The 229,262-nt window shown below is 69.8% G+C and carries 196 protein-coding genes and 1 pseudogene (2 of these 197 cut by a window edge); 112 read left to right on the plus strand and 85 right to left on the minus strand.

Annotated features, from left to right (window positions below):
- The 3 genes and pseudogenes from ACIBK4_RS09660 to ACIBK4_RS09670 form a co-directional block, all read right to left on the minus strand.
- Positions 1 to 2,087: the 5' end (the start) of an alpha/beta fold hydrolase gene (locus ACIBK4_RS09660; protein WP_398994393.1), read on the minus strand. It extends 5,866 nt beyond the left edge of the window; only the first 2,087 of its 7,953 coding nucleotides appear in the window; it begins with the start codon at positions 2,085 to 2,087; its stop codon lies off the left edge, out of view.
- Positions 2,088 to 2,090: 3 nt separating this feature from the next.
- A pseudogene (locus tag ACIBK4_RS09665) lies at positions 2,091 to 5,132 on the minus strand (type I polyketide synthase); the annotation flags it as partial.
- Between the two features lie 46 nt (positions 5,133 to 5,178).
- Positions 5,179 to 15,789, minus strand: coding sequence for a type I polyketide synthase (locus tag ACIBK4_RS09670; protein WP_398993775.1), 10,611 nt, complete (start codon positions 15,787 to 15,789; stop codon positions 5,179 to 5,181).
- A gap of 599 nt (positions 15,790 to 16,388) precedes the next feature.
- Between ACIBK4_RS09670 and ACIBK4_RS09675 the strand changes: the two genes are divergently transcribed.
- The 4 genes from ACIBK4_RS09675 to ACIBK4_RS09690 are packed head-to-tail and all read left to right on the plus strand — an operon-like array spanning position 16,389 to position 21,174.
- A complete protein-coding gene (locus ACIBK4_RS09675; protein ID WP_398993777.1) occupies positions 16,389 to 17,468 on the plus strand; it encodes a polyprenyl synthetase family protein in 1,080 nt (359 codons plus the stop codon).
- Complete coding sequence (locus ACIBK4_RS09680; RefSeq protein WP_398993779.1) at positions 17,465 to 18,379, plus strand: hypothetical protein; 915 nt, start codon at positions 17,465 to 17,467, stop codon at positions 18,377 to 18,379. Before ACIBK4_RS09675 ends, ACIBK4_RS09680 begins: the two co-directional genes overlap by 4 nt.
- Positions 18,380 to 18,392: 13 nt before the next feature.
- Positions 18,393 to 19,763 carry a cytochrome P450 gene (locus ACIBK4_RS09685; protein ID WP_398993781.1) on the plus strand — a complete coding sequence of 457 codons (1,371 nt, stop codon included), beginning with the start codon at positions 18,393 to 18,395 and terminating at the stop codon, positions 19,761 to 19,763.
- A gap of 46 nt (positions 19,764 to 19,809) precedes the next feature.
- On the plus strand, positions 19,810 to 21,174 hold the full coding sequence (locus ACIBK4_RS09690; protein WP_398993783.1) for a cytochrome P450: 1,365 nt from the start codon (positions 19,810 to 19,812) through the stop codon (positions 21,172 to 21,174).
- Between the two features lie 82 nt (positions 21,175 to 21,256).
- Here the strand turns inward: ACIBK4_RS09690 and ACIBK4_RS09695 are convergent, their stop codons facing one another.
- The 4 genes from ACIBK4_RS09695 to ACIBK4_RS09710 form a co-directional block, all read right to left on the minus strand.
- Positions 21,257 to 22,891: a cytochrome bc complex cytochrome b subunit gene (locus ACIBK4_RS09695; protein WP_398993785.1), complete on the minus strand. Its 1,635-nt coding sequence runs from the start codon at positions 22,889 to 22,891 to the stop codon at positions 21,257 to 21,259.
- Entirely contained in the window at positions 22,888 to 23,943 is a 1,056-nt protein-coding gene (locus ACIBK4_RS09700; RefSeq protein ID WP_398993787.1) for a Rieske 2Fe-2S domain-containing protein, read from the minus strand. The genes ACIBK4_RS09695 and ACIBK4_RS09700 overlap by 4 nt, the downstream gene beginning before the upstream one ends.
- Positions 23,940 to 24,749 carry a c-type cytochrome gene (locus ACIBK4_RS09705; RefSeq protein ID WP_328683831.1) on the minus strand — a complete coding sequence of 270 codons (810 nt, stop codon included), beginning with the start codon at positions 24,747 to 24,749 and terminating at the stop codon, positions 23,940 to 23,942. Before ACIBK4_RS09705 ends, ACIBK4_RS09700 begins: the two co-directional genes overlap by 4 nt.
- Positions 24,750 to 24,829: 80 nt before the next feature.
- On the minus strand, positions 24,830 to 25,450 hold the full coding sequence (locus tag ACIBK4_RS09710; protein WP_019067823.1) for a heme-copper oxidase subunit III: 621 nt from the start codon (positions 25,448 to 25,450) through the stop codon (positions 24,830 to 24,832).
- Between the two features lie 193 nt (positions 25,451 to 25,643).
- Between ACIBK4_RS09710 and ACIBK4_RS09715 the strand changes: the two genes are divergently transcribed.
- Entirely contained in the window at positions 25,644 to 26,045 is a 402-nt protein-coding gene (locus ACIBK4_RS09715; protein WP_366435798.1) for a hypothetical protein, read from the plus strand.
- A gap of 83 nt (positions 26,046 to 26,128) precedes the next feature.
- Here ACIBK4_RS09715 and ACIBK4_RS09720 read toward each other — a convergent pair whose 3' ends face one another.
- The 4 genes from ACIBK4_RS09720 to coxB form a co-directional block, all read right to left on the minus strand.
- Positions 26,129 to 27,400, minus strand: coding sequence for an Ig-like domain-containing protein (locus ACIBK4_RS09720; RefSeq protein WP_398993790.1), 1,272 nt, complete (start codon positions 27,398 to 27,400; stop codon positions 26,129 to 26,131).
- Between the two features lie 131 nt (positions 27,401 to 27,531).
- Positions 27,532 to 27,930 (minus strand): cytochrome c oxidase subunit 4, encoded by a 399-nt coding sequence (locus ACIBK4_RS09725; protein WP_366435800.1) that lies wholly within the window; start codon positions 27,928 to 27,930, stop codon positions 27,532 to 27,534.
- On the minus strand, positions 27,927 to 29,663 hold the full coding sequence (gene ctaD / locus ACIBK4_RS09730) for a cytochrome c oxidase subunit I (RefSeq protein ID WP_366435801.1): 1,737 nt from the start codon (positions 29,661 to 29,663) through the stop codon (positions 27,927 to 27,929). Before ctaD ends, ACIBK4_RS09725 begins: the two co-directional genes overlap by 4 nt.
- Positions 29,660 to 30,619, minus strand: a complete 960-nt coding sequence (gene coxB / locus ACIBK4_RS09735; protein WP_366435802.1) for a cytochrome c oxidase subunit II — start codon at positions 30,617 to 30,619, stop codon at positions 29,660 to 29,662. The genes ctaD and coxB overlap by 4 nt, the downstream gene beginning before the upstream one ends.
- Positions 30,620 to 30,906: 287 nt before the next feature.
- On the opposite strand from coxB, the gene ACIBK4_RS09740 reads away from it, so the two are divergent.
- On the plus strand, positions 30,907 to 32,274 hold the full coding sequence (locus tag ACIBK4_RS09740; protein ID WP_398993793.1) for a cysteine desulfurase/sulfurtransferase TusA family protein: 1,368 nt from the start codon (positions 30,907 to 30,909) through the stop codon (positions 32,272 to 32,274).
- A gap of 61 nt (positions 32,275 to 32,335) precedes the next feature.
- Here ACIBK4_RS09740 and ACIBK4_RS09745 read toward each other — a convergent pair whose 3' ends face one another.
- Positions 32,336 to 33,310: a carbohydrate kinase family protein gene (locus ACIBK4_RS09745; protein ID WP_398993795.1), complete on the minus strand. Its 975-nt coding sequence runs from the start codon at positions 33,308 to 33,310 to the stop codon at positions 32,336 to 32,338.
- A 131-nt stretch (positions 33,311 to 33,441) separates the two neighbouring features.
- Here ACIBK4_RS09745 and ACIBK4_RS09750 point away from each other — a divergent pair, with 131 nt between their 5' ends.
- Both ACIBK4_RS09750 and ACIBK4_RS09755 read left to right on the plus strand, forming a co-directional pair.
- The gene (locus tag ACIBK4_RS09750; RefSeq protein ID WP_398993797.1) at positions 33,442 to 33,687 is read left to right on the plus strand and encodes a hypothetical protein; all 246 of its coding nucleotides are present in this window, start codon (positions 33,442 to 33,444) and stop codon (positions 33,685 to 33,687) included.
- 168 nt (positions 33,688 to 33,855) lie between these two features.
- Positions 33,856 to 35,772, plus strand: coding sequence for a hypothetical protein (locus ACIBK4_RS09755; RefSeq protein WP_398993799.1), 1,917 nt, complete (start codon positions 33,856 to 33,858; stop codon positions 35,770 to 35,772).
- Positions 35,773 to 35,918: 146 nt separating this feature from the next.
- Here ACIBK4_RS09755 and ACIBK4_RS09760 read toward each other — a convergent pair whose 3' ends face one another.
- Positions 35,919 to 36,275 (minus strand): iron-sulfur cluster assembly accessory protein, encoded by a 357-nt coding sequence (locus ACIBK4_RS09760; RefSeq protein WP_019065032.1) that lies wholly within the window; start codon positions 36,273 to 36,275, stop codon positions 35,919 to 35,921.
- Between the two features lie 296 nt (positions 36,276 to 36,571).
- On the opposite strand from ACIBK4_RS09760, the gene nadA reads away from it, so the two are divergent.
- Positions 36,572 to 37,768 carry a quinolinate synthase NadA gene (gene nadA, locus ACIBK4_RS09765; RefSeq protein ID WP_398993801.1) on the plus strand — a complete coding sequence of 399 codons (1,197 nt, stop codon included), beginning with the start codon at positions 36,572 to 36,574 and terminating at the stop codon, positions 37,766 to 37,768.
- A 10-nt stretch (positions 37,769 to 37,778) separates the two neighbouring features.
- Here nadA and ACIBK4_RS09770 read toward each other — a convergent pair whose 3' ends face one another.
- The 4 genes from ACIBK4_RS09770 to ACIBK4_RS09785 all read right to left on the minus strand — a co-directional run bounded on the left by ACIBK4_RS09770 (position 37,779) and on the right by ACIBK4_RS09785 (position 41,125).
- Positions 37,779 to 38,462 carry a response regulator transcription factor gene (locus ACIBK4_RS09770; RefSeq protein WP_033284156.1) on the minus strand — a complete coding sequence of 228 codons (684 nt, stop codon included), beginning with the start codon at positions 38,460 to 38,462 and terminating at the stop codon, positions 37,779 to 37,781.
- Complete coding sequence (locus tag ACIBK4_RS09775) at positions 38,459 to 39,679, minus strand: sensor histidine kinase (RefSeq protein ID WP_398993804.1); 1,221 nt, start codon at positions 39,677 to 39,679, stop codon at positions 38,459 to 38,461. The genes ACIBK4_RS09770 and ACIBK4_RS09775 overlap by 4 nt, the downstream gene beginning before the upstream one ends.
- Positions 39,680 to 40,029: 350 nt before the next feature.
- On the minus strand, positions 40,030 to 40,308 hold the full coding sequence (locus ACIBK4_RS09780; RefSeq protein ID WP_398993806.1) for a hypothetical protein: 279 nt from the start codon (positions 40,306 to 40,308) through the stop codon (positions 40,030 to 40,032).
- 22 nt (positions 40,309 to 40,330) lie between these two features.
- Positions 40,331 to 41,125, minus strand: coding sequence for a PspA/IM30 family protein (locus ACIBK4_RS09785; protein ID WP_398993808.1), 795 nt, complete (start codon positions 41,123 to 41,125; stop codon positions 40,331 to 40,333).
- 325 nt (positions 41,126 to 41,450) lie between these two features.
- Between ACIBK4_RS09785 and ACIBK4_RS09790 the strand changes: the two genes are divergently transcribed.
- The 3 genes from ACIBK4_RS09790 to ACIBK4_RS09800 all read left to right on the plus strand — a co-directional run bounded on the left by ACIBK4_RS09790 (position 41,451) and on the right by ACIBK4_RS09800 (position 43,967).
- A complete protein-coding gene (locus ACIBK4_RS09790; protein WP_398994394.1) occupies positions 41,451 to 42,002 on the plus strand; it encodes a DUF3043 domain-containing protein in 552 nt (183 codons plus the stop codon).
- Between the two features lie 83 nt (positions 42,003 to 42,085).
- On the plus strand, positions 42,086 to 42,787 hold the full coding sequence (locus tag ACIBK4_RS09795) for a class I SAM-dependent methyltransferase (RefSeq protein WP_398993811.1): 702 nt from the start codon (positions 42,086 to 42,088) through the stop codon (positions 42,785 to 42,787).
- Between the two features lie 79 nt (positions 42,788 to 42,866).
- On the plus strand, positions 42,867 to 43,967 hold the full coding sequence (locus tag ACIBK4_RS09800) for a S1C family serine protease (RefSeq protein ID WP_398993813.1): 1,101 nt from the start codon (positions 42,867 to 42,869) through the stop codon (positions 43,965 to 43,967).
- 105 nt (positions 43,968 to 44,072) lie between these two features.
- Here ACIBK4_RS09800 and ACIBK4_RS09805 read toward each other — a convergent pair whose 3' ends face one another.
- A complete protein-coding gene (locus ACIBK4_RS09805; protein WP_033284163.1) occupies positions 44,073 to 44,285 on the minus strand; it encodes a hypothetical protein in 213 nt (70 codons plus the stop codon).
- A 209-nt stretch (positions 44,286 to 44,494) separates the two neighbouring features.
- On the opposite strand from ACIBK4_RS09805, the gene ACIBK4_RS09810 reads away from it, so the two are divergent.
- A complete protein-coding gene (locus ACIBK4_RS09810; protein ID WP_398993815.1) occupies positions 44,495 to 45,697 on the plus strand; it encodes a bifunctional adenosylcobinamide kinase/adenosylcobinamide-phosphate guanylyltransferase in 1,203 nt (400 codons plus the stop codon).
- On the opposite strand, the gene ACIBK4_RS09815 is transcribed toward ACIBK4_RS09810, so the two are convergent.
- Complete coding sequence (locus ACIBK4_RS09815) at positions 45,694 to 46,227, minus strand: methyltransferase domain-containing protein (protein ID WP_398993817.1); 534 nt, start codon at positions 46,225 to 46,227, stop codon at positions 45,694 to 45,696. The genes ACIBK4_RS09810 and ACIBK4_RS09815 overlap by 4 nt on opposite strands.
- 138 nt (positions 46,228 to 46,365) lie before the next feature.
- Here ACIBK4_RS09815 and cobT point away from each other — a divergent pair, with 138 nt between their 5' ends.
- The 3 genes from cobT to ACIBK4_RS09830 all read left to right on the plus strand — a co-directional run bounded on the left by cobT (position 46,366) and on the right by ACIBK4_RS09830 (position 50,008).
- Positions 46,366 to 47,496: a nicotinate-nucleotide--dimethylbenzimidazole phosphoribosyltransferase gene (gene cobT, locus ACIBK4_RS09820; protein WP_398993819.1), complete on the plus strand. Its 1,131-nt coding sequence runs from the start codon at positions 46,366 to 46,368 to the stop codon at positions 47,494 to 47,496.
- Positions 47,497 to 47,576: 80 nt separating this feature from the next.
- Positions 47,577 to 49,343: a phosphatidylglycerol lysyltransferase domain-containing protein gene (locus ACIBK4_RS09825; RefSeq protein WP_398993821.1), complete on the plus strand. Its 1,767-nt coding sequence runs from the start codon at positions 47,577 to 47,579 to the stop codon at positions 49,341 to 49,343.
- Positions 49,340 to 50,008, plus strand: coding sequence for a hypothetical protein (locus ACIBK4_RS09830; protein WP_398993823.1), 669 nt, complete (start codon positions 49,340 to 49,342; stop codon positions 50,006 to 50,008). Before ACIBK4_RS09825 ends, ACIBK4_RS09830 begins: the two co-directional genes overlap by 4 nt.
- A gap of 11 nt (positions 50,009 to 50,019) precedes the next feature.
- Here the strand turns inward: ACIBK4_RS09830 and ACIBK4_RS09835 are convergent, their stop codons facing one another.
- Entirely contained in the window at positions 50,020 to 50,787 is a 768-nt protein-coding gene (locus ACIBK4_RS09835; RefSeq protein WP_398993825.1) for a hypothetical protein, read from the minus strand.
- Between the two features lie 60 nt (positions 50,788 to 50,847).
- Between ACIBK4_RS09835 and ACIBK4_RS09840 the strand changes: the two genes are divergently transcribed.
- Positions 50,848 to 51,624, plus strand: coding sequence for an adenosylcobinamide-GDP ribazoletransferase (locus ACIBK4_RS09840; protein ID WP_398993827.1), 777 nt, complete (start codon positions 50,848 to 50,850; stop codon positions 51,622 to 51,624).
- Between the two features lie 94 nt (positions 51,625 to 51,718).
- Here ACIBK4_RS09840 and ACIBK4_RS09845 read toward each other — a convergent pair whose 3' ends face one another.
- From ACIBK4_RS09845 to ACIBK4_RS09865, 5 genes are all read right to left on the minus strand, one after another.
- Positions 51,719 to 52,516, minus strand: coding sequence for an endo alpha-1,4 polygalactosaminidase (locus ACIBK4_RS09845; RefSeq protein ID WP_398993829.1), 798 nt, complete (start codon positions 52,514 to 52,516; stop codon positions 51,719 to 51,721).
- Positions 52,513 to 53,163: a spherulation-specific family 4 protein gene (locus ACIBK4_RS09850; protein WP_398993831.1), complete on the minus strand. Its 651-nt coding sequence runs from the start codon at positions 53,161 to 53,163 to the stop codon at positions 52,513 to 52,515. The genes ACIBK4_RS09845 and ACIBK4_RS09850 overlap by 4 nt, the downstream gene beginning before the upstream one ends.
- Positions 53,160 to 54,683, minus strand: a complete 1,524-nt coding sequence (locus tag ACIBK4_RS09855; protein WP_398993833.1) for a hypothetical protein — start codon at positions 54,681 to 54,683, stop codon at positions 53,160 to 53,162. Before ACIBK4_RS09855 ends, ACIBK4_RS09850 begins: the two co-directional genes overlap by 4 nt.
- On the minus strand, positions 54,680 to 56,206 hold the full coding sequence (pelF, locus tag ACIBK4_RS09860; protein ID WP_398993835.1) for a GT4 family glycosyltransferase PelF: 1,527 nt from the start codon (positions 56,204 to 56,206) through the stop codon (positions 54,680 to 54,682). Before pelF ends, ACIBK4_RS09855 begins: the two co-directional genes overlap by 4 nt.
- Positions 56,207 to 56,312: 106 nt before the next feature.
- Entirely contained in the window at positions 56,313 to 58,340 is a 2,028-nt protein-coding gene (locus tag ACIBK4_RS09865) for a hypothetical protein (protein ID WP_398993837.1), read from the minus strand.
- A 353-nt stretch (positions 58,341 to 58,693) separates the two neighbouring features.
- Between ACIBK4_RS09865 and ACIBK4_RS09870 the strand changes: the two genes are divergently transcribed.
- The 14 genes from ACIBK4_RS09870 (at position 58,694) to ACIBK4_RS09935 (ending at position 78,745) form a co-directional block, all read left to right on the plus strand.
- On the plus strand, positions 58,694 to 60,211 hold the full coding sequence (locus ACIBK4_RS09870; protein ID WP_398993839.1) for a leucyl aminopeptidase: 1,518 nt from the start codon (positions 58,694 to 58,696) through the stop codon (positions 60,209 to 60,211).
- Between the two features lie 303 nt (positions 60,212 to 60,514).
- Positions 60,515 to 61,903 (plus strand): dihydrolipoyl dehydrogenase, encoded by a 1,389-nt coding sequence (gene lpdA / locus ACIBK4_RS09875; protein ID WP_398993841.1) that lies wholly within the window; start codon positions 60,515 to 60,517, stop codon positions 61,901 to 61,903.
- A gap of 57 nt (positions 61,904 to 61,960) precedes the next feature.
- Positions 61,961 to 63,763 (plus strand): 2-oxoglutarate dehydrogenase, E2 component, dihydrolipoamide succinyltransferase, encoded by a 1,803-nt coding sequence (gene sucB, locus ACIBK4_RS09880; RefSeq protein ID WP_398993843.1) that lies wholly within the window; start codon positions 61,961 to 61,963, stop codon positions 63,761 to 63,763.
- Positions 63,764 to 63,973: 210 nt separating this feature from the next.
- The gene (locus ACIBK4_RS09885) at positions 63,974 to 65,413 is read left to right on the plus strand and encodes a hypothetical protein (RefSeq protein ID WP_398993845.1); all 1,440 of its coding nucleotides are present in this window, start codon (positions 63,974 to 63,976) and stop codon (positions 65,411 to 65,413) included.
- A complete protein-coding gene (locus ACIBK4_RS09890) occupies positions 65,406 to 69,590 on the plus strand; it encodes an AAA family ATPase (protein WP_398993847.1) in 4,185 nt (1,394 codons plus the stop codon). Before ACIBK4_RS09885 ends, ACIBK4_RS09890 begins: the two co-directional genes overlap by 8 nt.
- Positions 69,587 to 70,336: a CHAT domain-containing protein gene (locus ACIBK4_RS09895; protein ID WP_398993849.1), complete on the plus strand. Its 750-nt coding sequence runs from the start codon at positions 69,587 to 69,589 to the stop codon at positions 70,334 to 70,336. The genes ACIBK4_RS09890 and ACIBK4_RS09895 overlap by 4 nt, the downstream gene beginning before the upstream one ends.
- Positions 70,337 to 70,631: 295 nt before the next feature.
- Complete coding sequence (locus tag ACIBK4_RS09900) at positions 70,632 to 71,255, plus strand: GntR family transcriptional regulator (RefSeq protein WP_329248148.1); 624 nt, start codon at positions 70,632 to 70,634, stop codon at positions 71,253 to 71,255.
- 275 nt (positions 71,256 to 71,530) lie between these two features.
- Positions 71,531 to 74,233, plus strand: a complete 2,703-nt coding sequence (aceE, locus tag ACIBK4_RS09905; protein WP_398993852.1) for a pyruvate dehydrogenase (acetyl-transferring), homodimeric type — start codon at positions 71,531 to 71,533, stop codon at positions 74,231 to 74,233.
- 411 nt (positions 74,234 to 74,644) lie between these two features.
- Complete coding sequence (locus ACIBK4_RS09910; protein WP_398993854.1) at positions 74,645 to 75,628, plus strand: helix-turn-helix transcriptional regulator; 984 nt, start codon at positions 74,645 to 74,647, stop codon at positions 75,626 to 75,628.
- 78 nt (positions 75,629 to 75,706) lie between these two features.
- Entirely contained in the window at positions 75,707 to 76,228 is a 522-nt protein-coding gene (locus tag ACIBK4_RS09915; RefSeq protein WP_366435039.1) for a DUF4240 domain-containing protein, read from the plus strand.
- 122 nt (positions 76,229 to 76,350) lie between these two features.
- A complete protein-coding gene (locus ACIBK4_RS09920; protein WP_398993856.1) occupies positions 76,351 to 76,878 on the plus strand; it encodes a carboxymuconolactone decarboxylase family protein in 528 nt (175 codons plus the stop codon).
- Positions 76,879 to 77,020: 142 nt separating this feature from the next.
- Entirely contained in the window at positions 77,021 to 77,473 is a 453-nt protein-coding gene (locus tag ACIBK4_RS09925; protein WP_398993858.1) for a PASTA domain-containing protein, read from the plus strand.
- 180 nt (positions 77,474 to 77,653) lie between these two features.
- The gene (locus ACIBK4_RS09930) at positions 77,654 to 78,133 is read left to right on the plus strand and encodes a hypothetical protein (RefSeq protein ID WP_398993860.1); all 480 of its coding nucleotides are present in this window, start codon (positions 77,654 to 77,656) and stop codon (positions 78,131 to 78,133) included.
- Between the two features lie 54 nt (positions 78,134 to 78,187).
- Positions 78,188 to 78,745, plus strand: a complete 558-nt coding sequence (locus ACIBK4_RS09935; RefSeq protein ID WP_398993862.1) for a S1 RNA-binding domain-containing protein — start codon at positions 78,188 to 78,190, stop codon at positions 78,743 to 78,745.
- A 51-nt stretch (positions 78,746 to 78,796) separates the two neighbouring features.
- Here ACIBK4_RS09935 and ACIBK4_RS09940 read toward each other — a convergent pair whose 3' ends face one another.
- Positions 78,797 to 79,027, minus strand: coding sequence for a hypothetical protein (locus ACIBK4_RS09940; RefSeq protein ID WP_366435030.1), 231 nt, complete (start codon positions 79,025 to 79,027; stop codon positions 78,797 to 78,799).
- A gap of 151 nt (positions 79,028 to 79,178) precedes the next feature.
- On the opposite strand from ACIBK4_RS09940, the gene ACIBK4_RS09945 reads away from it, so the two are divergent.
- Complete coding sequence (locus ACIBK4_RS09945; protein ID WP_398993864.1) at positions 79,179 to 79,514, plus strand: hypothetical protein; 336 nt, start codon at positions 79,179 to 79,181, stop codon at positions 79,512 to 79,514.
- Here ACIBK4_RS09945 and ACIBK4_RS09950 read toward each other — a convergent pair.
- From ACIBK4_RS09950 to ACIBK4_RS09960, 3 genes are all read right to left on the minus strand, one after another.
- Entirely contained in the window at positions 79,457 to 80,392 is a 936-nt protein-coding gene (locus ACIBK4_RS09950; RefSeq protein WP_398993866.1) for a hypothetical protein, read from the minus strand. The genes ACIBK4_RS09945 and ACIBK4_RS09950 overlap by 58 nt on opposite strands.
- Positions 80,393 to 80,494: 102 nt before the next feature.
- Positions 80,495 to 80,812 (minus strand): DUF397 domain-containing protein, encoded by a 318-nt coding sequence (locus ACIBK4_RS09955; RefSeq protein ID WP_398993868.1) that lies wholly within the window; start codon positions 80,810 to 80,812, stop codon positions 80,495 to 80,497.
- Complete coding sequence (locus ACIBK4_RS09960) at positions 80,809 to 81,591, minus strand: helix-turn-helix transcriptional regulator (protein WP_398993870.1); 783 nt, start codon at positions 81,589 to 81,591, stop codon at positions 80,809 to 80,811. The genes ACIBK4_RS09955 and ACIBK4_RS09960 overlap by 4 nt, the downstream gene beginning before the upstream one ends.
- Before the next feature lie 113 nt (positions 81,592 to 81,704).
- On the opposite strand from ACIBK4_RS09960, the gene ACIBK4_RS09965 reads away from it, so the two are divergent.
- Both ACIBK4_RS09965 and ACIBK4_RS09970 read left to right on the plus strand, forming a co-directional pair.
- Entirely contained in the window at positions 81,705 to 82,112 is a 408-nt protein-coding gene (locus ACIBK4_RS09965; protein WP_398993872.1) for an ATP-binding protein, read from the plus strand.
- 55 nt (positions 82,113 to 82,167) lie between these two features.
- Positions 82,168 to 83,298: a lipid II:glycine glycyltransferase FemX gene (locus ACIBK4_RS09970; protein WP_398993874.1), complete on the plus strand. Its 1,131-nt coding sequence runs from the start codon at positions 82,168 to 82,170 to the stop codon at positions 83,296 to 83,298.
- A gap of 127 nt (positions 83,299 to 83,425) precedes the next feature.
- On the opposite strand, the gene ACIBK4_RS09975 is transcribed toward ACIBK4_RS09970, so the two are convergent.
- The gene (locus ACIBK4_RS09975; protein WP_398993876.1) at positions 83,426 to 84,241 is read right to left on the minus strand and encodes a peptidoglycan recognition protein; all 816 of its coding nucleotides are present in this window, start codon (positions 84,239 to 84,241) and stop codon (positions 83,426 to 83,428) included.
- A gap of 188 nt (positions 84,242 to 84,429) precedes the next feature.
- Between ACIBK4_RS09975 and ACIBK4_RS09980 the strand changes: the two genes are divergently transcribed.
- Positions 84,430 to 85,614 (plus strand): MarP family serine protease, encoded by a 1,185-nt coding sequence (locus tag ACIBK4_RS09980; RefSeq protein ID WP_398993878.1) that lies wholly within the window; start codon positions 84,430 to 84,432, stop codon positions 85,612 to 85,614.
- Between the two features lie 9 nt (positions 85,615 to 85,623).
- Here the strand turns inward: ACIBK4_RS09980 and ACIBK4_RS09985 are convergent, their stop codons facing one another.
- On the minus strand, positions 85,624 to 86,112 hold the full coding sequence (locus tag ACIBK4_RS09985) for a GNAT family N-acetyltransferase (protein ID WP_398993880.1): 489 nt from the start codon (positions 86,110 to 86,112) through the stop codon (positions 85,624 to 85,626).
- 73 nt (positions 86,113 to 86,185) lie between these two features.
- Between ACIBK4_RS09985 and ACIBK4_RS09990 the strand changes: the two genes are divergently transcribed.
- Positions 86,186 to 87,082, plus strand: a complete 897-nt coding sequence (locus ACIBK4_RS09990; protein WP_398993882.1) for a TIGR01777 family oxidoreductase — start codon at positions 86,186 to 86,188, stop codon at positions 87,080 to 87,082.
- A gap of 283 nt (positions 87,083 to 87,365) precedes the next feature.
- Complete coding sequence (locus tag ACIBK4_RS09995) at positions 87,366 to 89,147, plus strand: FAD-dependent oxidoreductase (protein ID WP_398993884.1); 1,782 nt, start codon at positions 87,366 to 87,368, stop codon at positions 89,145 to 89,147.
- A gap of 74 nt (positions 89,148 to 89,221) precedes the next feature.
- On the opposite strand, the gene ACIBK4_RS10000 is transcribed toward ACIBK4_RS09995, so the two are convergent.
- Complete coding sequence (locus tag ACIBK4_RS10000; protein ID WP_318015870.1) at positions 89,222 to 90,661, minus strand: regulator; 1,440 nt, start codon at positions 90,659 to 90,661, stop codon at positions 89,222 to 89,224.
- 284 nt (positions 90,662 to 90,945) lie between these two features.
- On the opposite strand from ACIBK4_RS10000, the gene lipB reads away from it, so the two are divergent.
- The 4 genes from lipB to ACIBK4_RS10020 all read left to right on the plus strand — a co-directional run bounded on the left by lipB (position 90,946) and on the right by ACIBK4_RS10020 (position 94,052).
- A complete protein-coding gene (gene lipB / locus ACIBK4_RS10005; protein ID WP_398993886.1) occupies positions 90,946 to 91,743 on the plus strand; it encodes a lipoyl(octanoyl) transferase LipB in 798 nt (265 codons plus the stop codon).
- Between the two features lie 105 nt (positions 91,744 to 91,848).
- Positions 91,849 to 92,814 carry a lipoyl synthase gene (lipA, locus tag ACIBK4_RS10010; protein ID WP_020684297.1) on the plus strand — a complete coding sequence of 322 codons (966 nt, stop codon included), beginning with the start codon at positions 91,849 to 91,851 and terminating at the stop codon, positions 92,812 to 92,814.
- Between the two features lie 262 nt (positions 92,815 to 93,076).
- Positions 93,077 to 93,277, plus strand: a complete 201-nt coding sequence (locus ACIBK4_RS10015; protein ID WP_366435017.1) for a hypothetical protein — start codon at positions 93,077 to 93,079, stop codon at positions 93,275 to 93,277.
- Positions 93,278 to 93,347: 70 nt separating this feature from the next.
- Positions 93,348 to 94,052 (plus strand): DUF4191 domain-containing protein, encoded by a 705-nt coding sequence (locus ACIBK4_RS10020; protein ID WP_366435016.1) that lies wholly within the window; start codon positions 93,348 to 93,350, stop codon positions 94,050 to 94,052.
- Positions 94,053 to 94,178: 126 nt separating this feature from the next.
- Here ACIBK4_RS10020 and ACIBK4_RS10025 read toward each other — a convergent pair whose 3' ends face one another.
- From ACIBK4_RS10025 to ACIBK4_RS10035, 3 genes are all read right to left on the minus strand, one after another.
- Positions 94,179 to 94,688, minus strand: a complete 510-nt coding sequence (locus ACIBK4_RS10025) for a flavin reductase family protein (RefSeq protein ID WP_366435015.1) — start codon at positions 94,686 to 94,688, stop codon at positions 94,179 to 94,181.
- Positions 94,689 to 94,899: 211 nt separating this feature from the next.
- Positions 94,900 to 96,075 (minus strand): acyl-CoA dehydrogenase family protein, encoded by a 1,176-nt coding sequence (locus tag ACIBK4_RS10030; RefSeq protein WP_398993890.1) that lies wholly within the window; start codon positions 96,073 to 96,075, stop codon positions 94,900 to 94,902.
- A 168-nt stretch (positions 96,076 to 96,243) separates the two neighbouring features.
- Entirely contained in the window at positions 96,244 to 96,714 is a 471-nt protein-coding gene (locus tag ACIBK4_RS10035) for an RDD family protein (protein WP_398993892.1), read from the minus strand.
- 198 nt (positions 96,715 to 96,912) lie between these two features.
- Here ACIBK4_RS10035 and glnA (ACIBK4_RS10040) point away from each other — a divergent pair, with 198 nt between their 5' ends.
- The 5 genes from glnA (ACIBK4_RS10040) (at position 96,913) to ACIBK4_RS10060 (ending at position 101,707) form a co-directional block, all read left to right on the plus strand.
- Complete coding sequence (glnA, locus tag ACIBK4_RS10040; RefSeq protein WP_033284193.1) at positions 96,913 to 98,322, plus strand: type I glutamate--ammonia ligase; 1,410 nt, start codon at positions 96,913 to 96,915, stop codon at positions 98,320 to 98,322.
- A 140-nt stretch (positions 98,323 to 98,462) separates the two neighbouring features.
- Positions 98,463 to 98,720 (plus strand): hypothetical protein, encoded by a 258-nt coding sequence (locus ACIBK4_RS10045; RefSeq protein WP_398993894.1) that lies wholly within the window; start codon positions 98,463 to 98,465, stop codon positions 98,718 to 98,720.
- Positions 98,721 to 98,722: 2 nt separating this feature from the next.
- Positions 98,723 to 100,054: a hypothetical protein gene (locus ACIBK4_RS10050; RefSeq protein WP_398993896.1), complete on the plus strand. Its 1,332-nt coding sequence runs from the start codon at positions 98,723 to 98,725 to the stop codon at positions 100,052 to 100,054.
- A gap of 142 nt (positions 100,055 to 100,196) precedes the next feature.
- On the plus strand, positions 100,197 to 101,120 hold the full coding sequence (gene htpX, locus ACIBK4_RS10055; protein WP_398993898.1) for a zinc metalloprotease HtpX: 924 nt from the start codon (positions 100,197 to 100,199) through the stop codon (positions 101,118 to 101,120).
- A gap of 2 nt (positions 101,121 to 101,122) precedes the next feature.
- Positions 101,123 to 101,707, plus strand: coding sequence for a hypothetical protein (locus ACIBK4_RS10060; RefSeq protein ID WP_398993900.1), 585 nt, complete (start codon positions 101,123 to 101,125; stop codon positions 101,705 to 101,707).
- Positions 101,708 to 101,747: 40 nt separating this feature from the next.
- Here ACIBK4_RS10060 and ACIBK4_RS10065 read toward each other — a convergent pair whose 3' ends face one another.
- Entirely contained in the window at positions 101,748 to 102,047 is a 300-nt protein-coding gene (locus tag ACIBK4_RS10065; protein WP_398993902.1) for a hypothetical protein, read from the minus strand.
- A gap of 261 nt (positions 102,048 to 102,308) precedes the next feature.
- Between ACIBK4_RS10065 and ACIBK4_RS10070 the strand changes: the two genes are divergently transcribed.
- On the plus strand, positions 102,309 to 102,842 hold the full coding sequence (locus tag ACIBK4_RS10070) for a DUF1269 domain-containing protein (RefSeq protein ID WP_398993904.1): 534 nt from the start codon (positions 102,309 to 102,311) through the stop codon (positions 102,840 to 102,842).
- Between the two features lie 82 nt (positions 102,843 to 102,924).
- Here ACIBK4_RS10070 and ACIBK4_RS10075 read toward each other — a convergent pair whose 3' ends face one another.
- A complete protein-coding gene (locus ACIBK4_RS10075; RefSeq protein WP_398993906.1) occupies positions 102,925 to 104,265 on the minus strand; it encodes a DUF2252 domain-containing protein in 1,341 nt (446 codons plus the stop codon).
- A gap of 153 nt (positions 104,266 to 104,418) precedes the next feature.
- On the opposite strand from ACIBK4_RS10075, the gene ACIBK4_RS10080 reads away from it, so the two are divergent.
- Positions 104,419 to 105,603 carry a winged helix DNA-binding domain-containing protein gene (locus ACIBK4_RS10080; protein ID WP_398993908.1) on the plus strand — a complete coding sequence of 395 codons (1,185 nt, stop codon included), beginning with the start codon at positions 104,419 to 104,421 and terminating at the stop codon, positions 105,601 to 105,603.
- A gap of 187 nt (positions 105,604 to 105,790) precedes the next feature.
- Here ACIBK4_RS10080 and ACIBK4_RS10085 read toward each other — a convergent pair whose 3' ends face one another.
- From ACIBK4_RS10085 to ACIBK4_RS10100, 4 genes are all read right to left on the minus strand, one after another.
- Positions 105,791 to 106,105 carry a hypothetical protein gene (locus tag ACIBK4_RS10085; RefSeq protein WP_366435004.1) on the minus strand — a complete coding sequence of 105 codons (315 nt, stop codon included), beginning with the start codon at positions 106,103 to 106,105 and terminating at the stop codon, positions 105,791 to 105,793.
- Positions 106,106 to 106,333: 228 nt separating this feature from the next.
- Positions 106,334 to 106,747 (minus strand): arsenate reductase ArsC, encoded by a 414-nt coding sequence (locus ACIBK4_RS10090; RefSeq protein WP_398993910.1) that lies wholly within the window; start codon positions 106,745 to 106,747, stop codon positions 106,334 to 106,336.
- A 28-nt stretch (positions 106,748 to 106,775) separates the two neighbouring features.
- Entirely contained in the window at positions 106,776 to 107,498 is a 723-nt protein-coding gene (locus tag ACIBK4_RS10095; RefSeq protein WP_398993912.1) for an aquaporin, read from the minus strand.
- Entirely contained in the window at positions 107,495 to 107,890 is a 396-nt protein-coding gene (locus ACIBK4_RS10100) for an ArsR/SmtB family transcription factor (protein WP_398993914.1), read from the minus strand. The genes ACIBK4_RS10095 and ACIBK4_RS10100 overlap by 4 nt, the downstream gene beginning before the upstream one ends.
- 70 nt (positions 107,891 to 107,960) lie before the next feature.
- Here ACIBK4_RS10100 and arsM point away from each other — a divergent pair, with 70 nt between their 5' ends.
- The 4 genes from arsM to ACIBK4_RS10120 all read left to right on the plus strand — a co-directional run bounded on the left by arsM (position 107,961) and on the right by ACIBK4_RS10120 (position 111,047).
- On the plus strand, positions 107,961 to 108,737 hold the full coding sequence (gene arsM, locus ACIBK4_RS10105; protein WP_398993916.1) for an arsenite methyltransferase: 777 nt from the start codon (positions 107,961 to 107,963) through the stop codon (positions 108,735 to 108,737).
- A gap of 10 nt (positions 108,738 to 108,747) precedes the next feature.
- Positions 108,748 to 109,128 carry an arsenate reductase family protein gene (locus tag ACIBK4_RS10110; protein ID WP_398993918.1) on the plus strand — a complete coding sequence of 127 codons (381 nt, stop codon included), beginning with the start codon at positions 108,748 to 108,750 and terminating at the stop codon, positions 109,126 to 109,128.
- A 118-nt stretch (positions 109,129 to 109,246) separates the two neighbouring features.
- Positions 109,247 to 110,233 (plus strand): proline iminopeptidase-family hydrolase, encoded by a 987-nt coding sequence (locus ACIBK4_RS10115; RefSeq protein ID WP_398993920.1) that lies wholly within the window; start codon positions 109,247 to 109,249, stop codon positions 110,231 to 110,233.
- A gap of 130 nt (positions 110,234 to 110,363) precedes the next feature.
- Complete coding sequence (locus ACIBK4_RS10120) at positions 110,364 to 111,047, plus strand: hypothetical protein (protein ID WP_398993922.1); 684 nt, start codon at positions 110,364 to 110,366, stop codon at positions 111,045 to 111,047.
- Between the two features lie 3 nt (positions 111,048 to 111,050).
- On the opposite strand, the gene ACIBK4_RS10125 is transcribed toward ACIBK4_RS10120, so the two are convergent.
- A complete protein-coding gene (locus ACIBK4_RS10125; RefSeq protein WP_398994395.1) occupies positions 111,051 to 111,857 on the minus strand; it encodes an alpha/beta fold hydrolase in 807 nt (268 codons plus the stop codon).
- Positions 111,858 to 112,017: 160 nt separating this feature from the next.
- Between ACIBK4_RS10125 and ACIBK4_RS10130 the strand changes: the two genes are divergently transcribed.
- The 7 genes from ACIBK4_RS10130 to ACIBK4_RS10160 all read left to right on the plus strand — a co-directional run bounded on the left by ACIBK4_RS10130 (position 112,018) and on the right by ACIBK4_RS10160 (position 119,403).
- Positions 112,018 to 112,443: a MarR family winged helix-turn-helix transcriptional regulator gene (locus ACIBK4_RS10130; protein WP_398994396.1), complete on the plus strand. Its 426-nt coding sequence runs from the start codon at positions 112,018 to 112,020 to the stop codon at positions 112,441 to 112,443.
- A gap of 257 nt (positions 112,444 to 112,700) precedes the next feature.
- Entirely contained in the window at positions 112,701 to 113,729 is a 1,029-nt protein-coding gene (gene glnII / locus ACIBK4_RS10135; protein ID WP_398993924.1) for a glutamine synthetase, read from the plus strand.
- An 85-nt stretch (positions 113,730 to 113,814) separates the two neighbouring features.
- Positions 113,815 to 114,735, plus strand: coding sequence for a DUF6891 domain-containing protein (locus ACIBK4_RS10140; protein WP_398993926.1), 921 nt, complete (start codon positions 113,815 to 113,817; stop codon positions 114,733 to 114,735).
- A 295-nt stretch (positions 114,736 to 115,030) separates the two neighbouring features.
- The gene (locus ACIBK4_RS10145) at positions 115,031 to 115,606 is read left to right on the plus strand and encodes a winged helix-turn-helix domain-containing protein (protein WP_398993928.1); all 576 of its coding nucleotides are present in this window, start codon (positions 115,031 to 115,033) and stop codon (positions 115,604 to 115,606) included.
- 165 nt (positions 115,607 to 115,771) lie between these two features.
- Complete coding sequence (locus ACIBK4_RS10150; protein WP_398993930.1) at positions 115,772 to 117,034, plus strand: sensor histidine kinase; 1,263 nt, start codon at positions 115,772 to 115,774, stop codon at positions 117,032 to 117,034.
- The gene (locus ACIBK4_RS10155; RefSeq protein ID WP_398993932.1) at positions 117,019 to 117,672 is read left to right on the plus strand and encodes a LuxR C-terminal-related transcriptional regulator; all 654 of its coding nucleotides are present in this window, start codon (positions 117,019 to 117,021) and stop codon (positions 117,670 to 117,672) included. The genes ACIBK4_RS10150 and ACIBK4_RS10155 overlap by 16 nt, the downstream gene beginning before the upstream one ends.
- A 183-nt stretch (positions 117,673 to 117,855) precedes the next feature.
- A complete protein-coding gene (locus tag ACIBK4_RS10160; RefSeq protein WP_398993934.1) occupies positions 117,856 to 119,403 on the plus strand; it encodes a DUF1996 domain-containing protein in 1,548 nt (515 codons plus the stop codon).
- A 74-nt stretch (positions 119,404 to 119,477) separates the two neighbouring features.
- Here the strand turns inward: ACIBK4_RS10160 and ACIBK4_RS10165 are convergent, their stop codons facing one another.
- Positions 119,478 to 119,879 carry a hypothetical protein gene (locus tag ACIBK4_RS10165; protein WP_398993936.1) on the minus strand — a complete coding sequence of 134 codons (402 nt, stop codon included), beginning with the start codon at positions 119,877 to 119,879 and terminating at the stop codon, positions 119,478 to 119,480.
- A 142-nt stretch (positions 119,880 to 120,021) separates the two neighbouring features.
- Here ACIBK4_RS10165 and ACIBK4_RS10170 point away from each other — a divergent pair, with 142 nt between their 5' ends.
- The 5 genes from ACIBK4_RS10170 (at position 120,022) to ACIBK4_RS10190 (ending at position 125,383) form a co-directional block, all read left to right on the plus strand.
- The gene (locus ACIBK4_RS10170) at positions 120,022 to 120,543 is read left to right on the plus strand and encodes a tetratricopeptide repeat protein (RefSeq protein ID WP_398993938.1); all 522 of its coding nucleotides are present in this window, start codon (positions 120,022 to 120,024) and stop codon (positions 120,541 to 120,543) included.
- Positions 120,544 to 120,616: 73 nt separating this feature from the next.
- Positions 120,617 to 122,542 carry a hypothetical protein gene (locus tag ACIBK4_RS10175; RefSeq protein WP_398993940.1) on the plus strand — a complete coding sequence of 642 codons (1,926 nt, stop codon included), beginning with the start codon at positions 120,617 to 120,619 and terminating at the stop codon, positions 122,540 to 122,542.
- Positions 122,543 to 122,721: 179 nt separating this feature from the next.
- Positions 122,722 to 123,588 (plus strand): metal-dependent hydrolase, encoded by an 867-nt coding sequence (locus ACIBK4_RS10180; RefSeq protein ID WP_398993942.1) that lies wholly within the window; start codon positions 122,722 to 122,724, stop codon positions 123,586 to 123,588.
- 5 nt (positions 123,589 to 123,593) lie between these two features.
- Positions 123,594 to 124,637 (plus strand): PDR/VanB family oxidoreductase, encoded by a 1,044-nt coding sequence (locus ACIBK4_RS10185; protein WP_398993944.1) that lies wholly within the window; start codon positions 123,594 to 123,596, stop codon positions 124,635 to 124,637.
- A 56-nt stretch (positions 124,638 to 124,693) separates the two neighbouring features.
- Positions 124,694 to 125,383, plus strand: a complete 690-nt coding sequence (locus ACIBK4_RS10190) for a TetR/AcrR family transcriptional regulator (RefSeq protein WP_366434990.1) — start codon at positions 124,694 to 124,696, stop codon at positions 125,381 to 125,383.
- A 19-nt stretch (positions 125,384 to 125,402) separates the two neighbouring features.
- Here the strand turns inward: ACIBK4_RS10190 and ACIBK4_RS10195 are convergent, their stop codons facing one another.
- The 3 genes from ACIBK4_RS10195 to pulA form a co-directional block, all read right to left on the minus strand.
- The gene (locus ACIBK4_RS10195) at positions 125,403 to 125,759 is read right to left on the minus strand and encodes a 5-carboxymethyl-2-hydroxymuconate Delta-isomerase (protein ID WP_398993946.1); all 357 of its coding nucleotides are present in this window, start codon (positions 125,757 to 125,759) and stop codon (positions 125,403 to 125,405) included.
- Positions 125,760 to 125,812: 53 nt separating this feature from the next.
- Positions 125,813 to 127,432, minus strand: a complete 1,620-nt coding sequence (locus ACIBK4_RS10200; RefSeq protein ID WP_398993948.1) for a SpoIIE family protein phosphatase — start codon at positions 127,430 to 127,432, stop codon at positions 125,813 to 125,815.
- A 76-nt stretch (positions 127,433 to 127,508) separates the two neighbouring features.
- Entirely contained in the window at positions 127,509 to 132,929 is a 5,421-nt protein-coding gene (gene pulA / locus ACIBK4_RS10205) for a pullulanase-type alpha-1,6-glucosidase (protein WP_398993950.1), read from the minus strand.
- 462 nt (positions 132,930 to 133,391) lie between these two features.
- Between pulA and ACIBK4_RS10210 the strand changes: the two genes are divergently transcribed.
- From ACIBK4_RS10210 to ACIBK4_RS10230, 5 genes are all read left to right on the plus strand, one after another.
- The gene (locus ACIBK4_RS10210) at positions 133,392 to 134,303 is read left to right on the plus strand and encodes a hypothetical protein (protein WP_398993952.1); all 912 of its coding nucleotides are present in this window, start codon (positions 133,392 to 133,394) and stop codon (positions 134,301 to 134,303) included.
- A gap of 71 nt (positions 134,304 to 134,374) precedes the next feature.
- Positions 134,375 to 135,229 carry a hypothetical protein gene (locus ACIBK4_RS10215; protein ID WP_398993954.1) on the plus strand — a complete coding sequence of 285 codons (855 nt, stop codon included), beginning with the start codon at positions 134,375 to 134,377 and terminating at the stop codon, positions 135,227 to 135,229.
- 33 nt (positions 135,230 to 135,262) lie between these two features.
- Positions 135,263 to 135,928, plus strand: coding sequence for a nitroreductase (locus ACIBK4_RS10220; protein WP_398993956.1), 666 nt, complete (start codon positions 135,263 to 135,265; stop codon positions 135,926 to 135,928).
- A gap of 121 nt (positions 135,929 to 136,049) precedes the next feature.
- A complete protein-coding gene (locus ACIBK4_RS10225) occupies positions 136,050 to 137,090 on the plus strand; it encodes an NAD(P)/FAD-dependent oxidoreductase (RefSeq protein ID WP_398993958.1) in 1,041 nt (346 codons plus the stop codon).
- A gap of 158 nt (positions 137,091 to 137,248) precedes the next feature.
- Positions 137,249 to 137,851: a DUF4232 domain-containing protein gene (locus ACIBK4_RS10230; protein WP_398993960.1), complete on the plus strand. Its 603-nt coding sequence runs from the start codon at positions 137,249 to 137,251 to the stop codon at positions 137,849 to 137,851.
- Between the two features lie 61 nt (positions 137,852 to 137,912).
- On the opposite strand, the gene ACIBK4_RS10235 is transcribed toward ACIBK4_RS10230, so the two are convergent.
- The 5 genes from ACIBK4_RS10235 to ACIBK4_RS10255 all read right to left on the minus strand — a co-directional run bounded on the left by ACIBK4_RS10235 (position 137,913) and on the right by ACIBK4_RS10255 (position 144,634).
- Positions 137,913 to 139,289 carry an alpha-amylase family protein gene (locus ACIBK4_RS10235; RefSeq protein ID WP_398993962.1) on the minus strand — a complete coding sequence of 459 codons (1,377 nt, stop codon included), beginning with the start codon at positions 139,287 to 139,289 and terminating at the stop codon, positions 137,913 to 137,915.
- 169 nt (positions 139,290 to 139,458) lie between these two features.
- Positions 139,459 to 141,150, minus strand: a complete 1,692-nt coding sequence (locus ACIBK4_RS10240; protein ID WP_398993964.1) for a glycoside hydrolase family 13 protein — start codon at positions 141,148 to 141,150, stop codon at positions 139,459 to 139,461.
- Between the two features lie 192 nt (positions 141,151 to 141,342).
- On the minus strand, positions 141,343 to 142,215 hold the full coding sequence (locus ACIBK4_RS10245; protein ID WP_398993966.1) for a sugar ABC transporter permease: 873 nt from the start codon (positions 142,213 to 142,215) through the stop codon (positions 141,343 to 141,345).
- A gap of 13 nt (positions 142,216 to 142,228) precedes the next feature.
- Entirely contained in the window at positions 142,229 to 143,233 is a 1,005-nt protein-coding gene (locus tag ACIBK4_RS10250) for a carbohydrate ABC transporter permease (protein ID WP_398993968.1), read from the minus strand.
- Positions 143,234 to 143,359: 126 nt separating this feature from the next.
- A complete protein-coding gene (locus tag ACIBK4_RS10255; protein WP_398993970.1) occupies positions 143,360 to 144,634 on the minus strand; it encodes an extracellular solute-binding protein in 1,275 nt (424 codons plus the stop codon).
- A gap of 362 nt (positions 144,635 to 144,996) precedes the next feature.
- On the opposite strand from ACIBK4_RS10255, the gene ACIBK4_RS10260 reads away from it, so the two are divergent.
- Both ACIBK4_RS10260 and ACIBK4_RS10265 read left to right on the plus strand, forming a co-directional pair.
- The gene (locus tag ACIBK4_RS10260) at positions 144,997 to 146,031 is read left to right on the plus strand and encodes a LacI family DNA-binding transcriptional regulator (protein ID WP_398993972.1); all 1,035 of its coding nucleotides are present in this window, start codon (positions 144,997 to 144,999) and stop codon (positions 146,029 to 146,031) included.
- A gap of 142 nt (positions 146,032 to 146,173) precedes the next feature.
- Positions 146,174 to 147,034, plus strand: coding sequence for a phosphatase PAP2 family protein (locus ACIBK4_RS10265; protein ID WP_398993974.1), 861 nt, complete (start codon positions 146,174 to 146,176; stop codon positions 147,032 to 147,034).
- Positions 147,035 to 147,191: 157 nt separating this feature from the next.
- On the opposite strand, the gene ACIBK4_RS10270 is transcribed toward ACIBK4_RS10265, so the two are convergent.
- The gene (locus ACIBK4_RS10270) at positions 147,192 to 148,100 is read right to left on the minus strand and encodes a LysR family transcriptional regulator (protein ID WP_398993976.1); all 909 of its coding nucleotides are present in this window, start codon (positions 148,098 to 148,100) and stop codon (positions 147,192 to 147,194) included.
- Positions 148,101 to 148,172: 72 nt separating this feature from the next.
- Here ACIBK4_RS10270 and ACIBK4_RS10275 point away from each other — a divergent pair, with 72 nt between their 5' ends.
- A complete protein-coding gene (locus ACIBK4_RS10275; protein WP_398993978.1) occupies positions 148,173 to 149,108 on the plus strand; it encodes a DMT family transporter in 936 nt (311 codons plus the stop codon).
- On the opposite strand, the gene ACIBK4_RS10280 is transcribed toward ACIBK4_RS10275, so the two are convergent.
- Positions 149,105 to 152,104, minus strand: a complete 3,000-nt coding sequence (locus ACIBK4_RS10280) for a bifunctional [glutamine synthetase] adenylyltransferase/[glutamine synthetase]-adenylyl-L-tyrosine phosphorylase (RefSeq protein WP_398993980.1) — start codon at positions 152,102 to 152,104, stop codon at positions 149,105 to 149,107. The genes ACIBK4_RS10275 and ACIBK4_RS10280 overlap by 4 nt on opposite strands.
- Positions 152,105 to 152,300: 196 nt before the next feature.
- On the opposite strand from ACIBK4_RS10280, the gene ACIBK4_RS10285 reads away from it, so the two are divergent.
- The 5 genes from ACIBK4_RS10285 to ACIBK4_RS10305 all read left to right on the plus strand — a co-directional run bounded on the left by ACIBK4_RS10285 (position 152,301) and on the right by ACIBK4_RS10305 (position 156,790).
- A complete protein-coding gene (locus tag ACIBK4_RS10285; RefSeq protein WP_398993982.1) occupies positions 152,301 to 152,813 on the plus strand; it encodes a pyridoxamine 5'-phosphate oxidase family protein in 513 nt (170 codons plus the stop codon).
- Positions 152,814 to 152,868: 55 nt separating this feature from the next.
- A complete protein-coding gene (locus tag ACIBK4_RS10290) occupies positions 152,869 to 153,309 on the plus strand; it encodes a VOC family protein (protein WP_398993984.1) in 441 nt (146 codons plus the stop codon).
- A gap of 154 nt (positions 153,310 to 153,463) precedes the next feature.
- The gene (locus ACIBK4_RS10295) at positions 153,464 to 154,339 is read left to right on the plus strand and encodes an alkaline phosphatase family protein (protein WP_398994397.1); all 876 of its coding nucleotides are present in this window, start codon (positions 153,464 to 153,466) and stop codon (positions 154,337 to 154,339) included.
- Between the two features lies 1 nt (position 154,340).
- On the plus strand, positions 154,341 to 155,774 hold the full coding sequence (locus ACIBK4_RS10300; RefSeq protein ID WP_398993986.1) for an MFS transporter: 1,434 nt from the start codon (positions 154,341 to 154,343) through the stop codon (positions 155,772 to 155,774).
- The gene (locus tag ACIBK4_RS10305; protein ID WP_398993988.1) at positions 155,771 to 156,790 is read left to right on the plus strand and encodes a TolB family protein; all 1,020 of its coding nucleotides are present in this window, start codon (positions 155,771 to 155,773) and stop codon (positions 156,788 to 156,790) included. Before ACIBK4_RS10300 ends, ACIBK4_RS10305 begins: the two co-directional genes overlap by 4 nt.
- A gap of 8 nt (positions 156,791 to 156,798) precedes the next feature.
- On the opposite strand, the gene ACIBK4_RS10310 is transcribed toward ACIBK4_RS10305, so the two are convergent.
- A complete protein-coding gene (locus tag ACIBK4_RS10310; protein ID WP_398993990.1) occupies positions 156,799 to 157,104 on the minus strand; it encodes a hypothetical protein in 306 nt (101 codons plus the stop codon).
- A 204-nt stretch (positions 157,105 to 157,308) separates the two neighbouring features.
- On the opposite strand from ACIBK4_RS10310, the gene ACIBK4_RS10315 reads away from it, so the two are divergent.
- From ACIBK4_RS10315 to ACIBK4_RS10330, 4 genes are all read left to right on the plus strand, one after another.
- Positions 157,309 to 158,001, plus strand: a complete 693-nt coding sequence (locus ACIBK4_RS10315) for a hypothetical protein (RefSeq protein ID WP_398993992.1) — start codon at positions 157,309 to 157,311, stop codon at positions 157,999 to 158,001.
- Between the two features lie 164 nt (positions 158,002 to 158,165).
- Positions 158,166 to 158,789: a hypothetical protein gene (locus ACIBK4_RS10320; RefSeq protein ID WP_398993994.1), complete on the plus strand. Its 624-nt coding sequence runs from the start codon at positions 158,166 to 158,168 to the stop codon at positions 158,787 to 158,789.
- Positions 158,790 to 159,195: 406 nt separating this feature from the next.
- Entirely contained in the window at positions 159,196 to 159,765 is a 570-nt protein-coding gene (locus ACIBK4_RS10325; protein ID WP_398993996.1) for a hypothetical protein, read from the plus strand.
- A gap of 1 nt (position 159,766) precedes the next feature.
- A complete protein-coding gene (locus ACIBK4_RS10330; RefSeq protein ID WP_398993998.1) occupies positions 159,767 to 160,162 on the plus strand; it encodes a toll/interleukin-1 receptor domain-containing protein in 396 nt (131 codons plus the stop codon).
- A 56-nt stretch (positions 160,163 to 160,218) separates the two neighbouring features.
- On the opposite strand, the gene glnA (ACIBK4_RS10335) is transcribed toward ACIBK4_RS10330, so the two are convergent.
- The gene (gene glnA / locus ACIBK4_RS10335; protein ID WP_033284243.1) at positions 160,219 to 161,580 is read right to left on the minus strand and encodes a type I glutamate--ammonia ligase; all 1,362 of its coding nucleotides are present in this window, start codon (positions 161,578 to 161,580) and stop codon (positions 160,219 to 160,221) included.
- A gap of 364 nt (positions 161,581 to 161,944) precedes the next feature.
- Here glnA (ACIBK4_RS10335) and ACIBK4_RS10340 point away from each other — a divergent pair, with 364 nt between their 5' ends.
- From ACIBK4_RS10340 to ACIBK4_RS10360, 5 genes are all read left to right on the plus strand, one after another.
- On the plus strand, positions 161,945 to 162,616 hold the full coding sequence (locus tag ACIBK4_RS10340) for a DUF3105 domain-containing protein (protein WP_398994000.1): 672 nt from the start codon (positions 161,945 to 161,947) through the stop codon (positions 162,614 to 162,616).
- Complete coding sequence (locus tag ACIBK4_RS10345) at positions 162,613 to 163,242, plus strand: DUF305 domain-containing protein (RefSeq protein ID WP_398994002.1); 630 nt, start codon at positions 162,613 to 162,615, stop codon at positions 163,240 to 163,242. The genes ACIBK4_RS10340 and ACIBK4_RS10345 overlap by 4 nt, the downstream gene beginning before the upstream one ends.
- Before the next feature lie 265 nt (positions 163,243 to 163,507).
- Positions 163,508 to 165,421, plus strand: a complete 1,914-nt coding sequence (locus tag ACIBK4_RS10350; protein ID WP_398994004.1) for a protease pro-enzyme activation domain-containing protein — start codon at positions 163,508 to 163,510, stop codon at positions 165,419 to 165,421.
- A gap of 98 nt (positions 165,422 to 165,519) precedes the next feature.
- Positions 165,520 to 167,556: an NAD(+) synthase gene (locus ACIBK4_RS10355; protein WP_398994006.1), complete on the plus strand. Its 2,037-nt coding sequence runs from the start codon at positions 165,520 to 165,522 to the stop codon at positions 167,554 to 167,556.
- Between the two features lie 78 nt (positions 167,557 to 167,634).
- Entirely contained in the window at positions 167,635 to 168,105 is a 471-nt protein-coding gene (locus ACIBK4_RS10360; protein WP_398994008.1) for an NUDIX domain-containing protein, read from the plus strand.
- On the opposite strand, the gene ACIBK4_RS10365 is transcribed toward ACIBK4_RS10360, so the two are convergent.
- The 5 genes from ACIBK4_RS10365 to ACIBK4_RS10385 form a co-directional block, all read right to left on the minus strand.
- Entirely contained in the window at positions 168,093 to 168,326 is a 234-nt protein-coding gene (locus tag ACIBK4_RS10365) for a hypothetical protein (protein ID WP_398994010.1), read from the minus strand. The two genes, ACIBK4_RS10360 and ACIBK4_RS10365, sit on opposite strands and share 13 nt — an antisense overlap.
- Before the next feature lie 82 nt (positions 168,327 to 168,408).
- The gene (locus ACIBK4_RS10370; protein WP_398994012.1) at positions 168,409 to 169,623 is read right to left on the minus strand and encodes an MFS transporter; all 1,215 of its coding nucleotides are present in this window, start codon (positions 169,621 to 169,623) and stop codon (positions 168,409 to 168,411) included.
- A gap of 100 nt (positions 169,624 to 169,723) precedes the next feature.
- On the minus strand, positions 169,724 to 170,776 hold the full coding sequence (locus ACIBK4_RS10375; RefSeq protein WP_398994014.1) for an endonuclease/exonuclease/phosphatase family protein: 1,053 nt from the start codon (positions 170,774 to 170,776) through the stop codon (positions 169,724 to 169,726).
- 196 nt (positions 170,777 to 170,972) lie between these two features.
- Positions 170,973 to 171,635 carry a TetR/AcrR family transcriptional regulator gene (locus tag ACIBK4_RS10380; protein ID WP_398994016.1) on the minus strand — a complete coding sequence of 221 codons (663 nt, stop codon included), beginning with the start codon at positions 171,633 to 171,635 and terminating at the stop codon, positions 170,973 to 170,975.
- A 54-nt stretch (positions 171,636 to 171,689) separates the two neighbouring features.
- On the minus strand, positions 171,690 to 173,279 hold the full coding sequence (locus ACIBK4_RS10385; RefSeq protein ID WP_398994018.1) for an MFS transporter: 1,590 nt from the start codon (positions 173,277 to 173,279) through the stop codon (positions 171,690 to 171,692).
- 190 nt (positions 173,280 to 173,469) lie between these two features.
- Between ACIBK4_RS10385 and panB the strand changes: the two genes are divergently transcribed.
- The 3 genes from panB (at position 173,470) to ACIBK4_RS10400 (ending at position 176,477) form a co-directional block, all read left to right on the plus strand.
- A complete protein-coding gene (gene panB / locus ACIBK4_RS10390) occupies positions 173,470 to 174,345 on the plus strand; it encodes a 3-methyl-2-oxobutanoate hydroxymethyltransferase (RefSeq protein WP_398994020.1) in 876 nt (291 codons plus the stop codon).
- Between the two features lie 291 nt (positions 174,346 to 174,636).
- The gene (locus tag ACIBK4_RS10395) at positions 174,637 to 175,656 is read left to right on the plus strand and encodes an ATP-binding cassette domain-containing protein (RefSeq protein WP_398994022.1); all 1,020 of its coding nucleotides are present in this window, start codon (positions 174,637 to 174,639) and stop codon (positions 175,654 to 175,656) included.
- The gene (locus ACIBK4_RS10400; RefSeq protein ID WP_398994024.1) at positions 175,653 to 176,477 is read left to right on the plus strand and encodes an ABC transporter permease; all 825 of its coding nucleotides are present in this window, start codon (positions 175,653 to 175,655) and stop codon (positions 176,475 to 176,477) included. The genes ACIBK4_RS10395 and ACIBK4_RS10400 overlap by 4 nt, the downstream gene beginning before the upstream one ends.
- A 46-nt stretch (positions 176,478 to 176,523) precedes the next feature.
- Here the strand turns inward: ACIBK4_RS10400 and ACIBK4_RS10405 are convergent, their stop codons facing one another.
- Entirely contained in the window at positions 176,524 to 180,264 is a 3,741-nt protein-coding gene (locus ACIBK4_RS10405; protein WP_398994026.1) for an AfsR/SARP family transcriptional regulator, read from the minus strand.
- 239 nt (positions 180,265 to 180,503) lie between these two features.
- Here ACIBK4_RS10405 and ACIBK4_RS10410 point away from each other — a divergent pair, with 239 nt between their 5' ends.
- Positions 180,504 to 181,274 (plus strand): site-2 protease family protein, encoded by a 771-nt coding sequence (locus tag ACIBK4_RS10410; RefSeq protein ID WP_398994028.1) that lies wholly within the window; start codon positions 180,504 to 180,506, stop codon positions 181,272 to 181,274.
- Here the strand turns inward: ACIBK4_RS10410 and ACIBK4_RS10415 are convergent.
- The 3 genes from ACIBK4_RS10415 to ACIBK4_RS10425 all read right to left on the minus strand — a co-directional run bounded on the left by ACIBK4_RS10415 (position 181,271) and on the right by ACIBK4_RS10425 (position 183,404).
- Entirely contained in the window at positions 181,271 to 181,435 is a 165-nt protein-coding gene (locus ACIBK4_RS10415) for a hypothetical protein (RefSeq protein ID WP_398994030.1), read from the minus strand. The genes ACIBK4_RS10410 and ACIBK4_RS10415 overlap by 4 nt on opposite strands.
- An 84-nt stretch (positions 181,436 to 181,519) precedes the next feature.
- Positions 181,520 to 182,272 (minus strand): NADPH-dependent F420 reductase, encoded by a 753-nt coding sequence (npdG, locus tag ACIBK4_RS10420; protein ID WP_398994032.1) that lies wholly within the window; start codon positions 182,270 to 182,272, stop codon positions 181,520 to 181,522.
- 37 nt (positions 182,273 to 182,309) lie between these two features.
- Complete coding sequence (locus tag ACIBK4_RS10425) at positions 182,310 to 183,404, minus strand: exo-alpha-sialidase (RefSeq protein WP_398994034.1); 1,095 nt, start codon at positions 183,402 to 183,404, stop codon at positions 182,310 to 182,312.
- 105 nt (positions 183,405 to 183,509) lie between these two features.
- Here ACIBK4_RS10425 and ACIBK4_RS10430 point away from each other — a divergent pair, with 105 nt between their 5' ends.
- Complete coding sequence (locus ACIBK4_RS10430; protein WP_398994036.1) at positions 183,510 to 184,112, plus strand: hypothetical protein; 603 nt, start codon at positions 183,510 to 183,512, stop codon at positions 184,110 to 184,112.
- Positions 184,113 to 184,646: 534 nt separating this feature from the next.
- Positions 184,647 to 186,014, plus strand: coding sequence for an MFS transporter (locus ACIBK4_RS10435; protein ID WP_398994038.1), 1,368 nt, complete (start codon positions 184,647 to 184,649; stop codon positions 186,012 to 186,014).
- On the opposite strand, the gene ACIBK4_RS10440 is transcribed toward ACIBK4_RS10435, so the two are convergent.
- Complete coding sequence (locus ACIBK4_RS10440; RefSeq protein WP_033281960.1) at positions 186,015 to 186,242, minus strand: hypothetical protein; 228 nt, start codon at positions 186,240 to 186,242, stop codon at positions 186,015 to 186,017. It abuts the gene before it with no gap.
- Between the two features lie 58 nt (positions 186,243 to 186,300).
- Here ACIBK4_RS10440 and map point away from each other — a divergent pair, with 58 nt between their 5' ends.
- The gene (map, locus tag ACIBK4_RS10445; protein WP_398994041.1) at positions 186,301 to 187,158 is read left to right on the plus strand and encodes a type I methionyl aminopeptidase; all 858 of its coding nucleotides are present in this window, start codon (positions 186,301 to 186,303) and stop codon (positions 187,156 to 187,158) included.
- Between the two features lie 134 nt (positions 187,159 to 187,292).
- Positions 187,293 to 187,940 (plus strand): heme oxygenase (biliverdin-producing), encoded by a 648-nt coding sequence (locus ACIBK4_RS10450; RefSeq protein WP_398994043.1) that lies wholly within the window; start codon positions 187,293 to 187,295, stop codon positions 187,938 to 187,940.
- Positions 187,941 to 188,093: 153 nt separating this feature from the next.
- Here ACIBK4_RS10450 and ACIBK4_RS10455 read toward each other — a convergent pair whose 3' ends face one another.
- From ACIBK4_RS10455 to ACIBK4_RS10470, 4 genes are all read right to left on the minus strand, one after another.
- Positions 188,094 to 188,738, minus strand: a complete 645-nt coding sequence (locus ACIBK4_RS10455) for a PhzF family phenazine biosynthesis protein (protein WP_398994045.1) — start codon at positions 188,736 to 188,738, stop codon at positions 188,094 to 188,096.
- Positions 188,731 to 189,606 carry a hypothetical protein gene (locus tag ACIBK4_RS10460; RefSeq protein WP_398994047.1) on the minus strand — a complete coding sequence of 292 codons (876 nt, stop codon included), beginning with the start codon at positions 189,604 to 189,606 and terminating at the stop codon, positions 188,731 to 188,733. Before ACIBK4_RS10460 ends, ACIBK4_RS10455 begins: the two co-directional genes overlap by 8 nt.
- 11 nt (positions 189,607 to 189,617) lie before the next feature.
- On the minus strand, positions 189,618 to 191,117 hold the full coding sequence (locus tag ACIBK4_RS10465; RefSeq protein WP_398994049.1) for an HtaA domain-containing protein: 1,500 nt from the start codon (positions 191,115 to 191,117) through the stop codon (positions 189,618 to 189,620).
- 61 nt (positions 191,118 to 191,178) lie between these two features.
- Positions 191,179 to 192,630: an HtaA domain-containing protein gene (locus tag ACIBK4_RS10470; RefSeq protein WP_398994051.1), complete on the minus strand. Its 1,452-nt coding sequence runs from the start codon at positions 192,628 to 192,630 to the stop codon at positions 191,179 to 191,181.
- 99 nt (positions 192,631 to 192,729) lie between these two features.
- On the opposite strand from ACIBK4_RS10470, the gene ACIBK4_RS10475 reads away from it, so the two are divergent.
- The 7 genes from ACIBK4_RS10475 (at position 192,730) to ACIBK4_RS10505 (ending at position 200,592) form a co-directional block, all read left to right on the plus strand.
- Positions 192,730 to 193,758, plus strand: coding sequence for a hemin ABC transporter substrate-binding protein (locus ACIBK4_RS10475; RefSeq protein WP_398994053.1), 1,029 nt, complete (start codon positions 192,730 to 192,732; stop codon positions 193,756 to 193,758).
- Complete coding sequence (locus ACIBK4_RS10480) at positions 193,755 to 194,840, plus strand: FecCD family ABC transporter permease (RefSeq protein WP_398994055.1); 1,086 nt, start codon at positions 193,755 to 193,757, stop codon at positions 194,838 to 194,840. Before ACIBK4_RS10475 ends, ACIBK4_RS10480 begins: the two co-directional genes overlap by 4 nt.
- Positions 194,841 to 195,330: 490 nt before the next feature.
- Positions 195,331 to 196,149, plus strand: coding sequence for a heme ABC transporter ATP-binding protein (locus ACIBK4_RS10485; RefSeq protein WP_398994057.1), 819 nt, complete (start codon positions 195,331 to 195,333; stop codon positions 196,147 to 196,149).
- A gap of 187 nt (positions 196,150 to 196,336) precedes the next feature.
- Positions 196,337 to 197,473: an iron uptake system protein EfeO gene (gene efeO / locus ACIBK4_RS10490; RefSeq protein ID WP_398994059.1), complete on the plus strand. Its 1,137-nt coding sequence runs from the start codon at positions 196,337 to 196,339 to the stop codon at positions 197,471 to 197,473.
- Between the two features lie 7 nt (positions 197,474 to 197,480).
- Positions 197,481 to 198,767 carry an iron uptake transporter deferrochelatase/peroxidase subunit gene (gene efeB, locus ACIBK4_RS10495; RefSeq protein WP_398994061.1) on the plus strand — a complete coding sequence of 429 codons (1,287 nt, stop codon included), beginning with the start codon at positions 197,481 to 197,483 and terminating at the stop codon, positions 198,765 to 198,767.
- 3 nt (positions 198,768 to 198,770) lie between these two features.
- Complete coding sequence (gene efeU / locus ACIBK4_RS10500; RefSeq protein ID WP_398994063.1) at positions 198,771 to 199,643, plus strand: iron uptake transporter permease EfeU; 873 nt, start codon at positions 198,771 to 198,773, stop codon at positions 199,641 to 199,643.
- Positions 199,603 to 200,592, plus strand: a complete 990-nt coding sequence (locus tag ACIBK4_RS10505; RefSeq protein WP_398994065.1) for a hypothetical protein — start codon at positions 199,603 to 199,605, stop codon at positions 200,590 to 200,592. Before efeU ends, ACIBK4_RS10505 begins: the two co-directional genes overlap by 41 nt.
- Positions 200,593 to 200,622: 30 nt before the next feature.
- On the opposite strand, the gene ACIBK4_RS10510 is transcribed toward ACIBK4_RS10505, so the two are convergent.
- From ACIBK4_RS10510 to ACIBK4_RS10525, 4 genes are all read right to left on the minus strand, one after another.
- On the minus strand, positions 200,623 to 201,360 hold the full coding sequence (locus ACIBK4_RS10510) for a bifunctional DNA primase/polymerase (protein ID WP_398994067.1): 738 nt from the start codon (positions 201,358 to 201,360) through the stop codon (positions 200,623 to 200,625).
- Between the two features lie 200 nt (positions 201,361 to 201,560).
- The gene (locus ACIBK4_RS10515) at positions 201,561 to 202,547 is read right to left on the minus strand and encodes a small ribosomal subunit Rsm22 family protein (protein ID WP_398994069.1); all 987 of its coding nucleotides are present in this window, start codon (positions 202,545 to 202,547) and stop codon (positions 201,561 to 201,563) included.
- Positions 202,548 to 202,843: 296 nt separating this feature from the next.
- A complete protein-coding gene (locus ACIBK4_RS10520; protein ID WP_398994071.1) occupies positions 202,844 to 204,016 on the minus strand; it encodes a serine hydrolase domain-containing protein in 1,173 nt (390 codons plus the stop codon).
- On the minus strand, positions 203,968 to 205,254 hold the full coding sequence (locus ACIBK4_RS10525) for a multidrug effflux MFS transporter (protein WP_398994073.1): 1,287 nt from the start codon (positions 205,252 to 205,254) through the stop codon (positions 203,968 to 203,970). Before ACIBK4_RS10525 ends, ACIBK4_RS10520 begins: the two co-directional genes overlap by 49 nt.
- Before the next feature lie 87 nt (positions 205,255 to 205,341).
- On the opposite strand from ACIBK4_RS10525, the gene ACIBK4_RS10530 reads away from it, so the two are divergent.
- Together ACIBK4_RS10530 and ACIBK4_RS10535 are read left to right on the plus strand one after the other, a co-directional pair.
- On the plus strand, positions 205,342 to 206,340 hold the full coding sequence (locus tag ACIBK4_RS10530) for a Gfo/Idh/MocA family protein (RefSeq protein ID WP_398994075.1): 999 nt from the start codon (positions 205,342 to 205,344) through the stop codon (positions 206,338 to 206,340).
- A 17-nt stretch (positions 206,341 to 206,357) separates the two neighbouring features.
- Positions 206,358 to 207,119, plus strand: a complete 762-nt coding sequence (locus ACIBK4_RS10535; protein WP_398994077.1) for an SDR family oxidoreductase — start codon at positions 206,358 to 206,360, stop codon at positions 207,117 to 207,119.
- Between the two features lie 243 nt (positions 207,120 to 207,362).
- Here ACIBK4_RS10535 and ACIBK4_RS10540 read toward each other — a convergent pair whose 3' ends face one another.
- Positions 207,363 to 208,538: a D-alanyl-D-alanine carboxypeptidase family protein gene (locus ACIBK4_RS10540; protein ID WP_398994079.1), complete on the minus strand. Its 1,176-nt coding sequence runs from the start codon at positions 208,536 to 208,538 to the stop codon at positions 207,363 to 207,365.
- A 274-nt stretch (positions 208,539 to 208,812) separates the two neighbouring features.
- Here ACIBK4_RS10540 and ACIBK4_RS10545 point away from each other — a divergent pair, with 274 nt between their 5' ends.
- On the plus strand, positions 208,813 to 210,294 hold the full coding sequence (locus ACIBK4_RS10545; protein ID WP_398994081.1) for an ABC transporter permease: 1,482 nt from the start codon (positions 208,813 to 208,815) through the stop codon (positions 210,292 to 210,294).
- A gap of 150 nt (positions 210,295 to 210,444) precedes the next feature.
- Complete coding sequence (locus ACIBK4_RS10550; protein ID WP_366436002.1) at positions 210,445 to 211,179, plus strand: ABC transporter ATP-binding protein; 735 nt, start codon at positions 210,445 to 210,447, stop codon at positions 211,177 to 211,179.
- Positions 211,180 to 211,207: 28 nt separating this feature from the next.
- Here the strand turns inward: ACIBK4_RS10550 and ACIBK4_RS10555 are convergent, their stop codons facing one another.
- Together ACIBK4_RS10555 and ACIBK4_RS10560 are read right to left on the minus strand one after the other, a co-directional pair.
- A complete protein-coding gene (locus tag ACIBK4_RS10555; protein WP_398994084.1) occupies positions 211,208 to 212,203 on the minus strand; it encodes an aldo/keto reductase in 996 nt (331 codons plus the stop codon).
- Between the two features lie 89 nt (positions 212,204 to 212,292).
- Entirely contained in the window at positions 212,293 to 212,619 is a 327-nt protein-coding gene (locus ACIBK4_RS10560; RefSeq protein WP_262057877.1) for a nuclear transport factor 2 family protein, read from the minus strand.
- 122 nt (positions 212,620 to 212,741) lie between these two features.
- Here ACIBK4_RS10560 and ACIBK4_RS10565 point away from each other — a divergent pair, with 122 nt between their 5' ends.
- From ACIBK4_RS10565 to ACIBK4_RS10585, 5 genes are all read left to right on the plus strand, one after another.
- Positions 212,742 to 213,287: a DoxX family membrane protein gene (locus ACIBK4_RS10565; RefSeq protein WP_398994086.1), complete on the plus strand. Its 546-nt coding sequence runs from the start codon at positions 212,742 to 212,744 to the stop codon at positions 213,285 to 213,287.
- Between the two features lie 36 nt (positions 213,288 to 213,323).
- Positions 213,324 to 213,716, plus strand: a complete 393-nt coding sequence (locus ACIBK4_RS10570) for a MazG-like family protein (protein ID WP_398994088.1) — start codon at positions 213,324 to 213,326, stop codon at positions 213,714 to 213,716.
- Between the two features lie 37 nt (positions 213,717 to 213,753).
- The gene (locus ACIBK4_RS10575) at positions 213,754 to 214,695 is read left to right on the plus strand and encodes a hypothetical protein (RefSeq protein WP_398994090.1); all 942 of its coding nucleotides are present in this window, start codon (positions 213,754 to 213,756) and stop codon (positions 214,693 to 214,695) included.
- A 184-nt stretch (positions 214,696 to 214,879) separates the two neighbouring features.
- A complete protein-coding gene (locus ACIBK4_RS10580; protein ID WP_398994398.1) occupies positions 214,880 to 215,797 on the plus strand; it encodes an NAD(P)-dependent oxidoreductase in 918 nt (305 codons plus the stop codon).
- Between the two features lie 115 nt (positions 215,798 to 215,912).
- On the plus strand, positions 215,913 to 216,605 hold the full coding sequence (locus tag ACIBK4_RS10585; protein ID WP_398994092.1) for a DUF4232 domain-containing protein: 693 nt from the start codon (positions 215,913 to 215,915) through the stop codon (positions 216,603 to 216,605).
- Positions 216,606 to 216,639: 34 nt separating this feature from the next.
- On the opposite strand, the gene ACIBK4_RS10590 is transcribed toward ACIBK4_RS10585, so the two are convergent.
- The 7 genes from ACIBK4_RS10590 to ACIBK4_RS10620 form a co-directional block, all read right to left on the minus strand.
- Positions 216,640 to 217,257 carry a GTP-binding protein gene (locus tag ACIBK4_RS10590; protein WP_398994094.1) on the minus strand — a complete coding sequence of 206 codons (618 nt, stop codon included), beginning with the start codon at positions 217,255 to 217,257 and terminating at the stop codon, positions 216,640 to 216,642.
- Complete coding sequence (locus tag ACIBK4_RS10595) at positions 217,238 to 217,612, minus strand: DUF742 domain-containing protein (RefSeq protein ID WP_366436010.1); 375 nt, start codon at positions 217,610 to 217,612, stop codon at positions 217,238 to 217,240. The genes ACIBK4_RS10590 and ACIBK4_RS10595 overlap by 20 nt, the downstream gene beginning before the upstream one ends.
- A complete protein-coding gene (locus ACIBK4_RS10600) occupies positions 217,609 to 218,046 on the minus strand; it encodes a roadblock/LC7 domain-containing protein (protein WP_366436011.1) in 438 nt (145 codons plus the stop codon). Before ACIBK4_RS10600 ends, ACIBK4_RS10595 begins: the two co-directional genes overlap by 4 nt.
- Positions 218,043 to 220,667 (minus strand): nitrate- and nitrite sensing domain-containing protein, encoded by a 2,625-nt coding sequence (locus tag ACIBK4_RS10605; protein WP_398994097.1) that lies wholly within the window; start codon positions 220,665 to 220,667, stop codon positions 218,043 to 218,045. Before ACIBK4_RS10605 ends, ACIBK4_RS10600 begins: the two co-directional genes overlap by 4 nt.
- A 663-nt stretch (positions 220,668 to 221,330) precedes the next feature.
- Positions 221,331 to 223,223 carry a helix-turn-helix domain-containing protein gene (locus ACIBK4_RS10610; RefSeq protein WP_398994099.1) on the minus strand — a complete coding sequence of 631 codons (1,893 nt, stop codon included), beginning with the start codon at positions 223,221 to 223,223 and terminating at the stop codon, positions 221,331 to 221,333.
- A 312-nt stretch (positions 223,224 to 223,535) separates the two neighbouring features.
- The gene (locus ACIBK4_RS10615; protein ID WP_398994101.1) at positions 223,536 to 224,930 is read right to left on the minus strand and encodes a sensor histidine kinase; all 1,395 of its coding nucleotides are present in this window, start codon (positions 224,928 to 224,930) and stop codon (positions 223,536 to 223,538) included.
- Positions 224,927 to 225,613, minus strand: a complete 687-nt coding sequence (locus ACIBK4_RS10620) for a response regulator transcription factor (RefSeq protein ID WP_398994103.1) — start codon at positions 225,611 to 225,613, stop codon at positions 224,927 to 224,929. The genes ACIBK4_RS10615 and ACIBK4_RS10620 overlap by 4 nt, the downstream gene beginning before the upstream one ends.
- A 142-nt stretch (positions 225,614 to 225,755) precedes the next feature.
- Between ACIBK4_RS10620 and ACIBK4_RS10625 the strand changes: the two genes are divergently transcribed.
- Entirely contained in the window at positions 225,756 to 226,142 is a 387-nt protein-coding gene (locus tag ACIBK4_RS10625) for a hypothetical protein (RefSeq protein WP_366436016.1), read from the plus strand.
- 79 nt (positions 226,143 to 226,221) lie between these two features.
- On the opposite strand, the gene ACIBK4_RS10630 is transcribed toward ACIBK4_RS10625, so the two are convergent.
- Entirely contained in the window at positions 226,222 to 226,677 is a 456-nt protein-coding gene (locus ACIBK4_RS10630) for a hypothetical protein (RefSeq protein ID WP_398994106.1), read from the minus strand.
- Between the two features lie 125 nt (positions 226,678 to 226,802).
- Positions 226,803 to 227,690, minus strand: coding sequence for a hypothetical protein (locus ACIBK4_RS10635; RefSeq protein ID WP_398994108.1), 888 nt, complete (start codon positions 227,688 to 227,690; stop codon positions 226,803 to 226,805).
- 422 nt (positions 227,691 to 228,112) lie between these two features.
- On the opposite strand from ACIBK4_RS10635, the gene ACIBK4_RS10640 reads away from it, so the two are divergent.
- Positions 228,113 to 229,262 carry the start of an AfsR/SARP family transcriptional regulator gene (locus ACIBK4_RS10640; protein ID WP_398994110.1) on the plus strand. It continues 1,943 nt past the right edge of the window, so only the first 1,150 of its 3,093 coding nucleotides appear in the window; the start codon lies at positions 228,113 to 228,115; its stop codon lies off the right edge, out of view.

The following is a 229,262-nucleotide window of genomic DNA, read 5'->3' on the forward strand; positions in this document are numbered from 1 at the left end:
ACCGCCTTGCCGGTGAGCCGCGCCCGGCTCAGCTGCCGGAAGGCCTCCGGCGCCTGCCGGACGTCCCAGGCGGTCAGCGGCGGCGGGGCCAGGACGCCCTCCTCGAAGAGCCCGGCGAGCCGCGCGAGCATCTCCCCGAGCCGCTCGGCACCGGCCTCCCCGAGGTCGAACGCCCGGTACCGTACGCCCGGTTGACGCGCGGCCACCTCCGCCGCGTCCCGTACGTCCGTCTTGCCCATCTCGACGAAGCGGCCGCCCCGGGGCAACAGGCGCAGCGAGGCGTCCACGAACTCGCCCGCCAGGCAGTTCAGTACGGCGTCGACGCCCCGACCACCGCTCTCCGCGAGGAAGGTGTCCGCGAAGTCCAGGGTGCGCGAGGACGCGATCCGCGCGGCCGGGACACCGGCGCTCCGCACGGCGGACCACTTGGGCTCGCTCGCGGTCGCATACACCTCAAGGCCGAGATGCCTGGCCAACCGCACCGCCGCCGTGCCCACTCCCCCGGCGGCGGCGTGCACGAGCAGGGACTCGCCGGCCCGCATTCCGGCCAGATCCACCAGCGCGTAGTAGGCGGTCAGGTAGGCCGCGGGCGCGGAGGCCGCCTCGGCGAAGGTCCATCCGCGCGGCACCCGGACGAGCAGTCGGCTGTCGGCCACCGCGACCGGTCCGCCGTACGTCCCGGACAGCAGCCCCATGACCCGGTCGCCCACCGCGAGACCGTCCACGCCGGGGGCGGTCTCCACGACCACTCCGGCACCCTCGCTGTCGAAGAGCGCCTGGGGCGCCTGCGCCACGACGCCCAACGCGACCAGTACGTCACGGAAGTTGACGCCGGTCGCGCGTACGGCCACCCGGACCTGGCCCGCTTCCAGCGGCAGCTCCGGGGACGGGGTCAGGCGCAGCGCGTCGAGGGTGCCGCCGGTGTCGAGGTCGAGGCTCCAGGTGCCGTGCGCCGGGACGGGGAGGGAGGTCGCGGGGCGGCGCAGCCGGGGTGCGAAGAGCCGGCCGTCACGGAGCGCGGTCTCGGGTTCGTCGGTGCTCGGGGCCGGTGCCGGGACGTCCAGGTCCAGCTGGGCGAACCGGTCCGGGTGCTCCGAACACAGCGAACGCCACAGCCCGCGGACGGCGGCCGTGGCCACCTCGCCGCGCTCACCCGGGAGCACCGCCGCCGCCCGCCGGGTCACCAGCACGAGCCTGGCCGTCTCCAACTCGGCGCGGTCCAGCCACTCTTGAAGCGTGCCCAGCACAGTGGCCAGCCGCTCCCGGGCGGCCGCCGGCACGTCGTCCTCCTCCGCATCACCCGACGGGCAAGGCAGCAGCACCGTCTCCGGTACCGGCTCGCCCGCACGGACGGCAGCCGCCAGGGCGGCGACATCGGCGTGCACCGTGCCACCGAGACCGGCCAGGGCCGTACCGATCACCGCCGTCCGCCCCGGAGCACCGCCGGACACCGGAACCCAGTCCAGTTCGAACATCGAGTCCGGCGGTACGGCGGTCCCGTGCGCCTCGGCCGGCGGGCGCACCGTGATCCCGTCGATCGTGACCACCGGCAGACCCGCCAGGTCGGTCATCGACAGCGCGAAGGCGTCGGGCCCGATCCGTGTCGCCCGTACCCGTGCGACGGTCGCGCCGGTGGCGTGGATCCGCGCCCCGCTGAACGAGAACGGCACCATGCGCTCCGCCCCGCCGTCCAGCAACTCCACCAGCCGGGTCTGCAACGCCGCGTCCAGCAGCGCCGGGTGGACGCCGAACCGTCCGGCCGCACCGCCCGGCGCCGGGAGTTCGACCTCGGCGAAGAGGTCGTCACCGCGCCGCCAGACGGCACGTACACCCTGGAAGGCCGGGCCGTAGCCGTACCCCTGCTCGGCCAGACGGTCGTAGAACCCGTCGACGGCGACCGGTTCGGCACCCCGCGGGGGCCACTCGGCACTGCCGGTCGCCTCATCGGCGCCCGGCGGGAGTGCCGTCAGGGATCCGACGGCATGGCAGGTCCAGTCCCGCGCGTCGTCGGGCTGCTCCGCACGGGACGGCCGGCTGTACAGCCGTATCGCCCGCTCCCCGTGCTCGTCGGCCGCGTCGACACTCACCTGAAGGTCTACGGCGGACCCGTCGTCCGGCAGCACCAGCGGGGCCCGGAGCACGAACTCGTCGAGCCGTTCCGCACCGGCGTACTGGCCCGCCCGGAGCGCCAGTTCGACCAGGGCCGCGCCCGGCACCAGGGTCCGGCCCAGCACCACGTGGTCGGCGAGCCACGGGTGCGAGCCGGTGGACAGCCTGCCGGTGAAGAGGAACCCGCCGTCCTCGGCGACGCTCGCTCCGGCCGCGAGGAGCGGGTGCCGGAGGGCGGAGAGACCGGCGCTCCCGAGATCACCGAAGGTGTCGGCCGCAGCCAGCCAGTAGTGCTTGCGTTGGAAGGCGTAGGTGGGGAGGTCTACGGGGGTGGTGATGGGGAGGAGCGAGCTCCAGTCGGGGGTGACGCCGTGCGTCCAGAGCTGGGCCAGGGCGGTCAGGAAGCGTTGCCGGCCGCCCTCGTCGCGGCGGAGGGTGCCGATGGCGGTGGCTTCGTCGCCGGTCTCCTCGATCGCGGTGGTCAGGACAGGGTGGGCGCTGACCTCCAGGAAAAGGGAGTTGCCCTCGTCGATCAGGGTCTGGACGGTGTCGTGGAAGCGGACCGGTTCGCGAAGGTTGCGGTACCAGTACTCCGCGTCCAGGGACTCGCCCTCGATGAGACCGGCGGTGACCGTCGAGTACATGGGTATGGCGGTGGCTCGCGGGGTGAACTGGCCTGCCGCTTCGATGAGTTGAGCGTGGATCCGCTCTACGTGCGGGGTGTGGGAGGCGTAGTCCACCGCGATCGTGCGGGTACGGATGCCTTCCGCTTCGGCATCGGTGGCCAGTTGGGCCAGGGCCGCTTGCGCGCCCGCGACCACTGTCGACTCGGGGCCGTTGACCGTCGCGATCCACAACTCGCCGCGATCCACGAGGAGTTCAGCCACCCGCCCGGCAGACGCGGCAACCGACAACATCCCGCCCTGACCGGCGAGTTCACGGGCGATGACACGGCTGCGCAACGCCACCAGACGCGCACCGTCCTCCAGGGTCAACGCACCCGCCACACATGCGGCCGCGATCTCCCCCTGCGAATGACCGACGACAGCAGCAGGCTCGACGCCGGACGAACGCCACACCTCCGCGAGGGAAACCATCACCGCCCACAGAGCGGGCTGCACGACATCGACCCGGTCGAGCGCACCACCCCGCAGCACATCCAACAAGTCCCAGTCCGTGTGCGGAGCAAGCGCGTCGGCACACCTCCCCACCGACTCGGCGAACACCGGTGAACTGTCGAGGAGTTCGGCGGCCATACCCACCCACTGCGAACCCTGCCCCGGGAACACGAACACCACACCGGTGTCGGTATCACCGGAGGCCGTTCCGCTGACCACGTGGGCAGCGGGCTCACCGGCGGCGATCGCCTCCAGCCCGGCCAAGAACTCCTCCCGGTCCTCGGCCACCACCACCGCACGATGCTCCAAAGCCGCCCGACGCGACGCCAACGACCACGCCACAGCAGCCGAGTTGTCGTCCCGCGCCGCAGCGAACTCCCGCAGCCGTGCCGCCTGCGCCCGCAACCCCGCCACCGACCGCCCCGACACCACCCACGGCACCACATCACCGGACGAACCCTCGACCGAAGACGCAGAAGACGCCGAAGACGCCGAAGACGCCGCTTCCACAATCACGTGCGCGTTCGTCCCGCTCACCCCGAACGACGACACCGCCGCCCGCCGCACCCGATCCGTCACCGGCCACGGCGTCTGCTCGGTCACCAGCCGTACCGCGCCGGAGGCCCAATCAACGTGCGGCGAAGGCTCGTCGGCGTGCAGGGTGCGGGGGACGACGCCGTGGCGCATCGCCATGACCATCTTGATCACACCGGCCACACCCGCCGCCGCCTGCGTATGACCGATGTTCGACTTCAACGACCCCAACAACAAAGGCCGTTCAGCGGGACGACCCTGACCGTACGTCGCCAGCAACGCGCCCGCCTCGATCGGATCCCCGAGCGACGTCCCCGTACCGTGCGCCTCCACCACGTCCACCTCGGAAGCCGCGACCCCCGCACCCGCCAGCGCCTGCCGGATCACCCGCTCCTGCGCCGGACCACTCGGCGCCGTCAGACCGTTCGACGCACCGTCCTGGTTGACGGCGGAGCCCCGGACGACCGCGAGGACCTGGTGGCCGTTGCGGAGGGCGTCGGACAGCCGCTCCACCAGCAGCAGGCCCACGCCCTCGGCGGCGCCCATGCCGTCAGCGTCGGCGGAGAACGCCTTGCAGCGGCCGTCGCGGGAGAGTCCGCCCTGGCGGCTGAACTCGGTGAAGAGGTCCGGGGTGGACATCACCGCGACACCGCCGACCACGCCCAGGGTGCAGTCGCCCTGCCGCAGCGACTGCATCGCCAGGTGCAGCGCGACCAGCGACGACGAACACGCCGTATCCACCGTGACCGCCGGGCCGGTCAGGCCGTAGGTGTAGGCGATGCGCCCCGACGCGACGCTTCCGGCGACGCCGGTCAGGGCATGTCCCTCGACCTCCTCCGGGATCGCGGGCAGCCTGCTGCCGTAGTCGTGGAAGCTGGCGCCGATGAAGACACCGGTCCGGGTGGCCCGCAGGGACTCCGGCTCGATGCCCGCGCGTTCGAAGAGCTCCCAGGAGGTCTCCAGGAGCAGCCGCTGCTGCGGGTCCATCGCCAGCGCCTCGCGCGGTGAGATCCCGAAGAAGCCGGCGTCGAACTCGCCCGCGTCGTGCAGGAATCCGCCCTCGGCGGTGTACGAGGTACCCGGCCGGCCGCCGTCCGGGTCGACGAGCGAGGCGAGGTCCCAGCCGCGGTCCGTCGGGAGGGCGGAGATGCCCTCCCCGCCTGCCGCCACCAGCTCCCACAGGGCCTCGGGCGAGGAGACACCGCCGGGGTAACGGCAGCTCATCCCGACGATCGCCACCGGCTCGTCGGTCCCCGACTCCACTTCGCGCAACCGGGTGCGGGTCTCCTGGAGTTCCGCGGTGACCCGCGTCAGGAAGTGGCGGAGCTTCTTGACGTCGTCCATTACATGCTCCATGCGGTGTGTAAGCAGTGCGGGTACGGGCGGGGAGAGCTGGGGAACTCGTGACGAGGGCCGTTCAGGAGATCCCGAATTCCTTCTCGATGAAGGCGAAGAGCTCGTCGTCGGTCGCGGCTTCCAGGCGCTCGGCGCCCGGCTCGGGTTCCGCTGCGAGGGGCTCCTCCTCGAAGAGCTCCTCCTCGGAGGGCTCCTCCTCGAAGAGCCGCGCGGCGAGATGGTCGACGAGTTCGGTCACCGACGGGTGATCGAAGATCACGGTGACCGGCAGCCGGATCCCGGTGACGCCGGTGAGCCGGTTGCGCAGTTCCACGGCGGTGACCGAGTCGAGGCCGAGTTCCTTGAGCGGGCGCCTGGTGCTCACGGCACCGGCGGAGCCGTGTCCGAGAACGGCGGCCACCTGATGGCGTACGGCGTCGAGGAGTGCCCGCCGGTCGGCGACCTTCCGCTCAGGGGCCGCGTCCTTGGCGAGCGCCCGCCGGGCCTCGGGAATCCCGTCGAGGAGACGGCTCGGTCGTACGGCGGTGCAGGCGTGGGCGAACCGTTCCCAGTCGATGTCGGCCACGACGGCGGTGGCCTCACCGTGCGCGAGTTCCGCTTCCAGGGCGAGGACCGCCGACTCCGGCTCCAGCAGCGGCAGACCGTGCCGTTCGCGCAGCTCGGCCACCGCGTCGTCGTCGGCCATGCCGCCCCGCGCCCAAGGTCCCCAGGCCACGGAGGTCGCGGGCAGCCCGCGGGCGTGGCGGTGGCGGGCGAGCGCGTCCAAGTAGGCGTTCGCCGGTGCGTAGTTGCCCTGCCCGGCCATACCGACGCTGCCGGCCACGGAGGAGAACAGGACGAACGCGGACAGCTCCCGGCCGAGGGTGAGTTCGTGCAGGTGCCACGCGGCCCCGGCCTTGACCCGCAGCACGGCGTCCATCCGTTCCGGGGTCAGTGCCTCGACGGCCGCGTCGTCCAGCACGGCGGCCGTGTGGAACACCGAGGTCAACGGGTACTCGTCCGGGATCGACGCCAGCAGTTCGCGCAGCGCGTCCCCGTCCGCGACATCGCACGCGGCCACCGTCACCCGGGTCCCCGTCCGGACCAGTTCGGCCACCAGATCCGCCGTGCCCGGCGCGGTGTCCCCCCGCCGGCTGACGAGCAGCAGGTGCTCGGCGCCCCGCTCGGCCAGCCTGCGGGCGACATGGCCGCCGAGCGCTCCGGTGCCGCCGGTGATCAGGGCTGTACCGGCGCCCGGCCGCCAGCCGTCGGTCTCCGGCAGGTCGCTCGGACGCGCTCGCACGAGCCGCCGCCCGAACGTCCCGGTGCCGCGCACCGCGACCTGGTCCTCGTGGTCGTCCGCGGCCAGTACCGCACACAGCCGGTCCATGCTCCGCCGGTCCGGTGTCTCCGGCAGATCGATCAACCCGCCCCACTGAGCCGGGAGTTCCTGTGCCGCGACCCGCCCCAGCCCCCAGACCTGGGCCTGCTCCGGACGCCGCAGCGGATCGTGCGCGCCGACGGACACCGCCCCCTGCGTGACGCACCACAGGGGCGCGTCGGACTTCGCCATCGCCTGGATCAGCGGCAGCGTCCGGCCGACTCCGCCGCTGTCGTCAGCGGCCAGCAGCGAGACCACACCGGCCACCGCCGGATACGCGCCCAGGAGATCGCCCCAACACCCCGGTTCATCGGGCGCCACCACCGTCTCCGCCACGGCTCCTCGCCCGCGCAGCGCTTCGACCATCGCCCGATGCGTCTCACCGTCCACCTGGGCCGACGCGACGGCCACGATCCAGGTGCCGGACAGTGCGGTGGACGTGCTGTCGTCGGCCAGGGGCACCCAACTCTCCCCGTAGCGCCGGGAACCCGGGGTCGCCCCGGTGTTCCGCCGTCGATGCCATGCCGACAGCGCGGGCAGTACGCGGGCCAACTCGCCCTGGGTGTCGGGCAGTCCGAGGATCCGCGCCAGTTCCTTCGGGTCCTGGCGTTCCACGACGGCCCAGAAGTCGGCGTGCGGGTCGGACGTCGTCGTACCCCTGCCCTGTGTCAGCCAGTAGTGCTCGTGCTGGAAGGCGTAGGTGGGGAGGTCGACGGGCGTGGTGGCGGGGAGGAGCGAACTCCAGTCAGGGGTGACGCCGTGCGTCCACAACTGGGCCAGGGCGGTCAGGAACTGACGACTGCCGCCTTGGTCGCGGCGGAGGGTGCCGATGGCGGTGACTGCGTCGCCGGTCTCCTCGATCGCGGTGGTCAGGACAGGGTGCGCACTGACCTCCAGGAAAAGGGAGTTGCCCTCGTCGATCAGGGTCCGGACCGTGTCGTGGAAACGGACCTGCTCGCGGAGATTGCGGTACCAGTACTCCGCATTCATGGACTCGCCCTCGATGGGGCCCGCGGTGACCGTCGAGTACATCGGGATCTCAGTCGGGCGTGGGGTGATCGGGCCCGCTGCCTCCATGAGTTGGGTACGGATCTGCTCGACGTGCGGGGTGTGGGAGGCGTAGTCCACCGCGATCATGCGGGTACGGATGCCTACCGCTTCCGCATCGGCTGCCAGTTGAGCCAGCGCGGCTTGCCCGCCCGCGACCACCGTGGAATCAGGGCCGTTGACCGTCGCGACCCACAACTCGCCCCGATCCACCAGGAGTTCAGCCACCCGCCCGGCAGACGCGGCAACCGACAACATCCCACCCTGACCGGCAAGTTCACAAGCAATCACCTGACTGCGCAACGCCACCAAACGCGCACCATCATCCAGAGAGAGCGCACCCGCCACACACGCAGCCGCAATCTCCCCCTGCGAATGACCAACAACAGCAGCAGGCTCAACACCGGACGAACGCCACACTTCAGCGAGCGAGACCATCACCGCCCACAAAGCAGGCTGCACCACATCAACCCGATCCAGCGCACCACCCCGCAACACATCGATCAGATCCCAGTCGATGTACGACGCGAGCGCCCGAGCACACTTCCCCACCGACTCCGCGAACACCCGTGAACTGTCCAGGAGTTCAGCAGCCATACCCACCCACTGCGAACCCTGACCCGGGAACACGAACACCACACCGGAATCCCGCCCAGCCGTGCCACTCACAACATGGGCAGCAGGCTCACCGACGGCGATCGCCTCCAACCCGGCCAAGAACTCCTCCCGGCCCTCGGCCACCACCACCGCACGATGCTCCAACGCCGCCCGACGCGACGCCAACGACCACGCCACAGCAGCCGAGTTGCTCTCACGAGTCGCGGCGAACTCCCTGAGCCTCACCGCCTGCGCCCGCAATCCCGCCACCGACCGCCCCGACACCACCCACGGCACCACACCCGACACCGCATCACCGGACGAACCCTCGACCGAAGCCGCAGAAGACGCCGAAGCCGCCGCTTCCACAATCACGTGCGCGTTCGTCCCGCTCACCCCGAACGACGACACCGCCGCCCGCCGCACCCGATCCGTCACCGGCCACGGCGTCTGCTCGGTCACCAACTCCACCGCGCCCGCCGACCAGTCGACCTTCGGCGACGGCTCGTCCACATGCAGGGTCGCCGGTACGACTCCGTGCCGTAGGGCCATGACCGTCTTGATCACGCCGGCGATACCGGACACGGCCTGTGTATGACCGATGTTCGACTTCAACGACCCCAACAACAAAGGCCGTTCAGCGGGACGGCCCTGACCGTAGGTCGCCAGGAGCGCCCCCGCCTCGATCGGATCCCCCAACGAGGTCCCCGTACCGTGTGCCTCCACCACGTCCACCTCGGAGGCCGCCACGCCGGCGTTCGCCAGGGCCTGCCGGATGACGTTCTCCTGGGACGGGCCGTTGGGCGCGGTCAGGCCGTTGGAGGCGCCGTCCTGGTTCAGTGCGGAACCCCGGACTACTGCGAGGACCTGGTGGCCGTTGCGCCGGGCGTCGGACAGCCGCTCCACCAGGAGGACACCGACACCCTCGGCCCAGGCGGTGCCGTCCGCCGCGGCGGCGAAGGGCTTGCAGAGGCCGTCAGGGGAGAGTCCGCGCTGATGGCTGAACTCCGTGAAGATCCCAGGTGTGGTCATGACACTGACCCCGCCGACGAGCGCCATGCCGCACTCGCCGCCGCGCAGCGACTGCACCGCCAGATGCAGCGCGACCAGCGACGACGAACACGCCGTGTCCACCGTGACGGCCGGACCGGTCAGCCCGAGGGTGTAGGCGATCCGGCCGGACGCCACGCTGCCCGCGGCCCCGGTGAAGAGATAGCCCTCGGTGCCCTGGGTGTCGGTCACGCCGCTGCCGTAGGCCTGCGGGACGAAGCCGACGAAGACGCCCGTGCGGCTGCCCCGCAGTGAGAACGGATCGATGCCCGCGCGTTCCAAAGTCTCCCAGGAGGTCTCCATCAGTAGCCGTTGCTGCGGGTCCATCGCCAGCGCCTCACGCGGCGACAACCCGAAGAAGCCGGCGTCGAACTCCCCCGCGTCGTGCAGGAATCCGCCCTGGTGGACATAGCAACTGCCCGGTCGTGTGGTGTCGGGGTGGTGGAGGGCGTCGAGGTCCCAGCCGCGGTCCACCGGGAAGCCGGAGTTCACCGCCGCGCCCTCCCCGTCCGACAGCAGCAGGTCCCAGAGGTCCTCCGGCGACCGGACACCTCCCGGAAAGCGGCAGCCGACGGCCACGATCGCGATCGGCTCCTGCGCGGAGACGGACTCGGCGGAGACGGGCTCGGCGGCATGTCCCCGGCCCAGCGTCCGGTCCAGCAGATACTCGGCCAGCGCCAGCGGGGTCGGGTGGTCGAACACGACGGCCGGCGCGAGTGTCAGGCCCGTCGCCGCGACCAGCCGGTTGCGCAGCTCGACGCCGGTCAGCGAGTCGAACCCGAGTTCCCGGAAAGCCCGCCGCACGTCCACCTCACGAGCCGACGACCAGCCCAGCACCGCCGCCGCGTGCCGGCACACCTCGTCCAGTACGACGCTCTTCCGCCGAGCCTCGCTCGTCGCCTCCGCCACCCGCCGCGGAAACCCTTCGGGCACCTCCGCCACTGGGGCCGACGGCAACTCGACGCGGACCTCGGTCGAGGAACCGGAGGGGGTCGAGGAGGCTGAGGAAGTGGAGGGGGCCAGCCAGTAGCGGTCGCGTTGGAAGGCATAGGTGGGGAGGTCTACGGGGGTGGTGGCGGGGAGGAGCGAGCTCCAGTCGGGCGTGACGCCGTGGACCCAGAGCTGGGCCAGGGCGGTCAGGAAGCGTTGCCGGCCACCCTCGTCGCGGCGGAGGGTACCGGTCGCGGTGACTGCGTCGCCGGTCTCCTCGATCGCGGTGGTCAGGACCGGGTGCGCACTGACCTCAAGGAAAAGAGAGTTGCCCTCGGCGATCAGGGTCCGGACCGTGTCGTGGAAACGGACCTGCTCGCGGAGATTGCGGTACCAGTACTCCGCATTCATGGACTCGCCCTCGATGGGGCCCGCGGTGACCGTCGAGTACATCGGGATCTCAGTCGGGCGTGGGGTGATCGGGCCCGCTGCCTCCATGAGTTGAGTGCGGATCTGCTCGACGTGCGGGGTGTGAGAGGCGTAGTCCACCGCGATCATGCGAGTACGGATGCCTTCCGCTTCGGCATCGGTGGCCAGTTGGGCCAGGGCCGCTTCCGCGCCCGCGACCACTGTCGACTCGGGGCCGTTGACTGTCGCGATCCACAACTCGCCGCGATCCACGAGGAGTTCAGCCACCCGCCCGGCAGACGCGGCAACCGACAACATCCCGCCCTGACCGGCGAGTTCACGAGCGATGACACGGCTGCGCAACGCCACCAGACGCGCACCGTCCTCCAGGGTCAACGCACCCGCCACACATGCGGCCGCGATCTCACCCTGCGAATGACCGATGACAGCTGTGGGCTCGACGCCGGACGAACGCCACACCTCCGCGAGGGAAACCATCACCGCCCACAGAGCGGGCTGCACGACATCGACCCGGTCGAGCGCACCACCCCGCAGCACATCCAACAAGTCCCAGTCCGTGTGCGGAGCAAGCGCGTCGGCACACCTCCCCACCGACTCGGCGAACACCGGTGAACTGTCGAGGAGTTCGGCGGCCATACCCACCCACTGCGAACCCTGACCCGGGAACACGAACACCACACCGGAATCCGACCCAGCCGCACCACCCACAACATGGGCAGCGGGCTCACCGACGGCAATCGCGTCCAACCCGGCGAGGAACCCCTCCCGATCCCCCGCCACCACCACCGCACGATGCTCCAACGCATCTCGACGCGTCGCCAACGACCACGCCACAGCAGCCGAGTCGTCGTCCCGCGCCGCAGCGAACTCCCGCAGCCGTGCTGCCTGGGCCCGCAGCCCCGCCGCCGACCGCCCCGACACCACCCACGGCACCACACCGCCGGCAGGAACAGCCTCGTCGACGGAGGCGTCATCCGAGGACGCGGGAGACACCGCTTCCACGATCACGTGCGCGTTGGTCCCGCTGATCCCGAAGGACGACACCGCGGCCCGCCGCACCCGATCCGTCTCGGGCCAAGCGGTCCGCTCGGTCACCAACTCCGCCGCGCCCGCCGACCAGTCGACCTGTGGCGATGGCTCGTCCACATGCAGGGTCGCCGGTACGACGCCGTGGCGCATCGCCATGACCATCTTGATCACACCGGCCACACCCGCCGCCGCCTGCGTATGACCGATGTTCGACTTCAACGACCCCAACAACAAAGGCCGTTCAGCAGGACGACCCTGACCGTACGTCGCCAGCAATGCCTGCGCCTCGATCGGATCCCCGAGTGACGTTCCCGTGCCGTGCGCCTCCACCACGTCCACCTCGTCGGCCGCGATCCCCGCACCCGCCAACGCCTGCCGGATCAGCCGCTGTTGGGAGATACCGCTGGGGGCGGTGAGGCCGTTGGACGCGCCGTCCTGGTTGACGGCGGAACCCCGGATCACCGCCAGCACCTGATGCCCGTTGCGCCGGGCGTCGGACAGCCGCTCAAGGAGCAGCAGGCCAGCACCCTCGGCCATGCCCGTGCCGTCGGCCGCAGCGGCGAAGGCCTTGCAGCGACCGTCGCGGGAGAGCCCGCCCTGGCGGCTGAACTCGGTGAAGATTCCAGGGGTGTTGAGGACCGTCACGCCTCCGGCGAGAGCGAGCGAGGACTCCCCCCTGCGCAGCGACTGCACCGCCAGATGCAGCGCGACCAACGACGACGAACACGCCGTATCCAGAGTGATGGCCGGACCCGTGAGGCCGAGCAGGTAGGCGATACGGCCGGAGGCGACGCTGGTGGTCTTCCCGGTGAGGAGGTACCCGTCGAGCATCTCCGGCGCTTCGTGCAGCCGCGGTCCGTACTCCTGGTCCATGGTGCCGACGAAGACCCCGGTCGGGCTGTCGCGCAGCGAGACCGGCGGGATACCGGCCCGTTCCAGAAGTTCCCAGGAGATCTCCAGGAGCAGCCGCTGCTGCGGGTCCATCGCCAGTACCTCGCGCGGCGACAGACCGAAGAACCGGGCGTCGAACTCCGCCACTTGGTCGAGGAAGCCGCCGCCCCGGGCGACGCTGGCGCCGGGGGCGTCGGTGGCGCGCAGCCGCTCCAGATCCCAGCCGCGGTCCTCGGGGAACGCGGTGATCGCGTCCTCCCCGGCGACGAGCAGCCGCCACAGGTCCTCCGGGGAGTGGACCCCGCCGGGAAGCCGGCAGCTCATCGCGACGACGGCGATGGGTTCGTCGTCCGGCCCCGGCCCGGTGCGCGCGGCGGGCTCGGCGGGAGCCGTCTCGGCGATGAGGTGTTCCGCGAGCCCCGCCGGTGTGGGGTGGTCGAACAGCGTGGCGGTGGTCAGTCTGGTGCCCAGTTCGGTGTTGATGCGGTTGCGCAGGTCACCGAGCATGATCGAGTCGAACCCGAGGTCCTTGAACGTCCGCCGGGGGTCGATGTCGTCGGCCGCCTCGTGTCCGAGTACGGCGGCCGCCTGCGCGCGGACCCGGCGCGCCACGTCAGCAACTGGACCGGGCGCGGCCGTCGTCGGTCGTACGGGGGCCGGCAGGACGTCGGTCAAGACCTCCGCCGAGTCCTCGGTCACCGCGTTCGTGTCGAACCAGTGCGGGCGGCGCTGAAAGGCGTAGGTGGGCAGGTCGGTCCGCCGTGCACCGGTGCCGTCGAAGGCCCTGGACCAGTCGATGTCGGCACCGTGCGCCCATAGTTGAGCCAACGCGAGCTGAAGCTGTCGGCTGCCGCCGTGGTCGCGGCGGAGGGTGCCGGTCGCGGTGACCTCGTCGCCGGTCTCCTCGATCGCGGTGGTCAGGACCGGGTGCGCACTGACCTCAAGGAAAAGAGAGTTGCCCTCGGCGATCAGGGTCCGGACCGTGTCGTGGAAACGGACCTGCTCGCGGAGATTGCGGTACCAGTACTCCGCGTCCAGGGCCTCGCCCTCGATGAGACCGGCGGTGACCGTCGAGTACATCGGGATGTCACTCGGGCGGGGCACGATCGGAGCCGCTGCCTCCAACAGCCGTTCGCGGATCTGCTCGACGTGCGGGGTGTGAGAGGCGTAGTCCACCGCGATCATGCGAGTACGGATGCCCACGGCTTCCGCATCGGCTGCCAGTTGGGCCAGGGCGGCTTGCGCGCCCGCGACCACTGTCGACTCGGGTCCGTTGACCGTCGCGACCCACAACTCGTCACGGCCCACGAGGAGTTCAGCCAACCGCCCGGCAGACGCGGCAACCGACAACATCCCACCCTGACCAGCGAGTTCACGAGCGATCACCTGACTGCGCAACGCCACCAAACGCGCACCATCATCCAGAGAGAGCACACCCGCCACACACGCAGCCGCGATCTCCCCCTGCGAATGACCAACAACAGCAGCAGGCTCAACACCGGACGAACGCCACACTTCAGCGAGCGAGACCATCACCGCCCACAGAGCGGGCTGCACCACATCAACCCGATCCAGCGCACCACCCCGCAACACATCGATCAGATCCCAGTCGATGTACGGCGCGAGCGCCCGAGCACACTTCCCCACCGACTCCGCGAACACCGGTGAACTGTCCAGGAGTTCGGCGGCCATACCGACCCACTGCGAACCCTGACCCGGGAACACGAACACCACACCGGAATCCGACCCAGCCGTGCCACTCACAACATGGGCAGCAGGCTCACCGACGGCAATCGCGTCCAACCCGGCCAGGAACCCATCCCGATCCCCCGCCACCACCACCGCACGATGCTCCAACGCCGCCCGATGCCGGGCCAGGGACCAGCCGATGTCGGTGTGGGAGGCGTCGCCGGTGGTGACGAAGTCACGCAGTCGCGCGGCCTGTGCCCGGAGGCCCTCCGGGGAACGGCCGGAGACGACCCAGGGCAGTACGCCGGGTGTAGGGGCCGTGGTGGCGGGGGTGTCCTCCCGCGTCGGCGGCTCGGCCACGATGACATGCGCGTTCGTGCCGCCCACCCCGAAGGCCGACACTCCCGCGACCAACGGTGCGTCGGGGCGCGGCCAGTCGGAGAGTTCGGTCTGTACCCGCAGGTTCCATGTGTCCAGCGGGATGGCCGGGTTGGCGGTGCGGAAGTTCAGGCTGGGCGGTAGCCGACGGGCCTTCAGGGAGAGCAGGACCTTGATCAGCCCGGTGATGCCGGCCGCGCCCTCCAGGTGTCCGACGTTGGTTTTGGCGGAGCCGACCCGCAGTGGCGGGTGTCCGGGCGGTGCGGAGCCGGCCGCCTCTGCCAGGGCCGCCGCCTCGACGGGGTCGCCGACGGGCGTACCGGTGCCGTGCAGTTCGACGTACTGCACGTCTGTGGGGCCGATGCCCGCGGCGGCGCGGGCGCGGCGTACGACGTCCGTCTGCGCGGCCCGGTTCGGGGTGGTCAGGGTGTCGCCGCCGCCGTCGTTGTTCACCGCGCTGCCGCGCAGGACGCCGTGGACGCGGTCGCCGTCGGCGAGGGCGCGGTCCAGTGGCTTGAGGAGGACGAGGCCGCCGCCCTCGCCCCGGACGAAGCCGTTGGCGCGGGAGTCGAAGGTGAAGCACCGGCCGTCCGGGGAGAGTCCGCCGAAGCGGGCCGCGCTCAGGGTGCCGTCGAAGGCGAGGTTGAGATGGACGCCACCGGCGACGGCGGTCTCGCACTCGCCGGCGCGCAGGCTCTGGCAGGCCGTGTGCACGGCGACGAGGGAGGAGGACTGGCCCGAGTCGATCACCAGGCTGGGGCCGTCGGCGCCCAGCAGATAGGAGAGCCGGTTGGCGATCATGCCCCGGTTGAGGCCGGTGAGTGTGTGGTGGGTGACGGCCTGGCCGCCGTGCCTCCGCACGAGGGTGGCGTAGTCGTCGCTGATGGCGCCGACGAAGACTCCGGTGCGCTGTCCGGAGATGCGGGAGGGCGGAAGGCCCGCGTCCTCCAGTGCCTCCCAGCCGAGTTCGAGCATCAGTCGCTGCTGGGGATCCATGGCCGCGGCCTCACGGGGTGAGATCCCGAAGAACCCGGCGTCGAACAGGTCCGGCCGGTCGAGAAAGGCGCCGCGGTCGAGAGTGGGGTCGGGCTCGATGCCCGAGGGACGTGTCCAACGGTCCGGCGGCACCGGAGTGACCGCGTCCGTGCCGTCGGCGAGCGCCCGCCAGAACTCCCGCGGGCCGCTCGCCCCCGGTAAGCGGCAGGCGATGCCGATCACCGCGATCGGACTGTGCGGGACATGGACACGCGACGAATCAACGACTCCGGACAATTAGGCACCTTCCCCCGACGCCTTGTGCTCACCGCCCGACTCCCAGCAAGAAGAGAAGCCGGATTCACCTGTGAAGAAAGCCAGGCGCGCTCGGCACCGACTCGATATGTGCACACACCGGTGGTGTGCTGCACACATAAGACCAACATAAAGCGATCCGGACTCACAACGGAGTTCACAGCGGGTGCCCAGAAAGGTTGATCAACTCGTTCGAACGTACCCCAGCGCCCGGCGAGGCGCAAGCATGTTCAAGGGTCACCGACCCTGGGTATGGACCGTCGGTATGGGCGGTCCCGTGTGAGCCCTCTCACCGTCCCGACCTCGGAAGGGCTCCCTTCCGAATCCGGCGAACGTGTGCCTAGACTGGCCGGGCTTCACACAAGGTCGGCCGTTCGAACGGGGGAAATCCGAGTGGCCGACGGAGGCTTCCCCCGGGCCCATGACCGCGCATTTCGCGTGGTTTTGCCAAGAGTCAGCGCCAGACGACAGTCAATAAGCGGAACCTCTGGGACGCATGCTTCGCTCACCTCTTTCAGCGCGGCAATCCCCACGAATACACGCCATGACAAGACTTCGCCGGACGAGGGGAAAACAGCCCTATGACAGCGCCCTTAGCAAGTCTGGACGTCCTGGAGCCGGAAGCAATTCGCCGGTCGGTGGACGACGCACTCGCGGACTTTCTGACGGAGAAGGACCGTGCCGCGACCCAGCCCCATCTGCCCTATCTCTCCGGACTGGTCCGGGACTTCCTGTCGGGCGGAAAACGCATCCGTCCACTGCTCTGCGTGACCGGCTGGCAGGCCGTCGGTGGTGTCGAGAACGCCGGACCCGTGTTCCGGGTGGCCGCCTGCCTTGAGATGTTCCACGCGTTCGCGCTCATTCACGACGACGTCATGGACCTGAGCGACACCCGTCGCGGCCGCCCCACGGTGCACCGCACCCTCGCCGCCCAGCACGCCTCGTGCCGGAGTCCGGACGAGGTGGAGTGGTTCGGCATGAGTGCCGCGGTCCTGCTCGGCGATCTGGCGCTGACCTGGTCCGACGAGCTTCTGCACTGGGCCGGGCTGGAGCCGACCCAACTCGCCGCGGTCCTGCCGCTGGTGTCCCAGATGCGCACCGAGCTGATGCTGGGCCAGTACCTCGACCTGCATGCCACCGGGGGCCTGACCGACGACGTCGAGGCCACGCTGAACGTCTACCGCTACAAGACGGCCAAGTACACCATCGAGCGCCCGCTGCACGTCGGCGCCGCCATCGCGGGTGCGGGCCCCGAGGCCATGGCCGCCTTCACCGCGTACGCGCTCCCGCTGGGCGAGGCCTTCCAGCTGCGCGACGACCTGCTCGGCGTGTACGGCGACCCGCTGGTCACCGGCAAGTCCCGGCTCGACGACCTGCGGGCCGGCAAGAACACCACGCTGACCGCGCTCGCCCTGCGCGCCGCGGACAAGAAGCAGGACGCGACACTGCGCCGGCTTCTCGGTGATCCGCTGCTGGACGAGGAGGGAGCGGGTGTCGTCCGCGGGATCTTCGAGGCGGTCCACGCCCGGGAGACCGTCGAGCGCATGATCGACGACCGCCAACAGCAGGCACTGGGCGCGCTCGACGACGCGCCGTTCACCGCGGACGCCGTCGGCGCCCTGAAGCGAATCGCCCGTATGGCCACTGCGAGGAACTCATGACCACTGAAATCTCCGCCCCCGAGACCGCCCTCCCCGGCATGATGCGCCACTGGGAGGAGAGCACCAGGCGGTTCGCCGAGGCGTTCGACGAGCACATCGGGTACCTCCCGCAGATGGTGCCGATGACGGACGCCGAGCTGCGGGAAGTCATCGACGCGTGCAATACGGCGGTGGCGCCTTTCGGGAAATCGGTGTCCGACGAACGCTGGATCTCCTACATGGATGTCGTCAGGTGGTCGCAGTGCGCCCGTCACATCCGGGACATGGAGGCATTCAAGGCGGTCTGCATCCTGAATTGCGTCACCTTCGTGTGGGACGACATGGATCCCGCCCTGCACGACTTCGACGTCTTCCTCCCCGAGCTGCGCAAGATATGCGCGAAGTATTACAGCGAGGAAGACGCACGATTCGCCTACGAAGGTGCCCGCGCCTTTGTCACCAGTGATCACATGTTCCGCGATTCTCCCATCAAGGAAGTTCTCTGCAATACCTCCCCGGAACAGTACTTCCGATTCCGGGTGACGGATGTGGGCGTCGATTTCTGGATGAAGATGTCGTATCCGATCTACCGCCACCCGGAATTCACGGAACACGCCAAAACCGGATTGGCCGCACGAATGACGACCCGGGGTCTGGCGATTGTCAACGATTTCTACTCGTACGACCGCGAGATCACCCTGGGTCAGATCACCAACTGTTTCCGGCTGTGCGACATCTCGAACCAGGACGCGTTCGAGGAGTTCTTCCAGCACCGTCTGGACGACATGGTCGAGGACATGGAGTGCATCAAGTCCTTCGACGAGATCACGCGGGACGTCTTCCTTGACCTCATCCACGGAAACTTCGTCTGGACCACGAGCAACAAACGGTACAAAGCGGCCGTGAACAACGTCAACTCACGTATTCAGTAGGGAAGCGGAGAACGTGAACCCGGCCGAAGTCGCCGAAAAACCCGCCCGTTCCTGGTCGTTCGGCACCGCCCCGGGAGCGGTGCCGCTGCTGGGGCATGTGCTCACGCTCTGGCGCCGCCCGCTGGAGTTCCTGGCCTCACTGCCCGCCCACGGTGACGTGGTCGAGGTCAGACTCGGGACCGGCCGGGCGTATCTCGCCTGCCACCCCGACCTCGTCCACCACATCCTGGTGAACCCGCGGATCTTCGACAAGGGCGGTCTCTTCGACAAGGCCCGGCAGCTGCTGGGCAACAGCCTGTCGGTGTCCCGCGGGGACGAACACCGGTACCAGCGGCGGGTCATCCAGCCGGCGTTCCACTCCACGAAGATCGCCGACTACACGGCCGCCGTGGGCGACGACACCCGTACCGCGATCGCCTCCTGGGAGGCCGGACGGACCCAGGACATCGGCGAGGCCATGCACGCCCTCCTGATGCGGGTGGCCGCCCGGACGCTGTTCTCCACCGGCGCCGACGACAGGACCGTGGAGGAGGCCCGGCACTGTCTGCGGATCGTCTCGCAGGGCATCTACAAGCGCACCATCTCCCCGCTCGACATCCTGGAGAAGCTCCCCACCCCCGGCAACCGGCGCTACGACCACGCCAACCGCCGGCTGCGGGAGATCGTCGAGTCGATGATCAGCGAACGCCGCCGGTCCGCGGCGGACCACGGCGATCTGCTCTCCACCCTGCTGCGGGCCGAACACCCGGACACCGGACAGCGGTTGACCGACGAGGAGATCCTCGACCAGGTCGTCACCTTCCTCGTGGCGGGCAGCGAGACCACCGCCTCGACCCTCGCGTTCGTCTTCCACCTGCTGGGGACGCACCCCGAGGCCGAGCGCCGGGTGCACGCCGAGATCGACGCCGCCGTCGGCGACCGTTCACCCGTCTTCGACGATCTGCCGAGGCTGGAGTACACCCGCGCGGTCATCACCGAGGCGCTGCGCCTGTATCCGCCGTCCTGGATGTCGATGCGGGTGGCGGCGGTCGACACCGACCTCGGCGGCCACCCCGTCCCGGCGGGCGCGCTGGTGCTCTACAGCGCCCAGGCACTGCACCACAATCCCGAACTGTTCCCCGATCCCGAGGAGTTCGACCCCGAGCGCTGGCTGGGCGACCGCGCCAAGGAAGTGCCGCGCGGGGCGCTGCTGCCGTTCGGCGCGGGCAGTCACAAGTGCATCGGGGATGTCCTCGCCCTCACCGAGACCGCCCTCATCGTGGCCACGATCGCGAGCCGTTGGCACCTGCGCCCGGTCCCCGGGACCACGCTGCGGCCGGAGCCGAAGGCCACCCTGGAGGCCGGCCCGCTGCCGATGATCTGCGAACCGCGCCGGCACCCGTGAGACGAGGGGACGGAACGCGACAACGGAAAAAGGGGATGACCGACTGATGAGTACGAGGACGCGCCGCCCGCCCGCCACCCACAACTGGCGCTTCGCCACCGCGCCCGGCGGCCTGCCGCTGATCGGCCACGCGGTCCGGATGGGCCGCAGACCACTGGAGTTCCTGACCTCACTGCCCGCCCACGGCGACCTGGTCGAACTCCGGCTGGGCTCGAACCGCGCCTATCTGCCCTGCCATCCGGACCTGGTCCACGAGGTGCTGCTCAACGCGCGCGTCTACGACACCGGCGGCCCGGTGAAGGACAAGGCGCGGCCCATCCTGGGCAACGGCCTGATCACCTCGGACTGGACGGACCACCGCCGGCAGCGGCGGATGGTGCAGCCCGCCTTCCATCCCGCCCGGCTGCCCACCTACGCCGAGGTGATGCGGGACGAGTGCGCCGCGGAATCCCGGGCCTGGCAGGCGGGCCGGCCCTTCGACGTCGGCAACGCGATGCAGGCGCTGACCGCCCGGGTCACGGCCCGCGCCCTGTTCTCCACCGACATCGCGGACCGGGCCGTCGCCGAGATCCAGCGCTCGCTGCCGGTCATCGTGCACGGCGCCTACCGGCAGGCGATGGACCCCACCGGGCTCCTCGCCAAACTGCCCATCGCGGCCAACCGGCGATTCGACGAGGCGCTGACCCGGCTGCGGCGGCTGATCCACCGGATCGTCGAGGACTACCGCACGGCGTCCACCGACCGCGGCGACCTGCTGTCGGCCCTCCTGACCGCTGAGGACCCGGAGACCGGCGCACGCCTCGACGACCAGGAGATCCACGACCAGGTCATGACCCTGCTGCTGGCCGGCATCGAGACCACGGCCAGCGCCCTCGCCTGGAGCTTCCACCTCCTGGGCCGGAACCCGGCGGCGGAGACGGCCCTGCACGCCGAGCTCGACGAGGTCCTGGACGGCCGGACACCCGCCTACGCCGACATCCCCCGACTCGACTACACCCAGCGGGTGTTCACCGAGAGCCTCCGTCTCTACCCGCCCGCCTGGCTGTTCACCAGGACCACCGTCGAGACCACCGAACTCGCCGGCCGGGAACTGCCGCCCGCCTCCGACATCCTGATCAGCCCCTACGTCCTGCACCACACCCCGGCACTGTTCACGGACCCCGAGTCCTTCGACCCCGACCGGTGGCTGCCCGAGCGGGCCAAGGACGTGACCCGCGGCAGCTATCTGCCGTTCGGCGCCGGGAGCCGCAAGTGCATCGGGGACGTGTTCGGCATGACGGAGGCGACCCTGGCCGTGGCCGCCATCGCCTCCCGCTGGCGGCTGCGCCCCGTACCGGACGCGACGATCCGCCCGCGCCCGCACATGAGCCTCAGCTCGGGCCCGCTCCTCATGGTCCCCGAACCGCGCTGACGGCACTGCCCGGCAACGGCGAAGGGCCCCGTCCGGTGTTCGGACGGGGCCCTTCGACTGTGGCGTGGCGACGCCTCAGCGATCAGTGGTGGCCGTGGCCGCTCGTGATCTCCTTGTACTCCTCGACGGTGGGCTTGGGGATCTGGGACTCCTCGCCGTAGTACGCCTCGCTCAGCTTGGCGCGCAGCTTCTCGGAGCCCTTCACCTTGCGCTCGACACCGTTCTCGTCGACCGTCGCGCCGATCGCGGCCGGCACGTACTGCTCGTGCGCGGTGAGCGTGTGCAGCGCGTCCTGGCTGAGCGGCTCGTGGATCTCGACGAACTCACCGTGCGGCAGGCGCTTGATGATGCCCGACTCGCGGCCGTGCAGCACCTTGTCCTTGTCGCGGCGCTGGAGGCCGAGGCAGACCCGCTTGGTGGCGATGAAGACCAGCACCGGCACCACGAAGAAGCCGACGCGCACGAACCACGTGATCGAGTTGATCGACAGGTGGAAGTGCGTGGCCCAGATGTCGTTGCCGCCACCGATCAGCATCACGAAGTACGCCGACAGCCAGGCCATGCCGAACCCGGTACGGGTCGGGGTGTTGCGCGGCCGGTCCAGGATGTGGTGCTCGCGCTTGTCGCCGGTGACCCAGGACTCGATGAACGGGTAGACGGCGATGGCCACCAGGACCAGCGGGAAGACCACGATCGGGATGAACACGCCCAGGACGAGCGTGTGACCCCACAGGTTGACCTCCCAGCCCGGCATCACACGCACCAGGCCCTCGGCGAAGCCCATGTACCAGTCCGGCTGGGCGCCCGTGGACACCATGTCGGGCCGATAGGGGCCCATCGCCCAGATCGGGTTGATCGAGGCGATCGCCGCGATGGCCGCGATGACACCGAAGACCAGGAAGAAGAAGCCTCCGGCCTTGGCCATGTAGACCGGCAGCAGCGGCATGCCGACGACGTTCTTGTTCGTCTTGCCGGGACCCGCGAACTGCGTGTGCTTGTGGTAGAAGACCAGGATCAGGTGCGCCACCATCAGGCCCAGCATGATGCCCGGCAGCAGCAGGATGTGGACGGCGTAGAACCGCGCCACGAAGTCACCGCCCGGGAACTCCCCGCCGAAGACGAAGAACGAGATGTACGTGCCGACGATCGGGATCGACAGCAGCACACCCTCGATGAACCGCACGCCGGTGCCCGACAGCAGGTCGTCGGGGAGCGAGTAGCCGGTGAAGCCGGTGAACAGCGACAGGACCAGCAGCAGCCAGCCGAACAGCCAGTTGACCTCGCGCGGCTTGCGGAACGCGCCCGTGAAGAACACGCGCATCATGTGGACCATCATCGCGGCGACGAAGATCAGCGCCGCCCAGTGGTGGATCTGCCGGATCAGCAGACCACCGCGCACATCGAAGGAGATGTGCATGGTCGAGTTGAAGGCCTCCGACATCATCTGCCCCTGGAGCGGGACATAGCTGCCGTGGTACTGCACCTCGTTCATCGACGGGTGGAAGAACAGCGTCAGATACACACCCGTGAGGATGATGATGATGAAGCTGTACATGCACACTTCGCCCAGCATGAACGACCAGTGGTCGGGGAAGATCTTGCGCATGTTGGTCTTGGCCAGGGAGTAGATCCCGAGCCGCCCGTCGGCCCAGTCGGCGATCTTCTCGCCGGCCGGTGCTTTGTCGCGACGCTCGTTGTTGCTCTCGTTGGTGCTCATCCGCGCTCCCAGAATGCAGGACCGACGGGCTCATCGAAGTCGCCGAGCGCCTCGAGGTAGCCCTCGTCGCTCACGCCGATACGCAGCTGCGGCAGGGCGTGACCGGCCGGGCCGAAGATCACTCGGGCACCGTCGGAGAGGTCGAAGGTGGACTGGTGGCACGGGCACAGCACGTGGTGCGTCTGCTGCTCGTACAGGGAGATCGGGCACCCGACGTGGGTGCAGATCTTCGAGAAGGCGACGATGCCCTCGTGCGCCCACTCCAGCTCGCGCTTGTCCTTGATGTTGTCCGGCTGCAGCCGGACGATCATCAGGGCCGCCTTGGCGATCTCCGTCTGGAAGTCCTCGTCGGTCTCCTCCAGGCCCTCGGGCTTGGCGAAGGTGAGCGAGCCGACGGCCACGTCCGAGGGACGCAGCGGCAGGTTCGTGTTCATGTTGACGAGGAGCTTGCCCTTGGACCACAGGGTGTGGCGGAGCTTCGTCCCCGGCAGCGGGCCCAGGTCGCGCAGCAGCACGACACCGGAGAGCGGGAACAGGGCCAGCGCGCCGAACATCGTGTTGCGGATCAGCTTGCGACGGCCGAGCGCCGACTCCTTGGCACCCTCCTTGAAGTCGGCCAGAACCTTGGCCTTGACCTCGGGGGGCGCCTCGATCGCGTGCCGCTCGTCGGCGATCTCCACGTCGGACATCAGGGTGCGGGCCCAGTGGACCGCGCCCGCGCCGATGGTGAAGAGCGCCGTACCGAGGGTCAGGCCCAGCGCGAAGTTCAGCGCGCTGATGTGACCGATCGGGAAGACGAAGATCGACTTGTCGGACGGGATCGCCACGTACGAGGCGATGAAGCCGACGGTGGCGAGCATCGACAGCGTGAACAGGAAGGCGACGACGCGCTCGGACCGCTTGGCGGCCCGCTCGTCGATGTCCTGGACACGGTGCTCGTGCGGCGGCAGTCCCGGGTCGGCGAACGGGTCGTTCTCGTCCGCGACCGACACCGCGCCGTGCGCGTCCTGCTCAGCGGGCAGGTTCTCTTCTGGAATGTCTTGGCTACTCATGACTTCTTGGCCTTTGCGGTCCGAGCGGCGACCCAGACGGCTACCGCGATCAGCGCGCCCAGACCGAAGATCCAGGCGAAGAGACCCTCACTGACCGGACCGAGACCGCCCAGCTCAAGACCGCCGGGGCTCTCGGTGTTGTCGCCGTTGACCGCGTTGAGGTACGCGATGATGTCCTTCTTGTTCTTCGACGACAGCGTGGTGTCGGGGAAGGAAGGCATGTTCTGCGGGCCGGTCTGCATGGCCTCGTAGATGTGCTTCGGAGCGACACCTTCGAGACTCGGCGCGAACTTGCCGTGCGTCAGCGCGCCGCCCTTGCCGGTGAAGTTGTGGCACTGGGCGCAGTTGGTGCGGAACAGCTCGCCACCCTTGGCGATGTCCGAACCGGCGGGCCCGTACTCGTTCTTCGTCGGGATGACCGGACCGGCGCCCAGCGAGGCGATGTACGCCGCGAGCTGGTCGATCTCGGCCTGGGAGTAGATGACCTTCTTGGCCGGGATCTGAGCACCCGGCTGCTGCGCCGGCATCCGGCCGGTGCCGACCTGGAAGTCGACCGCCGCGGCGCCGACACCCACCAGGCTCGGACCGTCGGAACTGCCCTGACCGCCGGTGCCGTGGCAGCTGGCGCAGCCGACGGCGAACAGCTTCTTGCCCTCGTCGATGGCGAGGGACTGGGCGGACTCGTCGGCCTGCGCCTTGCCCGCGGGGGCGAGGAAGCTGAACACCCCCCCGGATACCGCCAGCGCGAGGAGTAGTACGACGACCGCCGCCAGCGGATGGCGTCGTCGTGTGGAGAGCTTTTTCACGGATTACCCCGGTGTCAGGATCTTCTGCGTCGATGCTTCTGGAATGTGCGCTTCTTGGCTGCGCGCGGGATCGGGCCCGACTACTTGATCAAGTAGATCGTGGCGAAGAGGCCGATCCAGACGACATCGACGAAGTGCCAGTAGTAGGACACGACGATGGCCGCGGTCGCCTGTTCGTGAGTGAACCTCTTCGCCGCGTAGGTACGTCCGAGGACGAACAGGAAGGCGATGAGGCCGCCCGTCACGTGCATGCCGTGGAACCCGGTGGTCAGGTAGAACACCGAGCCGTACGGGTCGGAGGACAGCGAGAGGCCGTCCTTCTTCACCAGCTCCGTGTACTCGAAGATCTGACCGCCGATGAAGATCGCACCCATCACGAACGTGATGATGAACCAGCCCCGGAGCTTCTTCACGTCCCCGCGCTCGGCGGCGAAGACGCCGAGCTGGCAGGTGAGGGAGGAGAGCACCAGGATCGTGGTGTTGGTCGCGGAGAACGGAAGGTTGAGATGGCTCGCCATCTCCTTCCAGTGATCCGGACCGGTCACCGATCGCAGGGTGAAGTACATCGCGAAGAGGGCCGCGAAGAACATCAGCTCGGAACTCAGCCAGATGATGGTTCCGACGCTGGTGAGGTTCGGCCGGTTGACCGACGGGTGCGCGTGCCCGGTTTCTACTGTCGTTGCTGTCGCCACGACCGACATTATGTCGGTCGCTTATCCCGCCCTCACTCCGGGGGGTGCCGTTCGGAGTGTCCGCAGCGTGTGTACTGCCCGTATGGCCCATCGCAGGGGTGTTCCAACAGGTGTTGACGGGGTGTTCGGAGGAGTAGCATCCGGCGCACCGGTACCTAGGGTTCCCGATCAACACGGTGCTTCTCAGATGCGTGGAGGAACAATGCAGCCGACTGCCACGGTGCTCGTCTACAGCGACGACTCCAACACCCGCGAGCAGGTACGGCTTGCCTCCGGCAGGCGGCCGGCGTCCGACGTGCCGTTGGTCGAGTTCCTTGAGTGCGCCACGCCTGCGGCGGTTCTGAAGGAGCTGGACCGGGGTGGGATCGATGTCTGTGTGTTCGACGGGGAGTCCTCGCCCATGGGGGGCATGGGGTTGTGCCGTCAGGTGAAGGACGAGGTCTTCAACTGCCCGCCGGTGCTGGTGCTGATCGGGCGGCCTCAGGACGCCTGGCTGGCTACGTGGAGCCGTGCCGAGGCCGCGGTGACCCTTCCGGTGGATCCCGTTGAGTTCGCGGCCTCTCTTGCCTCTCTGTTGCGTCAGAAGCGGGCGTTGAGCGCCTAGTAGCTCGGGGCGGCCCGCAGTTTCGCGGCTGCGGGCCGGTTGTGGTTGCCCGCGCAGTTCCCCGCGCCCCTTTGGGGCGCTTCTCACACGGACTCAGGACGGAGCCGTGCCGCGTCCTCAGGCCTGGGACCGTCCGGGGTTCCGCCTACCAGGGCGCTGCCCGCTCGCCAGGTTTTCCAGGTGAGGTTCCAGTCGCCGAAGCCGTTGCCGAAGGGTTCCATCTCGTCTCCGTTCGAGTTGACGACCTTCACCACGTCGCCCTCGTGGACGGTGTCGAAGAACCACTCGGCGTTGCTGGTGCTCATGCCGGTGCAGCCGTGGCTGACGTTCTCGGAGCCCTGGGAGCCCACCGACCAGGGGGCAGCGTGGACGTACTCGCCGCTCCAGGTGACGCGGGTTGCGTAGTAGACGGGGAGGTCGTACGAGTCCGAGGAGCCCTCGGAGATGCCGACGGTGGTTCCGCGCATCCGTACGAAGTACTCCTTGCCCAGTACGACCTTGACGCCGTTTCGGGTCTCGAAGCCGGGCTTGCCGGTGGTGACCGGGATCTCGTTGATCTCGTCGTCGTTCTTGTAGACCGTCATCTCGTGGGACGAGGCGTCCGTCACGGCGACGATCTTGTCGCCCGTGGTGAGCTTGAGGCCCTTCGAGGCGCCGCCCCACAGACGGTCGCTGATCTTCACGCCGTCGAGGTTGCTGTGGACCTGGATGGTGGCGTGGGCGGGCCAGTACTCCTTGGGGCGGTAGTGGAGTTCCTTGTCGTCGACCCAGTGCCAGGCGCCCTCGACGGCGGGCACGGAGTCCACCCTGAGGGCGCGTTCCACCAGGGCCCGCTGCGCCTTGTCCTTGACGGGCGTGTTCAGTTCGGCGGTGACCGGCTGGCCGACGCCGTACTTGCCCGCGTCGGGACCGAACTTCACGGTCAGGCTCTTCTTGGCGGTCGGCTTGCTGGTGTCGAAGGTGAGGACCTTGCGGCCGGGGGCGCCGTCCTCGTCCTCCGTGCTCACGCTGACCGTGTAGTGGGCGCTGGCGGCCAGCGGGGAGGTGCTGTGCCAGCGAGTGCCGTCGGCGGCGAGTTCGCCCGTGACGTAGCGTCCCGTGGCGTCCACGGCGGTGACGTCCGTGATGCGCCCGTCGTCACCGGAGGCGGTGACCACCAGGGGCTTGTCGGGGTCGACCTTCTTGCCCTTGCCGTTGCCTGACGGGCCGTTGAAGGAGATCTGCCCCGCCGCGTCGTACGGCTTGGCCGACAGCGGGTTGCCGCCGTCGGACCCGCAGGCGGTGACGCCCGCGCCGAGGGAGATCACCAGCAGGGTGCAGCTGACGACGGTGCGGGTGCGCGGAGAGTGGCTCATGAAAACGAGGCTATGAAGCTTCGTCAGCCCCGGCGCGGTGAGTAACCCGGACGAGGGACCGGCGCTGCGGCAAAAGCACGAGCCCGGACCCTCCTGACGGAGTGTCCGGGCTCGCGGGTGCGCTGCGCGTGCTACTGGGTGCGGTCTTCACCGCGGTAGTACTCGAAGACCCAGCCGTACAGGCCGATCATGATGATCGGGGCGGAGAAGTACAGCAGCCACCAGCCGATCGCGATCGACAGGAAGGCCAGTGCGCCACCGACACCGAGGGCGAGGGGCTGCCAGCTGTGCGGGCTGAAGAAGCCCACCTCGCCGGCCTCGTCCGCGACGTCGGCCTCCTTGTTGTCCTGCGCGAGCGTGTCGATCCGCCGGGCCGTGAAGCCCAGGTAGAAGCCGACCATGATGCACAGGCCGAAGGCCATGAAGAGGGCCGTGGTACCGGCCGCCTCCTTGGACCAGACGCCGTAGACGACGGCCATGACCAGCACGAAGACGGCCAGCCACATGAACATCCTGCCCTGGACCTTCACTTGCCCGCCTCCTTGCCGCCGGCGAGGGCCTTGTCACCGTGGTGCGCGTTCTCGAGCTGGTCGAGCGCGGCGATCTCCGGGTGGTGCAGGTCGAACGCCGGGGATTCGCTGCGGATCCGCGGCAGGGTGAGGAAGTTGTGCCGCGGCGGCGGGCAGGACGTCGCCCATTCGAGCGAACGGCCGTAGCCCCACGGGTCGTCGACCTCGACCTTCTTGCCGTACTTCGCCGTCTTCCACACGTTGTAGAGGAACGGCAGGATCGACAGGCCGAGCAGGAAGGAGCTGATCGTCGAGATCGTGTTCAGGGCGGTGAAGCCGTCGGCCGCGAGGTAGTCCGCGTAACGACGGGGCATGCCCTCGGCACCCAGCCAGTGCTGGACCAGGAAGGTGCCGTGGAAGCCGATGAACAGCGTCCAGAAGGTGATCTTGCCCAGGCGCTCGTCGAGCATCTTGCCGGTCATCTTCGGCCACCAGAAGTGGAAGCCGGAGAACATCGCGAACACGACGGTGCCGAAGACCACGTAGTGGAAGTGGGCGACGACGAAGTACGAGTCCGAGACGTGGAAGTCCATCGGCGGCGAGGCCAGGATGACACCGGTCAGACCACCGAAGGTGAAGGTGATCAGGAAGCCGGTGGCCCAGAGCATCGGGGTCTCGAAACTCAAGGACCCCTTCCACATCGTTCCGATCCAGTTGAAGAACTTCACGCCTGTTGGCACGGCGATGAGGAACGTCATGAAGGAGAAGAACGGCAGCAGCACCCCGCCGGTGACGTACATGTGGTGCGCCCACACGGTCACGGACAGACCGGCGATGGAGATCGTGGCCGCGACCAGTCCCATGTAGCCGAACATCGGCTTGCGGGAGAAGACCGGGATGACCTCGGAGATGATGCCGAAGAACGGCAGCGCGATGATGTACACCTCTGGATGGCCGAAGAACCAGAAGAGGTGTTGCCACAGCAATGCCCCGCCGTTCGCGGCATCGAAGACATGTGCCCCGAATTTCCGATCCGCCTCCAGCGCGAAGAGCGCGGCGGCGAGAACCGGGAAGGCCAGCAGGACCAGGACGGCGGTCAGCAGCACGTTCCACACGAAGATCGGCATGCGGAACATCGTCATGCCCGGTGCGCGCATGCAGATGATCGTGGTGATGAAGTTGACCGCACCGAGGATCGTGCCGAAGCCGGAGAAGGCCAGACCCATGATCCACATGTCGGCGCCGATGCCCGGCGAACGGACCGCGTCCGACAGCGGGCTGTAGGCGAACCAGCCGAAGTCGGCCGCACCCTGCGGGGTGAGGAAGCCGCCGACCGCGATGGTCGAGCCGAACAGGTAGAGCCAGTAGGCGAACATGTTCAGCCGCGGGAACGCCACGTCGGGCGCGCCGATCTGCAGCGGCATGATCCAGTTCGTGAAACCGGCGAACAGGGGCGTCGCGAACATCAGCAGCATGATCGTGCCGTGCATCGTGAACGCCTGGTTGAACTGCTCGTTCGACAGGATCTGCAGACCCGGCCGGGCCAGCTCGGCGCGCATCAGCAGCGCCATGACGCCGCCGATCAGGAAGAACGCGAACGACGTGACCAGATACAGCGTGCCGATCGTCTTGTGGTCGGTGGTGGTGAGCCACTTGATCACGACGTTACCGGGTTGCTTGCGCCTTACCGGCAGCTCGTCCGCGTAGTGGGACTCTGCTGCCGCGGCACCCTGAGGTTCGTTGAGGATGCTCACAGGTTGTTCGTCTCCCGGTTCTTCTCGTGGCTCGTCTGCGCGATGCCAGCGGGGATGTAACCGGTCTGCCCCTTCTTGGCGAGGTCCTTGAGGTGCTGCTGGTAACGCTCCGGCGAGACGACCTTCACGTTGAACAGCATCCGGGAGTGGTCGACGCCGCAGAGCTCGGCGCACTTGCCGAGGTAGGTGCCCTCCTTGTTGGGGGTCACCTGGAAGGAGTTGGTGTGACCCGGGACGACGTCCATCTTCATCAGGAACGGCACCACCCAGAAGTCGTGGATGACGTCACGTGAGGTGAGGACGAAGCGGACCGTCTCCCCCTTGGGGAGCCAGAGGGTCGGACCCGGGTTGCCCGTCTGCGGGTTCTTCGAGGCGGGCGTACCGACGTCGTAGACACCGCCGGCGTTCGCCGGGAACTGCTTCTTGAACCGGTCCGGAATCGCGGCCAGGTTCTTGTCGGTCGTCGCGTCGCCGCTGACACCGTCGACGTTCTCGATGTAGTTGAAGCCCCAGCTCCACTGGAAGCCGACGACGTTGACCGTCACGTCGGGCTTCTTGTCGAGGCTCAGGAGCTTCGTCTCATCGCGGGCCGTGAAGTAGAAGAGGACCGAGACGATGATGAGCGGAACAACCGTGTACAGCGCCTCGATGGGCATGTTGTACCGGGTCTGCGGGGGGATCTCGACCTTGGTGCGGCTGCGCCTGTGGAACATGACGCTCCACATGATCAGGGCCCACACCAGGACGCCGACCGCGAGCGCGGCAGCCCAGGATCCCTGCCACAGGGAGAGGATCCGCGGACCCTCCTCCGTGGTCGGGGTGGGGAAACCAAGGCGAGGGAAGTCCTTGGATGTGCAACCGGTCGCGGTCGCCAGGACCAGGCCCGCAGTCATTGCCTGCAGCAGCTTCCGCCGCATCGGGCGCCGCGGCGAGCGGTCGGAGCCGTTGGGACTCACGTAGCGCCTTCCCGAGAGTCTCGCCCGCGCGGATTGGCTGCGGCCTGCCTTCACGCGGGTCGGTCGCCGCCCTGCGTCGGGCAGGGGTTTGGATGTTTATGCGGACCAAACCCTAGCCGACGCCCTCCGGGGGTTCGCGGGGAGGGTGGCATACGCGCCGCCCGTTACTCCTTGCGCCTAATAGCTCGGGGGTTCAGGTGATTTGGGCGGGTGCGGCGTGCGTTGTGGTTGCTCGCGCAGTTCCCCGCGCCCCTATGGAAAGCTCGCGTCCGTTTTAACGTTGCCGTGTGTCCTACTTTGATGCCGCCTCCGGCCATCCCCTTCATCCCGTCGCTCGGCAGGCGCTGTTGGCGTCTTTGGACGAGGGGTGGGCGGACCCTGCCCGGTTGTACCGGGAGGGGCGCAAGGCGCGGTTGCTGTTGGACGCCGCGCGGGAGGCCGCCGCCGAGGCCGTCGGGTGCCGGGCCGATGAGCTGGTGTTCACCACCTCGGGTACTCGGGCCGTGCACACGGGAATTACGGGGGCTCTGGCGGGGCGGCGGCGCGTCGGGCGTCACCTGATCGTGTCAGCGGTTGAACACTCTTCCGTGCTCCATTCGGCCGAGGCGCTCGTCGCGGAGGGCGGTTCGTCCACCGAGGTGCCGGTGGACCGTACGGGCGCGGTGAGTGTGGCGGCCTACGCCGACTCCCTCCGCTCGGACACCGCGCTGGCCTGCCTCCAGTCGGCCAACCACGAGGTGGGCACGGTCCAGCCGGTCGCCGAGGTGGCCGAGGCGTGCCGGGCGGTCGGGGTGCCGTTGCTGGTCGACGCGGCGCAGTCGCTGGGCTGGGGCCCGGTCGAGGGCGCGTGGTCGCTGCTCACGGCGAGCGCGCACAAGTGGGGCGGCCCGGCCGGCGTCGGCCTGCTGGCGGTACGCAAGGGCGTGCGCTTCGCACCCCAAGGTCCGCTCGACGAACGGGAGTCGGGCCGCTCCCCCGGCTTCGAGAACATCCCCGCCGTGGTCGCCGCGGCCGCCTCGCTCCGCGCGGTCCGCACGGAGGCGACCCAGGAAGCGCTACGGCTACGGGAACTGACGGAGCGGATCCGCACCCGGGTGCCGCGACTGGTTCCGGGCGTGGACGTGGTCGGCGATCCGGTGCGCCGCCTGCCCGGGATCGTCACCTTCTCCTGCCTCTACGTCGACGGAGAGACCCTCCTCCACGAACTGGACCGCGCCGGCTTCTCCGTCTCCTCCGGCTCGTCCTGCACGAGCAGCACGCTGACGCCCAGCCATGTGCTCAAGGCGATGGGGGTGCTGAGTGAGGGGAATGTGCGGGTGTCGTTGCCACAGGGGGCGACGGAGGAGGACGTCGAACGCTTCCTAGCCGTGCTGCCGGGGGCGGTGGCGGAAGTCCGGGAGAAGCTGGGAGCACAGGCGCCGCTGACGGCCGTAGAAGAGAACGTCCTCGTCGTGGACGCCCTCGGCAAACGCTGCCCGATCCCGGTGATCGAGCTGGCGAAGGTCATCGGCGATGTGCCGATCGGCGGCATGGTCAGAGTCCTGTCCGACGACGAGGCGGCGAGACTCGACATCCCGGCATGGTGCGAGATGCGGGCCCAGGAGTACATCGGCGAGGAGGAAGGCCCGGCGTACCTGATCCGCCGGGTAAGTTGAGCGCCCCTTTAGGGGCGCGGGGAACTGCGCGACCAGCCCCCACGCGCCAGCAGACAACAAATCAGCCGAGATGCCCCCGCACTTCAGCCGCAGCATCATGCCCATAAGCCTTGGTGAACCGGTCCATGAAGTGCACCCGCCGCAACTGGTACTCCTGCGTGCCCACCGTCTCGATGACGAGAGTCGCCAGCATGCAACCCACCTGCGCCGCCCGCTCCAAAGAAACCCCCCACGCCAGCCCCGAGAGGAACCCCGCCCGGAACGCGTCGCCGACCCCCGTGGGATCAGCCTTCCGCTCCTCCTCCGCACACCCGACCTCGATCGGGTCCATACCGACCTTCTCGATACGAACGCCGCGCGAGCCGAGCGTGGTGACCCGGTGACCGACCTTGGCCAGGATCTCCTCGTCGCTCCAGCCCGTCTTCGACTCGATGAGCCCCTTCTCGTACTCGTTCGAGAAGAGGTACGCCGAGCCCTCCAGCAGGATGCGGATGTTGTCGCCGTCCATGCGCGCGATCTGCTGGGAGAAGTCCGCGGCGAAGGGGATGGACCGGGTCCGGCACTCCTCCGTGTGGCGGAGCATCGCCTCGGGGTCGTCCGCGCCGATGAGGACCAGGTCGAGACCGCCCACGCGGTCGGCGACGGTCTTCAGCTCGATCTGCCGGGCCTCGCTCATCGCGCCGGTGTAGAAGGAGCCGATCTGGTTGTGGTCGGCGTCGGTGGTGCACACGAAGCGCGCGGTGTGCAGCGTCTCGGAGATACGCACCGAGCCGGTGTCGACGCCGTGCCGGTCGAGCCAGTCGCGGTACTCGGCGAAGTCGGAGCCGGCGGCGCCGACCAGGATCGGCGCGGTGCCGAGCTGGCCCATGCCGAAGGCGATGTTGGCGCCGACGCCGCCCCGGCGTACGTCGAGGTTGTCGACCAGGAAGGAGAGCGACACCGTGTGTAGCTGGTCCGCGACCAGCTGGTCGGCGAAGCGGCCGGGGAAGGTCATGAGGTGGTCGGTGGCGATGGAGCCGGTGACTGCGATGCGCACGGCGAGGACTCTCCTGAGGGAGGCTGCGTTGACACTTCACGCTACCCGGTCCGCGCTACGGCTCTGAAGCGGCCAAAACTACCCGATAGTAGATCTTTCTTCGCGAGGTCAAGCGTGCCTACGGTGCCGCTATGACGAACCTCAAGGTCGAAGGCCCCGTTCCGGTTCATGTTCCGGTTCATGTTCCGGTCCACCTCGAAGGCGAAGGCGAGGCCGATCTCGCGGCGCTGCGCGGCGACTGCGCACGGATGGCTCCCCACTGGACGGTTCCCGACCGGATCGTCTCCCTGCCGGTGTCCCCGTCCCTCATCCACGGCGTGTCGGTGCCGTCGAAGTCCGCCCGGCTGCTGGACGGCATGGCGGAGTACGGCAACTGAGCGGAGTCATTCAGCAGGATCGGCGCGCTCGGGGGAACCGTGCGCTCCCCCGCTGCGTCCCATCGCCGTCCCCCGTAAAGGGGATGCGGGATACGACCCTTCCGCCTGCGCCTTTGACAGGGCCGGGTCAGGGTCAAGGGACAGTTGCGCAGCCGAAGGAGCGATGCGGTGAACACCGAGCGACCCGACAACGACGACACGACCGGCACGTCCGGTGACGTGCGGGGCGTGGGGGACGCCGCGAAGGGCTCCGCCGAGGGGCCCGAGGTCGATGGCAACGGGGCCGGCGGGGACGTGACCGGTGGCGAAACCGGCCGTATGGAAAAGACCGGTTCTACGGCGCCGGGCGCGGAGACGGGTCGCGGGCGGCCGGAGGAGACGGGGTTCAAGGCATCCGACGTAGAAGCCGGCGACCCTGAAGAAGTCGAGTCGGTGGGGTCCGACACGAAAGCCGGCCCTACGGCATCCGACGCCGAGACGGACCGACCGGAAGAAGCCGCCCCCGCGGCATCGGAAGCCGAGGCGGACGACCAGCCAGAAGCCCCCGAGCCCGCCCACCCGGAGCAGCCCGTCTCCACCACCGCCACCGAACTCTCCCTGCACGACCACTCCCCCGAAACCGACGACGACCGGCGCCCCGCCCGATCCAGGTCCCCCCTCGTCATCGCCTCCGTTGCCGCCGCCGTGCTGCTCGTCGGAGGGGGCGGGGCGTATCTCGCCTCGTCCTCGTCCACTTCCGGCGGTTCGGGGGAAGGTACGGGGTCCGCGGCATCCGGTGCCGACGGAACTCCGCCGCCGCTCGCGCTCGACGGGTATTCCACCGGGGGTACGAGTGGGATCGCGTCCGGGGAGCCGAATCCGTACGGGGAGACGTACCGGGCCGTGGGGAGTCTGCCCGACGGGCCGAAGTCCGCGGCCGTCTACGCGCCCGAGGGTGAGGTCACCAAGGACGCGGTGAGCCGGCTCGCCAGGGCGCTCGGGGTCGCGGGGACGCCGGTGGCCGAGGGGCAGCTCTGGAAGGTGGGCGGGCAGGACGGTACCGGGCCGAGTCTGCAGGTGAACAAGGCGGCGCCGGGCATGTGGACGTTCAACCGCTACGCACCCGGCACCGACGACTGCACCGGCAGCACCACGTGCCGGAAGGACCCGGCCGCTCCCGCGGTCGACCCGGTGAGTGTCGCCGTCGCGAAGAAGGCCGCCGCCCCGATCCTCAAGGCCGTGGACCAGGACGACGCGAAGGTCGACGCGAGCCAACTCATGGGCGCGCAGCGGGTCGTGAACGCCGAGCCGGTCATCGGCGGGCTGCCGACGCAAGGGTGGACCACCGGGCTGACCGTCAGCGCGCAGGGTGAAGTGGTCGGCGGGAGCGGGGAGTTGGCGACGCCGGAGAAGGGCGACGTCTATCCCGTGCTGAGCGCCCAGAAGACGCTGGACCTGATGAACGCGGCGCCGAGGACGGATCACCGTATGGGCATCGGCGGTTGCGCCAGTCCCGTACCGCTGAAGGACCGGCTGGAGGCGCCCTGCGGACAGGCCACCGACGCCGCCTCCGCCTCCGCCTCCGCCACGCCCACGCAGGCCGCGACCGCCGTCGAGCACGCGGTGTTCGGGCTCGCCGTGCACTCCGTGGACGGGAAGCAGACGCTGGTGCCGTCGTGGCTGTTCGAGACGCGGCAGGCGGGTGGGCAGGACACCTTCACGGTGACGTATCCGGCGATCGACCCGAAGTATCTGGCCTCGGCCAACACGCCCACTCCTACGGCGAGTTCGTCGTCGACGGCGGCACCGCACAGCGTCAAGGCGGACGGTTACACGACCGACGGGAAGAGCCTCACCGTGGCCTTCACCGGCGGGGTGTGCGCCGACTACAAGACGTCGGCCGTGGAGAGTTCGGGCGAGGTGACGGTCACGGTGACCGCGACTCCCTGGCCGGACAAGATCTGCGTGATGATCGCCAAGGTCTACCACCAGACCGTGGAGTTGAAGGCGCCGGTCGGCGACCGGAAGGTCATGGGGTCGGACGGCAAGGCGATCCCCGTGGAGAAGCGGGTGGAGGTCGGGGCAGGACCCTCACTGGCCCGGTAGCAAGGCCGGGTAGCCAGGTCGGGTCCCGGCAGCAAGGCCGGGTGACGACGATCGCACGGGTACCCGAAAAGCCCGAAGGCGGCGGCCCTGTCGGAGGGGGCCGCCGCCTTCGCTCTGCTCAGTCGCCCAACGGGGCACGAGCGGATTTAGCTGAACGAGTCGCCACAGGCGCAGGAGCCCGTCGCGTTCGGGTTGTCGATCGTGAAGCCCTGCTTCTCGATGGTGTCGACGAAGTCGATGGAGGCGCCGCCCAGGTAGGGGGCGCTCATGCGGTCGGTGACGACCTTGACGCCGCCGAAGTCCTTGACGACATCGCCGTCGAGGGAGCGCTCGTCGAAGAAGAGCTGGTAACGCAGGCCCGAGCAGCCGCCGGGCTGGACGGCGACACGCAGGGCCAGATCCTCACGGCCTTCCTGGTCGAGCAGGGCCTTGACCTTCGCCGCGGCGGCGTCGGACAGAAGGATGCCGTCGGTGACGGTGCTGGTCTCGTCCGATACGGACATCTACATCTCTCCCGGGTTGTACGGAGACTGCTTGCCGACATTTCAACCGGCGTGGCCGCGGATTCATTCCGGGCCGGGTGGCGTTCTTTTCGCCTGTATCTCTTCTGCTCTCCCTTCCATGCTCGCACACACCCGCAAGGTCCCTCGCTGGGCGCGTACCGGGATTGATGTCACATCGACGTTATGGGCATCGTCAAAGTGACGTGAAGCAGTTATGATAGATAACGTCAATTCGACGAAAAGGGCCGACTTCCCAACAGGCCGGCCCAGCCCGCAGAACAGAAAGGGTGCGTGTCGTGACCACCGCCCAGACCCAGGAGCTCGACGTTCAGCCGACGCCCCTCGCCCTGCTCCTCCTCGGCCGTGAGGCCGACCCGAGCAGCGAGCGCGGCGTCGAGTGCCCCGGTGACCTGCCCTCGCCGTCCGACCCGGACCTGGTCGAGCGGGCCCGCGCCGCCAAGGAGAAGCTCGGCGACAAGGTCTTCGTGCTCGGCCACCACTACCAGCGCGACGAGGTCATCCAGTTCGCCGACGTCACGGGCGACTCCTTCAAGCTGGCCCGGGACGCGGCCGCGCGCCCGGAGGCCGAGTACATCGTGTTCTGCGGTGTGCACTTCATGGCGGAGTCCGCGGACATCCTGACCGGCGACGACCAGAAGGTCGTCCTCCCCGATCTCGCGGCCGGCTGCTCGATGGCGGACATGGCCACCGCCGAGCAGGTCGCCGAGTGCTGGGACGTGCTGACCGAGGCCGGGATAGCCGAGCAGGTCGTGCCCGTGTCGTACATGAACTCGTCCGCCGACATCAAGGCGTTCACGGGCAAGCACGGCGGCACGATCTGTACGTCGTCGAACGCCGAGCGGGCCCTGAACTGGGCCTTCGAGCAGGGCGAACCCAATTCCACCAAGGTCCTGTTCCTGCCGGACCAGCACCTGGGCCGCAACACGGCGGTCCGCGACCTGGGCATGAGCCTCGAAGACTGCGTCCTCTACAACCCGCACAAGCCCAACGGGGGCCTCACCGTTGAGCAGTTGAGGGCCGCGAAGATGATCCTGTGGCGCGGCCACTGCTCGGTGCACGGCCGTTTCTCGCTGGAGTCGGTCGAGGACGTCCGCGCCCGCATCCCCGGTGTCAACGTCCTCGTGCACCCCGAGTGCAAGCACGAGGTCGTGAGCGCGGCGGACTACGTCGGCTCAACGGAGTACATCATCAAGGCACTTGAGGCGGCCCCGGCCGGTTCGAAGTGGGCCATCGGTACGGAGCTGAACCTGGTCCGCCGGCTCGCGAACCGTTTCGCGCCCGAGGGCAAGGAGATCGTCTTCCTCGACAAGACGGTCTGCTTCTGCTCGACGATGAACCGCATCGACCTCCCCCACCTGGTCTGGACCCTGGAGTCCCTCGCCGAGGGCAACCTGGTCAACCGCATCGAGGTGGACCAGGAGACGGAGGCGTTCGCCAAGCTGGCGCTGGAGCGGATGCTGGCGCTGCCGTAGGCCTGCCGGGTCATTCCACCCGCGGGCGGACCAGGCCCGACTCGTAGGCGATGACGACGAGTTGGGCCCGGTCGCGGGCGCCGAGTTTGGACATGGCTCGGTTGACGTGGGTCTTCACCGTCAGGGGGCTGACCTCCAGGCGTTCGGCGATCTCGTCGTTCGAGAGGCCGCCGGCGACCTGGACGAGGACCTCGCGTTCGCGGACGGTGAGGGCTTCGAGGCGTTCGGCGCGGGCCGGGTCGCGGTCGTCGTCCAGGTCGCCCTGGGCGAGGAAGCGGGCGATCAGACCCTTCGTCGCCACCGGGGAGAGCAGTGCCTCGCCGGCCGCCGCGACCCTGATCGCGCTGAGGAGTTCCTCGGGTTCCGAGCCCTTGCCCAGGAAGCCGGACGCGCCCGCGCGCAGGGACTGGACCACGTAGTCGTCGACCTCGAAGGTCGTCAGTATGACCACGCGGACGTGGGCCAGGGACGGGTCCGCGCTGATCATGCGGGTCGCGGCGAGGCCGTCCGTGCCGGGCATGCGAATGTCCATCAGCACGACGTCGGCCCGCTCCTCCTTCGCCAGCCGTACGGCCTGAGCGCCGTCCGAGGCCTCTCCTACGACCTCCATGTCGGGCTCCGAGTCGACGAGTACGCGGAAGGCGCTGCGCAGCAGGGCCTGGTCGTCGGCGAGCAGGACACGGATCGTCGTCATACGGGGTCCCCCGAGGCGCGTGGGCGGGTCTTGACCGGCAGGATCGCATGGACGCGGAAGCCGCCTCCGTAGCGGGGACCGGTGGTGAGGGTGCCGCGCAGGGCGGTGACGCGCTCGCGCATGCCGAGCAGGCCGTGGCCGCCGCCGGAGTCGGGGTCGTGGTCCTCACCGGAGCCGTTGTCGAGGACGGTGACCTCCACGTTCGGGCCCACCCGTACGACACTCACCTCCGCCTTCGCCTCCGTACCGGCGTGCTTCTGCACGTTGGTGAGGGCTTCCTGGATGACGCGGTAGGCGGCCAGGTCCACGGCTGCGGGGAGCGTGGTGCCGTTGTCGGCGCGGGCGACCTCCACCTGGAGGCCGGCGTTGCGGAAGGTGCCGGCGAGTTCTTCGAGGCGGTCCAGGCCCGGGGCCGGTTCGGTGGGGGCCTCGGGGTCGCCGGACTGGCGCAACAGGCCGACGGTGGCCCGGAGTTCGTTGAGCGCCGAGCGGCTCGCCTCGCGTACGTGCGCGAGCGCTTCCTTGGCCTGGTCCGGCCGCTTGTCCATGACGTGCGCGGCGACTCCGGCCTGCACGTTGACCAGGGCGATGTGGTGCGCGACCACGTCGTGCAGGTCACGGGCGATCCGCAGGCGCTCCTCGGCGACCCGGCGGCGGGCCTCCTCCTCGCGGGTGCGTTCGGCCCGTTCGGCGCGCTCGCGTATGGCGTGCACGAATTCCTTACGGCTGCGTACGGCGTCGCCGGCGGCGGCCGCCATGCCGGTCCAGGCGAAGATGCCGAGGTTCTCCTGGGCGTACCACGGGAGCGGGCCGCCGAGCATCGCGGCGCCGGTCAGCACGATCATCGTGAGCAGGGCGACGCGCCAGGTCGTCGAGCGGTCGGTGGTGACGGCGACGGTGAACAGCGCGACCACGGCGCACATCGCGACCGGGGCGCGGGGGTCGCTGGTGACGCTCTCGATGAGGGACGCGGTGGCGGTGACGGCGAGCACCAGCATGGGGGCGCGGCGGCGCTTGATCAGCGCGGCGGCGCCGACCACCATCAGGATCAGGCTGAGGGGGTCGGGGGTGCGGATGCCCCAACTGACGCCGTTGTCCCCGTGGGGGTCGACGAAGGACCCGGCGACCATGCACACGAGCACCGCGGCGGCGAGGGCGGCGTCCAGGGCGGACGGGTGCGCCTTCGCTTGGCAGCGGGCTCGGTCGAGGGTGGTCATTCTTGCAACGGTACGGGGTCCCTGCCGGGGGCGGAACGGGGGTCAGCTGTACGTTCGCTGTGCCTGTGCGGGGTGTTGGGGTGGGCGTATCCGGGGGCTGCGCCCCCAGACCCCCGCTTCGGCCCTCAAGGGGCCTCGTCCTCAAACGCCGGACGGGCTGGATATGCGGGCCTGAGCTGAAAAGATGCCGCCACTCCGAGCATCGCCCCCAGCGGGTGGGTGGGGGCTTGGCATGGCGCGGCCTCGTCCTCAAACGCCGGACAGGCTGAGTGATGCCGGCCTGCGCCGAAAAGTGCTCGCCTGTGCAGCACAAGTTGAAGGTGCTCACCTGTACTGCACAAAAGAACCCTCTACCCCGGGATCAAGCCGTCGTCGCTCAGCAGGTCCCGGACCTGTTCCAGGGTTGCGTCCTCTGACGGGAGGATCAGTTCGGAGGGTTCCAGGGAGTCGTCCGGCAAGGGGGCGCCCAGTTCTCGGACCTTTGCCAGGAGGGCCTGGAGGGTTTGGCGGAAGGCTGGGCCGTCGCCGTTCTGGAGTTCCGTCAGGAGGACGTCGTCCAGCTTGTTCAGCTCGGTGAGGTGGCCGTCGGCCAGCCTCACCTGCCCCTCCCCCATGATCCGTACGATCATGTCGCCCTCCTCAGGCGTGGGCCTACTGCTTGTCGAAACGCGGGGTGTCCTGTGACTGCTGGGGCTGCGCCTTGTCGGTGCCGCCTTCGATCGCCTGCTGGGAAGCAGATGAGCCGCCGGCCAGTTCCGCCTTCATGCGCTGGAGTTCCAGCTCTACATCCGTACCACCGGACAGGCGTTCCAGCTCGGCCTGGATGTCGTCCTTGGCCATGCCGGTCGGGTCGTCCAGGGCACCGGAGGCGAGGAGCTCGTCGATCGCGCCGGCTCGGGCCTGGAGCTGCTGGGTCTTGTCCTCGGCACGCTGGATCGCCAGGCCGACGTCGCCCATCTCCTCGGAGATGCCGCTGAAGGCCTCGCCGATCCGGGTCTGTGCCTGGGCCGCCGTGTACGTGGCCTTGATGGTCTCCTTCTTCGTACGGAAGGCGTCCACCTTGGCCTGGAGGCGCTGGGCCGCGAGGGTGAGCTTCTCCTCCTCGCCCTGGAGCGTGGTGTGCTGCGTCTCCAGGTCCGTCACCTGCTGCTGGAGCGCGGCCCGGCGCGAGAGCGCCTCGCGGGCCAGGTCCTCGCGGCCCAGCGCGAGCGCCTTGCGGCCCTGGTCCTCCAGCTTCGAGGACTGCGACTGCAGCTGGTTGAGCTGGAGCTCCAGACGCTTGCGGGAGGTGGCGACGTCGGCCACTCCCCTGCGTACCTTCTGAAGCAGCTCCAGCTGCTTCTGGTACGAGTAATCGAGGGTTTCGCGCGGGTCCTCGGCCCGGTCAAGGGCCTTGTTCGCCTTCGCGCGGAAGATCATCCCCATACGCTTCATGACACCGCTCATGGGCTTCGCGCGCCCCCTTCTGACGGACTCCAGCTCCAGCGACTGCAACAGAACCCACAGTACGGGCCCTGCATCCATTACCGCACTGTTCGGGGACGGATGCGCTCATCCCCAAGGACGACTGACCCCGGTTCTGATCCGGCGTAAGGAGTAGGTGCTCCCCTGGCAGGACCCGCTCATCGCGTCCTTCTCTGTCCCCCTACAGACGAGCGGTGTTGCCGGATCGTTCCCCACCGGGCTGGGGTCCAACCCCATTCACCCCTTACCCTTGGGTTTTGTGTTCCGTAGCCGTTCCAAGGAAGAGAAGGCAGCGCCCACCGACAAGGTGTCGCTGACCGACTCCAAGATGCCCCGAGACCCTCAGGCCCCGAAGGGTCGGCCCACGCCCAAGCGCAGTGAGTCGCAGACTCAGCGCCGCAGCGTCGCCAACACCTCGATGACGCGCAAGGACGCCTCCAAGCGCCAGCGCGACGAGCGCCGTGCGCAGATGGAGCGACAGCGCACCGCGCTGGCCACCGGCGACGAGCGGTATCTGCCCGCTCGTGACAAGGGCCCGGTCCGCAAGTTCGCGCGCGACTACGTGGACTCGCGCATCAACATCGCCGAGTTCTTCCTCCCGCTGGCCGTGGTGATCCTCGTGCTCAGCGTGGTGCGCATCCCCGCGCTGCAGAACATCGCGCTGCTGCTGTGGCTCGTGGTGATCGTGCTGATCGTGGTCGACTCCTTCTGGAGCGCGTTCCGGCTGCGCAAGCTGCTCGCCGAGCGCTTCCCGGGCCAGAACACCAAGGGCACGGTCTGGTACGCCCTCATGCGCTCCCTCCAGATGCGTCGACTCCGGCTGCCGAAGCCGCAGGTCAAGCGCGGAGAGCGGCCCTGAGCACGGATTCCTTCTCCGGGGGCGCGGCGGACGCCTGGCTGAGCAGGCTGGGCGGGCTGCGGAATGTCGTACGACAGGAGCTGGTGGCCCGGCAGCTCGACGAGCAGATAGCCGGCCGGTATCCGGTCGGACAGCGGTTGCGGGTGCTCGACGTCGGGATGGGTCAGGGCACGCAGGCGCTGCGGCTGGCCCGGGCCGGGCATCAGGTGACCGGGCTCGAACAGGAACCGAAGATGGTCGCCGCAGCCCGCGAGGCGCTGTCCGGTGAGCCCGAGGGCATCCGGGAGCGGGTGCGGATCATCGAAGGCGACGGCCGGGACACCGGCGTGCACTTCCTGCCGGGCAGCTTCGACGTCGTGCTCTGTCACGGCGTCCTCATGTACGTCTCCGAGCCCGACCCCCTGCTCGCGGGGCTGGCCCGGATGCTGGCGCCGGGCGGGCTGTTGTCGCTGCTCGTGCGGAACGCCGACGCGCTGGCCATGCGGCCCGGGCTGTCCTGGGACTGGGCGGGCACGGCGGCCGCGTTCGACTCGGTCGCGTACCGCAACCGGCTCGGCATCGACGCGCGGGCGGACCGGCTGGACACCCTGACGGCGACGCTGGCGGGGATCGGGGCACCGCTGCAGGCCTGGTACGGCGTGCGGGTCTTCACCGACACCGCTCCGGAAGGGGCCGAGATCCCGGCCGACGTGGAGCCGCTGCTGGCAGCCGAGGAGCGGGCCGGGCGGACCGATCCGTATCGGGCGGTGGCCGCGCTGCTGCATCTGTGCGGTGTGCGGGGCTGAGCGCGCGCCCCTCCCCCTAGGGGGCCCGTTCGGGTCAGCAGTACAAGCCGGATATTCACCCCAAAGAGACACTCGCGGTATGGACTCCTCCCGTGCCCGTACCCGTACCGTCCGCCCCGCAGTTCTCCGCCCCATGGCTCTTCTCGCCTGTTCGCTCGTGCTGGTCGCCGGGTGTTCCGGTGCTGGGTCCTCGTCCGCCTCCTCGAAGAAGGACGGCTCGACCACGCAGGCCGCCGAGGCCGCCGTACCGATGGCGAGTGGCGATCTGCAGAGCGACTACCTGAAGGTGATCAAGGAGGTCCTGCCGTCGGTCGTGCAGATCCAGGCCAGCAGTGATCTGGGGTCGGGGATCGTGTACGACGACCAGGGGCACATCGTCACCAACGCGCACGTCGTCGGGAACGAGAAGACCTTCAAGGTGACCACCGCGAACAGCGAGGACGTGCTCACCGCCAAGCTCGTCTACTCCTACCCCGAGCAGGACCTGGCCGTCGTCAAGCTGGACAAGGTGCCGGACGGGCTGAAGGCGGCGACCTTCGCGGACTCGTCCAAGGTCGAGGTGGGGCAGATCGTCCTCGCGATGGGCTCGCCGCTCGGACTGTCGTCCAGCGTGACGCAGGGCATCGTGTCGGCGACCGGACGGACCGTCAGCGAGGGCAGCAGCGGGGGCGGTACGGGCGCGACCATCGCCAACATGGTGCAGACCTCGGCGGCGATCAACCCCGGCAACAGCGGGGGTGCGCTGGTGAACCTGAACGGGCAGGTCATCGGTATCCCGACCCTTGCCGCCACCGATCCCGACCTCGGGGGCAGTGCGGCGCCGGGGATCGGGTTCGCGATTCCGTCCTCGATGGTGAAGACGGTCGCCGACCAGATCGTCAAGGACGGCAAGGTCACCGACTCCGGGCGGGCGGCCCTCGGCATCACCGGACGTACGGTCGTCGACGACAGCTACCAGGCCGCCGGGGTCGCCGTCGTCGCGGTGAAGAGCGGCGGGGCCGCCGACAAGGCCGGCATCCAGGCGGGCGACATCATCACGCGGCTCGGTGACACGGACATCACCACGATCACCTCGTTGTCGGAGGCGCTGGCGTCCGACAAGCCCGGGCAGAAGACGTCGGTGACGTACTCGCGGAACGGGGCGTCGAAGAAGGTCGATGTGACGTTGGGCGAGCAGTAGCCCGGCCCGTCTCAGTTCCGTTCAGTTCAGTTCAGTTCAGTTCAGGAACGGGGTGGGGGCGGCCGGGGAAGTACCGGCCGCCCCCACCCGCTTGGTCTACGACGGTTACGCGTCCTCGGCGTGCAGGCTCATCGGGCCGTAGATCTGCGTGCCGTCCTCGAAGAGGAACACCTGGTCCGCGCCGCCCGCGACGAGTTCCTTCCAGATCTCGCCGAGCCAGGACTCCGCGTCGCCCTGTGTGGTGAACTCCTCCGGCGTGACCGCGGGTTCGACCTCGGTCCCGTCGGACTTTTCGAACCGCCAGATCCATGCCGCCATCTACGCCTCCAAAGTCTGAGCGCGTGCAGAACTGAAGCCGGATCTTGATCCGGCTTCAGTGTGCAGCGTATTCGCTCCGCTGGGTTAGTGGGGGTGAGCTGCGGATATTCGGTCGGGTGCGGGTCGGTGGGGCTTCTCGCGCAGTTCCCCGCGCCCCTAGAGGGGGTGCAGGATGGGCATGTTCATCAGTGAGCGGTGAAAATCGATCCGTGGAACTCACTCTGCTCGGCACCGGTGCCCCCGCTGGACTCCCCCGCCCCGACTGTCCCTGTGCGGTCTGTGCCGTGTCGCTCGGGGTGGATGCTCGGGCTGCTACCGCCGTGCTCGTGGACGGGACGTTGTTGCTGGACCTGACGCCCGGGGCTGCCTTTGCCGCTGCTCGGGCGGGGCATTCGCTCGGCGGGGTGCGGCAGGTGCTGTTGTCTCATCCGCATGACGGGCCCGCTGTGGAGGTGCCTGCCGGGTTGCCTCAGCCGGGGCGGGTGCCGGACGGGCGGGAGTTGGCGTTGTTGACGGGGCATCGGGTGCGGGCCGTGGCGATGGATGCGCCCGGTACCGGGTACGCCGTCACCGGGCCCGACGGGCAGCGGGTGTTGTATCTGCCGCCGGGGGGTGCGCCGGCCGGGCTTGAGGAGGGGGCTGTGCCGTCGTACGACATGGTGCTCGCCGATGTCGTGGGACGGCCGGACGCTCTGGCGAAGTTGCGGGCCGTGGGGGCGATGGGGCCCGCCACCGATGTCATCGCCGTGCATCTGGATCACGATGTGGCGCCGGGGGCCGAGTTGGCGCGGCGGCTGGCCGCCGTGGGGGCGCGGGCCGTGCCGGACGGGACGACATTGACCGTGGGGGTGTACGAGGACGTGCCCGATGTGCCGCGGCGGACGCTGGTGCTGGGCGGGGCTCGGTCCGGGAAGTCCGTCGAGGCCGAGCGGCGGCTGGAGGCGTTTCCCGATGTGTTGTATGTCGCTACCGGCGGCTCGCGCAACGGGGACACCGAGTGGGCCTCCCGCGTCTCCACGCACCGCGAGCGGCGGCCGGGGTCGTGGCGTACGGCCGAGACGTGTGACCTGGTGCCGTTGCTGGCGGAGGACGGGCCGCCGTTGCTCATCGACTGTCTGTCGCTGTGGCTGACGGACGTCATGGACTCCGTGGGGGCGTGGGACGACACGGAGTGGGGGGACGGCGGGGAGAAGCAACTCCGGGAGCGGGTACGGGAGTTGACCGCTGCCGTGCGGGCCACCCGGCGGACCCTTGTCGCCGTGTCCAACGAGGTCGGCTCGGGGATCGTGCCGGCGACCGCGTCCGGGCGCCGGTACCGGGACGAGCTGGGGCGGTTGAACGCCGCGATCGCCGGTGAGTGTGAGCACGTGTTGCTGGTGGTCGCCGGGCAGGCGCTCGCGCTACGCGGTTAGGGCTGCGGGTTTCTGCGGGCGATCAGGCGGTGCGGGGGCGGGAGCCGGTCCTGGATGCCCCGATTTTCGGTGACCAACTCGCAGTCGTGGGGCTCCAGTTGGGCGCGCAGGTCGTCCGGGCGGCCTTCCATCAGCAGGAGGCCGCCGGGGCGCAGGACCGTGAGGGCGGCGCGGAGTTCGGCGTCGGGGTCGGGGGCCGGGGAACGGTCGCGCAGGAGGGTCACGACGTCGTAGCGGGACTGGAGGGCGGTCGTGATGTGCGGATCGGTGAGGTGGCCGGCGTAGGCCTCCTCGATGCGTTCGGCGGCGCGGGCGCGGACGACTCGGGGGGTGGGGTCGACGCCGTCGAAGGACGTGTACGGGAAGAGGGCCTTCGCCGTTTCCGGGAAGTGGGCGTCGCCCGTGCCGACGTCGAGCCAGCTCTCCGGTTCGGGGAGGAGCCGCAGGATCGCGCGGGCCAGCACGCGGTGACGGCGGTACGCGTCGAGGGTGCTGACGCGCGTGCTGACGCGGGTGCGCAGGCTGTTCATGGGCGGCTCCCGGAGACGTACGGCAAAACGGTGCAAAACGATACGTACGGGATCTTGATCTTCGGGGCAAGGACGTCGGGGGCGCGTGGTGGCCATGTGGCGCTGTCGCGTTCGATCGCTGCCGGTACTGTTCGGCGAATGAGCTCGCTTAATCTCGACGACTTCACCGATCTGATCGAGCGCCCCGACGGCGGTGTGCGCCGTGACGCAGAGGCGCGCCGCGAACGTCAGATCGTGCCGCCCGGGTCGCTGGGGCGACTCGACGACCTGGGTGAGTGGTTGGCGGCGGCGCAGGGCGCCGTTCCGGTGCGGCCGGTCGAACGGCCGCGTGTGGTGTTGTTCGCGGGCGATCACGGGATCGCCGAACTCGGCGTGTCGGCCCGACCGGCGGGCAGCGCCGGGGAGTTGGTGCGGTCGGTACTGGAGGGCGGCAGCCCGGCGGCGGTGCTCGCGCGGCGGCTCGGGGTGCCGGTGCGGATCGTGGACATGGCCCTGGACTGCGATCCGGACGCGCTGCCGGACGAGGTCGTGAAGCATCGCGTACGGCGAGGCAGCGGGCGTATCGACGTCGAGGACGCGCTGACGTTGGAGGAGGCGACGGCCGCGTTCGAGGCGGGGGTCGCCGTCGCGAACGAGGAGGCCGACTCCGGTACGGATCTGGTGGTCCTCGGCGACGTGAGCGTCGGCGGCACGACGCCGGCCTCCGTGCTGATCGCCGCGCTGTGCGGCACCGATGCCTCCGTCGTCACCGGGCGCGGTGGCCTCGCGATCGACGACCTGGCGTGGATGCGCAAGTGCGCGGCGATCCGGGACGCGCTGCGGCGGGCCCGGCCCGTGCTCGGGGACCAGTTGCAGCTGCTGGCGACGGTGGGCGGCGCCGACCTCGCCGCGATGACCGGGTTCCTGCTGCAGAGTGCCGTACGGAAGCTGCCTGTGATCCTGGACGGCGTCGTGGCCGCCGCGTGCGCGCTGGTGGGTCAGCGGGTCGCGTTCCGGGCACCGGACTGGTGGCTCGCCGGCCAGAGCAGCGGCGAGCCTGGCCAGGCGAAGGCCCTGGACCGGATGGCCCTGGAGCCCCTCCTCGACCACGGCGTGACGGTCGGAGAAGGCGCGGGCGCGCTGCTCGCACTACCGCTGGTGCAGGCCGCGGCGGCGCTGGCGGCCGAACTCCCGCTGAAGCCGGAGGAGTTGGCGGAATCCGCCGAGCCGGAGGAGTCCGCGGAGGACGAGAAGCCGGTCGATCTCGCGGTGGAGAACTCCGAGGAGTGACGGGGCCCGGTCGTGGCGGCGGCCGTTGCGGCGGCGGATAAGAACCGTTCGTCGCGACAACGCCCATATGATCCTCCTTCATGGGAGATGTCCGGGTCGGGCCCGTTCAGGAACGTCATAGCTCAGGCGCCTCGCGACGGGCCGCGGCCTTTGCCGTCTGGTATTTGCGGGCCGTCGCGTTCATCAACTTCCTCAGCGCGGCGTGGGTTTCGCTGGGGCAGGACGTACGACGGCACAACCAGGAGAACTTCTTCACCCCGTATCTGCTGACGGCGGGCTTCGCGTCCGGGGTGTTCACGGCGTTCCTCGCCATCACCATGCGGCGCCGCAAACGCGCCGCGTGGATCCTGAATCTGGTGGTCAGCGGGCTGTTTCTCGCGCTGTTCGGGTTCGCCATGTCGTTCCAGGAGATCCGCCGGTACCCGCAGAACTGGATCTCCCTGGTCCTGACGGCCGCGTTCGTCGCCTCGCTGGTGGTGGGGCGGCGGGAGTTCTACGCCAAGGGCGACCGCTCCAACCCCCGGCTGGCCGCCGCCGTCGCCGTCGGCGGCACCCTGGTCGCCTCGCTGCTCGCCGGGCTGCTGGTGACGGTCACCAACCAGGCGCAGGACGCGTCCCGTTCGACCTTCGTGGAGCGCTGGCGCTACGGCGCGTTCCGGCTGGTGTCCATCGCCGCCCCGGAGAATCGCTTCCCCGGCATCTGGACCCCGAACTGGGCCAACGTCACCATCAACGTGCTCAGCACCGTCCTGGTCCTCGCGGTCTTCTACGCCGCGTTCCGCTCCCGGCGCGCCGTCGACCCGCTCACCGAGGACGACGAGAAGAAGCTGCGGGCACTCCTGGAACGGCAGGGCGAGCGCGACTCGCTCGGGTACTTCGCGCTGCGCCGGGAGAAGAGCGTGGTGTGGTCGCCGACCGGCAAGGCGGCCGTCGCGTACCGGGTGGTGGGCGGGGTGTCGCTGGCCTCCGGCGACCCGATCGGCGACCCGGAGGCGTGGCCCGGCGCGATCGAGCCGTGGCTCGCGGAAGCCCGGGTTCACGGATGGATTCCGGCCGTCATGGGAGCGAGCGAGGAGGCCGGCACCGTCTACGCGCGGCACGGCCTCGACGCCCTCGAACTCGGGGACGAAGCCCTCGTCGAGGTCGCCGAGTTCACCCTCGAAGGACGTGCCATGCGGACCGTACGGCAGGCCTACAACCGGGTGAAGCGGGCCGGGTACACAGTCCGCATCCGCCGCCACGAGGACATTCCCGCCGAGGAGATGGCGTACCTGCTCAAGCGCGCCGACGACTGGCGCGACGGGGCCACCGAACGCGGGTTCAGCATGGCGCTGGGGCGGCTCGGCGACCCCGACGACGGGCAGTGCGTGATGCTCGAATGCACCGACGGGGACGGTGAGTTGAGGGCGGTGCTGTCCTTCGTGCCCTGGGGTCCGCACGGGCTGTCGCTGGACCTGATGCGGCGCGACCGCGACTCCGACAACGGGCTCATGGAGTTCATGGTGATCGAACTCCTCCGCCGCGCCCAGGAGATCGGAATCACCCAGGTTTCGCTCAACTTCGCCATGTTCCGCTCGGTCTTCGAACGTGGGGCGCGGATCGGGGCCGGGCCGGTGCTGCGGCTGTGGAGGTCACTCCTCAGCTTCTTCTCGCGCTGGTGGCAGATCGAGTCGCTGTACCGCGCCAACGCCAAGTACCGGCCCATCTGGGAACCCCGGTTCCTGCTCTTCGAGAAGAGCGCGGACCTGCTGCGCATCGGCCTCGCGGCGGCGCGCGCGGAAGGGTTCCTGGAGGCGCCGGGACTGCCGAAGTGGCTGCACCGCAAGCACCTGGAGACGCACAGATGAACCGCCTCGCCCGCTGGGCCCGCGCCGAATGGGGACTGCTCTACGTCACCGCGCGCGAGCCGCTGCTGAAGCGGCACTGGCGGGCGATCCCGATGACGATCGGGGCGGTGGCTCTGACGGCGGTCCTGCAATTCGTGCAGAACCAGTCCTGGGGCTACCAGTTCGTGCAGGACACGGGCGCGGTACGGGCCGTAGACCCGCTGTGGCTGGCCCTCCTCCGCACCCCGCTCTCCCTCTTCGTGCCGGCGCTCGACCTCCCCGTGTGGGGCGCCCTGGCCCAGATCCTCTTCGTGTTCGGCATCGCGGAGATCGCCCTCGGCCGCTGGCGCACGCTCGTCATCGCCTACGCCGCGACCCTCGCCGGAACCTTGTACGCCCGTCTCGGTATCTGGCTCGGCTTCGACAACCCGTTCGGGCTGCCCAGCTCGGACCGGCTGGTCGTGGACACCGGTCCCTCGGCCGCCGTGGTCGGCCTCGCGGTGTTCGTCGCGTGGCGCTACGGCGCGTACGCGACCGCGCTGGCGGTGACCGGGGCGATGGCGATCGAGGTGATGCTGAAGGGGAACCTCGCGGGCAAGGAGCATCTGGCGGCGATCATCGCGGTGGGGTTGCTGTGTCTGGCTTCGGCGCTACGGCATCGGAGGCGGGGGCGCCGGGTCGGGTAGGCGGGGCGTACTCATGGGCGCCCGGGAATCCGCACCGGCTCCGGGTCCGGTTTACCGCCGAGCCAGTCCTGGACCGCTCGGCGCGGGCCCGCCCAGCGGCGGTCGTGGTGGTAGGCGCGGAGGGTGGAACGGGCGCGGGCCCGGTGACGGCGGTTGCGGTAGAAGCGCTTCGCCCAGGGGGAACCCGGGCGGGCCAGGCGGATCGCGCCGACGAGGGCGACCAGCGGGACGAGGATGCCGAAGACCGCCGTGCGGGCCTTGCCCTTGCTCAGGGCGATGAGCGAGAAGAGGAAGTTCACGGCGACGCTCACGATGACGCCGGCGCGGTCGTGGAGTTCGGAGGCGGTGAGGTCGTTGACGCCGAAGGGCGAGAAGCCGGCGAGCACGAAGCCGACCAGGGCCGCCGTGAGCACCACCGCCTCGACGCTCTTGCGGCCGGCCTCGGTCCAGTAGACGTCGTCGAGGTAGAGGATCAGCGCGAACTCGTCCAGGACCAGGCCCGCGCCGATCCCGAAGACGATCGCGAAGAGCGCCGATCCGACGCCGTAGCGAGTGCTGGCGACAGCGCCGAAACCGCCGAGGATGGCGAGGACGACCCCCGGGACGACATGGTGGATGTGTACGTCGCCTGCCTTGATGTTGCCGAAGGGGCCCTTGCCGGCGCGGATCAGGCGGGTGATGACCCGGGTGATGAGGAACGTCAGGACGAAGGCGGTCAGCGCGAGGAGGAGCGGGAGTTTGCCCGGCTCGACGATGTTGCGGTGCAGCCAATGTCCCATATGGGCACTTTAGCCATGGCCGCGAGGGGTGCCCTGTTGACCGCCGGGTAATCTGCGCCGGTGTCCAAGACCTCGCCCCTTGACGGCTTCCGCTTCGCGTTCGGCACGCTGACTGTTCTTCCGGTCAGGGTGACCCGTTGGGATCGTGATGCCGCGCGGGCCGGGATGCTGGTGGCGCCGCTCGTGGGGGTGGTCGTCGGTGGGTGTGCGGCCGGGCTTGGGCTGCTGCTTCTGGTTCTCGGTGCGGGTCCGTTGCTTGCCGCGGTCGGGAGTGTTGCCGTGCCTGCCGTGCTTACTCGGGGGCTGCATCTGGATGGGCTTGCGGATACTGCGGATGGGCTGGGGAGTGGGAAGCCGGCGGAGGATGCGCTGCGAATCATGAAGCAGTCGGACATCGGGCCGTTCGGGGTGCTCGCCCTTGTGTTCGTGGTTCTGGCTCAGGTGGCTGCGTTGGCTCAGATCTACGGCGACTCTTGGGCTCGGGGGGCGGTCGGGGCGATCGTTTCCGGGGTCGCGGCTCGGCTTGCGTTGACGTTGGCGTCTCGGGTGGGGGTGCCTGCGGCTCGACCTGAGGGGTTGGGGGCGGCGGTTGCGGGAGTGGTACCGGTTCGCTGGGCGCTGGGCCTGGGGGTGGGGGTCGTTGTCGTGGGTTGGGTGTGCGGGGTGGGGCTGGGGATCTATGGGGTCGGGCCGGCGTTTGTTGTGGCCCTGGTTGTCGGCGAGTTTCTTCTGCGGCACTGTCGGCGGCGGTTTGGTGGGGTTACGGGGGACGTGTTTGGGGGGCTTGCGGAGACTGCTGCTACGGCTGCGGTCGTGGTGCTTTCGCTTGGTTGGTGAGTGCGGGTGCGTGGGGGCTGGTCGCGCCCACGCGGCGGTAGCCGCAAATCAAATACAGCCCCGCGCCCCTAAGGGAGTTGCCCTCGGGCTTGTTTTAGCAGGACCGGCGCCATGCTCCCAGCTCGGGCTTCTTCAGTAGTGAACTCAGCTTCAGGCTGCGGGAGTTGGGGCAGAAGCGAGCCGTCGGGAGGTCGTACTCGACGTGGAAGACCGCCTTGTTCGCCTTGATGAAGGGGGTCAGGGTGTCGCACTCGTCGTACTGGGCGCACTGTTCGTTGACCGCGAAGTCGAAGTCGCTTACCAGGGCGGGGATTTGGTCCAGGTCGTTCTTTAGACCTACCGCCATTCCCCGGGCGTGGGCCAGCTTGGCGATCAGGCGGTTGTAGCGGAGTTGGTCGGCGGCCTTCAGAGGGAAGCCGGTGTCGTTCTGGTAGCCGTCCATGTTGTCGGGCTCCACCGCGTCGAAGCCCTTCTCCTTGCACATGTCCAGGCGGGACGCCATCAACGGCTCCAAGACGTCCGTGCGGCGGATGTCCAGCCAGCGTTCGCCCTTCCAGCCGTTGCCCTTGCCCAGGATCGACTTGGGGAACTTCTTGGCGTCGGGGCGGAAGTCCTCCCAGGCACCGGTGGAGATGTAGCAGATGACCTTGCGGCCCTTGTCGTGCAGCGCGGTCACCGTTGCCTTGGAGTGGTCGAAGCCGTCGATGTCGTAGACCGGGACGTCGACGGATGTGTCCAGGCGGCCGCTCAGTTGCCACTGCCAGGCCACTCCCGGGCGGGGTTGCCAGCGCTTCCCGGTGGTCTGGGTGGGGGTCGGCCTGTCATCGGGGGTGGATGTGCAGGCTGCGAGCAGGAGGAGGAGCAGGGCAAGCAGGAGGGTGGGGCGTCTCACTGAACGGGCTCCAGGGTGTGGGGCAAGGTACCCCACGGATGATCTCCCACGCCCGGTACCGCGCAGTGCACCGAGGCCCCTCGGGCTCGGGCCTCCGCTTCGAAGGCGATGTCGGACGGAACGCCGTAGACGAGGTGACCGAAGCGGATTCCTGTGGTGCCTCGCCAGGATTGGGGCGGTAGGCCGCGGTACGTCGTCCAGGGGCCCTCGAAGGTCACCAGGACGTCGGCTATGCGGGCGTACGACGGGTGCGGGGTCGTGCCGTGGTTCAGGACCAGCGTGCCGCAGCCTGTGCCCCAGGCCGCGGTGGCGATGCGTTGGTAGTGCCTGAACTCCGTTTGGCCCGTTGCCACTTGGTCCAGGAAGGCGCCGTCCGTGCCGTACCAGTCACGGTAGTTGGTCAGGTCCTCCACTACGTCAGCGTAGGGGCGGTGGCCGTAGTCCGTGTCCGTGTAGCCGAGCAACCGTACGTCCGCCGCGCGGAGTTGGGCCGCCACCTCGGCGAAGGCCGGGTCCGGGGCTTCGCCGGGGCCGCTCGCCGGGTTGAGGACCACGGCGTAGAGGCGGGGGGCCGCCGCCACGATCGCGGCCCATTCCGCGGGGCGGACGGTCGGGTGTTCGTAGTACGGGACCAGCAGTTGGCTCATCGGTGGGCCGTGACCCTGCCCAACAGGCCGCAGACCAGGGCCGCTTGGACCAGGGCCGCGGTGCCGTTCACGTACAGGGCGATCCAGTGCGGGCTTGCCGCGTGGCTGAGGAGGGCCAGCGTCTGGGCCACGGCCGCCGTGCAGCAGATCGTCGCGGCGCCCAGGACCGCGCCGAACGACTGGAGGAGCAGGCCCGTCCATAGGACCATGCCGAGGAGGAGCAGGGCGGTGAGGCTTACTCCGTTGAGGGCCGGGGTGTGGGGCCAGAGGGTGCTTGCCAGGAAGGTCAGGGCGGAGAGGGCTGCCAGGTATGTGGCCAGGCAGAGGGTGAGGGTTGTGCCTGTTGTCCGCCAAAAGGCCTTTGGGGTACGGCTGTTGCGCAGGCCTGTGAGGCTGCCGCTGCGGAAGCGGTAGAGCAGCCACTCGGCTGGGCCCATGCTCAGGGTCAGGGCCACTGCGGCTGGGGCTGCCGCTGCGCTGTGGGTTTCGCCGGCCAGGATGTCTCCCAGGGCGGCGTAGAGGACCAGGGCGCCGCTGCTGAAGCCGAACAGGGCGAACGGTAGGGATGCTGTTAGTCGGGGGGACATTGTTGATTTTTGGCTGCGGGTCGGCCGTGGCTGGTCGCGCCCACGCGGCGGTAGCCGCAAATTGAACACAGCCCCGCGCCCCTTAAGGGCAAGCCAGTCCGGCCTTACTTCAAGTAGCGCCAGTGTCACTACCGCCAGCAAGGAACCCAGGAGCAGGACCAGCCGCGCTGCATCTGGTACCTCGTGGGCCATCGCCACCACCGCGCCCGCTGTCATTGGCAACAGCGTTGCCAGCAAGGCCCGTTCGCGGCCCATGACCAGCAGGACCGTGGCTGCGCCCAAGTAGCAGGACTGGCCCGCGGCGAAGGCCACGGCCGCCGGGTGGGCCGTGCCCGCGACCGACAGGGCTACCGCGGCGCCCAGCAACGCGCCCAGGGGGGCGCCGATGAGGAGGCTGTGGCGGGCCGCCGGTTTGTCGCCCAGGCCCAGCCAGGAGTACGCCCGGTGGGCCAGGCCCTGGTTCCAGGTCCAGCCGACCAGGGCGCCGGCCAGGAGGGGGAGGGTGCCTGCGGGGAGGTTGAAGGACTCGGGCCGGCCGGCGAGCAGCGGTTCGCCGAGGACGTAGCCGAAGCCGGGCAGCGCGAAGACCACGCCTCTCAACAGGCAGCCGAGCAGGCCTACTTGCCAGGGGTCGTGGACGGGGCCGTCGGGTTCGGGAAAGCGGCGCGCTACGCGTTCGTACAACTCCTCCGCCAGGGCGAAGGAGTTCTTGACGCCGTAGCGCTCGCGTATCTGGTCGTCCGACATGCCGTCGGATTCGAGGAGAGCCGCTATCTCGTCGGGGTGCACGGCCGCGGCGACGAACTCGTCGAGGCGTTCGGCGAGTTCGTCGATCGGGTCGGGTTCGGCCCAGCTCGGCGAGGGGCGTTGCTTGGGGACGCCGGGGAGGGTTTCCGAACTCGCGCCCGGTGGCAGCCAGATGGAACCGGTCACCAGTCGGTTCCGTCCGTCGCGACCGCCTTGTACCACGGATCGCGCAGCTCGGCGGTCCAGTCGGCGACGGTCTCGACCGTGGGCTCGTACACTTCGGGGCGGCCCGCGAGCTCTTGGTAAATAGTCCGGAAATTGTCCACGGATCGACGCAACGTAAAGCGCTCGATCACCCTCTGGCGGGACAACTCACCCAATTTCAGGCGGCGTTCGTCGTCGCGGAGGAGGGTGAGGGCGGCGGCGGCCATCTTCTCCGGCTCGCGCGGCGGGACCACGAGGCCGGTGTCGCCGACGGCCTCGCTCACTCCGCCGACGTCGGTCGAGACGGTCGTACGGCCGCAGGACATGGCCTCGATGATGGAGAAGGGGAAGCCTTCTGAAATGGACGACAGCATTACTACGTGGCCTGCTGCGTACGCGCGCCAGACCTCGCTGATGCGGCCCTCGAAGGTGACGCCGTCGGTGACGCCCAACTCGGCTGCGAGCTTTTCGAGTTTGGTGCGGTAGGCCTCGCCGCCGGCCGGGACCGGGCCGAAGAGGCGCAGCCTTGTTTCGGGCATTTCGGCGCGGACGGAGGCATACGCGCGTAGAAGTGTTTCGAGGTCCTTGATGGGGTCCACGCGGCCGCACCAGGAGAGTGTGGGGATCTCCGGTTCGGGGCCCGCGTGCGGGAAGGCGGCCGGGTCGACGCCGTTGTAGACCGTGCGGATCTTGTCGCCGTCGGCGCCGCCGCGCTCCTCCCAACGGCGGTTGTACTGGTTGCACGGGGTGATCAGGTCGGCGGCCTTGTAGCCGTGGGAGTTCAACTCGCGGTAGAAGCCGAGCATGAACGCCTTCACGGGCCAGCGCTGGCCGTCGCGGCGGTAGCCGAGGTAGCGCTCGCGCAGGTAGATGCCGTGCTCGGTGAGGAGGAAGGGCACTCCGTCGAGCTTCTTGGCGGCGAGCGCGGGCAGGGTCGCGAGGCCGCTGCTGACGGCATGGGCGACACAGTCCTCGGGGATCCGGACGCCGAGCGGGCGAAGTGCGTGCTCCAGCAGGTCCGTTGCGGTGAGCGCGTCGTGAACTGTCGGGCGGGCGGCGGCCGTTGCCAGATGCGGCATCGTCCATATCCACATCAGCGAGCGCAGCGCCGTCTCGGTGCGCAGGGCCGCCGACAGGCGTCCGTCGCGGGCGAGTTGGGCGAGGTCGTAGAGGCTCTCGCCGAAGTCGCAGTGCGCCTCGGGGTCGAGGAAGGAGAGCAGGAACCGCTCGTAGGAGTCGACGAAGCGGCGGCGGGCGGCGCCGTACAGGCCGTGCCGGTGGCGGCCGGGGCGCGGGCCCCAGGTCGGCACGGACGTGTGCCGGTAGGCGTTGGACGGCAGCTCCCAGGTCACGGGTTCGCGACCGCTGCCGGTGAGCGACAGGATGTGGAAGTCCACCTCCGGCATGCCCTTGACGAGTTGGTCGCACCAGGTGCTGACCCCGCCGTGGACGTGCGGATAGGTGCCTTCGGTGAGCATGGTGACATGACGGCCGGTGCGCATCATGCGAGTTCCCCCCTGCGGAACTGTCTACGGCTCTGGCGCGCACCCCGGCCGGCCCTGTGGTGGCCGGGGTGCGCGTGATGGCTGGCTGCGCTGCGCTGTCGTGGGGTCAGGCGGGCAGGTTCAGCGTGAGAGCGGTCTGCGTAAGCTCCGGCGTGGTCCAGGCCGAGCGCTCTCCCGCGTACGGCGTCCCGAACGCGGTGGTGCCGAGCAGGAGTTGCTTGGTGGTCCCTTCGGGTGCGGTCAACGGGATCTGGATCCCGGTGGGGGCGTTGACGGTGACGGTGTCGCCGACGCGGTACGCCTCGACGTCGCCGTTCGTGACGGCGGTCTGCCAGGCGGCACGGTTCTGCAGTTCGGTGCCGATCGCGCTCTCCCGCAGGTTCTCCAGCGGGGTGTTGTCGGCGAACAGCGCCTGGTAGTCGGCGAGCACCTTGTCCAGGACCGGGTAGAGGACGCGGTCCTCGGCCAGGTTGGACTGGTGCGCGTAGTGCGGGAGCGGGTCGTTGCTGATGGCGTGACCGAGGTCGGTGGCCGCCTCCTGCGGGACGATGTAGTCGTCGTAGCCGGTGGCGGTGTCCAACGGCGCCGACAGGCAGGTGGAGTTGGGGTTGTTCTCGCAGACCCCGCTGCCGCCGTCGGCCGTGGAGGTGTAGATCCAGTTGTACTCGTCGGCCATCTCGGCCTTGGTGCCCGCGTTGTAGTACACGTTCATCGGGTAGCGCGGCACGGTGAGCGTGTCGCCGACGGCCCGCTGGTCGCTCTCGCGGGAGTGGTCGGAGGCCGTCCACTTGATGCCGTTGGCGGCGAGGGCGCCGGCCAGGTTCGGGTTGTCGTCGGGCTGCTGCGGCAGCGTCTTCAGACCCGAGTGCTCACCGGTGACCAGCTCGTCCCGCTCGACCGGAAGGCCGTTCGCCAGCGCCCAGTTGTAGTTGTTGGCGATCTCCGCGGAGATGTCCGCCTGGCTCATGTACTGGGTCGAGCCGTCGGCGTTCTTCGCGCAGCTCCACGGCACGGTCGTCAAGTCCTGGACGCAGCCGAGGAATTCGTGCGAGTACGTGTGGTTGATCCAGCGGAAGTCGGCCTTGTCGGCGAGGAGTTGGTCGGTCAGGGCGTCCGTGCCGCCGTTCTCGCTCTTCCAGTCCTCGCCCAGGCCCGCGTTGAAGGCCAGGTCGAAGGTGAAGCCGTGGTCCTGCTCCCACTGGGCCGCGTAGACCGCGTCGGCAGCGGTCATCCGGATCGGCGTGGACGTCGAGCCCTCGCCCGCCGCGCAGTCGTAGTCGCCGGGCGTGCAGTTGAGCTCGGTGTCCCAGCGGTCGTCGGGCGCGAAGACGTCGTCGACATGCACGGAGAAATAATTGCGCGCCTGGCCCAGGTGCACGCCCTGAGTCAGCCACTCGACGATGCCGCGCGCCAACACCCGGAACTGCTCCTGGTATTGGTTGTACGCGAAGGTCAGCACCAGTTCGCGGCGCCCGTCGTGGGCGTACTCGCCGACCAGGCTGCCGCGCCCGGTACCGCCCGGTACGGCGGTGTCGACGTAGCTCGTGAAACCGGTTCGAGGCGTGGCCACGAAGCCGTAACTCTCCTGCACGGACGAGGAGTTGTCCTCGAACGTGAGCGGCCCGTCAAGATAGCCGAAATAGCCCGCCTTGCCTTCGGACGTGACATCTGCTTCATGCCCGTCGAGTGCCCCGGTGTAGGCCGCGTAGTCGAGACCGACCTCCGGGTGCGCCCAGGTGTAGGCGTCGACCTGGGGGATGCCGTACGTCGTCTCGTAGGCGTCCAGCGCCGTCTGTTCCGCCGAACTCGTCCCGAACGGCGCCTCGTTGGGCAGGACCACGCCCTGGTACTTGGCGCGCGGCACACCGTCGACCGTGTCACTGAGGAAGGCCGCGTCGATCGTGGGGCGGCCGGAGTCGTTCAGGTTCACAGTCGTGTACGGGATGCCCTCGCTCTTCAGCTGGGCGGCGATGGCCTCGACGGGACTGTCGCCGTTGTCCACGACCAGTACCTTGAGATCGATGCGAGGCTCGTCGGCGGCCGATGCGCCGGGCGCCTCCAGGCCCAGCACCAACAGTCCCGCGGCCGCCAGTACAGCGGCCCCGGTTCTCCACTTGTGCGCTCTGTGCGCCATGTCGTCCCTCCCCCAAGCGATCCCCCCTGTGGTCGACTCGCGGAGGATCCGTGGAAATCATGCAAACCGATGAGCATGTCGCCCACATGAACCTCACGAGTGTGACGCAGGACATCCAGGGTGAGGATCGAGAAGTGGCCACACGCCCGCCGGCGGGCGCCCCTCCGCTCGGCGCTTTCCGCGGCCCCGCGAGAACGAGCCATCAGGCGCACGCGCGTACGCTCGTCCTGGGTGCCCAGCGGCCCCCTGTCTCCACCGCCGCCGCAGGTCGGAAATAGGGTCGGCTGTCGGGCCCGGTCGACCCACACCGATCGACCACAGCAACTCCACATCGGAAGCGAGAATTCACCACTGTGACTGCTCTCACTCTCAGCACCGCCGCGGCGCCCGGCCTGCGGGCCGACGCGATCGTGATCGGTGTCGGCAAGGGCGGCAAGGGCCCGGTCGTCGCACCGGGCGCCGACGCCGTGGACAAGGCGTACGACGGCAGGCTCGCCGGCGTCCTGGAGACCCTGGGCGCCTCCGGTGCCGAGGGCGAGATCACGAAGCTGCCCGCACCGGCCGGCTTCAAGGCCCCGCTCGTGCTCGCGGTGGGGCTCGGCACGGAGCCCGAGGAGGGCGAGGCGTACGGCGCCGAGGCGCTGCGCCGGGCCGCCGGCGTCGCCGCCCGCGCGCTCACCGGCGCCAAGAAGGCCGCCTTCGCGCTCCCCCTCGCCGATGCCGCCGACGCCGGCGTGATCGCCGAGGGCGCGCTGCTCGGCGCGTACTCCTTCGACGCGTACAAGGGCGGCGCCAAGGACGCCAAGGGCAAGGCCCCGCTCGGCGAGGTCGCCCTGCTCGGCGGCAAGCCGCGCGACAAGGAGTACAAGGCGGCCGTAGAGCGCGCTCTGGCGGTCACCGAGGAGCTCAACCGCGCCCGCGACCTGGTCAACACCCCGCCGAACGACCTCGACCCCGAGGCCTTCGCCGCCGTCGCGCAGACCGCGGCGAAGGAGCACGGCATCAAGGTCGAGGTGCTCGACGAGAAGGCCCTGGAGAAGGGCGGCTACGGCGGCATCCTCGGCGTCGGCGCGGGTTCCGCGGCCGGGCCGCGGCTGGTGAAGCTGTCGTACACGCACGCGGACGCCACCAAGCACCTCGCGTTCGTCGGCAAGGGGATCACGTACGACTCGGGCGGTATCTCGCTCAAGCCGGCCGGGCACAACGAGACGATGAAGTGCGACATGAGCGGTGCGGCCGCGGTGTTCGCGGCCGTTGTCGCCGCGGCGCGGCTGGGGCTTGCCGTCAATGTCACCGGGTGGCTGGCGCTCGCCGAGAACATGCCGTCGGGGTCCGCGACGCGACCCGGTGACGTGCTGCGGATGTACAGCGGGAAGACCGTCGAGGTGCTCAACACGGACGCGGAGGGCCGGCTGGTTCTCGCGGACGCGCTCTGGGCTGCGTCTGCGGAGAAGCCGGACGCGATCGTGGATGTGGCGACGCTGACCGGGGCGATGGTTCTGGCGCTCGGGAGTCGGACGTTCGGTGTTATGGCGAACGACGACGCGTTCCGCTCCGCGATCGTCGAGGCGGCGGACGAGGTTGGTGAGCCGTCGTGGCCGATGCCGTTGCCGGAGCACCTGCGTAAGGGGATGGACTCTCCTACCGCCGACATCGCGAACATGGGTGAGCGGATGGGTGGGGGGCTCGTCGCCGGGCTGTTCCTTCGCGAGTTCGTTGGCGAGGGAATCACCTGGGCGCACCTTGACATCGCTGGGCCTGCGTTCAATGAGGCGGGCCCGTTCGGGTACACGCCCAAGGGTGGCACCGGGTCTGCGGTGCGGACGCTCGTGCGGCTTGCGGAGTTGACTGCTGCCGGGGATCTGGGCTGACGTTCTGCGCCTAGTAGCTCGGTGCCTTGGGTGCGTGGGCGACTGCGGGTCGGCTGTGGCCGGTCGCGCAGTTCCCCGCGCCCCTGGGGGGTCGCACCTCGGGATGGTAAAAGCCGCAGCGTCTCTCAAGTGAGCGTGTGGTGTCTCACACCAGGGCCCGGCGTCTCGTTGGGCCTCGACAAGTGCGAAGATGGGCTCGGCAGGACAGGGCCCCCACCACAGGGCCGAAGAAAGAGCGGCCGGACACCAGCCGCCGACCGGTCGTCGCCGACCGGCGTGGCGCACATGCATGGAGGACGTGACGTGGCGAACGACGCCAGCACCGTTTTCGACCTAGTGATCCTCGGCGGTGGTAGTGGCGGTTACGCCGCGGCGCTGCGCGGGGCCCAGCTGGGCCTGGACGTCGCCCTGATCGAGAAGGACAAGGTCGGCGGCACCTGCCTGCACCGAGGTTGCATCCCCACCAAGGCCCTGCTCCACGCGGGCGAGATCGCCGACCAGGCCCGCGAGAGCGAGCAGTTCGGCGTCAAGGCCACCTTCGAGGGCATCGACGTACCGGCCGTCCACAAGTACAAGGACGGCGTGATCTCGGGCCTGTACAAGGGACTCCAGGGTCTGATCGCATCCCGCAAGGTGCACTACATCGAGGGTGAGGGCAAGCTCTCCTCCCCCACCTCCGTCGACGTCAACGGCCAGCGCATCCAGGGCCGCCACGTCCTGCTGGCGACCGGCTCCGTGCCGAAGTCGCTGCCGGGCCTGGAGATCGACGGCAACCGGATCATCTCCTCGGACCACGCCCTCGTCCTGGACCGCGTCCCGCAGTCCGCGATCATCCTCGGCGGCGGTGTCATCGGCGTGGAGTTCGCCTCCGCGTGGAAGTCCTTCGGCGCCGACGTGACGATCATCGAGGGCCTCAAGCACCTCGCCCCCCTTGAGGACGAGAACTCCTCCAAGCTTCTTGAGCGCGCGTTCCGCAAGCGCGGCATCAAGTTCAACCTGGGCACCTTCTTCTCGAAGGCCGAGTACACCGAGAACGGTGTCAAGGTCACCCTCGCCGACGGCAAGGAGTTCGAGGCCGAGGTCCTGCTCGTCGCCGTCGGCCGCGGGCCCGTCTCCGCCGGTCTCGGCTACGAGGAGCAGGGCGTCGCGATCGACCGCGGCTACGTCACGGTCGACGAGTACATGCGGACGAACGTCCCGACCATCTCCGCCGTCGGCGACCTCGTCCCGACGCTCCAGCTCGCGCACGTCGGCTTCGCCGAGGGCATCCTGGTGGCGGAGCGTCTGGCCGGTCTGAAGACCGTTCCGATCGACTACGACGGTGTCCCCCGGGTGACGTACTGCCACCCCGAGGTCGCCTCCGTGGGCATCACCGAGGCCAAGGCCAAGGAGATCTACGGCGCGGACAAGGTCGTCGCTCTGAAGTACAACCTCGCGGGCAACGGCAAGAGCAAGATCCTCAACACCTCGGGCGAGATCAAGCTCGTCCAGGTGAAGGACGGTGCCGTGGTCGGCGTCCACATGGTCGGCGACCGCATGGGCGAGCAGGTCGGCGAAGCCCAGCTGATCTACAACTGGGAGGCGCTGCCCGCCGAGGTCGCCCAGCTGATCCACGCCCACCCGACGCAGAACGAGGCGCTCGGCGAGGCCCACCTGGCTCTGGCCGGCAAGCCTCTCCACTCCCACGACTGACCCCCTCGGTCGGACGACGACACAGACTTCCGCAATTCGTAAGGAGCAACCGAAACCATGGCGGTTTCCGTAACCCTTCCGGCGCTCGGTGAAAGCGTCACCGAGGGCACTGTCACCCGCTGGCTGAAGGCCGAGGGCGAGCGAGTAGAGGCCGACGAGCCGCTGCTCGAAGTGTCGACCGACAAGGTCGACACCGAGATCCCCTCGCCGGTCGCCGGTGTGCTGGCCTCCATCAAGGTGGCCGAGGACGAGACCGTCGAGGTCGGCGCCGAGCTGGCCGTGATCGACGACGGTACGGGCGCGCCCGCCGCGGCTCCGGCCCCGGCCGCCGAGCCCGAGGCGGCTCCGGCCCCCGAGCCCGCTCCGGCCCCGGTCGCCGAGGCCCCCGCGGCTCCGGCCGCCCCGGCCCCCGCCGAGACCCCGGCCGCTCCGGCCGGCGGCGCCTCCGGCACCGACGTGGTCCTGCCCGCTCTCGGTGAGTCCGTCACCGAGGGCACGGTCACCCGCTGGCTGAAGGAGGTCGGCGAGGAGGTCGCGGAGGACGAGCCCCTCCTGGAGGTCTCGACCGACAAGGTCGACACCGAGATCCCCTCCCCGGTCGCCGGCGTCCTGCTGGAGATCCTGGTCGGCGAGGACGAGACCGCCGAGGTCGGCGCCAAGCTCGCCGTCGTCGGCGCCCCGGGTGCCGCTCCGGTCCCCGCCGCCCCGGCGCCCGCTCCGGCGGCTGCCGCTCCGGCCCCGGCCCCGGCTCCCGCGCCGGTCGCCGCGGCTCCGGCCCCCGCTCCGGCTCCGGCGCCCGCTCCGGTCGCCGCCGCTCCGGCTCCGGTCGCTCCCGCCGCCCCGGCCCCCGCGCCGGTCGCGGCTCCGGCTCCGGTGGCCCCGGCCGCTCCGGCGCCCGCCGCCGCGCAGGCCACGGACGACGGCGCCTACGTCACCCCGCTGGTGCGCAAGCTCGCGTCCGAGAACGGCGTGGACCTGTCCACCGTCAAGGGCACCGGCGTCGGCGGCCGTATCCGCAAGCAGGACGTCATCGCCGCCGCAGAGGCAGCGAAGGCCGCCGCAGCCGCTCCGGCTCCGGCCGCTGCCGCCGCCCCGGCCGCCACCGCGGCGAAGAAGACCCCGACCCTGGAGGCCTCTCCCCTCCGCGGCCAGACCGTCAAGATGCCCCGCATCCGCAAGGTCATCGGCGACAACATGGTCAAGGCGCTGCACGAGCAGGCGCAGCTGTCCTCGGTCGTCGAGGTCGACGTCACGCGCCTGATGCGCCTGCGCGGCCAGGCGAAGGACTCCTTCGCCGCCCGCGAGGGCGTCAAGCTCTCCCCGATGCCGTTCTTCGTGAAGGCGGCGGCCCAGGCGCTGAAGGCCCACCCGGCCATCAACGCCCGGATCAACGTCGAGGACGGCACGATCACCTACTTCGACACCGAGAACGTCGGTATCGCGGTGGACTCCGAGAAGGGCCTGATGACCCCGGTCATCAAGCACGCGGGCGACCTGAACATCGCCGGTATCGCCAAGGCCACCGCCGAGCTCGCGGGCAAGGTCCGGGCGAACAAGATCACCCCGGACGAGCTGTCCGGCGCGACCTTCACGATCTCCAACACCGGTTCGCGCGGCGCCCTGTTCGACACGATCATCGTGCCCCCGAACCAGGTCGCGATCCTCGGCATCGGTGCCACGGTCAAGCGCCCGGCGGTCATCGAGACCGAGGAGGGCACGGTCATCGGCGTCCGCGACATGACGTACCTGACCCTCTCCTACGACCACCGCCTGGTGGACGGTGCGGATGCCGCCCGTTACCTGACGGCGGTCAAGGCGATCCTGGAGGCGGGCGAGTTCGAGGTCGAGCTCGGCCTGTAGTCAGTCGGTCGGTTATCTAGCTAGTTTTTACGGTGCCCCCCGTCCGGAGAACTCCGGACGGGGGGCACCGTAGTTTTTCTGTCCTCGTCGCTGCCTTCACCTGACGTGCTCTCCCCCACCCCACTACCGTGAGTGAATTCACAGCGGCCGTTCCGCAGACGCCGGACGACGAACGACGGCCGCAGCGGTTCGAAAAACGGGGGGAGCCGCATGAAGCGCGCACCTGTGCACGACCTTGTGGTGGTACTGCCGGGCATCATGGGAACCCGGCTCGCGGACGCCGACGGCGGCGCGGTCTGGGACCTGTCGGGGGGTGCGTTGTGGCGGGGCCTGCGTACCTTCGGCCGTTCGGTCCAGCGGCTGCGCCTGCCCGACGACCTCGGTGACGACCACCCCGGCGACGGCGTACGTCCCCTCGCCACCATGCCCGACCTCCATGTGATCCCGGGCCTCTGGCACCCCGTCGACGGCTACAGCTCGCTGCTCCGCTGGCTCGAACAGAATTTCACCCTGCGTAGCCGCCAGCCGAACGACCCTCCCACCACCCCCGCGAACCTCGTCGAGTTCGGCTACGACTGGCGACTCTCGTGCCGCTACAACGCCCACCGCCTCAAGGAACGCGTCACCGAGGAACTGGAGCGCTGGCGCTCGTCGGCCCCGGAGCGCGCCGACGCCCAGGTCGTCTTCATCTGCCACTCGATGGGCGGACTGGTGGCCCGGTTCTACGTCGAGTGCCTCGGCGGATACGAGGTCACCCGCCGCCTGATCACCCTCGGCACCCCGCACCGCGGCTCGCTGGACGCCCTGACCCACCTGGTCAACGGCCTGCGCAAGGGCTGGGGCCCGTTCGGCGTGGACCTCACCGCCTTCGCCCGCTCCCTCCCCTCCCTCCACCAACTCGCCCCGGACTACGCCTGCGTCTCCACGTCCGACGGTCTCGCCCACCCCCGCGACCTCCCCGGCCTGCCCGGTCCCGACGAGAAGCTGCTGGCCGACGCCGCCCGCTTCCACGCCGAACTGCGCGAGGCCGCTGAGTCGCCGGGCCGCGACACCCTCACCGACCTCGTGACCATCACCGGCGTCCGCCAGCCGACCGCGACGACGGCCGCGTACACCGGCGAACTGCTGGTCCCCGCCTGGGAGATCGACGGCGTCGACGAGGGCGGCGACGGCACCGTCCCCCGACTGTCGGCCCGGCCGGCCAACGCCGCCGGTACGGGACACCTGACCTCCGAACTCTTCACCCCCAACGAACAGCACGGCTCCCTCCAGAACAACCGCGGGGTGCGGGACACCCTATGGGGCCAGCTCGGACACGAGGCACCCTTCCATCGCGGCGAGGGGGACGCGGGCACACCGGCGCTGAGTGTGCTGGCGCCGACGTTGCTGGCGCACGGTGAGCCGTACGAGGTGTCTGTCTCGGTGCCGGACGGGGTGCGCGGGTACGACGAGTTGCTCGTCGCCGCTGAGCTACGGCCGGCGGATGGACGGGCGGAGTCGTCGCGTTCGCTGCGCAATCTGGGTGGCGGGCGGTATCGCGGGGTGTTTCCTGCGCCGGAGGGCGGGGGGTATCGGTTGGCGGTACGGGTTGAGGGGCGGGCGGAGTCGACGGTTACCGCGTTGACGTTGGTGGGTGAGCTGGGTGAGTGAGCAGCAGAGGCAGCAGCAGATCCAGGGGACGGTGCTTGGGGTCGCTGTGCGGACGTACAAGGCCGGGCAATTCCCCGAACTCCCCAACTCGGTGCAGCAGTTGGAGGAACTCTGCACGTTGTTGGAGGGCTACGGCTATACGCCCACGGTGGTGAAGGACCCCGGGCGCGACAGCCTCAAGGGCTCGGTGGAGGAGTGGCGGAAGGGCTGGGAGGAGAGCGGGTCACACGGGCCGGCGATCGTGGTGTGGTCCGGGCACGGCGTACTCCAGGGCCAGGACAAAGATTTCCGGCTGATCGTGCACGACACACAGAGCGTCGACGATGAGGAACAGACGTACTCGGCAAGGCTGTTGACCAGTGTGGCCCTGCGTAGTGGCGCCGACCAGGTGCTGATGCTCATCGACACCTGTTACGCGGGTGCCGGGGTGGTGGAGTCCGTACAGAAGGCACTGGCCACCTGGTCCGCGCGGAGCCTCCCCGACGGCCGGTCGACCTGGCTCGGGGTGGTCGCGAGTTGTCGTCCACAGGAGAAGGCCGAAGGGCGCGGAGTCCTGCTGGAGACCGTGACGGACGTCCTGCGCGACGGCCCCCGGACCAAGAGCTATCGGCACGAGTGGAGCCCCCGCAACTGGCGAGTCACCGGGGCTGCGGTCATCCGGGCCGCCCTCGATCAGTGGCCCGAGGACGAGGGGCAGCGCCCGGTCCCTGCTTCCCTCGGCCAGGATCTGCCGATGTTCGGGAACCCCCACAAGGCGGAGAAAGGGGAAGCAGAGCTGGTAGAACACCTGGTCAGGGCGGCGGCCGGGGCGGACCGGGTGGAGGAGGGCTGGTTCTTCACGGGGCGCAAGCGTGTCCTCGGCGAGATCGTCGACTGGCTCCGGGCCAAGGAAGCGGGGCTGTTCCTCGTCACGGGCAGCGCGGGCAGCGGTAAGTCGGCGGTGCTGGGCAGGGTGGCGACGCTGTCCGATCCCCGGCACCGTGCCGACATCGTCAAGCATGGGGCGCTGCGCGAGGGCGACCCGGATCCGAAGAAGGACTCCGTGGATGTTGCTCTGCACCTCCGGGGCCTCACGGTTCAGCAGTTGGCAGAGGCGATCGCCCGGCGGTTGGGGCTGGACGCTCCCGAAACGCCGGCGGCGCTGATCGCCGACGTCGAGCGCGAGTGGCCCACCTCGGGTCCGCCCCCGGTCCTACTGCTGGACGGTCTGGACGAGGCTGCCTCCGAACAGGCCGCGCCGATCGTCGAGCAGTTGCTGTCTCCGCTGAGCCGTATGGCATGCGTCCTGCTCGCCTCCCGGGACCGACCGTTCAACCCAGACGCCGTGGCGGCCGGCGAACCCCTCGACGAAGCGGTCAGCCGACTCCTCGGGATCCGGGCACGCGCGGCCGGTCTGGACGACGAGGCCGACACCGGCGACGACATCGAGGAGTACGCGCGCCGTCGGCTCCATCGCACAGGGCTCCCCGACGAAGCGGCCGCCTTGATCGCCCAGCGTGCCTCTGTGGGTCATGGAGGCTTCCTCTTCGCGCAGATGGCGGTCGATGCCGTGCTGAGGCACGTGCCGGGGACGTGCGCAGAGGGTTGGGAGACGAGTGTCCCGGCGTCCATCTCCGCGGCCTTCGCCGAGGACCTGGCCGCGGGACCGCAACTGGAGCAGAACGGCGAACTGCTTCCTCTGGCCGCTCAGGAACTACTAACGGCTCTTGCCTGGGGCACCGGAAACGGCATGCCCGCCAGGGGGGTCTGGGAGGCGGCGGCCACTGCGCTCAGCACGAGGGGAACCGTCTATGAACGGGAGCATCTGGACTGGCTCCTCAATTCGTATGGCCGGTACGTCGTCGAGGACAGCGACGGCATCCAGGCCGTTTACCGGCTCTACCACCGTGAGTTCATCGAGCATCTGAGGGAGTTGTCCGGCAGGCAGCGCGAGGAGGGGCAGCCAGGTCCTGCCTTTCTCGTCGCGCGCGGCCTCGTCGACCTTCTGCGACAGCAGAGCGATGACGCTGCGGTTCTGGAACATGCGAATCCCTATCTGCGGGAGTCGCTGGCAGAGCACGCGGTCATGACGGGGGGCAGAGGGATCGCGCTGGTAAGGGAACTCGTGGAGCTGCGGGAGGAAGTGTTCCGGCCTGATCTGGCGAGGGCGCTGGGCGAACTCGCCCGGTTGCTGTCGGAGGCCGGACTGAGAGAAGCAGCACTCACACCATCACAGGAGGCTGCCGATCTCTATCGCACCCTCGCCGAGGCCAACCCCGCCGCCTACCTCCCCAACCTCGCCATGTCCCTCAACAACCTCGCCGCCCACCAGAGCGGAACCGGGGACCGAACCGGCGCACTCACCACCATCAACGAAGCCACCCACCTCTACCGCACCCTCGCCGACACCAACCCCGCCGCCTACCTCCCCAACCTCGCCAGCTCCCTCAACAACCTCGCCGTTCACCAGAGCGAGACCGGGGACCGAACCGGCGCACTCACCACCATCAACGAAGCCGTCACCATCCGCCGCACCCTCGCCGACACCAACCCCGCCGCCTACCTCCCCGACCTCGCCACCTCCCTCAACAACCTCGCCAACAGCCAGAGCGAAACCGGAGACCGAACCGGCGCACTCACCACCATCAACGAAGCCGTCACCATCCGCCGCACCCTCGCCGACACCAACCCCGCCGCCTACCTCCCCGACCTCGCCACCTCCCTCAACAACCTCGCCAACTATCTGGGCGAAACCGGAGACCGGACCGGCGCACTCACCACCATCAACGAAGCCACCCACCTCTACCGCACCCTCGCCGACACCAACCCCGCCGCCTACCTCCCCGACCTCGCCACCTCCCTCAACAACCTCGCCGTCCATCAGGGCGAAACCGGGGACCGGACCGGCGCACTCACCACCATCAACGAAGCCACCCACCTCTACCGCACCCTCGCCGACACCAACCCCGCCGCCTACCTTCCCAACCTCGCCTCCTGCCTCAACAACCTCGCCGTTTACCAGAGCGGAACCGGAGACCGGACCGGCGCACTCACCACCATCAACGAAGCCGTCACCATCCGCCGCACCCTCGCCGACACCAACCCCGCCGCCTACCTCCCCGACCTCGCCGCCTCCCTCAACAACCTCGCCCGCATCGCTCCTCCCCAGGAAGCCCTCACCGCGTACACCAAAACAGAAGAATCCCTGGCCGCTCATCCCGCAGCCGCACGCCAAATCACCGCCCAGCGCGCGGAATTCCAGCTCGCGCACGCGGACCAAGACGCTGGGATCCGCACTCTCATCGACATGCTCCTTTCACCCCTGGACGGCCCGGACCCCGTCGCTCTCAAAGCCCGACGTCTTTTGCGTAATTGCCATCGCACAACCGCAACAGCGGCCGTCCAAGTCCGCACCGCATGGCGCACAGCAGCCGGTACAGAAGCCCCGGCCTGGATCGACCTCCCCGAGACGGCGTTCGACCTCGCCATCGCTTGGATCCAATGCCCTACCTGGGCCGACGCCCGCACCTTCTGGGACGAGCACGCAACCGACCTCCAGTCCCCCGAAACGATCGTGGCCCTGGAAGAACTCGCCCTCGCCTACGAGTCCGCCGAACAGCATCTCCACATCGCCCGAGCCGCCACAGCCGACACCCCTGACGCCGCGTTCCGCCCGTACGTCACTGGCGAGCTCCTGAGCGCCTGGATGGACTGCCCCAACTGGGATGAGTCCCAGGTCTACCTCTCGAACCACGCAGAGGATCTCCTGCATGACCAGGCCGCAGCACTGCTCGCCAGCGACACCGAATCAGCCCAAGCCGCCGTCCATTTCGCGCTTCTCAGTCTCGCCCGCGCAGACGGAGTCCCCACCGCCTACGGATACATCGCAGACCGCACCGCCCTGAACGAACGGATCCAGAGCCTGCTGGCAACTCCGGACGCCGAATTACTCAACGCCTGCGCACTGCTCGAACTCCTCATCCACCAGGACGAGTTCACCGCCACCGTCCACCTGTCGATCTCAGCAATCCTCGCCGAGTCCGCACACGAACCACCCTCCTGGCCCACTCCCACCCCCACCCCCTCCGACCGAGACCGCGCCCTAACCGAAATCACCACCCTCATTGGCCGCTCACCCCAACACGCTCAAGCCCTGGGCACCCTCATCCAAAGCATCCTGACCTCCACCACCGCATGACACCTCCACCCCCGCCCGCAACCCCACTCCCACCCCCAACCCCCTCCGTAATCCTGGTAGTCCAAGCAGCCTCCCCACGAATCCCGGGCACCCCAGACGCCGCCGCCGAGTACCGCGAGATGCAGCGCGCCATCACCCACGCCCAATACGCCCAAGCCCTCACCCTGGAAAGCCTCCAAGCGGCCCAGGCAAGGGACCTCCCCGACCGCCTACTCCAAAGCACCCCCGCAGTACTCCACTTCTCCGCCCGAGGCACCCCCGGCGCCGGCCTCCGCTTCCTCACCGACGACGGCGGCGAGGCCCCCGTCTCAGACCAGGGCCTGTGCAAGCTGCTCACCGAGTTCGTGCCGGAAGGACTACGGCTCGTCGTCCTGAGCGCCTGCTGGACATGGGAGTTGGCACATCTGCTGGCAGGGACCGTGCCCTGTGTCATCGGCACCGGCGGCCCGATCACCGACACGAGTTGCCTCGACTACTCCCGCACCCTCTACAGCACCCTGGCCCACGGCCGCTCGGTCGCCAAGGCTCACAGCGTCGCCGTAGCAGCTGCCGAGATGTACGGCGCGGACCTCGGCTGTCTTCCGAAGTTGCTGACCGCGCCGGGTGTGTACGCGGAGGCCCTGCATCTCGTCGGCGCCGAGTACCGCACGCCGCCCACCCGGACCACCGTCAAACCGCAGGGCGGCGGCTTCTCCTGGCGGCTGCGCAAGAAGCCGATGTCTGGTGACCCGGATCTATGGCCGTAGCCGACGTCACCGAATCGACGAAGACGCCCGCACCGCTGCTGCACTGATCACAGCTGAGGCGACCGTCCAGCACCGGTAGGTCCGCTCGTCCACTGGCACCGGCGGTTCGACCTGCACTCAGCCACCTGACCCACACGTCACACAGCACATCCGGACCACCGTGACACTTCCAGGTGCCCTCCACCCCACCCCCATGTAAGTCTCGTCTCACCTGCATGAAAGCACCCCCGTGCGCCCCTCCCGAGCGGGCGTGCGGCCTTATTGTCTAAACGTCAAACGCCCTTAAGGAGCTCTCATGACCGCGCCCGTCGTCCACTCGCTGCGCGAACAGATCCGCGAGCACATCGTGGAGGGGATCGTGAGCGGTCGCTGGAAGCCGGGCGAGCGGATCGTGGAGCGGCGGATCGCTACCGAGCTGGAGGTCAGCCAGACGCCGGTACGGGAGGCCTTGCGCGAGCTGGAGTCGCTGCGGCTGATCGAGTCGGCGCCGAACAAGGGCGTACGGGTACGGAATCTGACCGCGGCCGACCTGGAGGAGAGTTACCCGGTGCGCGCCGGGCTCGAAGCCATCGCGGCGGAGCTGGCGGCCGAGCGCCTCGCCGCCGACTGCTCGGCGCTCGAACCGCACGTCGCCGCGCTCTACGAGGCCGACCGGGACGCGGACGGCACCGGCCAGGTCCGGCACACCGTGGGCTTCCACCGCGAGCTGGTCCGGGCCGCCGGCAACTCCGTGCTGCTGCACACCTGGGAGGGCCTCGGCATCGAGGTGTTCACCGCGCTGTCCATCCGTTGGCTGGGGACGGTCCAGCAGTCGTACGCGGAGGAGCACGAGGAGTTGGTGGCCGCGTTCCGGCGCCGGGATCCGCGGATCGCGGAGCTGGTGAAGGCGCACGTTCTGGGCTGCGCCCCGCGCCCGTGACGCAGCCGAGCGCAGCCATGCTCACCTGCGAAAACTCCCCGGAAATCAGCCAAAATCACGGCACCCGGTGCCCCGGCAAAAGGCACGCCGTGCCTACTTTCTCGTAATCAAGATATTTTGCCCGGGAACCTTTGATCGATCATCGATCAGGGAGTTACAGTCACCGACGGGCTCCCACCACAGGGCCCGCCGCCCTGTCCTGCCAAAGACCAAGGGCACCCCCGAAAACCCCTTGCCGACGAGGGAACCCCCCTTCGACTGAGGAAGGCGGCGTTATGACCGACCCCTACGCCATCCAGCCGAGCGAGCTCGACCAGCTCCCGGACCGCGACCCCGAGGAGACCGCCGAATGGCAGGCCTCCCTGGACGCCGTCACGAAGGCTGCGGGTCCGCACCGTGCCGCGTACCTGATGCGCCGCACGCTGGAGCGCGCGGAGGGCAACGGTCTCGCGCTGCCCAAGCTGCTTGAGACGGACTACGTCAACACCATCCCGACCGCCGCCGAGCCGTCCGCGCCCGGCGACGAGGCGCTGGAGCGCCGGATCACCGCGTGGAACCGCTGGAACGCGGCGGCCATGGTGACCCGTGGCGCGAAACACGGCGTCGGCGGCCACATCGCGACCTTCGCGTCCGCGGCCTGGCTGTACGAGACCGGCTTCAACCACTTCTTCAAGGGCAAGGAGGCGGACGGCTCCGGCGACCAGCTCTACATCCAGGGCCACGCCTCCCCCGGCATCTACGCCCGCGCCTTCCTCGACGGCCGCCTGACCGAGGCGCACCTCGACAACTTCCGCCAGGAGGCGGGCGGCAACGGCCTCCCGTCGTACCCGCACCCGCGGCGCCTGCCCTGGCTCTGGGAGTTCCCGACCGTCTCGATGGGCCTCGGCCCGCTGTCGGCGATCTACCAGGCACGCTTCAACCGCTACCTCACCGCGCGTGGCATCAAGGACGTGTCGGAATCCCACGTCTGGGCGTTCCTCGGTGACGGCGAGATGGACGAGCCCGAGTCGACGGCGGCCCTCGCACTCGCCTCCCGCGAGGGTCTGGACAACCTGACCTTCGTCATCAACTGCAACCTCCAGCGCCTCGACGGCCCGGTCCGCGCGAACTTCAAGATCGTGCAGGAGCTGGAGGCCCAGTTCCGCGGCGCCGGCTGGAACGTCGTCAAGTCGCTGTGGGGCAACGCCTGGGACGAGCTGTTCCAGCTCGACACCACGGGCGCGCTGGTACGCCGCCTGCGCGAGGTACCGGACGCCCAGGTGCAGACGTACCAGACGCGCGACGCGGCCTACATTCGCCAGGACTTCTTCGGGGCCGACCCCGCGCTCGTCGAGCTGGCGAAGCTGCTGAGCGACGACAAGATCCTTGAGTGCTTCCACCTCTCGCGCGGTGGTCACGAGGCGAACAAGGTCTACGCCGCGTACAAGGCGGCCGTAGAGCACAAGGGCGGCCCGACGGTCATCCTGGCGCAGACGGTCAAGGGTCACACGCTCGGTGCGGGCTTCGCGTCGAAGAACGCGAACCACCAGATGAAGAAGCTGTCGACGGACGAGTTCAAGCAGATGCGTGACCTGCTCGAACTCCCCATCAAGGACAGCGACTTCATCGACGGAGTCGTGCCCTACGGCCACCCCGGCGCCGACTCCCCCGAGGTCCGTTACCTCCAGGAGCGCCGCGCGGCGCTCGGTGGCCCGGCCCCGGCTCGCCGCACGCACGCGATCGCTCCCCTTCCGTCCGCTTCGGAGAAGGCGTTCGCGTCCTTCGACAAGGGATCGGGCTCGCAGAACGTCGCTACGACGATGGCGTTCGTGCGGCTCGTCAAGGATCTGGTCCGCGACAAGGAGACCGGCAAGCGCTGGGTGCCGATCGTCCCCGACGAGGCGCGCACGTTCGGTATGGAGTCGCTGTTCCCGTCGCTCGGGATCTACTCCCCCAAGGGCCAGACGTACGAGCCCGTCGACCGCGACCAGCTCATGTACTACAAGGAAGCCAAGAACGGCCAGATCCTCAACGAGGGGATCACCGAGGCCGGTTCGATGGCGGACTTCATCGCCGCGTCGACGTCGTACGCGACGCACGGCGAAGCGATGATCCCCTTCTACATCTTCTACTCGATGTTCGGCTGGCAGCGCACGGCCGACCAGATGTGGCAGCTCGGCGACCAGCTCGGCCGCGGGTTCCTGGTCGGCGCGACGGCGGGCCGTACGACGCTGACGGGCGAGGGTCTTCAGCACGCGGACGGTCACTCGCCGGTGATCGCGGCGACGAATCCGGCGGCGCTGTCGTACGACCCGGCGTTCGCGTACGAGGTCGCGGCGATCGTGAAGGACGGCCTCCGCCGGATGTACGGCGAGGCTGCCCCGGGCGAGGACCCGAACGTCTTCTACTACCTCACCGTCTACAACGAGCCCATCCCCCAGCCCGCCAAGCCGGCCGGACTCGGTATCGACGAGGGCATCGTCAAGGGCCTGTACCGCTTCAACACGGCGGAATCTGCGGGACTTTCGCCTGCTGCCAACGCGGCGCGTATCCAGCTCCTCGGTTCCGGTACGGCGATCCACTGGACGTTGAAGGCGCAGCAGTTGCTTGCCGAGGAGTGGGGTGTGGCGGCCGACGTGTGGTCGGCTACGTCCTGGACGGAGCTGCGGCGGGATGCGTTGGACGCGGATGCGGCGTTGCTGCGGGGTGAGGAGCGGGTGCCGTACGTGCGGCAGGCGCTGCATGGTGCCGAGGGTCCTGTCCTCGCGGTCTCCGACTACATGCGGCAGGTTCCCGACCAGATCGCGCAGTGGGTCGAGCAGGACTGGTCCTCGCTGGGTGCGGACGGGTTCGGTCTGTCGGACACGCGGGATGCGGCGCGGCGGTACTTCGGGGTGGACGCGGAGTCGATCGTCGTGGCGGCCCTTGCACAGCTGGCGCGACGTGGGGAAGTGAAGGCTACGGCGGTGAAGGAGGCGCGGGAGCGGTACGGCTTGTAGGGCTTTGTTTTTCGCCCCCGCCGCCCCTACCCGTCCCATCCCATCCCTGGGGGCTGCGCCCCCAGACCCCCCTTCGGCCTGAACGGCCTCGTCCTCAAACGCCGGACGGGCTGAGAGATGCCGACCGGAGCTCGGAAGCTCCGGTCGGCAAGATCTCGGCCCGTCCGGCGTTTTCGGCCTGTCCCCACAAATCCAGCCCGCCCGCCGATAACTCAGCCCCTCCGGCGTTCGAGGAGCGGAGGTGCCGTTCTCATCCTCCAGTCCCTTTAACCCCCGCCGATAACTCAGCCCCTCCGGCGTTTGAGGAGCGGGGGTTCGGGGGCTGGCCCCCGTGTCGGGGTCGAAGGGGCGGAGCCCCTGGAGGATGGGACGGGTAGGGGCGGCGGGGGCGAGATCCCTCATCATGAAGGCATGCGTGCTGCCCGTCTCATCAAAATGGTGCTGCTGCTTCAGGCCCGGGCCTCCATGACCGCCGCCGAGCTCGCCGACGAGCTGGACGTCTCCGAGCGCACCATCACCCGCGACGCACAGGCGCTCTCCGAGGCCGGCGTCCCCGTGTACGCGGACCGGGGCCGGGCCGGCGGATACCGGCTCGTCGGCGGGTACCGGACCCGGCTCACCGGGCTGGCCCGTAGCGAGGCCGAGGCGCTCTTCCTGAGCGGAGTACCGGGGGCGTTGCGCGAGATGGGGTTGGAGGATGCCGCTTCCGCCGCCCGGTTGAAGGTGTCTGCCGCGCTGATGCCCTCCCTGTCGGACGCCTCGCACGCCGCAGCTCAGCGGTTTCACCTTGACGCCCCCGGGTGGTTCACCGCGCCCAAGACACCCGGACTGCTGCCCGCCGTAGCGGACGCCGTCTGGGACGACCGGAGGGTGATCGCGCGGTACCGGCGCGGCGACTCCGACGTCGAACGGGAGCTGGAGCCGTACGGACTCGTCCTCAAGGCGGGGGTCTGGTACCTGTGCGCGCGGGTCGCCGACCGTGACCTCCCGGTGTATCGGGTGTACCGCATCGACCGGTTCACGGCGGTGGAGGAGAGCAAGGAACGCTTCGTACGGGACGAGGAGTTCGACCTGCCCGCGTTCTGGAACGAGCGGGCCGAGGCGTTCGCGCGGTCGATCCTGCGGGCGGAGGTCGTGGTGCGGCTGTCGGCGGACGGCGCGCGAAGACTCCCGTACGCCGTCGATCCGGCCGCCGCGCGCGAGGCACTGGAGGTCGTGGACGAGCCGGACGACGACGGGTGGGTGACCGTGACCCTTCCCGTGGAGTCCGAGGAGGTCGCCCACAGCCAGCTCGCGGGACTCGGCCCGGACGTGGAGGTCCTGGCACCGGAGAGCCTGCGGGCACGCTTCACGGACGACGCGCTGCGGCTGGCCACGCTGTACCGCCGCCCATAACGATCTGCCCCGCTCCAGGTGACAATCCGCTGCACTCCACGTGCGCGCACCCCCTCCAGGCCCGATGCTTGACCCGTGATGGACGAGACGGAGTTCTGGGAGCTGGTGGACGCCACCCGCGAGGCCGCCGAGGGCGACCCCGAGGAGCAGGCGGACCTGCTCGTCGACCGGCTTCTGCTGTTGGACCCGGAGCTGGTCCTGGACTTCGCCCGGCATTTCGAGGCCCGTTTCAACCGCGCGTACACCTGGGATCTGTGGGGTGCCGCGTGGGTGCTGCTGGACGGCGCGAGCGACGACGCGTTCGACTTCTTCCGGTGCTGGCTGATCGGTCAGGGCCGGGAGGTGTACGAGGGTGCCGTGCACGACCCCGACTCGCTGGCGGACCTCATCGACGACTTCGACGACGAGATCGACGGCGACGGGGAAGAGCTGGGGTACGCGGCGGACGAGGCTTACGAACAGCTCACCGGTGCCGTCGCCCCCGACCTGGGGATTCCGCCGGCCCCCGCCGAGCCGCTCGGAGCTCCGCTCAACCTGGAGAACGAGGCCGTACTCGCGGAGCGTTTCCCGAAACTGCGGGAGAGGTTCCGGCAGGAGTGAGAGGGGTACGGCGATGGGTGCCCGCCCTGCGACCGAGTCGTCGGGCGAGTCGTCGGGCGCGATCGACCGGATCGCGCATCCCGCATCCCGCATCCCGCATCCCGCATCACAGTGAGGTCACCGTGGCTCGAATACCGTACCCGGAGCGTTCCGCCGAGGCCGTGGACGCGCTTCCCACCCCGTTGAACGCGTTCCGCATGCTCTCGCACGCCCCGGATCTGACGGGTCCGGCGATCGACCTGGGCATGGCCGTGCTCGGGTCGTCGATACCGGTGCGGTTGCGCGAGCTGGTGGTGATGTCGGTGGCGGCGCGCACGGACTGCGCCTACGGGCTCGTCCAGCACCGCCCGATAGCGCTCCACGCGGGGCTCACCGTCGACCAGTTGGCGGCGGTCGTCGAACTCCGGCCCGAGGAGGGCGAGTTCGACGAGGTCGAGTCGGCGCTGCTGACGGCGACGGCGGAGCTGATGGCCCAACACACGCTCACGGACGCCACGTTGGGGACACTCCGCAAGCATCTGACCGACCGTCAGGTGGTCGAGCTGATCTCGACGGTCGGGTACTACACGATGCTCGCCGGTCTCCTGAACGGGTTGGGCGTGGACATCGATCCGGCGGGCGAGCAGTACCTGGGCCTGGGCCGTAACTAGCCCACGCCAGTTCATGTGACGCAGCTCTCAAGGGAGTTGTGCGGCAGTCGTGCAGCAGCAGGGGCCGTTCCGCAGTCAGTGGGGGGACAGGCAGGGAGCGTGACAGCTCCCTCGAACTCCTTGAGCAGGAACCGGTGACTCCTTGAACGACTTCGCCAACACCCCCGCCAATGCCCCGCACTTCGACGCGACCGGCAACCGGCGTGGAACCCGCCGCAGGCGCGCCGGTGTCATCGCCGCCACAGCCATCGCGATAGCCCTGGCCGGCACCGGCGCCGCCCTGGCCACGGTCGGCACCGCGTCCCACACCACCGAGCGCACCTCCACGGCCACGACCATGACCACGACCACGACCACGGAGAAGGGGAGCACGAAGGGGAACGTCACGACCGTGCCGTACGCCAAGCCGTTCGACCTGAAGGGCGTGAACCTGGCGGCGGCCGAGGAGGCTCTGGCGCAGGCGGGTCTCACGGTCGGCACGGTCACCCACGGGGTGGTCGACAACTGCAAGCCGGGCTCGGTCATCGCGGTGTCCCCCCTCGCGCCGACGGTCCTCCACAACGGCGACAAGATCGACCTGGCCCTCTGCGGCTGACCGTTCCGCCGGGTCGGTCTCATCCGTGACGGCACGTCACCTCACGTGTCACAAGGGCGTCTTGATGTGACTCCGTTCGCAACTTCCGCCCGGCTGCGGGCCTCCCATCCGACAACAACGCCCGTTCAACGCGGGCGAGTTGACGGCCAAGTGCCGCCCGCAGCCACCCCCGGAGGGGTCATGTTCCCGATCGTCCGCCCGCGTTCGATGTTTCTGCTCGGTGCCGCCATCGTGGTCGTGCTGGCCACCGCGTTCGTCGGCACCCTGTTGCTGCTCGGCAAGGACGCCGAGGGCAACGAACCCAACGACCCCGATCCGCAAGCCGTCAGCGAGGTCGCCGTCTGCTCGGACGTCAAGGTCCACGCCTGGGTCACGATGAACCTCGGGACCGTCGCCAAGCCCGACACCAAGAACGTCGACTACGACGTCGCCGCCACCCGGCACGACCGCGACCCGTTCGGTGTCACCGCGGCCAAGGGTTGCGAGGGCATCTTCGGAGCCTTCGGAACCCGCGCGGAGTTCAAGACCCCCGGCCTGAACAAGGGCGGCCCGTTCGCGGTGACCACCCCGGCCGACCGGCAACACGTCCTGGTCCTCCGCCTCACCCAGCACCCGGACGGCACGGTCACCAGCACCCGGCAACTGGTCGCCGCCCACTGACGACCACGGCTGGATCAGGGTCGGCGCACGGCTCCCCATGAGAGGCTGAACGGCATGGGGGCAGTGCCGGACGATCAGGCCTCTCGGGACTTCCTGACCGGGATCCGCGTCGGCGACCTGTGCGGCGGGACGGTCGCGGCGATCGAGCGGTTCGGCGTGTTCGTGTCGCTGGACGACGGCCCCGACCACCCGGTCTTCCCCGGTGTCGGGCTCATCACGGTCGCCGAACTGTCGTGGCGGCGCTTCGAAGCGATGTCGGACGTCGTGCGGGTCGGACAGCGCATCTCCTGCGAGTTCCTCCAGTTCGACGACTGGCACGGAGAGGCGAGACTGTCCTTGAAGGCGATGCAGCCGGACCCTTTCGCAGCGTTCGTCGAAGGGCTCGCGGTGGGCCGGAGGCTACGAGGACAGGTCACCAAGCTGGTCCCGTTCGGCGCCTTCGTCCGGGTCGCCGACAGTGTTGAGGGGCTCGTTCACCTTCGAGAACTCGCCCCGACGCCGGTGGAGACTCCGGAGGAGGTCGTCCAGGTCGGCGACGAGGTCACGGTCGTCGTCACCGAAATCGACCGACCACGGCGCAGGTTGGCTCTCTCCCGACGCCAGGCCTCATAAGGCGAGACCTCGGCCCAACCCGGTGGACCTACACGGCTACAGCACCAACTGCTAGGCGGCGGTACGGCGGCGGGTCGAGTCCGTCGAGATGTAGGCCTGCGTCTGGTCGGCCCGTACCGCGTGGTGCATCGGGGCCGCGTTGGCCTGGTCGAGCGCGGACGCCGTGACGGCGGCCGGGCCGAGGATCACGGTCGCGACCGCGCAGACCACCGCCCAGGGTCCGCGGGCGGACTTGGCCCAACCGGCCGTCTTCTCCGTGGTGTTGGAGTGACTGCTGTTCATTTTCCCCACCTCCAGTCAGTGCGTGTGCATGACGATAGGGAGCTTGTCTCGGGGGACCCGGTGAGTTGCCTGCGAGAAACCTGTGAGCGCCGGTCGGGGCCTGGTCGGGGCCCACTGAGGCCTGTCGAGGGGTTCGGATATCTTCACCGGCATGGAGTCGTCCGCGTCCGACCACAAGGTCTTCGAGCACGACCGCGTCCAACTGCGGGTCGATCACGGGATCATCGAGGTGTTCCGGCGCAATCGCATCATCAGCTCGTACCGGTCCCCGTTGAGCTGGCTGAAGGTACGTGCCGAGGCGCGCAGGGGCGGCTTGACCCGCCTCCACTTCGGCCACGTCGAAGAACTCGACGAACCGATCTACGCGAGCACGACGAGTTCCAAGCACATGCTGGTCACCGTCGAGATCCAGACCACCGACGAGCCGCTCTACCGCGCGTTCTTCACCGAGCTGGCCCAGCTGTCGGACCGCCCGATGGCCTCATGACACATCCCTGACAGCGCGGCCCTCACCAACGCGATCCCGTTGAGCGACACGGGAGTTGGAGCCGGTACGGATGGCGCCGGGACCAGTCCCGCGCAGCGGCGGCAGATGCCGGTACGTACACCTCGCGGCAACGGGTCACGGCACTCGCCACACTCCGCCAGGGTCTCAACTGGCTTGCGTGGAGGGGTGATTGCCGGAGTCCGGGCTTCCAAGCGGTACGTCACGAGGGCGGCCGGGGAGCGCACGGGGTGGGGCAGATCGGCGGTGAGGGCCTGGTACAGGTCGGCCTCCGTCGCACCGCTCGCCAGCCAGCGGGTGGCAAGGGGCACGAGCCGTTCGATCTCACCGGCGCCGAGGCGGAGGGCGGGGGTGCGGTCGCCGAGGCGGGCCAGGAAGTTCGCGGCGCCGCGCTCCAACTCGCTTGGCGGCACGGGCTGGTTGGGGGTGTTCTCCTCGGTTTTCTCGCCCAAGGGGTATGCGCCGACGGCCTGGTCACCCCCTGTGCCGACCGGCGGGTCCTGGTCACTCGGATCAGGAGAGGAACGTACGGTCCCGAACGCGGCGCTGATCTCCTCCAGTGCCGTCAACGCCACGTTGGATACGAGCACTTGGGTGGTCCACTGGCCGGTCTCGGGGTTCTGGCTGCGCCGGGTGTGGAGATAACCCTCTTCTTCCAGTTGCCGCCGGGCCTTGCGGACGGCTAGGCGGCCTTCCGGCATCTTCTCGCCGATGGACTGCACGGTCTCTCTCGAACCTTCGGGGAGGGACAGCGCCCACTGGAGGAGTCGAACGGCGGTCCCGTTGAGGCGGGGATGCCGGATGATCTCGTTGGGAGTCTGGGAGAAGAAGCGGGCAGGCGGGATAGCATGCTGAAGCATCGCGAAGGACCTCGGATCCACTCGTCGGTGTAGGCCCTCAGGACGGTGTTGGCGCACCACTGGGGGCCGCTCCGTGTAGGCACACGGAGGGTGAGAACGTGATTACTGTAGCGCCGACTTTGCGGCCAAGTTTACGAAAGCCGTCCATTCGTCCAGCGAAAACGCCAGCGTGGGACCGGACTTGGCTTTCGAGTCACGGATGTGGACCGTGGGTTGGGCTGGTTCCAGGGCGACTTCGAGGCATTGGCCGCCGGCGTCGCCGCTGTGCGAGGACTTTCGCCACTCCAGGGCTATTTCGAGGCACTCACCGCCCTCCGCGCCGCTGTACGACGACTTCCGCCATTCCAGAGCGACTTCGAGGCACTCACCGCCCTGGCTACCGCTGTAGCTGGACTTGAACCATTTCAGGTCGGCGCTCATAGCTCCCCTGCCATCTGCTCGATCAACTTCGCGGAATCACCTGGGGTCAGGGCCTGCGTCCGGATCATGCCATACCGCGTGAGCAGCACACTGACCTCGTCGCGGTTGTCCACCAGCCGCCCGTTTCCCTGTGCCTCAAGCCACGCGACCCACTGCCGTTTGGGCGTCTCCAGGAGGGTCATCGGGCCGTCCACCCCAGCATGCGCCTCGTACAGCATCGGCATGATCTGGAGGGACACGTTGCGCCTGGCGCCGAGTTCCAGCAACCACTCCAACTGCCCCTTGAGGACGGCCGCCCCGCCGACCGGGCGCCGTAGAACCCACTCCTCGATCACCAGCGCAATCGAAGCGGCGGGGGTACGCGACAGCAGCTTCTGCCGAGAAAGCCGGGCGTCCAGCCGGAGTTCGATCTCTGCGTCCTCCAACATCGGGAACCGGGCGTCGAGCACGGCGCGCGCGTACTCCTCGGTCTGCACGAGCCCATGCACGAGGTGTGTGTTGTATGTGCAGAGGCTGACCGCCTCGGCCTCAAGGTCCGCGTACTCGTCGAACCACGATGGATGCAGGTTCCGTTCCAGATGCTCCGCCGCGGATTCGATCGTCGTCCGCCGCCCCAGAAACTCCGCCGCCCGGGCGATGAACCGCGCACTCGGCATGCGTTCCCCGCGCTCGACCATCGCCACCTGCGAGGCCGAGTAGCCCACGGCCACGCCGAGTTGCTCCCTCGTGCGCCCCAGTTCCTCTCGAAGCGACCGTGTCACCGCACCGAACATCCGCATGCTCGGCGACCCTTCGCCACCCTCCTGCACAACCAACCCCCTTGCCTGCACACTTAACTGTGTGCTGCCGTCAGCCCTGTTCAGGCTAGCCACATATCACCCACCGTGAGGGGATGCACACACAATCGCCCCCCGAAGCGGTACTCCAACTCCTCGCGGAACCAGAGGGGTTCGCCGCCGCACGCCAGGCCGTCCGGGAGCAGCTCACCGCCTGGGGGTACCCCGAACTCGCCGACGCGGCAACACTCTGCGCGACCGAGATGCTCGCCAACGTCCACCGGCACGTGAAGTCCCCGGAGTGCGAACTACGCCTCCGCACACTCCCGGAAGGCGGGGTTCGGGTGGCCGTCGCCGATCGTTCGCCCGAACTGCCCGTCTGGTACACCGAACCCGACTGGGATACGGAGAGCGGACGGGGCATCTTCCTGATCGCGTCCGTGGCGAACCAGTGGGGCGTCACGCCCAGACAGGGCCGGCGCGGCAAACAGGTGTGGGCGGAGTTCACAGCCGTGAAGTCTTGACCCGTCCGGTGAGCCCCGGCTTACGGTGGCCGCCGCCGAACAGGAGCGCGCGCCCATGACCAGCCCGTACGTGAAGGGGATCACCCGCGAGGAACATCTCGCGCATCTCCGGCTGCACCCCGACGCGAGCCATCTCCAGATCCCCGAGTGGGCCGACGTGAAGCCCGACTGGACGGCGGAGAGCGTCGGTTGGTTCGAGGGCGAGGCGCTGATCGCCGTAGCGCTCGTGCTGTACCGGGCGTTCCCCGGCACCGGCCGCTTCCTCGCGTACCTCCCCGACGGCCCGGTGATCGACTGGCACAGCCAGCGCCCGGAACGGTACCTGGACCCCCTGATCGCGCACTTGGAGAAGGAGGGCGCGTTCTCGGTCCGCATAGGCCCACCGCTCGTGGTCCGGCGCTGGGACGCGGCCACCGTAGCGGCGGGCGTAGCCGACCCCTCCGTACGACATCTGCGAGATCTCCCCACGGACGGCATCGACGGCTACGCACTGGACGCGGCGGAGCGGTTGCGGCGGCTGGGTTGGCGGCGCTGCAAGGAGGAGGACGGAAGCGGCTTCGGCCTCGGCCAGCCCCGCTACGGCTGCCAAATCCCTTTGACCGGCCGGTCGGTGAACGACCTGCGCGCCGCACTCTCCCCCCACTGGCTGCAGTCGTTGCAGACGGCCGAGGGCGGCGGAGTCGGCGTCTTCTGGGGCTCGTCCGACGACCTGCTCGCGTTCCACCGCCTGTACCGGGCGACGGCGGAACGCGACGGCTTCAAGCCCCGCCCCCTGGACTACTTCCGCCGCATGTGGCAGGCGCTGAACGCCGAGGAATCCGACCGCATACGCATCTACCTGGCCGAGTACGACGACGAGGTCTTGTCCTCCGCCCTCATGATCAGCACCGGCCCCCGAGTCTGGCACTCCTACCCCGCGTCCGGCCGCCGAGGCCGCGAACTCCGCCCCAGCAGCCTGTTGTTGTGGCGCATGCTCTGCGAGGCACTCGACTCCGGCGCGGACACGTACGACCTCCGCTCCATCACCCCGTCCCTGATCGCCGACGACCGCCTGGTAGGCCGCCTCCTCTTCAAAACAGGCGCAGGCGGCCAAGCGGTGGAGTACCTCGGCGAATGGGAACGCCCGGTGGGAAGCCAAGGGAGGGTCCTGCAACGGGCGTTGAGCGTGTATCTGGCCCGCAGATAGAGCGCCCCTTTAGGGGCGCGGGGAACTGCGCGCCCAGCCCCCACCGGGCCGACACCCGACATCCGACCGAGCGGGGTCCGGGGGCGCAGCCCCCGGGGATGGGACGGGTAGGGGCGGCGGGGGCGATTCACCGCCCTTGCAACCGCGCCGCCAGTCCCCGAACCTCCGGCAACCGAGCCAACAACGCCGCCCCAGGACAACTCGTCATGTACCCATCCTTGTGCCCCGCAAGGGCAGGCAGCACCGCCGTCGTACCAGAGGCGTACCGACTGAGGCTGTTACTGGACACCAGCCGCACCTTCACACGCGGATCAACATCCGCAAGCCCCAACTTCCACGCAGCCAGCGCAGCAATCGCATCGGTCATCACCTTCGGTACCGCCATCCCCGAAGTGAACGTCCCGATCGCAGCGATCCCCACAGTCCGGTGATTGAACCCCTGCGTGTGCGCCCCGGTCACGGCTCGATCGACACCCCCCGCCCGCCCCTCGTAGATCGTCCCGCAGTGATCGACGAGGAAGTTGTAGCCGATGTCGTCCCAGTCCCGAACCCCGGTCTGCCCGGCGTACAGGTACCGGATGATGCGAGGCGCGTCCGCACAGTCGTACCCGTTCGGTGAGTCCGTGTGATGGACGAAGACGGCGACGACCTTGTCGTCGTAGCGCGGCGGCGGCTGCGCATGCCGGGAGAGCGCGTCGAGCCAGGCCGAACGCGGCACGATCCGCGGCTTGGGCGCGGTGTGCCCGACCGCGACGGGCCGCGCCGCGACGGGCGGCCGTACGGCGGCGGCCGTGGCCCGGCGCCCGATGCCGTCCGCGCACAGGGCGAGCACCAGAACGGCGGCGAGACCGGGCAGGCAGGCCAGCAGAACGACCGCCGCGCGAGGTATTCGTACCCGCGGCGGTCGTCTTCGTGCACCCGGCGTTCTTCTCAGGACACGCATGGTCACACTCTCGGCCGGAAACACTCAGTCCGCGATGTGTGCTGTGCCACCCGGTGGAACCATCGTCCTGGTCCGGCACGTTTCTGGGGGTACACGCACGCGTGGTCGCTTCCCGGGGAGCACGCGCGCGTGACTGATCAGTGGGCCCGTTCCTCGCGTACTAAGGGTTCCGAGAGAAAGGCGGCTCCGTGGACCTGCTCGACCTGCTGTTGTTGCTGGTGATCCTCGCCTACGCGGCGTCCGGATACCGGCGCGGCCTCGTCGCCGGATGTGTGTCGCTCGCCGGGTTCGTGGGCGGTGCGGTCGTCGGCGTATGGGTGCTGCCGTGGGTGATGGACCTGGTGACTCCGGGGACGACGGCGGCGACGGTGACCGCCGTACTCACCGTGCTGACCCCGGCGGTGGTCGGGCACGAACTGGCGGGACGGCTCGCGCTGAAGCTGCGCAAGGAGCTGGACCAGGGGCCGCTGCGGGTGGCCGACGGGATCGGCGGGGCCGCGGCGAACTCGGTGGCGGTGATGATCGTCGCGTGGGTGGCCGCGAGCGTGCTGGGCGCGTCCTCGTCGGCGACGGTCACGACGGCGATCCAGGACTCGACGCTGCTGGGCAGCGTCCAGAAGCTGATGCCGGACACGACACCGACGTGGTTCTCGCGGGCGACCTCCGCGCTCACGGAGGCGGGCTTCCCGCAGGTCTTCAACCCGTTCGAGAACGAGTCGACGGCCGAGGTCGCCAAGCCCACCGGCGACAGCGTCACGGCCGCCGCGACGAACGCCTCCAAGCGGAGCACGGTCAAGATCGAGGGCTCCTCGGGCACCCAGGGCCGCGAGGGCAGCGGCTTCGTGTACGCCCCGCAGCACGTGATGACCAACGCGCACGTGGTGGCCGGCATCGACAACCCGACCGTCCGCATCGGCGGGGTCGGACGGTCGTACGAGGCACGGGTCGTCCTCTTCGACCCGCAGAAGGACGTCGCCGTGCTGTACGTGCCGGGGCTGTCCGCGCCCGTGCTGCGCTTCGACACCAGCGCCGAGCGCGGCGACTCGGCCGTGGTCGCGGGCTATCCCCAGGACGGCGACCTGAACCTCCAGGCCGCGACCGTCGCCAACCGCGTGAACGCGACCGGCCAGAACATCTACAACGACGGCACGGTCACCCGCGAGATCTACTCGATCCGCTCCACCGTCCGCCCCGGGAACTCCGGCGGCCCCCTCCTGACCACCGGCGGCAAGGTCTACGGCGTCGTCTTCGCCCGCTCCACCTCGGACAACGAGACGGGGTACGTGCTCACGGCCGACGAGGTCTCCGGGGACGCGCAACGGGCGGCGACCGCGACCGCCCAGGTGGACACGGGCGACCTGGTCACCTCGTAGGCCGACAGGTCAGAGCGCGCGGCCCATGAAGACGTCGTCGACGTACTTCCCGTCGAGCAGGAACTCCTCGGGCAGTACGCCCTCGACGGCGAAGCCCTCCGCCTCGTAGAGCCGCCGCGCCGGGGTGTTGTGCCCGAGCACGCGCAACGTGAGCCGGCGTGCGCCCCTTCGCCGCGCCTCCTCTACGGCGGCCCGGACCAGCGCCCGGCCGACCCCCTTGCCCCGCGCCTCGTCGGCGACGGCGAGCCCCTGGATCTGCCGGACGTGCGCGTTGCAGGCCAGCTCGGTGGGGAAGGCCAGCCGGATGTAACCGACGATCCGGCGGTCGATCTCGGCGACCAGATGGTCGTCGGGCGCGTGCCGCTCGTCGAAGAAGGGGGCGTACGGCGGCTGCGGGCGGGGCATGACCGCGTGCAGGCGGGACCAGGTGGCGCGGTCCAGTGCGCCCAGTTCCTCGTCGTCGTCGGGCAGGGCTGTGCGTATGTTCGGCTCGGACATGTGGGCCAGGGTACGGCGGGTGCGGCCCGGTCCTCATGGGGGTTTTATGGATCAACGAGGCAGGATGGGAGCCATGGAACGCTCGCGAATCGCGGTGACCGGCGCCTCCGGTCTCATCGGCAGCGCACTGGTCCGGTCCCTGACCGCGGACGGGCACGAGGTGGTGCGCCTGGTGCGGCGCGGCGCCCGGGGCGCGGACGAGGTCTGCTGGGACCCCGAGGGCCAGTACGTGGACGCGGCCGGGCTCGACGGCTGCGACGCCGTGGTCAACCTCGCCGGCGCCGGGGTCGGCGACCACCGCTGGACCGACGCCTACAAGAAGCAGGTCCGCGACAGCCGCGTCCTCGGCACGGCGGCCCTCGCGGAGGCCGTCGCAGCCCTGGACCGGCCGCCGCGCGTGTGGGTGAACGGCAGCGCGATCGGCTTCTACGGGGAGACCGGCGACCGTGCCGTGGACGAATCGGCGCCTCCAGGGGACGGTTTTCTGCCCTCGCTGTGCGTGGAGTGGGAGGAGGCGACGGCGCCCGTGCAGGAGGCGGGCGTACGGACCGTGTTCGCGCGGACCGGGCTGGTCGTGGCGCGGGACGGCGGCGCGTGGGCCAAGCTGTTCCCCCTCTACAAGGCGGGACTTGGGGGACGGTTCGGGAACGGGCGGCAGTACTGGTCGTTCGTCGCGCTGCACGACGAGGTGGCGGCGATCCGGCATCTCATCGACACGGACGGGCTGTCCGGCCCCTTCAACCTCACCGCGCCGAACCCGCTGACGAACCGTGAGATCTCCGCGGCGATGGGGCGTGTGCTGCGCCGCCCGTCCCTCTTCACGGTGCCGGCGCCCGCGCTGAAGCTGGTGCTGGGCGAGATGTCGGGGGATGTGCTGGGGAGTCAACGGGTGCTGCCGAAGCGGCTGTTGGAGTCGGGGTTCACGTTCGCGTTCCCGGAGATCGAGGGGGCGATCCGGGCGGCGCTGTAAGGGGCGGCGTCCTGGACAGCGGTCGTTACTCCTGGAACGCCCGAGGCCTGACGTTCCGGGCGGCGCTGTGAAGCGTGGACGGCGGGCGGGCGCGCGGCGATGACCGTTTGACCCCCGATGATGACGCTCGGCGACCATATGCGACCGCCGTGCGACCGTGCCCTGCGTATGCGCGACTGCCCTTGACCGATCACGGCCCTAACCTCGACCCGAACTCGGGTATCCCTGGAGGCTGTTGGGGGCATGACGACTCCACCGGCCGCGCAACCCTGAGGAGGGGCACGTGCTTGAGCACGCGTACCAGGCGGACGTCGTCGTCGTGGGGGCCGGGGTCGCCGGACTCGCCGCGGCGCATCGGCTGATCAGCGCAGGAGTAACGACCGTAGTCCTGGAGGCCGCCCCTTACGTGGGCGGCCGTATGTCGACCGAGAAGGTCGACGGGTTCCGGCTCGACCGGATCGGACAGTTCCTGTCCACCTCGTACCCCGAACTGCGCCTGACCCCGGGCCTCGACGCCCTGGTGCTGCGCCCCTTCGCACCGGGCGTCCTCCTCCACAGCGACGGCCGCCACCACCACGCCGGCACCCCGGCGCCCGGAGGGAGCGCACGGGGCGCACTCCACGCGGTACGCGCCCTGGCAAGCGCCCCTCGGGTGGGGGCGGGACGGAAGGGCGGCCCGGTGACCCGGGGGCGCCCCGGCTTCTCGTGGGGCGGACCGGTGTCAAGGGGACGCGGGGGCGCGTCCTGGGCCGCGGGGGCGCCGAGGGGCGGCGCCGGAGGCAGGGCAGACACTTCAGGCCGCAGCGCGACACTGGCAACGCCCTCAGGGGACACGACCACCCCCGGGGACCGCACGGGAACCGCCGAAGGTGGTCCGGTTCCCAAGGACCGGACCACGGCCCGGGGCGGCCTGACGGGCGCGTCCTGGGGCGCGTTCAGGGACCGGACGGGCGCGTCCTGGGGCGGTCCGGCGCCAAGGAACCGCGCGGGTACCTCCCGGGGCGGCCCGCCCCCCAAAGACCGGACAGGCTCCTCCTGGGGCGGCCCCACGCTCAAAGACCGGCCCGCGGTCGCCCCGGGTTCCTCGACCGTGCCCAGGCCCCGCTCCACCGCCCCCCTCGGCGGCCCCGTCGACCAGGCCCGGCTCGGCACCGCGCTGACGCGCCTCGCGAGCACACCGGTCGAACGCCTCCTGTCCCGGCCCGAGTTGGCGGCCGGTCAGGCACTCGCCGCCCGTGGGGTCCCCGCGCGGACCATCGACGGCTTCCTGCGCCCGCTGCTCGCCGCGCTGCTGTGCGACCCGGAGTTGACGACCTCCAGCCGCTGCGCGGACCTCGCGCTGCGGGCCTTCGCGGGCGGGCGACTGTGCCTGCCGGAGGGCGGCGCGGAGATGCTGCCCGAGGTGCTCGCCGCCGCGCTGCCGCCGGGCACCGTGCACACCGGGGTGCGCGTGACGGCCGTATCGACGACATCGGTGACCACCGCCGAGCACGGCGAGATCGGTTGCCGGGCGGTGCTGGTCGCGACGGACGCGCGCGCGGCGGCCGAACTCCTGCCCGGCCTGCGTGTACCCGACTTCCACCCGGTGACGGTGGTCCACCACACGACCGACGACCCGCCCACGACCGGCGCCGCCCTCCTCCTGGACTCCGACCGAGGCGGCCCGGTGGCCCACACGGCGATCGTCAGCGAGGTCGACCCGAGCCGAGCACCCGCAGGCCGCGCACTCGTCTCCTCAACAGTCCTCGGCCCTCCCCCACCGGACGTCGAAACCGCCGTACGCATGCACCTGTCCCGCCTCTACGGCACCTCGACCACCCGCTGGGAAACCCTCGCCGTCCACCACACCGCCGAGGCGGTCCCGGTCATGCGCCCACCACACGATCTCCGGCGTCCGGTACGGCTGTTGGCCGGCCTGTACGTGTGCGGCGACCACCGCGACACGAGCACGGTGCAGGGGGCTCTGCATTCCGGTCACCGGGCGTCGACGGCGATCCTGGCGGACCTGGGCGCGGCGACCTCGATGCACCGAGCAGACCCGATCCCAACAACACAGGCCGCGTAGATTCCTTTAGGGGCGCGGGGAACTGCGCGACCAGCCACGACGGAGTCGCGCAGCCCCACCCACCCCCGCGCACCTCACCCAAACGCGGCGACCTTGTCGCGATACCCCCGCACCGGCGCAGCGTCCTTGTACGGCTCAAGCCGCCGCTCGAAGTCCCGCACATACTCCACAGCCCGAACCGACCGCATCTCCACAGCCTGCCCCGCCGCCTCCGCCCCCAACGCACAGGCCTGATCAAGCTCCCCGAGCCCAAGCCGAGCAGAGGCAAGAACAACCCGGCAGAACAACCGACTTCGGGCAAACGCGGGCGCCCGCAACTGCAACGACCGTTCCGCATGCTGCGCGGCCGCCCGGAACTGCTGCAGATCCCGATGCGCGTGCCCGAACTCGTCGGCAAGCTGCGCCTCGTCGAAGAACCGCGCCCAGTAAGGCACTTCATCCCCCGCACGTGCCGTCTCAAGGGCGCGCTCGGCCCGCACCAGCGCCGACGTGCACGCCCGCACCTCCCCCAACACCCCGTGCGCCCGCGCCTCCACGGAGTGCAGCAACGACTGCACAACGGGCGGCGCGCTGGTCCCGACCCCCTGCTGCGCCACCCGCGCGAGCTGGACAGCCTCCCGCCCGTGCCCGAGATAGACGGCCTGCCGGCTCATGGTCATGAGCACGTACGAGCCGTAGGCCCGGTCCCCCGCCGCCTGCGACAGCCGCAGCGCCTGCACGAAGTACCGCTGCGCGAGCCCGTGCGCGGCGATGTCGTACGACGTCCAGCCCGCGAGCCGGGTGAGGTCGGCCGCCGCGGCGAACAGGCGCCGGCCGGTCTGCTCGCCGTAGGTGCCGCGGAGCATCGGTTCGGTCTCGTGCTCCAGGTAGCGCACGAGGGCCTGGCGAGCGTGGCCGCCGCCGTAGGCGTTGTCGAGGGTGCGGAACAGTTCGCCGACTGAGCGGAGGGCGGAGATGTCGCCGCCGGTGACCTTCTGGCCGGGCCCGCGCTCGGCGGCCTGGCCGCGCTGGCGGGGGACGGCGGGGCGGCCCTGCGGTGGCACCCGGTTGGCGGGTTCCGCGCGGCCGACCCGGTCGTCGGCGCGGCCGATCAGCCAGTCCCGGCTGGGCACCACGAGCCCGGCCGGGGTGAAGGCGATCTTGCGCAGCTCGGCGTGGCTGCCGGAGTCCTTGCGCCACAGCCCGCTGACGATGTCGACGGCCTCCTCGGGGGTCGCGGCGAATTCGAGCCCGGCGTACACCGGCGCACAGGCGTCGAGCCCGAGGTCCTGGGCGGTGAGCCGGCGGCCGAGCCGGCGGGTGAACACCTCGGCGATGAGGGCGGGCGTGGTGCCCCTGGGCTGCTGGCCGCGCAGCCACCGGGTGACGGATGTCTTGTCGTATCTGAGATCGAGTCCGTGCTCCAGACCGAGCTGGTCCACGCGACGGGCGAGACCTGCGTTGGAGAACCCCGCTTCTGCGATGAGCGCGGCGAGCTGACGGTTGGGAGTGCGCTGCGCGGGTCGTTCCGTCATCTGCGGTGCGGTCTCCTGCCTTTCGGGCCCCAGCAGGGGCCGATGCGGCCACTGCCTGCCCGGATTGCCTGTGAGCAGCCCTTTTGGCCTCGTGAACGGCGCGAATGTAGCGGAGCGTAAGCATCCCGTCGCACATTCCGACGTGCATTCATCCGATCGTGTGAGGATTGGTCGTAGGGCTGACGGTCCCCACCGCCCGGAGGGCTGTCAGCGGTCGGTCGTACAGTGGCGTAGGCATGTTTCGTGCCTTACGACTCATAGGTGCTGCTGAGGAGGCGCTTGCCGTGGGTGAGTTGCGGTTCGTCCGGATGGGCTTCGGCGCGGACGCCGTCGAATACCAGGAGGCGTGGGACGAGCAGCGCCGGGTGCACGCGGCCCGCTTCGCGGACGAGGTCCCCGACACGGTGCTGCTCCTGGAACACCCGCCGGTCTACACGGCGGGCCGCCGCACGCAGGACAACGAGCGCCCGCTCGACGGCACCCCGGTCATCGACGTCGACCGCGGCGGCAAGATCACCTGGCACGGCCCCGGCCAGCTCGTCGGCTACCCGATCCAGAAGCTGCCCCGCCCGGTGGACGTCGTCGCCCACGTACGACGCCTGGAGGAGGCGCTGATCCGGGTCTGCGCGGAGTTCGGCGTGGAGACCAGCCGGGTCGAGGGCCGCAGCGGGGTCTGGATCCTCGGCGACCCCGTGGACGAGCGCCCGTCGATCGGCGGTCTGTCCCTCGACTTCGACCCCCGTCTGCACGACGAGGAGTTCGACCCGCGGATGAACGGCCCGGAGTACGCCCCGTCCAACGCCGGCCAGCGCCGCGAGGACCGGAAGATCGCCGCGATCGGCATCCGCGTGGCCAAGGGCGTCACGATGCACGGCTTCGCGCTGAACGTGAACCCGGACAACAGGTGGTTCGACCGGATCATCCCGTGCGGGATCCGCGACGCGGGCGTGGCTTCACTGGCGGCCGAGCTGGGCCGGGACGTGACGATCGCCGAGGTGCTGCCGGTGGTGGAACGGCATCTGAAGGACGTACTGGAGCACGCGGATCTGAAGCCCCGGGAGATCGAGAAAGCGACCGCCTGACCCGGGAATGTGACTTTCCGCTCTGCGGTTGGCCTCAAGGCGGGGGCCTGAAATCACGGGCGTACCCTGGTGTACGCCGAAGAATCGAAGCTACAGGGAGCCGATGTGTCCGCAGTCACCCCAGACGGACGCAAGATGCTGCGCCTGGAGGTCCGGAACGCCCAGACCCCCATCGAGCGCAAGCCCGAGTGGATCAAGACCCGGGCGAAAATGGGTCCCGAGTACACGAAGATGCAAGCCCTCGTGAAGAGCGAGGGCCTGCACACGGTCTGCCAGGAAGCCGGCTGCCCCAACATCTACGAGTGCTGGGAGGACCGCGAGGCGACCTTCCTCATCGGCGGCGACCAGTGCACCCGGCGCTGCGACTTCTGCCAGATCGACACCGGCAAGCCCGAGGCCCTGGACCGCGACGAACCGCGCCGGGTCGGCGAGTCCGTGGTCACGATGGACCTGAACTACGCCACGATCACCGGCGTCGCCCGCGACGACCTGGAGGACGGCGGCGCCTGGCTGTACGCGGAGACGGTCCGCCAGATCCACCAGCAGACGGAGTCCCGCGAGGCCGGCCGCACCAAGGTCGAGCTCCTGGCCCCCGACTTCAACGCGGTCCCGGAGCAGCTCGCCGAGGTCTTCTCCTCCCGCCCCGAGGTCTTCGCGCACAACGTCGAGACGGTCCCCCGCATCTTCAAGCGCATCCGCCCCGGCTTCCGCTACGACCGCTCGCTCAAGGTCATCACCGAGGCCCGCGACTACGGTCTGGTCACGAAGTCGAACCTGATCCTCGGCATGGGCGAGACCCGCGAGGAGGTCAGCGAGGCGCTGCGCCAACTGCACGAGGCGGGCTGCGAGTTGGTCACCATCACGCAGTACCTGCGGCCTTCCGTACGGCACCACCCGGTGGAGCGCTGGGTGAAGCCGCACGAGTTCGTCGAGCTGAAGGAGGAGGCCGACCAGATCGGCTTCTCCGGTGTCATGTCCGGCCCGCTGGTGCGTTCGTCGTACCGTGCCGGGCGCCTGTACCAGATGGCCATCGAGAAGCGGGGCGCGTACGTGGCCTCGCAGGCGGTGTGACCTCAACTAACCTCGGCCCGCCCCGGGTTGTGTGAATTCGCGCACAAGCGACTACTCGCCGGTAACAGTCATTGTCGACGCGGCCCTGACAGTCCTCCCAGATGAGGGCCTTCATCAGGGCCGCGTCAGCGTTTCGGCCCCGCGCATCAAGGCTTCATTGGTGTTTGACCGGTCGGTCACGCCCTGGTAACACCAAACAGTGACACTGGATTTACAGCACGTAGACCCATACCCAGAGCTGTTCCGAGGGGGGACCTCCACCATGCAGGCCGCGCCCGTTCGCGCCACCGCCATCCCGTCCTTCACCGACGCCCTGCGCGCGGTGGAGTCGCTGCTGCTGAGCAGCGGCCAGCGGACCGCCCGTCGCAACGCGTGGACCTCCGTCCTGGAGGACCGTCGCCGCGCCAAGGACCGGGTCGAGGCACAGCTCGTCATCGAGCAGGCCCTCACCTCCCACTCCTGACCACTCCTGATTCACCGCCCTTCGGGCACCGCCGTCGTCGGCGCTCCCGCGGGCACGTAGACTTCCTCGCATGGCGAGGAAGGACACGACAGCGGAAAACGCTGCGAACCCCGGGCGACTCAAGCAGATCGCTCTGACCTACAAGATGACCCGCAAGGCCGACAAGAAGATCGGTCTTGTGCTCGCGGCTGTCGGAATCGTCACCTTCGGTGTCTTCCTCGCGATCGGCTTCTTGCTCGGGCACCCCATTTATCTCGGCATTCTCGGCCTCCTGCTCGCCTTCCTCGCGTCGGCGATCGTCTTCGGACGCCGGGCCGAGCGGGCAGCCTTCGGGCAGATGGAGGGCCAGCCGGGCGCGGCCGCGGCGGTACTGGACAACATCGGCCGGGGCTGGACGACGACTCCGGCGGTGGCGATGAACCGCAGCCAGGACGTGGTGCACCGCGCGGTCGGCAAGGCCGGCATCGTGCTGGTGGCCGAGGGCAACCCGAACCGGGTGAAGTCCCTCCTGGCCGCCGAGAAGAAGAAGATGAACCGCATCGTCGCGGACGTCCCGGTGCACGACGTGATGGTCGGCACGGGCGAGGGCCAGATCCCGCTGAAGAAGGTCCGCACGACGATGCTGAAGCTCCCGCGCGTCCTGACCGGCCCGCAGGTGACGGCGACCAACGACCGCCTCCGCGCGATGGGCGACCTGATGAGCAACATGCCGTTGCCAAAGGGCCCGATGCCGAAGGGCATGAAACTCCCGAAGGGCGGCGGCAAGGCCCGCTGAGCCGCAGACGGTCGGTTTTCTACGACCGGTTTTCCACGGCCGGTTTCCACGGCCGGTTTTCTACGACGATGGGGGCACCCGGATCTGATCCGGGTGCCCCCATCGTCGTAGGCGGCCACCGGGGGTTCAGGCCAAGGTCCTGAACCCCCGGTCGTAATACACCATCGGGGACCCCTCCCCCAGTCGCACTCCCGTCACCCGGCCGATCAGGACCGTATGGTCTCCGGCCGGGTGACGTGCGTGGGCGGAGCAGTCCAGCTCGGACACGGCCCGCTCGACCGTCGGCAGCCCGCCGGGGCTGGTGGACAGCCCGCCGTCGGCGAACTTGTCGGTGCCCTTGGTCGCGAAGCGCACGGCGAGCGGCCGGTGGTCCGGGGCGAGCACGCTCACGGCGAAGCGATCACAGTGCCCGAACGACGGCGCCGAGTCGGCGGAGTTCGCAAGGCACACCAGAACCATCGGCGGCTCCAGCGAGACCGAGCAGAAGGAACTGGCCGTGAAGCCGCGCGGGGTTCCGTCCTCGCAGCACGTGGTCACCACCACGACACCCGAGGGGAAACGGGCCATCGCGGCCCGGAAATCCTCGGGCGCCACAGTCGCCCGTGCTGCTTCGAGTACTTCCTGACGCTCCGGCATGACGGTGCACCACCTGTCGGGCCTCACAGCGGAGGCCACCGCGGTTTCAGCAGCCTCGGGGCGGCCACGGATACGGCTCACCGACAGCGATCGGGATCGTCACCCGGGTCCAGATCGACTATGCGGGCAGCGGGTCGGGGCGGCAACCGGGGCGCTGCCCGATCGGCGACCGGTCACCGGAGTCCGCCCAGCACACGGCAGCCGGGCCCAGTCAGCGCACAGCGCCCGCCCGCTGTTCCTCGCCCGACAACGCCCACGCCCCGTAAGCCGCCCCCGTCGTCTCGAAGGAGAGCGCGACATGCGAGGCGGCGCTGTTCACATCGCGCCAGAAGCGTTGGACCGGGTCGGACGACGACTGCCCTGACGTGCCGCCTGCGCGGAAGACGCGGTCGACTGCCGAGACGAGCAGTTCCACCGCGAGGGCGAGGTCCCGGGCGCCCCGGACAGCCGCCTCGCCCTCCGACGGGCAGGTCTCCGTGCCGTCGGCGATCGCCGCCGTGCGGAGGATCAGGAGTTCGGCGGCGTCCACCTCGGCCGCCGAGCGGGCCAGGGAGATCTGGGTCGAGGGCATCTCGCCCACCGCCCGGCCCCGGCGGTCGACGCGGGCGCCGGTCCGCGCGATCCAGGCCCGCAGCGCGCCCCGGACCGCGCCGACCAGCGGGGCGGCGAACGGCAGCGCGTTCACGGCGTGCATCGGGACGATGTGGCAGCGCGCGTCCGAGGCGGGCGCGCGGCCGGCGTGCACCAACGACCGTGCCAGGGTGCGGTGTTCGGGCACGAAGGCGTCGGAGAGGACCAGGGTGTCGCTGCCCGTCCCGCGCATCCCTACGGTGAACCAGCTGTCCTCGATCGAGAAGTCCGCCCGCGGCACGGCGAAGAACCGCACCTCGGGTCGCGCGTCGGGGTCCACCGGGCCCTCCGCCGGTACCGCCGCGCAGGCCAGCGCCCAGTCCGCGAAGTGCACCCCGCTGATGTACTTCCACTCACCGCTCAGCCGCCAGCCCCCGGCCACGGGCTCCGCCTTGCCGGACGGCATGAGCGCGCCGGCCAGCAGGACGTCCGGCCCGTCCGCCCAGATCTCCGCCTGGCCCTCGGCGGGGAGAAACGCCGCGTACCGGCCGGCGTACGCGGCCAGCGACGCCGCCCAGGCCGCCGATGTGCAGCCCTCCCCCACCAGGCCGACGGCGGAGGTCAGTTCGGCGAAACCACCCGCCTCGCCGCCGTGGGCCACGGGGACGAAGTGCCGCGCGAAACCGGCGTCCCGTACCCCCTCGATCACCTGCGGTGAGAGCCGCCGCGCGGTCTCCGCCTCCGCCGCGTACCGGGCCGCGACCTCGGCGACCATCGGCGCCCGGGTCACAATCGTCGACTTGTCGCCTGCTGGCATCCTGCCCACCACTGCCCACCACTTCCGTCGGGAACGGCGACAGTGTCCCGGCCCCGGCCCGCCCGCTCCCGGACCCCGGGCCGTAACAGCCTCACCGTCACCCACCCGGCACGCCAAAGGGGGCGCCCGGTAATCGTCTCGGGCGCCCCCTCCGTCGTAGAACTGCCGCTAGATCCGTACCTCGACCGTGCGGGCCAACCGGTCGTGCAGTCCCCGCCCGTCCCGGTCCCAGATCAGGGCCGGGATCGCGATGCAGAGGAGGGCGGTGCGGAGCAGGGTGCGGAGGGGGTTGGGGCGGCCGGTGTCGAGGGCGACCACGCGGAGGCCGAAGAGGCGCTTGCCCGGGGTGAAGCCGATCGTGCCGACCGTGAGGGCGCTGAGGACGAAGAAGACGAGGAGGGCCCAGTTGCCGGTCGCGCCCGGCTTGTAGCCGTGGGTGAGCAGGCCGTATGCGATCAACAGGCACAGCGCCCAGTCGACGGCGATGGCGCCGAGGCGGCGGCCCGGGCGGGCGATCGAGCCGGGGCCGTCCTCGGGCAGACCCAGCTGCTCACCGCGGTAACCGAAGTCGACACCTGCTCGCTCCGCGGCCTCACGGGGCCCGGAGAGCCATGAGCCGATTGCATCCCTGTTGTCCACCCGTCCACGGTACTGCCCGCGTTCTGCCATGCGGACAGGAGGGGCCAGCGGGCCCAAGACCGGTTAACTTGGGTGAAACAAATGGGTCACGCTGGAGAAATCCCCCGTCCCTAAGGTCGGGTCCAGCGTGTGCCACCGCACTGGCCGCACGAACGAACTACCACCCCGGCACGGACGGTCGGGAGTAGGAGGAGCTGGATGTTCCAGAACGCCGACGAGGCCAAGAAGTTCATCGCGGACGAGGACGTCAAGTTCGTCGACGTCCGATTCTGCGATCTGCCGGGTGTGATGCAGCACTTCACGCTGCCGGCGACGGCCTTCGACCCGGACGAGGAACTCGCCTTCGACGGCTCCTCGATCCGCGGCTTCCAGGCCATCCACGAGTCCGACATGGCGCTCCGCGCCGACCTGTCGACCGCGCGCGTGGACCCCTTCCGCCGCGACAAGACGGTCAACATCAACTTCTTCATCCACGACCCGATCACGGGCGAGCAGTACTCCCGTGACCCGCGCAACGTGGCGAAGAAGGCCGAGGCGTACCTCGCCTCCACCGGCATCGCCGACACCGCGTACTTCGGTCCCGAGGCCGAGTTCTACGTCTTCGACAGCGTGCGCTTCGAGACCAAGGCGAACGAGAGCTTCTACCACATCGACTCCGAGGCCGGCGCCTGGAACACCGGTGCGGTCGAGGACAACCGCGGTTACAAGGTCCGCTACAAGGGCGGCTACTTCCCGACCCCGCCGGTCGACCACTTCGCCGACCTGCGTGCGGAGATCTCCCTGGAGCTGGCCGCGTCCGGCCTCCAGGTCGAGCGCCAGCACCACGAGGTGGGCACCGCCGGCCAGGCCGAGATCAACTACAAGTTCAACACGCTGCTCGCCGCGGCCGACGACCTCCAGCTCTTCAAGTACATCGTGAAGAACGTCGCCTGGCGCAACGGCAAGACCGCGACCTTCATGCCGAAGCCGATCTTCGGCGACAACGGCTCGGGCATGCACGTCCACTCCTCGCTGTGGGCGGGCGGCTCCCCGCTCTTCTACGACGAGGCCGGCTACGCGGGTCTGTCGGACCTCGCCCGCTACTACATCGGCGGCATCCTCAAGCACGCCCCCTCGCTGCTCGCCTTCACCAACCCGACGGTGAACTCGTACCACCGCCTGGTGCCGGGCTTCGAGGCGCCGGTCAACCTGGTGTACTCGCAGCGCAACCGCTCCGCCGCGATGCGCATCCCGATCACGGGCTCCAACCCGAAGGCCAAGCGCGTCGAGTTCCGCGCGCCCGACTCCTCCGGCAACCCGTACCTCGCCTTCTCCGCGCTCCTCCTGGCGGGCCTGGACGGCATCAAGAACAAGATCGAGCCGGCCGAGCCGATCGACAAGGACCTCTACGAGCTGGCCCCCGAGGAGCACGCGGGCGTCGCCCAGGTCCCGACCTCCCTCCCGGCCGTCCTCGACCGCCTCGAGGCCGACCACGAGTTCCTCCTCGCGGGCGACGTCTTCACGTCCGACCTGATCGAGACGTGGATCGACTTCAAGCGCACGAACGAGATCGCCCCGCTGCAGCTGCGTCCGCACCCGCACGAGTTCGAGCTGTACTTCGACGTGTGATCGAACCGGCCCAGAGCCCTCGGCGCCCCGTCTCTCCTCGGAGAGGCGGGGCGCCGTCGTCTGCCCGGAACTCGCTTCACAGACCGGGTGCGGCCAGGGATCATCGTCACTGACACGGATGTTCGAGAAAGGTAACGGGGATGGCGCAACAGGGCGACGAGGAGCGCGAGTTCGACCTCAAGTGGGCCGACGGGGCCGAGCACAAGGAGCCGTCGGCTCGGGCTCGGATGCTGGCGGCTCGGTGGAAGGAGCAGCCGCCGGAGCCGGTGCCGTTCCGGGGGGAGCCCGAGGGGGTGGGGCCTCGGCGGTCGTCCTGGATGTCCGCAGTGATCGTGTTGGGGAGTGTCGTCGCGGTCATCGTGCTTCTGGGGTACGTCAACTTCCGGGCGCCGTACTAGAGATGGGCGCCGTACTAGAGATGGGCGAGAACATCGGCTTCGGGGATCCCCTCGCCTGGATCCGGCTCGACGAGGCCTTGCGGCGCGAGCCGTACGCACCCGCCTGGGTCGCTGAGCCTGAGCTTGCTGTCGCGTTGTGTCATCGCGACGGGCGGGTCCGGGAGGCCGCGCTTCGACAGGCCGCCGGGTGCTCGGTGTTGCTGCCGTTGGTTGTCGTGCGGTGTGCCGACTGGGTCGGGCAAGTGCGGGAGCGGGCGCGGGAGTTGCTCCGTGAGGCGCTCGACATCGACACCGCTGTCGCGCTCGCGCCGCTGGTTCTGCTCTTCGGGCGGCGGGGGCGCGGGGCCTTCGCCGTCGAGTTGGTCGGCGGGGTGCTGCGGTCGGCGTCCCGTGAGCAGCTCGCTCCCCTCTTCAGCCACCCCGACCGTGCCGTACGCCGCTTTGTCCATCGTCTGGCCGTCGAGGACGGTCTCCTCTCCGCCGCCCAACTCGCCCGCGCCGCCGCCCGGGACGCCGACACCGTCGTACAGATCCTCTGTGCGGATGCCGCGCTGGCCGTCGCGGCGAAGAGCGGGGAGTACGAGCAGGTGCTCGAACCGTTGCTCGGGGCTCGGAGTCCGCAGGCTCGGGCGGCCGGGGTCACCGCGTTGCGGGCGGTGGGGCGGCCGGGGCGGGCCGAGGAGTTTCTCGCCGATCGGTCCGGTGTCGTGCGGGCCTGCGCTCGGTATGTCGTGCGGCAGGGTGGGGGCGATCCGGCGGCGTTGTACCGGGGCTGGTGCTCGGGCGGTGATCCGGTGCCCGGGGCCGTGATCGGGCTCGCGGAGTGTGGGGAGCGAAGGGATGCCGCTCTGTTGTGGCCGCTCGTCTCGCATCCGGCCGCCGCCGTGCGGGCTCGGGCCCTGGGTGGGTTGCGGACCCTGGACGTCGTGGACGTACCGCGGATGCTGCCGTTGCTCGACGATCCGGCGCCCGCGGTCGCGCGGGAGGCGACGCTCGCGTTGTTGCCGTCGGCCGGGCTGATGCCGGACGGGCCGCTCATGGAACGGCTCGCGGGTGAGTGGCCCAAGGCATGGCCCCGGCATGTGCGCGTCGCCGCGTTCCGGCTGCTGGACGCGCGGGGCGGGATCGTACGGCTGCGGGCCGCCGTGACGGTGCTCGACGATCCGGACGAGAGGTTGCGGGCCTGGGGTGCGCAGGTGGTGCAGCGGTGGCATCCGGAGGCGGGGATGACGCCGGGGGATCCTGAGGTCGGTGAGCTGCTGGGGCGGGCTCGGCATCTGTTCAGCGAGTATGTGCTGACGCGGCTGCTGTGGGAGGCGGGGCTCAGCGGCTGACCTGCGCCCTCGCGCGCTCATCGGATTCTCACCCGCTCCAGGGACCTTTTGCTCCGCCTAGGGCCGATCGGGACCGCTTCATGGGAAAGGGCGGGTGCACACTGGGCGGTGGGACGAGTGCCTGACTGCGGGGTGATGGCAGATGCAGAGCCGCTTCCGGAGCGACCGGCGGTTGACCGTACGTATGGGTCTGACGCTGTTCCTGCTCGGGCTGTTGTACGTGGCGTTCGTGGCCGCGCTGATCGTGTTGCTGAAGTCCTGGGTGCTGGTCGTGGTGCTGGCGGGCGGGCTGCTCGTCGCGCAGTACTGGTTCTCCGACCGGATCGCGCTGTACGCGATGCACGGGCGGATCGTGGAGCGGGAGGAGTATCCCGAGCTGCACGGTGTGATCGACCGGCTGTGTGCCGTGGCCGATATGCCGAAGCCCGTCGTCGCCGTCTCCGACATCGACATGCCCAACGCCTTCGCGACGGGGCGGAACGCCGACAACGCCGTGATCTGTGTGACCACCGGTCTGCTACGGCGGCTGGAGCCGGCCGAGCTGGAGGGTGTGCTCGCGCACGAGCTGTCGCACGTGGCGCACAAGGACGTGGCCGTGATCACGGTGGCGTCGTTCCTCGGGGTGCTCGCCGGGCTCATGGTGCGGTTCGCCTTCTACTCGCAGATCTTCCGGGGGCGCAAGGACCAGAACACGCTGGCCGTCTTCGCGGGGATCATGGGGATCTCGGCGGCCGTGTACGCGATCAGCTTCCTGCTGATCAGGGCGCTGTCCCGGTACCGGGAGCTGGCGGCGGACCGGGCGGCGGCGCTGCTCACCGGCAAGCCTTCGGCGCTGGCCTCCGCGCTCACCAAGGTCGACGGTGACATCGCGCGGATCCCGACCAAGGACCTGCGGACCGCGCAGGCCTTCAACGCCTTCTACTTCAGCCCGGCGACCGGCACCGAGCCCGGTTTCACCAAGTACTTCTCCACCCACCCGAGCCTGGAGCAGCGGCTCGACCAACTGGGGCGGATCTCCGCCGAGTTGGGTGAGGCGGCGGTGCCCGGCATCGGGAAGGCGGACTGAGGATGGGGTTGCTGGACATCCTGCTCGGCCGTACGAAACCGGTCGCTCCCGATCTCGACCAGCTGTTCGCGCTGCCCTCGGCGGCGATCACGCTGGAGGCGGCGGCCGGGTTCCGGGCGACCGGGCGGGGTGCGGTGTGCTTCGCGACGGTGGAGGGCGGGGCGTTCGAGCAGACGCACCGGGAGGTGCAGGCGCTGCTGGACGCGGATGCCGAACGCACGGGCCCGCCGGTGGAGTTGACCCAGGATGCCTACGGCTACTCGTGGCTGGTCTCGCGCCGGACACCCGATCAGCTGTCGGCGCTGGTGAACGATCTGCACGCGGTGAACAGCGCGATGGAGGTCAACGGCTTCGGGCCCCAACTCCTGTGCTCGCTGGCCGGGTTCGAGGACGACGGGGGCCGGCGGCTGGCGCTGGTCTATCTGTACAAGCGCGGGACGTTCTTCCCGTTCGCGCCGCTGGCCGGGGACGGTCAGCGGCGCGACAGCGCGCTGGAACTGCAGGTCAAGTCGATGCTCGGCAACGACCTGCGGATCGAGCAGGATCTGAGCCGGTGGTTCCCCGTGTGGGGCGCCCCCGGACTGTGACGAGGAGCGCCCCCGGGGCTCACTTGCTCTCCCCCTGCTCTCACTTGCTCTTCTCGCGCGCCTGCCGACGGGACTCCAGCGGGCGTTCGCGCTGGTAGCGGCGCTCCCACTTGGCCTGCTTGTCCCGGCGGTCGCGGTACGCGCGGTAGCTCGACGGTGTGGCTCCGCCCGCCGAGGAGGAGCCCGAGGCCGACGAGGACGACGCCGAGGAAGAGGACGAGGAGTCCCTGCCGTACTGCACGTACAGGAAGAGGACGGCGACTGCGGCCAGCCACCAGACGTGGTTGCCGAAGCCGAAGAGGACCAGGACGACGGTTCCGGATATGACGATGGTGCCCATGACGGGCCTCCGTGGGCGTGGGTGTGTACGAGCGGTGATCTGTTGTCGGCGCGACGGGGCGCTGGGGAGGGCGTCCGGCCGTCGGTGCGTAGAGAGTAGCCCCGAGTCCGCGAGGTGATGCCTGTCCTGCCGAAAGCGGTGGTGGGCAGCTCCGTAACGTGTGTCCAGCGTAGGGGCGCGATCACTCGGCGTGCATCTCCTTTTTGCGCGGCCTAGAGTCCACCCCATCTGTACGAATCCACACATAAGGGGTGAACCCCGATGAGTGATCTCTTCGTCATCGCCTACAACGACCTGCCCACCGCCAACCAGGTCCGCGAGAAGCTCTTCGAGCTGTCCAAGGGGCATCTCGTCGAGCTGGAGGACGCGGTGGTGGTCGAGCGGCGCGAGGACGGCCGGATCAAGCTGCACCAGGCCGTGAACCATACGGCGATGGGCGCGGCCGGGGGCGCGCTGTGGGGCGGGGTGATCGGGCTGCTGTTCCTGGCGCCGCTGCTCGGCGCGGCGGTGGGGGCGGCGGCCGGCGCGGCGGGCGGTTCGTTCACCGACACCGGCATCAACGACAACTTCATGAAGGAACTCAGCCAGAACCTCCGCCCGGGCGCCGCGGCCCTCTTCGTCCTGGTCAAGCACGCGGCCCAGGACAAGGTGATCCCGCAACTCCTGCCGTTCGGCGGCCAGTTGGTGCAGACGTCGTTGAGCAAGGCCGACGAGGACCATCTGCGCGAGGCGATCTCGGCGGCGCGGGAGTCGGCGGGCGGGGCGGGCGAGGAGCAGGCGGAGTCCGTTTCTTGAGGACGCGTGGGGTGTGACGGCGGTGGTTCCTGCGGGGCAACTGCCGCCGCTGCTCCGGGAGTTCGTCGGTGTTGCGCTCGGGTCAGATGCCCGGTGACGCCGTGACCACGCCGGCCGCGACGGCCGCGCCCAGGGCCGCGTGGTCGGCGGTGGTCTGGCCGGCGTAGGAGAGGGCGAAGTCCGCCACGGCGCGTTCGAAGGTGTCGGTGCCGCCCAGGTAGGCCGCGATGGCGATGCGGTCGCCGGAGCGGGCGTGGGCGCGGGCCAGGGCGGTGCCGCAGAGGCGGGCGTACGCCGTGAGCGCCTGCGGGCCCATGCCGGCGACGTCCGCGGAGCCCTTCATGTCGCGCAACTGGCGCCAGTAGAAGGCGCGGCCCTGCGGTCCCGTCATCCAGCCTAGGAAGATGTCGCTGGCCGCCTGGAGCAGGCGCTGGCCCGCGACGACCCGGTGGCCGGGGTGAACGTACGGGCCGTTCGGCAGGTGCTCTTCCAGTACGGACTTCCGCGCCTCCTTGATCTGCAGGAACAGCGGGTCGTCCTGGTCGCGGCCGGCGAGCAGCACGATGAAGCAACGGGTGCCCACGCTGCCGACGCCGACGACCTTGCGGGCCGCGTCGACGAAGCGGTACCGGTCCAGGAGCAGACGGCGTTCCTCGGAGAGGGTGGAGCGGTAGTCGCTGAAGATCTTGCGCAGGGAGGCCATGTCGGCGGCGCCGGCCGGTTCCAGGAGGGGCGGGTCGTGGACGATACGGCGGCGGCCGTCGACGGTCTCGGTCAGTTTGCCCACCGCGTGCAGGCTGGTGCGGCGGCGGGCCCGGGTGAGGCTGGACTCCACCCGGCGCCGGTGGCGGGCCGAACGCACCAGCGGCAGCAGGCTGTCGGCGTCGATCCGCTCGTACCAGATGGCGAGTTCGCCCTTGCGGGCCAGCTCGCGAAGAGCCGTACGGTACGCGGCTGTCGCCTCCAGTGCGGCGCGGTGGGCCTTCGTGTCGCTGTGGCCGTTCTCGCGCCCGGCGACGGCGACGCTCGCGGCGAGGCGTTTGACGTCCCACTCGAAGGGGCCCGGGAATGTCTCGTCGAAGTCGTTGAGGTCGAAGAGCAGGGTGCGTTCCGGGGAGGCGTACAGGCCGAAGTTGAGGAGGTGGGCGTCGCCGCAGAGCTGGACCGTGAGTCCGGTGTGCGGCTGGGACGCCAGGTCCGCCGCCATCACGGCGGCCGAGCCGCGCAGGAAGGCGAAGGGGGACGCGGCCATGCGCCCGTACCGGATCGGGAGGAGTTCCGGGAGTCGGTCCCGCCCCTGCCGTTCCAGTACGGCCACGGGGTCCGGGCGGTCCACGGCGGGGATCCAGCCGGCGTGGGCGGAACGGGCAACGCGTTTGCGCGCGGCGCGACCCCGGTCCGCTCGGTCGGCCGGGGTGGTCATGTGCCGTGTCTTTGCATGCCGCCGCCTTCTGGGATGGCACCGCCTGTTGCTACGCAGTGAAGCCGGGTCGCAGTGGGGGTGCATTTCGGGGACGTCGATCGGGTGAACGTTTACTGTCGGTCGAGAAGTGGACGTCTTCGAGGCGAGGTCGGCATGGCTCACACCCCCCGTCACATCACCACCGCCGAACGCCGGGCCCGCCTCGCCCTGCGCCACCGCCTGACCCCCCGCACCCGCGCCACCACCCCCGAGGAGGTCGCCGCCTCCCTCGTCGCCCTGCACGGCAGCGACCCCGCGACGGTCTACCTCGCCGTGGGCGCCCGCCTCGCCGACGCGTCCGACACCGTCACGGAGACCGCCCGCGCCCTGTACGAGGACCGCACCCTGATCCGCGCGCACGGCATGCGCCACACGGTGTTCGTGTACCCGGCCGAACTGACCGCCGTGGTCCACGCGTCCACCGGACTCGCCGTCGCCGCCCGTGAACGGGCCAACCTGGTCAAGGACATGGCGAAGGCCGGGGCGCCGGACACGACCTGGCTGAAGGCCGTAGAGGAGGCCACCCTCTCCGCGCTGACCCGGCGCGGCCAGGCGACGGCATCCGAACTCGCCCTGGACGAACCGAGGTTGAAGGAACAGTTCGCGTACGCGGCCGGAAAGTCCTACGAGGGCGTGCACACCGTCTCGACACGCCTGCTCAGGGTGCTGGGCGTGGAGGGCAAGGTCGTACGGGGCCGCCCCCTCGGCGGCTGGACATCGAGCCAGTTCCGCTGGGCCGTGGCCCCCGCACACCCCGAACTGGACACCCCCGAGGCCCAGGCCGCCCTGCTCGACCACTGGCTCACGACATGCGGCCCCGCGACGGAGGCCGACCTGAAATGGTGGACAGGCTGGCGGGTCACGGACGTCCGTCGAGCCCTGGCGACGATCGGCGCGGAACCGGTGGCCCTGGACGAGGGCACGGGCTACGTCACCGCCGGCGACCTCGCCCCCGTGGCCGGCCCCGCCACCCCCTGGGCCGCCCTCCTCCCGGCCCTCGACCCGACAGCGATGGGCTGGCAACAACGCGACTGGTACCTAGCCCCGGAACTACGCCCCGCCCTCTTCGACCGAAGCGGCAACGTGGGCCCGACCGTGTGGTGGAACGGCCGCGTGGTGGGAGGTTGGGCCCAGCGCCCCGACGGCGAGATCACGTGGCGCATCCTCGACCGCGAAGGCGTCGGCCGGGAGGCGGAGGCCGCGATCGAGGCAGCGGCGGAACGGCTACGGGGTTGGGTGGGCGAAACCCGGGTGACACCGCGGTTCCGGACGCCTGTGGAGCGGGAGTTGTCGGCGTAGGGGTGGCAGAGGTGGGGATGGCAGAGGTGGGGGCGCACCATTCGAGCGCAGGCCGGCACAACTCAGCCCGTCCGGCGTTTGAGGACGAGGCCCCTTCAGGGCCGAACGGGGGTCCGGGGGCGGAGCCCCTGGAGGCGCGCACACCAACGCCGGGCGCCCCAAAAACACAGGGCACCCGGCGCCACGGTCAACGCGAGTACCGCATCAGCGCCCGCACCATGTGACACGTCGTGTCCGACGGCACGTGAACGCCGATCAGTTCGGCCGTGCTGCGGATCGTCTCGTTGCGGGCCTGGTTCGGGACGTACACGCCCGAGTCGAGCAGGGCGATGGCCAGCCGCATCGCCTTGAGGCGGCGGTTGTGCGTGACGTACCAGTCCCGCGGGCGCCCGGGCGGCAGCGGGCGCTTCTCCACGGGCACGTAGGGCAGGTCGAGTTGGACGGAACGCTTCGCGGTGGACTGGGTCGGCAACGGCTTCGGCTTCAGTGCGGCAGCGGGCACGGACATCCTCCTGTCGCGGTCAGGGCACCGTCCGGACTTCCCGGCGACACCCTCGAACACTGCTCCCAGTTTACTGCCCGCCACTGACAACCGGCGAACTCCGGAGACCCGTCAAATCCCCTGGTGGGCAAGGATATTGCCACCGTGTCACGCAAGCTCCGGGAGGTGTGTGTGAGGCGGCATCAAATTCGAACAGAGCGGGTGCCGCCCGATACCGCGATCCAGCCCTCAAGCCGGCAGTACGTCCGAGACCAGCCCCCGCACATACCCCTCGATCGCGTCCCGGATCGGCCGGACCGCCTCGACGCCCTGCCCCGCGGGGTCGTCGAGCCGCCAGTCGAGATAGGTCTTGCCGGGGAAGACCGGGCAGGCGTCACCGCACCCCATGGTGATCACCACGTCGGACGCCTGGACGGCCTCGGTGGTGAGGATCTTCGGGGTCTCGGCCGCGATGTCGATACCGACCTCGGCCATCGCCTCGACGACCGCGGGGTTCACCTGGTCGGCGGGGGCCGATCCGGCGGAACGGACCTCGACTCGGTCGCCCGCGAGGTGCGCGAGAAAGGCGGCGGCCATCTGGGAGCGGCCGGCGTTGTGGACACAGACGAACAGGACGGACGGGCGCGGGGCGGTCGAGGGCACGGGGAGAGTCCTTGTCGGCGAAGGGCGGTCAGGAAGAGGCGAGTTGCGGGACCGCGGCCGTGTCACCGACCGGTGCGGGACGGCCGTAGAGCAGTACTGCGGTGGTCAATCCGAGGGCCGCGCCCGTCAGTTGGGCCGCGACGAACGGGAGGACGGACGTGGGGGCGATTCCGGCGAAGGTGTCGGAGAAGGCGCGGCCCACCGTCACCGCGGGGTTCGCGAACGAGGTGGAGGACGTGAACCAGTAGGCCGCGCCGATGTAGGAGGCGACGGCTGCCGGGGCGAGATGGGTGCGGCCGGTGCGTTCCAGTCCGAGGACCAGGAGAATCAGCCCGGCCGTGGCGACGACCTCGCCCAGCCACAGGTGTCCGGCGAACCGGTCGTGGGCCGAGAACTCCAGCAGCGGCTTCGCGAACATGGCGTCGGCCACGACCGCGCCGCCGATCGCTCCGGCCACCTGCGCGGGAACGTACACGGCGACGTCCCGCAGGGACGGTCCGGTACCGGTACGGCGGCCCGCGCACCAGGCCGCCAGGGTGACGGCCGGGTTGAGGTGGGCGCCGGAGACCGGCCCGAGCAGGGTGATCAGCGCGCCCAGGCCGAGGACGGTGGCGAGGCAATTGGCCAGCAGTCGTAGACCGACGTCGTGGGTCAGTTCGGTGGCCTGGATCCCGGAGCCGACCACGACGGCGACCAGCAGACCGGTCCCGAGCGCCTCGGCGGCGGCGCGGCGGCCGAGGGAGACGCTCACGCCGGCGTCACGGCGGTCCGCGGGACGGTCAGGAAGCCGGCGAGGCGGTCCAGGGCGTCGGGCAGGACCCAGTAGTACACCCATGTGCCGCGGCGCTCGCAGTCGATCAGTCCGGCCTGGCGCAGCAGTTTGAGGTGGTGGGAGATCGTCGGCTGGGCCAGGTCGAAGGCGGGCGTCAGCTCGCACACGCACACCTCACCGCCCTGGCCGCGTGCGGCGATCATCGACATCAGGCGGAGACGGACCGGGTCCCCAAGTGCCTTGAAAACCTTGGCCAGTTCCGTCGCGCGCTCGTCAGCCAGCGGTGCGGACACCAGTCCGCCGCAGCAGGAACCGGCCGGGTCAGCCGGGTCCCCGCCCCGACCGATCACCTCAAGCTCTTGTTTCGACATTCTTCTATGTTGACATTCTTCGATTCAGGGCGCAATGCTGTATCGAAGAACGTCAATACAGGAGGCAGACATGAGCGAGCACTCCACCGACCTGCGCGAAGCCGTCCGGCGTCGCTACGCCGCCGCGGCCGTCGAGGTCACCGAGGGCGGCACCGGCTGTTGCGGGCCGCAGCCGATCGAGGTCGACGACACCTTCGGTTCCTCCCTCTACACCGCCGACGAACGGGGCACCCTGCCCGCCGAGGCCGTGGCCGCCTCCCTCGGCTGCGGCAACCCCACCGCCGTCGCCGAACTCCGGGAGGGCGAACGCGTCCTCGACCTCGGCTCCGGCGGCGGCATCGACGTCCTGCTCTCCGCGCGCCGCGTCGGCCCCACCGGCCGGGCGTACGGGCTCGACATGACCGACGAGATGCTCCAACTCGCCCTGGCCAACGCCGAGAAGGCGGGTGCGACCAACGTCGAGTTCCTCAAGGGCACCATCGAGGCCATCCCCCTCCCCGCGCACGCCGTCGACGTCGTGATCTCCAACTGCGTGATCAACCTGTCCGTCGACAAGCAGGCCGTCTTCGCCGAGACCTTCCGCGTCCTGCGGCCCGGCGGGCGGCTGGGCGTCTCGGACGTCGTCGCCGACGACGCGCTCACCCCCGGGCAGCGCGCCGAACGCGGTGACTACGTCGGCTGCATCGCCGGCGCCCTGTCCTTCACGGAGTACCGGGAAGGCCTCGAAGCAGCCGGGTTCACGGACGTCGGGATCACGCCCACGCACCCCGTCGCCGACGGCATGCACTCCGCCCTCGTCCGCGCCACCAAGCCGCTCACCGGGCCGGACCGGGCACCTCTCGCATAACGTGAACGCCATGGAGATCTGGATCAACCCGGCCTGTTCCAAGTGCCGCAGTGCCGTCAGTCTGCTCGACGCCGAAGGGGCCGAGTACACCGTCCGCCGCTATCTGGAGGACGTACCGAGCGAGGGCGAGATCAGGGACGTACTGGAGCGGCTCGGGCTCGAACCGTGGGACATCACGCGGACCCAGGAGGCCGTGGCGAAGGAGTTGGGGCTCAAGTCGTGGGCGCGGGACGCGAGTTCGCGGGAGCGGTGGGTGGCGGCGCTGGCCGCGCATCCCAAGCTGATCCAGCGGCCGATCATCACCGCGGAGGACGGTACGGCGGTGGTCGCCCGCAGTGACGAGGCCGTACGGGACGCGCTGTCCCGGAAGCCGGGCTCGGAGTCGGAGTAGGGATCGGAGTCGGGGTCGGCCGCCGAGTAGGTCAAGTGGCCGATGTCCGTTCGTTTCTGCGTGATAGAGGGTTGCCTCGGCATCTTCAAGTCTCGCACGAGAGCGGAGAGTTCCCCCCATGATCGACCGTCGCAGTGTTCTCAAGTCGACCGGCGCCCTCACCGCCGGCGGCTTCGTTCCTGTCATAGCTCCGGGACGGGGCGGCGGCGCCGGCTCGTCCCGACTCCGGCCAGGTGAACGGTATGTCGACGTGCCCGGTGGCCGGGTCTGGGTGAATGTCGTCGGCAGCGGGTCGCGTCCGCCGCTGCTGGTGCTGCACGGCGGGCCCGGGGCCGGGCACGACTATCTGGAGTCCCTCGGCGACCTGGCCGTGGACCGGTCCGTCGTGTTCTACGACCAGCTGGGGTGCGGGCGTTCGGAGAAGCCGGACAACCCGGCGCTGTGGGTGGTCGACCGGTTCGTCGCCGAACTGGAGGCGGTCCGGCGGGCGTTGGGGCTGCGGCGGTACCACCTGTACGGGCACTCCTGGGGCGGCTGGCTCGCCATCGAGTACCTGTTGCGTCAGCCGCGCGAGGTGAGCGCGGTCGTGCTGGCCAGTACGGGGTCGAGCGCGCCCCAATTCGTCGCGGGTACGCGGGAGTTGCGCACGCAGCTGCCGGCCGACGTGCAGCGCGTCCTCGACGAGTACGAGGCGAAGGGCGACTACACCGCGCCCGAGTACCTGGACGCAGTGAACGTCTTCTACGCGAACTTCTTCTGCCGTCTCGACCCGTACCCCGAAGCCCTGTTGCGCAGTGCCGCGAACGTCGACGGCAACCAGGTGTACGCCACGATGAACGGTCCGAACGAGTTCGTGATGACCGGCAACCTCGCTTCCTGGGACCGGACTTCGAAGCTGCGCCGGATCCGGAAGCCGGTCCTGCTGACGCGCGGGCGTTACGACGAGTTCGCCGTGGAGTGCACGGACACGCTGGAGCAGGGGCTTCCCTTCACCGAGCGGGTCGAGTTCCCGCACAGCGCGCACATGGCGATGTGGGAGGACCGGGAGGCGTACATGCGCACCGTCGGGTCGTTCCTGGCCGAGTGGGACCGGGCCGCGCGCTGAACCGGCCGCGCATCGAACCTCAACCCCCTTGTGACGCACGTCACTTATGTGACTCCTGTGTCCACTGAGTTACATCGTTCGGCCCGCCGTACATAGCGACGTACGCTCCCCTACCCCACAGGAGACGCGCATGTCGCGCAGGAGAACTGCCAGTACGAAGAAGAAACTGGCGCTGCTGGTCACCGCCGCCGCGGTCGCGGGCGGCGGGGCCTTCGCTCTGGCCACCACGTCGAACGCGTCGCAGTCGACCGCGCAGAACGCCAAGACGCTGTCGGCCGCGAACTCGACGGTCTGCCAGGGGCTCGCCACCGCTCTCGGCAACAACCAGAAGTTCATCGACGGTCAACGCGCCGCGCCCGACGCCCAGTCGAACGCGCGGATCGCCAACCGCGAAGCGGTCATCGCGCAGATCAAGGTGCAGCAGAAGGCGTCCGGTTGTGCGGTTGGGGAGTCGGCTCAGGACTCCCAGGCCACGCAGCCGGCGCAGTCGGCGCCCGCGGCTACCACTCCGACCAAGGCGGCGACTCCCCCGGCGGGCAACACCGGTGGCGGTGCCGCCGCCGCGGGCAGCCAGGTCTGCAACGGCTCGACCGTCACGCTCTCCGGCGAGGCCGGTGCGCCGGCCGCGTCCAGCAACCAGTTCCCGGCGGGTACGACGCTGAAGGTCACCAACCTGGACAACAACAAGTCCACGACGGTGAAGGTGACTTCGGTCTCCGGCAGCTGTGTCCTGCTGAACAACGCGGCCTTCGAACAGGTCCGTGAGCCCGGCAAGTTCCTCATCCGCCGTGCTCTGATCCAGAAAGTGGGGTGACGCTCACGATCCGAGAAACCCGGTGAGGTGACGGCCCAGTCGCTCCGGCGCGGCATGCGGCAGCGCGTGATGCGAGACGTCCGGGAGGATGTCCGTCTCGACGCGCGGCAGCAGACCGCCCGCCCGGGCCGCCACCAGGTGCGTGTCATGGGTCCTGCTGTTTCCGGCCAGAAGCAGCAGGACCGACGCGTTCAGTCCGCGCAGCGCCTCGGGCGCCGGGCGGGGACCGGTCACCGGTTTCACGGACGGGAACCCCGCGCCCGCCTCCTGGAGGCGCAGCCAGTCGGGGTCCAGCGGCACCCCTCCGGTCTCCCATTCCAGGAACGCGCGGACGCGGCGCGGGGTGGGCCGGAGCAGCATCGGCAGCGCGTGCAGCAGGTACGCCGTCTCGAACCCGGCGAAGCACTGGGTCGGGTCGAGGAGGAACAGACGGCGTACGCGGGCGGGCGCGCTCAGTGCGTAGTGCAGCGCGATCCAGCCACCGTACGAATGCCCGCCGAGGTCCACGACCGACGCCCCCAGCCCGTCGAGCACCGCGTCCAGCCAGGCCACCAGATCGGCCACCGTGCGCGGCCGCCGGCCGACCACCGGAACGCTGCGGCCCGGGGCGCCGATCAGATCGACGGCGTAGAGGCGCCGGGTGAGGGCGAGTTGAGCGGCCTGGGCGTACCAGGACGCCGAGGTCGCTCCCCCGCCGCCCGGCAGCAGCACGAGCGGGCGGCCGTCGACGGGCCCGCACACATTGACGTACGTCTCCCCGAACGGCGTCGGGACGGTCACCGCCTCCCGGTCCGCGGGCCACTTCGCCATGACCTTGTCGTAGGCGGACGCGAAGCGGTCGGGGTCGTACGTACTCCGTGTTCCCACGGTCAGCCACCTCCGTTATTATCTCGCTGAGCGAGATACTCGGTGAGCGAGATGATAGCCGGAGGCGAGCGTGCGGAACCAGAAGGCGGACCCCGGACCGGAGATGGAGATCGTGCATCTCCTGCGAGCCGTCGCGGTCGAACTCGGCCTGCACAGCGCCAGGTTCGCGAACCAGAACGGCATGCACCCCACGGACGTACGCGCCCTGATCGCCCTCATGGACGCGGCCCGGGCCGGCGAGGAGATGACGACCGGGCGGCTCGGCGGCACGCTCGGGCTCAACTCGGCGGGCACCACCGCCCTGGTCGACCGGCTGGAGCGGGCCGGGCAGGTGCGGCGGGTGCGGAGCGAGGGGGACCGGCGCAAGGTCGTGGTCGAAGTGGACCAGCGGGCGGTCGCGCTAGGGCAGGCTTTCTTCGGTCCGCTCATCGGGAGTGCCGTAGAACTGCTCCAGGGCTACGACGACCGGGAGCTGGCGGCGATCCGGAGCTTCCTGGGCGGGGTCCGCGCGGCCGCCGCCGAGGGCTAACCCCATCGCATACGAGCCGTACGGCGGCCCCCGTCTGCGAGTGCGAACAGCGGGTTCACAGCGGTCCCCGGGTGCGCCGTGCGCGGCGCACGTGAATCGGGACACAGCGGCACCAGGTAACACGGGGTTCACACTTGAGCAATGATCGGGAAATCGCATGTTGACAGGCTGCCCGGCATGAATCGCGGCGCTCCAGTGCCGCTGCGCCGCAGCACCCGCAAGTGCGACGAATGACCCACCCCCGAAGGATGTGGCCCGTGACCTTCAAGGCTGAGTACATCTGGATCGACGGCACCCAGCCGACGGCCAAGCTCCGTTCCAAGACGAAGATTCTGGCCGACGACGCCAAGGGTGCGGAGCTCCCGATCTGGGGCTTCGACGGGTCGTCCACGAACCAGGCCGAGGGGCACTCCTCGGACCGCGTGCTCAAGCCGGTCGCCAGCTTCCCGGACCCGATCCGCGGCGGCGACGACATCCTCGTCATGTGCGAGGTCCTCGAGATCGACATGACGCCGCACGAGTCCAACACGCGTGCCGCGCTCGTCGAGGTCGTCGAGAAGTACGGCTCGCAGGAGCCCATCTTCGGCATCGAGCAGGAGTACACCTTCTTCGACGGCGCCCGTCCGCTCGGCTTCCCCGAGGGCGGCTTCCCCGCGCCCCAGGGCGGCTACTACTGCGGTGTCGGCGCCGACGAGATCTTCGGCCGCGAGATCGTCGAGGCCCACCTGGAGAACTGCCTGAAGGCCGGTCTCGCGATCTCCGGCATCAACGCCGAGGTCATGCCCGGCCAGTGGGAGTTCCAGGTCGGCCCGGTCTCCCCGCTGGAGGTCTCCGACCACCTGTGGATCGCCCGCTGGCTGCTCTACCGCACCGCCGAGGACTTCGGCATCTCCGCGACCCTCGACCCCAAGCCGGTCAAGGGCGACTGGAACGGCGCGGGCGCGCACACCAACTTCTCCACGAAGGCGATGCGCGAGGGCTACGACGCGATCATCACCGCGTGCGAGTCCCTCGGCGAGGGCTCCAAGCCCCTCGACCACGTCAAGCACTACGGCGCCGGCATCGACGACCGCCTGACGGGCCTGCACGAGACCGCCCCGTGGAACGAGTACTCCTACGGCGTCTCCAACCGCGGCGCCTCGGTCCGTATCCCGTGGCAGGTCGAGAAGGACGGCAAGGGCTACATCGAGGACCGCCGTCCGAACGCGAACGTCGACCCGTACCTGGTGACCCGGCTGATCGTCGACACCTGCTGCGCCGCCCTGGAGAAGGCCGGCCAGGTCTGATCCACCCCTGCTTGTACGAGGAGGCGTCCACCGTCGCGGTGGGCGCCTCCTCGCGTTGTCAGTGGCGCGTGCCATGGTGGGGGACATGGAGATCGACGGGGGTCTCGACATCAAGGTCGAGACGGAGAACTGGCAGACGCACACGCGCATTTCGGCGCCACGGCTGCGGGAACTGGTGGCGCGGATCGGCGGCGCGGGCGACCGTTTCCTGATCGCGCAGCGGATACCGGACCTCCCCGACGTGTTCGCGCAGGTGTGGCACGAGGAGGGCGGGGACTACCGGCTGGAACACCGGCTGAGCGAGGCCGAGTTCTACGGCACGAACCTGGACGGCGCGGACCGGGCGGCCGAGCTGCTGACCGGCTGGGCACGGCAGACGGCCGGGTGGGACGCGGGTGTCGCGTGGGAGCCGGTCGACCTGGGGCCTCGGGAGGAGGTGCCCGAACTGCCGGACGAGGTGCGCGAGAAGGTCGAGGAGCGGGTCCGGGTCCGGCTGCGCTGCGGCTACGACGACCGGAAGGTGCTGACCGAGATCGCCGAGGAGTGGCCGGCCGACGGCGACGAGCGGCCGGTGTCGCGGGCGCAGGCGGCGCGGCTGGTGGACCGGCTGTGGCTGGAGCGCGTGGCCGAGCAGGCGGACTGGGCGGGCGTCACCGAGCCGGAGCTGCTCAGCCGCGCCTTCGCGGCGCTGGACGCGAGCGGCATCACCGCCCGGGAGAACTTCGCCTGCTGCCGGGGCTGCGGCCTCGCGGAGATAGCCGCCGAACGCGAGGGCGCCCGCGGGTTCGTCTTCTTCCACCAGCAGGTCACCGAGCACGCCGCCGAGGGGTACGGCCTCGCGCTGCACTACGGCGGGTTCGACGGCTCGGCCGAGACCACCGCGGCCGTCGGGCACGAGGTGCTGGCCGCGCTGCGCTCCGCCGGGCTGTCCGCCGCCTGGAACGGCGATCCGGACAAGGCGATCGACGTCGTGCCGCTGACCTGGCGCAAACGGCTGGTGGGCTGAGGGGCCGGACGTCAATTTCCCGCCAAGGGGGCGTCCAAGCTGTGAGAGGAGGGTCCTGTTGCGGGCGTGTGTCTGCTTCAATGGGCGCATGGGCAACTACCAGAAGTGCGGAGCGACGGGTCGCCATGACCTCGAGCCCTTCTGGCCTTCCCGTCAGCACCATGACTTCGACCGGGTGTGTTGTCGCGCGATGAACGCGCCGGCCCTCTAAAGCCGTACCACCCTCGGCCTCCGGCCTGCGCGACTCGACGTACGTCCCCTCGACGAACCTCTCGCGCGAAAGAGCTGACTTCTCATGGCGATCATCCGTTCCCTCCCCGCTCTCCCCTCCGCCCCGCTCGACACCCCCGCTCCGAACGCTCCACGGCATCATCTGCGTGCCGTGGACCGGGACGAGGTGATCGACGTGGCGGAGTTCCTGCCGCCGGGTGCCACCTGGCTGCCCGCGCCGCCACACACGCTGCCCACGCTGCCGGGGCAGCCGCCGATGGTCGGGTACCTCGTGCTCATCCCGGCCGACAGCCCGCACCTCGCCCGGACCGCCGACCCGGTCCCGCCGCCCCTCCCCGCCGAGGCCGAACCGCTCGTCCGCATCGACACCGTGCAGCGGACCGCGCAGCTGAACGGGGCGGAACTCGACCTGACGTACCTGGAGTTCGAGCTCCTCGCCCATCTCGTCGCGCACCCCAACCGGGTGCACACCCGCGACCAGTTGGTCACCACGGTGTGGGGCTACGGGCATGTGGGCGACGGTCGTACCGTCGACGTCCACATCGCGCGGCTGCGGCGCAAGCTGGGGGTCGAGCATCGGAAGGCGATCCAGACGGTGCGACGGGTGGGGTACAAGTACACGCCGCCGACCGTGCGTTGATCAGTGCGGGCGCGTGGGGGCTGGTCGCGCCCACGCGGCGGAGCCGCAAATCGACACAGCCCCGCGCCCCTAAAAACCCGCAGCTGGCCGGTGTTGCTGGCGACACCCCCATCACGGTGGCCCAGGGCCCGTGACCTGGGCTCGGTGCTCGGTGAGACTGGGTGCATGGAAACGAATCGTGAGCGGGCCCGTGTTGTCCTGGTTGCCGGGGTGCGTGGGCTTGGGCTCGCGGTTGTCTCGCTTGGGGGGTCGCTCGCCCTTTTTGTCCTCAGTGTCGTGTCTCTTGTGCTTGTGCCGTTCGGGGTTGGGCTGGTCACCACGCCCTGGGTGCTGGCCGGGGTGCGGGCGCAGGCGGATCGGCGGCGGTTGCTAGGCGCGGAGTGGTGTGGGGTGCGGATTCCGCCTGCCTATCGGGCGGTCCCGCCGGGTGCGCGGCCCTGGACCCGGACCTTCCGCCTGCTCGGTGATCCCGCCACCTGGCGGGATCTCCTGTGGCTGCCCGTCGACATGGTGGCCGGGTTCGTGACCGCCTTGCTGCCCGCCGTGCTGGTCTTCTATCCGTTGGAGGGCTTTGCGTTGGCGTTCGGGTTGTGGCGAGTGTTCACGGACGGGACGTATGTCGGGTGGTGGTACGGGTTCGTGCCGGTGAGTGGGCAGGGCAGTGCGCTGCTCGCGGGGCTTCTGGGGGTCGGGATTCTCGTTGCCTCCTTCTTCCTCGCCGTTCCCCTCCTCCGCGTGCACTTTCTGCTGACCCGGGCGCTGCTCGCCCCCGGGCAAGGTCAACTCGCCGAGCGCGTACGGGTGTTGACCGAGACCCGGCGGGACGCGGTGGACGGGTCCGCCGCCGAGTTGCGGCGGATCGAGCGCGATCTGCATGACGGGGCGCAGGCCCGGCTGGTCGCCATGGGGATGGATCTCGGCACCATCGAGGCGCTGTTGGAGAAGAACCCCGCCAAGGCACGGGAGTTGCTCGCCCGGGCCCGGCAGTCCTCCGCCGAGGCTCTCGACGAGCTGCGGGATCTGGTGCGGGGGATTCATCCGCCGGTGCTGGCGGAGCGTGGACTCGCCGATGCCGTACGGGCGTTGGCGTTGCGGATGCCGGTGCCGACCGAGGTGTCGGCGGAGCTCGGGGATGGGCGGGCCGACGCGCCCGTCGAGTCGGCCGCGTATTTCGCCGTCAGCGAGGTGCTCACCAACGCCGTCAAGCACTCCGGTGCCGATCGGATCTGGGTCGACATGCGGTACGCGGAGGGGGCGTTGAAGGTCTCCGTCACCGACAACGGGCGGGGTGGTGCCGTGGTCGGGGCGGGGTCGGGACTCTCCGGGGTCGAGCGGCGACTGGGTACATTCGACGGCGTCCTGGCCGTCAGCAGTCCCGCGGGCGGTCCCACCATGGTGACCATGGAGATTCCGTGCGTGTTGTCCTAGCCGAAGACCTGTTCCTGCTGCGCGACGGGCTGGTGCGGCTGTTGGAGGCCTACGACTTCGAGATCGTCGCGGCGGTGGAGAGCGGGCCCGAACTCACCAAGGCGCTGGCCGAGTTGGCGCCCGACGTGGCCGTGGTCGACGTACGGCTGCCGCCCACGCACACCGACGAGGGGCTGCAGTGCGCGCTGCGGGCGCGGCGGGAGCGGCCGGGGCTGCCGGTGCTCGTGCTGTCGCAGTACGTGGAGCAGTTGTACGCGCGGGAGTTGCTCGCCGACGGGACCGGCGGGGTGGGTTATCTGCTGAAGGACCGGGTGTTCGACGCCGAGCAGTTCGTGGATGCCGTGCGGAGGGTGGCCGGGGGTGGGACGGTGATGGATCCGCAGGTCATCCAGCAGTTGCTGGCGCGGCGGGCCGCCGACGACCGGCCGCTGGGGCGGTTGACGCCCCGGGAGGTCGAGGTGCTCGAACTCATGGCGCAGGGGCGGTCGAACGCGGCGATCGCTGGGCAACTCGTCGTCACGGAACGGGCGATCGGGAAGCACACGTCCAATATTTTCGCCAAACTGGGGCTGGAAGTCTCGGACGATGACAATCGCCGCGTGCTGGCGGTATTGGCCTATTTGGACCGGGGACGCTGAGCACTAGCTGTGAGTCGATCACAACTGCCGGTGTTTAAAGGGCAGTTGGGAGGGGACTTACCCAAGAATCTCTCATCAGTTTCTGAGACGGCTGAACACTCCTGGGACCCCCTGCGTATCAAAGGGCGCCGCTTCACTCCTGTCGGGCGCCTCGCTGCCCCGCAAGGAAGTCAGAGGAGTTCCATGGGACGCAATGATCGTAAACGCCGTACGCCGCTGGCCACCAAGGCCATTGCCGCATCGGCTGCCCTAGCGCTCGGTGGGGGCGGGCTGCTCTGGGCACAGATGAACGCTTCGGCGCACGAGTCCAACTCGGGCCAGAACGAGACCAAGGCCGCCACTGCCGCGGCGCAGGTCGCCACGATCGCCTGCCCGGACGTCGGCCAGCAGCTGACGAACGTGCCGCAGAAGGCCCGTCAGGGTGTCGCCACCGAGCTGGCGAACCTCGACAAGCAGATCACCGAGGCCTACGCCCGGCTCGCGTCGACGCGTCAGGCCCAGGCGAATGACGCGAGCTTCGTGCAGAACGCGATCGTCGGCCCCCTCAAGGAGAAGCGGGCCGCGACGATCGACCGCATTCGCATCGACATCCAGCGAGTGGGCGGCACCGTCAACGCGACGGCGCTGGCCCAGCTCGCGGCCTGCACGACGCAGAACGCCACCAACACGACCACGGCGGGCGGCGGCAAGAACAACGGCGGGGGCAAGAACAACAACGGCGGCCAGAACAACGGCGGTCAGAACACCGCCGCACCGAGCGCGAGCGCGAGTGCCTCCGCGGCGCCGCCCGCCAACAACGGTGGTCAGGCCGGCAACGGCCCGACGGCGGCCGACTTCGTGGACATCACGAAGGTGGCGAACAACGTGCTGGCGAAGCCGCAGAAAAGCGGCCAGGCTTCGACCGGTTCGTTCACCACCAGGTGCGGTGTCAACGCGAACAAGAACCACAACACCGACAACGTCATCGTGGCGCCCGGCGTGACCAACGGCGCGCACCACGAGCACGACTACGTCGGCAACCAGAAGGTCAACGCGTTCTCCACGAACGACTCGCTGCTGGCCGCCCCCTCCAGCTGCCAGAACCAGAGTGACCTCTCGGCCTACTACTGGCCGGTCGTGCGTGTGCAGGACGGCACGAAGGAGTTCGACGCGAACGCGCAGGGCGGTGGCTTGGAAGGCAACGTCGGCAAGATCCTGACGCCGCAGTCGGCGCAGATCAAGTACGTCGGTTCGCCGGCCAGCAAGGTCGTCGCGATGCCGCAGTTCCTGCGCATCATCACCGGTGACGCCAAGACCCTCACCAACGGTCTGGCGAACGCCAACGCGCACTGGAGCTGCACCGGCTTCGAGAACAAGGTCCAGCTGACGGAGCAGTACCCGATCTGCCCGCAGGGCAGCAACGTGGTCCGCACCTTCGCGTTCCAGAGCTGCTGGGACGGCGTCAACATCGACAGCGCCAACCACCGTACGCACGTGGCCTTCGCGGACCCGGCGAGCGGTGTCTGCGGGAACGGCTTCAAGGCCATCCCGCAGCTGACGATGCGCCTGGTCTACAAGATCACGCCTCCCACCATCCAGGCGGACGGCACGGTGAAGAACGCCTACGCGGTCGACGGATTCCCGGAGCAGCTGCACAAGGCTTCGACGGACCACGACGACTTCATCAGCGTCACCAAGAACAACCTGGCGGCGACGATCGCCAACTGCATCAACTCCGGCAAGAAGTGCTAGTAGGACCCAGTAAGTAGTACGAAGCGGGCGGTGGGTTTCTCCCACCGCCCGCTTTCGTGTGTCCGTACGGAAGTTCAGCTGGTGTGCTTCGAGTGGTCGGTGCCGATCTCCTCGTCGCCGCCGAGCGTCAGCTGGAGCTTCTTGACGATCGCGTCCGTGCCCACGGCGACCCACTTGCGGCCGACGAGGTAGAAACCGCCGTAGTCCTTCGCGTCGTTGATCCACTCGCGCTGGCCGCGGTCGGTGGCGAAGGTCGCGAGGACGAACTTGCCGTAGCTCATCTTGCAGATGGCCTGCCGGAGTTCGTCGGCGTCGGTCTGGATGTCGGGTGTGCACTTCACCTTGGCGGCCAGGCTCTCCAGGCTGCCGGTGGCCTCCGTCGGCACGGTCGCGGCCTTGGTGTCGGCACCGCACCCCACCAGCGCCAGCGCCGCCGCGGCGCCGGCCACCGCGAGCATCGGTCGGGTCAACCTCATCTGTCGTTCCTCCGGTCGTCCGGTCAACAAAAGCATGCCGCGACGCGCCCCGGCGAGGGGCCGTCTCATCCGATACGGCCCCGAAGCGCCCAGCGCTCAAATCCATGGTCACCGGCCGGACGCGTGTGCGAGGGTGACGCCCATGGATCAAGACGTGGATCAGGGCTGGGAAGACCGTGCGACCGCCGCCTGGGCGACCTTCGACGACTATCCGGAGGAGCGGGCGGCCGACTTCCGCGCCGTGATCGACGCGCTCGTCGCCGAACTGCCGGACGGCAGTCCGCTACGGCCGTTCGAGCGGGCCTGCGCCTGGGACTCCACCGGACATTCCGACAAGGCCGTCCCGCTGTACCGGGAGGCACTCGCGCGCGGGCTGAGCGAGAGCAGCGGCTACAAGGGGCGCCGGGCGAAGATCCAACTCTCCAGCTCCCTGCGGAACATCGGGCAGGCGGAGGAGGGCGTCAAGCTGCTCACGCCCGAACTCGACGCCCCCTCGGACGAGTTGGACGACGCGGTCCGCGCATGCCTCGCCCTGTGTCTGTCCAGCCTCGGCCGCGACCGCGAGGGCCTGTCCCTCGTGCTGGGCGCCCTCGCGCCCCATCTCCCGCGCTACCAGCGGTCGATGGCCAACTACGCGCGGGCGCTGGTCGATCCCGAGGACTGACCCGAGGACTGCCCCGAGCGCCGAGTCCCCCGGGCGGCGGTGACCAACTCACCATTCGCTCGTTTTGCTGAACGTGCAGTCACAGGATGTCGCCAAGCGCCCCGCAGCTTCACCCACCGACCCGGTCGTCGATGTCGAACAGGCCGAGGCCGCGCTCGTCGAGCACTATCCACGGCTCGTCCGGCTCGCCTATCTGGTGCTCCCCCCGAGCCTCGGCCGCAACCGGCGCGTCCTGACCGCGCACGCTCTCACCCAGCGCGCCCTGCCCAGAGGCCGCGCGTCCGCGGCGGTGATCCCGGCCCAGTCCACCGGCCGCGACGTCGACCCCGGCTACGCCTTCGTCCGCCTCACCGTCGTGCGTACGGCCCTGGAGGCCGGCCTCCCGCTGTCGTTCCGGGCGTTGCCCAAGCGCTCCCAACTCCCGCCGCTGCTCCCCCAGGTGTGGGGCCTGCGACTCTTCCCGCGCTCGGGCGGCGCCGACGAACTCGCCCTGGACCAGCGGCTGTCGGCCCTGTCCGGACCGGCCCGCGCGGTGTACGTGCTGCGTGGCCTGGAGCAGCTGCCCGACGGCGACGTCCGCAGAGTGCTCGCGGCGGCCGGCGTAGAAGGGGAAGAGGTGGACGAGGCGCTGCGCGAGGCGGACGGGACGCCCGCGCAGTACGACCTCCTCAACTCCCCCGAGTTCGACCCCTGTTCGCTGCACGCACGGCCCACCGACCTGATGCGCCGGCGTCAGCACGGCAAGGCCGCGCTCGCCGCCGCGGCGGCCGTCGCCGTGTGCGGCGCGCTGCTCGCGCTGCCCGGCGACGGCTGGGGCCCGGACGGCGCCGCCGCACCCGCGTACGCACAGAACCCGGCATCCCAAGCCGCCCTGAACCCGGGCAGGTTGACGAGGATCGCGCCCACCGCGTGGGAGACCTCCGCACGCCAGGACTTCTCCGTCTGGCCCGCCCGCGGCGACCTCACCCAGGACACCGCCCTGCTCCGCCGCGCCCTCGCCGTCTGGGCCCGCCCCGGCGAATCCGTCCAGGTCTCGGCCACCCCCGGCACCCCCTCCGGCGGCCCCGCCGGACCGCCCCAACTCCTCTACGCCGGCACGGTCGACAACGCACGCGTGGTGATCCTCTACGACGGTCTGCGCATCGCCCGTTACGCCGAACCGAAGGACGGCACGAAGGGCGCCGCGCTGGACTTCGCGCGGGTCGACGGCGCGACCGGGGCCGAGGCGGACGCGGTGGTCCTGGACCGCGCCGACGGCAACGTCCGCTATCTGACGGCCCCTTGGGTGAAGAAGGCGGCCGAGCGCGACCTCCAGAAGCCGAACGCCGGCGCGCTGCCCATGACCCTCACCGACGGGATCACCTCGCCGCTGGCCAGTCCCGCGACGGCGACCGGCGCGTGCACGTCGTGGAACGTGCTCCAGCTGACCGACGACACCGGCACCCGCCTGATGAGCGACCTCGGCGAACTGGTCCCGGCCCACCTCACCGCCGGCCGCCCCGGCTCGGCCCACGAGGTCTCCGGCTCGGCGACCCAGCACGCCTGGGCGCCGTTCGCCTGCTCCCTCGGCGCGATGCGCTCGCTGGGCGTGCGGTCCGTGAACGCCTGGCAGTTCGCCGAGCAGCCGCTGCCCGACGCGAGCGGTGCGGCGGACTGGGTGTGTACCCGCGCCGAGACCTGGCAGGGCGGGGGCGAGCGGGTGCTGGCGCAGTTCCGTACGCCGGGCGGCACGTACGGCGCGGTCGCGGCGAAGGCGCAGGGCGTGCCGGCGTGCGGGGTTCGTGACCCGCATGTTCTTGCCGGGGTGCTGTGGAAGTCGGCGGCGGGGAACTGGTTCTTGTTGGCTGCGGGGAGTAAGGGTACGGAGGCGGTCTCGGCGACGGGTGGGGTGAATGGTTCGGCTCGGGGTGCGCTGCTTGCGGTGAAGACCAAGCAGGGGGTTCAGGCCGAGTTGAAGGGCACCTTGGACGACGGCACTACGATCGCCGGCCTGCGCTAGGGCTCTGCGGGGGCGGGTGCGTTGTTGTCCGCGGTGCGTTGTGGCTGGTCGCGCAGTTCCCCGCGCCCCTAGGGTGCTGACCTCGACCGGCGCTTGATCGCCCCCCCTCGCTGACATCTGTGTCAACAAGTCCCTGCATCAGGCTTCCCTGCGGACTTACCCGTCAGTACATTGACGCCATGTCTAACACGCCGCTCAAGGCCCGAAAGGTGTCCTTCTCCTGGGAGGGCACCCCACTGCACTGGGTGCCCGGCGACCCCTTCACCACGCACACGATCAACGTGTTGCATCTGCTGCTGCCCGCCGGTGAGCGGTGGTTCGTGCATGTGTACAAGCAGGTGCTGCCCCTCATCCGGGACGAACAACTGCGCGCGGACGTCATCGGGTTCATCGGCCAGGAGGCGATGCACTCCCAGGCGCACGACGAAGTCCTCCCGCATCTCAAGGAGTTGGGGCTCGACCCGACGCCGTACACCGCGCAGGTCGACTGGTTCTTCGAGAAGCTGCTCGGCGACCGCACGCTGCCCCCGGGCAAGGCCAGGAAGTGGTGGCTGCTGGAGCGGGTCGCGATCATCGCGGCGATCGAGCACTACACCGCGTTCCTCGGCAACTGGGTGCTGAACGCCGAGGAGTTGGACCGGCGCGGCGCCGATCCGACCATGCTGGACCTGCTGCGCTGGCACGGCGCCGAGGAGGTCGAGCACCGCTCCGTCGCCTTCGACCTCTTCACGCACGTCGACGGCAGCTACCGGCGCCGCGCCCGGACCTGGGCGACCGCGTTCGCCGCCCTGATGTTCCTCTGGCAGCGCGGGGCCCGTTTCTTCATGGCGAACGACCCGACCCTCGTCGACGCCCACGCGAGCTTCAAGGACTTCTACGCCGCCGGAAGGCGCGGCACCCTGCCCGCGACCGGGGACATGCTGAAGTCCATACCCCGCTACCTGAGCCGCACTTACCACCCCTCCCAGGAGGGCAGCACCGAGCAGGCCGTCGCCTACCTCGCATCCTCCCCCGCCGCCGTGGCCGCCGAGAAGAGGGCGGAGTAGTACCGATGCCGAAGCCCCTCACCGTCGCCGCCCTGGCCGGTGCCGCCCTGCTGACCCGCCGTGCGCTACGGCGCCGGGTGCGGGCCTCGCCGCTGTGGCCGCTGCCCGCGCTGGACCCGCCGATCTCCGGCCGGCCGCGCTCACGGGCACTGCGGCTGACGGTCGCCGCGCGGGAGACGGTGGCCGAAGGCGTCGTACAACTGCGCCTGGACGGACGGGACTTGCCGCGCTGGGAACCGGGTGCGCACATCGATCTGGTGCTGCCTTCCGGGCTGGTGCGGCAGTACTCGTTGTGCGGGGATCCGGCGGACACCTCGTCGTACACGGTCGCCGCACGGCTCGTCGAGGACGGGCGGGGCGGGTCTCGCGAGGTGCACGAACAGGTGCGGGTGGGTGCGGAGTTGGAGGTGCGGGGGCCGCGGAATCGGTTCCCGCTCGTCAACGCGCCCGCGTACCTCTTCGTCGTCGGCGGGATCGGGATCACCCCGGTGCTGCCGATGCTGCGGGCCCTGCCGGAGGGCGTCGACTGGCGGCTGGTGTACGTGGGCCGTACGCCGAACTCGATGCCGTTTCTAGGCGAGTTGGCGGAGTTCGGCGCGGGCCGGGTCACCGTGGTGAGCGGGCGGCGGCCCGAACTCGGGGCGCTGCTCGCGGAGTTGCCCGAGGGTGCCGCCGTCTACTGCTGCGGGCCCGAGGGATTGATGGCGGCCATGGAGGAGCGGTGTCCGGAGGTGCGGCTCGAACGGTTCGCGCCCCGGGCCCCGTTGGGCGGCGACACCCGCGGCGACGCCGCCTTCGAGGTCGAACTCCGGCGCAGCGGACGGACGTTGACCGTGCCCGCCGACTCCACGGTGCTGGCCGCCGTACGGTCGGAGCTGCCCGACACGCTCTACTCCTGCGAACAGGGGTTCTGCGGAACCTGCCAACAGCGGGTCCTGGAAGGGGAGGTGGAGCACCGGGACGAGCTGCTGACCGACGCGGAGCGTGATGACTCGATGCTGATCTGTGTATCCCGGGCCCGCGGTGAGCGAATCGTGTTGGACATGTGAACGACCTTGGGTGGACCGGGCCGTTGAGGTCCGGTTCCGATCGGTAAGGTGTTCGCATGAGTACCGGGGTTCGCCGCAGGATGGGAGTCGAGGAACGGCGACAGCAGTTGATCGGCGTCGCTCTCGACCTCTTCAGCCATCGCTCGCCCGACGAGGTCTCCATCGACGAGATAGCCGCGGCCGCCGGCATTTCCCGGCCGTTGGTCTACCACTACTTTCCCGGCAAACTCAGCCTGTACGAGGCCGCGTTGCAGCGCGCCTCGGACGATCTGGCCGGACGGTTCGTGGTCGCCCAGGAGGGCTCGCTGGGGGGACGGCTGCTGCGGGTGATGGGCCGGTTCTTCGACTTCGTGGACGACCACGGGCCGGGTTTCGCGGCGCTGATGCGCGGCGGTCCGGCGGTGGGTTCGTCCACCACCAACGCGCTCGTGGACGGGGTGCGGCAGGCCGCGTATCTCCAGATCCTGTCCCATATGAAGGTCGAACAGCCGCCCGCCCGGCTGGAGTTGATGGTTCGCTCCTGGATATCGCTGGTCGAGTCGACCGCCCTGATCTGGCTGGACGGCCGGCGCATCCCGCGCGCCGATCTGGAACGCCAACTCGTGCACGACTTCGGGGCGTTGGCGGCGGTGAGCGCCGCGTACGACGACGAACTGGCCGCGCTGCTGCGCGAGTCGCTCCGGAACGAGCCGGGCGACGGGCCGTTCACCGACCTCGTCGTCCGGCTGGTCGCGCTGGCGTCCTAGCAGCCGTGGAACAAGGCCTCTAGCGCTCGAACTTCCGGTAGGACGCGTCCAGTTCGCGCACCTCGGCGGAGGCGTGCAGGACGGAGCCGTCCTCGTCGATGTACTCGCGGAGGAGGTCCAGGACCTTCTCGGTCAGCTTGGCCTTGGTGTCCTCGCTGCGTCCGGCGAGCAGGCCGAGGGTGACGTGGACGACGGTGTGTCCCAGCTCGTCGAGACCCTCGTACCCGAAGGCCGTGTACTCGCTCGGGCGGAACTGGGTCTTGCACGCCTCCGGCTTCGCCGCGGCGATCTCGACCACCGCCTCGTGCAGCGCACGGGCGAAACCGTCCTGGTCGAAGGAGATCGTGTGGGAGTGGTCGACGGTGATCTGCGGCATCAGGCGCTCCTGTTTCTCAGCCAACAACGGGCTCACCCTAGCCGCCCCCGGGCTCACCCCAGCCGTAGCGCCAGCATCGCGATGTCGTCGTCCCGGTCGACACCGAAGCAGTCGAGCAGGGTGTCGCACAGGGCGTCCAGGCCGGGCAGCGCGCCGGAGGCGGCCGCGCGGAGCTGTTCCATCGACACGGAGATGTCCGTGCCCCGGGTCTCGATGAGGCCGTCGGTGATCATCAGGAGCCGGTCGCTGGGTTCGAGGAAGAGTTCGGTGGGCGGCGGATGGGACAGGCCGACGCCGAGCAGCGGGCCGGCCGCCTTGGCGTAGTCCGCGCTGCCGCTGTCCCGGATGATCAGCGGCGGGATGTGGCCCGCGTTGGAGATGAGGGTGCGTCCGGTGTCCGGGTCGACGAGGGCCAGGCAGACGGTGGCCGTGGTCTCCGGGTGGTAGTGCTGGAGCATCCGGTCCAGCCGCTCGGCCAGCACGCTGGGGTCGCTCTCGTCGACGCAGTAGGCGCGCAGGGCGTGCCGTATCTCCACCATGACGGTGGCCGCCTCCAGCGAGTGCCCGACGACGTCGCCGACGGCGAACAGCACTCCCCCGGCGACCTTCAGGACGGCGTAGAAGTCGCCGCCGATCTCGGTGTCCAGGGACGCGGGCACGTAGCGGACGACGGTGTCGACGCCGCGCACCTTGGGCAGCCGGTCCGGCTTGGGCAGGAAGCTGCCCTGGAGGGTGAGGGCGACATGCCGTTCGACCTGGTACATGAGGAGCGGCTCGGCGGCGAGCGCGGTGGCCTGGGCGAGTTGGGCCAGCAGGGCGCCGGCCTCGGGACCCACCCGGCGCAGCCCGCGCGTGGGGGCGGCGAGGCAGACCGGGGCCCGGCCCTCGTGGGTGAGGACCAGCGCGAGGCGGGCGTCGTGTTCCACGCCGGGCCGGAAGAACCCGGTGGGCCACAACGGCGCGGGGACGGTCGTGATCTGCACCCCGGACTGCCCCTGGGAGAGCCGCCGCAGCAGCCGGGCCACGGTCCGGTCGGCGTCCTCGCCCGGCAGCGCGACCGCGGTGCGGTCCCGGGGCAGGCCGCGGTACAGCTCGTCGTCCCGGTCGAGCACGAACACTGCGGCGGGCGTGCCGGTGAGCCGTGCGGTGCCGTCGGCGGCGACGTCGACGAGTTCCTGGAGGGAGCGCGCCGCCTGGATGGTGACGATCATCTCCGACAGCAGGGTCAGCCGTCGTACGAGCGCCTGGTCGTCGGCGCGCAGCCGGGCGGCGCGGACGGCGGACCGGACCGCCGCCTCGATCTCCTCTGGCTCGGCGGGCACGGTCAGAAAGGCCTCGTCGCCCGCGTCGAGCGCCTGGCAGCGGTCGCTCGGGGGCGCGGCGAGGGCCGAGACGTGCACGACGGGCAGGCCCGCCATGCGCGGCCGCTCCTTGAGCAGCCGGCACAGTTCGAACCCGCTCATGTCCGGCAGGTGCACGTCGATCAGCGCCACGTCGGGCAGGTTCCCCTTGCGCAGCCGCATGTCGAGTTCGTCGAGCGCCTCGGCGCCGCTGCCGACCGCGAACACCCGGTGCCCGGCACGGGTCAGCACACTTTCGACCGCGAACCGGCTCGCCGGCTCGTCGTCCACGACCAGCACGGTCGCGTGCGTCAGTTTGCCGTTGACGTCCATTTCTCAGACCTGGCCCTTTGACACACCGGTGGGGCAGGCCGGTGTCCACAGCCTGCCCCACTACGGTAATGCGCTTTCAGGGTGTCCGGGTGAATACCGCCACAGTGCGTCCCGGAACGACGAAGGTGCCCGAAACCTTCGCGTACGAGGCCGACTTCACGGTGGCGTCCGCGCCCGCGGCCTGCACGGGGTGCAGCCGGTAACCGGTGCCCGCGAGGGAGCCGATCTTCTGCTCCTGCTTGCTCGGCGTCGCGTTGAACACGACCACGAGATCCCCGAGTTCCATGGTGATCACTCCGGGCGTCTCGTCCTTCCCGGACAACGGGAAGGACATCTCCGACTGCACCTGCCCGGCCGTGTCCAGCGAGAACACGGGCTCGGTCGTACGGATCTTCAGCAGATCCTGGTACGCGGCCGAGGCCCCGCCGATCTGCCCGCAGCCGACCTTGACCGACGTCAACAGGCCTTTCGCGTACGGCCACTTGGACGCGTTGTCGGCGGCCATCGGCAGCCCCCGCCCGAAGCCGTTGCCGTCCGCGCAGTTCCAGTGGATCGCGTTGAACCAGTCACCGCTGTCGAACGAGTTGCGGTCCAGGGACTTGGAGCGCAGCAGGTCGGTACCGGCCTGGGAGAGGGACGGCCCCTGCGAGAGGGTGGCGGTGGCCATCGCGAGGACCTGCATCCGGGCCCGGTCGGCGGCGCTCGTCGTGGCGGGCAACTTGTAGGTCAGCGCGTCGAACAGCGACTCGTTGTCGTGCGCGTCGACATAGGCGAGGGCGTCGCCGGGCGCGTCCGCGTAGCCGGCGGGAGCGCCGTTGTAGTCGATCTCGGCGCCGGTGACGTCCTTCCCGTCGGTGTCGGTGAAGCGGTATTTCGCGAGGTTGCCGCTCAGGCCGACCTTGATGAGGTCCTGGTAGTGCAGGAGGCGGGCCTTCTGCTCGGCCGAAGTGCCGTTCGCCGTGGAGGAGTTGGGGTCGGTGTAGAGCCCGGACGCGAAGCCCTGCACCCCCGGGTCCTCGTCGAAGGGGCTGCCGCCGCGTACGGCGTCCCGGGCCCGGTCCGAGAAGGTCGCGATGCCCGTCCCGGCCATGTTCTTCTGCGTGGCCTGCACGAAACGGGCGTCGTCGGCGACCTCGCCGAAGTTCCACCCCTCGCCGTACATGATGATCTTCTTGCCGTCGACGCCGTCCTTCGCGAGGGTCAGCGCGTCCAACGCCTTGCGTACGGCGAGGATGTTGGCCTTCGGCTGGTGCCCCATGAGGTCGAAGCGGAAGCCGTCGACCTTGTACTCCTTGGCCCAGGTGACCACGGAGTCGACGACGAGCTTGCCCATCATGGCGTTCTCGGTCGCCGTGTTGGCACAACAGGTGGAGTTCGCGACGCTGCCGTCGGCCAACAGCCGCTGGTAGTAGCCGGGCACGATCTTGTCCAGGACCGAGTAGTCCGCCTGCCCGCTGGCCGCCGTGTGGTTGTAGACCACGTCCATGACGACCCGAAGGCCGTCCTCGTTCAGCGACTTGACCATCTTGCGGAACTCGACGGTACGACCGGTGCCGTCCGGGTCGGTCGCGTACGAACCCTCCGGAACCGTGAAGTGGTAAGGGTCGTAACCCCAGTTGTAGGCGTCCTTCGCGGCGACGGCCGCCACGCACGCCTGTTGCTGCTCCGAGTCGGCGGCGTAGGAGGCGAGATCGCAGTCGGTGGTGGACTGCTCGGACTTCTTCTCCGGGATGGTGGCGATGTCGAAGGCGGGCAGCAGATGCACGTACGACGTCCCGGACTTGGCCAGCGCGCGCAGATGCTTCGAGCCGTCGCTGTTCTTCTCCGTGAAGGCGAGATAGGTCCCCTGGTCCTTCGTGGGGACCGTCTTGTCCGCGACGGAGAAGTCGCGGATGTGCAGCTCCTGGATCTCCGCGTCCTTCAGCGGCACCGCCTTCGGCTTCTTCAGGCCCGACCAGCCGCTCGGGGCAAGGGACTTGTCGGCGAGGTCGACGACGAGGCTGCGCTCAGAGTCGGCGGTGAGGGCGACCGAGTAGGGGTCGGTGACCTCGTTGGTGACCAGCTTCTGGACGGTCGGCGCCCACACCTTCACGACGTAGCGGTACGGCTTGTTCTTCCAGGAGGCGGGACCGGTGACGGACCAGACGCCGGTGGTGGCGTTCCGGCTCATCTTCTTCAGCGAGCCGTCGAGATCGAGGGACACGCTCTGCGCGGTCGGCGCCCAAACGGCCAGCGTGGGGCGGCCGTTGTGGAAGGTGGGGCCGAGGTCGGCCCGGGTCGCGGAGCCGTACACGTCGTCGAGCACGCCGGCGATCTGCACGCCGGTGGCCGCCAACACGGCCCCGTTCACGGCTCGTTGGGAGGCGACGAGCTGACCGTCCAGGGCCTCCTTCACCCGCCCCCGATCACGCGGGTCGACGGACCAGGCCGCATAGTCCTTCAGGTAGGGGAACTTGGCCTTCTGGGCGTCGGTGAGCGTGGTCTTGGACAGGCGCAGCCAGCGCTCGTCGTCGCTCGTCAGCGTGCCGTCCTTCGCGGCGATCGAACCGTCGTGGGAGTACACGAGTTGGGTGGAGGCGGCGGCGTCGGAGCCGTTCCAGGCGACCGTGTTCCGGTCGATCCAGACCGCCTTGGAGGTCGTCAGGTCGAGGGCGGCCGCGCTCCCGGCGGGCTGCGGCAGGAGGTACTTCTCCTGTCCGTTCAAGAGCCAGACCTCGTTGCCGTTGGTCTTGAGGTCGAGCGACTGGTCGGCGGAGAGGTCCTTCTCGTCACCCTTGTGGATGATGTAACTGAGGCTGGTGGCACCGGAGTTGAGCGGTACCTCGTAGACAGCGCCATACGCGTCGGTCTTCACCGGCTGCAGCGGGCTCGACCAGTCCGTGGGGTTCGCGGCACCCGTCCAGACGTGGAGGCCCCAGCCGGAGTAGTCGCCGTCGGCGCGGTGGTAGTGGATGACGGCCTTGGTGGTGTCCTGCGCCGGGTAGTCGGGCCGCTGTGTCTGTACGGCCTCCTTGCCCTGCTCGATCCAGACCTCGCCGGTCTGCGTGACGTCGATCGAACGGTCCGCGGAGACGTCCTTGTTGCCGTCCTTGTCGATCACCAGGAAGCTGACGTTCGTCGCGCCGGGCTTCAACTTGACGTAGGCGAAGGCGCCGTAGGCATCCCGGCCGACGAAGGGGTGACTGGCCGGCCAGGTCGTCGCCTCGCCGTCGGCGAGGTCGCCCCAGGCGTAGAGGCCCCAGTTGTCGTAGTCGCCGTCGGTGCGCTTGTAGTGGACGATCGCGTAGTCGCGGGAGGAGGCGGTGGGGATCGCTTCGGCGGGCGGGGTGCCGGTGGTGGAGGCGGCCGTCGCGCTTGCCGTACGGCCCGTCGAGTCGACGACAACTGCCTTGTAGCGCAGGGCGGTTTCGGCGGGTACGTCCTTGCCGATCGCCTGCGTGACCTTGTACGGGGCGTGGTCGGCGGAGCCCAGCGTCTGCCACTTGCCGTTGCCGGTCTGGGCGGCGAAGACGACCCGGTTGAGCTGACCGCCGGTGACGTCGGCGCTCAGCTCGACGGTGCCGGTGGCGCCCGCGTCCGGGGCCTTGAGGGTGATCGTGGGCTTGGTGACGGGCTTGGCGAGAGCGCCGGCCGCCTTGAGGACGATCGCGGTCCCGGCGGGCACGGTGACGGTGACCTTGTTGTCGGCACCGCTCGTCGCGGTGGCCGAAGTGCCGTAGATCCCCCGGTACTTCATGTCCGGCGAACCGGTCGCGAAGGTCACCGTCTTCGCGGTGTCGGCGTTGTTGAGGGCAACGACGTATTCGTTTTTGTCCGATCCCGTGCCCGTCCGTGTGAAGGCATAGACACCGGCGCCGTCGGCCGCGTAACGCTCGGTCTGCACGCCGTCGGTGAGGGCGGGGTTGTCCGCGCGCAGCTTGGAGAGGGCGGCAATCTCCTTGTACAGCGGGGCAGTTGAGTCGTAGGAGTCACTCGCGGCCGTACGGTCGGTACCGATCTCATCATCATCGAGATAGTCGGCGACCTTCGACGCGAACATCGTCTGGCGGGCGTCCTTGTCGCCGCCGGAGCCGGTGAAGCCCTGTTCGTCGCCGTAGTAGACGACGGGGTTGCCGCGGCTGAGGAACATCAGCTCGTTGGCGAGCTTGTCCTTGGCGAGGAGTTGGGCGTCGGTGGCCTTCGGGTTGTCCTGGTCGAGGAAGTAGCCGATGCGGCCCATGTCGTGGTTGCCGAGGAAGGTGACCTGCTCGTACGCGTTCGCCTTGTCGGTCGTGTACTTGTAGTCGTCGCCGAAGACACTCGCGAGCTTCTGCGCGCTGCCGCCCTGCGAGGCGTAGCTGCGGGCCGCGTCCTGGAAGGGGAAGTCGAGCGTGGCGTCGAGGCGGCCCTGGGTGACGTACGGCGAAGTGACCGACGTGTCGGCGGAGTAGACCTCGCCGAACATGAAGAAGTTCCTACGGCCGTGCTGCGCCGCGTAGTTGTCGAGTGCGGTGGCCCACTGGGTCCAGAAGTCCATGTCGACGTGTTTGACGGTGTCGATGCGGAAGCCGTCGACGTCGAAGTCGCGGACCCACTTCTCGTAGATCTTCTCCATGCCGCTGACGACCTCGGGGCGTTCGGTCCACAGGTCGTCGAGGCCGGAGAAGTCGCCGTAGGTGGCGTTCTCGCCGACGTAGGTCGAATCGCCGCGATTGTGGTACATCGTCGGGTCGTTGAGCCAGGACGGGACCTTCACGTTCGCCTTGTCGGCGGGGACGGTCGGGGTCTTCGGGAACGAGGACGTGGAGACGGCGGGGAAGGTCTTCTTGCCGTCCGCGTAGTCGGCGTCGTCGAAGGGCTGCCCGTCCTTGGTCAGGTACGGGAACGCGCCCTTGGATAGGTAGTCGTAGGACTTGCCCTCGTAGTCGACGACGTCGGCGGTGTGGTTGGTGATGACGTCGAAGAAGACCTTCATGCCCTTGGCGTGGGCCTTGGAGATGAGGGTCGCGAGGTCCTTGTTGGTGCCGAAGTGCGGGTCGACCTGGGTGAAGTCCGTGATCCAGTAACCGTGGTAGCCGGCGGAGGCGTCGGCGCCGGTCCCCTGCACGGGCTGGTTCTTGAAGATGGGGGCCATCCAGATGGCGGTGGTGCCGAGGCCCTTGATGTAGTCGAGCTTCTTTGTCAGGCCCTTGAGGTCGCCGCCCTGGTAGAAGCCCTTGTCGGTGGGGTCGTAGCCGGTGCTGAGGCGTGAACCGGTGAGCCCGCCAAGGTCGTTGGAGGTGTCGCCGTTCGCGAACCGGTCCGGCATCACGAAGTAGAACTGCTCGCGGGTGTCGTCGTGCCGGGCGGGCGTCGCGGCCAGCTTGGCGTCCGACGGGGGTGCGGGTGGGGTCGCGGCGTGGGCGGCGAGGGGCTGGACGAAGGCCGCGAGGAGGGCGGCGACGATGACGCCCGTGGCCCTTCTCCGTCGCTCGGTGCGGCGCGTGCGGGGCGCGGGCGCGGGCCATCTCGGTATCACAGGCGTGAACTCCTTGCGATTACGGCTCAGTTCGGGTCCGACCCCGGCGAGACCGTATCGCCGACGCAAGGGTTGCAGCAAGAGTCATGAAAGGTGGAGAAAGAACTTTCAGCGACACCCCTTGGTGGCCGCCTGCGGAAAGGGCGCGGCACTCGTGACGGTCGGCCGCAGGAAGGGCGCGGCATCCGTGACCGTCGGACGGCAGGAAAGGTGCGGCACTCGCAAAGGTTTCCCACTGGAATGGTCTGGAACCGATCACTCCGGCAACCCGTCCTACAGGCCGTACCTGTTGCACATCGCGGAACACGGACCCGGGCCTCACCCCTCGGCACGGCCGTCACCCGCGACACACCTCCGGGTAGGACACGATCCGCTCCGGGCCGCCCAGTTCACCACCCTTGGTCAATAGATTTACCTAGGCAACCAAGGGCATGCGAGAGGAAAGCCTTGATGGAGCCTTTGATGGAGTTATCCCATCTGGTGGAGGCCCTGCGAGCGGAGGCACTGGACGCCGCTCTGACCGACGACGGGCAGATCGTCGTCAACCTGCCCAGCAGCAGGGACCAGTTGATCCTCGGGCCGAGCCGGGGCGGGAGCGAGCCCCGGCTGTTCTGGCAGCGCCGTACGTTCCTGGGGACCCGGACGAACGAGTGCGGGTATCTGGAGTGGACTGCCGCTCCTGAACCGGTAGTTGGGGCGATCCTCGGCTACGCGCGCTCCCCCGGTCTGAGCGGGCCGCAGTACGGACCGGTGCTGGACGCGCTGCGGAGCAACGGGCTCGACGCGGCGATCGTGACGACCAGCGGGGGCTGTCATCTGATCTGCGTCCATCTCGCCGACGGCACTCAACTCATCGTCGGGGCACCCGAGTCGCTGCCTCCGCAACTGTCACAGGTGACCGGGTGGCTGGTCCGGCACAGGGGCCCCGGCGACAGATCGACGGTCGTCTACCACTCGGCTCCGACTCCGGCTTCGGGTTCGGGCTCGGGTTCGGGTTCGGGTTCGGGTTCGGGTTCGGGTTCACATGATCACGATCCCGGGGCGGCGACCGGTGGGTCCGACATCCACCTGATGGCGAAGCACGTCGCCCGCTACGTCACCGAGGCGGGCCTGCGCCACGACGGCCACCGCCCGCTGACCACACCGGCACCCGAGCAGGAGGTCACCGCGAGGTCGCTGTCGCGGCTGATCGGAGAGTTGACCCAACTCCCCCGCCACCAAGACGAGTTGGACAATCCGGGCGGTGCCCTCATCACCATCACCGAGCGGGACGGCACCAGCACCCGGACCACGGAGATCCCCGCCGAACTCGTGAGCCGTATGTACTCGGTCCTGTTCAGCATGCTCACCGTCATGCGGCCGTACGACGAGTAGCGGCTCTGCCTGTCCGGCCTCAACGGGACCCCGTGCGGGTGCCGTTGAGGCGGGGCGGGACGATGGGAGGGATGACCACGACGCGCGAACAGTTCGAGCAGCGGCTCGCCGCACTGGGCGACCCGTGGCTCACCCGCAGGCAGGTGGCGGAACTGGCGGGGGTCGCGGAAAAGACGGTCCGCAACTGGCTCGCCGAAGCCTCCCTCGCCTCCTCCCGCGTCCGCACGGGCCCGCACAACGCCCAACTCATCGAGCGCGAGGCGGCGTTGACCCTGGTCCGCCGGAACCTCTTCGAGCCCAAGTCCGGCACGACTGTCCGTCGCACCGGCCCACGGCTGGCGGCGGAACCCCGGCGCTTGAGTCACGCCCCCGGCGAGCAGTGGGGATGGGCCGACATCGCGAGGCGGCGCGGGGTGACGCCCGGCGCCGTAAGCAACTTGGCGAAGTCCTACGAGAACCACCCGGTCAGGCCGTTCCCGCGAGCCGTAGGGCGCAAGCGGGATGCGGCGGCCGTAGCGGAATGGTTCCTCTGGTACGACACCGAGCGTCCGGGGTACGCGGCGCGGCGCGCGTACGGGCGTATCCCGGAAGTCGTCGCCCGGCTGGAGGCGGCGCTGGCCGGCCCGGAGGACCTGACCACGACGCGGCTCGCCTGCGAACTGGGCGTCGCCCACACCGTGGCGCGGGCCTATCTCACCGAAGCGGCAAGGCAGTTGACGCCCCGCCACGGCCTCGTGGCCCGCAACGTCATCGCGGACCTGCTGGCACAGTCCGGCCATGACGGGACGGCCGAGCAGCGGCGCGAGCGGGTCAGCACGTTGCTGAGCCGCAAGGACGCGCCGCGCAAGCACGTCACGGTCGGTGGCACGGACTACTACGAGAGAGCCGCGATCGACCGCCTTCTGTCGTCACGGCGGGATGGCTGACGCGGTCCGTCGTTCAAAGGAGAACGAGAAGGCGTGGATGTGTATGAAGCCGTGGACAGTCGCCGGGCTGTGCGGGCGTTCAGCGATGAGCCCGTATCCAAGGAGGTACTCGAACGCGTGCTGACCGCGGCGACGCGGGCTCCGTCGAGCGGGAACCTCCAGCCGTGGCACGTGTACGTCGTGAGCGGCGAGCCCCTGGCCGAGTTGAAGAGGCGCGCGACGGCCAGGGCACGGGCGGGCGACCCGGGTGACGAGCGGGAGTATCCGATGTACCCGGCCGGGCTTGCCTCGCCGTATCTGGACCGCTTCGGCGCCGCGGCCACCCAGCGGTACAAAGCGCTGGGCATCGAGCGCGACGACCCCGACAGGCCCATGAAGATCGCCGCCTTGAACTCGGAGGCGTTCGGGGCGCCGGTCGTGCTGTTCTGCTACCTCGACCGGACGATGGGGCCCGGGCAGTGGGCGGACGCGGGGATGTACCTGCAGACGGTCATGCTGTTGCTGAGGGCAGAGGGGTTGCACAGTTGCCCCCAGGTGATGTGGACGATGTACCGCAAGACCGTCAGCGAGTTGGTCGATGCCGATGACGGGCTCGTGCTGCTCTGCGGTGTCTCGGTGGGCTTCGAGAGAGAAGGCGTGCCACAACTGCGCACCGGGCGGGCGGACTTGGGCGAGACCGTGAGCTTCGTCGGAGGGTGACGTCCTGACAACAACCCAGCCGTACCGCTCCCCGATTCGACCGGTCGGGGCCGAAGTTAGTTCTACGGCCGCGGCCACAGCCGCAGTCTGAACGGTCGTCGGATTGTCGGAGAGGACCTCATTGTCAGCCGTTGTCGTCGTCGGTGCGGGAATCGTCGGCTCCTCGGTGGCCTACCACCTGGCCCGTCGAGGCGTCCCGGTCACCCTGCTCGGCCAAGGACCCGCACCGGCCACCGGGGTCACCGGGAACTCCTTCGCCTGGATCGGGGACTCGGGCGGGCACTGGCCCGGCGGAGCAGGGGATCTCCGCGAGTACGTCCTGGCGGACTACCGGCGCCTGGAAAACGAACTGCCCCATGTCACCGTCCGCCGAACCGGCTCGCTGTCCTGGGCCGACGTACCGGCCGCTGACTCACGACTGGAGCCAGGTCAATTCCGCGTCGGCCGGAGCGAGATCGCCGCCCTGGAGCCCAACCTCCGGCACCCGCCCGACCAGGCCGTCCACACCCCGAGCGACGCGGGCATCGACCCAACAGCCTTGACCCGCACACTCGTTGAAACCGCCGCCGCCCATGGAGCAACCGTGCTCCACGACACCACGGTCACCTCCTTGCGGGTGACCGACGGGCACGTCGAGGGAGTCCTGACATCGGCCGGCTTCCACGCCGCCACCACTGTCGTACTCACGGCCGGAACCACCATCCCGGAGCTGTGCGAACGGCTGCCGGTCGACCTGCCGATGGCCTCCTCCCCGGCCACCCTCGCGCGGGTCACAACACCCCCGGGCCTGGTCAGGACCATCGTGGCAAGCCCCGATTTCGAGGTCCGGGAGGTACGCGAGGGCCACCTCCTGCTGGTCGTACCGCAGGCCGAAGGCACGGCGGGAAACCGTGAGCGGGTCGCTCAGGACGCGCTCCGGGACCTGAAGGCGGCCTTCCGAGGAAGCGACGAGTGCCGCCTGCTGGGCCACCGCACCAGCAGCCGCCCCATGCCCGCGCTCGGCCCCGTCATCGGATACGCGACACACGATCGATCCGTCTACGTCGCCGTCATGCACTCCGCCATCACCCTGGCGCCTACGGTCGGACGACTGATCGCGGACGAACTCACAACCGGCAGACCGGCTCCCGAACTACGACGGTGCCGACCGCGAGTCCACTGACACAGCCACGGCTGGCCCCCTCCACAACGCCGCGAAAATTCTTCCGCCTCTTCCGCGAACAAATCCGCGATACCCCGCATCGAACCTTGTGTACGGCACAGAAGGACGGTGCGGGCCGCAGACCACGGCCCGCGAAAGCAGGAGTGGGGAACACGACCGTGAACGAGCACCTGAACACCACCGACCAGACCGCCACCGCCAAGCACCGGCGCCGCGCCGACCGCAAGGTCGGGCGCACGATGATCGGCCTGGGCGCCGTCGTCGGGCTGGGGCTCGCGGCCTGGGCGGGTACCGCGAACGCCGCGACCTCCACGGCCACCGCGAAGGCGACGCCGACCTGCTCGGCCGCCGCGCTGAAGGCGACGTACGGTCAGCAGCTCGGCGGTGGCATGAACCACGCGGGTATCGTCATCCGGCTGCGCAACCTCAGCGGCAAGACCTGCCTGCTGCGCGGCTACCCCGGCCTGGGCCTGGAGAACTCCGCCCACAAGAAGCTGACGACCCACACCACCTGGGGCAACACCTGGTACGCGCACAACCCCGGCAAGAAGACCCTCACCCTCAAGGACGGCGAGAGCGCCGAGGCTGTCGTCGCCTGGACCCACGCCAACACCGGCACCTCGGGCGCGGTCCACGCCGCCTACCTCGAGATCACGCCGCCCGCCTCCACCCAGCACAAGACCCTGGCCCTCCCCCAGTGGGTCGACCACGGCGACCTCGCCGTGACGGCCCTGGCGAAGCACATCACCGTCAACTCCTGACCCCCCACGGTCCGGACGGCGGCGACGTGCCCCCTCGCGCCGCCGCCGTCCAACACCGTTATCAGCAGCTCGACTTGCCCGAGTAGATCGCCAGAGCCGTGTTGCTGCCCAGCGTCGCCGTGAACTGCCCGCTCGAATTCACGGTCACCGACGTGTTGTTCTGGACGTTGCAGTACGTGCCCGCCGCCATCGACGTCTGGTACGTCTGTGTGAGGGACGACGACTCGTGGTTGATCGCCACGTAGCCCTTGCTGCCCCTGCCGAACGCGATCGCGTCGTTGCCGTCGTCCCACCAGTTGGTGAGGGACTGGCCGCTGGTCGCGTTGCGGAAGGCGACCATGGACTTGATCTCCGGCCAGGCGTGCTGGCACTTCCAGCCGTCCTGCCAACAGGCCGTCACCGAACCGCCGTTGGGCGGGCCGGCGTCCGCGTCCGACCATTCGTAGCCGGAGTTGATGTCGGGGGCGCCGTAGGGGTACGCGAGCATGAAGACGTTGGCCAGCGTGTAGTTGGCACCGTCCTTGTAGTTCAGGGTGCTGCCGTTGCGCTCCGTGTCGTGGTTGTCCACGAAGACCGCCGCCACCGAGCTGCTCATGTACCCCCAGCCCTCGCCGTAGTTCTTCAGGTAGGCGAGGTTCTCGTTGTTGAAGACCCGCTTGAGGTCGTAGGCGTAGCGGAACTCCTGGACGTCGCCGTTGCCGGTGTACTCGGTGGGCTGGACGGCCTCGCCGGCGCCGTAGATGACCTCCTGCTTCCAGTACGCGGAGGGGTTCGTCAGGCGGGACTTGATGTTCGCGAGGTCGGTCGCCGGGATGTGCTTGGCCGCGTCGATGCGGAAGCCGTCGGCGCCGTAGCCGAGGAGGGTGTTCATGTAGCCGGCGATGGTGGCGCGGACGTACTCCTCGCCCGTGTCCAGGTCGGCCAGGCCCACGAGTTCGCAGTTCTGGACGTTGGCGCGGTTCGTGTAGTCGCTGACCGTCGCCGTGCAGTCGTCCATGTCGTACGAGGAGTACAGGCCGGGGTAGTTGTACTTCGTGTACGACGAACCGCCCGTACCGGTGCCGCTGCCCGCCGACATGTGGTTGATGACCGTGTCGACGACGACCTTCACGCCCGCCGAGTGACACGTGTCGATCATGTTCTTGAAGGCCGTCGCGTCACCGAGCCGGCCCGCGATCTTGTAGCTCACCGGCTGGTACGACGTCCACCACTGCGAGCCCTGTATGTGCTCGGCGGGCGGGGAGACCTGGACGTAGCCGTAACCGGCGGGGCCGAGCGTGTTGGTGCACTCCTTGGCGACCGAGGCGAAGTTCCACTCGAAGAGGACGGCGGTGACGTCCTTGGTGCCGGGCGGGGAGGCGTGGGCGGTGCCGGGCACCAGGAGGGCCGTCGCGGCGGCGAGGGCGCAGGCTCCTGCAAGTGATCTGCTGTTGGCCATGTGGGGTTCCTTCTCCGTTGAAGGTTCTTGACAGTTCTTGCTGAAACACCGTGGAAACCTTGCAGTCGCCCAGATGTTAGAGGCCCGCCGCCCAAAAGGGCAGCGGGCCGTGTGAAGTTGCTGCAAGAACTTCCCGTGACGGAGGGGGAGTTGGGGCAGTTAGGGAGAGTTACGGCGTGGTGGTCCACCATGCCGTCGTGTCGGCCGGCAGCTTCGCCTCGCCGTCCGCCTCCGTCACCTCACCGCTCGCGAGCAGGAGACGGCCGTACGCCGACGTCGTCACCGACTCCCCGCTCGTGTTCGCGACACACACGAACTCCCCACGCCGGAAGGCGAGTACGCCCTCCGGCGCCCGCAGCCACTCCACCGAGTCGCCCGCGCCGAGGTCCGGTTGCGTACGCCGGGCGGCGAGCGCGGCCCGGTACAGCTCCAGCGTCGAACCGGCCGCCCCGGTCTGCGCCTCGATGCTCAACTCGCCCCAGCCGTCCGGCTGCGGCAGCCAACTGCCCCCACTCCCGAAGCCGTATGACGATCCGTCACGCGTCCACGGGATCGGCACCCGGCACCCGTCCCGGAAGCCGTCCTGGCCGGCGCCCCTGAAGTACGCGGGATCCTGGCGGACTTCGTCCGGGAGGTCGACGACGTCGGGCAGGCCGAGTTCCTCGCCCTGGTAGATGTACGCCGATCCGGGCAGCGCCAGCATCAGCAACGTCGCGGCACGCGCCCGGCGCAGGCCCAGCTCCCGGTCCCCCGCCAGGCGGATCTGGGTGCCGAGGCCGGGCGGGTTGGCGAAGCGGGTGGCGTGCCGGGTGACGTCGTGGTTGGAGAGGACCCAGGTGGCGGGGGCGCCGACGGGACGCATGGCCTCAAGCGTCCGGTCGATGACCGTACGGAGCTCCTCGGCGTCCCAATCGGTCGACAGGTACTGGAAGTTGAAGGCCTGGTGGAGTTCGTCCGGGCGGACGTAGTTGGCCGTCCGCTCCACCGTCGGGGTCCACGCCTCGGCGACGAAGATGCGCTCGCCCGCGTACTCCTCGAGGACCGTGCGCCACTGGCGGTACACGTCGTGCACGCCGTCCTGGTCGAAGAACGGCATGACATCGTTGCCCAGGAGTTTGAGCTGGTCGTGCGAGCCGAGGTCGGGCAGACCCTCCGCCTTCACCAGCCCGTGGGCGACGTCGATGCGGAAGCCGTCGACGCCGATGTCCAGCCAGAACCGGAGAATCGAGCGGAACTCGTCCCCGACCGCCGGGTGTTCCCAGTTGAAGTCGGGCTGCTCGGGCGCGAAGAGGTGCAGATACCACTCCCCCGCCGAGCCGTCCGGTTCGGTGACCCGGGTCCAGGCCGGGCCGCCGAAGATGGACTCCCAGTCGTTGGGCGGGAGTTCGCCGTGCTCGCCCTTTCCGGGACGGAAGTGGTACCGCTCCCGCAGCGGCGAGCCAGGGCCCTCCCTCAACGCCCGCTTGAACCACTCGTGTTGGTCCGAGGAGTGGTTCGGGACGAGGTCGACGATGATGCGCAGGCCGAGTCCGTGGGCGTCGCGGATCAGCGCGTCGGCGTCGAGCAGGTTCCCGAACATGGGGTCTACGGCACGGTAGTCGGCGACGTCGTAGCCGGCGTCCGCCTGCGGCGAGGCGTAGAACGGGCTCAGCCAGACGGCGTCGATCCCGAGGTCGCGCAGATACGGGAGCCGGGCGCGTACGCCTTCCAGGTCACCCATGCCGTCGCCGTTGCTGTCGGCGAAGCTGCGGGGATAGACCTGGTAGATCACCGCGTCTCTCCACCAGTCGCCGCGCCGGTCGCTGCGCTTGGCTTGAGCGGGGTTCGGTGTCGGGGCGATGGCCGAGTGCTGGTGGGTCATGGCGTCCTTGGTGCGTAACGGGGTTCTGGTCATGGGGAGTTGGGGGCGAGGCGGCCGTGATGTCAGCGGGGTCGGATGGACGTCACGGCCGCCTCGGGTATGAGGGGGGTTTGGGGGGCAGCGCCCCCCAAAGGGGCGCGGGGAACTGCGCGACCAGCCACGACGGCGCAGCAGCCAGCAACGAACCGGGTTTCAGCCCTTCGTGCCACCCGCGGTGAGCCCAGTAACGAGGTTCTTCTGCACGAGATAGAAGAACGCGGCAACCGGTATCGCGATCAACACCGCCGTCGCAGCCATCAGGTTGCGTTGCGCGTCGTGCTCGCTGACGAACGTCTGCAACCCGACCGCGAACGTGTACTTCGTGTCGGACAGCATGAACGTCGAGGCGAACGCGACCTCGCCGAAAGCCGTGAGGAAGCTGTAGAACGCGGCGACCGCGAGGCCCGGCTTGGCGAGCGGCAGGATCAGTCGCGCGAACGTGCCGAAGGGGTTCAGCCCGTCGACGCGTCCGGCCTCGTCGATCTCGAACGGGATCGTGTCGAAGTAGCCCTTGAGCAGCCAGGCGCAATACGGCACCGCCGTTGAGCAGTAGACGAGGATGAGACCAAGGTAGCTGTCGATGAGCTGCAGATCGGCCAGAATCTGGTACATCGGCACGATGAGTACCGCTATCGGGAACATCTGGGTGACCAGCAGCACCCACATGAACTTCCGGTAGCCCGGGAAGCGCATGCGCGAGACCGCGTATCCGGTGGTCGCGGCGATCGTCACGCCGATGACCGTGGTGCCGAGCGAGACGATCAGCGAACTCTTCAACCAGCTGAAGAACTCGGTGTGTTGGAGGACGAACGAGTAGTTGTCGAACGTCATCTTCTTCCAGATGCCGGCCGGGTGGAGATAGTCGTCCGAGTCCGGGCCGAGGGAGAGGAAGACCAGCCAGGCGATCGGGAAGAGCGCGATCAGGCTCGCGACGATCAGGACGCCGTGCGATCCGAGGGTGCCGGCGCGGCTCAACTCGCCCCGGCGGCGGGTCCGTTGCGCTGTGGTCGTGGGCGTGGTGCTCATGGGGACTCCTGCCTCAGATCGCGAGCTGTTGGTCATTGCGGTTCAGCCAGCGGCGGTAGAAGGAGGTGAAGACGATCAGGATGGCCAGCAGCAGGATGCCGTAGGCGGCCGACTGGGCGAATTCGCGCGGCTGTTGGCCGAAGCCGAGGAAGTACGACCAGGTGACCAGGATCTGGGCGTCGGGGGCCGTGTTGCCGAACAGCAGGAAGATCACGGCGAATTGGTTGAACGTCCAGATCACACCGAGGAGGACGACGGTGGAACTGACCGACCTGAGGCCCGGGAGAGTGACGTAGCGGAAGCGCTGCCAGGGGCTCGCGCCGTCCATCTCGGCGGCCTCGTAGAGCGAGGTGTCGATGGACTGGAGGCCGCCGAGCAGCGAGACCATCATGAACGGCACACCGCACCAGGTGTTGACCATGATCGCGGCGAACCGCTGCCAGAACGTGCTCTCCAGCCAGTCGGGTTGGGGCAGATGCAGGCTGTGCAGCGCGGAGTTGATGATGCCGCCGTCGGCGAGCATGAACCGCCAGCCGAAGACCGTGACGAAGGTGGGGACGGCCCACGGCAGGATCAGGATCAGCCGGTAGAGGGTGCGGCCGCGCAGCTTCTGGTTCAGCAGGAGCGCGAGCGCGAGGCCGACCGTGTAGTGGAGGGCGACACAGAGCGCGGTCCAGACGATCGTCCAGATGAAGTGCGACCAGAAGCGGTCGTACGACGTCGGGCCGAACAGGATGTCCTTGTAGTTGTCGAGCCCGATGAACTTGTAGGTGGCGTCGATGTGGTTGACGCCGATCGTGCGCGCGGTGTTGAGGCTGTTGGCGTCCGTGAGCGTCAAGTAGAGGCCGTACGCCAGGGGGTAGAGCACGAGGACGCCGAGCACGACGACCACGGGGATGATCATCGCGTACGCGTACCAGTGCTTCTGGTAGCCGTACTTGAGGCGTTGGCCGGGTCCGGGTCGGGGGGCGCGGTCACCGTGGCGCTTGCCGGTCGCGCGGTCGATGGCGACTGTCATGGTTCGTTCGACACCTTCTGAAAGTTCAAGCGGGTACGGCAAGTTGAGGGCTACGGCGGCTCAGGCCGATGGCCGTCGGATCCGTCCCCCCACGCTCGCGCTGGCGGATCCGACGGCCACTCGGGGCTACTTGCTGAAGTCCGGGACCAGCTTGGCGATCGCCAACTCGGCGTTGCTCAGGCCCTTGTCGAGGGACTCCTTGCCACCGGCGATCTTGGGCAGTTCGGTGTCCAGCGGGTTCCACAGGGAGCTGTACTCGGCGAGCGCCTGGCGCGGCTGGGCGGAACCGAGCACGCTCTGGTAGCCGGCGATGCCCGGGTCGGCCTTGACCGCGGCGGTGTAGGCGTCGTCACGGGTCGGCAGCGTGGAGTTCTTCAGGGCGATCGTCGTCTGGGACGCGGCCGAGGTCATGAAGTTCAGGAACTTCAGGGCCGCCTTCTGGTGCGCGGCGTCCGAGCCGGCGTAGACCGAGAGGTTGTGACCGCCGGTCGGGGCGCCGGACTTGCCGCTGGAGCCGGCCGGGACCGTGGCGATGCCGAGGTTGGACTTGTCCTTGAAGGCCGAGCCCTTGTAGAAGTTCGTGATCTCCCACGGGCCCTGGATGATCGCGGCGACCTTGCCGGTGACGAACGCGTCCTGGATGTGGGCGTAGGCGTCCGCGGTGGTGTCGGCCTTGTGCAGGCCGGTGCCGGAGAAGAGGCTCAGCCAGGTGCCGTAGCCCTTCTTCGCGGCGGCGGAGTCCACGGTGATCTTCTTCGCGGAGGAGTCGACGGTGTCGGTGCCCTCGCCGTAGAGGAAGGTCTGCGCGTAGTAGGCCTGGGTGGAGCCCCAGTAGCCGTCGACCTTGGTCTTGGCCTTGATCGTTGCCGCGTCGGCCTTCAACTCGGCCCAGGTGGTGGGCGCTTGGGTGATGCCGGCCTGCTTGAAGAGGGCCTTGTTGTAGACGAGCGCCAGAGTGTCGGTGACCAGCGGCACGCCGTACGTCTTGCCCTCGTACTGGGCCTGCGTGATCAGGTTCGGCTTGAACTTCGCCTGGTCCGCGAGGGCTTCGGTGCCGTCGAGCGGCAGGAAGTAGCCCTTCTTCGCGAAGGCGGGGGTCCAGCCGACGTCCGAACGCAGCACGTCCGGGGCGCCCTTGGAGCCGGCGGCGGTGTCGAACTTGTTCTGCGCCTGGTCGAAGGGCACGTTGACGTACTTGACCTTGACGTCCTTGTTGGCCGCCTCGAACTTGGCGATCAGGGCCTTGTACGTGGGTGCCTCATTGGTGGCGTTCGAGGTGTCCCACCAGGTGATGGTGACGGGCCCGTCGGACTTGCCGCTGCCACTGTCACTGCCGCCGCAGGCCGTCGCCGCGAGGGCGATGGACGCCACCAGCGCGGTGGCCGCTATGCCACGCCGCATGAGTTCTCCTTGAGGGTGAAAGCCCGTGAGGTGCAGGGCGACGGTCCCGTCCGTCACCCTGTCGACTTGCCGACTGCGCCGTTGCGTCCGCCGGGCGTCGCCGAACGTAACAGCGATGCAAGCGCGGCGAAAGTCCTTGCTGCAAAAAACTGCAAGATGGCCCGAGAGTTACCCGTCCGTGACCTCTCCTCGACCCCCGCGAAACCCAGTACTGGTGCGGCTGAGCGGGCAGGGGGACACTTGTGCAAGACTCTGCAAGCTCTTGCCGCATGCCGTACGTCGACCAGCAGCCGACCAGAACACGAGGGATCGCGATGACGCAGCAACCCGCAGCGCGCCGACGGCCGGTACAGTCCACTCCCGTGACCACACGGCTTGCCGACATCGCCGCCCAGGCGGGGGTGAGCGAAGCGACCGTCAGCCGCGTCCTCAACGGCAAGCCGGGCGTCGCCGCCACCACCCGTCAGTCCGTCCTCGCCGCACTCGATGTGCTCGGCTACGAACGTCCGGTACGGCTGCGACAGCGCAGCGAGGGCCTGGTGGGCCTGATAACACCGGAGTTGGAGAACCCCATATTCCCCGCCCTGGCGCAGGTCATCGGCCAGGCGCTGACCCGGCAGGGCTACACCCCGGTGCTCGCCACCCAGACCCCGGGCGGTTCCACGGAGGACGAGCTGACCGAGATGCTCGTCGACCGGGGCGTCGCGGGCATCATCTTCGTCTCCGGACTGCACGCGGACACCTCCGCGGACATGCAGCGCTACGAGCAACTCCGGGCACAGGGCGTGCCGTTCGTGCTCGTGGACGGCTTCTCGCCGAAGGTGCAGGCGCCGTTCATCTCCCCCGACGACCGCGCGGCGATGACCCTCGCGGTCACCCACCTCGTCTCGCTCGGCCACACCCGCATCGGGCTGGCGCTGGGCCCGAAGCGGTTCGTACCCGTACAACGCAAGATCGAGGGCTTCGTCCGCACGATGCAGGACCAACTGGCCCTGACCGCCGAGGATGTGGAGACCCGGCTCGTGCAGCACTCGCTGTACACGCTGGAGGGCGGGCAGGCCGCGGCCGCCGCACTGATCGACCGCGACTGTACGGCGATCGTGTGCGCGAGCGACATGATGGCGCTCGGTGCGATCCGGGCGGCCCGGCAGCGGGGGCTTGAGGTGCCGCGGGACGTCTCGGTGGTCGGTTTCGACGACTCACCGCTGATCGCGTTCACCGACCCGCCGCTGACGACGATCCGCAAGCCGGTGCCGGCGATGGGACAGGCGGCGGTGCGGACGCTGCTGGAGGAGATCGGCGGGACGCCTGCCCCGCACAGCGAGTTCGTGTTCATGCCGGAACTGGTGGTGCGGGGGTCGACGGCGTCGGCGCCGGGGGACCGGAATCGTCCCTAAGGGGGAGGAAACGCGGCCGGATCCAGTGCGCTGGTAGTAGTCCGAGGCCTCTTCTCCTCGTAGAACCGTCGTAGAACATGCGAGCCGGACCCGACCAAGGGATGATCGGTCGCGGAAGCCTTTTCTGGCAGACTTTGTGTCTATGGGTGAGACCACCGTGACGACATTGGAAGGCCGTGAAGAAGCCGTTCCGAGCCCCGTCGCGGACGCCGCGGGGCAGGGTTTTCTGCGCCGGTTGCGGACTCCGCGCCGGCCCCGGCTGTGGTTCGAGATCCTGCTGATCGCGGTGAGTTACTGGACGTACTCACAGATCCGCAACGCCGTTCCGGAACAGCGGGGCCAGGCACTGCGCAACGCCGACTGGATCTGGCGCGTCGAGCACCATCTCGGCATCGCCGTCGAGCAGTCGGTCAACCACGCCGTGAATTCGGTGACTTGGCTGATCGTCGGGATGAACTACTACTACGCCACACTGCACTTCATCGTGACGCTGGGTGTCCTGGTGTGGCTGTTCCGCAGTCATCCGGGCCGGTACGCGGCGACGCGCCTCGTTCTCTTCGCCACGACTGCCGTGGCCCTGGTCGGCTACTACTTCTTCCCGCTGGCGCCGCCCCGCCTGATGAACGGCAGCCACTTCGTCGACACGGTCATGGTCCACCAGACCTGGGGTTCGATGGCGTCCGGCGACCTGAAACACATGTCGAACCAGTACGCCGCGATGCCGTCCATGCACATCGGCTGGTCCCTGTGGTGCGGGCTGACGATCTTCGCCCTGGCGAAACTCCCCTGGGTCCGCATCCTGGGCCTGCTGTACCCGGCGGCCACCCTCATGGTCATCGTCTCCACGGCCAACCACTTCTGGCTCGACGCGGTGGGCGGCATGCTGTGCCTTGCCTTCGGCTTCGCCGTCTCCCGCGTCTGGTACGGCGCGTTTCCGTATGCCTTGCCGAGGACGGTGGCGGTGCGGGGGGCGGGCGGGGCGTGGCTGCCTACGAAGGTGTGACCGCTCCGTCGGCGGCGCGGGCTGCGTGGATATGCGGCTCCGCCGCAGGGGCGCGATGGGTCGTCGTTCGGGTGCGGCGCCGTCGTGGCTGGTCGCGCAGTTCCCCGCGCCCCTTCAGGGCGCTGTCGACCTGGCGCTGACTTCCGCCCGCCCCCGTTCAACCCTCGGTCGCCGCGTCCCGCAGGGCCCGCAGGAACGCCTCCAGGGCCGGTTGCGGGGGCGCCGTCTCGCGGACGGCCGCGTGGATGGTCCGCATCGGCTCCGGGTCCCGTACTACCCGTACGACCACGTCGGGATGGTGGCTGCCGAGTCCCAGGCGGGGGATCAGGGCTACCCCGAGACCCGCCGCGACGAAACCCTGAGCCGTCACGTAGTCCTCGCTCTGGACGGCGAACCGGGGCCGGAATCCCGCCGCCCCGCACGCGTCGAGCTGGGCGTCGAGACACGGCCCGGGCCACTCGCTGCCGACCCACGGTTCCTCAGCCAGTTCCGCAAGCTGCACACTCCGCCGCGCGGCCAGTCGGTGTCCCTTGGGCAGGACGGCGAGATACGGATCGTCGAGCAGCTTCACGAGCCGTACGCCCTCGTGCGCCTTTGACGCCCCGAACGTCTCGGACGCCCCGACCACGAGCGCGACATCCGCCCGCCCCTCCTTCACCTCGGGCAGCGGATCCTCGGGGTCGGTGAGCTTCAACTCCAGCTGGACTCCGGGGTGTTCGGCGCGCAGCCGGGCCACGGCGGGGGCGACGAGGGCGGCACCGGCGGTGGCGAAGTAGCGGACCGTGAGGCGTCCCGTGCGCCCGGCCACCAGATCCGCGAGCGCCGTCTCCGCCTCGGCGACCTGCCGCCCGATCGCGTCGGCGTACTCCGTGAGCAGCAGCCCGGCCGCCGTGGGCCGCACCCCGCGCCCGACCCGCTCCAGCAGCGCGGTCCCCGCCTCCTTCTCCAGCGCCCCGACCTGCTGACTGACGGCGGACGGCGTGTACCCGAGCCGGGCCGCCGCCGCGGTCACCGACCCGGACCCGACCACAGCCCGTAGTACCTGCATGCGTCGCACATCAAGCATGTAGCTCAGGTTAACAGTCACTGTAGAATCATTCGCTTGTCCTGTACGGTCCGGCTGCCCGACCGTAGACCCATGCAGCCCGCCTCGACAGTCCGCATGGCCGTGCTCGCCCTCCTGTGGGGTTCGGGCTTCCTGTGGATCAAACTCGCCCTGAACCACGGCCTCTCCCCCGCCCAGATCACGATCACCCGCTGCGCCCTGGGCACTCTGGTGCTGCTGGCCCTGGCTCGCGGGGCCGGCCAGCTCCTGCCCCGAGACCGCGCCACCTGGGGCAAACTCACGGTGGCCGCCCTGTTCTGCAACGCCATCCCGTTCGCGTTGTTCAGCGTCGGCGAACAGTCCGTCGACTCCGGCGTCGCGGGCGTCCTGAACGCCACAACTCCCTTGTGGTCCCTGCTGATCGGCATCACCCTCGGCACAGACCGCGGCCTGAGCCGAACCCGCCTGACCGGACTCCTCCTCGGCTTCGCCGGCACACTCCTGATCTTCGCCCCCTGGCACCGCTCGGGCCTCCTCACCTGGGGCGCCCTGGCCCTCCTGGGCGCCGCCGCGAGCTACGCCGTGGCCTTCGCGTACATGGCCCGCAAACTCACCACGGGCCAGGCGCCGTTGGCGACATCGGCGGCCCAACTGATGGCGGCAACAGCCTGGACGACCGTCGCCCTGCCTGCCGCCGTTCCGGTACACCACCCCGACCTGACGGCCCTGCTGGCGGTGACGGCCCTCGGCGTCCTGGGCACGGGCGTGACCTTCTACCTCAACTACCGCCTCATCGCAGACGAGGGCGCGACGAGCGCGGCAACGGTCGGATACCTACTGCCAGTTGTATCGGTAACGCTGGGCGCGGTACTGCTGGACGAGCGGGTGGGCCCGAGGGTGGTGACGGGTATGGCGGTAGTCCTGGTGAGCGTCGCCCTTACAAGGCGCCGTTCACTGGATGCCTTTAGGGGCGCGGGGAACTGCGCGACCAGCCCCCACCAACGGTCAGCCGAAATACGCCCCTCTTAGGCCCCGTAAAACAACAGGTCAACCACACCCCGAGCCCGCCGAGTAGTACGCCGATAGTCATCCAGCATGTCCCCCACATGCCCCGGCCCATACCCCAAATACCGTCCCACCGCGGCCAGTTCACGCGGATCAGAAGGAAACGTGTCCCCCGCCCTCCCCCGCACCAACATCACCGCGTTACGTACCCGAGTTGCCAACACCCAAGCCTCGTCCAGCGTAGAAGCATCCTCCCCGGAGATCAGGCCGGCGGCGCACGCCGCCGCAAGCCCCGCCCTGGTACGCGTAGTCCGCAACCCTGGCTCGGCCCACCCATGCATCAACTGCATCAACTGCACAGTCCACTCGACGTCGGACAGCCCCCCACGCCCCAACTTGGTATGCAGAGTCGGATCAGCCCCGCGAGGCAACCGCTCGGACTCCATACGAGCCTTGAGCCGCCGAATCTCCCGCACGGCATCATCGCCGAGCCCCTCAGCCGGATACCGCAGAGGATCGATCAGCTCGATGAACCGCCGCCCCAACTCCTCGTCCCCGGCAACAGGTTCGGCCCGCAACAACGCCTGTGACTCCCAAACCAGCGACCACCGGCGGTAGTACGCCTCGTAGGAGTTCAACGACCGTACGAGCGGTCCCGACTTACCCTCCGGCCGGAGATCCGCGTCGATCAGCAACGGCGGGTCGGAGCTGGCGACTTGAAGCAGTCGCCGCATCTCGGAGACGACCTTGTTGGCGGCCTCGGAGGCTTCCCTCTCGGCCACCCCCTCGCGGGGTTCGTGCACGAACAGCACGTCCGCGTCGGAGCCGTAGCCCAGTTCGTGACCGCCGAAGCGGCCCATGCCGATGACGGCGAAGCGGGTGGGGAGGGTGTCGCCCCAGCCCGCACGGACGACCGCGCGCAGCGTGCCGGCGAGGGTCGCGGCGGTGAGGTCGGAGACGGCGCCGCCGACCCGGTCGACGAGGGCGCCCTGGTCCGCCTCGGCGGGCTGCGTCTCGGTGCCGTAGGAGCCGACGATGTCGAAGGCGGCCGTACGGAAGAGTTCGCGGCGGCGGACGCCCCGGGCGAAGGTGACGGCCTGGACGGCGTCGTCGGCGCGGCCGACCGCGGCCAGTATCTCCTGGTCCAGGTGAGCGCGTTCGCGGGGTTCGAGGCCGCTGCCGCCGTCTCCGTCGCCGAGGAGGGCGACCGCTTCGGGGGCGCGCATGAGGAGGTCGGGGGCGAGGCGGCCGGCGGACAGGACGCGGGCGAGGTTCTCGGCGGCGGCGCCCTCGTCCCTCAACAGCCGTAGGTACCAAGGGGTTTTGCCGAGCGCGTCGGACACCTTGCGGAAGTTGAGGAGGCCCGCGTCCGGGTCGGCGGAGTCCGCGAACCAGCCCAACAGGACGGGCAGCAGGGTGCGTTGGATCGCGGCCTTGCGGGTGACGCCGGAGGCGAGGGCCTCGATGTGGCGCAGGGCCGCGGCCGGGTCGACGTAGCCGAGGGCGACCAGGCGTTCGCGGGCCGCCCGCGGGCTCAACCTGGTCTCGCCGGGGGCGAGTTGGGCGACCGCGTCGAGCAGCGGGCGGTAGAAGAGCTTCTCGTGCAGGCGTCGTACGACGGTCGCGTGGCGCTTCCACTCGCGGTTCAACTCGGCCACCGGGTCGGTGCGCAGGCCCATCGAGCGGCCGAGGCGGCGCTGGTCGGCCTCTTCGACTGGGACGAGGTGGGTGCGGCGCAACCGGTAGAGCTGGATGCGGTGTTCCATCGTGCGCAGGAAGCGGTAGGCGTCGTCGAGGCGGGCGGCGTCCTCGCGGCCGACATAGCCGCCGGCGGCGAGGGCCTCCAGGGCGACGAGCGTGGTGCCGCTGCGCAGCGAGGTGTCGGCGCGGCCGTGCACCAACTGGAGGAGCTGGACGGCGAATTCGACATCGCGGAGGCCGCCGGGGGCGAGCTTCAGTTCGCGGTCGATCTCGGCGGCGGGGATGTTCTCGACGACCCGGCGGCGCATCTTCTGCACGTCGGTGACGAAGTTCTCGCGCTCGGCGGCCTTCCACACGAGGGGTTCGAGCGCGTCGACGTACTCCTGGCCGAGCGCGAGGTCGCCGGCCACCGGGCGGGCCTTGAGCAGGGCCTGGAACTCCCAAGTCTTCGCCCAGCGTTGGTAGTAGGCGAGGTGACTGGCGAGGGTGCGGACGAGCGGGCCGTTGCGGCCCTCGGGGCGGAGGTTGGCGTCGACGGGCCAGATGGAGCCCTCGACGGTGGTCTCGGAGCAGATCCGCATCATGTGCGCGGCGAGTTTGGTGGCGGCGCGGACCGCCTTGCCCTCGTCGGCGCCCTCGACGGCCTCGCCGACGAAGATGACGTCGACGTCGGAGATGTAATTCAGCTCGTGGCCACCGCACTTGCCCATCGCGATCACCGCGAGCCGGCACAGCGCGGCGTCGTCGGGCGCGGCGGCGCTCGCGATGGCGAGGGCGGCACGGAGGGTGGCGGTCGCGAGGTCGGCGAGTTCGGCGGCGGTCTGCGCGAGGTCGGTGGTGCCGCACACGTCACGGGCGGCGATGGACAGCAGGCAGCGGCGGTAGGCGACGCGCAGGGCGACCGGGTCGGTGGCACCGGCGAGACCGCGCTCGAACTCCTCCACCCCGGGGTGGAGGTCGCGCGGCTCGTACATCACGAGGGCGTGCCAGTCGCGGGGATGCCGGGCGAGATGGTCCCCCAGGGCGGCGGAGGCGCCGAGCACACCGAGCAGCCGGTCCCGCAAGGGCTTCGCCGCGATCAGGGTGTCCACCAGCTCGCGGCGGGGGCTGTCCTCGGGCTGGGCCTCCAGAAGTCGTACGAGACCCTGAAGGGCCAGGTCGGGGTCGGCGGTGGCGCCCAGGGCCTCCAGCAGGACCGGGTCGTTCCTTATCGGCGCCAGCTCCGCGCTCTCCAGGAGCCGCTCGGCCGCCGAGGGATCGGTGAAGCCGTGCCGCAGCAGTCGCGTGAAGGTACTGCTTCTGCGCCCCGGCGCCGTCATCCTCGGCCTCCCTCGGATCTGGGTCGTGCGGATCAGGGTCGTACGGGCCCAGGTCGTACGGAGGTCGTACGGGATCTAGGTCGTACCGTCCCGAGCCTAACCGCAGGTACGGGCGGGGGCGCCGGGGCGTGCGGCGATGAGTTCTTGAGTAGTACGGGGTCTACAGAGGGGGCACCTACGACTCAGGGAGTAGCCGATGACCGACAAGGAACCCCGAACCCATCTCGACCCCCGCTATAGCGACCCCGCCGCCACCGCGACCGACTGGGCCACGGCCGAGGCGCGCCTCGCGGCGGCGGAACAGTTCTGGATCTCGACGGTACGGCCGGACGGGCGGCCGCATGTGACGCCGCTGCCCGCGGTGTGGTCGGCCGGGGCGCTGCACTTCTGCACCGGGCCCGAGGAGCGCAAGGCCCGCAACCTCGACGGCAATCCGCACGTCGTGCTGACGACCGGCACGAGCACCTGGGACAAGGGGTACGACCTGGTCGTCGAGGGTGCGGCGGCGCGGGTCACGGACGAGGACCGGCTGCGGGAACTGGCCGCCGCGTGGGAGGCGAAGTACGGCAGTTTCTGGCGCTTCGACGTGCGGGACGGGGCGTTTCATCACGGTTCCGGGTACGCGTACGTCTTCGCTGTGGCGCCCCGCACCGTTTTCGGCTTCGGTAAGGGGGAGCCGTTCAGCCAGACGCGGTGGCGGTTCGAGTGACATACCAGCGGTGTACGAGCGTACGACCCATTGGTTACGACAAAGGAGTCAAGCCATGGACATGACCCTCGAAGTGATCGTCCTGCCGGTCTCGGACGTGGACCGGGCCAAGGAGTTCTACCGGGACAAGGTCGGCTTCCACGTCGATCTCGACGGCGAGGTGATGGAGGGCGTGCGGATCGTGCAGATGACGCCGCCGGGCTCGGGCTGTTCGATCGCGCTGGTCAACGGTTTGCAGATCCCGACCGGGACGCCGCAGCCGGGGACGTACCACGGCATGCAGTTGTGCGTGCAGGACGCGAAGGCGGCCTACGACGAGCTGACCGCGCGGGGTCTCGAGGTCAGCGAGCCGGTGCAGTTCGCGCCGCAGGACGGGGCGACGTTCATGTATTTCAAGGACCCGGACGGCAACGGCTGGGCGATCCAGGAGTACCGGAAGCGGGCCGCCGAGCCGCTGCACCAAGTGCTGACCCAACTGGCCGCGCTGCAGGAGTAGTTCACCACTTCTTCATCCGCCGGGTTGGGAGCGGTGGGACGCGGGCATCTTGGCGTGTGCATGCTCGGTTCGCACCGTCACCCCCGTCCTCCCCCCCCACCCGGAGGTAGAAGTGTCCGGCAGTGAAGAAGTGTCCGGCGGCTCCGGCCGTTCCGTGTACCGCCGCAGCCGCGCCGTCGTGGCGTCAACGCTCGCCTTCTCGGCAGCCGCCGTCGGGGTCTGGACCGGTTTCGGCAATGCCTCGACCGCGCACGCCGCGACGGTGGTGCCGACCCCGGACCACGTGGTCGTCGTGGTGATGGAGAACCACGCCTACAGCCAGGTCATCGGCTCCTCCAGTGCCCCCTACATCAACTCGCTGGCGACCGGCGGCGCCGCCCTCACCCAGTCGTACGGGATCACCCACCCGAGCCAGCCGAACTACTTCGCGCTGTTCTCCGGCTCCACCCAGGGGATCACCAGCGACAGTTGCTACACGGCGGGCTTCTCCTCGGCCGCGAACCTCGCCTCCGAGGTGACCGCGGCGGGCGGTACGTGGGCGAGCTACAACGAGACGCTGCCGAGCCAGGGTTCGACGACGTGCAGCAGCGGAAACTACGCGCGTAAGCACAACCCGTGGTTCGGCTTCAGCAACGTCGCGACATCGACCGCGAAGACGTTCGCACAGTTCCCCACGGACTACACGACCCTCCCCGACATCTCCTTCGTCACCCCGAACCTGTGCAGCGACATGCACGACTGCTCGGTGGCGACGGGTGACACCTGGCTGAAGAACAACCTTGGCGCGTACGCCACTTGGGCCAAGACCCACAACAGCCTGCTCGTCGTCACCTTCGACGAGGACAACCTGCTCAGCGGCAACCGCATCCCGACGGTCCTCTACGGCCAGCCGGTGAAGGCGGGTTCGACGTCCTCGACCACGTACAACCACTACAACCTGCTGCGGACCCTGGAGGACTCGCAGGGCCTGTCCACCCACGCGGGCAACGCGGCCTCGGCCGCCGACATCACCGGCGTCTGGGCGTCCTGAGATGTACGTGGCGGACAGCCGCGCCAACGCGGACCCAAGTGCCATAGGTACTACGGGTGTTACGGGTACTACGGGTACCGCCGACGCCCCAAGTGCCTCAGGTACTACGGGTATTACGGACACCCGGGGTACTACGGGTACTACGGCCCGGGTGTCCGCCGCCATCGCCCCCACCGTCTTCGCCCTCGGCGCGGTCAGCCTGATCACCGACGTGTCGTCCGAGATGGTGACCGCGGTCCTCCCCCTGTACCTGGTGACGGGCCTCGGCCTGTCACCGCTGGGCTTCGGTCTCCTGGACGGCATCTACAACGGCTTCTCGGCACTCGTCCGGCTGGCCGGCGGCCACCTCGCCGACCGGGGCGGCGGCCGGCACAAGTGGATCGCGGGCATCGGCTACGGCGTCTCGGCGCTCTGCAAACCACTCCTCCTCCTGGCCCACACCCTCACCCCGATCGGCCTGATCCTCGCCGCCGACCGCACGGGCAAGGGCCTGCGCACGGCCCCGCGCGACGCGCTGATCTCCCTCTCCTCCACCCCGGAGAACCGGGGTCGTGCCTTCGGCGTACACCGCGCGATGGACACGGCGGGCGCGCTGCTCGGCCCACTGGTCGCGTTCCTGATCCTCCGGGCGACGGTGGACGGATACGACGCGGTGTTCACGGTGAGCTTCTGCGTGGCGATGGTCGGCGTCCTGGTACTGGTGCTGTTCGTGCCGGGATCGTCGTCAACTGCCGCGCCCCGCACGGAGAAAGCCGTACAGGAGAGGGCCGTAGGAGAGACGACCGTAGGAAAGGCAGACGTAGGCGAGAAGGTTGCAGGAGAGAAGGCCGTACGCCCCACCCTCCGCGCCTCCTTCGCCCTCCTCGCCCGCCGCGACCTGCGCCGCATCACGATCTGCGCGCTCCTCCTCGGTCTCGCGACGGTCAGCGACTCCTTCGTGTACCTGCTCCTGCAACGGCGACTCGGCGTCCCCGACCGCTGGTTCGCGCTGCTGCCGCTCGGCACGGCGGCGGCGTTCCTGCTGCTGGCCGTACCGCTGGGCCGGCTCGCGGACCGTGTCGGCCGCTGGCGGGTGTTCCTCGGCGGCCACGGCGCCCTCCTCACGGCGTACGCCATATTGCTGACGTCCTGGCACGGTACGGCCCTCCCCTACGCCGTCCTCCTCCTGCACGGCACCTTCTACGCGGCGACCGACGGCGTGCTGATGGCGGCGGCCTCGGACAGCGTGCCGGAGCAACTGCGGTCGTCGGGGCTCGCGTTGGTGCAGACGGGCCAGGCGGCGGCACGGTTCGTGTGCTCGCTGGGCTTCGGTGCGGCGTGGACGCTGTGGGGCGACCGTACGGCGCTCCTGACGTCGGCGGTGGCGCTGGCGGTCTGCGCGGCGTTCGCGTCAACTCTCCGCCCGGGCCGACCAGTTGTGGAGCCTGCCCCATGACCCTGCGCAACCGCCTCCTGGTCCTCGTCGCCGCCGTGGCCGCACTCGCCGCAGTGGCGGTGGCCTCGATACTGCACGCGTCGGCCCGCGCCGAGCGACGCAACGAGACCCAGCCCGGCGGCCCGAGGATCACCGCGGGCCGGATCACCCTCACGACACCCGGCACCATGGTGTTCCGCAACATGGCCTGGGGCCCGCACCGCGACGAACTCACCACGGTCCCGGCCGCGACCCCCGCCGGCCCCCGCACCGCCTCCGGCCTCAAGTGCCTCCGTTTCTACGCCGCTTCGGGCACGGGGGTCTGTCTCCAGGCGGTCCACGGCACGGTCACGGACACGTACCGCGCGCTGATCCTGGACGCCCACCTCAAGGAGACGGCCCATTACGACGTCCCCGGCATCCCGTCCCGTGCCCGGGTCTCCCCTACGGGTCACTTCGCGGCATGGACGGCGTTCGTGGGCGGCGACTCGTATGCCGGGACGAATTTCTCGACGCGGGCGGCGATCGTGGACACGAGGACGGGCAAGCTGACCCCGACGTTGGAGTCGTTCCGGATCATCAAAGGCGGCCACGTCTACCACTCGGCCGACGTCAACTTCTGGGGCGTGACCTTCGCGTCGGACGACCGCACGTTCTACGCCACGCTGGCGACGAAGGGCAGCACGTATCTGGTGCGGGGCGACCTGCGCAGCCGTACCGTCACCACGATCCACACCAACGTCGAGTGCCCGTCCCTGTCCCCCGACGGCACGCGCATCGCGTACAAGAAGCGCGTGAAGGGCCTCCCGAAGGACGCCCCCTGGCACCTCTACGTGCTCAACCTCCGCACGATGCGCGAGACATCACTGGCGGAGTCGAGAAGCGTCGACGACCAGGCCGTCTGGCGCGACGACCACACGATCGTCTACGCCATGCCCGGCGACTACGGCGCGGATCTGTACAGCGTGCCGGCGGACGGCACGGGCACGGCTCGGCGGATCAGCGGGGCGGCGGTGTCTCCGGCGTATGTGCGGTAGGGGAACCGTCATCGAGTAGACGGGCCCAGCATTTCGTCCAGTGTCCGGGGCCAGTCCCCGTCGCCCAGTCCGCCCGCCATGAGCAGGTCGCGCCAGTCGGTCCGCGCGAGCCGGACCGCCGACCGGAAGTGGTCGACGTCTCCGGCCGCGATCACCACGACCGCCGTCAGGAGCCGCTCGGTGCTCTGCCGTGAATCCGCCAGTTCGACCGCCAGGATCCGCAGTGCGCCGAGAATTCCGCGCCGGACATCGGCATCGGGATAGTCGCGCCGGACCCGCCCCAGAAGCCGGTCGCTGATCAGATCCTCGTCCATGTGGCCCCCTGACGGGAGGCTAGTGCCCCTGCCGGACCGGCGGAAGCGCGACGGCGTTGTGACGGGCAGGTGAACTGTGCCCCAGCCGCAGGTCAGGCAATTGATTGGCCCCGGGAGGCGGGTGTCCGAACAACTCCCCGGCGTCGAATCTCGGTGTCAGACGCCCGGCGTACGCTGCCGGCGCACGACTCAGAGGAGACAAGGGTGACGGTCAACGCCGGCACGCGCCGTAGTGGGGATTCCGTGGTCGCACGGAAGAAGACAAGCAAGAAGTGGATGGGGCTGGCGACGCTGGCGCTGGCGCCGATGGTGCTGCTCGCGTCCCCCGGTGTCGCCTCGGCGGCGAGCCAGGAGTGCCTGGGGAACTCGGACAACTCGTCGCACGACATCGCCGGCAACTGGTCCACCGACCACCAGACCTCGTCGGTGACCGTGCAGCACGCGAACAACACCTGGCAGGACTGGGTGTGGCGGGGCCCGACGTTCCAGTGCCCGTGGAACGTCCCGAGCTGCTCCTACGCCTGGCAGCAGTCCAAGACGACGGGCTGGCAGTGGTCGGCCGGCCTCAGCATCAAGGTGCCGATCCCCATCATCGGGAACGACCTGGCCAGCCTCACCCCGTCGTACAACCAGAGCGGCTCCACCACGACCGCGTTCACCTACACGACCAACCTGAGCCCGGGGCAGTTCGCCCAGCCGATCCAGGTCGTGACGCGCCGCTGGACGCAGGGCGTCTACAAGGGCATCTACCACACCACCGGCAAGCGCTGCCTGCCGAGCCCGACCAACCCGAACGGCAAGGCGTACGAGTACACCTGGTCCCCCGACGAGCGCTGGGGCAGCTGGGCGACCAACCTCAAGGTCAACGACTACGGCACGTACAACGTCTGGAAGTGACCGCGCCCGACCCCGGCTGATCGGCCGGTCGTGACCGGCCGGTCGTGACCGGCCAGTCTCCGCTGAGGCACCTGGCCGTTCGTCGAGGTGCCTCGGCGGCTTCGGACGAACACCTTCCCCCGCCCCACCCTCACCTCCACCCCACCCAACAGGACTTGATCTCCATGACGGTGCGTCGTCGTCTCTTCCGTGCTGCCGCCGGTTCGCTCACCGTGCTCGCCTGCGGTCTGCTGGCCGCGTGCGACAGCACCGCCCACTCCACGCCGGCGGCCGCGGCCGCCACCACCGCGCCCAGTCCGACGCCCTCGATGAAGACACTCCCGCCGTCGCAGTTGTGCACTGTGCTGACCAAGGGCGTCGCCGAGCGGCTCGTCACCGATGCCCGGCTCGCGGCCCGGGTCAGCCCCAACAAGGGGACGGCCCCGGACGTCTGCGACTACACCTCCGCCGACGGCCGCTCGACGCTGTCCCTCACCCCGGCATCCCGCACCTACGCCGCCGAACTGTCCGCCGCCCACAATCTGAGCGCGAACCCGTCCTCGGCCGGCATGCGCGACGTACAGGTCGACACGGTGAACGCCCTGGGCCACCAGGCGTTCCGCGAAACCGCCTACCAGACCCAGGCGAAACAGCAACTCACCTTCGTCGTCTGGAACACCGGCACCCGGAACTGGGTCCTGACCCTCGCGACCGACGCGCCCAGCGAGGCCACACCGACCACCGTGCCGCACGACACGGTGGTCCAGGTCGCCCGCTCGATCACCGGGAAGCTGCCTGCGAGCCGGTGACCCGCGCGCCCCGCCTACGGCACCGACGGGTTCCTCAGCAGCTCGTCACACCGGAGTAGTCGTCGTTGTCACCTTGGGCCACCGTGCAATAGCCCACGGACGCACCCAGGGGCTTCTCATGTACCAGCAGGCGCTACTTCCTCCAGCATGGCGACCTGCAGCTTCTTTCAGATCTGTCAGTGTCGGGAATGGGCCGTCGCACGCGACGACCACACCATCGGCTACGCCATGCCCAGCGACCAACGACGCCGACCTGTACAACGTCCCGGCGAACGGCACGGGAAGACTGCTGCAGATCAGGAGCGTGACCGTATCGCCCGCCTGCACCGCTGTGCCATGATCTGAACAGTGTGAGCCGGGGGGTTCATTGATCAGAGACCCGTGGGGGATTGCCACCCTTGTCTTTTTGCTGACCATCGCCATATCGGCGGCGGGTCTGGCATGGAAGACAAAACCAAGATTCCCCGTCGAAACGGCGGGATCGAAAACCGAAAACAACCCGTTCTCCGATGCCGTGTTCGTCGACGACGAATTAAAGAGCTGGTTGAAGGCACACTACGCTCGAACCCATCCCGTCCTGTCGGTATGGCAACGCAGGGCCTGGATCTACGGCTGGATGCATTACTACGCGGTCACCTGGACCACGTTGATCTCGCTTTCGCTCCCCTTCTTGATTCCGTACAGCTCTCACGGCTTCTATCAAAGAATCTTCACCCAAGTGGTCTCGGCGTTCGGCGCAACGGTGTACGGCATGCACGAGGCATTCAAGATCCGCGACAACTACGTCAGATTCAGGATGCACGAATCCAACGTCTACACCTTGATCCGCCGCATCAAGGATGCGCCCGAAACATTCGGCGCCTCAAACGCAGAGATATTTGGCCGCTACGCACGCGAAGTGGAAGCGGTTCGCGAACAGGCACGCGCCGACGAGCTCGGAAACGTGGCAAAGATCACCAAAATGGACCGCGGTTGAGATGTCGAAATACATCACCACATTCATCAGCTATCCACGCGCACTTGAGCACGTAGCCGCCGAAGTTGCCGAGCAATTGCGCGCCGCCGGGTACAGCGTCTGGATCGACGTAAACAATTTCGACAAGGCAGCCGACGGGCACTCACAGCTCAAGAGGGCGATCGAAGGTTGCGACTACTTCCTCTCGATAGCCCCGCCGGTCGGCCGACAGTCGTACTGGGTCAGGTTCGAGAACGCCATTGCCGCACAGACATGCACAGTCCTGGCCGACTCCTATTTCTTTCGGGGCAACCGGCTTGAGGTATGGCGAAAAGAGGACGTCGGGGCGGAGCATTCTGACGCCACCATACTCAGCTCGTTGAAACAGTTCGAGGCAACGAGCGCACGAACCCCGTGACACGCGTGGGGCCGACGGTTCGCGACCGTCGGCCCCACGCGACTGAACAACTCCGCCTACAGCACCGGCAAGTTCTTCCGCAGCTCGAACGCCGTGACCTCGCTCCGGTACTCCTCCCACTCCTGCCGCTTGTTGCGCAGGAAGAAGTCGAAGACGTGCTCGCCCAGGGTCTCGGCGACCAGGTCGCTGCGCTCCATCAGGGTGAGGGCCTCGCCCAGGTTCTGGGGCAGGGGCTCGATGCCCATCGCGCGGCGTTCCGCGTCTGAGAGGGCCCAGACGTCGTCCTCGGCGCCCGGGGGGAGTTCGTAGCCCTCTTCGATGCCCTTGAGGCCCGACGCGAGGAGGAGAGCGTAGGCCAGGTACGGGTTCGCGCCCGAGTCCAGGGAGCGGACCTCGACCCGTGCCGAACCCGTCTTGCCGGGCTTGTACATCGGGACGCGGACCAGGGCGCTGCGGTTGTTGTGGCCCCAGCAGATGTACGAGGGGGCCTCGCCGCCTGCGCCCGCCGTGCGCTCGGAGCCGCCCCAGATGCGCTTGTAGGAGTTGACCCACTGGTTGGTGATCGCGGAGATCTCCGCCGCGTGCTTCAGCAGGCCCGCGATGAAGGAGCGGCCGACCTTGGAGAGCTGGTACTCCGAGCCGGACTCGTAGAAGGCGTTGCGGTCGCCCTCGAAGAGGGAGAGGTGCGTGTGCATTCCGCTGCCCGGGTGCTCCGAGAACGGCTTCGGCATGAACGTCGCCTGCACGCCCTGCTCCAGCGCCACCTGCTTCATGACCAGGCGGAACGTCATGATGTTGTCCGCCGTGGAGAGTGCGTCGGCGTAGCGGAGGTCGATCTCCTGCTGGCCGGGGGCGCCCTCGTGGTGCGAGAACTCCACCGAGATGCCCATCGACTCCAGCATGGTGATCGCCTGGCGGCGGAAGTCCATGCCCACGTTCTGCGGGGTGTGGTCGAAGTAGCCGGAGTTGTCGGCGGGGGTGGGGCGGGAGCCGTCCAGGGGGCGGTCCTTCAGGAGGAAGAACTCGATCTCCGGGTGGGTGTAGAAGGTGAAGCCCAGGTCGGAGGTCTTGGCGAGGGCGCGCTTGAGGACGTAGCGCGGGTCCGCGAAGGACGGGGAGCCGTCCGGCATGAGGATGTCGCAGAACATCCGGGCCGTGCCGGGGGCCTCCGCGCGCCACGGCAGGACCTGGAAGGTGGAGGGGTCCGGCTTGGCGATCATGTCGGACTCGTAGACCCGGGCGAAGCCCTCGATCGCGGAGCCGTCGAAGCCGATGCCCTCGTCGAAGGCCTGTTCCAGCTCGGCGGGGGCCACGGCGACGGACTTGAGGAAGCCCAGCACGTCCGTGAACCACAGCCGTACGAACCGGATGTCGCGCTCCTCCAACGTCCGGAGCACGAACTCCTGCTGCTTGTCCATCTTCCGCTTCCCCATCCTTGCTGGTCAGGCCGCCTGTCCTCGTACCGCAGGAGGCGGTCGGGCACCTGAGCATCCCACCACAACACCATTTCGTGCGCGTTGCCGACCATGATCGACCGGTCGACCTCGGGCTGAACGCCTCGCGTACGGCAGATGTCCGGCGCTGTTGCCCATCTTCTGACCATCTTGCCTGCTCGGACTGACATTCGTAACGCCTGGTCCGGGGGTGACCCTGGTCTTCCCCCGACTTTGCTGTGGGTGCCCTACGAGAACGTGTTTCTGCCCACTACGATCAGCAAGGCCCGACCCTTCTGTCCCCGCCCCGTCCCCTCCCGTCCCTTCCCCCAAAAAGGACACATACCTCATGGGTTCCGCCAAGAACACCGGTACCGCGGCGCGCAAGGCCCGCATCGAGGAGATGCGGCGCGCCGAGCAGTCGCGCGAGCGACGCTCAAAGATCGTGAAGATCGCGGCGAGCGCCGTGGTCGTCGCCGGTCTCGTCGTCGGCGGGGTCGCCGTCGTGCACGCGCAGTCCGGCAACAAGGACAGCTCGGCGAGCGACTCCAAGAGCGGCGGTTCCGGTCACTTCGTCGCCGGCGCGGACGGCGTGAACACGTGGAAGGGCACCCTGGGCCGCACCCACGTCACCGGCACGGTGAACTACCCGATGCACCCGCCGGTCGGCGGCAACCACAACCCGGTCTGGCTGAACTGCAACGGCGACGTCTACACGAAGGCCGTCAAGGACGAGAACGCGGTGCACGCGCTGGAGCACGGCGCGGTCTGGGTGACGTACAACAAGAAGGCCTCGGCGGCCGACGTCAAGGCGCTCGCGACGAAGGTGAAGTCGACGCCGTACTCGCTGATGAGTCCGTACGACAGCCAGAAGGACCCGATCATGCTGTCGGCGTGGGGGCACCAGCGGACCGTGAAGAGCGCGAGCGACCCGGCCGTGAACACGTTCTTCGAGAAGTTCGTGCAGGGCAGCCAGACGCCGGAGCCGGGCGCCGCGTGCACGGGCGGGCTGTCGCAGTGAGGTCGGCGGCTCTGATCGCCGGGGCCGCGGCGACGGCACTCGTCGCGGCCGGCGCGATCACGTACGCGGTCGCCGAGGACGGCGGCGGGTCCAGCAACTCGCCTACTCCTACGGCCGATTCGGCCGACGCGGGCTTCGCGCGGGACATGGCGGTCCATCATCAGCAGGCCGTCGAGATGTCGTACATCGTGCGGGATCGTACGAAGAACGTGGAAGTACGGCGGCTCGCATACGACATCGCGCAGACGCAGGCCAATCAACGGGGCATGCTGCTGGGCTGGTTGGACCTGTGGGGGCTGCCGAAGGTGTCGGCCGATCCGCCGATGACCTGGATGGGCATGGGTGACATGGCGTCCGGGAAGGACGGCGCACTGATGCCCGGGATGGCCACCAACACCGAGCTGAAGAAGCTGAATTCACTCAGCGGCAAGCCCGCCGAGGTGCTCTTCCTGCAGCTCATGACGGACCATCACAAGGGCGGGATCCACATGGCCGAGGGGTGTGTGGACAAGTGCCGGGTGGGGGTGGAGAAGCGGCTGGCGCAGGGGATGGTCGACGCGCAGCAGTCGGAGATCCAGTTGATGGCCGACATGCTCAAGGAGCGTGGCGCAAAAGCGCGTTCGTAAAGCATGCCCGGTCGTTCGTTACACGCCTGTAAGGAAAAAAGCCCCCAATTCGCCCTGGGTGACGGTTCCTTGGGTTTCTCTTGACTTTCGCGTTCCCCTGGCATGAACGGTTCATCGAAAGAGTGGCCCCCACGTGTGATCCATCCACGGACCTCCCCGCCGCAGGTTCGTGCGGATCGACGACGACCAACCACTCCATGCGCTGAACCGCATAGCAGGGGGTTTTATGAGATCCAATCGCGCCACCAGGCGCGCCGGTGTGAGCATGGCAGCGACACTGCCCATGATCGCCGGAGCGCTGGCGCTCGGCATACCCGCGGCGCACGCCGCGGACAGCCCGGGCCGGGACGCGCTCGCGGGCACCAAGCCGGCGTGGGCGACGGCCAAGGCGGACAAGGGAGCGACCTCCGACAGCTCCAAGGTCTCCGCCCGGGTCTACCTCGCCGGCCGGAACGCCTCCGGTCTCGCGGCGTACGCCAAGTCCGTCTCGGACCCGAGTTCGGCCCTGTACGGCAAGTACCTGAGCGCCGCTCAGGTGCAGCAGCGCTTCGGCGCCACGACGGCCCAGGTGACGGCCGTCAAGTCCTGGCTGAAGTCCGCCGGGCTGAAGGTCACCGGCACCACGCAGCACTACGTCACGGTCTCCGGTGACGTGGCCGCGGTCGAGAAGGCGTTCAGCACCTCGCTGCACAACTACTCGAAGGGCTCGAAGACCTACCGCGCCCCGTCGAAGACGGCCTCCGCGCCGGACAGCCTCAACGGTGCCGTCCTGACCGTCACCGGTCTCGACAACGCGCCGCACACGGCGAGCCACGACGACACGCTGCCGGGTCCGGGGGCGGCGTTCAAGAACGCGGGGCCGTTCTCCTCGTACTACGGCTCGAACACGGCGACCACCCTGCCGTCGGCGTACGGCAAGAAGATCCCGTACGCGATCGAGGGCTACACCGGCAAGCAGCTGCGTGCCGCCTACGGTGCGGGCAAGTACACGGGCAAGGGCGTGCGCGTCGCCATCACCGACGCCTACGCCTCTCCGACGATCGCCTTCGACGCGGCCACCTACGCGAAGAACCACGGCGACCAGAAGTACAGCACCAGCCAGCTCAAGCAGGTGCTCCCCTCGGACTACACGCAGACCGAGGCCTGTGACGCGTCCGGCTGGTACGGCGAGGAGACCCTCGACGTCGAGGCCGTGCACGCGGTGGCGCCGGACGCGAACATCACGTACGTGGGTGCCGCGTCCTGCTTCGACGACGATCTGCTCGACTCGCTGAGCAAGGTCGTCGACAACCACCTGGCCGACATCGTCTCCAACTCGTGGGGCGACATCGAGGCCAACCAGACCCCGGACCTCGCGGCCGCCTACGACCAGGTGTTCCAGCTGGGCGCGGTCGAGGGCATCGGCTTCTACTTCTCCTCCGGTGACAACGGCGACGAGGTCGCCAACACCGGTACGAAGCAGGTCGACACCCCGGCCAACTCGGCGTGGGTGACGGCGGTCGGCGGTACCTCGCTGGCGGTCGGCAAGGGCGACAAGTACCTGTGGGAGACCGGCTGGGGCACCGAGAAGGCCGCGCTGTCCACGGACGGCAAGAGCTGGACCAGCTTCCCCGGCGCCTTCACCTCGGGCGCGGGCGGCGGCACCAGCAAGACGGTGGCCGAGCCCTTCTACCAGAAGGGTGTCGTCCCGGACGCGCTCGCCAAGGCCAACAGCGCCACCGGCAACCGCGTCGTCCCGGACATCTCGGCGATCGCCGACCCGAACACCGGTTTCAAGGTCGGCCAGACGCAGACCTTCCCCGACGGTTCGGTGCAGTACAGCGAGTACCGGATCGGCGGCACCTCGCTCGCCTCCCCGGTGATCGCGGCGGTCCAGGCCCTGGCCCAGGAGGCGCGCGGCGGCAAGGCGATCGGTTTCGCCAACCCGTCGATCTACGCCAAGTACGGCACGAAGGCCTACCACGACGTGACCGACAACCCGACGGGCTCCGGCCTGGCGGTGGCGCGCGTGGACTTCGCCAACAGCGTCGACGCCACCGACGGCCTGCTGACCTCGGTCCGCAGCCTCGGCAAGGACAGCTCGCTGTCCGCGGTGAAGGGCTACGACGACGTCACCGGCGTGGGCACGCCCGCGGACGGCTACGTCTCGTCGTTCAGCCGCTCGCAGGGTCACCACTGATCCGGTAAGCGGTAACGAGTCACCTGTCGATGGGGTGGCGTGGGGGTACGACACCCCGCGCCACCCCATCGCGTCGCTCTGACGATTACACTGACCGGGTGCCTCCACTGAACTTCTGGTCGATCTATCAGCACGGCTTCGCCCGCGTCGCCGCCTGCACGGGCCACACCGTGATCGCGGACCCGCACGCCAACGCCGAAGCGGTCCTGCGCCACGCCCGCCGCTGCGACGAGGAGGGCGTGGCCGTCGCCGTCTTCGCGGAGATGGGCCTGTGCGGCTACTCCATCGAGGACCTCCTCCTCCAGGACGTCCTCCTGGACCAGGTCGAGGAGGCGCTGCGGGAGGTGGTGACGGGGTCGGCGGACCTGCTGCCGGTCCTGGTCGTCGGCGCCCCGCTGCGCCACCGCAACCGGATCTACAACTGCGCGGTACTCGTCCACCGGGGCCGGATCCTGGGCGTCGTACCGAAGTCGTATCCCCCGAACTACCGCGAGTTCTACGAGCGCCGCCAGATCGCCGACGGCGCGGACGAGCGCGGCGGTTCGATCCGCATCGGCGAGGAATCGGTCCCCTTCGGCGTGGACCTGCTGTTCGCGGCGCAGGACGTCCCCTCCCTCGTGCTGCACGCGGAGATCTGCGAGGACATGTGGGTGCCGGTGCCGCCCAGCGCGGAAGCGGCTCTCGCGGGCGCGACGGTCCTGGTCAACCTCTCCGGCAGCCCGATCACGGTGGGCCGCGCCGAGGACCGCAAACTCCTCTGCCGCTCGGCGTCCGCCCGCTGCCTCGCCGCGTATGTCTACGCGGCGGCCGGCCTCGGCGAGTCGACGACCGACCTGTCCTGGGACGGCCAGGCGATGATCTACGAGAACGGCGCACTGCTGGCCGAGACGGAACGGTTCCCGCTGGGCGACGAGTACGCGGTGGCCGACGTCGACCTGGACCTGTTGCGGCAGGAACGGCAGCGGATGGGCACGTTCGACGACAACCGCCGTACGCACAAGGCGAGGACGGCCGACTTCCGCACGGTGTCCTTCGAACTCGCCCCGCCGCTCACGGACTTGGGCCTGCGCCGCCGCCTGGAACGCTTCCCCTTCGTGCCGGCCGACGCGGAACGCCTCGCGCAGGACTGCTATGAGGCGTACAACATCCAGGTCGAGGGGTTGCAGCAGCGGCTCGCGGCGATCGGCGGCCCGAAGGTGGTCATCGGGGTGTCCGGCGGCCTGGACTCCACACACGCACTGATCGTCGCCGCGCGCGCGATGGACCGCGCGGGGCGGCCGCGCAGCGACATCCTGGCGTGGACGCTGCCGGGCTTCGCGACCAGCGATCACACGAAGGACAACGCGCACGCGTTGATGCGGGCGATCGGCGTGACGGCGGCGGAGCTGGACATCACGCCGACGGCGAGGCTGATGCTGAAGGAGATGGGCCACCCGTTCGCGTCCGGCGAGCCGGTGTACGACATCACCTTCGAGAACGTACAGGCGGGCCTGCGCACGGACTACTTGTTCCGCCTGGCGAACCAGCGCAACGGCATCGTGCTCGGCACCGGTGACTTGTCCGAGCTGGCGCTCGGCTGGTCCACGTACGGCGTCGGCGACCAGATGAGCCACTACAACGTCAACTCGGGCGTCCCCAAAACCCTGATCCAGCACCTGATCCGCTGGGTCGTCAGCAGCGACCAGTTCGACGAGGAGACCGGCAAGATCCTCACCGCGATCCTCGACACGGAGATCAGTCCGGAGTTGGTACCGGGCGAGGAGATGCAGTCCACGGAGTCGAAGATCGGGCCGTACGCACTGCACGACTTCACGCTGTTCCACGTGCTGCGGTACGGGTTCCGGCCGTCGAAGATCGCGTTCCTGGCGTGGCATGCGTGGCATGAGGTGGGGGCGGGGGCGTGGCCGCCGGGGTTCCCTGAGGCGAAGCGGGTGGCGTACGAACTGCCGGAGATCCGGCGGTGGTTGGAGGTCTTCTGCCGGCGCTTCTTCGGGTTCGCGCAGTTCAAGCGGTCGGCTATGCCCAATGGGCCGAAGGTTTCGGCGGGGGGTTCGCTTTCGCCTCGGGGGGATTGGCGGGCGCCGTCCGATGGGTCGGCTACGGCTTGGCTGGCTGAACTGGCGCGGTTCGACTAGGACTTGCTCTTCGACGGGGACGGTGGCTTGGTGCGGTGCGGGCACCAGCGCCCCGCCGAGGGCGGCAGGGAAGCGACCATGGCACGGACCGAGTACTACGACGACCCGGCGGCACCGGAGCCGAACAGCTTGGTGGTCGCCGCGTCCGCCGTGGTCACCGACGACAAAGGGTGCGTTCTCCTTCAGCGCCGCCGGGACAACGACCTCTGGGCGCTCCCCGGTGGTGGCATGGAGATGACCGACTCGCTCCCGGGAACGGCAGTCCGCGAGGTGAAGGAGGAGACGGGGCTGGACGTGGAGATCACCGGGCTCGTGGGCACGTACACCGACCCTCGCCATGTCATCGCCTACTCGGACGGTGAGGTGCGCAGACAGTTCAACGTCTGCTTCACCGCTCGGGCCGTCGGCGGTCGGCTGGAAATGTCGGACGAGTCCAGTGAGTTGCGGTTCGTCCAGCCGGACGAGATCGGTCAACTACCCATGCACCACACGCAGCGGCTCCGGATCCGGCACTTCCTGGAGCGGCGAGATCGGCCTTATCTCGGCTGAGCCGGGTCGGGCGGCTCCTTCGTGCCGGGGTTCCGGGACCGATTGACGCCGCTGCATGTTGCAAGCCTCCTCCACGCGATGCCGGCGACCATCCACTGAGGTACTTCCCTGTCCAGGACCACTACCTCGCCGCCGGCGGCGACGGCGTCACGTGCCGCCTCGCAGGCGCTCGTCTGGTCGGTGAGCATCGCGGCGATGTCGGAGGGGCTTGGCTGCTCCATGCGGCGACTTGGCGAACCTCTCAACCGACCGTGACAGGTGGGCAGATGGGCCGGTGGGCCCATGGGCCCGTGGGTGAACGGATCAGTGCTGCAAGGCCTCGGCCTCGTGAGGTACGTGAGTTGCGACCACACGTTCCCGCCCCGGTACCGCCCGCCGCCGGTCCACGGTCGCCGCCGTAGCGGCAACTCCCAACCCCAGGACCGCCAGCACCGCCCCGGCCACCGCAGGCGACGTAGCCCCAAATCCCGCCGCCAGCGCCAGGCCGCCGATCCAAGCGCCGCCGGCATTCGCCAAGTTGAAGGCTGCCTGGTTGGCCGACGACGCCAGCGACGGGCCCGCTGACGCCTTTTCCATGACCATCAGTTGGAGCGGGGAGCCCGTTACGAACGCCGCCGTGCCCAGGAGGACGACCGCCAGGGCCGCCGTCCACTCCGTTGTCATCAGGAGGGGGAACAGGGCCAGGATCGCGGCCAGGGAGATCAGGCCGCCGAAGAGCGTGCCGCGCATCGAGTGGTCCGCCAGGCGGCCGCCCAGGAGGTTGCCTGCTGTCGCGCCTACGCCGAACAGGGCCAGCAGCAGCGTCACGCTGCCCTCCGCGAAGCCCGCCGCGTCCGTCAGCATCGGGGTGATGTAGCTGTACGCCGAGAAGAGCGCGCCGAAGCCCGCCACCGTCGTGCCGAGGGCCAGCCAGACCGGGACGGACCGGAGAGCTGCCAACTCGCCGCGCAGGCCGACCCTCGGCGCCTGTGCGTGGTCGTGCGGGATCAGCAGCGCCAGCGACGCTATCGCCGCCACGCCGATCACGCTCACGCCGAGGAACGTGGCCCGCCAGCCCAGGTGTTGGCCCATCAGCGTGGCCGCCGGTACGCCCACGATGTTGGCGACCGTGAGGCCCAGGAACATCAACGACACCGAGCGGGCCTTGCGTTCGGGCGCGACCATGGTCGTAGCGACTACCGCCCCTACGCCGAAGAACGCGCCGTGCGGCAGGCCGCTCAGGAAGCGGGCCGCGAGGAGGTAGTCGTAGTTCGCGGCGAAGGCCGAGAGGGCGTTGCCCGCCACGAACAGGGCCATCAGGCCGATCAGGACCGTCCGGCGGGACATCCTCGAAGTCACCGCTGCCAGGAGCGGGGCGCCGATGACCACGCCCAGCGCGTACGCCGAGACCAGGTGGCCCGCCGTGGGGATGGAGACGTGCAGGTCGTCCGCGACCTCGGGCAGGAGGCCCATGATCACGAATTCGGTGGTGCCGATACCAAAAGCGCCGACGGCCAGAGCGAGCAGGGCCAGGGGCATGGGAGGTGCCTGTGCCTTTCAAAGGGAGAGCGGAGTTCCGTACTGACGAGCTTAAGTTCAGTTACGGAACAAAGACTCCCAGGCCCCCTATTCCACGAGGTTAAGAGCTCGTGTCGAGGTTCACACGGGCCGCGATCGGGAGGTGGTCGCTGCCCGTCTTCGGGAGCGTCCACGAGGTCACTGGTTCGACTCCCTGGACCATGATCTGGTCGATCCTCGCCATCGGGAACGACGCCGGCCAGCTGAAGCCGAAGCCGCTGCCCGCCGCGCCCTGCGTGGAGCGCATCTGGGAGGTGACGGCGTTCAGGGAGCGGTCGTTCATCGTGCCGTTCAGGTCGCCGAGGAGGATCTTGCGCTTGAGCGGCTCGGCGGCGATGGCCTCACCCAGCGCGTCCGCGCTCGTGTCGCGCTGCCGGGCGGTGAACCCGGCCTCCAGCTTCACCCGCACCGAGGGGAGGTGGGCGACGTAGACCGCGATCCGTCCCTCGGGGGTGGTGACGGTGGCGCGCATCGCGCGCGTCCAGCCCAGCTTTATGTCGACGGCCTTCACCGCGCTCATCGGGTACTTGCTCCACAGGCCGACCGTGCCCTCGACCGAGTGGTACTTGTAGGTGGAGGAGAGGGCCTTCTCGTATGTCGGGACCGCCGACGCCGTCAGTTCCTCCAGGGCGACGACGTCCGCGCCGGACGCGGCCACGTCTCGGGCCGTGCCGGACGGGTCGGGGTTGTCGGCGTTGACGTTGTGCGTGGCCACCGTCAGGTCGCCGCCGGTGCCGGTCTTGTCGCTGAGGAGCAGGCCGCCGAAGAGGTTCAGCCAGACGACCGTCGGCAGGACGATCGCGATCAGCGCGGTGGCCGACCTGCGGACCAGGGCGAGGACCAGGAGGACCGGGATCGCGAGTCCGAACCACGGCAGGAACGTCTCCGTGAGGCTGCCGAGGTTGCCGATCCGGTTCGGGATGCGTGAGTGCAGGAACATCACGAGGGCCAGGAGGACGGCGAGCGCCGCGAGGACCAGGCCCCGGCGCCAGATCCTCGGGTCGCCGCGCCAGCCGCCGGTCAGTCTGTTCCACAGGCGCCGAAGCCGGGATCCGCGCGGCTCGTCCCCCGAGCCGCCGTCGTCCGTCTCCGTCACATACGCCTGCTGTGCCATACCGTCGCCTCACTACCTGCCGTGCACACCATCGTCCCCGCGCCTACGACCCTAGGGGATGATCGGTTCCGATCCGCCGTCCCATGACGGCCGTACGGGCACGAGGACGAACAAGTCGGCGTCCGAAGTTCCGAACACGCGGGGCCGCAGCGCCTTCTGTGACGGAACGCGCACATTCGGGCGCGCCGACCGTCGCCTAGGAACTGACGGGCCGTAGGGCCACGAGCACGGTGTCCACGAGGAGTTCCGACAGGCCCTCGGGGAGGTCCGCGTCGAAGCGCATGACGGTACGCAGGAGCATCGGGCCGACCAGCATGTCGTTCATCAGCTCGGGGTCGAGGTCGGTGCGGAGTTCGCCGTTCTCCTGGGCCCGGCGCAGGAGCTCGACCTGCTTGCGGCGGCGGGGTTCCACGACGGTCGCGTGGTAGGCGGTCCACACCTTCGGGGTGCTCTTCATCTGCGCGTACACGTTGTGCAGAAGCGCCGACGAACGGGTCATCAGGCCGCGCTGGCGCAGTTGTTCCATCATGGCGACGAGGTCGTCGCGCAGGGAGGTGCCGGGCAGTTCGGGGTCCTGCGGCTCGGCCTCGCGGACGACGTCGACGAACAGTTCCTCCTTGCCCGGCCAGCGGCGGTAGATGGTGGCCTTGCCGACTCCGGCGGTACGGGCGATGCGCTCGATGGAGAGTTCGGCCAGCGGCACGCCGTCCTCCAGGAGCTTCATCACGCCCTCCGTGATGGCCCGTTCGACGGCCTCGCTGCGCGGGCGCCCCCTGGTGGGCGCGCACGGCCGGGTCCCGCTGCCGGTGCCCTTGTCGGTACCGGTGCCGGTGGCGGTGCCGTTGTCGGCAAGGCTCACTTCACTCCGTCCCTTCCGCTGTCCCCCCGTTCCCGTCCTGGGTGATTGTCGTCGCTATTCCCCTACGACGGCCAACTCCGGCTCTTCCTTGCCCTCTTGGGGCACCGGAGGCTTCCCGGGCAGGAAGGCGAAGGCCACTGCGGCACCGATGACCGCGACGCCCGCGCCGCACAGGGCGGTGACGTGCATGGCGTGCAGGAAGGCGTCGTTGGCCGGGGTGATCAGGGCCTTGCCCTGCGGGCCGAGCTTCGCGGCGACTCCGAGGGTGGCCTCGATGGACTCGCCGGCGGTGTCGCGGAGGGCGGCGGGCACATTGCCGAGCTTGCCCTCGATGCCGTTGCGGTACGCCGTGGACAGCACCGAGCCGAGGACGGCGATACCGAGGGCGCCGCCGACCTGGCGGAAGGTGTTGCTCAGCGCGGACGCGGAGCCCGCCTTCTCGCGCGGCAGGGCCTGCATGATGACGACGCTGGTCGGGGTCATGACGTGGGCCATGCCCGCGCCCATGAGGAAGAAGATGACCTCCAGGATCCAGATCGGCGTGTCCGCCTTCAGGGTCGCGAAGGCGGCGAGCATCCCGGCGAGCAGGACGAGGCCGACACCGGTCGTGATCCTGTTGCCGAACCGGTTGACGACCAGCCGGGCGCGCGGCGCGAAGATCATCTGCGCGGCGGCCAGCGGCAGCATCAACAGGCCGGTCTGCAACGGCGAGTAGCCGCGCACGCTCTGGGTGTAGAAGACCGAGAAGAAGGTCACGCCCATCAGCGCGAAGAAGACCAGCGCGATGGCGGCGATCGCGGCCGAGAACACCTTGTTCTTGAAGTACGTGACGTCGATCGACGGGTGGTCGCTGCGCTTCTCGAACCACACGAACCCGGCGAGCACGAGCACACCGGCGATGATCGTCGACAGCACCTTGGGCGCCGTGAAGTCGGCCAGCTCGCCGCCCTCGATGATGCCGTAGACCAGCAGGACGAGGCCTACGACGGACAGGACGACGCCGACCGGGTCGAGGCGGCCGGGCCTGGGGTCGCGGGAGTCGGGGACCAGCCAGATCATCAGGGCGAGGGCGATCAGCACGATGGGCACGTTGATCAGGAAGACCGAGCCCCACCAGAAGTGGTCGAGGAGCACGCCGCCGGTGATCGGGCCGATCGCGATGGCGAGGCCGACGCCGCCGGCCCAGATGCCGATGGCCTTGGGCTGCTCGTCGCGCTCGAAGACGTTCATGAGGACGGCGAGGGTGGCGGGCATCACGAACGCGGCGCCGAGGGCCATCAGGGCGCGGTAGCCGATGAGTTGGTCCGGTGAGCCGGACTCGGCGGCGAGCGCGGAGCCGATGCCGAACACGAGGAGGCCGCCGAGCAGGACCTTCTTGCGGCCGATCCGGTCGCCGAGGAGGCCCGCGGTGAACAGCAGGCCCGCGAAGACGAGGGTGTAGGCGTTGATCGCCCACTCCAGCTCGCTCTGTGTCGCGCCCAGGCCGGTCGGGGCCGGGGTGGAGATGGTCTTGATGGCGACGTTGAGGATCGAGTTGTCGAGCACCACGATCAGCAGGCTCAGCATCAGCACGCCGAGGATGGCCCAGCGGCGGCGGTGCACCGCTTCGGGTATCCGGGTACCGGGGACGGGTGGAGTGGTCATGCGGTCCAGACTAGGGAGTCCCGGACCAATTCCGATACGAGACCGTGCCGTATCGTAAATATTTTACTCAGACCTTACGTCAGCCGACGTGACGGGGGTCCCTCTGGCCCTCCGTGGCACGAGGTGCCACCATGGAGGGGATCTGGGGACGCCGTCAGGGTGCCTCAAGATGACTGAAGGAGCCGTTGCAATGACGCAGCTTTCGGCTGCCCAGGCTGGCAAGAACAGCTCCTCCGACGGCAGCAAGGCGCTGTACGGAGGCAAGGGCACACGTCGTATCACCGTCCGCGACATCGGCCTCGCCAAGGAGCGCGGCGAGAAGTGGCCCATGCTCACCGCCTACGACGCGATGACCGCGTCCGTCTTCGACGAGGCCGGGATTCCGGTCATGCTCGTCGGGGACTCGGCGGGGAACTGCCATCTCGGGTACGAGTCGACCGTGCCCGTCACCCTCGACGAGATGGCCATGCTGTCCGCGGCCGTCGTACGGGGCACGAGCCGGGCCCTGATCGTCGCGGACCTGCCGTTCGGGTCCTACCAGGAGGGGCCGGTGCAGGCGCTGCGCTCGGCTACCCGGCTGGTCAAGGAGGCCGGCGTCGGTGCCGTGAAGCTGGAGGGCGGTGAGCGGTCCCATGAGCAGATCCGGTTGCTGGTCGAGTCCGGGATTCCGGTGATGGCGCACATCGGGCTCACTCCGCAGTCCGTGAACGCGATGGGGTATCGGGTGCAGGGGCGGGGCGAGGAGGCGGCTCAGCAGTTGCTGCGGGACGCGAAGTCCGTGCAGGACGCCGGGGCGTTCGCGGTGGTGCTTGAGCTGGTGCCGGCGGAGTTGGCGGCTGAGGTTACTCGGGTGCTGCACATTCCTACGGTGGGGATCGGGGCCGGGGTCGAGACCGACGCCCAAGTCCTGGTGTGGACCGACATGTTGGGGCTTACGGGCGGTCGGATGCCGAAGTTCGTGAAGCAGTACGCCGATCTGCGTGCGGTCATGGGTAACGCTGCGAAGGCGTTTGCGGAGGATGTTGTCGGCGGAACGTTCCCGCTGGAGGAGCACTCGGTGCACTGACGTCCGCGAGTCACAGAGCCACTGCGGCACCATGGCAGCCCGCCGAACTTCCCCCGTCGGCGGGCTGCCCCTTTTGTTGCCTGCCGCCCGTCCCTGGGGGCTCCGCCCCCAGACCCCCATCGGCCCTGAAGGGGCCTCGTCCTCAAACGCCGGACGGGCTGGAGATTGCCGGCCTGTGTTTCAAGGTGCCGGACCGGCTGGATGTAGCCGGTCGGCGCTTTGTAGGTGGCTGTCGGTGGCTGTCGGTGGGATGTAGGCGTTCTGTCGGTCGGGACTGGCACTGTCATCGGCATGACGCGAATCGACAAGAATTCCGGCGGCACGGCCGTGTCCGTGCGGGGGCTGGTCAAGCATTACGGCGAGACCAAGGCGCTGGACGGCGTCGACCTGGACGTCCGGGAGGGCACCGTGATGGGTGTGCTCGGGCCGAACGGTGCCGGTAAGACCACCCTCGTGCGGATCCTGTCCACGCTGCTCGCCCCTACCGCCGGCGAAGCCAGCGTCGCCGGCTACGACGTCCTGCGCCAGCCTCGCCAGCTGCGCCGGGTGATAGGCCTCACCGGCCAGTACGCCTCCGTGGACGAGAAGCTCCCGGGGTGGGAGAACCTGTACATGATCGGGCGCTTGCTCGATCTTTCCCGCAAGGACTCCCGGGCCCGGGCCGATGAACTGCTGGAGCGGTTCTCGCTGACGGATGCCGCCAAGCGGCCCGCCAGTACCTACTCCGGCGGTATGCGGCGGCGGCTCGACCTGGCCGCCTCGATGATCGGGCATCCTCAGGTGCTGTTCCTGGACGAGCCGACCACCGGGCTCGACCCGCGCACCCGCAACGAGGTGTGGACCGAGGTGAAGTCCATGGTCGGCGGGGGTGTGACCGTGCTGCTCACCACCCAGTACATGGAAGAAGCCGAGGCACTCGCCTCCGAGCTGACCGTCGTCGATCACGGCAAGGTCGTGGCGCAGGGTGCCATTGACGAGTTGAAGGCCAGGGTCGGGGGGCGGGCGTTGCGGATTCGGCCTGCCGATGCTCTGCAACTCCGGCCGCTGGCACGGGCGTTGGACGAGCTCGGCATCACCGGGCTCGCCACCGTCACCGTCGACGTGGAGAGCGGCACCGTGCTGGTGCCGATCCTCAGTGACGAGCAACTGACCGCCGTGGTGGGCGCGGTGAGCGCCCGTGGTCTCACCATCGCCTCCATCACCACCGAACTGCCCAGCCTGGACGAGGTGTTCCTGTCCCTCACCGGACACCGCGCCAGCGCCCCGCAGGACTCCGTGCCCACCCACGACCGCGAGGAGGTCGCCGTATGAGCGCCGTCACCGTGAACCCCGCCGGCGTTTCGGCGGCGGACCCCCGTATTCCGCTGCGCAACCATCTGCGTCACACCGGCGCGCTGATCCGCCGCAATCTGCTGTGGATCCGGCAGGACCCGGAGTCGATGTTCGACGCCATCCTGTTCCCGGTCATCTTCACGCTGCTGTTCGTGTACGTCTTCGGCGGCTCGATCGGGCAGTCGCTCGGCGGCGGGCAGGAGGCGTACGTGCAGTACGTCGTGCCCGGGCTGCTCGCCATGATGGGCATGAACATGGCCCAGGGGGTGGGCACCGGCTTCAACACCGACTTCCACACCGGGGTCATGGACCGGTTCCGGTCGCTGCCCATCGGGCGCGCTTCGGTGCTGATCGCCAAGATCTCGGTCGAGATGATGCGGATGCTGGTCGCGTCCGCCGTGCTGATGGTCGTCGGTGTCCTCGTCGGCTTCCACATCCACCACTGGCTCGGCATGTTCGCCGCGATCGGACTGTCCGCGGTGTTCGGCTCGGCCCTGATGTGGGTGTTCCTCACCCTCGGCGTGACCATGAAGAGCGCGCAGTCCGTGCAGGCCATGGGCTTCCTGGTGCTGATGCCGCTGCAGTTCGGCTCGTCGATCTTCGCGCCGACCCAGTCGATGCCGGGCTGGCTGCAGAACTTCACCGACTACAACCCGCTCTCCGCCCTGGCGGACGCGGCCCGCGGGCTGATGGTGGGCGGCCCGGTCGCCCACGGCACGCTGCTGACGCTGGCCTGGTCGGTGGGGCTCACCGCGGTGATGGCGCCGATCTCGATCTACAAGTTCCGCACCAAGACCTGACCGGGCGGGACCGGTACGCACCACAGTCGCGTCCCACCGGTACGCGTCAGCCTCGCACCAGGGCGGCGGCCTCCTTCACGGAGAGGCCGCCGCCCTCGGCGTACTCCGCCTCGTACCGGTCGTAGGCCTCGTCGCCGAGCGCGGCACGCGCGCGCCGCTCGGCCTGGAGGTAGACCTCTCGTTCCATCGACGTCGCGACATGCCCGGGCGGCAGCAGCACCCGTGCCGTGACGAGGCAGTGGACGGCGTCACGGGCCCGGCCGCCGCCGTCGATCTCGGCGAGGGCGATCGCGGCCACCCCGAGGTACAGCGGGGTCATGTGCGGGGCGATGGCCTCGGACAGCGGGTCGCCCGCCCGGTCCAGCGCCCGTCGGATCTTGTCCAGGGCCTCCTCGTAGTTGCCGTCGACCGTCGCCACCCAGGCCTCCAGGCCGAGGATGTACGCGTCGAAGACGACGAAGTGGGAGATGGAGAACTGCTCGCGCAGCAGGCGCAGTTGCTCGCGCGCCTCCGCGGGCCGGCCGGTCAGGGCGAGGTAGCCAGCGAGGAACATCCGGGCGGCGGGCATCGCCTCGTTGCCGCCGCGCGACGGCTGGTTCTCGACCACCTCGCGCAGGATGCGCTCGCCCCGCTCGGCCTCGCCGCCCTCGACGAGCACGCTGCCGAGCCGGGCGCCGAGCACGGCCGTCTGACCGTGCGCGCCGAGCCGTTCGGCGTGTTCGATCGCGGCCTCGTAGTCGGCGGCGGCCAGCCCGAACTCGCCGACGCGTTCCCGGGATTCGGCCCGGGCGGAGAGCGCCTCGGCGGTGCCCCAGGCGTCCCCGAGGCGGCGGAAGATCTCCAGCGACTCGTCGGCGTCACGGACCGCGTCGCCCGCCCAGTCGCTGCGGTTGGCGAGCATGTTGGCGCGCATCTGGAGGGTGGTGGCCAGCTCCCACTCCATACCGGGGGTGGCCCGGCAGGTGCGGACGGCGGCTTCGAGGATGCCCGGCAGCCGCTCCACGTTGCCGGTCATCAGCACGGCGTAGAACCAGAGCATGCCGGGGGTACGGCAGGTCTGCGGGTGGCCGGGTTCGTAGACCTCGGTGATCAGGCGCAGTTTCTCCTTCGCCGCCGGTGCCTCCCAGGCCTCCAACTCCGTGTCCATCCAGCCCAGATGGGCGAGGTGGACACCTCGCCTGGCCTCGGCGAGGAGTTCTCCGGTGAGCGGGGGCGGGGTGTCGGTACAGCGCTGCCAGACGGGTTCGGCGCGCCGGACGGGGGTGGTGAAGGGGTCGGGGCCCAGCGCCATCACCTCGACGCACCAGTTGCGGGCCTCGATGCGGACGTCGCGCATCTGCCAGTACCAGACCAGCGAGAGGACGAGGCAGATGGCTTCTTGCTCGTCGCGCTCGGCGACGGCGTGCCGCAGCGCGGTGCGGAGGTTCTCGTACTCGCGCTCCAGCCGTTCCACGGCGGCGAGTTGGCCGGGGCCGCGCAGCAAGGGGTCGGTGGTGCGGGCGAGTTCGCGGTAGTACGTCAGATGGGCGCGCTCGGCGTGGGGGCGGCGGCCGGACTCGTCGAGCCGTTCGGACGCGTACTCGGCGACGGTCTCCAGGAGGCGGTAGCGCATCTCACCGTCGCCCGAAGGGGCGGCCACCACAAGGGACTTGTCGACGAGGGAGCCGAGCGTCTCGAACGCGACGGGCCCGCACACGGCCTCGGCGGCGGCGAGGTCGCAGCCGCCGGCGAAGACGGACAGGGTGGTCAGCACGTCCCGTTCGTCCACGTCGAGAAGGTCCCAGGACCAGTCGACGACGGCCCGCAGGGTCTGCTGGCGGGGCAGGAGCGTACGGCTGCCGGAGGTGAGCAGCCGGAAGCGGTCGTCGAGGCGGTCGGCGATCTGACGTGGCGTCAACATCCTTAGCCGGGCGGCCGCGAGCTCGATCGCGAGGGGCAGTCCGTCGAGCCGCCGGCAGATCTCGGCGCAGGCCTCGGGGTCGTCCTCGACGCTGAACCCCGGCCGGGCGGCGGCACCCCGGTCGGCGAGCAGCCGTAGCGCGACGGGGTCGGGCAGGGGTTCCACCGGGCGCAGCAACTCGCCCGGTACGCCCAGGGGTTCGCGGCTGGTGGCGAGCACGGTGAGGCCGGGGCAGCGCTCCAGCAGGGTCTCCACGAGGCGGGCGGCGGCGTCCACGACGTGCTCGCAGTTGTCGAGGATCAGCAGCATGCGGCGGCTGCCGCAGTGTTCGGCGAGCCGGTCGACGGGGTCGTCGTGCCGGTCGCCCCCGGCGGCCCTGATCGCCTCGGCGCCGGCGCCGTACATCACGGTCTCGCGCGCGCCGACCGCCGTGAGGACGGCCGTCGGTACGGCGTCGGGGTCGTCCACGGGGGCGAGTTCGGCCAGCCACACCCCGTCCCGCGCGGCATACCGCACGGTCTCGGCGGCCTCCTGCGACAACCGCGTCTTCCCGGCCCCACCGGGCCCGAGCAGCGTCACCAGCCGGGCCGCCGCGAGATCACCCCGGATGACGTCGATATCGGCCTCGCGGCCGACGAAGGAGGTGAGCCGGGCGCGGAGGTTGCTGGGGGGTGGGGTGGGGAGCCCTCCGGGGGTGGTCGGGGTGAGGGTGCTGTTGGCGGGGGTGGGGGTCTCGGTGCCGGGGCTGCGGTGGTCGGCGTTGGCGGAGCGCCGGTGCGGATCGGTGGTACCGGCGGACCTACGGTGGTCGGCGTCGCCGGTGGCCCTGCGGTGAACGGCGTCGCCGGTCGGCCCGGCGTGGCCGGCATGTCCGTCGCCGTCGCCCGGTCCACCGGGTGCGTCGCCGTAGCCCGGCCCGGTGGGGCCGTCGTAGGCGCCGGGTCGGTCGGATCCGGCACGGCCGTCAGGTCCGCCGGGGCCGGCGGGCCCGGTGGCCCCGGCATGACCGCCGGAGCCGTCGAACGCGCCACGGCCATCGGGCCCGCCCCGCCCGGAACCCCTGCCGGATCCGCCCTGCCCATCAGATCCACCGACTCCGGTACGGCCGTCAGGCCCAGCGAGTCCGCCGCGGCCACCGGACCTGCCATGACCGTCGCCCCCCGGATTCAGCAACTCCCCGTGCAGCGCCCGTAGTTCGGGCCCGGGGTCGGAGCCCAGGCGGTCTGCCAGGAGTTGGCGTACGGACTCGTAGGCGGCCAGGGCCTCGGCTGTGCGGCCTGTGGCGCGGAGGGCTCGGAGGCGTAGGGACTGGAGGGGTTCGTCGAGGGGGTGGGTGTCGCAGAGGGCGGTCAGTTCGGGGAGGGCGGTGTCCGCGTCGCCGAGGGAGACGGCCGCGGCGAGGCGGGTGCGGCGGGCGTCCAGGTGGCGGGTCTCCCAGCGGGACGCCTCCGCCGTCCGGTCGGGGAGGTCGGCCAGGGCCGGGCCGTTCCACAGGGCGAGCGCGTCGTCCAGGACCTCGGCCGCCTTCGCGGGGTTGCCGTCGGCCAGCGCCCGCAGCCCCTCCGCCGTCAGCCGCTCGAAACGGTGCAGGTCGATGTCGTCGGGGGCGGCGGCGAGCCGGTACCCGCTCTCCGCCGAGGTGATCGCGTCGGCGCCGAGCGCCCGGCGGAGCCTGCCCACCAGCGCCTGGAGCGCGCCCGTGGCGTCGGCGGGCGGGTCCACGCCCCACACCTCGTCCACCAGAACGCTCGCGGGTACGGCCTTGCCGGGTCGCAGGGCGAGCACGGTGAGCAGGGCGCGCAGTCGTGCCCCGCCGACCGGGACGGGGGTGCCGTCGGGGCGGAATGCCTGGGTGGTGCCGAGAATGCGATAGCGCACGGGGTCCATTGTCTCCGGTGGCGTGGAAAGCGGTCACGGGGTTGCGGCGGCGCGGCGCCGGACGCGGTACGACGACCCCGGATAAGCCCCTCCCGAGAGGCCCCGAGGGGTGACGGGGTCGTAGAACGCGTGCCAGAGTCCCATGTCCCCACCTTCCCCGGAACCGACGGCCGCTCGCGAGACGTTTTCCCCTGGGGCCCGGTACCGTCGGGCTTCGCGTCCACCGACCCAGCAGGGAGCCCGCCCCCATGACCGCCACCACCACCCGCCCCAGTGACCGGCGGATCAGTCCCGTCTTCCTCGGGATCCTGGCCGTCACGGCGGTGACCGGCTGGGCCACCTGGACCGGGTTCGCCGAGCAGCCCGGCGTCGCCGTGTTCCTGTTCGTGACGGCGGCCTGGATCGTCTCCCTGTGTCTGCACGAGTACGCGCACGCGCGCACCGCGCTGCACAGCGGTGATATCTCGATCGGCTCGAAGGGCTATCTGACCCTCAACCCGCTGAAGTACACGCATGCCCTGCTCAGCATTGTGCTCCCGGTGATCTTCGTCATCATGGGCGGCATCGGTCTGCCGGGCGGCGCGGTGTTCATCGAGCGGGGCCGCATCCACGGCCGTTGGAAGCACAGCCTGATCTCGGCGGCGGGCCCGCTGACGAACGTACTGTTCGCGGCGGTCTGCACGGCGCCTTTCTGGCTGCACGCACTCGAAGGGGTGCCGGACGACTTCCAGTACGCACTGGCCTTCCTGGCCCTCCTCCAGGTGACCGCGGCGATCCTGAACTTCTTGCCGGTGCCGGGCCTGGACGGCTACGGCGTGATCGAGCCCTGGCTGTCGAACGACATCAAGCGGCAGGTCGAGCCGTTCGCGCCGTTCGGCCTGCTGTTCGTGTTCGCGCTGTTGTGGGTGCCGTCGATCAACCGGGAGTTCTTCGACATGATCGACGCGATCCTGCGGGGGCTGGGCGTCAGCGACTGGGAGACGTCGAACGGCTACAGCCTCTACCAGTTCTGGCGCTAGGCGGCGCGACCGCGCTTCAGGTAGTACCAGCACATGTTGGACGAGAGCCCCGCCAGCAGTACCCACACGATCCCGATCCAGCTGCCCTGTACGAACGAGACGACCGCCGCGGCCACGGCGAGCAGGCAGACGACGAGGGCGTAGAGGGCGAGGCGGGGCATGGGATCGGCTCCTGTCGGCAGTGACGAACGCGGTAGAACAAAGGGGACACCGGTGGTCGGTTGCCACCAGTGTCCCCCACCCGCTCAGACGTCCGTGACGCGCAGTCCCGCGTGGGCCTTGTAGCGGCGGTTGACGGAGATCAGGTTCGCGACCAAGGACTCCACCTGGTGCGCGTTGCGCAGCCTGCCGGCGAAGACACCGCGCATGCCGGGGATACGGCCGGCCAGCGCCTGCACGATCTCGACGTCCGCGCGCTCCTCGCCCAGCACCATCACATCCGTGTCGATCTCGGCGATCTCCTTGTCCATGAGCAGCACCGCCGACAGGTGGTGGAAGGCGGCGGCGACCCGTGAGTCGGGCAGCAGGGCGGCGGCCTGTTCGGCGGCGCTGCCCTCCTCCGGCTTCAGCGCGTAGGCGCCCTTCTTGTCGAAGCCGAGCGGGTTGACGCAGTCGACGACGAGCTTGCCGGCCAACTCCTCGCGCAACGACTCCAGGGTCTTGCCGTGGCCGTCCCAGGGCACGGCGACGATCACGATGTCGCTGCGGCGCGCGGTCTCGGCGTTGTCGGCGCCCTCGACGCCGTGGCCGAGTTCGTCGGCGGCGGCCTGGGCGCGGTCGGCGGCGCGGGAGCCGATGATCACCTTCTGGCCGGCCTTGGCGAGCCGGTAGGCGAGGCCCTTGCCCTGCGGCCCGGTCCCGCCGAGCACGCCGACGACCAGTCCGGAGACGTCGGGGAGGTCCCACGGGTCCTTGGCGGGGGCCTTCGCGGGGGCGGTCCCGGAGGCCGGAGCGGGGGCCGTCGCGGGGGGCTGTGCAGCACTGTCGGTAGAGGTCATGGGCCGACTTTACGTCCGCCTCCGCACCCGTATCGGCTCAGGTGAGGTCCGTCACGGGGACCCGTCGGAACGTGATCGTCTCGTACGGCCCGAAGTCGCCGGTCTCGTAGAGGAGTCCGACCGTGTCGTCGTCGATCCGGACGAGGTCGGAGTACGCGGCGGGCAGTCCGTCGACCGTGTGCACGGGGCGCCAGGTGGTGCCGGCGTCGGTGGAGGCGCGCAGGGTCATCAGGGCGCGGGCGGCCGGGTCGCCGGGGCCGGAGTACAACAGCACGTCGGGGTCGCGGAGTTGGAGGACGCTGGCCTCGCAGATGGGGGCGGTGAGGCCGGCCTGGGGGCGGAAGGGTTTCGTGAGCGTCTTGCCGCCGTCCGTCGAGTACGCGTCGGCGCGGTGGCCGGGGGCCGTGGCGTCGTTGCGGGTGTTGAAGTAGACGCGCCCGTCGGGGAGTTCGGCGGCGGTGGTCTCGTTGCAGTTGACGTAGCCGTCCGGGTTCTCGTCGACGTAACCGATCGACCAGGTCTCGCCCTTGTCGTCGCTGAGCAGACAGTGGCCGCTGTTGTACTTCGCCTCGTTTCCTACGTCCGTCCCGGTCGGCGGGATCGTGTGGTTGGCGGCGACGACCACCCGGCCGGTGCTCAACTGGATCGCGTGGCCCGGCGTGGTGGCGTACCAGCGCCACTCCGGCTTCTTCACCTGCGCGGTGATCTCCTTCGAACTCGACCAGGTGACACCGTCGTCGTCGCTGTAGCGCACCCAGATCCGGCGTCCGTCGGCCGCCGACACCTGGCCGCGCAGGATGGCGTCCTCGGTGGCGGTGGCGGTCGCGCGAACGTAGACGAGCAGGATGCGGCCGGTGTCGAGGACGACGGGGGCGGGGTTGCCCGCGAGGTGGGGGCCGTTGGTGGCGGCGGGGGTGATCGGGCCCCAGGTGCGGCCGCCGTCCGTGGAGCGCCGTAGGACGATCTCGATGTGGCCGTGGTCGCTCGCGGAGTCGACGCGGCCCTCGCAGAACGCCAGGAGGGTGCCGGCGGCGGTCACCACGACGGCCGGGATCCGGTAGCTCGCGTAGCCTCCCTGGCCGGCGACGAAGGGGACGGTTGCTTCTGTGGTTGCTTCCGTGGTTTCTGTCATGAGGTGACTCCTTGTGCGGCCTATGAGCCCGCACCATCCCCAAGTTGGGCGAATTCGTGGTGAACTCCACGTCACGAACGGCCGGTTGGGGCAGGATGCGCGGACATGGATGCCGTACGGGTTGCGCTGTTGCGTGAAGTGCTCGCCGGGACCGAGTGGTTGGGGGCGACGCGACGGTTCGCGGGGGTGTTGCGCGGGTCGGTGGTGTCGCACGGGGGTGGGTTGCTGCTGGTGGGTACGCCCGCGTACGAGCCCTGGCATCTCGCGGCGCATCTCGTCGACGAGGCGGCGTGGTCCGGTACGCCCGAGCTGGCACCGACTCTTGTACGGCATGACGCGCGGCCCTCGGATCCGGCGCATCTGGCGGTGGGGCTGGGGCGGATCGAGGCGGCTCGGCGTGGTGAGACGCTGTTGGTCGTGTCGCCGGAGGGGCCGGGTGACCCTCTCCTGGAGCGGGTGCACGACGCGCGGCGGGCCGGGGCGACCGTCCTCTCCCTGGGCTCCGGTGACCGTGAACTCGCGTCCCTGGCCCACGAGTCGCTCCCCGTGCCCTCGGGCACGGACCTTGACCTGGACACCGTGCAGCACCTCGTGAGCGCGGCGGCCGGGGAGAATGTGTTGCCGGTGGTGCGGGGGCGCCGGCGCTTCCGTGACCGCCTGTCGAGACTGACCGACCAATTGACGGCACCGCCGCCTGCGCCTTGGTAGGGGGGTTTCCCACCCACCCACCCGTCTCGGCCAGTTGAGAAGTGGACGAGAAGAGCGGAGACCAGGCCAGCGGCGCCTCCAAGTGACCGTGGCGGATAGTCACCGCCGTGTGTTTCCCACCCACCCACCCGTCTCGGTGAGTTGAGAGGTGGACGAGAAGAGCAGTGTCAGACGCCGCCCACGAGTGACCGCGGCGAGACGTCACCGCCGACTCCCCCCGCACAGCTCGGCGGCCGCAGGCCACCAGCTCACCCGTCTCGGTCAGTCGACCAGCAGCAGACGGGCCAAGCGATGCCCTGCCGCCGCCTCCAGGTGACCGAGGCACGTCGTCACCACCAACTCCCCACACCACCCAGCCACCGACCACCCACTCACCTGCTGGCCCGCCCGCCACTCGCCACCCGCCTGCCAGTTACCCACCCCGCCGACCGACTCCCCCACCCCACCAACACCCCCACAAACTCCGGCCCCCAACCCCACCCCCCACAAAAATCCGCTTGCCACCCCCACCCCCCACCCCGACCATTGCCCCTCGTGACCGACCGCACCGATCCCCCCGGCGAACCCCCCGCCGATCCCCCCACACGCCTCCGTACCCTCCGCACCCTCCTCCCCGACCTAACCCCCTGGCACGCCTCCGCCGACTTCCGCAGGCTCTGGCTGGCCGGGCTGATCTCCAACTTCGGGAGTTTTCTGACGTTCGTCGCGCTCCCGGTGCAGATCAAGGAACTCACCGGCTCCGCCGCGGCGGTGGGCGCGGTCGGGGCCGTGGAGTTGGTGCCGCTCATCGTGTTCGGGCTCTACGGCGGTGCGCTCGCCGACGCGTGGGACAAGCGGAAGTTGATCGTGTGGACCGAGGTCGGACTGGGCGTGCTGTGCGGGGCGTTGCTGTTCAACTCGTTGGTGCCGCGGCCTGCCCTGTGGCCGCTGTATGTGATCGCCGCGCTGACCTCCGTGCTCGGCGCGATCCAGCGGCCGGCCCTGGACTCGCTGTGGCCGCGGATCGTCGCCCACGAGCACATGACGGCCGCCTCCGCGCTCAACTCCCTGCGCTGGACGGTCGGCGGGGTCACCGGACCGGCGGTGGCGGGGGTGGTCGTGGCGTTCGCGGGGCTGCCGTACGCGTTCGCGGCGGACACCGTGACGTATGCGATATCCGTGGTCCTGATCTTCCGGATCGCCTCCTCGCCCGGCGCCCACCAGGCGCGGAAGCCGTCGCTGAAGTCCATCGCCGAGGGCGCCCGGTACGCGTGGAGCCGTAAGGAACTCCTCGGGACCTACGCCATCGACCTCGCCGCGATGTTCTTCGCGATGCCGCTCGCCGTGCTGCCGTTCCTCGCGGACGATCTGCACGCGCCGTGGGCGCTGGGGCTGATGTACTCGACCGTCCCGGCCGGTGCCCTGCTGGTGAGTGTGACCAGTGGCTGGACCTCGCGGATCCAGCGGCACGGGCGGATGGTGGTGCTGGCGGCGGCGCTGTGGGGCGCGGCGATCGCCTGCGCGGGCGCGTTCGGGAACGTGTGGCTGGTGCTGCTGTTCCTGACCGTCGCGGGCGGCTGCGACATGGTCAGCGGCATCTTCCGCGGGGTCATCTGGAACCAGACGATCCCGGACGAGCTGCGCGGCCGGCTCGCCGGGATCGAGTTGCTGTCCTACTCGGTGGGCCCGCAACTGGGCCAGGTCAGATCCGGTGGCATGGCCGCCCTGTCCGGAGTGCGGACCTCGGTGTGGGCGGGCGGGCTGATGTGCGTGGGCGCGGTGGGGCTGCTGGCCGTAGGACTTCCGAAGCTGATGTCGTACGACGCGAGGACGGACGAGCACGCGCTACGGCTGAAGGCGCAGCGCGCGGCGACGACTCCCCCGCCCCCGGCCTCTCCCTCCGCAACCCCGGCCGGGGCCTGATCAGTCGTCGGTGTTCCCCTTGGCCGCGTCGTGCCACTTGGGGTCGTTCTCCCACTCCAGGTTGCGCTCGCGGGCCGTCTCCATCGCGTGTTCGGCCTCGGCGCGGGTGGCGTACGGCCCGAACCGGTCCTTGGCGGGGCACTCCGGCCCCTCCTCGACCTTCTTGTGTTCGAGGCAGTAGTACCACTCGCCGGGCTTCCCGACCGTGCGCTTCTTGAACAGGGCCATCAACGGCTCCTTTCCCTACGGCCATGTTCCCCCATGTCCGCTGGTTAGACTCGCTGGCATGTCTGGCCAGTCGCTGCTCGTACCAGGGGAGCTCTCCCCCACCCGTTCCGTGCCCGGAAACATCCGTCGTCCCGAGTACGTCGGCAAGCCCGCGCCGACCCCGTACACCGGGCCGGAGGTGCAGACCCCCGAGACGATCGAGGCGATGCGCGTCGCCGGGCGGATCGCCGCGCGGGCGATGGCGGAGGCCGCGAAGATCATCTCGCCGGGGGTGACCACGGACGAGATCGACAAGGTCGCGCACGAGTACATGTGCGACCACGGCGCCTATCCGTCGACGCTCGGCTACCGCGGCTTCCCCAAGTCCCTGTGCACCTCGCTCAACGAGGTGATCTGCCACGGCATTCCGGACTCCACGGTGCTGCGCGACGGCGACATCATCAACCTCGACGTGACGGCGTACATCGGCGGCGTGCACGGCGACAACAACGCGACCTACCTGGTCGGTGACGTCGACGAGGAGTCCCGGCTGCTGGTCGAGCGCACCCGCGAGTCCCTGGACCGGGCGATCAAGGCCGTCAGGCCGGGCCGGCAGATCAACATCATCGGCCGGGTCATCGAGTCGTACGCCAAACGCTTCGGCTACGGCGTGGTCCGGGACTTCACCGGCCACGGCATCAACTCGTCGTTCCACTCCGGCCTGATCGTCCCGCACTACGACAGCCCGCACGCGACGACGGTCATCCAGCCCGGGATGACGTTCACGATCGAGCCGATGCTGACGCTGGGGACGTACGAGTACGACATGTGGGACGACGGGTGGACGGTCGTCACGAAGGACCGGAAGCGGACGGCGCAGTTCGAGCACACGTTGGTGGTGACGGAGACGGGGGCGGAGGTCCTCACCCTGCCGTAGCGCCCTGTCTCAGCACCCCGGGACCCGTCCTCAGCCGACTCCGTCGAGGACGGGTCTCTTCTTGTACGCTTTTACCGACAGGGTGTCGGCAAACCTGTTGACTTAGGTAAGCCTTACCTTAGAGGATAGGGCCCATGGACTCCTTCTCGACAGTCATCCGCACCGCGTCCCACGAACAGCACGTGGAGGCCGAGACCTCCACCTTCATGAGCGATCTGCTCGGCGGGCGACTGGGCGTGGACGCGTACGCCCGGTACACCGAGCAACTGTGGTTCGTCTACGAGGCGTTGGAGAGCGGGGCCGAGCGGCTGGCGGCGGATCCGGTGGCCGGGGCGTTCATCCGGGCCGAGTTGTTCCGGCTGCCCGCGCTGGAGCGGGACCTTGAGCATCTGCGGGGTGCGGAGTGGCGGTCCGGGTTGACCGCACTGCCGGCGACCCGGGCGTATGCGGAACGGGTGCGGGAGTGCGCGGAGTTGTGGCCTGCCGGGTACATCGCCCATCACTACACGCGCTACCTCGGGGATCTCTCCGGCGGGCAGATCATCCGGGACAAGGCGGAGCGGACGTGGGGGTTCGCTCGGCGCGGGGACGGGGTGCGGTTCTATGTGTTCGAGGGGATCGGGAATCCGGCGGCGTTCAAGCGGGGGTATCGGGAGCTGCTGGACGGGGTTCAGGTCGACGATCTGGAGAAGCAGCGGATCGTGGCCGAGTGCAAGCGGGCGTTCGCGTTGAACACGGGGGTCTTCCGCGCTCTGGGTGAGGAGTTTCCGCTCTCGGCTTGAGTGTTTGTCCGCGGGTGCGTTGCCGGGGGCTCCGCCCCCAGACCCCCGATCGGCCCTGAAGGGGCCTCGTCCTCAAACGCCGGACGGGCTGAATATTGCCGGCCTGCGTGGTGAAGTGGCCGCCATTATGGAGGAGTTGGTGTCACGGAGCCGTCAGCGCTCCAGGAACACCCGCCCCCCGACCTCCACCCAACCCCCCGGCTGCGGCGCCGTAAGAATCTGCGACCCCGCACCCTGCGTGATGTTGAGAGCCCTGCCCAACTGGTCGGTCAGCAGGAGTGCCGCCGCGCCCGTCGCCTCGTCCTCGTGGATGCCGTCGTCACGGCCGGGGAACGCTCGGGCGCGGACACGGCCCGCCGCCTCGTCCTCCCAGGCCCAGGCGTAGATCCACTCGCCGGGCGCGGGCACGGGGAGGGCGTCGACCTCGGGGGCGGTGGCGTACTGGCGGAGGGTTCGGGGTGGGGCCCACTCCGGGAGGGCCTCGATCCAGCTGAACTCTCCGTCGAGGCGGGCGCCCACGATGCCTGCGGGGGTGACCAGTTCGGGGATGTCCAGGAGCCAGGCCGTGCCGACGCAGGGGTGGCCGGCGAAGGGCAGGCGGGTGGTCGGGGTGTAGATGTCGATGACTCCGCGCTCGGGGTCGTCGACGAACACGGTCTCGCTGAAGCCGAGTTTCCCGGCGAACACCTGTCGCTCGTCCGGGTCCGGCATGACGGAACCCTCGCGGACGACGCCGAGTTCGTTGCCGTATCCGCCGCTGGGGCCGCAGAAGACACGCAGTACGTCGTAGTCAGTCACGGGGGCATTCAAACATCGCCCGGGCCGCGAGGTCATCCCAGGTCGCAGCTCCGCCGGGGAGGGGCCAGGTGGGGGTGGGGGCGTCGGCGTAGGGCAGCGAGGACAGGGCATCTGCGAATCCCCGCTCCAGGGCCGCCAGTTGGCGGGCGGGGCGGTCCACGAGGCATCGCGCATGCTGTGCGTGTGCCTCGGTCAGTTCGGCGGCGGTACGGTGCCAGTCCTCGTCGTCGGGTACGGGGCGCAGCTCCACGCACACCGGTTGCGCACCCTCCGCGAGCGCGGCTACGGCACGGTCGTGGCCGTCGATGATCAGCCAGCCGTCGAGAAAGCTCACCCACCACAGCAGGACCGGCGCGAGGGCGCCGTCGCGGGCGTGCTTGCGGTACGCCTTCACGCGCGGGGCGTCCGGCGGGGAGAGGCGGCGCAGGGGCAGGATGCCGTGCCAGCCTCCGCCGCAGTACAGCTCCAGGGTGCCGTTCGGCCAGTCCCGGACGAAGTCCGTCGTCCAGATGCCGGGCGAGAAGTGCGACCGCCGGGTCAGGGCCCAACGGCCGTCGTACAGCGGGCCGTTGGGTGCGTCCTCCAGCCAACGGGCGTACTGGTGCGTCCAGTTGACGACCGTGCGCTGCTGCGCGGCGCGGAGCGGCGGCAGGGGTGAGCTGTAACCGTCGAAGCGGTACAAGGCGAGGTCGTGGCGGCAGCCTTCGCCGTCCAACCGGCCCAACGCCAGGGGTCGTTCACCCTGCCGCAGCAGTCTCCGCCCGCCCTCCGTCGTCTCGAAACGCAGCGGGGACGGACCGGGCCGACCTGTCACAGCCAGCACCAGTCCGTCCTCCGGCAGGAATTCTCTGTGCCCCCTGGTGTCCACGGGGCACAGTCTTACGCCTCCGTACGGCGCCTGCGCATCGCGAACACCACGCCCGCGCCCGCCGCCACGGTCACCGCGGCCGCCGTGCCCAGCGCCGCCGCCGGGATCTCGGAACCGGTCGAGGCCAGCGAGCCGTTCACGCTGCCCGTCGTGGAGCCGGTGACGCCGCCGCCCGAAGTCGAGCCCGTCGTACCGGAGTTGTCGGTGCCGCCGGAGGAGCCCGTACCCGTGCCGGTCGTCGACGACGAGCCGTCCGTGGGGAGGGTCGCGTCCGTCGTGAGGGCCACCGAGAGGTCGAGGGGGTCGAGTTCGGCGCCGGTCTGGTAGAAGCCGCCGAATGCCTTCGCGCCGGCTGCGGTCAGGGTCGCGGTGACGTCGCCGACCGTGATGACGTCGTCCTTCGCGGTGAGGTCCGTCGAGCCCGCCTTCAGGTCGGCCAGGACCACGTCCTCGGCCTTCTCGCCCAGGCTCGTCACGTCCGCCGTCAGTTCGCCGGTGCCGTTGTCGAGGGTCGCCTTGAGGTCGGTGAAGGTGAGGTCGAGGCCGTAAGTGCCGTTGTCCTCATGGCCCTTGAAGTTCACCGCGCCCTCGAACGCGGCGGAGAGGGTGTCGGCGTCGGTGTCGTAGGTGCCGGTCGCGTCGGTGAAGGTGAAGACGCCGTTGCCCGCCGCCTGGGTCGCGCCGTCCGACGTCGTGATCTTGCCGTTGGCGACGCTGCCCACGACGTAGGAGCGGAAGGACTCCTTCACGCCCCAGTCGAGCTTGCCGTCCGCGATCTCGCCCTTGGTGGCGGCCGGTTCGGAGACGGTGTCCGAGGGGCTCGCGCTGCCGGGGGGCGTGGTGGTCGGGGTGGTCGTGGCCGGCGGGGTGGTCGCGGGCGGGGACGTCGGCTGCGACGGCGTCGGCGATACGGGCGTGCTCGGAGTCGGGGACGTCGTCGACACCGGCTTGACCGCCGACAGCGGGTCACCGGCCGCGTTCGCGTACGTGTCGCTGCCGAGGAACGTGCCCGCCGCCGCGGTGAGGGTGGTGGCCAGGTCCTTCAGGTCCTGGCTGGTCGGTGCGGCGACCGTCGCGAGCGTCACGTCCTGCTGCTTGGTGCCGCCGTCCGCGACGAGGTCGGCGGTGAGGGTGCCCGCCGCGCTGTCGTACTGGAAGTCCGACATCTCCCGTACGAACCCGTGCAGCGTCGACTTGGCGGTGACGGTGCCCTTGAAGGTCAGGTGCACGGCGTGGCTGGTGGTGTCGTACGTGCCCGTGCCGTCGGTGAAGGTGAACGCGCCGTTGTTCGCGGCCTGCGCGGCACCGTCCGTGGTGGTGAAGGAGCCCTGTGCGTACGTGCTCACGTAGGTGCGGTACGACTGCTTGATGCCCCAGGTCAACTCGTAGCCGCTGAGCGGGACTTCGGCCGCCGACGCGGTGGTCGTGGCGAGCGCCGTGGCACCGAACGCGGCGGCGGTCGCGACGGCCGCGGCGAGGGCGAAGGAAAGTCGGGGGCGTCTGACGGGCATGGCCGTGGTTCTCCTTGAGTTCGGGGGCATGGTCCACCAACTGGCAGACCGGGTAAGGGGGTTAGTCCGCTTCGGACGCGGTGGCCTCGGCTGCCGCCGGAGTGCTACGGCGCCTGCGGACGATGAGCACCGACACCGCTGCCGCCACCAGCACGGCACCGGCCGCCAGGCCGATCGGCAGCGCGGCCGAACTGCCGTTGCCGCCACCGGAGTTGTCGGCCACCGGCTCCGCGGACACCGAGGGGTGGGCCGACTGTTCCTCCGGGGTCTCGCTCGCGGTGGGTGTGGTGCCGAGGTCGGGCAGCGCGGGCAGCTTCGCGTCGTCGGTGAGGGCCACGGCCACCGACACCGGGTCCATGGCCGTGCCCGCCGGGTACATCCCGCCGAAGGCCTTCACGCCCTGCGCGGTGAGTTTCGCGGGCGCCTCGGTGACCTTCACCAGGCCCTTGGTCGCCTTGAGGCCCTTGGCCGTGAAGGTGACCAGCGGGACCTTCTTGCCGGTGAAGTCGGCGTCGGCGCCATCGGTGCCGGTGACGTCGGCGTAGAGCGTGCCCTTGCCGTCCTCGACGCTCGCCCGGACACCGCTGAGCTTCAGGTCGAGGCCTTCGGCGCCCGTGAAACGCACCGCACCCTTGAACGAGGCCGTCAACTCCCCGTTCTTGTACGTGCCTTCACCGCCCGGGAAGCGGAAGAGGGCGCCGCCGTCCTCGGCTCCGGCCGACAACGTCCACTTGCCCTTGGCGATGTCCCCGGTGACGTACTCCCGGAAGGTGCGGCGTACGCCCCAGTCGACGGCGCCGTCCGCGATCGTCCCGGCCGAAGCACCCTTGTTCGCGGCGGACTTGGTGGGTGTCGAGGAGGGTGTAGGCGTGGCGGTCTTCCTGGCCGTGGCCGCCGCCTTCACGTCCGCCGAGAGGCTCACCGGGTCCAGCGCCGTACCCGCCGTGTAGTACCCGGCGAAGGACTTCGCGCCCTGTGCGGTGAGCGTCGCGGGCAGGTTGTTGAGGACGACCGCGTTGCCGCCGCCCTTCATGTTGACGCCGCCCAACGAGAGGGAGGCGAAGGGCACTTGAGAGGACGTCGTGACCGTCCCGGTGCCCTTCGCCTTGCTCGTGATGTCCAGGTAGAGGGTGCCGGTCGAGCCCGCGATGCGGACCGTGGGGCGGCTCAGGGCGAGGTCGAGTTCGTAGCTGCCGTCGGTCTTCTTGTGGCCGACGAAGTGCACCCCGCCCGCGAAGGACGAGCGGAACGCGCCCGTCGAGCCGTCGTACGAACCCGTCGCCGAGGGGAAGCGGAACTGACTGCTGCCCACGGTCGCCGCGCCGCCCGTGAGGGAGTAACTCCCGTTCGCGATGGGCCCGGTGACATAGCTCTGGAACGAGGACTTGATGCCCCAGTCGAGCCGGCCGCCCTGCACGGTACGGCTCTCGGCGTGGGCGAGGGCCGTCGGGAGGAGGGCACCCAGGATCGCCGCGCACAACACGGTGACCAGGGCTTTCAGGCGCGCGGGCATGGGTGGGTCCTCCGGTTGACGACTGCCGGTAGCGAACGAAGGTAAGGCTAACCTAAGCTTTCCTCACCTGAAACGACAGTGCCCGAGAGATGTCGAGAGATGCCGAGAGAGACGGACGGGACCGTGCCACGCTTGCGCACACGACTGGCGGGAGCACTGTTGTCCGTGCTCGCGCTCACGCTCACCGGATGCGGGGGCGCGGCGACTTCAGCGACCGACGCCCCGGCGAAGTCCTCCGCACCGGCCAACCGTGTCGAACCGCTGACCGACACCCCGGTCCCCCGACTCCCGGTCACCGTCCGGTCCGCCGACGGCAAGAAGGTCACCGTCAAGAACGCGCGGCGCATCGTCCCGCTCTCCGGCAGCCTCAGCGAGATCGTGTTCACGCTCGGGCTCGGTGACCGGGTCGTGGCCCGGGACATCACGGCCACCTTCCAACAGGCCGCGAAACTCCCCCTGGTGACCCGCAACCACGACGTCTCGGCGGAGAGTGTGCTGTCCCTCAAGCCCGATCTCGTCCTCGCGGAGACCACCACCGGACCGTCCGAGGCGATGGGTCAGATCCGCGCGGCCGGCATTCCGGTCCTGGTCGTCGACCCGGCGAAGGGGCTCTCCGACGTCGGTCCGCGCATCCAGGCGGTGGCCGACGCGCTCGGGGTACCGGCCGCCGGGAAGGAGCTGACCAAGCGCTCGGAGGACCGGATCGCCGCTGTCCGCAAGGGGATTCCTCGGCACAAGGAGAAGCCTCGGGTCGCGTTCCTGTATCTGCGCGGGTCCGCGTCCGTGTATCTGATCGGCGGCAAGGGGTCGGGGGCGACCTCGCTCCTGGAGGCGGCCGGCGCGGTCGACGCGGGTGCGGAGTCGGGACTGGAGAAGGACTTCACCGCCATCACCACGGAGGCGCTCGCGCAGGCCGCGCCGGACGCGATTCTCGTCATGACCAAGGGACTTGAGTCGGTCGGCGGTATCGACGGGCTGGTGAAGATCCCCGGGGTCGCGCAGACCCCGGCCGGGATGAACCGGCGGGTCGTGTCGATCGAGGACGGAGTCCTTCTCAACTACGGGCCGCGTACGGACCAAGTGCTCAAGTCGCTGGTGGACCAGTTGTACGGGGGTGGGAGCGAATGACCGTACTGGAGAAGGGGGTTGGGGCGACCGCCGCCTCGACTCCCGCACGGAGACGGCGCAGTACGGGCTGGATGGTCACCGTCGGGCTGGTGGTCGCGCTGCTCGTGCTGGTGCCGGTGGCTGCGGGACTGGGCGCGTATCCGATTCCGACCGGGGATGTCCTGGCGTCGGTGCAGCACCAACTCGGGCTCGGTGGGCGGGCGCTGGACCGGGTACCGGAGTCGGTCCTGTGGAACGTGCGCTTCCCGCGGATCGTGCTCGCGCTGCTTGTGGGGGCCTCGCTGGGGTGTGCGGGGGCGTTGATGCAGGGTGTGTTCGGGAATCCGCTCGCGGAGCCGGGGGTCATCGGGGTGTCCTCGGGGGCGGCGGTGGGGGCGGTCGCGGTGATCGCGTTCGGGCTCGACTTCCTCGGGACGTGGACGGTGTCGGCGGTGGCGTTCGTCTTCGGGCTCGGCGCCGTGCTGCTCGTCTACGCGATGTCACGTTCGGGCGGCCGTACGGAGGTCGTGACGTTGATCCTCACCGGGATCGCGCTGAACGCGTTCGCGGGGGCGTTGATCGGGCTGTTCCTGTTCTTCGCGGACACGGCTGCCGTCAACCAGATCACCTTCTGGCAGCTCGGTTCGCTCTCGCAGGCGACCTGGCCGAAGGTCCTCGCGATCCTTCCGTGCGCGGTGCTGGGTCTGAGCCTCGCGCCGCTCTACGCCGGGCGGCTGGACCTCCTCGCGCTCGGTGAACGCCCCGCTCGTCACTTGGGAGTTGACGTCGAGCGGCTTCGGATCGTCCTGGTGCTGGTCATCGCGCTCCTCACGGCGGCGGCGGTCAGCGTCTCCGGGATCATCAGTTTCGTGGGGCTGGTCGTGCCGCATCTGCTCCGCATGGTGGCGGGGCCCGGTCACCGGTTCCTGATTCCGGGCAGTGCGGTGCTCGGTGCGTTGGTGTTGCTGGCCGCGGATCTGACGGCGCGGACGGTTGCGGCGCCGGCGGAACTTCCGCTGGGTGTCCTGACCGCGTTGATCGGCAGCCCGTTCTTCTTCTGGCTGCTGCGGAGGACGCGGCGCGGGCAGGGGGGTTGGGCGTGAGCCAGGTCTCAGGGAACGGCTTGGTGGCTGCGGTTCCAGGTTGCCGGGGTTCCTGTTCCGTTTCCCGGTCGAGGCTGCCACGGGATGCGCGTTGGGGGGTGCGGGCCATCTGTGGCTGGTCGCGCCCACGCGGCGGTAGCCGCACATCAGATGCAGCCCCGCGCCCCTTTAACGCCGGCCCAATCGGCGCTGCTCCAGGGTGCCGGAGATTCTCTTCCGTTTCCCGGTCGAGAGTGCCGCTGCATGTGCGTTGGGGGGTGCGGGCCGTCCGTGGCTGGTCGCGCAGTTCCCCGCGCCCCTTTATCGCTGGCCTGTACTTCGCCGCCACCCCGTTCCGCCTCCGCCCCCTCTCCACCAGCCGCCCCCTCTCCACCACCCGCCAACTCTCCACCACCCGCCAACTCTCCTCCGCCGCAACGGCGTTCAGCCCCGGCGAACCGTCCCGGCGGTGCCGAGCCGTCCTCTCCCCTCCCACCCGAGGAGCCCGCGTATGAGACTCCTCCGTAGCCGAGCCGTACCCCCCTCCCCCGTCGAACCGGGAGATCTCCTCGCCGAGGCCGAAGACCTGCACGTCCAACTCGGCGGGCGCGCCGTCCTCCACGGTGTTTCCGTGCCCGTCCGTGCCGGGGAGGTGCTCGCGCTTGCGGGGCCCAACGGGGCTGGGAAATCGACCCTGTTGGCGGCCCTCGCCGGGGATCTGGTGCCGTCTGCCGGGGTCGTCCGGATCTACGGGCGGGCCGCTGCGGAGTGGTCCGCGCCCGAACTCGCCCTGCGGCGGGCCGTGCTTCCTCAAGCGGCCGCGCTCTCCTTTCCGTTCACGGTCGAGGACGTCGTGCGGATGGGGCGGGCGCCGCATGCCACCAGCCCCGCCGAGGACGAGGTCGCCGTAGCGGATGCGATGGCGCGGGCGGAGGTCGCGGGCTTTGCGCTGCGGCCGTTTTCCGCGCTCAGTGGTGGGGAGCGGGCCCGGGTCGCGCTGGCGCGGGTGTTGGCTCAGCGGGCGCCTCTGCTGTTGCTGGACGAGCCGACGGCCGCGCTTGATCTGCGGCATCAGGAACTGGTCCTGCGGCTGTGTCGGGAAAGGGCGCACGCGGGGGACGCGGTGGTCGTGGTGCTGCACGATCTCGCGCTGGCCGCCGCCTACGCGCACCGGGTCGCGATTCTGCGCGCCGGTCGTGTCGCCGCCGACGGGCCACCAGGAGTCGTCTTCACCGAGGAGTTGTTGTCGGACGTCTATGACCAGGCGGTCGAGGTGTTTCCGCATCCGCGCACGGGGGCGGTCGTCGTGACGCCCAAACGGTCCACTTGACCTGTCTTTGACCTTCCCTTGGTGTTTGTTTTTCGCCGTCGAGATCAAGCCGTGTCTGTGATTTTTCTGTGGGCAGTGAATGCCGGACCGGGCGGGTATGACTGAGGTAAGCCTCAGGTAAGTTAGGGCAGCCTCACCACACTGCCCTATCCGATCACCTCGTCACACCCTTCCGCTTGGAGCCTGCATGCGTGCCGTCCGACTTCCCGTCGCCACCGCCGTCGCCGCCGCGGCCGCCCTGACCGCCGTCACGGCGTGCACCGCGAAGAGCGACGCCAAGGACGGCGACGCGATCCAGGTGACCGCGGCCGACTCCAAGTGCACGACCTCCAGCAAGTCGATCCCGGCCGGGCAGGTCACGCTGAAGATCGAGAACACCGGCTCCAAGGCGACCGAGGTGGAGATCCTCTTCCCGGACGACCGGATCGTCTCCGAGAAGGAGAACATCGGGCCCGGCACCAAGTACACGTTGACCGCGGAGGTGAAGGCGGGGTCGTACGAGATCGCCTGCCGGCCCGGCATGAAGGGGCACGGTGTGCGGCAGAAGCTCACCGTCACCGGTGGCTCGGTCGCCAAGCGGGATCCGAAGCTGGACGCCGCCGTCGCCGCCTATCGCGAGTACGCGCAGGAGCAGGCCGACGCGACGATCCCGAAGGTGGAGACCTTCGCCGACGCCATCAAGGCGGGCGACCTCACCGCCGCCAAGAACGCCTACGCGCCCTCCCGTTACGGCTGGGAGGCCACCGAGCCGATCGCCGAGTCGTTCGGGGACATCGACCCCAAGACCGACACCCGCGTCAACGACCTGGAGAAGGGCCAGAAGTGGACCGGCTGGCACGCGTTGGAGAAGGCGCTGTGGCAGGACAAGAAGATCGGTGCCGAGCAGAAGGCCCTCGCCGCCGAACTGGTCACCGATCTGAAGGACTGGCAGAAGCGCGTCGGCAAGGCCGAGATCACCCCGACCTCCATGGCCAACGGTGCCAAGGAACTCCTCGACGAGGTCGCCACCGGCAAGGTCACCGGTGAGGAGGACCGCTACTCGCACACCGACCTGAGCGACTTCAAGGGCAATGTCGAGGGCGCGCAGAAGGCGTACGAACTGCTGAAGCCGGTCGCGCAGAAGAACGACGCGGCCCTCACCACCGAGTTGGACAAGCAGTTCGCGGCGCTCAACACGCTGCTCGACAAGTACCGCTCGACCTCGACCTCGGACGGCTTCGTGTCCTACGACAAGGTCACCGCGGACCAGCGCAAGGAGCTGTCGGACGCCGTCAACGCCCTCGCGGAGCCGCTGTCCAAGCTCGCCGCCGCCGTCGTGAAGTAGGCCTGAGATGACCGACGTTCAGGAAAGCGAAGTCCAGGAGAGCGGTTCGCCGTCCCGTCGTTCGCTCATCGGCTGGGGCGGTGCCGGGCTCGCGCTCGGTGCCGTCGCGGCCGGTGGTGCGGTGGCGATGACCCGGGTCGGCGACGACGTCGATCCGGCCGGTGCCGACACCGGTGCCGCGGTCGCCTTCCACGGCGCCAACCAGGCCGGTATCGCCACCCCCGTGCAGGACCGGCTGCACTTCGCCGCGTTCGACGTGAAGACCGACGACCGCGCCGAGTTCGTGCAGCTGTTGAAGGACTGGACGGCCGCCGCGCGGCGGATGACCGGTGGGCACGCGGTCGGTGACGGGGCCTACGGCGGGCTCGCCGAGGCGCCGCCGGACGACACCGGTGAGGCGCTGGGGCTGAAACCCTCGCGGCTGACGCTGACGATCGGCTTCGGGCCGTCGTTCTTCGAGCACTTCGGGCTGAGTGGCAGTCGTCCCGACGCGCTGGTCGATCTGCCGCAGTTTCCCGGCGACAACTTCGACAAGTCCCGTACGGGTGGGGACCTTTGTGTCCAGGCCTGTGCGGACGATCCGCAGGTCGCCGTGCACGCGATCCGCAACCTGGCGCGCATCGGGTTCGGCAAGGTCGCCATCCGGTGGTCCCAACTCGGGTTCGGGAAGACCTCGTCGACGACCCCGGGGGCTCAAACCCCCCGCAATCTCATGGGGTTCAAGGACGGCACCCGCAACATCGCGGGGACCGAGACCGACCGGCTGAAGAAGTTCGTGTGGGTCGGCGAGGGTGACAACGCCGCCAACTCGGCCTGGATGACCGGGGGTTCGTATCTCGTCGCCCGGCGGATCCGGATGAACATCGAGACCTGGGACCGGACGTCGCTCCAGGAGCAGGAGGACGTGTTCGGGCGGGACAAGGGCGAGGGCGCGCCGGTCGGCAAGGCCAAGGAGCACGACGCGCCGTTCCTGAAGGCGATGAAGCCCGACGCGCATGTGCGGCTCGCGCATCCCGACTCCAACAGCGGGGTCACCATCCTGCGCCGGGGCTACTCCTTCACCGACGGCACCGACGGTCTCGGCCGGCTCGAAGCGGGCCTGTTCTTCCTGGCCTACCAGCGTGACGTGCGCAAGGGATTCATCCCGCTGCAGCGGAAGCTGTCGGCGTCCGACGCGCTCAACGAGTACATCCAGCACGTGGGTTCGGCGGTCTTCGCCGTTCCGCCGGGCGTCCGCGACAAGGACGACTGGTGGGGCAGCACGCTGTTCTCCAAGGACGCGAAGGAGTCGTAGACCGTGTTCTCGAACTATCTGATCGGTCTGCGCGAGGGGCTGGAAGCCAGTCTCGTCGTCTGCATCCTGATCGCGTATCTGGTCAAGACCGAACGGCGCGACGCGCTGAAGCCGATCTGGATCGGCATCGTCGTCGCGGTGCTCATCGCGATGGGGTTCGGGTGCGCGCTCGAATTCGGTTCGCAGGAGATGACGTTCCAGGCGCAGGAGGCGCTCGGCGGGTCCCTGTCGATCCTCGCGGTCGGTCTGGTGACGTGGATGGTGTTCTGGATGCGGCGCACCGCCCGGCACCTGAAGACCGAACTGCACGGCAAGCTGGACGCGGCCCTCGCGATGGGCACGGGCGCGCTGGTCGCCACCGCGTTCCTCGCCGTCGGCCGCGAGGGCCTGGAGACCGCGCTGTTCGTGTGGGCGTCGGTGCACGCGGCGAGCGACGGCACCCCGCGTCCGCTGGTCGGCGTAGGACTGGGGCTGGCCACGGCGGTGTTCCTGGGGTGGCTGTTCTATCGCGGGGCGCTGAAGATCAACCTCGCGAAGTTCTTCACGTGGACCGGGGCGATGCTGGTCGTCGTGGCCGCGGGTGTACTGGCGTACGGCTTCCACGACTTGCAGGAGGCCGACTGGCTCCCGGGCCTGACGAACGTGGCCTTCGACATCAGTGACACGATCCCGCCGGACAGCTGGTACGGCACCCTCCTGAAGGGCGTCTTCAACTTCCAGCCGGACCCGACCGTCCTGCAGATCACGGTGTGGCTGCTGTACCTGATCCCCACGCTCACCCTGTTCTTCGCCCCGGTAGGGTTCGCCTCCGGGAAGGGGAAGGTGAAGACACCTGATGAGCAGGGATCGCAGCCCTCGAAGGCTCCGCAGGCTTGACCGGCGCGTACTGATAGCGGCCTCGGTGACCGCTTTGTCGCTGACGGCGAGCGGTTGCGTGGTGGTCCACGGGGAGCGGGAGGTTCTCCCGGCCACCACCCGCGCCGAGGCCGCCACGGCGCTCCAGCAGTTCACGACCGCGTACAACGCGGCGGACAAGGCGTACGACAGTTCCCTGGACGCCGCTCATGTCACCGGCGCGCTCAGTGACATCGACGCGGCGCGGCTGAAGGCGGGGCACACCAACTCGCCGTCCGGGAACGCGAATTACTCGCCGCTGGAGCTGACGGACGCGAAGTTCACCATCCCGAAGAAGGCCGGCTGGCCGCGCTGGTTCGTGGCCGACACCGCCGCCAACAAGGGTGGCGCGGCCCGGTGGTTGCTGGTCTTCACGCGCAACGACCTCTCCGAGCCGTGGCAGGTGGCGTATCTCACGCTGCTCGCGCCCAGTGCCGTACCGAAGTTCAAGACCGACAAGGACGGCTGGGCCGAGGCCGTGCCCGCGGACTCGACCGAACTGGCCGTCGCGCCTGGCGAGTTGAGCCAGAGTTATGCGACGTATCTGAAGAGTGGCGGGACCGCCTTCGCGGACGGGACGCACACCAGTGGGTGGCGTGCGGACCGGGCGAAGGCCACCAAGCCGGGGCTGGCCGTGCAGTTCCTCGACCAGCCGCTGACGAGCGGTGACTACGCGCCGTTGGCCTTGCGTACGGCGGACGGCGGGGCGCTGGTGTTCTTCACCACGCGGTACTTCCAGAAGGAGACCGCGGCGGAGGGCACGACGGTGCCGGCCCAGAGCAAGGACGTCCAGGCGCTGACGACGGGTGAGGTGGAGCAGTCCCTCACCCTTCAACTCGTCTCCAACGAGGTCGCGTTGGACCCCAAGCGGGGTGGCAAGGTGTCGGTGCTGGGGCGGATCGAGGGGCTGACCTCGGCGCAGGGCGGCTGAGCTCCGTGCAGGGCGGCTGACCTCAGGGGGTCAACGGCCCAGCGGCCAGGCGGAGTTCGCGTGGTCCGGTTCCGCTCCCGCGTGCCGGGCGCAGGCGTCCGTGAGGGTTTCGAGGAGGGTGAGCGGGTCGGGCAGGGGGTGCTCGGGGCCGCGTACCCAGTGAACCGACTGGTTCTCACCGGGGAGTTGGGCCGGGGGGACGAGGACGTAGGAGCCGCGGCAGTGCCAGCGCAGGCCGGGGTGTTCGTCCATCGTCTCGGGGTGGCAGTCCAATTCGCACGGCCACCACTCGTCCTCGTCCTCGGGGGTGCCGCGGGTGAGGGTGAAGAAGAGCAGCCGTCCGTCGTCGCTCGCGGCGACCGGGCCGACCTCGACACCGGCGGCGAGCAGCCGCTCCAGGGCCTCGTGGCCGGCTTCGAGTGGGACGTCCAGGACGTCGTTGACCATGCCGGTCGCGGTGATGAAGTTGGCCTGCGGCTGGTGGCGGGCCCAGCGCTCGATCTGGGCGCGGTCGGTCGTGGACTGCGTCTGCCAGGCGAACGACACCGGGTGGCGGGCCGGGGTGGGGCAGCCGACGCGGTCGCACGAACATCGGTAGCCCGGGGCCGGGTGCGCGGCGGGGGCGAGCGGCAGCCCGGCCTCGGCGGCGGCCAGCAGCAGCGCCTCGCGTCCGCCGCCGTCGTCGGGGGCCTCCTGCGGGCGGCGTCCACGCAGCCACGAGGAGAGTTTGCCCTGCCGACCGCTCCGGCCACCGAACGTCGCGCTCATCTATCTCCTCGCCCTGCTGTTGTCGCCTTGCCGTCTTGCCGTCGTGCCCTGCCGTCGTGCGAAGCCCTGCCGCCGCGTGTTGCCCTGCCGTTGTGCGGAGAACTTCCCCTATGGTCCCACCATCCTGCGCCCCAAGAGGCGGGACCTCGTATCCGGGGTGGGTGGGACGAGACACACGTGTGACGGTTTCGGCGGAAGTGTCACGCTTTTTCCGGCCAGGGGTCTCCCCAGCTCACGTTCCGTGCCGCCTTGTACTGATCGCCGTGGCGTTTGGTGACCGTCGTGCGGCGCAGTTGTTCGTCGGTCTCGCAGAGATCGAGGAGTACCTGGCCCTTGCGGATCTGCGGGCGGCGTACGACGCGGGCGGGGGCGGGGTCCACGGGGAAGCGGGCGGCGGCGACGTAGCTGAACTTCTCGTCCTCGTACGGCAGGGAACCGCCCTTGACCTGGCGGTGCAGGGACGAACGGCTGACCCGCGCCGAGAAGTGGCACCAGTCCTCGCCGGGGGCGATCGGGCAGGCGGCGCTGTGCGGGCAGGGGGCGGCGATGTGGAAACCGGCGGCGACGAGGCGGTCCCGGGCCTCGATGACGCGGGCGTAACCCGCCGGGGTGCCCGCCTCGACGATCACGACCGCCTGGGCCGCGGAGGCGGCGGCGTCCACGAGGGCGGTGCGGTCGGGGGCGGTGAGTTCGTTGAGGACGTAGGAGACGGTGACGAGGTCGGTGGGGTCGAGGGTGAGCGCGGAGCCGATGCGTGCGCGCCGCCAACTGGTGTTGCGCAGGCTCGGGTTGGCGGCGGCGATCTCCTTCCCCAGGGCGAGCGCGGGCTCGGCCCAGTCGAGCACGGTCACCGGGCGGTCACCGTCCCAGGTCGCGGCTACGGCCCAGGTCGCGGCGCCGGTTCCGCCGCCGACGTCCAGGTGCCCGTCCGGAACCCACGCGGGTACGGCATCGGCGAACGCGTCCAACGCGGACCGTACGGCTTCGAAGGTCGCCGGCATCCGATACGCCGCGTAGGCCGCGACATCCGCCCGGTCCCGCAAGATCGGAGCGTCGGTAGGGGTGACCCCCCGGTAATTGGCGATCAGCCGCTCGACAGCCCCGGCGGCCTGCCTGGGCGGAAGCCCGTCGAGCAACCGGGCCAGAGCAGTACGGAGGGTTTCGGCGGGCGCAACGGGGTCGTTCACCCGCTGATTCTAAGTTGCCCGGGGTGGGTGCCGAGGTCCCTGGGGGCTCCGCCCCCAGACCCCCGAGGCCTATGCCCACCCACCACCCATGACGGGGCAATGGAGGAGCTCGGCTCAAAGACGCTCGCCCGCCCCCGCGTCAGTAAGCCAAGCCCAAACCACCCGCACCTCTCCAACACCGCCCCGCTTCCGAAGGGGCGCGGGGCTGTGACATCAGCGGCTCCGCCGCGGGGCGCGACCAGCCCCCACCGGACCCGCACCCAACAACACAACCGGCACCACCCCTCCCCCCTCTCTCACCCCCGAACAGCCCGAGCAACCCGCGTCCCCGCCGCCGCCCGAGGCCCACTGTCCGCCCCCCGCCTACGCGGATGCACGGTGTTGGCCAGCAGCACCAGAAACGTATCCGTAGCCGGATCCAGCACCACCGACGTCCCCGTGAACCCCGTATGCCCGGCCGCCCCCCGCCCCGCCAACTCCCCCATGAACCAAGCCTGATCAACCCCGAAGCCCAGCCCCGGCGGGGTCAGCAGCAGCTCCACGAAGTCCGATCCCAGGATGCGGGCCGGGCCGTACGAACCCCCCGCCAGCAACGTCCGGCAGAAGATCGCCAGGTCCCGGCCCGTCGAGAACAGACCCGCGTGGCCGGCCACGCCGCCCAACGCCCACGCGTTCTCGTCGTGGACGACGCCCCGCAACATCCCCCGGTCCGCCTTCGCCCACGGCCGCCGCTGGTCCTCCGTCGCCGCCGCGCCCGGGCACGGGCCGAAGTCCGTCGACGTCATCCCCAGCGGACGGGTGATGCCGTCGTGGATGAGGACATCCAGCGTGCGGCCGCTGATGCGTTCCAGGACGAACTGGAGGAGGAGCAGGTTCAGGTCCGAGTACACGTACTCGCCCGGCTTCCCGACCGGCGCCTCCCTTCGCAGCATCGACAGGCGCTCGGTGTCGTCCGCGCAGTCGTAGAGCGGGAGTTCGGGGCGCAGACCCGAGGTGTGGGTGAGGAGCTGGCGGACGGTGATCCCGTGGCGGGCGGCCGCGCGGAAGTCCGGCAGGTACGCGCCCACCCGCGCGTCCATGCCCAGCGTGCCCCGCTCGATCTGCTGCATCGCGGCCACCGCCGTGAACAGCTTGGTCACGGAAGCCAGGTCGAAGGGGGTGTCCACCCTCGTCGGGACGCGGGACTCCGGCGGGAGTTCGACGCCCTGGTCGGTCTCGGGGTCGTAGGCCGCATACCGTACGGCCCAGCCCGCCGCCTCCTCCACCGCGATCACCGGGCCGCGGCCGGCGACCACGACGGTGGCCGGCGCCCAGGGGCGGTCGCCGGTGGTGAGGTCGTGGACCTCCCGGACCAGGTGACGGAGTTCCTCGGGGTCGAGGCCCGCCCGTTCCGGGGTGTCGTGGCGCAGTCTCGGGGCGCTCAGCTCCCCACTCCCTCCGCAGTCGTACGTGTGTTCCAGGGACGGCACATTCCCACGAAGCAGGCCACCGCCACCAGTGCGGCCACCAGTTGGACGACCGCCATCGGGACGGCGGTGTGCTCCCCCGCGATACCTACCAGCGGGGACGCCACCGCGCCTATCAGGAAGGATGACGTGCCCAGCAGCGCGGACGCGGAGCCTGCCGAGTGACGCGTGCGCATCAGCGCCAGGGTCTGGGCATTGGGGAGTGTCACGCCCATCGCCGACATCAGGACGAACAGGCCCGCCGCGACCGGGACCAGGCCCACCTTCCCGAACGCTCCCGTCGCCATCAGCAGCAGCGCCGTCGCCGCCAGCACCACCACCGCCAGGCCCGCGCCCAGGACCTTGTCCATCGAGACCCTGCCCACCAGCAGCTTTCCGTTGATCTGGCCCACTGCCACCAGGCCCACCGAGTTGATGCCGAAGAGCAGGCTGAAGGTCTGTGGGGTCGCGCCGTAGATCTCCTGGACGACGAAGGGGGACGCCGAGATGTACGCGAACAGCGCGGCGAAGGAGAAGCCGCCCGTGAGCATGTAGCCCGTGAAGGGGAGGTCCGCGAGGAGGGTGCGCATGGAGCGGAGGGCCTCCGCGGTGCCGCCCGCGTGGCGGTCGGCCGGGGCGAGGGTCTCGGGGAGGCGGCGCCAGACCAGTGCGGTCAGCAGGATGCCTACGGCCGTGAGGGTCACGAAGACGCCTCGCCAGTCCGTGACACGGAGGATCTGGCCGCCTACCAGGGGGGCGACTATCGGGGCGACCCCCGAGACCAGCATCAGGGTGGAGAAGAAGCGGGCCATCGCCACGCCGTCGTACTGGTCGCGGACCACCGCCCTCGCGATCACTATCCCGGCCGCGCCCGCCAGGCCCTGGATCAGCCGGAAGGCGACCAGCGACTCCACGTTCGGCGCGATCGCGCACAGGGCGGTCGCGATGACGTAGACCGCCAGGCCGGTCAGCAGCGGGCGTCTGCGGCCGAGTTTGTCGCTCATCGGGCCCACCACCAGCTGCCCCAGCGCCATGCCCGCGAGGCAGGCGGTGAGCGTCAGTTGAACGGTCGCGGCCGGCGCGTGCAGGGAGCGGGTGACCGCCGGAAGCGCGGGAAGGTACATGTCCATCGACAGCGGCGGGGTCGCCGTGAGGCCGCCCAGGATGAGGACGACGAGGAGGCCCGCGCGACGGGTCGACCTCGGCGACGGTACGACGACGGACTGCGACACGCTCGGCGCCTGCGCCCCCTGCTCGGGCATGTGCCCCTCCCTCTCCGAGTGATCCGGCACCTATGCTCTCAGCTCGTACAAGGTGGCGAGGGTCTGGTGAGCGAGGGTGGGGCCGCGATGACGGAGCAGAAGGTGCGCTGGGGGATCCTGGCGACCGGTGGGATCGCCGCCGCGTTCACGGCGGACCTCGTCGATCTGCCGGACGCCGAGGTGGTCGCGGTGGCCTCGCGGACGGAGTCCTCGGCGAAGGCCTTCGCGGAACGGTTCGGGATCGAGCGGGCCTACGGCGACTGGGCCGCGCTGGCCGACGACGCGGACATCGATGTCGTCTACGTCGCCACCCCGCACTCGGCGCACCGCACGGCGGCCGGTCTCTGTCTGGAGGCCGGGCGGAACGTCCTCGTCGAGAAGGCCTTCACCCTGAACTCCCGCGAGGCCGCCGAGCTCGTGGCACTGGCGGGCGAGCACGGCAGCTTCCTGATGGAGGCCATGTGGATGTACTGCAATCCGCTCGTACGGCGGCTCAAGGCTCTTGTCGACGACGGTGCCATCGGTGAAGTCCGCACCGTCCAGGCCGACTTCGGGCTCGCGGGGCCCTTCCCGCCCTCGCACCGGCTGCGCGACCCGGCGCAGGGCGGCGGCGCGCTGCTCGACCTCGGGGTGTACCCGGTGTCGTTCGCGCATCTGCTGCTCGGTGAGCCCGCCGACATCAAGGCGTCGGCCGTGCTCTCGCCTGAAGGGGCCGATCTTCAGACGGCGGCGCTGTTCTCGTGGGACAGCGGGGCGCTGGCCGCGCTGCACTGTTCGATCGTCGGGGGTACGGGGACCTCGGCGTCGGTGACCGGTTCGCTGGGGCGGATCGACATCCCGGACGGCTTCTTCCACCCCGACCGCTTTGTGCTGCACCGGGACGGGCGCGACCCCGAGGAGTTCGTGCTCGACCCGGCGGACGGGCCGCGCAACACGTTGCGGCACGAGGCGTCCGAGGTGATGCGGGCGGTGCGGGCCGGGGAGACCGAGTCGCCGTTGGTGCCGCTGGAGGGGACCCTCGCGGTGATGCGGACGCTGGACGCGGTGCGGGAGCGGATCGGGGTGCGGTACCCGCAGGAGGGGTGACTCGTAGGCTGCGGCCCATGAACGCACAGCACTCATCGAAGATCGCCGTGGTGACCGGCGCCGGCTCCGGCATCGGGCGCGCGGTCGCCGTCGAACTCCTGCGCGCGGGCTGGTCGTTGGCACTGGCCGGCCGCCGCACCGGGGCCCTGGAGGAGACGGCCGCGCTGGTGCCCGAGGGCGCCTCCATCGCCGTAGCGACGGATGTGGCGCGGCCGGAGGACGTGGACGCGTTGTTCGACGCGGCCGTGGAGCGGTTCGGGCGGGTGGATCTGCTGTTCAACAACGCGGGGACCTTCGGGCCCGGCGGGGTGGCGGTGGAGGACCTGCCGTACGACGCGTGGCGGCATGTGGTGGACACCAATCTCAACGGGGCGTTCCTGTGTGCGCAGGCGGCGTACCGGCGGATGAAGGAGCAGGTGCCGCAGGGTGGGCGGATCATCAACAACGGGTCGATCTCCGCTCATACGCCTCGGCCGCACTCCGTGGCCTACACCGCGACCAAGCACGCGTTGACGGGGCTCACCAAGTCGCTGTCGCTGGACGGGCGGCCGTATTCGATCGCGGTCGGGCAGATCGACATCGGGAACGCGGCGACCGAGATGACGGCGCGCATGGAGACCGGGGCGCTGCAGGCCAACGGGGTGGTCACCCCGGAACCGGTGATGGATGTCGCCGATGTGGCACGCACCGTGCGGCACATGGCGGAGCTGCCGTTGGGGGCGAACGTGCAGTTCGCGACGGTGCTGGCGACCGCGATGCCGTATGTCGGGCGCGGCTAGGGCAAGTTGCACAAACGGAATTTGACCGTCCGCACCATTGCGCCCGGTTACTGACTTATGCTCAACTCTTCTCCACCAAAGCTTCACACTTGGAGCAAGGGGCTTCCGCGGTACTGGAGTCCTTGGTTCCGCAGACCAATCCGAGGGGGGAGAGGCGACAGTCGTTCCACGGCCCGGGTGGGGGTGGAACCCGCGAGGGACCGCGGGTTACGCACCGGGCCGTGGAGCGGCTGTCGCGTCACATCAACTCCCGTCGAGCTCCTCGGACTTGGCCGCCGCTACGGCCGCCCGCCGCCTGCGCAGCGCGAACGCGCCGCCCGCGAGCACCGCGACCGCTCCCGCCGCACCGCCCAGCATCGGCCAGGGCGAGGAACCGTCCGACGAGGAAGAGGCGGCACTCCCGGAGGCTCCCGGCGCGCCCTTGGCGCCCGACGGCGTCGGGCTCGCGGTGGCCCCGCCCTCGCTCAGCGGCTCAACCAGCGTGCCCACGGCCCGGGCCGAACTCCCTTTGCCGAAGCCCCAGTCGAGCAGCGCGGCGGTCTCCTTGTAGACCTCGTTGCCGCCGTTCGCGGGGTGCATCACGGTGACCAGGAGGGTGCGGCCGTCGCGGGTGGCGGCACCGGTGAAGGTGTTGCCCGCGTGGCTGGTGTAGCCGTTCTTCACGCCGATGATGCCCGGGTACGGGCGGAGGCCGTAGGCGCCGCTGAGCAGGCGGTCGGTGTTCTGGATCTGGAAGGTCTTCTTGCCGCCGGCCGGGAAGTTCGCCGTCCGGGTCGAGCAGTACGCGCTGAAGTCCTCGTCGTGCAGCCCGTGCCGGGCGAAGAGCGTGAGGTCGTACGCCGACGAGACCTGCCCGGGGTGGTCGAAGCCGTCCGGGCTCACCACATGCGTGTCCAGGGCCTGGAGGTCCTTCGCCTTGGCCTGCATCTCGGCGACCGTCGCCGCGATCCCGCCGTTCATGTGGGCCAGCACATGCACGGCGTCGTTGCCCGAGCGCAGGAACACGCCCTGCCACAACTGGTGGACGGTGTACAGGATTCCGGGCTTCACGCCGACGAGGCTGGAGCCGGAGGGGACGTCGGCGAGGTCGGCGTCGGTCACCCGGTAGGTGCGGGTCCGCTCGAACTTGCCCAGCACGGTGTCGGCGAACAGCATCTTCAGCGTGGACGCGGGCGCGAGGCGCTGGTGTGCGCGGTACGAGGCGAGGACCTCGCCCGTTTTGTGGTCGGCGACGATCCACGCGCGGGCGGTGAGTCTCTTGGGCAGCGTGGAGGCATCGCCGACCTGGATCCCGGCGCGGGCCAGACGCTCACCGCCTATCGCCGTCGCCGCGGACGCGGGAGTCGTCGCCGCCAGAGGAAGAGCGGCGGCGGTCAGGCCGAGAGCGGCACGCCGGGTGAGCCGAGAGGAATCGCGCATCCCGGGACCGTACAAAACGGGGGCGCGGCGGTGTGCGGCGGGGTGGCCGCCAGGGCGTCGAATAGGTGATCGACATCCCATGTCAGCAGGCCATTGAACAGGGGTTTCCTGGCAAGAAGCCCTCGACAGGTTAGGAATGAGCTGTCTGACCGAATTCTGATTTCGGGCCCCTTTTTCTCAGGCCAGACACATCCTTTACTCAGGTCGACTCAAAGGTTTCTCCATAGCTTGTGGCCGCGCCCACAGCGGGCGCCAAGAACCTTTGGGGAACGGGATGTTTGGCATCTATCTCAAGCGCGAGCTGAGCCGGCGCAAGAAGGCGGCCCTGGTCATCGCCATGGGTCTGGCGCTCGGAATCGCGCTGGTCATCACCGTCAACTCGGTGTCGGCCGGCATGAATCAGGCTCAGGACAAGGTCCTCAAGTCTCTTTACGGTCTCGGAACTGACATGACCGTGACCAAAGCGCAATCGGCCCCCAAGGCCGGCAGCTCACAGGGTCCCAGCTTCAAGTTCGGCGCCACCTCCTCCAGCAGCAGCTCGCAGAGCTCGGACCGGGTGAACACGCAGGGTGGTCAGGCCCTCGCGTCCTCCCTGGTCACCAAGGTCGGCTCGCAGAAGGGCGTGTCCGCCGCGGTCGGCGCGCTCACCCTGAACGTCACCAAGGTCGACGGCTCCTTCACCCAGGGCAAGGCGAAGTCCTCCACCACCTCCGGTTCCTCGTCCGGTTCGCAGCAGGGCGGCCCCGGCGGCGGCACGGGCACCAGCGGCAGCGGCCAGCCCCAGGTGCAGGGCGGCGGCGCCAACTTCAACGTGAACTCGTACTCGGTCGCGGGCATCGACGTCACCAACCAGACGCTCGGCCCGCTGTCCACCTCGAAGATCACCACCGGCAAGACGTTCACGACCGCGCAGACCAACGCGAAGGTCGCGGTCGTCAGCAAGTCGTACGCCAAGTCGAAGAAGTACAAGGTCGGTTCGACCTTCTCGATCTCTGGCACCAAGTTCACGGTCATCGGCATCGCGACGCCCAACAGCAGCGAGTCCACGATCGACGTGTACCTGCCGCTGAAGCAGGCGCAGACGCTGGGCGACTCGAAGAACAAGGTCACCACGATCTACGTCAAGGCGACCGACTCCAAGCAGATCTCGGCCGTCAAGACGACGATCCAGAAGAACATCTCGGGTACGACGGTCACCACCTCCGCCGACCTCGCGTCCACGGTCTCCGGCTCGCTGTCCACCGCCTCCAACCTCGCGACCAGCGTGGGCAAGTGGCTGTCGATCGCGGTCCTGATCGCCGCGTTCCTGGTGGCCGCGCTGCTCACCTCCTCCGCCGTGTCGCGCCGGGTGCGTGAGTTCGGCACGCTGAAGGCGCTCGGCTGGCCGAGCCGCAAGGTGACCCGGCAGGTCGTCGGCGAGTCCATGGTCAACGGTCTGATCGGCGGCGGGCTCGGTATCGCGCTCGGCCTCCTGGCGGCCTACACGGTCACCGCGATCAGCCCCAAGCTGACCGCGCAGCTCGGCTCCACCGGCGGCGGTGGCGGCATGGGCGGCGGCCCCGGCGGCGGCCAGGGCGGTCCCGGCCAGCAGGCCACCTCCAACACCCTGGAGATCGCCCTGAACGCGCCGGTCTCGCTGACCACGATCGCCCTCGCGGTGGGTCTGGCCGTCACCGGCGGCCTGATCGCCGGTGCGATGGGCGGCTGGCGTGCGTCGCGGATGCGTCCGGCGGACGCGCTGCGCAGCGTGTCGTAGCGCGGCCGTGGTGGCGTGGTCCGGCGGAGGCGGCTCGTAACACCGCCGACGCCGACCGCGCCGCATCCCCTGATCCGGGGCGCCGCCACCGTTCCCCCCGGGCGGCGGCGCCCCGACCCTCTTCTTCACAGACGTTCAGACGGAGATCCCATGTACAAGCTCACCGGCGTCACCAAGCGCTACTCGCGGGGCAAGGAGACGGTCGAGGCGCTGCGGGGCGTCGACCTCACGATCGAGGACGGCGACCAGCTCGTCATCCAGGGCCCCACCGGCGGCGGCAAGTCGACGCTGCTGCAGATGATCGGCGGCCTGGACCGCCCCTCCGAGGGCAGTGTCGAGCTGGACGGCGTCAACCTCGCCACGATCAGCGAGGCCAAGCTGACCCGGCTGCGCGCCGAGAAGATCGGCATCATCTTCCAGTCCTTCAACCTCATCCCGACGCTCACCGCGCAGGAGAACGTCGAGACGGCCCTGGTCCCGCTCGGCGTCAAGCCGGCGGAACGCCGCGAGCGGGCGGCGGAGGCACTCACGTCGGTCGGCCTCGGCGACCGCCTCAAGCACGCCCCGTCCGAGCTCTCCGGCGGCCAGCAGCAGCGCGTCGCGATCGCCCGCGCGCTGGTGAAGAAGCCGAAGGTCCTCCTCGCCGACGAACCCACCGGCAACCTCGACGAGGGCACCCGCGACGACATCATGGGCCTGCTCGAAGGCCTCTGGCACGAGTACGGGCTGACCTTCATCATGGTCACCCACGACTCGTCGATCGCCCGCCGCGCACCGCGCCTCGCGACCATCAAGGCCGGCCAGATCACCCTGACCGAACAGGGCCGCAGCGGCCAGTTCACCCCGCAGCAGCAGTACGCGGAACAGGGCAACCAGGGTTACTGAGCCCACCTGTTGGTCCTGCCGGGGCCGTTCACCTACCGAGCACGCGGTCGATCTCGACCAACTGCGCGGCGGTGAGCGGCCCCTTCGCGATGGCGCCCGCGTTCTGTTCCGCCTGGGGGACCGAGCGGAAGCCGGGGATCGGGATGGTGCGGGGGCTGCGGGCCCAGAGCCAGGCGAGGGCGCCCTGGGCCGGGGTGCGGTTGTCCGAGGTGAGGATCTCGCACAGGGCGTCCACGCGGGCCACGTAGTCCTCGTCGGCGCCTGCGCCCTGTTTGAAGCCCTGCATCCACGCCGGGGGCGTGTTGCGGATGTCGCCGGCCTCCAACTCCCGGCCCGGCGCCTGCTTTCCGGTGAGCAGGCCCATCGCGAGCGGGCTGCGGTTGATGCTGGCCAGGCCCAACTCCTCACACAGCGCGAACATTTCGGGGGCGTCCTGCAACACGTTCGCCGCGTGCTGTACGGCCGCGCAGTGCTCCCCCTCGGCGAAGACGGCGGCGCGGGCCGGGTCGTCGGTGCTCCAGGCGTAGGCGCGGATCAGGCCCTCGCGTACGAACTCCTCGCACTGGTCCCGGAGTTGGGCCGCGCGGTCCAAGTCCGCGTCGGACAGGTGGAGTTGGTACAGGTCGATGTGATCGGTGTCCAGGCGCTTCAGGGATGCGGTGAGCGCGCGGCGGGCGTACTCCGGGGAGTCGTCGGAGCCGGTGAGCGTGCGGGTCTCCTCGTCGAAGACGTTGCCCCACTTGGTGGCGAGGACCACGTCGTCCCGGCGCTTGCCGAGCGCGCGGCCCAGGACGCGTTCGCTGTGCCCCGCGCCGTAGGTGTCGGCGGTGTCGAAGAACGTCACGCCCAGATCGAGGGCGCGCCGGACCGCCCGTACGGACTCCTCGTCGTCGACCTTGCCCCAGCCGAGCGGCTGCCCGCTCACGTCCTGCCACTCACCACCGATCGCCCAGCAGCCGAAGCCGAGAGCGCTCACGTCGATACCACTGCGTCCGAGGGTCCTGCTGTTCGACTTGGTCTCCATGCCTGTGCACGCTAGGAGTTGGAGTGCACTTCAAGGCAAGGGGTTTGCAGCTTTCCACGCCGGCTTTCCACGGTGACGTTCTACGTCGATCAGGCCTGGCCCGTTTCGAAGCGGGCGATCCTGCCGTCCTCGCCGACCGTGAAACTCCACCGGGTGCGCATCTCGCCCCACGCGTCGTTGGAGTAGCGGGCGACGAGGGCTCGGCCGCCGTTCGACTCCCGGTCGACCTCCATGTGGCCGTGGGAGGAGAAGATCTCCCGGTCGATCCACTCGGCGAGGTCACGGTCGGAACCGTCGTCCGCCATCGTCGCGCCCGGCGCGAGCAACGCCAGGAAGGCGTCCCGGTCATGGGCGTTGACGGCGCTGACGAACGCCCGGACGGCCGGATCGCTGAGTTTGGCTGGCTGAATCGTCATGCCGGTCAGACTCACACCGTTCCCGGGGCCCCGCCACCCGAACGGCCGCGCGAATCCGCCCGCCGGGCGCTCCGGGTGCGACGGTGGAGGGACCGTCCCCGCCGTCCGTCCAGGGAGTCACCGTGACCTGTTACGACCGACAAGATCTGGGCCTGCTGCTGCTCCGGCTGGGTACCGGCGGCGTGCTGGCCGCGCACGGCGCGCAGAAGCTGTTCGGCTGGTTCGGCGGGGGCGGGATCGAGGGCACGGGCGCGGCCATGGAGGCGATGGGGTACGCGCCGGGGAAGCAGAGTGCCGTGATGGCGGGGCTCTCGGAGGCGGGCGGCGGTGCGCTGCTCGCGCTGGGTCTTGCGACCCCGGCGGCGGGTGCGGCGGCCGCCGGTGCGATGGTCGGAGCCGCCGCCGTGCACGCGCCCAACGGCTTCTTCGCGGCGGCCGGCGGCTACGAGTACGCGGCCTCCCTCGCCCTGACCGCGGCCGGCCTCGCGGTCACGGGCCCGGGCCGGCTCTCCCTGGACCACGCGCTGGGCCACGCGGTGAACCGGGGCTGGATGGTGCCGGCGGCGCTCGCGGTGACGGGGGCGGCGACGGCCGTGGTCGTCGGCCTGCGGAACCGGCGGGTGCGGGAGGCGGCGGAGTTCGGGCAGGAAACCTTGTTCGACGAGTAGGGCGGACGCGTCGAGCGGTGATGGCAGGCTGGGCCCATGAGTGATCAGAACGACCGGTCCGCCGACCTCTGGTCCGGCATCGACGACCTGTGGACCTGGGTGGACGGCAACCGTCCCCTAGACGGCAGGGAGGACCTGCTGCTCCGCATGCTGAAACTGTCCGAGGAGGTCGGCGAGGTCGCCCAGGCGGTGATCGGCGTGACCGGCCAGAACCCGCGCAAGGGCGTCACCCACAGTTGGGAGGACGTACAGGGCGAGTTGTGCGACGTGGTGATCACCGCGCTGGTGGCGCTGCGCACGCTGACCCCCGATACGCGGCAGGTCTTCACCCGTCACCTGGCCCGGGTCATGGAACGCTCCCTCGGCCCGTCCGCAGTTGTTCACCCCCAGGACCTGCCCACACCCCGTGGAGTTGGTGAGATCCGCTGAACCTTCTCGTCGACACCGAGCCGACGAAGGGGTCCCAGTGCAGGACTACGCAGTCTCCAACGGAGCGTTCCCCCACGGAGTTTTCTCCAGCGGGCGCAGGACGGTCGCCGTGGCGGGCAGCTGCCTCGCCCTCGCCGCCCTGAGTCTGGGCGGCAACAGCCAGGCGCACGCGGCGAGTTACGGCACACCGACCATCTCACTCTCGGCCACGTACCTGTCGGGCGCGGTGGGCGCGGTCGGCGATCCGACGGTTCAGGTGACGGTCGCTCAGAGCGGTGCGGACGTCAGCGCGTTGACGGTCGCGGCCAGCAAGAGCAGCAAGACGTCCGTGGCTCCGACGAGCGCGGTGACCGTCACCGGTACCGGCGCCACCCGCCAACTGGCCGTCGCGGCAGCCGCGCAGGGCTACACGGACCTGACGGTGAAGGTCACGGGTCTCGGCGGCAAGACGGCCACGAAGACGCTGCACTACGCGGCTTCGGCATCCGTCCAACAGCCCGCCGACACCCGCTACTTCACCGGCTCCAGCGACGCCTCCGCCGCCGTCGACGTGGGCGGCGGCTATGTCGTCGTAGCGGATGACGAGTCCAACGTCCTTCGCCTGTACGACCGTTCGGCGTCCGGTGCGCCCGTGAAGACCTGGGACTTCAGCGACGACATCGACGTCGACAAGGAGATCGACATCGAGGGCGCGGCCCGCGTCGGCGACACGATCTACTGGACCGGGTCGCTGGGCAACAACAAGGACGGCGAGTACAAGGCGGCCCGCAACACGGTCTTCACCACGAAGGTGACCGGCACGGGCGCCAACACGTCGCTCTCCTACGACAGTTCGTACGGCAAGCTCCGCGACAACCTGGTGGCGTGGGACAAGGCGAACGGCAACAAGTACGGCTTCGCGGCGGGTACGGCGGACGGCCAAGTCCCCAAGGAAATAAACGGGTTCAACGTGGAGGGCCTGGAGTTCGCGCCCAGCTGATCACCGACGACGGCGCGGCCGACCTGTACGGCGACGGCACGGAGGCAAAGGACCTCACGCACCCGGAGTGGCAGAAGTCCCGCTCGACCTGGTTCACGCTCACCGGCTGACGGGTCAGCGATCACTGGTTGACGGACGGCGCGCGCCCTGCCCCAAGAGGCCGGGCGTGCGGCACCCTGGCACCCTGGGTCTCGACAACACCGTCGAGGACGAAAGCCGAGACATGACCACCGAGAAGCTCACCGTAGGCGTTCTGGGCACCGGCATCATGGGCGCCGCGATGGCCCGGAACCTCGCCCGCGCCGGGCACACCGTGCATGCCTGGAACCGCACCCGTGCCAAGGCCGAGCCCCTGTCCGCCGACGGCGCGCACGTCCGTGACACCGTGGCGGACGCCGTGCGTGACGCGGACGTCATCCTCACGATGCTCTACGACGGCGATGCCGTGCTTGATGTGATGCGCGAGGCCGCGCCCGTCCTGCGTCCCGGCGCCGCGTGGGTGCAGTCGACGACGTCGAGCCTCGAATCGGTCGGCGAACTGGCCGAGTTCGCGAACCGGCACGACCTCGTCTTCTACGACGCCCCCGTCCTCGGCACCCGGCAGCCCGCCGAGGCCGGTCAGCTGACGGTTCTGGCGGCGGGCCCGGAGTCCGGCCGCGCGACGGTCACCCCGGTCTTCGACGCGGTCGGCGCCCGCACGATGTGGGTGGGCGAGGACGGGGCGGCGGCCACGGCGACCCGGCTGAAGCTGGTCGCCAACAGCTGGGTCCTGGCCGTGACGAACGCGGCGGGCGAGGCCCTCGCCCTCTCCAAGGGCCTGGACGTGAACCCGCAGGACTTCCTCGACCTCATCGCCGGCGGCCCCCTCGACATGGGCTACCTGCACGCCAAGTCCGCCGCCATCCTCAACGACCAGCTGACACCGGCCAGTTTCGCGGTCACCACGGCGGAGAAGGACGCGCGGCTGATCGTGCAGGCGGGCGCGGCGAACGGCGTGCGGCTGGATGTAGCGGCTGCGGGCGCGGAACGGTTCGCTCGGGCGGCGGCCCAAGGGCACGGGGACGAGGACATGGCGGCGGCGTATTTCGCCAGCTTCGACTGAGCGTCACCGTTGCGTCACAGGTGGTGCGCGGCCGGAACCCCGGGTGCGGCGGATCTGTCTCCCTCCGCGAGCGCCGGCGAAGTCCGGCCCGTGCACAACCAGTTCGGGGGACGTCATGCAGAACAGCAGCATCCGTAGGGCCATGGTGGCGGTGGCCGCGTTGTCGGCGGCGATGGTGATGACGGCGTGCCAGCCGGGCGACGCCGCGAGCGGGTCCGACGGGTCGTCGGATACGCCGACCGCGACCGCCTCCCCCATCTCCTCCGGGTCCACGGGAACGACCGGGTCTACGGGAACGACCGGGTCCACCGGGGCGTCCGGATCCACCGGGTCGACCGGATCGGCCGGATCCACCGGAACCGCCGTCAAGGCCTGCGCGGCAACCGCCCTGAAGGCCACCGCCTATCAAGCCGCCGATCGTCCTTCCGGGACCGGAACCGGCGCCGCGATCGTCCAGTTCACCAACACCGGCGGCAAAGCCTGCGTCCTCCAGGGCCACCCCACCGTCGCCGGCGCCGCGAACGGTTCCCCGGAGCTCAACGTCCCCCTCCAGGTCACCCCCGTCGGCTCCGCCTCCCCCGTCAAGCTCGCCCCCGGCGCCCAGGCCTGGCTGAAGCTCACCTTCGTGCAGGTGCAGGGCGAGGGCGACGGGTACTGCAAGTCCGGTTCGGCGCCGGTGATCTATCCGACGATGGTGATCGGGCTGCCGGGTGCCGGGGCACACCAAGTCGCCCTGGACGACGGGCAGTTCGCGGAGTGCGACGGCACGCTGACCGCGACGGCCGTATCGGCGACGAAGCCCTCCTGACCGTAGGACCGCATGGTCTGTACGGTCTGCACGGCTACACGGGCTGGCGGTCGTCCGACGCCTCCGCCGCCAGACCGCGCATGACGTGTTCGAGGAGGGCGAGCAGGACCGTCTTCACCGACTCCTTGTCGCGGGCGTCGCACAGGACGAGGGGGATGTCGGGGGCGAGGTCGAGGGCTGCGCGGATCTCCTCGGGGTCCTCCTCGCAGACGCCGTTGAAGCAGTTGACGCCGACGGCGAAGGGGATGCCGCGGTGCTCGAAGAAGTCGACGGAGGGGAAGCAGTTCTCCAGGCGGCGGGTGTCGGCGAGGACGACCGCGCCGAGCGCGCCGCGGGAGAGGTCGTCCCACATGAACCAGAAACGGTCCTGGCCGGGGGCGCCGAAGAGATACACCACGAGGGCCGAACTGAGCGTGATCCGGCCGAAGTCCATGGCGACCGTCGTGGTGGTCTTCTGCTCCACCCCGGCCATGTTGTCGACGCCGATGCTGGCCTCGGTGATGAGTTCCTCGGTGCGCAGGGGCGCGGTCTCGCTGATCGCGCCCACGAGGGTGGTCTTGCCGACGCCGAAGCCGCCCGCGACGAGGATCTTCGCGGTGGCGGCGTTGGGCGCCACCATGGTGGCGCGGCGGTCAGATTCTGCGTATGCCATCGATCACTGCCTGGAGGAAACGGGCGTCGGGGGTACCGGCCGCGGCGGGCGGGGAGACGGAGACGAGTTCGTTGTCCAGGAGGTCATCGAGCAACACCCGTATGACCGCGACGGGTTGATCGAGCCGGGCGGCGACCTCCACCAGCGCGGTGGGCGTACGGCAGAGCGCGAGCAGCCGGTTCTGTTCGGGCTGGAGGCGCTGTTCGCGGGTCGGCGGCCGGACGGTGCTGATCAGGGTGATCAGTTCGATGCCGGAGTGGGCGGTCGGCGTGCGGCCGCCGGTGACCGTGTACGGGCGGACGAGCAGCGCGGGATCTTCGTCCTCCCACGGGTCTTCCTCGGACCAATGTCTCATTCATGCTCACCCGCGAAGGGCGCGCCGCTGTACTCCGGGAACCGCGGGGGCGCGCTGAGGAACTGCCCCACCTGCCGTACGACCATGGTCATTTCGTAGCCGACGTTGCCGACGTCCACCTGCGAGGTGGCGAGGACGGCGAGGCGGGCGCCGCCGCCGGCGGTGGTGACGAAGAGGAAGAGGTCGTCCATCTCGATGACGGTCTGCTGCACGCGCCCGCCGCCGAAGTGCCGGCTCGTGCCGAGTGCGAGCGAGTGAACTCCCGAGGAAATCGCGGCGAGTTGCTCGGCGTCCTCCTGCGCGAGCCGTTCGGAGGAGCCGACGAGGAGCCCGTCCTCGGACAGGACGATGGCGTGCAGGGTCTCGGGGATCCGCTCGATCAGGTTGTCCAGCAGCCAGGCCAGTCCGCCGTGCGTGGAGTTGGGCGCAGTCATGGGGTGTTCCTTGTCGGACGGGGACGGGTGGGCAGCTGACGCCGCTCGGGCGGGGCCGTGTTCCAGGTGGGCGCGGGGGTTTCGTCGCGTGGCGGGGCCGGGGCCGGCCTGGGGGCGCCGCCTCGCGGTGACTGTGACTGCGGCCGAGGGGCGCCTCCGCGCAGCGACGAGGGCCAGGCGGGCGTGGGCACGTCCTCCTCCGCGCGGGCCCGTCGCGTGCCGTCCCGCAGCGCGGCCAGCATCGACCGGGCCTGCTCCGGCCGCCGTTCGGCCTCCCGCCCGGCCCGCTCGCCGTCCGCGTCCTCGGGCCGTTCCCTCAACTGCGGTGCGAGATGGGCCTGTCGGACCCGGCGAGGAAGGCGACTGGAACCGGAACCGCCGGTGCGGGGGCCTGCGGGAGGGGCGGTCGGGCGCGGGTCCGAGGGGGGCGCGGACGGGCCGGCGGTACGGGGGTGCGGGAAGGGCACGGCCCCGCGCGGCGACGCGGCGGCGGGTCCCTCGGCCCTCGGTGCCGCCGGAGCGGCCGTGGGCTGGGGGTGGGGCGCGGTGCGCGTACGGGTGCGCATCGGCATACCGCCGGCCGTCACCCCGCCGCGTCCCGAGGAACCGGCGACAGGCCCGGTGACCGTCCCCGCGCCCGGCGCCGAACCGGGCATCGAACCCGGCCCCGCGCCTGTCCCTCCCCCGTCTCCCGAACCCGTCGCCGTCGACCCGGCGACCGACGCCAGATGCCGCTCCGCCCGCGCGTCCAGCGTCGGCGGTACGGCGTCAGCGGCCGACTCGGTGAGTGCGTGCGGGAGGACGACGACCGCCAACGAGCCGCCGTAGGACGAGGCTTGGAGGCTGGCTGTGACGCCGTGGCGTTGGGCGAGGTGGCCGACGGTGAAGAGGCCGAGGCGGGGGTCCTCGCCGAGGGTGGTGAAGCTGAAGTCCTTGGGGTGGTGCAGGAGTTCGTTGGCCGCCGCGTACTCCTCGACCGAGAGACCGAGTCCCCGGTCCTCCACCTCGACGGCGTATCCCTGCGCCACCGGCAGTGCGCGGACCCGTACTTCGGTGTGCGGGGGCGAGAACGTCACGCCGTTCTCGATGAGTTCGGCCATGAGGTGGATCGTGTCGCCGACGGCCGGGCCCAACACCGCGATGGGCGGCAGGGGTTCGACGACGACCCGGGTGTAGCCCTCGATCTCGGACACCGCGCTGCGCAGCAGGTCCGCGAGCGGCACCGCCTGCTTCCAGCGGCGCCGGGGTGCGGCGCCGGACAGCACGGTGAGGCTCTCCGCGTTGCGGCGCATCCGGGTGGCGAGGTGGTCGACGCGGTAGAGATCGGAGAGGAGTTGGGGGTCCTGCTCCTTGCGTTCCATGGAGTCGATCACCGTGAGCTGGCGGTGCACGAGGAGCTGGATGCGGCGGGACATGTTGTGGAAGACCAGCCGCGCTCCCTCGCGCAGCGCGGCCTGCTCCAGGGCGACGCTCACGGCGGTTCGCTGGGCGGTGTTGAAGGCGTCCGCGACCTTGCCCAACTCGTCGGTGCCGTAGTCGAGTTCGGGCAGATCGTCGACGTCGGCCCGTTTGCCCTGGGTGCGCAGCCGGGTGATCAGCTCGGGCAGCCGTTCCTCGGCCAGTTCGAGGGTCGCCGCGCGCAGTCCGGACATCCGGCCGATGAGGGACCGGGTGATGCGCCAGGACAGCAGGCCCACGGCGAGGACGGCGACGAACGCGAGGGCGCTGCCGAGCATCGCCTTGACCAGCACCTGGTGGGTCCGGTGCGCGGAGTCCTGGGTGACCTTGCCCAGGAACTGGCCCTCCACGGCCTGCACCGCGCCGGACACGCGTCCCGGGGCTGCGGCGCGGGCGGCGGGGACGGCGGGCACGGAGATTGTGCCGTCGTGCCCGGCGGGCGCCGCGGCGACGGTCTTCTCGAAGGCCGTCATGGCGGCCCAGTCCTGACCGCCCATGGTCTTGCCCAGCTCGGCGCCCAACTCGGCGGGCAGATACGGCTCGACCTCGTTGGACAGCACGGAGACCCGGACGGCCTGGGCGGCCGCCAGCGCGGACCGCTCCTGGACGCTCAACTTCCGTGACGCGGCGACCCCGTTGAGGATCGCCTCCTCCTGCGAGAGCGCCTCCGCCCCACGCAGGAACGCCAGCGCGTGACTGGCGTCGGCGGCGGTGGCCGCGTCGCCGCTGTCGGTGCTGAGCATGCCGAAGAGGTTCAGTGCCGAGGACACGGCGTCGGAGTAGGCGGTGTAGGCCTGCTGCCGGGTGCTCTTCCCGTCGTCGACGGCGGTCCGTTCGGCGGTCAGCGCGGTGAGCCGCTTCCGTACGGTCGCCAACTGGGCCTGGTACTGGGCCGATCCGACCCCGGCGGAGGCGGCGTCCGCCTTGCGGAACCCGGCGAGCACGGCGTCCGTCCGCTGCCGCTGGGCCGCGAGGGCGGCGGGGCTGCCGTGCGAGGCCAACAGGCTGACCGTCAGCTGCCGTTCCTTCTGGAACTCGCCGATCGCCGGCTGCAGGGCGTAGGTGGTCTTCGCGGCCTGTCCGACGTCGTTGGAGTTGTTCCACTGGTCGAAGAGCGCGTACGAACCGCTGACCCAGAGCAGGACCATCGCCGTCGCCGGCACCACCGCGAGTGTGATCAGCGAGGCCCGGATACTGCGCCCGCGCCCGCCCTTCGCTCCCGTTTCGGCCGGTGCGGACGTACCCCGATGTCGGCTCACCTCGCCCACCGGCACCCGACGGCACGGCAGACAGGAGGAGCTGCGGTGAAGAACTGCGACACCGGCGTTTTCCTTTCCGGGGTGGCGCGCGACGTATCGAGACGGGCCGGCAGACACGTCAACACGCCTGCACACACTGGGGAGTTGACGGCGCAGCACGCCAGGAACGCCAAGGACACCCTGCGGATTTCACGACGGGCGCCCGAAGCCCCCCGCGCAGTTGGTCAGTTATGAAACCGAGCCATCCGACCCGGGTCAAGGGACGCCACAAACCCGCCAGGGCAACAGGTTCAGGCCACTCGGCACACTATGCGCGTAGACAATCCGAATCCCCTCGCTCTCAACTCCTCGGCCACGAAGACGTTTTGGCTGACTACCCAGGGTGAGGCGAGGGGGAGAGGGCGGTTCGGGGGGCGCGGGAGGCGGGAGTTCGGTTACGGGGCGAGTGATCCGAAGGGGAGGCGGCTGTGACCTAGTTCACAGCATGAACACGGTCCAAGCACACCAACTCCACCGGCTTCCGGGGTCGTTGGGCAGGCGCCGTACGAAACGCCCCCACTCCCCCACTCACTCCCGCTCCAACAACCCCTCGCACTGCGCCCCCAACCACGTCATCCCGTACGTCTCCGCCCCCCGAGCCGCCTCCCGCAGCAACCGCACCGCGTTCGGCTCGCTCCCCGGACCCCCCACCCGCCGTACCGCGCGGGCCTGGGCCAGGCGGAGGCGGGCGAGTTCGGGCTGGGAGGAGCGGGCCGGGACGGCGGCCTGGCGGAAGTGTTCGAGGGCCGTCTCCGGTTCGCCCGCGGCCAGGGCGAGGACGCCGCAGGCGCGGGCGGTGGGGCCGACGAGGACCGTGGGCCAGCCGCCCAGGGCGATCTGCTGGCCGTCGTGCGGGGCGAGGCGCGCGCGGAGTGTGGGCAGTACCGGTGCCAACTCGGCCTCGAATCCGCCCTCCAGGTCCAGTGCCGCGCAAACCTCCGCCAGCAGGACGAGCGCGGGGACGGCCCAGCCCGACGGCGGGAAGCGGTCGACGTCGGCGACGCAGCCGAGGAACAGGTCCGCGCCCTCGGCGTGCTGCCCGGTCTCGCACAGGGCGAGGGCGAGACCGGCCCGCCAGATCGGGAAGTAGGCGTGGCGCTCGACGTCGCCGGCCAGGTCGGAGGTGAACAGCTCGGCGAGTCTGCCCTGTTGTCTCAGCAGCCAGTAGGCCTGGCCGAGGCGGGTCTGGGTGAGGTTGTCCGCGGGGACGGCGTAGTCGGCGCGGAGCAGTTCGATGAACTTCAGCGACTCCACGAAGATCCACTCGGCGGCGGCGTCGAACCGGCCGTGCCACAGGTCGAGGAGGGCGTCGAGGGTGTGGCGTTGCCAGAGGGCGAGGGCACTCTGGGTCTCCGCCGCGTGCTTGCGGTACTGGTTCGCGGTGGCGAGGGCGCTGAAGATCCTGCCGTTGCGGAGCTGGTCGATGGCGACGGCCATGAGGGCCTCGCCGCGGAAGTACGCCGAGTCGTGCCGGGCCGCGGCCTCGCGCAGTTGCTCGGAGAGGGTCAGCGACTCGGGGGCCGGCATGAAGTCGTAGCGTGCCCAGCGGCATTCGGTGAGGACCTCGCAGCGGACCTCGTCGTCGCCGTCGTCGGGTAATCGGCGCAGGGTGTCCTCGGCGAGCCGCGCGCCTTCGGCGGGTCCCGCCAGTCCGGCCGCCGTGTCCTGGCTGACCGCCAGGGCCATCTTCTTCGCCAGGTGCGCTTCGAGCCGTAGTCGCAGACCCGCGGCCTCCGCGCTGCCGTCGCCCTCCAGCGCGGCCAGGCAACCCCGGATGGACTGGAGCAGTTCGCGGTCGACCTGTCCGGGGTCGGACCAGCGGCGCGCCATCCGGATCACGGCCTCGGCCTGCGCGCGCGGATCGCCCTCGGCGCTGCGGTAGGCGGCCGTGTAGTGCCGTTCCGCCTCCCGCATCTCGCCCGCGGTATGGCTGAGGTCACCGCGCCGCAGCAGCCGTCGGAACTCGGCGCGGTCCGGCCCGACGGCCGAACGCCCTTCTCTCTCCGGCGACTTGACCGCCCCGGACGCCCGCTCACCCGCCCCGCCCCGGACCGCCTTCGGTACGGCGTCGGAGCCGGGCAGCGGCGCCAGCCCGACCAGCGCGCCCTTCGCGCCCAGCACCTCGTCGCACAGCTGGGCCAACTCCAGGGACGCCCTGCGGCGTCCGTTCTCCACGCGGCTCAGGAAGCTGCGGCTGCAATAGACCTTGCCGGCCAGCTCACTCAGTGACATGCCGGCCGCGATGCGGCGCCGGCGTAACTCGGCGCCGAACCCGTCGTGCTCGATGACGATCCCCCCAACAACACACCGCCCGAACGGTGTTGCCAAATACCCGCTGGCAACACCCGACCCCTCCGGACCGGCCCGAAGACCGGGGAAGCTGTCTGTGCCGGAGCCTACGGGCACGGGGGCGCGCCCCATGGGGGAACGGGCGCACTGATCATGCCTTCGGACGAACCCGGGGCGCGTGCTGCGGTCGATATGCCGGGGACATTCGACCGCAGCACATCCGGCCCTGATTCCACCCGCGCAGGGCCGTCGAGGAGCTGAAGGACGACGGGGGGACGGGGGGTCTACGGTCCGGGGCGCGCGGGGGGCGCTCCGGGCCCCGGATCCCTGTTGACTCACCGGATCCGGAAGACGGTCACGGCGCGCGACCGGACCAGCGACGCGGACAAGCCGCCGCACCGGCCCCACGTCCGGGGTTCCTGGGAGATACGGCCGTGATGACCGTCAGGGAACCGGCCCGGCTTCGTCGGCCTCCACGTTCATGGGGAGCCGAAGGGTGAAGTGGGCGCCGCGGTCGCTCGGGGTCAGCGTGAGCGTGCCGTGATGCGTGACGGCGATGCGCTCGGCGATGGCCAGACCGAGGCCGGTGCCGCCGGTCTCACGGGTGCGTACGTCGTCGAGGCGGGTGAAGCGTTCGAAGATCCGCCGGCGGTCGGGCCAGGGAATGCCGGGGCCGTCGTCCCGGACGTCGAGGACGGCCTGGCGGCCTGCGGCGTCGTGGGTCAGGCGGACGGTTATGGTGCCGGCCGCGTGGCGTTCGGCGTTGTCGAGGAGGTTGCCCAGCACCCGGGCGAGCAGGGCGTGCCGGCCGCGCACCGTCACGGGGCCGGGTGGCGGGGAGACGTCGAGGACGATGCCGGGTGGCGGGCGGCGACGCGCGGTCTCCTCACGCACGAGGTCGGTGAGGTCGACGGTCCGACGCGGGTCCGGGCCGCCGTGCTGGGAGTCGAGGCGGGCCAGCAGCAGCAGGTTCTCGGTCAGGTCCTGCAGGCGGATGGTGTCCCGGTGGGCATCGTGGACGGTCCGCGGCCAGTCGGCGGCGGCGGGGTTGTTCAGGGCGAGTTCGAGCTCGGTGCGCAGACACGCCAGCGGTGTGCGCAGTTCGTGGGAGGCGTCCGCGGTGAACTGGCGCTGCTGGTCGACGGCCTTGTGCAGGCGGTCGAGCGTGGAGTTCATGGTGAGGGCCAGGCGGGCGATCTCATTGCCCGTGCGCGGGACCGGGACCCGCCGGTCGAGGTGGTTCGCGCTCAGGTCGGCGAAGTCGGCGCGGATCGCCTCGACCGGGCGCAGCACCCGCCCCACGACGAACCACGTGGTGCCCGACACCAGCAGGGTGATCCCCGCGACGGCACCGAGGAGAATCCGGACGACGGTGTTCAGCCGGGCCTGTTCGGCTTCGAGGGACTGCGCGATGACGACATTGCTCGGGGACAGGCCTGGTTCCATGTACGACCGGCTGACGAGGGTGCGGATCGGTACGGGTCCGCCGGCCGGGTCGGCCCATGGAAGCAGTGACAGTTTTCCCGCGCTCTGACCCGCCTGCCGTGTGGGCAGGCACAGGCTGATGTTCTTGTCGCTGAGACGCTGCACCCGCTGGAAGGACCGGGTGCAGTCGGGCAGGTCCACGGCGGTGTGCAACAGCGTGGAGATGTCCGCGACCCCGGTGGATGTCCGGCGGGCGGCGCCCTGCAGCAGGGAGGCGCGCTCCATGAGCGAGACGGACACCGCGCCCGCACTCAGCGGAACCAGCGTGACGACGGCGGCCAGGAGGGCCAGTCGCGTACGGATGGTGGCCGGCCGCAGGCGGCGCAGCAGGTGCCTGGCACGGCCCCGGGTCACGGCCCGCTCCTTTCCGCGGCGTCGAGCCGGTAGCCGACCCCGCGGACCGTGCGGATGGTGTGCCGCCGGAAGGGCACGTCGATCTTGCGGCGCAGCGCGCTGACATAGACCTCGACGAGGTTGACGTCACCGTCGAAGCGGTCGTCCCAGACGTGTTCGAGGACCTCGCACTTGGACACGGTCTCCCCGCCCCGGCGGGCCAGGTACTCCAGGACGGCGAACTCACGTGCCGTCAGCACGACGTCCGTGCCCGCGCGTCGGCAGCGGCGGGCGGCCGGGTCGATCTCCAGGTCGCCGACGCGCAGCACGGCCGGCCGTTCGGGACGGCCCCGGCGGATCAGCGCGCGCAGCCGGGCGGCCAGCGCGACGAAGGAGAACGGCTTGGTGACGTAGTCGTCGGCGCCGAGGTCGAGCCCTTCGGCCTGGTCGTACTCACCGTCCATGGCGGTGAGCATCAGTACGGGCATCCACCTGCCCGCCTCGCGCAGCCGTCCGCACAGCCCGAAGCCGTTCAGGCCCGGGAGCATGACATCGAGCACCAGCGCGTCGTAGGTGTTCTCCAGCGCCATCTCCAGGCCCCGGCTTCCGTCGTGGACGAGATCGACGGCGTACCCCTCGTCCACGAGCCCGCGGCGCAGTAATTCGGCAAGCCGTCGGTCGTCCTCGACCACGAGTATTCGCATGGCCCCAGCATGGCGGCCGGGTCCTGTGGGGACGCTGAAGGCCTTTCAGGAACCTTCAGCGTCCCCACAGGACCGTCTTGTCATCGTCGTCCTCGGAACACACACCGCGAAGCATCCGGGAAGAATCCAGAAAGGGCTCTCGATGACATCGTTGACCTCCCGCCTCACCACCGCGGCGACCGTGCTCGCCGTCGCCGCCGGGCTGCAGGGCGTCCTCCTGTCGGGCACCGCTCAGGCCGCCGACGCCTGGAAGCCGTGCGAGACCGCCGGCTCCTACTGGGCGCCCACCGACAAGGACTCCTCTCCGTGGGGCGCGTACTTCGTCAACAACGCGACCAAGCTCCGCAAGACCGCCTCCACCTCGGCGAGCGCGTGCGCCGAGGGTCAGAAGGGCCAGATCGTCGACCTCCACTGCTACCGCTACATCGGCGGAGTGGGGTGGAACTACGTCCGCGACGACTCCACCGGCGGATGGGCGGGTTGGGTTCCGGACAGCCAGCTCAGCAGGGTGAGCGGGGTGCCCTGCTGATCGAGCACCCGGTGCCGGCCCGCGCGGCCCGCCCCGGTCCACCTGTGCGCAGGCGTACCGGGGCGGGTCCGTCGGGTCGTCAGCCCTGGCTGCAGTAGTCCACCCAGCGGTGCGAGGAGATGTTGTTGTTGACGCTCTTGCCGAACTGGGACAGGCCCGCGCCGTAGGTGAACTTGTAGTTGCCGGTCGTGGTGTCGTACCAGCGGTCGCCCTGGCTGATGCAGGCGTGCGCGCCACCGGCGTTGGGAGCGGTGTACAGGTCCACGGCGTCAAAGCCGCCCGCGTAGCCGTTGTTCCAGATGTCGGAGGTCAGGTTGCGGCAGCTGCCCCAGTTGTCGGAGTTGCCGGACCACTTGCACTCGCGGCCGCCGCCGTAGGGCTGGGTGTAGACGTGGAGGTAGCCGTCCCCGGAGAGCTGCGCGGTCGCGGTCTTCTGGGTGCCCGCGTCCAGCGCGCTGGCGCTGGAGACCGGGGAGAAGAGCGCGGCGACGGCGGCGGCCGAGGCGGCGACGGTGAGGATGCGCTTGACGGACATGGTTTCCCTCGTTTCGTTGTGGGTCGGGTGGTGCGCCCAAGGTGGGGTGATGCGCCCACGGCTCGACGGCCGTGGTGGTCTGTGGGTGTGGGTGTGTGTGGACGGGAAGGGGAGGCAGGCCCGGCTCAGTCGCCGCGGGCGACGATCGCGCGGGCGCGGGGCAGTGCCTCGCGCTTGAGGCGCGTGAGATCGGCCGTCTCCCGGGGGTGGCTTCGCCGTAGTCGGTCCCGGTACTCGGAGTCCAGGGACTTCGCCACGGTCGACAGGCCGCTGGAGACGGCGCAGGCCGCCTCCGCCGAAGCCAGCCGTACTTCCTTGGCGTGCGGCCACGGGGTCTCCGGCAGGGTGGCCGCGGCGCGGGTCCGGGCGGGGTCCGCGTAGGGGTACGTCCGTTCGCGCATGCAGCGTGCCCACGGTTTGACGGCGGCCTTGTAGCGCTTGTCGTTCGTCACGAGGCCGACGCGCAGGCCGGCCAGGCTGTCGGTGACCCGGGTGGCCCGGAACCAGGCCTGGAGGTTCCCGTACAGCTCTCGTTCGGCGGTGGCCTGGCAGCCCTGGTCGCTGTGGGTGACCCGGACGCCGTTCGGGAGCCGGGCCGAAAGTCCTTGTGGCCGCGCCCCGTTGAGGTCGTTCACGAGTGTGGCCCGGGTGTCGGCCGGCATGGAGCGGAAGTACCGCTGGTTGGCGTTGCGCCGGACCTCGGCCTCCCGTTCCCGTCGCAGATCGGTGCCGTAGCCGTGGGCCTTGGCCCATGCCGGGTCGTCGACGACGTAGGGGAAGCGGATCGCGACGTCGTCGGGGCTGGGCGGCTCGACCCAGTACTTGTGCCCCTCCTTCTCCATGCACTCCTTGATGAGGAGCTGCTCCGCGAGCCGTAGCGTCTCCGCCGGGCTGCCCGCGGCCCGGGGTGTACCACCGGCGGGCGCCCCGGGAGTGGTCGTGGTGCCCGCGCAGCCGGTGGCCGTCGTCGCCAGCAGACCGGCGGTCAGCAGGGCCAGGGTCCATCGGTGCATGGGGCGGCTCCCGGGGCTCGGTCGAACGGACGTGGTGCTTTCGAGCCGTTGACGCCCCAGGGGCCTCGTCCGTATGCCCCTCGATCACAAGGTTTTTTCTTTCTCCGGCGGTCATACGAGGGCGCCGGGCGAACCGTCCTCCCTGCGCGCGACAGGCCTCGCCGACCGCTTGGCCGACCGCCTCACCGACCGGCGAGAACCAGCCAACCGGCGAGAGGAGGGAGGGGCGCCGACCGCTGCCGGAGGCGCGCACAACAGGCGTCACCTGCCCTGCCGTTGCAGGTGAGGGACACCGGTCCGCCGAATCGATCGAATCCGGTCACGGCGGTCCGGCCGTTGCTGTGCCTCGGCTATGTCGTGGGCATGTTCGCCGTTATCTTTGCCGTGCTCCATCGGGCGGGTGGTGCGGCGATCGGGGAACGATGTTCGAAGTGCGGCTGCTCGGTCCGGTGGAGGTGTGGGCCGGCGACCGGCGGGCCCCGCTCGGCGGTGTCAGACCCCTCGCGGTCCTGTCGGCACTGGTCGTCCACCTCGGCGAGGTCCTCTCCACCGAGCGGCTCGTGGACTGCGTCTGGGACGAGGAGGCGCCGGCCACCGCGGGCGCCCTGGTCGCCACCCATGTCTCCGCCGTACGCCGGGCACTGGCCCAGGTCACGCGGGACGCCGTGGTGCGGACGCGGCCGCCGGGCTATGTCGCCGATCTCGACCCGTCCCAGATCGACGCCCGCCGGTTCGAGGACCTGCTCGCCTCGGGCCGGGCCGCCGCCGCGGCGGGCCGTCGCGAGGAGGCGGCCGATCTGCTGCGCGAGGCGCTGGCGCTGTGGCGCGGGCCGGAGGCGCTGGAGGGACTGGGCCAGTCGTTCGCCCGGATCGAGGCGTCCCGCCTTGCCGAACTGCGGCTCGTCGCCCAGGAGGAGTCCTTCGGGCTGCATCTCGATCTGGGCCGCGCGGACCGGACGATCGCCCCGCTGCTCGCGCACGTCGCCGCCCACCCGCTGCGGGAGCGCCCGCGCGGCCAGCTGATGACCGCGCTGGTCCGCACCGGCCGTGTCTCCGACGCCCTGCGCACGTACCAGGAGGGCCGCGCGATCCTGCGCGAGGAGCTGGGCATCGACCCCGGCCCGGAGTTGCGGGCCCTGCACCAGGCGGTACTGACCAACGACACCCGGGTGGCGGGCACCCCGCGCCCGCATGGCACCGGGCGGGAACCCGCCGGTCCCCCGAAGCCGCCGGCCGCCGGCCGCTCCACCCCCACCCCCACCCCCGCGCCGTCCCATCTCCCGCCGGACATCGCCGACTTCGTGGGCCGCACCGAGCAGATCGCCTGGGCCGCCTCGCTGGTGGGCGGGGTCGACGAGGCGGGCCGTACCGCTCCGCCGATCGGGGTGATCTCCGGCCGGTCCGGCACGGGCAAGACCGCGCTCGCCGTGCACGTCGGTCACCGGACGGCCGAACTCTTTCCGGACGGGCGCCTGTTCGTGGACCTGCGGGCGGCCGACACCGCGCCGCTGCAGCCCGCCGACGCCCTCGCCCGGCTGCTGCGCGCGATGGGCGCCGACCCCGAGACCCTGC

This window comes from Streptomyces sp. NPDC050528 (assembly GCF_044457795.1).
In the GTDB taxonomy this organism is placed as follows: domain Bacteria; phylum Actinomycetota; class Actinomycetes; order Streptomycetales; family Streptomycetaceae; genus Streptomyces.

Coding starts and splice junctions, on each gene's coding strand:
- ACIBK4_RS09675 (WP_398993777.1), top strand. CDS start 16,389: ATGACAGCGCCCTTAGCAAGTCTGGACGTCCTGGAGCCGGAAGCAATT.
- ACIBK4_RS09680 (WP_398993779.1), top strand. CDS start 17,465: ATGACCACTGAAATCTCCGCCCCCGAGACCGCCCTCCCCGGCATGATG.
- ACIBK4_RS09690 (WP_398993783.1), top strand. CDS start 19,810: ATGAGTACGAGGACGCGCCGCCCGCCCGCCACCCACAACTGGCGCTTC.
- ACIBK4_RS09695 (WP_398993785.1), bottom strand. CDS start 22,891: ATGAGCACCAACGAGAGCAACAACGAGCGTCGCGACAAAGCACCGGCC.
- ACIBK4_RS09700 (WP_398993787.1), bottom strand. CDS start 23,943: ATGAGTAGCCAAGACATTCCAGAAGAGAACCTGCCCGCTGAGCAGGAC.
- ACIBK4_RS09710 (WP_019067823.1), bottom strand. CDS start 25,450: ATGTCGGTCGTGGCGACAGCAACGACAGTAGAAACCGGGCACGCGCAC.
- ACIBK4_RS09715 (WP_366435798.1), top strand. CDS start 25,644: ATGCAGCCGACTGCCACGGTGCTCGTCTACAGCGACGACTCCAACACC.
- ACIBK4_RS09720 (WP_398993790.1), bottom strand. CDS start 27,400: ATGAGCCACTCTCCGCGCACCCGCACCGTCGTCAGCTGCACCCTGCTG.
- ACIBK4_RS09750 (WP_398993797.1), top strand. CDS start 33,442: ATGACGAACCTCAAGGTCGAAGGCCCCGTTCCGGTTCATGTTCCGGTT.
- ACIBK4_RS09760 (WP_019065032.1), bottom strand. CDS start 36,275: ATGTCCGTATCGGACGAGACCAGCACCGTCACCGACGGCATCCTTCTG.
- ACIBK4_RS09770 (WP_033284156.1), bottom strand. CDS start 38,462: ATGACGACGATCCGTGTCCTGCTCGCCGACGACCAGGCCCTGCTGCGC.
- ACIBK4_RS09775 (WP_398993804.1), bottom strand. CDS start 39,679: ATGACCACCCTCGACCGAGCCCGCTGCCAAGCGAAGGCGCACCCGTCC.
- ACIBK4_RS09780 (WP_398993806.1), bottom strand. CDS start 40,308: ATGATCGTACGGATCATGGGGGAGGGGCAGGTGAGGCTGGCCGACGGC.
- ACIBK4_RS09785 (WP_398993808.1), bottom strand. CDS start 41,125: ATGAGCGGTGTCATGAAGCGTATGGGGATGATCTTCCGCGCGAAGGCG.
- ACIBK4_RS09800 (WP_398993813.1), top strand. CDS start 42,867: ATGGACTCCTCCCGTGCCCGTACCCGTACCGTCCGCCCCGCAGTTCTC.
- ACIBK4_RS09805 (WP_033284163.1), bottom strand. CDS start 44,285: ATGGCGGCATGGATCTGGCGGTTCGAAAAGTCCGACGGGACCGAGGTC.
- ACIBK4_RS09815 (WP_398993817.1), bottom strand. CDS start 46,227: ATGAACAGCCTGCGCACCCGCGTCAGCACGCGCGTCAGCACCCTCGAC.
- cobT (WP_398993819.1), top strand. CDS start 46,366: ATGAGCTCGCTTAATCTCGACGACTTCACCGATCTGATCGAGCGCCCC.
- ACIBK4_RS09825 (WP_398993821.1), top strand. CDS start 47,577: ATGGGAGATGTCCGGGTCGGGCCCGTTCAGGAACGTCATAGCTCAGGC.
- ACIBK4_RS09830 (WP_398993823.1), top strand. CDS start 49,340: ATGAACCGCCTCGCCCGCTGGGCCCGCGCCGAATGGGGACTGCTCTAC.
- ACIBK4_RS09835 (WP_398993825.1), bottom strand. CDS start 50,787: ATGGGACATTGGCTGCACCGCAACATCGTCGAGCCGGGCAAACTCCCG.
- ACIBK4_RS09850 (WP_398993831.1), bottom strand. CDS start 53,163: ATGAGCCAACTGCTGGTCCCGTACTACGAACACCCGACCGTCCGCCCC.
- pelF (WP_398993835.1), bottom strand. CDS start 56,206: ATGATGCGCACCGGCCGTCATGTCACCATGCTCACCGAAGGCACCTAT.
- ACIBK4_RS09865 (WP_398993837.1), bottom strand. CDS start 58,340: ATGGCGCACAGAGCGCACAAGTGGAGAACCGGGGCCGCTGTACTGGCG.
- sucB (WP_398993843.1), top strand. CDS start 61,961: ATGGCGGTTTCCGTAACCCTTCCGGCGCTCGGTGAAAGCGTCACCGAG.
- ACIBK4_RS09885 (WP_398993845.1), top strand. CDS start 63,974: ATGAAGCGCGCACCTGTGCACGACCTTGTGGTGGTACTGCCGGGCATC.
- ACIBK4_RS09895 (WP_398993849.1), top strand. CDS start 69,587: ATGACACCTCCACCCCCGCCCGCAACCCCACTCCCACCCCCAACCCCC.
- ACIBK4_RS09900 (WP_329248148.1), top strand. CDS start 70,632: ATGACCGCGCCCGTCGTCCACTCGCTGCGCGAACAGATCCGCGAGCAC.
- aceE (WP_398993852.1), top strand. CDS start 71,531: ATGACCGACCCCTACGCCATCCAGCCGAGCGAGCTCGACCAGCTCCCG.
- ACIBK4_RS09910 (WP_398993854.1), top strand. CDS start 74,645: ATGCGTGCTGCCCGTCTCATCAAAATGGTGCTGCTGCTTCAGGCCCGG.
- ACIBK4_RS09915 (WP_366435039.1), top strand. CDS start 75,707: ATGGACGAGACGGAGTTCTGGGAGCTGGTGGACGCCACCCGCGAGGCC.
- ACIBK4_RS09930 (WP_398993860.1), top strand. CDS start 77,654: ATGTTCCCGATCGTCCGCCCGCGTTCGATGTTTCTGCTCGGTGCCGCC.
- ACIBK4_RS09935 (WP_398993862.1), top strand. CDS start 78,188: ATGGGGGCAGTGCCGGACGATCAGGCCTCTCGGGACTTCCTGACCGGG.
- ACIBK4_RS09940 (WP_366435030.1), bottom strand. CDS start 79,027: ATGAACAGCAGTCACTCCAACACCACGGAGAAGACGGCCGGTTGGGCC.
- ACIBK4_RS09945 (WP_398993864.1), top strand. CDS start 79,179: ATGGAGTCGTCCGCGTCCGACCACAAGGTCTTCGAGCACGACCGCGTC.
- ACIBK4_RS09950 (WP_398993866.1), bottom strand. CDS start 80,392: ATGCTTCAGCATGCTATCCCGCCTGCCCGCTTCTTCTCCCAGACTCCC.
- ACIBK4_RS09955 (WP_398993868.1), bottom strand. CDS start 80,812: ATGAGCGCCGACCTGAAATGGTTCAAGTCCAGCTACAGCGGTAGCCAG.
- ACIBK4_RS09960 (WP_398993870.1), bottom strand. CDS start 81,591: ATGCGGATGTTCGGTGCGGTGACACGGTCGCTTCGAGAGGAACTGGGG.
- ACIBK4_RS09965 (WP_398993872.1), top strand. CDS start 81,705: ATGCACACACAATCGCCCCCCGAAGCGGTACTCCAACTCCTCGCGGAA.
- ACIBK4_RS09970 (WP_398993874.1), top strand. CDS start 82,168: ATGACCAGCCCGTACGTGAAGGGGATCACCCGCGAGGAACATCTCGCG.
- ACIBK4_RS09975 (WP_398993876.1), bottom strand. CDS start 84,241: ATGCGTGTCCTGAGAAGAACGCCGGGTGCACGAAGACGACCGCCGCGG.
- ACIBK4_RS09985 (WP_398993880.1), bottom strand. CDS start 86,112: ATGTCCGAGCCGAACATACGCACAGCCCTGCCCGACGACGACGAGGAA.
- ACIBK4_RS09990 (WP_398993882.1), top strand. CDS start 86,186: ATGGAACGCTCGCGAATCGCGGTGACCGGCGCCTCCGGTCTCATCGGC.
- ACIBK4_RS10000 (WP_318015870.1), bottom strand. CDS start 90,661: ATGACGGAACGACCCGCGCAGCGCACTCCCAACCGTCAGCTCGCCGCG.
- ACIBK4_RS10015 (WP_366435017.1), top strand. CDS start 93,077: ATGCAGGCCGCGCCCGTTCGCGCCACCGCCATCCCGTCCTTCACCGAC.
- ACIBK4_RS10020 (WP_366435016.1), top strand. CDS start 93,348: ATGGCGAGGAAGGACACGACAGCGGAAAACGCTGCGAACCCCGGGCGA.
- ACIBK4_RS10025 (WP_366435015.1), bottom strand. CDS start 94,688: ATGCCGGAGCGTCAGGAAGTACTCGAAGCAGCACGGGCGACTGTGGCG.
- ACIBK4_RS10030 (WP_398993890.1), bottom strand. CDS start 96,075: ATGCCAGCAGGCGACAAGTCGACGATTGTGACCCGGGCGCCGATGGTC.
- glnA (WP_033284193.1), top strand. CDS start 96,913: ATGTTCCAGAACGCCGACGAGGCCAAGAAGTTCATCGCGGACGAGGAC.
- ACIBK4_RS10045 (WP_398993894.1), top strand. CDS start 98,463: ATGGCGCAACAGGGCGACGAGGAGCGCGAGTTCGACCTCAAGTGGGCC.
- ACIBK4_RS10050 (WP_398993896.1), top strand. CDS start 98,723: ATGGGCGCCGTACTAGAGATGGGCGAGAACATCGGCTTCGGGGATCCC.
- htpX (WP_398993898.1), top strand. CDS start 100,197: ATGCAGAGCCGCTTCCGGAGCGACCGGCGGTTGACCGTACGTATGGGT.
- ACIBK4_RS10060 (WP_398993900.1), top strand. CDS start 101,123: ATGGGGTTGCTGGACATCCTGCTCGGCCGTACGAAACCGGTCGCTCCC.
- ACIBK4_RS10065 (WP_398993902.1), bottom strand. CDS start 102,047: ATGGGCACCATCGTCATATCCGGAACCGTCGTCCTGGTCCTCTTCGGC.
- ACIBK4_RS10070 (WP_398993904.1), top strand. CDS start 102,309: ATGAGTGATCTCTTCGTCATCGCCTACAACGACCTGCCCACCGCCAAC.
- ACIBK4_RS10075 (WP_398993906.1), bottom strand. CDS start 104,265: ATGACCACCCCGGCCGACCGAGCGGACCGGGGTCGCGCCGCGCGCAAA.
- ACIBK4_RS10080 (WP_398993908.1), top strand. CDS start 104,419: ATGGCTCACACCCCCCGTCACATCACCACCGCCGAACGCCGGGCCCGC.
- ACIBK4_RS10100 (WP_398993914.1), bottom strand. CDS start 107,890: ATGTCGAAACAAGAGCTTGAGGTGATCGGTCGGGGCGGGGACCCGGCT.
- arsM (WP_398993916.1), top strand. CDS start 107,961: ATGAGCGAGCACTCCACCGACCTGCGCGAAGCCGTCCGGCGTCGCTAC.
- ACIBK4_RS10110 (WP_398993918.1), top strand. CDS start 108,748: ATGGAGATCTGGATCAACCCGGCCTGTTCCAAGTGCCGCAGTGCCGTC.
- ACIBK4_RS10115 (WP_398993920.1), top strand. CDS start 109,247: ATGATCGACCGTCGCAGTGTTCTCAAGTCGACCGGCGCCCTCACCGCC.
- ACIBK4_RS10120 (WP_398993922.1), top strand. CDS start 110,364: ATGTCGCGCAGGAGAACTGCCAGTACGAAGAAGAAACTGGCGCTGCTG.
- ACIBK4_RS10125 (WP_398994395.1), bottom strand. CDS start 111,857: ATGGCGAAGTGGCCCGCGGACCGGGAGGCGGTGACCGTCCCGACGCCG.
- ACIBK4_RS10130 (WP_398994396.1), top strand. CDS start 112,018: ATGGAGATCGTGCATCTCCTGCGAGCCGTCGCGGTCGAACTCGGCCTG.
- ACIBK4_RS10140 (WP_398993926.1), top strand. CDS start 113,815: ATGGAGATCGACGGGGGTCTCGACATCAAGGTCGAGACGGAGAACTGG.
- ACIBK4_RS10145 (WP_398993928.1), top strand. CDS start 115,031: ATGGCGATCATCCGTTCCCTCCCCGCTCTCCCCTCCGCCCCGCTCGAC.
- ACIBK4_RS10150 (WP_398993930.1), top strand. CDS start 115,772: ATGGAAACGAATCGTGAGCGGGCCCGTGTTGTCCTGGTTGCCGGGGTG.
- ACIBK4_RS10160 (WP_398993934.1), top strand. CDS start 117,856: ATGGGACGCAATGATCGTAAACGCCGTACGCCGCTGGCCACCAAGGCC.
- ACIBK4_RS10165 (WP_398993936.1), bottom strand. CDS start 119,879: ATGAGGTTGACCCGACCGATGCTCGCGGTGGCCGGCGCCGCGGCGGCG.
- ACIBK4_RS10170 (WP_398993938.1), top strand. CDS start 120,022: ATGGATCAAGACGTGGATCAGGGCTGGGAAGACCGTGCGACCGCCGCC.
- ACIBK4_RS10180 (WP_398993942.1), top strand. CDS start 122,722: ATGTCTAACACGCCGCTCAAGGCCCGAAAGGTGTCCTTCTCCTGGGAG.
- ACIBK4_RS10185 (WP_398993944.1), top strand. CDS start 123,594: ATGCCGAAGCCCCTCACCGTCGCCGCCCTGGCCGGTGCCGCCCTGCTG.
- ACIBK4_RS10190 (WP_366434990.1), top strand. CDS start 124,694: ATGAGTACCGGGGTTCGCCGCAGGATGGGAGTCGAGGAACGGCGACAG.
- ACIBK4_RS10195 (WP_398993946.1), bottom strand. CDS start 125,759: ATGCCGCAGATCACCGTCGACCACTCCCACACGATCTCCTTCGACCAG.
- ACIBK4_RS10200 (WP_398993948.1), bottom strand. CDS start 127,432: ATGGACGTCAACGGCAAACTGACGCACGCGACCGTGCTGGTCGTGGAC.
- ACIBK4_RS10210 (WP_398993952.1), top strand. CDS start 133,392: ATGGAGTTATCCCATCTGGTGGAGGCCCTGCGAGCGGAGGCACTGGAC.
- ACIBK4_RS10215 (WP_398993954.1), top strand. CDS start 134,375: ATGACCACGACGCGCGAACAGTTCGAGCAGCGGCTCGCCGCACTGGGC.
- ACIBK4_RS10235 (WP_398993962.1), bottom strand. CDS start 139,289: ATGGCCAACAGCAGATCACTTGCAGGAGCCTGCGCCCTCGCCGCCGCG.
- ACIBK4_RS10240 (WP_398993964.1), bottom strand. CDS start 141,150: ATGACCCACCAGCACTCGGCCATCGCCCCGACACCGAACCCCGCTCAA.
- ACIBK4_RS10245 (WP_398993966.1), bottom strand. CDS start 142,215: ATGAGCACCACGCCCACGACCACAGCGCAACGGACCCGCCGCCGGGGC.
- ACIBK4_RS10250 (WP_398993968.1), bottom strand. CDS start 143,233: ATGACAGTCGCCATCGACCGCGCGACCGGCAAGCGCCACGGTGACCGC.
- ACIBK4_RS10255 (WP_398993970.1), bottom strand. CDS start 144,634: ATGCGGCGTGGCATAGCGGCCACCGCGCTGGTGGCGTCCATCGCCCTC.
- ACIBK4_RS10265 (WP_398993974.1), top strand. CDS start 146,174: ATGGGTGAGACCACCGTGACGACATTGGAAGGCCGTGAAGAAGCCGTT.
- ACIBK4_RS10270 (WP_398993976.1), bottom strand. CDS start 148,100: ATGCTTGATGTGCGACGCATGCAGGTACTACGGGCTGTGGTCGGGTCC.
- ACIBK4_RS10275 (WP_398993978.1), top strand. CDS start 148,173: ATGCAGCCCGCCTCGACAGTCCGCATGGCCGTGCTCGCCCTCCTGTGG.
- ACIBK4_RS10280 (WP_398993980.1), bottom strand. CDS start 152,104: ATGACGGCGCCGGGGCGCAGAAGCAGTACCTTCACGCGACTGCTGCGG.
- ACIBK4_RS10285 (WP_398993982.1), top strand. CDS start 152,301: ATGACCGACAAGGAACCCCGAACCCATCTCGACCCCCGCTATAGCGAC.
- ACIBK4_RS10290 (WP_398993984.1), top strand. CDS start 152,869: ATGGACATGACCCTCGAAGTGATCGTCCTGCCGGTCTCGGACGTGGAC.
- ACIBK4_RS10300 (WP_398993986.1), top strand. CDS start 154,341: ATGTACGTGGCGGACAGCCGCGCCAACGCGGACCCAAGTGCCATAGGT.
- ACIBK4_RS10305 (WP_398993988.1), top strand. CDS start 155,771: ATGACCCTGCGCAACCGCCTCCTGGTCCTCGTCGCCGCCGTGGCCGCA.
- ACIBK4_RS10310 (WP_398993990.1), bottom strand. CDS start 157,104: ATGGACGAGGATCTGATCAGCGACCGGCTTCTGGGGCGGGTCCGGCGC.
- ACIBK4_RS10320 (WP_398993994.1), top strand. CDS start 158,166: ATGACGGTGCGTCGTCGTCTCTTCCGTGCTGCCGCCGGTTCGCTCACC.
- ACIBK4_RS10330 (WP_398993998.1), top strand. CDS start 159,767: ATGTCGAAATACATCACCACATTCATCAGCTATCCACGCGCACTTGAG.
- glnA (WP_033284243.1), bottom strand. CDS start 161,580: ATGGACAAGCAGCAGGAGTTCGTGCTCCGGACGTTGGAGGAGCGCGAC.
- ACIBK4_RS10340 (WP_398994000.1), top strand. CDS start 161,945: ATGGGTTCCGCCAAGAACACCGGTACCGCGGCGCGCAAGGCCCGCATC.
- ACIBK4_RS10350 (WP_398994004.1), top strand. CDS start 163,508: ATGGCAGCGACACTGCCCATGATCGCCGGAGCGCTGGCGCTCGGCATA.
- ACIBK4_RS10360 (WP_398994008.1), top strand. CDS start 167,635: ATGGCACGGACCGAGTACTACGACGACCCGGCGGCACCGGAGCCGAAC.
- ACIBK4_RS10365 (WP_398994010.1), bottom strand. CDS start 168,326: ATGGAGCAGCCAAGCCCCTCCGACATCGCCGCGATGCTCACCGACCAG.
- ACIBK4_RS10370 (WP_398994012.1), bottom strand. CDS start 169,623: ATGCCCCTGGCCCTGCTCGCTCTGGCCGTCGGCGCTTTTGGTATCGGC.
- ACIBK4_RS10375 (WP_398994014.1), bottom strand. CDS start 170,776: ATGGCACAGCAGGCGTATGTGACGGAGACGGACGACGGCGGCTCGGGG.
- ACIBK4_RS10385 (WP_398994018.1), bottom strand. CDS start 173,279: ATGACCACTCCACCCGTCCCCGGTACCCGGATACCCGAAGCGGTGCAC.
- panB (WP_398994020.1), top strand. CDS start 173,470: ATGACGCAGCTTTCGGCTGCCCAGGCTGGCAAGAACAGCTCCTCCGAC.
- ACIBK4_RS10395 (WP_398994022.1), top strand. CDS start 174,637: ATGACGCGAATCGACAAGAATTCCGGCGGCACGGCCGTGTCCGTGCGG.
- ACIBK4_RS10400 (WP_398994024.1), top strand. CDS start 175,653: ATGAGCGCCGTCACCGTGAACCCCGCCGGCGTTTCGGCGGCGGACCCC.
- ACIBK4_RS10405 (WP_398994026.1), bottom strand. CDS start 180,264: ATGGACCCCGTGCGCTATCGCATTCTCGGCACCACCCAGGCATTCCGC.
- ACIBK4_RS10410 (WP_398994028.1), top strand. CDS start 180,504: ATGACCGCCACCACCACCCGCCCCAGTGACCGGCGGATCAGTCCCGTC.
- ACIBK4_RS10415 (WP_398994030.1), bottom strand. CDS start 181,435: ATGCCCCGCCTCGCCCTCTACGCCCTCGTCGTCTGCCTGCTCGCCGTG.
- npdG (WP_398994032.1), bottom strand. CDS start 182,272: ATGACCTCTACCGACAGTGCTGCACAGCCCCCCGCGACGGCCCCCGCT.
- ACIBK4_RS10425 (WP_398994034.1), bottom strand. CDS start 183,404: ATGACAGAAACCACGGAAGCAACCACAGAAGCAACCGTCCCCTTCGTC.
- ACIBK4_RS10430 (WP_398994036.1), top strand. CDS start 183,510: ATGGATGCCGTACGGGTTGCGCTGTTGCGTGAAGTGCTCGCCGGGACC.
- ACIBK4_RS10440 (WP_033281960.1), bottom strand. CDS start 186,242: ATGGCCCTGTTCAAGAAGCGCACGGTCGGGAAGCCCGGCGAGTGGTAC.
- map (WP_398994041.1), top strand. CDS start 186,301: ATGTCTGGCCAGTCGCTGCTCGTACCAGGGGAGCTCTCCCCCACCCGT.
- ACIBK4_RS10450 (WP_398994043.1), top strand. CDS start 187,293: ATGGACTCCTTCTCGACAGTCATCCGCACCGCGTCCCACGAACAGCAC.
- ACIBK4_RS10465 (WP_398994049.1), bottom strand. CDS start 191,117: ATGCCCGTCAGACGCCCCCGACTTTCCTTCGCCCTCGCCGCGGCCGTC.
- ACIBK4_RS10470 (WP_398994051.1), bottom strand. CDS start 192,630: ATGCCCGCGCGCCTGAAAGCCCTGGTCACCGTGTTGTGCGCGGCGATC.
- ACIBK4_RS10475 (WP_398994053.1), top strand. CDS start 192,730: ATGCCGAGAGAGACGGACGGGACCGTGCCACGCTTGCGCACACGACTG.
- ACIBK4_RS10480 (WP_398994055.1), top strand. CDS start 193,755: ATGACCGTACTGGAGAAGGGGGTTGGGGCGACCGCCGCCTCGACTCCC.
- ACIBK4_RS10485 (WP_398994057.1), top strand. CDS start 195,331: ATGAGACTCCTCCGTAGCCGAGCCGTACCCCCCTCCCCCGTCGAACCG.
- efeO (WP_398994059.1), top strand. CDS start 196,337: ATGCGTGCCGTCCGACTTCCCGTCGCCACCGCCGTCGCCGCCGCGGCC.
- efeB (WP_398994061.1), top strand. CDS start 197,481: ATGACCGACGTTCAGGAAAGCGAAGTCCAGGAGAGCGGTTCGCCGTCC.
- ACIBK4_RS10505 (WP_398994065.1), top strand. CDS start 199,603: ATGAGCAGGGATCGCAGCCCTCGAAGGCTCCGCAGGCTTGACCGGCGC.
- ACIBK4_RS10510 (WP_398994067.1), bottom strand. CDS start 201,360: ATGAGCGCGACGTTCGGTGGCCGGAGCGGTCGGCAGGGCAAACTCTCC.
- ACIBK4_RS10525 (WP_398994073.1), bottom strand. CDS start 205,254: ATGCCCGAGCAGGGGGCGCAGGCGCCGAGCGTGTCGCAGTCCGTCGTC.
- ACIBK4_RS10530 (WP_398994075.1), top strand. CDS start 205,342: ATGACGGAGCAGAAGGTGCGCTGGGGGATCCTGGCGACCGGTGGGATC.
- ACIBK4_RS10535 (WP_398994077.1), top strand. CDS start 206,358: ATGAACGCACAGCACTCATCGAAGATCGCCGTGGTGACCGGCGCCGGC.
- ACIBK4_RS10540 (WP_398994079.1), bottom strand. CDS start 208,538: ATGCGCGATTCCTCTCGGCTCACCCGGCGTGCCGCTCTCGGCCTGACC.
- ACIBK4_RS10545 (WP_398994081.1), top strand. CDS start 208,813: ATGTTTGGCATCTATCTCAAGCGCGAGCTGAGCCGGCGCAAGAAGGCG.
- ACIBK4_RS10550 (WP_366436002.1), top strand. CDS start 210,445: ATGTACAAGCTCACCGGCGTCACCAAGCGCTACTCGCGGGGCAAGGAG.
- ACIBK4_RS10555 (WP_398994084.1), bottom strand. CDS start 212,203: ATGGAGACCAAGTCGAACAGCAGGACCCTCGGACGCAGTGGTATCGAC.
- ACIBK4_RS10560 (WP_262057877.1), bottom strand. CDS start 212,619: ATGACGATTCAGCCAGCCAAACTCAGCGATCCGGCCGTCCGGGCGTTC.
- ACIBK4_RS10570 (WP_398994088.1), top strand. CDS start 213,324: ATGAGTGATCAGAACGACCGGTCCGCCGACCTCTGGTCCGGCATCGAC.
- ACIBK4_RS10585 (WP_398994092.1), top strand. CDS start 215,913: ATGCAGAACAGCAGCATCCGTAGGGCCATGGTGGCGGTGGCCGCGTTG.
- ACIBK4_RS10590 (WP_398994094.1), bottom strand. CDS start 217,257: ATGGCATACGCAGAATCTGACCGCCGCGCCACCATGGTGGCGCCCAAC.
- ACIBK4_RS10595 (WP_366436010.1), bottom strand. CDS start 217,612: ATGAGACATTGGTCCGAGGAAGACCCGTGGGAGGACGAAGATCCCGCG.
- ACIBK4_RS10600 (WP_366436011.1), bottom strand. CDS start 218,046: ATGACTGCGCCCAACTCCACGCACGGCGGACTGGCCTGGCTGCTGGAC.
- ACIBK4_RS10610 (WP_398994099.1), bottom strand. CDS start 223,223: ATGGGGCGCGCCCCCGTGCCCGTAGGCTCCGGCACAGACAGCTTCCCC.
- ACIBK4_RS10620 (WP_398994103.1), bottom strand. CDS start 225,613: ATGCGAATACTCGTGGTCGAGGACGACCGACGGCTTGCCGAATTACTG.
- ACIBK4_RS10625 (WP_366436016.1), top strand. CDS start 225,756: ATGACATCGTTGACCTCCCGCCTCACCACCGCGGCGACCGTGCTCGCC.
- ACIBK4_RS10630 (WP_398994106.1), bottom strand. CDS start 226,677: ATGTCCGTCAAGCGCATCCTCACCGTCGCCGCCTCGGCCGCCGCCGTC.
- ACIBK4_RS10635 (WP_398994108.1), bottom strand. CDS start 227,690: ATGCACCGATGGACCCTGGCCCTGCTGACCGCCGGTCTGCTGGCGACG.